General features: G+C 72.3%; 153 protein-coding genes and 7 pseudogenes. 81 read left to right on the forward strand and 79 right to left on the reverse strand.

Features of this window, described 5'->3' with window-relative positions; all coding sequences use genetic code 11:
* The 4 genes from ACFZCP_RS33070 to ACFZCP_RS33085 form a co-directional block, all read right to left on the reverse strand.
* The coding region (locus ACFZCP_RS33070; RefSeq protein WP_391434601.1) for a beta-ketoacyl synthase N-terminal-like domain-containing protein at window positions 1–3,744 on the reverse strand (3,744 nt) is incomplete at its 3' end.
* Between the two features lie 239 nt (window positions 3,745–3,983).
* Window positions 3,984–4,985 (reverse strand): LysR family transcriptional regulator, encoded by a 1,002-nt coding sequence (locus ACFZCP_RS33075; RefSeq protein ID WP_391434604.1) that lies wholly within the window; start codon window positions 4,983–4,985, stop codon window positions 3,984–3,986.
* Window positions 4,986–5,394: 409 nt separating this feature from the next.
* On the reverse strand, window positions 5,395–5,739 hold the full coding sequence (locus ACFZCP_RS33080) for a hypothetical protein (RefSeq protein ID WP_391435034.1): 345 nt from the start codon (window positions 5,737–5,739) through the stop codon (window positions 5,395–5,397).
* A 62-nt stretch (window positions 5,740–5,801) separates the two neighbouring features.
* On the reverse strand, window positions 5,802–6,449 hold the full coding sequence (locus ACFZCP_RS33085) for a sigma-70 family RNA polymerase sigma factor (RefSeq protein WP_391434608.1): 648 nt from the start codon (window positions 6,447–6,449) through the stop codon (window positions 5,802–5,804).
* Between the two features lie 432 nt (window positions 6,450–6,881).
* On the opposite strand from ACFZCP_RS33085, the gene ACFZCP_RS33090 reads away from it, so the two are divergent.
* Window positions 6,882–7,364, forward strand: coding sequence for a MarR family transcriptional regulator (locus tag ACFZCP_RS33090; RefSeq protein WP_391434611.1), 483 nt, complete (start codon window positions 6,882–6,884; stop codon window positions 7,362–7,364).
* 62 nt (window positions 7,365–7,426) lie between these two features.
* Window positions 7,427–7,783, forward strand: coding sequence for a tetratricopeptide repeat protein (locus ACFZCP_RS33095; protein ID WP_362697159.1), 357 nt, complete (start codon window positions 7,427–7,429; stop codon window positions 7,781–7,783).
* An 82-nt stretch (window positions 7,784–7,865) separates the two neighbouring features.
* On the opposite strand, the pseudogene ACFZCP_RS33100 reads toward ACFZCP_RS33095, so the two are convergent.
* Window positions 7,866–7,991, reverse strand: a pseudogene (locus ACFZCP_RS33100) (M56 family peptidase); the annotation flags it as partial.
* Window positions 7,992–7,997: 6 nt separating this feature from the next.
* Entirely contained in the window at window positions 7,998–8,432 is a 435-nt protein-coding gene (locus tag ACFZCP_RS33105) for a BlaI/MecI/CopY family transcriptional regulator (RefSeq protein ID WP_391434614.1), read from the reverse strand.
* A 565-nt stretch (window positions 8,433–8,997) separates the two neighbouring features.
* Between ACFZCP_RS33105 and ACFZCP_RS33110 the strand changes: the two genes are divergently transcribed.
* Window positions 8,998–9,642 (forward strand): peptide deformylase, encoded by a 645-nt coding sequence (locus ACFZCP_RS33110; protein ID WP_391434617.1) that lies wholly within the window; start codon window positions 8,998–9,000, stop codon window positions 9,640–9,642.
* Window positions 9,643–9,651: 9 nt separating this feature from the next.
* Here the strand turns inward: ACFZCP_RS33110 and ACFZCP_RS33115 are convergent, their stop codons facing one another.
* Window positions 9,652–11,082 (reverse strand): FAD-dependent oxidoreductase, encoded by a 1,431-nt coding sequence (locus ACFZCP_RS33115; protein ID WP_391434620.1) that lies wholly within the window; start codon window positions 11,080–11,082, stop codon window positions 9,652–9,654.
* A gap of 152 nt (window positions 11,083–11,234) precedes the next feature.
* On the opposite strand from ACFZCP_RS33115, the gene trxA reads away from it, so the two are divergent.
* Complete coding sequence (gene trxA, locus ACFZCP_RS33120; RefSeq protein WP_362697133.1) at window positions 11,235–11,609, forward strand: thioredoxin; 375 nt, start codon at window positions 11,235–11,237, stop codon at window positions 11,607–11,609.
* A 147-nt stretch (window positions 11,610–11,756) separates the two neighbouring features.
* Here trxA and ACFZCP_RS33125 read toward each other — a convergent pair whose 3' ends face one another.
* The 3 genes and pseudogenes from ACFZCP_RS33125 to ACFZCP_RS33135 all read right to left on the reverse strand — a co-directional run bounded on the left by ACFZCP_RS33125 (window position 11,757) and on the right by ACFZCP_RS33135 (window position 13,350).
* A complete protein-coding gene (locus ACFZCP_RS33125) occupies window positions 11,757–11,885 on the reverse strand; it encodes a hypothetical protein (protein WP_391435050.1) in 129 nt (42 codons plus the stop codon).
* Between the two features lie 10 nt (window positions 11,886–11,895).
* Window positions 11,896–12,180: pseudogene (locus tag ACFZCP_RS33130) on the reverse strand (aldehyde dehydrogenase family protein); the annotation flags it as partial.
* 135 nt (window positions 12,181–12,315) lie between these two features.
* Window positions 12,316–13,350, reverse strand: coding sequence for a substrate-binding domain-containing protein (locus ACFZCP_RS33135; RefSeq protein WP_391434625.1), 1,035 nt, complete (start codon window positions 13,348–13,350; stop codon window positions 12,316–12,318).
* 345 nt (window positions 13,351–13,695) lie between these two features.
* On the opposite strand from ACFZCP_RS33135, the gene ACFZCP_RS33140 reads away from it, so the two are divergent.
* Window positions 13,696–14,358 carry a TetR/AcrR family transcriptional regulator C-terminal domain-containing protein gene (locus tag ACFZCP_RS33140; protein ID WP_362697127.1) on the forward strand — a complete coding sequence of 221 codons (663 nt, stop codon included), beginning with the start codon at window positions 13,696–13,698 and terminating at the stop codon, window positions 14,356–14,358.
* 56 nt (window positions 14,359–14,414) lie between these two features.
* Window positions 14,415–15,575: an FAD-dependent monooxygenase gene (locus ACFZCP_RS33145; RefSeq protein ID WP_391434630.1), complete on the forward strand. Its 1,161-nt coding sequence runs from the start codon at window positions 14,415–14,417 to the stop codon at window positions 15,573–15,575.
* Between the two features lie 25 nt (window positions 15,576–15,600).
* Here ACFZCP_RS33145 and ACFZCP_RS33150 read toward each other — a convergent pair whose 3' ends face one another.
* A complete protein-coding gene (locus ACFZCP_RS33150) occupies window positions 15,601–16,311 on the reverse strand; it encodes a TetR family transcriptional regulator (protein WP_391434633.1) in 711 nt (236 codons plus the stop codon).
* 99 nt (window positions 16,312–16,410) lie between these two features.
* Between ACFZCP_RS33150 and ACFZCP_RS33155 the strand changes: the two genes are divergently transcribed.
* Complete coding sequence (locus tag ACFZCP_RS33155) at window positions 16,411–16,974, forward strand: NAD(P)H-dependent oxidoreductase (RefSeq protein ID WP_391434636.1); 564 nt, start codon at window positions 16,411–16,413, stop codon at window positions 16,972–16,974.
* Window positions 16,975–17,090: 116 nt separating this feature from the next.
* Here ACFZCP_RS33155 and ACFZCP_RS33160 read toward each other — a convergent pair.
* The 3 genes and pseudogenes from ACFZCP_RS33160 to ACFZCP_RS33170 form a co-directional block, all read right to left on the reverse strand.
* A pseudogene (locus tag ACFZCP_RS33160) lies at window positions 17,091–17,754 on the reverse strand (LLM class flavin-dependent oxidoreductase).
* A gap of 45 nt (window positions 17,755–17,799) precedes the next feature.
* Window positions 17,800–17,973, reverse strand: coding sequence for a hypothetical protein (locus ACFZCP_RS33165; protein ID WP_391434639.1), 174 nt, complete (start codon window positions 17,971–17,973; stop codon window positions 17,800–17,802).
* A gap of 112 nt (window positions 17,974–18,085) precedes the next feature.
* A complete protein-coding gene (locus ACFZCP_RS33170; RefSeq protein ID WP_391435039.1) occupies window positions 18,086–19,063 on the reverse strand; it encodes a metalloregulator ArsR/SmtB family transcription factor in 978 nt (325 codons plus the stop codon).
* A 56-nt stretch (window positions 19,064–19,119) separates the two neighbouring features.
* On the opposite strand from ACFZCP_RS33170, the gene ACFZCP_RS33175 reads away from it, so the two are divergent.
* On the forward strand, window positions 19,120–20,427 hold the full coding sequence (locus ACFZCP_RS33175; RefSeq protein WP_391434642.1) for an MFS transporter: 1,308 nt from the start codon (window positions 19,120–19,122) through the stop codon (window positions 20,425–20,427).
* A 246-nt stretch (window positions 20,428–20,673) separates the two neighbouring features.
* Here ACFZCP_RS33175 and ACFZCP_RS33180 read toward each other — a convergent pair whose 3' ends face one another.
* Entirely contained in the window at window positions 20,674–21,132 is a 459-nt protein-coding gene (locus ACFZCP_RS33180; RefSeq protein ID WP_362697113.1) for a (2Fe-2S)-binding protein, read from the reverse strand.
* Window positions 21,133–21,154: 22 nt separating this feature from the next.
* Entirely contained in the window at window positions 21,155–23,230 is a 2,076-nt protein-coding gene (locus ACFZCP_RS33185) for a molybdopterin cofactor-binding domain-containing protein (protein ID WP_391434646.1), read from the reverse strand.
* Window positions 23,231–23,744: 514 nt separating this feature from the next.
* Here ACFZCP_RS33185 and ACFZCP_RS33190 point away from each other — a divergent pair.
* On the forward strand, window positions 23,745–24,368 hold the full coding sequence (locus ACFZCP_RS33190) for a lasso peptide biosynthesis B2 protein (RefSeq protein ID WP_391434649.1): 624 nt from the start codon (window positions 23,745–23,747) through the stop codon (window positions 24,366–24,368).
* Between the two features lies 1 nt (window position 24,369).
* A complete protein-coding gene (locus ACFZCP_RS33195; RefSeq protein WP_391434652.1) occupies window positions 24,370–26,157 on the forward strand; it encodes an asparagine synthase-related protein in 1,788 nt (595 codons plus the stop codon).
* Here the strand turns inward: ACFZCP_RS33195 and ACFZCP_RS33200 are convergent.
* Window positions 26,144–27,451 (reverse strand): hypothetical protein, encoded by a 1,308-nt coding sequence (locus tag ACFZCP_RS33200; protein ID WP_391434655.1) that lies wholly within the window; start codon window positions 27,449–27,451, stop codon window positions 26,144–26,146. The genes ACFZCP_RS33195 and ACFZCP_RS33200 overlap by 14 nt on opposite strands.
* Window positions 27,452–27,629: 178 nt before the next feature.
* Between ACFZCP_RS33200 and ACFZCP_RS33205 the strand changes: the two genes are divergently transcribed.
* The 3 genes from ACFZCP_RS33205 (at window position 27,630) to ACFZCP_RS33215 (ending at window position 30,920) form a co-directional block, all read left to right on the forward strand.
* On the forward strand, window positions 27,630–29,054 hold the full coding sequence (locus tag ACFZCP_RS33205; RefSeq protein ID WP_391434658.1) for an amidase: 1,425 nt from the start codon (window positions 27,630–27,632) through the stop codon (window positions 29,052–29,054).
* Window positions 29,055–29,080: 26 nt separating this feature from the next.
* A complete protein-coding gene (locus tag ACFZCP_RS33210) occupies window positions 29,081–29,299 on the forward strand; it encodes a hypothetical protein (RefSeq protein ID WP_391434660.1) in 219 nt (72 codons plus the stop codon).
* Between the two features lie 133 nt (window positions 29,300–29,432).
* Window positions 29,433–30,920: an SPFH domain-containing protein gene (locus ACFZCP_RS33215; RefSeq protein WP_391434664.1), complete on the forward strand. Its 1,488-nt coding sequence runs from the start codon at window positions 29,433–29,435 to the stop codon at window positions 30,918–30,920.
* A 222-nt stretch (window positions 30,921–31,142) separates the two neighbouring features.
* Here the strand turns inward: ACFZCP_RS33215 and ACFZCP_RS33220 are convergent, their stop codons facing one another.
* Window positions 31,143–32,747 (reverse strand): hypothetical protein, encoded by a 1,605-nt coding sequence (locus ACFZCP_RS33220; protein ID WP_391434667.1) that lies wholly within the window; start codon window positions 32,745–32,747, stop codon window positions 31,143–31,145.
* Window positions 32,748–32,848: 101 nt separating this feature from the next.
* On the opposite strand from ACFZCP_RS33220, the gene ACFZCP_RS33225 reads away from it, so the two are divergent.
* Window positions 32,849–33,295, forward strand: a complete 447-nt coding sequence (locus ACFZCP_RS33225; RefSeq protein ID WP_362697095.1) for a type II toxin-antitoxin system PemK/MazF family toxin — start codon at window positions 32,849–32,851, stop codon at window positions 33,293–33,295.
* 24 nt (window positions 33,296–33,319) lie between these two features.
* Here the strand turns inward: ACFZCP_RS33225 and ACFZCP_RS33230 are convergent, their stop codons facing one another.
* The gene (locus tag ACFZCP_RS33230; RefSeq protein WP_391434672.1) at window positions 33,320–34,150 is read right to left on the reverse strand and encodes a TIGR02452 family protein; all 831 of its coding nucleotides are present in this window, start codon (window positions 34,148–34,150) and stop codon (window positions 33,320–33,322) included.
* A 277-nt stretch (window positions 34,151–34,427) separates the two neighbouring features.
* Between ACFZCP_RS33230 and egtA the strand changes: the two genes are divergently transcribed.
* From egtA to egtD, 4 genes are read left to right on the forward strand one after another with little or no spacing between them, the layout of a single operon-like run.
* Window positions 34,428–35,741, forward strand: coding sequence for an ergothioneine biosynthesis glutamate--cysteine ligase EgtA (gene egtA / locus ACFZCP_RS33235; RefSeq protein WP_391434675.1), 1,314 nt, complete (start codon window positions 34,428–34,430; stop codon window positions 35,739–35,741).
* On the forward strand, window positions 35,738–37,075 hold the full coding sequence (gene egtB / locus ACFZCP_RS33240) for an ergothioneine biosynthesis protein EgtB (RefSeq protein WP_391434680.1): 1,338 nt from the start codon (window positions 35,738–35,740) through the stop codon (window positions 37,073–37,075). The genes egtA and egtB overlap by 4 nt, the downstream gene beginning before the upstream one ends.
* Window positions 37,075–37,893, forward strand: a complete 819-nt coding sequence (gene egtC / locus ACFZCP_RS33245; RefSeq protein WP_391434684.1) for an ergothioneine biosynthesis protein EgtC — start codon at window positions 37,075–37,077, stop codon at window positions 37,891–37,893. The genes egtB and egtC overlap by 1 nt, the downstream gene beginning before the upstream one ends.
* Window positions 37,890–38,852 (forward strand): L-histidine N(alpha)-methyltransferase, encoded by a 963-nt coding sequence (gene egtD, locus ACFZCP_RS33250; RefSeq protein ID WP_391434687.1) that lies wholly within the window; start codon window positions 37,890–37,892, stop codon window positions 38,850–38,852. Before egtC ends, egtD begins: the two co-directional genes overlap by 4 nt.
* 1 nt (window position 38,853) lies before the next feature.
* On the opposite strand, the gene ACFZCP_RS33255 is transcribed toward egtD, so the two are convergent.
* Complete coding sequence (locus tag ACFZCP_RS33255) at window positions 38,854–40,110, reverse strand: extracellular solute-binding protein (protein ID WP_391434690.1); 1,257 nt, start codon at window positions 40,108–40,110, stop codon at window positions 38,854–38,856.
* Window positions 40,111–40,365: 255 nt separating this feature from the next.
* Here ACFZCP_RS33255 and ACFZCP_RS33260 point away from each other — a divergent pair, with 255 nt between their 5' ends.
* Window positions 40,366–40,581, forward strand: a complete 216-nt coding sequence (locus ACFZCP_RS33260) for a dodecin (RefSeq protein ID WP_361124008.1) — start codon at window positions 40,366–40,368, stop codon at window positions 40,579–40,581.
* A gap of 18 nt (window positions 40,582–40,599) precedes the next feature.
* Here ACFZCP_RS33260 and ACFZCP_RS33265 read toward each other — a convergent pair whose 3' ends face one another.
* Window positions 40,600–41,091 (reverse strand): hypothetical protein, encoded by a 492-nt coding sequence (locus ACFZCP_RS33265; protein ID WP_391434694.1) that lies wholly within the window; start codon window positions 41,089–41,091, stop codon window positions 40,600–40,602.
* Window positions 41,092–41,259: 168 nt separating this feature from the next.
* A complete protein-coding gene (locus tag ACFZCP_RS33270; protein WP_362697077.1) occupies window positions 41,260–41,553 on the reverse strand; it encodes a hypothetical protein in 294 nt (97 codons plus the stop codon).
* A 91-nt stretch (window positions 41,554–41,644) separates the two neighbouring features.
* Between ACFZCP_RS33270 and ACFZCP_RS33275 the strand changes: the two genes are divergently transcribed.
* The 6 genes and pseudogenes from ACFZCP_RS33275 to ACFZCP_RS33300 all read left to right on the forward strand — a co-directional run bounded on the left by ACFZCP_RS33275 (window position 41,645) and on the right by ACFZCP_RS33300 (window position 45,734).
* Entirely contained in the window at window positions 41,645–41,815 is a 171-nt protein-coding gene (locus tag ACFZCP_RS33275) for a hypothetical protein (protein ID WP_391434697.1), read from the forward strand.
* 30 nt (window positions 41,816–41,845) lie between these two features.
* Window positions 41,846–43,092, forward strand: a pseudogene (locus ACFZCP_RS33280) (GNAT family N-acetyltransferase); the annotation flags it as partial.
* A 207-nt stretch (window positions 43,093–43,299) separates the two neighbouring features.
* A complete protein-coding gene (locus ACFZCP_RS33285) occupies window positions 43,300–43,812 on the forward strand; it encodes a DUF2231 domain-containing protein (RefSeq protein ID WP_391434700.1) in 513 nt (170 codons plus the stop codon).
* Between the two features lie 275 nt (window positions 43,813–44,087).
* Window positions 44,088–44,546, forward strand: coding sequence for a cyclic nucleotide-binding domain-containing protein (locus ACFZCP_RS33290; protein ID WP_391434703.1), 459 nt, complete (start codon window positions 44,088–44,090; stop codon window positions 44,544–44,546).
* Window positions 44,547–44,572: 26 nt separating this feature from the next.
* On the forward strand, window positions 44,573–45,238 hold the full coding sequence (locus ACFZCP_RS33295; RefSeq protein WP_391434708.1) for a CBS domain-containing protein: 666 nt from the start codon (window positions 44,573–44,575) through the stop codon (window positions 45,236–45,238).
* Window positions 45,239–45,380: 142 nt separating this feature from the next.
* Window positions 45,381–45,734 (forward strand): VOC family protein, encoded by a 354-nt coding sequence (locus tag ACFZCP_RS33300; protein WP_391434711.1) that lies wholly within the window; start codon window positions 45,381–45,383, stop codon window positions 45,732–45,734.
* A gap of 109 nt (window positions 45,735–45,843) precedes the next feature.
* On the opposite strand, the gene ACFZCP_RS33305 is transcribed toward ACFZCP_RS33300, so the two are convergent.
* The 3 genes from ACFZCP_RS33305 to ACFZCP_RS33315 form a co-directional block, all read right to left on the reverse strand.
* The gene (locus ACFZCP_RS33305) at window positions 45,844–46,545 is read right to left on the reverse strand and encodes a CBS domain-containing protein (RefSeq protein ID WP_391434717.1); all 702 of its coding nucleotides are present in this window, start codon (window positions 46,543–46,545) and stop codon (window positions 45,844–45,846) included.
* Between the two features lie 341 nt (window positions 46,546–46,886).
* Entirely contained in the window at window positions 46,887–47,585 is a 699-nt protein-coding gene (locus ACFZCP_RS33310; RefSeq protein WP_391434720.1) for a pyridoxamine 5'-phosphate oxidase family protein, read from the reverse strand.
* 219 nt (window positions 47,586–47,804) lie between these two features.
* Window positions 47,805–48,239 carry a hypothetical protein gene (locus ACFZCP_RS33315; protein ID WP_391434723.1) on the reverse strand — a complete coding sequence of 145 codons (435 nt, stop codon included), beginning with the start codon at window positions 48,237–48,239 and terminating at the stop codon, window positions 47,805–47,807.
* A 448-nt stretch (window positions 48,240–48,687) separates the two neighbouring features.
* Here ACFZCP_RS33315 and ACFZCP_RS33320 point away from each other — a divergent pair, with 448 nt between their 5' ends.
* The 5 genes and pseudogenes from ACFZCP_RS33320 (at window position 48,688) to ACFZCP_RS33340 (ending at window position 52,547) form a co-directional block, all read left to right on the forward strand.
* Window positions 48,688–49,140, forward strand: coding sequence for an SHOCT domain-containing protein (locus tag ACFZCP_RS33320; RefSeq protein ID WP_362697059.1), 453 nt, complete (start codon window positions 48,688–48,690; stop codon window positions 49,138–49,140).
* Between the two features lie 30 nt (window positions 49,141–49,170).
* Window positions 49,171–49,605: a hypothetical protein gene (locus ACFZCP_RS33325; protein ID WP_391434726.1), complete on the forward strand. Its 435-nt coding sequence runs from the start codon at window positions 49,171–49,173 to the stop codon at window positions 49,603–49,605.
* Window positions 49,606–49,710: 105 nt separating this feature from the next.
* Window positions 49,711–50,361: pseudogene (locus tag ACFZCP_RS33330) on the forward strand (STAS domain-containing protein); the annotation flags it as partial.
* A gap of 309 nt (window positions 50,362–50,670) precedes the next feature.
* A complete protein-coding gene (locus ACFZCP_RS33335) occupies window positions 50,671–51,327 on the forward strand; it encodes a CBS domain-containing protein (RefSeq protein ID WP_391434729.1) in 657 nt (218 codons plus the stop codon).
* A gap of 320 nt (window positions 51,328–51,647) precedes the next feature.
* Window positions 51,648–52,547, forward strand: coding sequence for a universal stress protein (locus ACFZCP_RS33340; RefSeq protein ID WP_391434734.1), 900 nt, complete (start codon window positions 51,648–51,650; stop codon window positions 52,545–52,547).
* A 227-nt stretch (window positions 52,548–52,774) separates the two neighbouring features.
* On the opposite strand, the gene ACFZCP_RS33345 is transcribed toward ACFZCP_RS33340, so the two are convergent.
* The gene (locus tag ACFZCP_RS33345) at window positions 52,775–55,252 is read right to left on the reverse strand and encodes an AAA family ATPase (RefSeq protein WP_391434740.1); all 2,478 of its coding nucleotides are present in this window, start codon (window positions 55,250–55,252) and stop codon (window positions 52,775–52,777) included.
* A gap of 223 nt (window positions 55,253–55,475) precedes the next feature.
* Here ACFZCP_RS33345 and ACFZCP_RS33350 point away from each other — a divergent pair, with 223 nt between their 5' ends.
* The gene (locus tag ACFZCP_RS33350; RefSeq protein ID WP_391434743.1) at window positions 55,476–55,673 is read left to right on the forward strand and encodes an Rv0909 family putative TA system antitoxin; all 198 of its coding nucleotides are present in this window, start codon (window positions 55,476–55,478) and stop codon (window positions 55,671–55,673) included.
* Window positions 55,674–55,762: 89 nt separating this feature from the next.
* Window positions 55,763–58,111, forward strand: coding sequence for an ATP-binding cassette domain-containing protein (locus ACFZCP_RS33355; RefSeq protein ID WP_391434748.1), 2,349 nt, complete (start codon window positions 55,763–55,765; stop codon window positions 58,109–58,111).
* Here ACFZCP_RS33355 and ACFZCP_RS33360 read toward each other — a convergent pair.
* The 5 genes from ACFZCP_RS33360 to ACFZCP_RS33380 form a co-directional block, all read right to left on the reverse strand.
* Complete coding sequence (locus ACFZCP_RS33360) at window positions 58,101–58,934, reverse strand: 1-acyl-sn-glycerol-3-phosphate acyltransferase (RefSeq protein ID WP_391434751.1); 834 nt, start codon at window positions 58,932–58,934, stop codon at window positions 58,101–58,103. The genes ACFZCP_RS33355 and ACFZCP_RS33360 overlap by 11 nt on opposite strands.
* Window positions 58,934–59,728: a GNAT family N-acyltransferase gene (locus ACFZCP_RS33365; RefSeq protein WP_391434754.1), complete on the reverse strand. Its 795-nt coding sequence runs from the start codon at window positions 59,726–59,728 to the stop codon at window positions 58,934–58,936. Before ACFZCP_RS33365 ends, ACFZCP_RS33360 begins: the two co-directional genes overlap by 1 nt.
* Window positions 59,729–60,053: 325 nt before the next feature.
* Window positions 60,054–60,803 (reverse strand): succinate dehydrogenase/fumarate reductase iron-sulfur subunit, encoded by a 750-nt coding sequence (locus tag ACFZCP_RS33370; RefSeq protein WP_362697039.1) that lies wholly within the window; start codon window positions 60,801–60,803, stop codon window positions 60,054–60,056.
* Window positions 60,800–62,746, reverse strand: coding sequence for a fumarate reductase/succinate dehydrogenase flavoprotein subunit (locus tag ACFZCP_RS33375; protein WP_391434757.1), 1,947 nt, complete (start codon window positions 62,744–62,746; stop codon window positions 60,800–60,802). The genes ACFZCP_RS33370 and ACFZCP_RS33375 overlap by 4 nt, the downstream gene beginning before the upstream one ends.
* Window positions 62,747–62,748: 2 nt before the next feature.
* Window positions 62,749–63,420, reverse strand: coding sequence for a succinate dehydrogenase (locus ACFZCP_RS33380; protein ID WP_362697156.1), 672 nt, complete (start codon window positions 63,418–63,420; stop codon window positions 62,749–62,751).
* 120 nt (window positions 63,421–63,540) lie between these two features.
* On the opposite strand from ACFZCP_RS33380, the gene ACFZCP_RS33385 reads away from it, so the two are divergent.
* Window positions 63,541–64,425, forward strand: coding sequence for a LysR substrate-binding domain-containing protein (locus tag ACFZCP_RS33385; RefSeq protein WP_362697035.1), 885 nt, complete (start codon window positions 63,541–63,543; stop codon window positions 64,423–64,425).
* Between the two features lie 144 nt (window positions 64,426–64,569).
* Here the strand turns inward: ACFZCP_RS33385 and ACFZCP_RS33390 are convergent, their stop codons facing one another.
* From ACFZCP_RS33390 to ACFZCP_RS33405, 4 genes are all read right to left on the reverse strand, one after another.
* Window positions 64,570–66,714, reverse strand: a complete 2,145-nt coding sequence (locus ACFZCP_RS33390; RefSeq protein WP_391434761.1) for an EAL domain-containing protein — start codon at window positions 66,712–66,714, stop codon at window positions 64,570–64,572.
* Complete coding sequence (locus ACFZCP_RS33395) at window positions 66,711–67,523, reverse strand: SAM-dependent methyltransferase (RefSeq protein WP_362697031.1); 813 nt, start codon at window positions 67,521–67,523, stop codon at window positions 66,711–66,713. Before ACFZCP_RS33395 ends, ACFZCP_RS33390 begins: the two co-directional genes overlap by 4 nt.
* A gap of 275 nt (window positions 67,524–67,798) precedes the next feature.
* Complete coding sequence (locus tag ACFZCP_RS33400; RefSeq protein ID WP_391434766.1) at window positions 67,799–68,770, reverse strand: SCO0930 family lipoprotein; 972 nt, start codon at window positions 68,768–68,770, stop codon at window positions 67,799–67,801.
* Between the two features lie 263 nt (window positions 68,771–69,033).
* A complete protein-coding gene (locus tag ACFZCP_RS33405; protein ID WP_391434769.1) occupies window positions 69,034–69,537 on the reverse strand; it encodes a hypothetical protein in 504 nt (167 codons plus the stop codon).
* Window positions 69,538–69,565: 28 nt separating this feature from the next.
* On the opposite strand from ACFZCP_RS33405, the gene ACFZCP_RS33410 reads away from it, so the two are divergent.
* Together ACFZCP_RS33410 and ACFZCP_RS33415 are read left to right on the forward strand one after the other, a co-directional pair.
* Window positions 69,566–69,694 carry a hypothetical protein gene (locus ACFZCP_RS33410; RefSeq protein ID WP_362697025.1) on the forward strand — a complete coding sequence of 43 codons (129 nt, stop codon included), beginning with the start codon at window positions 69,566–69,568 and terminating at the stop codon, window positions 69,692–69,694.
* 31 nt (window positions 69,695–69,725) lie between these two features.
* Window positions 69,726–70,490: a hypothetical protein gene (locus tag ACFZCP_RS33415; protein WP_391434773.1), complete on the forward strand. Its 765-nt coding sequence runs from the start codon at window positions 69,726–69,728 to the stop codon at window positions 70,488–70,490.
* A gap of 100 nt (window positions 70,491–70,590) precedes the next feature.
* On the opposite strand, the gene ACFZCP_RS33420 is transcribed toward ACFZCP_RS33415, so the two are convergent.
* A complete protein-coding gene (locus ACFZCP_RS33420; RefSeq protein ID WP_391434776.1) occupies window positions 70,591–71,373 on the reverse strand; it encodes a hypothetical protein in 783 nt (260 codons plus the stop codon).
* A 333-nt stretch (window positions 71,374–71,706) separates the two neighbouring features.
* Here ACFZCP_RS33420 and ACFZCP_RS33425 point away from each other — a divergent pair, with 333 nt between their 5' ends.
* The gene (locus ACFZCP_RS33425; RefSeq protein WP_391434781.1) at window positions 71,707–72,405 is read left to right on the forward strand and encodes a class F sortase; all 699 of its coding nucleotides are present in this window, start codon (window positions 71,707–71,709) and stop codon (window positions 72,403–72,405) included.
* A 30-nt stretch (window positions 72,406–72,435) separates the two neighbouring features.
* On the opposite strand, the gene ACFZCP_RS33430 is transcribed toward ACFZCP_RS33425, so the two are convergent.
* Window positions 72,436–73,272: a polysaccharide deacetylase family protein gene (locus ACFZCP_RS33430; protein WP_391434786.1), complete on the reverse strand. Its 837-nt coding sequence runs from the start codon at window positions 73,270–73,272 to the stop codon at window positions 72,436–72,438.
* A gap of 227 nt (window positions 73,273–73,499) precedes the next feature.
* Here ACFZCP_RS33430 and ACFZCP_RS33435 point away from each other — a divergent pair, with 227 nt between their 5' ends.
* Window positions 73,500–74,936 carry an MFS transporter gene (locus ACFZCP_RS33435; RefSeq protein WP_391434789.1) on the forward strand — a complete coding sequence of 479 codons (1,437 nt, stop codon included), beginning with the start codon at window positions 73,500–73,502 and terminating at the stop codon, window positions 74,934–74,936.
* Here the strand turns inward: ACFZCP_RS33435 and lysX are convergent.
* The gene (gene lysX / locus ACFZCP_RS33440) at window positions 74,881–78,111 is read right to left on the reverse strand and encodes a bifunctional lysylphosphatidylglycerol synthetase/lysine--tRNA ligase LysX (RefSeq protein WP_391435043.1); all 3,231 of its coding nucleotides are present in this window, start codon (window positions 78,109–78,111) and stop codon (window positions 74,881–74,883) included. The genes ACFZCP_RS33435 and lysX overlap by 56 nt on opposite strands.
* A 163-nt stretch (window positions 78,112–78,274) precedes the next feature.
* On the opposite strand from lysX, the gene ACFZCP_RS33445 reads away from it, so the two are divergent.
* Window positions 78,275–78,745: a universal stress protein gene (locus tag ACFZCP_RS33445; protein ID WP_391434792.1), complete on the forward strand. Its 471-nt coding sequence runs from the start codon at window positions 78,275–78,277 to the stop codon at window positions 78,743–78,745.
* Here the strand turns inward: ACFZCP_RS33445 and ACFZCP_RS33450 are convergent.
* Window positions 78,681–79,931, reverse strand: a complete 1,251-nt coding sequence (locus tag ACFZCP_RS33450) for an MFS transporter (protein WP_391434796.1) — start codon at window positions 79,929–79,931, stop codon at window positions 78,681–78,683. The two genes, ACFZCP_RS33445 and ACFZCP_RS33450, sit on opposite strands and share 65 nt — an antisense overlap.
* A gap of 620 nt (window positions 79,932–80,551) precedes the next feature.
* Here ACFZCP_RS33450 and ACFZCP_RS33455 point away from each other — a divergent pair.
* On the forward strand, window positions 80,552–81,976 hold the full coding sequence (locus tag ACFZCP_RS33455; protein WP_391434801.1) for an amino acid permease: 1,425 nt from the start codon (window positions 80,552–80,554) through the stop codon (window positions 81,974–81,976).
* Here the strand turns inward: ACFZCP_RS33455 and ACFZCP_RS33460 are convergent, their stop codons facing one another.
* Window positions 81,977–83,143 (reverse strand): CapA family protein, encoded by a 1,167-nt coding sequence (locus tag ACFZCP_RS33460; RefSeq protein ID WP_391434805.1) that lies wholly within the window; start codon window positions 83,141–83,143, stop codon window positions 81,977–81,979.
* A 222-nt stretch (window positions 83,144–83,365) separates the two neighbouring features.
* Here ACFZCP_RS33460 and ACFZCP_RS33465 point away from each other — a divergent pair, with 222 nt between their 5' ends.
* The 3 genes from ACFZCP_RS33465 (at window position 83,366) to ACFZCP_RS33475 (ending at window position 85,386) form a co-directional block, all read left to right on the forward strand.
* A complete protein-coding gene (locus ACFZCP_RS33465; protein WP_391434808.1) occupies window positions 83,366–83,914 on the forward strand; it encodes a sigma-70 family RNA polymerase sigma factor in 549 nt (182 codons plus the stop codon).
* Window positions 83,915–84,065: 151 nt separating this feature from the next.
* A complete protein-coding gene (locus tag ACFZCP_RS33470; RefSeq protein ID WP_362697003.1) occupies window positions 84,066–84,581 on the forward strand; it encodes a hypothetical protein in 516 nt (171 codons plus the stop codon).
* Between the two features lie 151 nt (window positions 84,582–84,732).
* A complete protein-coding gene (locus ACFZCP_RS33475) occupies window positions 84,733–85,386 on the forward strand; it encodes a zf-HC2 domain-containing protein (protein ID WP_362697001.1) in 654 nt (217 codons plus the stop codon).
* Window positions 85,387–85,395: 9 nt separating this feature from the next.
* On the opposite strand, the gene ACFZCP_RS33480 is transcribed toward ACFZCP_RS33475, so the two are convergent.
* Window positions 85,396–86,259, reverse strand: coding sequence for a DNA-formamidopyrimidine glycosylase family protein (locus ACFZCP_RS33480; RefSeq protein ID WP_391434813.1), 864 nt, complete (start codon window positions 86,257–86,259; stop codon window positions 85,396–85,398).
* A gap of 31 nt (window positions 86,260–86,290) precedes the next feature.
* Window positions 86,291–88,378: a SpoIIE family protein phosphatase gene (locus ACFZCP_RS33485; protein WP_391434816.1), complete on the reverse strand. Its 2,088-nt coding sequence runs from the start codon at window positions 88,376–88,378 to the stop codon at window positions 86,291–86,293.
* Between the two features lie 163 nt (window positions 88,379–88,541).
* On the opposite strand from ACFZCP_RS33485, the gene ACFZCP_RS33490 reads away from it, so the two are divergent.
* Window positions 88,542–89,963 (forward strand): lipase maturation factor family protein, encoded by a 1,422-nt coding sequence (locus tag ACFZCP_RS33490; RefSeq protein WP_391434819.1) that lies wholly within the window; start codon window positions 88,542–88,544, stop codon window positions 89,961–89,963.
* Here the strand turns inward: ACFZCP_RS33490 and ACFZCP_RS33495 are convergent.
* The 8 genes from ACFZCP_RS33495 to ACFZCP_RS33530 are packed head-to-tail and all read right to left on the reverse strand — an operon-like array spanning window position 89,951 to window position 97,776.
* On the reverse strand, window positions 89,951–90,790 hold the full coding sequence (locus ACFZCP_RS33495) for an amidohydrolase family protein (protein ID WP_391434822.1): 840 nt from the start codon (window positions 90,788–90,790) through the stop codon (window positions 89,951–89,953). The two genes, ACFZCP_RS33490 and ACFZCP_RS33495, sit on opposite strands and share 13 nt — an antisense overlap.
* Window positions 90,787–91,101 carry an L-rhamnose mutarotase gene (locus tag ACFZCP_RS33500; RefSeq protein ID WP_391434825.1) on the reverse strand — a complete coding sequence of 105 codons (315 nt, stop codon included), beginning with the start codon at window positions 91,099–91,101 and terminating at the stop codon, window positions 90,787–90,789. The genes ACFZCP_RS33495 and ACFZCP_RS33500 overlap by 4 nt, the downstream gene beginning before the upstream one ends.
* Window positions 91,098–92,066 carry an aldo/keto reductase gene (locus tag ACFZCP_RS33505; RefSeq protein WP_391434828.1) on the reverse strand — a complete coding sequence of 323 codons (969 nt, stop codon included), beginning with the start codon at window positions 92,064–92,066 and terminating at the stop codon, window positions 91,098–91,100. The genes ACFZCP_RS33500 and ACFZCP_RS33505 overlap by 4 nt, the downstream gene beginning before the upstream one ends.
* On the reverse strand, window positions 92,063–92,818 hold the full coding sequence (locus tag ACFZCP_RS33510; RefSeq protein WP_391434833.1) for an SDR family oxidoreductase: 756 nt from the start codon (window positions 92,816–92,818) through the stop codon (window positions 92,063–92,065). The genes ACFZCP_RS33505 and ACFZCP_RS33510 overlap by 4 nt, the downstream gene beginning before the upstream one ends.
* Window positions 92,815–94,155 (reverse strand): enolase C-terminal domain-like protein, encoded by a 1,341-nt coding sequence (locus ACFZCP_RS33515; protein ID WP_391434836.1) that lies wholly within the window; start codon window positions 94,153–94,155, stop codon window positions 92,815–92,817. Before ACFZCP_RS33515 ends, ACFZCP_RS33510 begins: the two co-directional genes overlap by 4 nt.
* 39 nt (window positions 94,156–94,194) lie before the next feature.
* On the reverse strand, window positions 94,195–95,220 hold the full coding sequence (locus tag ACFZCP_RS33520; protein WP_391434839.1) for an ABC transporter permease: 1,026 nt from the start codon (window positions 95,218–95,220) through the stop codon (window positions 94,195–94,197).
* Window positions 95,213–96,706 carry an ATP-binding cassette domain-containing protein gene (locus ACFZCP_RS33525; protein ID WP_391434842.1) on the reverse strand — a complete coding sequence of 498 codons (1,494 nt, stop codon included), beginning with the start codon at window positions 96,704–96,706 and terminating at the stop codon, window positions 95,213–95,215. Before ACFZCP_RS33525 ends, ACFZCP_RS33520 begins: the two co-directional genes overlap by 8 nt.
* Entirely contained in the window at window positions 96,703–97,776 is a 1,074-nt protein-coding gene (locus ACFZCP_RS33530; protein ID WP_391434844.1) for a substrate-binding domain-containing protein, read from the reverse strand. The genes ACFZCP_RS33525 and ACFZCP_RS33530 overlap by 4 nt, the downstream gene beginning before the upstream one ends.
* Before the next feature lie 164 nt (window positions 97,777–97,940).
* Between ACFZCP_RS33530 and ACFZCP_RS33535 the strand changes: the two genes are divergently transcribed.
* Complete coding sequence (locus ACFZCP_RS33535; RefSeq protein WP_391434847.1) at window positions 97,941–98,714, forward strand: FCD domain-containing protein; 774 nt, start codon at window positions 97,941–97,943, stop codon at window positions 98,712–98,714.
* 193 nt (window positions 98,715–98,907) lie between these two features.
* On the opposite strand, the gene ACFZCP_RS33540 is transcribed toward ACFZCP_RS33535, so the two are convergent.
* From ACFZCP_RS33540 to ACFZCP_RS33565, 6 genes are read right to left on the reverse strand one after another with little or no spacing between them, the layout of a single operon-like run.
* On the reverse strand, window positions 98,908–101,928 hold the full coding sequence (locus ACFZCP_RS33540) for a glycoside hydrolase family 38 C-terminal domain-containing protein (RefSeq protein WP_391434850.1): 3,021 nt from the start codon (window positions 101,926–101,928) through the stop codon (window positions 98,908–98,910).
* A 30-nt stretch (window positions 101,929–101,958) separates the two neighbouring features.
* Window positions 101,959–103,983, reverse strand: coding sequence for an endo-beta-N-acetylglucosaminidase (locus ACFZCP_RS33545; protein WP_391434854.1), 2,025 nt, complete (start codon window positions 103,981–103,983; stop codon window positions 101,959–101,961).
* Window positions 103,980–105,236: a glycosyl hydrolase gene (locus tag ACFZCP_RS33550; protein ID WP_391434857.1), complete on the reverse strand. Its 1,257-nt coding sequence runs from the start codon at window positions 105,234–105,236 to the stop codon at window positions 103,980–103,982. Before ACFZCP_RS33550 ends, ACFZCP_RS33545 begins: the two co-directional genes overlap by 4 nt.
* A 47-nt stretch (window positions 105,237–105,283) precedes the next feature.
* Window positions 105,284–106,249, reverse strand: coding sequence for an ABC transporter permease subunit (locus ACFZCP_RS33555; protein ID WP_391434860.1), 966 nt, complete (start codon window positions 106,247–106,249; stop codon window positions 105,284–105,286).
* Window positions 106,246–107,193: an ABC transporter permease subunit gene (locus ACFZCP_RS33560; protein WP_391434864.1), complete on the reverse strand. Its 948-nt coding sequence runs from the start codon at window positions 107,191–107,193 to the stop codon at window positions 106,246–106,248. Before ACFZCP_RS33560 ends, ACFZCP_RS33555 begins: the two co-directional genes overlap by 4 nt.
* 8 nt (window positions 107,194–107,201) lie before the next feature.
* Window positions 107,202–108,491, reverse strand: a complete 1,290-nt coding sequence (locus tag ACFZCP_RS33565; RefSeq protein ID WP_391434867.1) for an extracellular solute-binding protein — start codon at window positions 108,489–108,491, stop codon at window positions 107,202–107,204.
* A 236-nt stretch (window positions 108,492–108,727) separates the two neighbouring features.
* Here ACFZCP_RS33565 and ACFZCP_RS33570 point away from each other — a divergent pair, with 236 nt between their 5' ends.
* Complete coding sequence (locus ACFZCP_RS33570; RefSeq protein WP_362696963.1) at window positions 108,728–109,774, forward strand: LacI family DNA-binding transcriptional regulator; 1,047 nt, start codon at window positions 108,728–108,730, stop codon at window positions 109,772–109,774.
* A 265-nt stretch (window positions 109,775–110,039) separates the two neighbouring features.
* Window positions 110,040–111,095 carry a M12 family metallopeptidase gene (locus ACFZCP_RS33575; protein WP_391434872.1) on the forward strand — a complete coding sequence of 352 codons (1,056 nt, stop codon included), beginning with the start codon at window positions 110,040–110,042 and terminating at the stop codon, window positions 111,093–111,095.
* 97 nt (window positions 111,096–111,192) lie between these two features.
* Here the strand turns inward: ACFZCP_RS33575 and ACFZCP_RS33580 are convergent, their stop codons facing one another.
* On the reverse strand, window positions 111,193–113,529 hold the full coding sequence (locus ACFZCP_RS33580; protein ID WP_391434876.1) for an alpha-L-fucosidase: 2,337 nt from the start codon (window positions 113,527–113,529) through the stop codon (window positions 111,193–111,195).
* A 210-nt stretch (window positions 113,530–113,739) separates the two neighbouring features.
* Between ACFZCP_RS33580 and ACFZCP_RS33585 the strand changes: the two genes are divergently transcribed.
* Window positions 113,740–115,119 carry an amidase family protein gene (locus ACFZCP_RS33585; protein WP_391434879.1) on the forward strand — a complete coding sequence of 460 codons (1,380 nt, stop codon included), beginning with the start codon at window positions 113,740–113,742 and terminating at the stop codon, window positions 115,117–115,119.
* A 282-nt stretch (window positions 115,120–115,401) separates the two neighbouring features.
* On the opposite strand, the gene ACFZCP_RS33590 is transcribed toward ACFZCP_RS33585, so the two are convergent.
* Complete coding sequence (locus tag ACFZCP_RS33590) at window positions 115,402–115,575, reverse strand: hypothetical protein (protein ID WP_362696953.1); 174 nt, start codon at window positions 115,573–115,575, stop codon at window positions 115,402–115,404.
* 497 nt (window positions 115,576–116,072) lie between these two features.
* Between ACFZCP_RS33590 and ACFZCP_RS33595 the strand changes: the two genes are divergently transcribed.
* On the forward strand, window positions 116,073–116,474 hold the full coding sequence (locus tag ACFZCP_RS33595) for a hypothetical protein (RefSeq protein ID WP_391434884.1): 402 nt from the start codon (window positions 116,073–116,075) through the stop codon (window positions 116,472–116,474).
* A gap of 52 nt (window positions 116,475–116,526) precedes the next feature.
* Entirely contained in the window at window positions 116,527–117,333 is an 807-nt protein-coding gene (locus ACFZCP_RS33600; RefSeq protein WP_391434886.1) for a glucose 1-dehydrogenase, read from the forward strand.
* A gap of 351 nt (window positions 117,334–117,684) precedes the next feature.
* Here the strand turns inward: ACFZCP_RS33600 and ACFZCP_RS33605 are convergent, their stop codons facing one another.
* The 6 genes from ACFZCP_RS33605 to ACFZCP_RS33630 all read right to left on the reverse strand — a co-directional run bounded on the left by ACFZCP_RS33605 (window position 117,685) and on the right by ACFZCP_RS33630 (window position 126,449).
* Window positions 117,685–119,178, reverse strand: coding sequence for an SDR family NAD(P)-dependent oxidoreductase (locus tag ACFZCP_RS33605; protein ID WP_391434889.1), 1,494 nt, complete (start codon window positions 119,176–119,178; stop codon window positions 117,685–117,687).
* A gap of 103 nt (window positions 119,179–119,281) precedes the next feature.
* On the reverse strand, window positions 119,282–120,613 hold the full coding sequence (locus ACFZCP_RS33610) for a wax ester/triacylglycerol synthase family O-acyltransferase (RefSeq protein WP_391434892.1): 1,332 nt from the start codon (window positions 120,611–120,613) through the stop codon (window positions 119,282–119,284).
* A 151-nt stretch (window positions 120,614–120,764) separates the two neighbouring features.
* On the reverse strand, window positions 120,765–123,086 hold the full coding sequence (locus ACFZCP_RS33615) for a GH92 family glycosyl hydrolase (protein WP_391434895.1): 2,322 nt from the start codon (window positions 123,084–123,086) through the stop codon (window positions 120,765–120,767).
* A 135-nt stretch (window positions 123,087–123,221) separates the two neighbouring features.
* Complete coding sequence (gene glgC, locus ACFZCP_RS33620; RefSeq protein WP_391434899.1) at window positions 123,222–124,442, reverse strand: glucose-1-phosphate adenylyltransferase; 1,221 nt, start codon at window positions 124,440–124,442, stop codon at window positions 123,222–123,224.
* A gap of 50 nt (window positions 124,443–124,492) precedes the next feature.
* Entirely contained in the window at window positions 124,493–125,644 is a 1,152-nt protein-coding gene (gene glgA, locus ACFZCP_RS33625; protein ID WP_391434902.1) for a glycogen synthase, read from the reverse strand.
* Window positions 125,645–125,684: 40 nt separating this feature from the next.
* The gene (locus ACFZCP_RS33630) at window positions 125,685–126,449 is read right to left on the reverse strand and encodes a (2Fe-2S)-binding protein (RefSeq protein ID WP_391435047.1); all 765 of its coding nucleotides are present in this window, start codon (window positions 126,447–126,449) and stop codon (window positions 125,685–125,687) included.
* A 228-nt stretch (window positions 126,450–126,677) separates the two neighbouring features.
* Between ACFZCP_RS33630 and ACFZCP_RS33635 the strand changes: the two genes are divergently transcribed.
* Entirely contained in the window at window positions 126,678–128,045 is a 1,368-nt protein-coding gene (locus ACFZCP_RS33635; protein ID WP_391434905.1) for a DMT family transporter, read from the forward strand.
* Here ACFZCP_RS33635 and ACFZCP_RS33640 read toward each other — a convergent pair.
* Window positions 128,035–129,201 carry a transglycosylase family protein gene (locus tag ACFZCP_RS33640; RefSeq protein ID WP_391434908.1) on the reverse strand — a complete coding sequence of 389 codons (1,167 nt, stop codon included), beginning with the start codon at window positions 129,199–129,201 and terminating at the stop codon, window positions 128,035–128,037. The two genes, ACFZCP_RS33635 and ACFZCP_RS33640, sit on opposite strands and share 11 nt — an antisense overlap.
* A 282-nt stretch (window positions 129,202–129,483) precedes the next feature.
* Here ACFZCP_RS33640 and gndA point away from each other — a divergent pair, with 282 nt between their 5' ends.
* Window positions 129,484–130,923, forward strand: coding sequence for an NADP-dependent phosphogluconate dehydrogenase (gene gndA / locus ACFZCP_RS33645; protein WP_391434911.1), 1,440 nt, complete (start codon window positions 129,484–129,486; stop codon window positions 130,921–130,923).
* Between the two features lie 688 nt (window positions 130,924–131,611).
* On the opposite strand, the gene ACFZCP_RS33650 is transcribed toward gndA, so the two are convergent.
* Together ACFZCP_RS33650 and panD are read right to left on the reverse strand one after the other, a co-directional pair.
* On the reverse strand, window positions 131,612–131,956 hold the full coding sequence (locus ACFZCP_RS33650; RefSeq protein ID WP_391434914.1) for an N-acetyltransferase: 345 nt from the start codon (window positions 131,954–131,956) through the stop codon (window positions 131,612–131,614).
* A 31-nt stretch (window positions 131,957–131,987) separates the two neighbouring features.
* A complete protein-coding gene (gene panD, locus ACFZCP_RS33655) occupies window positions 131,988–132,407 on the reverse strand; it encodes an aspartate 1-decarboxylase (protein ID WP_391434917.1) in 420 nt (139 codons plus the stop codon).
* A 686-nt stretch (window positions 132,408–133,093) separates the two neighbouring features.
* Here panD and ACFZCP_RS33660 point away from each other — a divergent pair.
* Window positions 133,094–133,210 (forward strand): annotated as a pseudogene (locus tag ACFZCP_RS33660) (IS5/IS1182 family transposase); the annotation flags it as partial.
* 146 nt (window positions 133,211–133,356) lie between these two features.
* On the opposite strand, the gene ACFZCP_RS33665 reads toward ACFZCP_RS33660, so the two are convergent.
* The gene (locus ACFZCP_RS33665; protein WP_391434920.1) at window positions 133,357–133,698 is read right to left on the reverse strand and encodes a hypothetical protein; all 342 of its coding nucleotides are present in this window, start codon (window positions 133,696–133,698) and stop codon (window positions 133,357–133,359) included.
* 232 nt (window positions 133,699–133,930) lie between these two features.
* Here ACFZCP_RS33665 and ACFZCP_RS33670 point away from each other — a divergent pair, with 232 nt between their 5' ends.
* The 3 genes from ACFZCP_RS33670 (at window position 133,931) to ACFZCP_RS33680 (ending at window position 136,732) form a co-directional block, all read left to right on the forward strand.
* On the forward strand, window positions 133,931–134,170 hold the full coding sequence (locus tag ACFZCP_RS33670; protein ID WP_391434922.1) for a hypothetical protein: 240 nt from the start codon (window positions 133,931–133,933) through the stop codon (window positions 134,168–134,170).
* A gap of 166 nt (window positions 134,171–134,336) precedes the next feature.
* Window positions 134,337–135,746: a cytochrome ubiquinol oxidase subunit I gene (locus tag ACFZCP_RS33675; protein WP_391434925.1), complete on the forward strand. Its 1,410-nt coding sequence runs from the start codon at window positions 134,337–134,339 to the stop codon at window positions 135,744–135,746.
* Window positions 135,743–136,732: a cytochrome d ubiquinol oxidase subunit II gene (locus ACFZCP_RS33680; protein ID WP_391434928.1), complete on the forward strand. Its 990-nt coding sequence runs from the start codon at window positions 135,743–135,745 to the stop codon at window positions 136,730–136,732. Before ACFZCP_RS33675 ends, ACFZCP_RS33680 begins: the two co-directional genes overlap by 4 nt.
* A 1,136-nt stretch (window positions 136,733–137,868) precedes the next feature.
* On the opposite strand, the gene putP is transcribed toward ACFZCP_RS33680, so the two are convergent.
* The gene (gene putP, locus ACFZCP_RS33685) at window positions 137,869–141,453 is read right to left on the reverse strand and encodes a sodium/proline symporter PutP (RefSeq protein ID WP_391434931.1); all 3,585 of its coding nucleotides are present in this window, start codon (window positions 141,451–141,453) and stop codon (window positions 137,869–137,871) included.
* Window positions 141,454–141,772: 319 nt separating this feature from the next.
* Between putP and ACFZCP_RS33690 the strand changes: the two genes are divergently transcribed.
* Window positions 141,773–142,165, forward strand: coding sequence for a VOC family protein (locus tag ACFZCP_RS33690; RefSeq protein WP_391434934.1), 393 nt, complete (start codon window positions 141,773–141,775; stop codon window positions 142,163–142,165).
* A 334-nt stretch (window positions 142,166–142,499) separates the two neighbouring features.
* On the opposite strand, the gene ACFZCP_RS33695 is transcribed toward ACFZCP_RS33690, so the two are convergent.
* Window positions 142,500–142,742, reverse strand: coding sequence for a DUF5302 family protein (locus ACFZCP_RS33695; protein WP_390982267.1), 243 nt, complete (start codon window positions 142,740–142,742; stop codon window positions 142,500–142,502).
* A 1,390-nt stretch (window positions 142,743–144,132) separates the two neighbouring features.
* On the opposite strand from ACFZCP_RS33695, the gene ACFZCP_RS33700 reads away from it, so the two are divergent.
* The 23 genes from ACFZCP_RS33700 to ACFZCP_RS33810 all read left to right on the forward strand — a co-directional run bounded on the left by ACFZCP_RS33700 (window position 144,133) and on the right by ACFZCP_RS33810 (window position 173,851).
* Window positions 144,133–144,924 carry a GNAT family N-acetyltransferase gene (locus tag ACFZCP_RS33700; protein WP_391434938.1) on the forward strand — a complete coding sequence of 264 codons (792 nt, stop codon included), beginning with the start codon at window positions 144,133–144,135 and terminating at the stop codon, window positions 144,922–144,924.
* Window positions 144,921–145,145, forward strand: coding sequence for a translation initiation factor IF-1 (gene infA / locus ACFZCP_RS33705; RefSeq protein WP_010981942.1), 225 nt, complete (start codon window positions 144,921–144,923; stop codon window positions 145,143–145,145). Before ACFZCP_RS33700 ends, infA begins: the two co-directional genes overlap by 4 nt.
* A gap of 1,153 nt (window positions 145,146–146,298) precedes the next feature.
* Window positions 146,299–147,777 (forward strand): exopolysaccharide biosynthesis polyprenyl glycosylphosphotransferase, encoded by a 1,479-nt coding sequence (locus ACFZCP_RS33710; protein ID WP_391434943.1) that lies wholly within the window; start codon window positions 146,299–146,301, stop codon window positions 147,775–147,777.
* A 73-nt stretch (window positions 147,778–147,850) separates the two neighbouring features.
* Window positions 147,851–149,167, forward strand: a complete 1,317-nt coding sequence (locus ACFZCP_RS33715; RefSeq protein WP_362698739.1) for a nucleotide sugar dehydrogenase — start codon at window positions 147,851–147,853, stop codon at window positions 149,165–149,167.
* Window positions 149,157–150,422, forward strand: coding sequence for a glycosyltransferase (locus ACFZCP_RS33720; protein WP_391434946.1), 1,266 nt, complete (start codon window positions 149,157–149,159; stop codon window positions 150,420–150,422). The genes ACFZCP_RS33715 and ACFZCP_RS33720 overlap by 11 nt, the downstream gene beginning before the upstream one ends.
* The gene (locus tag ACFZCP_RS33725) at window positions 150,419–151,786 is read left to right on the forward strand and encodes a Wzz/FepE/Etk N-terminal domain-containing protein (RefSeq protein ID WP_391434950.1); all 1,368 of its coding nucleotides are present in this window, start codon (window positions 150,419–150,421) and stop codon (window positions 151,784–151,786) included. The genes ACFZCP_RS33720 and ACFZCP_RS33725 overlap by 4 nt, the downstream gene beginning before the upstream one ends.
* Window positions 151,783–153,303 (forward strand): Wzz/FepE/Etk N-terminal domain-containing protein, encoded by a 1,521-nt coding sequence (locus tag ACFZCP_RS33730; RefSeq protein ID WP_391434954.1) that lies wholly within the window; start codon window positions 151,783–151,785, stop codon window positions 153,301–153,303. The genes ACFZCP_RS33725 and ACFZCP_RS33730 overlap by 4 nt, the downstream gene beginning before the upstream one ends.
* Window positions 153,304–153,306: 3 nt before the next feature.
* Window positions 153,307–155,241, forward strand: coding sequence for an asparagine synthase (glutamine-hydrolyzing) (gene asnB, locus ACFZCP_RS33735; protein ID WP_391434958.1), 1,935 nt, complete (start codon window positions 153,307–153,309; stop codon window positions 155,239–155,241).
* Window positions 155,242–155,258: 17 nt separating this feature from the next.
* Entirely contained in the window at window positions 155,259–157,448 is a 2,190-nt protein-coding gene (locus ACFZCP_RS33740; protein WP_391434961.1) for a Gfo/Idh/MocA family oxidoreductase, read from the forward strand.
* A complete protein-coding gene (locus tag ACFZCP_RS33745; RefSeq protein WP_391434964.1) occupies window positions 157,445–159,430 on the forward strand; it encodes a heparinase II/III family protein in 1,986 nt (661 codons plus the stop codon). The genes ACFZCP_RS33740 and ACFZCP_RS33745 overlap by 4 nt, the downstream gene beginning before the upstream one ends.
* 13 nt (window positions 159,431–159,443) lie before the next feature.
* Window positions 159,444–160,964 carry a right-handed parallel beta-helix repeat-containing protein gene (locus ACFZCP_RS33750; protein WP_391434967.1) on the forward strand — a complete coding sequence of 507 codons (1,521 nt, stop codon included), beginning with the start codon at window positions 159,444–159,446 and terminating at the stop codon, window positions 160,962–160,964.
* Window position 160,965: 1 nt separating this feature from the next.
* Window positions 160,966–162,198 carry an O-antigen ligase domain-containing protein gene (locus ACFZCP_RS33755; protein WP_391434970.1) on the forward strand — a complete coding sequence of 411 codons (1,233 nt, stop codon included), beginning with the start codon at window positions 160,966–160,968 and terminating at the stop codon, window positions 162,196–162,198.
* Window positions 162,171–163,484, forward strand: coding sequence for a glycosyltransferase (locus ACFZCP_RS33760; RefSeq protein ID WP_391434974.1), 1,314 nt, complete (start codon window positions 162,171–162,173; stop codon window positions 163,482–163,484). Before ACFZCP_RS33755 ends, ACFZCP_RS33760 begins: the two co-directional genes overlap by 28 nt.
* Window positions 163,481–164,716: a methyltransferase domain-containing protein gene (locus ACFZCP_RS33765; RefSeq protein WP_391434977.1), complete on the forward strand. Its 1,236-nt coding sequence runs from the start codon at window positions 163,481–163,483 to the stop codon at window positions 164,714–164,716. The genes ACFZCP_RS33760 and ACFZCP_RS33765 overlap by 4 nt, the downstream gene beginning before the upstream one ends.
* A complete protein-coding gene (locus ACFZCP_RS33770) occupies window positions 164,713–165,534 on the forward strand; it encodes a glucose-1-phosphate cytidylyltransferase (RefSeq protein ID WP_391434980.1) in 822 nt (273 codons plus the stop codon). The genes ACFZCP_RS33765 and ACFZCP_RS33770 overlap by 4 nt, the downstream gene beginning before the upstream one ends.
* A complete protein-coding gene (locus tag ACFZCP_RS33775) occupies window positions 165,531–166,178 on the forward strand; it encodes a PIG-L family deacetylase (protein WP_391434983.1) in 648 nt (215 codons plus the stop codon). Before ACFZCP_RS33770 ends, ACFZCP_RS33775 begins: the two co-directional genes overlap by 4 nt.
* A gap of 3 nt (window positions 166,179–166,181) precedes the next feature.
* The gene (locus ACFZCP_RS33780; RefSeq protein WP_391434985.1) at window positions 166,182–167,207 is read left to right on the forward strand and encodes an NAD-dependent epimerase/dehydratase family protein; all 1,026 of its coding nucleotides are present in this window, start codon (window positions 166,182–166,184) and stop codon (window positions 167,205–167,207) included.
* Window positions 167,195–168,478 (forward strand): DUF4910 domain-containing protein, encoded by a 1,284-nt coding sequence (locus tag ACFZCP_RS33785; RefSeq protein ID WP_391434988.1) that lies wholly within the window; start codon window positions 167,195–167,197, stop codon window positions 168,476–168,478. The genes ACFZCP_RS33780 and ACFZCP_RS33785 overlap by 13 nt, the downstream gene beginning before the upstream one ends.
* A 5-nt stretch (window positions 168,479–168,483) precedes the next feature.
* Window positions 168,484–169,773 carry a hypothetical protein gene (locus ACFZCP_RS33790; protein WP_391434991.1) on the forward strand — a complete coding sequence of 430 codons (1,290 nt, stop codon included), beginning with the start codon at window positions 168,484–168,486 and terminating at the stop codon, window positions 169,771–169,773.
* Window positions 169,770–170,717, forward strand: a complete 948-nt coding sequence (locus ACFZCP_RS33795; protein WP_391434994.1) for a glycosyltransferase — start codon at window positions 169,770–169,772, stop codon at window positions 170,715–170,717. Before ACFZCP_RS33790 ends, ACFZCP_RS33795 begins: the two co-directional genes overlap by 4 nt.
* Window positions 170,714–171,961 (forward strand): polysaccharide pyruvyl transferase family protein, encoded by a 1,248-nt coding sequence (locus ACFZCP_RS33800; RefSeq protein ID WP_391434997.1) that lies wholly within the window; start codon window positions 170,714–170,716, stop codon window positions 171,959–171,961. Before ACFZCP_RS33795 ends, ACFZCP_RS33800 begins: the two co-directional genes overlap by 4 nt.
* Window positions 171,958–172,509, forward strand: a complete 552-nt coding sequence (locus tag ACFZCP_RS33805) for a dTDP-4-dehydrorhamnose 3,5-epimerase family protein (protein ID WP_391435000.1) — start codon at window positions 171,958–171,960, stop codon at window positions 172,507–172,509. The genes ACFZCP_RS33800 and ACFZCP_RS33805 overlap by 4 nt, the downstream gene beginning before the upstream one ends.
* 7 nt (window positions 172,510–172,516) lie before the next feature.
* The gene (locus tag ACFZCP_RS33810) at window positions 172,517–173,851 is read left to right on the forward strand and encodes a glutamate-1-semialdehyde 2,1-aminomutase (RefSeq protein ID WP_391435003.1); all 1,335 of its coding nucleotides are present in this window, start codon (window positions 172,517–172,519) and stop codon (window positions 173,849–173,851) included.
* Window positions 173,852–173,868: 17 nt separating this feature from the next.
* On the opposite strand, the gene ACFZCP_RS33815 is transcribed toward ACFZCP_RS33810, so the two are convergent.
* Together ACFZCP_RS33815 and ACFZCP_RS33820 are read right to left on the reverse strand one after the other, a co-directional pair.
* On the reverse strand, window positions 173,869–174,546 hold the full coding sequence (locus tag ACFZCP_RS33815; RefSeq protein WP_391435006.1) for a phosphatase PAP2 family protein: 678 nt from the start codon (window positions 174,544–174,546) through the stop codon (window positions 173,869–173,871).
* A gap of 678 nt (window positions 174,547–175,224) precedes the next feature.
* Window positions 175,225–175,686: a pyridoxamine 5'-phosphate oxidase family protein gene (locus ACFZCP_RS33820; RefSeq protein ID WP_391435009.1), complete on the reverse strand. Its 462-nt coding sequence runs from the start codon at window positions 175,684–175,686 to the stop codon at window positions 175,225–175,227.
* 278 nt (window positions 175,687–175,964) lie between these two features.
* Between ACFZCP_RS33820 and ACFZCP_RS33825 the strand changes: the two genes are divergently transcribed.
* On the forward strand, window positions 175,965–176,096 hold the full coding sequence (locus ACFZCP_RS33825; RefSeq protein ID WP_391435012.1) for a hypothetical protein: 132 nt from the start codon (window positions 175,965–175,967) through the stop codon (window positions 176,094–176,096).
* Window positions 176,097–176,646: 550 nt separating this feature from the next.
* Here the strand turns inward: ACFZCP_RS33825 and ACFZCP_RS33830 are convergent.
* From ACFZCP_RS33830 to ACFZCP_RS33850, 5 genes are all read right to left on the reverse strand, one after another.
* Window positions 176,647–176,853 (reverse strand): hypothetical protein, encoded by a 207-nt coding sequence (locus tag ACFZCP_RS33830; RefSeq protein WP_362698695.1) that lies wholly within the window; start codon window positions 176,851–176,853, stop codon window positions 176,647–176,649.
* Window positions 176,854–176,863: 10 nt separating this feature from the next.
* A complete protein-coding gene (locus tag ACFZCP_RS33835; protein ID WP_391435016.1) occupies window positions 176,864–178,219 on the reverse strand; it encodes a diaminopimelate decarboxylase in 1,356 nt (451 codons plus the stop codon).
* Window positions 178,220–178,464: 245 nt separating this feature from the next.
* On the reverse strand, window positions 178,465–180,117 hold the full coding sequence (locus ACFZCP_RS33840) for a helix-turn-helix domain-containing protein (RefSeq protein WP_391435020.1): 1,653 nt from the start codon (window positions 180,115–180,117) through the stop codon (window positions 178,465–178,467).
* A gap of 573 nt (window positions 180,118–180,690) precedes the next feature.
* The gene (locus ACFZCP_RS33845; protein ID WP_391435023.1) at window positions 180,691–181,551 is read right to left on the reverse strand and encodes an ArsR family transcriptional regulator; all 861 of its coding nucleotides are present in this window, start codon (window positions 181,549–181,551) and stop codon (window positions 180,691–180,693) included.
* 130 nt (window positions 181,552–181,681) lie between these two features.
* The gene (locus tag ACFZCP_RS33850; RefSeq protein WP_391435026.1) at window positions 181,682–181,888 is read right to left on the reverse strand and encodes a hypothetical protein; all 207 of its coding nucleotides are present in this window, start codon (window positions 181,886–181,888) and stop codon (window positions 181,682–181,684) included.
* Here ACFZCP_RS33850 and ACFZCP_RS33855 point away from each other — a divergent pair.
* A complete protein-coding gene (locus tag ACFZCP_RS33855; protein ID WP_391435029.1) occupies window positions 181,887–182,363 on the forward strand; it encodes a hypothetical protein in 477 nt (158 codons plus the stop codon). The genes ACFZCP_RS33850 and ACFZCP_RS33855 overlap by 2 nt on opposite strands.
* Before the next feature lie 342 nt (window positions 182,364–182,705).
* Here the strand turns inward: ACFZCP_RS33855 and ACFZCP_RS33860 are convergent, their stop codons facing one another.
* Together ACFZCP_RS33860 and ACFZCP_RS33865 are read right to left on the reverse strand one after the other, a co-directional pair.
* Window positions 182,706–183,464, reverse strand: a complete 759-nt coding sequence (locus ACFZCP_RS33860; RefSeq protein ID WP_391435031.1) for an alpha/beta fold hydrolase — start codon at window positions 183,462–183,464, stop codon at window positions 182,706–182,708.
* 115 nt (window positions 183,465–183,579) lie between these two features.
* Window positions 183,580–206,091, reverse strand: a pseudogene (locus ACFZCP_RS33865) (SDR family NAD(P)-dependent oxidoreductase); the annotation flags it as partial.

Below are 206,091 nucleotides of genomic sequence, written 5' to 3' on the forward strand. Positions count from 1 at the left end.
CTCCCCCGCCCGCAACGCACGCACCGCCAGATGCAAAGCCACCAACGACGACGAACACGCCGTGTCCACCGTCAACGCCGGACCCTGCAGACCCAACGCATACGCCACCCGACCCGACGCCACACTCGACGTCGTCCCCGTCAGACCGAACCCGGCAGCACCCACCCCCGCCTCACCCAACCGCGGACCGTACTCCTGGGCCATGACACCGGCGAACACACCGGTCTGGGTGCCGCGCAGGGAGTCCGGGGCGATTCCGGATCGCTCCAGGGCCTCCCAGCAGACTTCGAGCCAGGCGCGCTGCTGCGGGTCCATCGCGAGCGCCTCGCGCGGCGAGATCCCGAACAGCTCGGCGTCGAACTCGCCCGCACCCTCCACAAACCCACCGCTACGCACGTACGACGTGCCGACGTGGTCCGGATCCGGGTGATACAGACCCTCCAGATCCCAGCCACGATCCACCGGGAAACCCGAGATCACATCACGCCGCTCGGCCACCACCCGCCAGAGCCCCTCGGGCGAGTCCACCCCACCCGGGAACCGGCAGCCCATACCCACGATCACGACCGGATCGTCGTCCTGTTCGGGACGGGCCGCGGGGGCCGCCGGGCCGGGCTGCCCGCCGGCGAGCAGCCCGGCCAGCTCGGCGGGGCTGGGGTGGTCGTACACGACCGTGGTGGGGAGTGTGCGTCCGGTGGCGGTGACAAGGCGGTTGCGCAGTTCGACGACCATCGCCGAGTCGAAGCCCAGTTCCTTGAACCTTCGCCGGGGTTCGACCTCGGCGGCGGACTCGTGCCCGAGGACGGCGGCGGCGTGCGCCCGTACCAGCTCCAGGGCGGCCGGGCCGGTCAGCGATCGCGGCGGCTCGGCACCGTCCACGCCCCCGGTGTCCTCGGAAACCGCCGCGGACTCCGACATCGGTGCGGTGCCGGCCGATGCCGGGGACGCGACGGCCCTGCGTCGCCCGGAGATCCAGTGACGGCGCCGCTGGAAGGCGTACGTCGGCAGTTCGGCGCGGAGGGAGCCGGCGGGCAGGACGGCGGACCAGTCCACCTCCGCGCCGTGGCAGAAGGCCTCCCCGAACGCGAGCAGCAGCCGCTGCCGGCCGCCCTCCTCGCGCCGCAGCGTTCCCAGCGCCGCGACCGGCAGGTCCATGGCCTCCGCGGTCTGCTGGACGGCGAGGGTGAGCACGGGGTGCGGGCTCATCTCCAGGAACAGCTCGTGCCCCGCGTCGAGGAGCGCTCGCAGGGCCGGTTCGAACTGCACGGGTTCACGCAGGTTGCGGTACCAGTAGTCGGCGTCCAGCTCGGGGCCGGCCAGTGCCGACGCCGTCACGGTGGAGTGCAGAGGCACTCGTCCGGTGCGAGGTGTGATTCCGGCCAGGTCGGCCCGCAGTGCGTCGCGTACGGCGTCGACGTGCGGGCTGTGCGAGGCGTAGGCGACCGGGACGCGCCGGGTGCGGACGTCGTCGCCGTAGTGGGCGGCCAGTGCGTCCAGGGCGGCCCCGTCACCGGCGACCACGGTCATGTGGGGCGAGTTGACGGCGGCGACGCTCAGCTGCGGGCGCCCGGCGAGGTCGTCGCGCACCCGGCCCTCGGGCAGCGACACCGTGAGCATGCCGCCGCCGCGCGCGGCCAGCGTTCCGAGGGCGGCGCTGCGCACCGCGATCAGCCGGGCCGCGTCGTCGAGGGTGAGAGCGCCGCTGACGGTGGCGGCGGCGATCTCGCCCTGCGAGTGGCCCACGACGGCGGCCGGTTCGACGCCTGCCGCCTGCCACAGGGCCGCCAGGGCGACCATCACGGCCCACAGGGCGGGCTGGACGACGTCGTCGCGTTCCAGGGCGGGTGCGCCGGGGCGGCCACGCAGCACGTCGGTCAGTGACCAGTCGCGATACGGGCGCAGCGCACGCTCGCAGTCCTCGACGGCCCGGGCGAAGACGGGGGCGCCGTCGAGGAGTTGCGCCGCCATGCCGGCCCACTGCGAGCCCTGGCCGGGGAAGACGAACACCGCCTTGCGGACGGAGTGGCTGCTGCCCTCGACCGCGGCGGGGGTGACCCGGGCGTCGGCGACCGCGTCCAGGGCGGTGAGCAGTTCGTCGCGGTCCGCGCCGACGAGCACGGCCCTGTGGCTGAAGGCGGTGCGGTCGCAGGCGAGGGCCCGGGCGATGTCGGTGGCGTCGGACTCCGGGTGTGCGGCGAGGTGTTCGCGCAGCCGGGCGGCCTGGGCGCGCAGCGCGGCGTCGCCGCGTCCGGACAGTACCCACGTGACGGAACCGTCCCGATTGCCCGAATCCTTTCCCCGCTGTGGCCGGTTCGTGACGGTCTCGGCGTCGTCGCCCGGCCACTCGCTGAGCACCAGGTGGCAGTTGGTGCCGCCCATGCCGACCGAGGTCACACCCGCGACCAGTGTCCGGTCGGGGTGCGGCCACGGTCCGGTGCCGGTGGTGGCGGCGAGCCGCAGCTCGGCGAAGGGGATACGGGGGTTGGGGGTCGCGTAGTTGAGGGTCGGGACGAGTTCCCGCTCTTTGAGGCAGAGAATCGTCTTGACGAGTCCCGCTACCCCCGCAGCCCCTTCGAGGTGGCCGATGTTCGTCTTGACGGAACCGAGCCTGAGCGGATTCTCTTCGGCGCGGGACGGGGCGAAGACGGCGCCCAGAGCGGTTGCCTCAATGGGGTCGCCGACCCGGGTTCCCGATCCGTGGATTTCGATGTACTGCGCCTGCTCCGGCGGTATTCCCGCGTTCTTCCAGGCGTCGCGAACGACGCGTTCCTGGGCTTTTCCGTTCGGGGTGGGGAGGGTTTCGCTCGCGCCGTCGCTGCCGATGGCGCCGCCGCGGATCAGGCAGTGGATGCGGTCGCCGTCGGCGATGGCCCGGCTGAGGAGTTTGAGCGCCACCACGCCGCCGCCCTCGCCGCGCACGTAGCCGTTGGCCCGGGCGTCGAGTGCGTAACATCGGCCGTCGGGCGAGAGGCTGCCGAAGGCTGCCAGAGCCTGGGTGCTCTCGGGTGCGAGGTTGAGGCTGACGCCGCCGGCCAGTGCTGTGACGGACTCTCCGCTGCGCAGGCTCTCGCAGGCCAGATGCACTGCGACCAGCGACGACGACTGTGCCGTATCGACGACGAGGCTGGGGCCCTGCAGGCCGAGGACGTAGGAGACCCGGTTGGCGATGATGCCGCGGTGCAGTCCGGTCACCGTGTGCGCGGATGTCGCAGCGGGCCCTGCCGCATGGGTGAGGGCCGCGTAGTCGTCGGCGATCGCTCCGACGAAGACGCCGGTGGCGGTGCCGGCGAGCGTGGCCGGGACGATGCCGGCGTCCTCCAGCGCCTCCCAGGCGAGTTCGAGCACGAGCCGCTGCTGCGGGTCCATGGCTGCCGCTTCACGCGGAGCAATGCCGAAGAACTCGGCATCGAAGGTGTCGACGTGGGGCAGAAATCCACCGGGGCGCGGCGACCCGTCCGATAATTCGGCGAGGTGCGTACGGTCCGCAGGCGGCTCTGCAATGGCATCGCGGCCGTTCCTGAGAAGATCCCAGAATTCGGCAGGTCCGGCTCCGCCGGGAAAACGGCAGGAAAGTCCGACGACGGCGATGGTCTGATCATCGATCCGAGTGCGGATCCGGTCGGGCGTCTGTTGCGGTTTCTGGCCCCGGATCGACTGCTCCGGCTTTTTCGCAGCACTGTTCGATGTGCTTCGTGCCGCGTTTTCTGATGGCAGTCCCGTCTCAATCCGGGCATGGCGGATCATGATTCGATTGCTCCCCCCGTGAAGCGATCAATGGTGCTGCCGACTTGACGGCATGGCCTGACCGCAAGTCGAGTTCGGACCATAGCACCGAGCCGTGGCTCCGTAAACCAATGGCCATCGCTGGGCCTTCGATATCCGGAAGTCGATATACCGGATATTCGCGGGGGTCGGCGCCAGTCGGGCCGTGCCGTTGCCCTCACATAAAAAGCACAGCTCCACAGGGAGGGTGAACGCCTTCGCTATGCCGTGGAGAATGCGTCGATGTATGCCGCCACGAGCGGCGACCGGTCGTCGCGCCGCCGGGCGAGTACCAGCCGGGTGCGCGGCAGATCTGTTACCAACCTGTAGACAATTCCGTCGACGGCATGCCGCTCCAGGGCCGATTCGGGCACCAGCGCGATCGACTGCTGCCACAGCACGGCGTGCAGGCACTCGTCGAGCGAGTGCACCTCCGGGCCATGGGCGGACGCGGACGGCTGCCAGTGCGCCCGCCAGGTCGCATCGACCCCGCCGGGCAAGCGGATCGAGCTGCTGTGATCGATGTCCTCCCTGGTCAGAGAGGTTTTCTCGGCAAGGGGACTACGCGCAGCGACGGCCGCGAAGCAGCGGTCCGCCTGGATCGCACGGACCGTCAGACCGGATTCGTCGAAAGGCGTCCAGGTGATCGTCACATCGACCAGGCCGGCCGCGAGGCCCATGGTCGGGTCGGTCAGGTCGCCCTGACGCAGGCTCACCACGGCCTGAGGGTGGCTGTGTGCGAAGGCTGCCGCCCTGGCTGCCGACAGGGTGGCCTCACCGGGCCCGAGCACCCCGACCCGTAGCACTCGCACGCCTTCGACCTGCTGGAACACCCGCTCTCTGGCTCGCTCGGCGCTCGCGAGCAGGGCCTTGGCCTCCTCCAGCAGGACGTCACCGGCCGCGGTCAGGCTCATTCCCTTGGGCCCCCGGACGAACAGCTCGCAGCCCAACTCGGCCTCCAGCACACGGATCCGCTGGCTGAGCGGCGGCTGCGACATGTGCAGCCGCCGGGCCGCCCGGCCGACATTCCCTTCTTCCGCCACCGCCACGAAGTAGCGCAACCCCCGTAAGTCCATGGCCGACACGATACCCATTTCTTTGCCGCCGGTATCGAAAAGGTATTGGATCGCGCGGAAAAGCCGTGCTGAGATCGAGCCACCAGGAAACCCTTCGATCGGATGTTCCGACCCTGGGCGCGCCGCGTCGATTTCCGCACGCCGCACCGCTGAAAAGGTGCGCCCGGCGCAAGACAGGCTCGTAACCGCGGATGACCGCTCATGGCCGGCTCACAGCAAGCGGAATGCCCTTGTCGATGGCGCCGGCAGGGGACTCCCGACCTATCCGCATCCCCCGTATCGATCATTCACGTGCGCGGCGGAGCCATGCACAAGAACACGGCGATGCACGGCCGAAAGCACGTAAATGAGTGGCCGTGGCCGAAACATGGCGCTCTGCGGCGCAGGGGCCACGCGTTCCGATGCCGGCCGAAAGCGGTCGAGTACTCCTCGCACTGCACGTCACCGCGAACGGATCACGGCCGGCACCACCACCCCGGCAGGCCCTGGCCACTGCTCCCCTCCCGGGCCGGGGTCAGACTGCACCGGTACACGGTCCACGGGAGGGGCGGGGTGGTCACCGGCGGGTGACCGGGACGGTGTTGTCTGCCGCCTGACTGTGAGTGACGGGGACGGTGATGTCTGCCGCCCGACCGTCCGCGGCCTTGCCGGCCGGGTCCGCCTTGGTGAGGGTGCAGACCCCGTCCACACACTGGCGCTCCAGGCGTCCGCGGGAGATGGTCTGCGCCAGGCCGACCATCCAGCAGGTGGGGCAGCCGCGGAAGGCGATCAGGCCCAGCGGGGCGGCCAGCAGGGTGACCGGGCCGGCAACGGGCACCAGGGCGATGGAGCCGATGATCAGCCCGAAGCCGATGACACCGCGCACCAGATGGCGCGGAACGGACTTGCTGGCGAAGTTCATCTCGGGTGCCGCGGGCTTGGCGGCGACGCGGTCCTGCGTGCTCTTCGTGGACTTCACGGTGTTCACGGTCCTGACTCTCCTCCGGCTGGTTGATCCCCTGCTCGATCCGCTGCCTGCTCGGGCGCCTGCCCGGATGACCGATCGGATGACTGATCGGATGACTGATCGGTCAGTGACAATGACTGACGCAGTGCTGCGCGGGCCCTGTGCAGCCGCGACTTCATCGCGGCGTTGCTCAGGCCCAGCGACCGGGCGACGACGCTTCCGGGCAGGCCCTGGACGTCCCGCATGATCAGGACCTGCCGCTGATCACGGGGCAGGGCACCGACCGCGGCCGCGATCCGTTCCACCTCCAGCCTGCGCAGCACCGCTTCCTCTGCGGACGGCTCCGCGCTCGCCTCCGGTTCGGCCGCCGTCTCGTCGCTCCGCGAGACGAGCAGCCGTACCTGCCGGAGGCATTCGTTGCGCACGATCCGGAACATCCATGAGGCGAGCGCGCCGGTCGCCCGCAGGGTGCCGATCTTCCGGTACAGGATGATCAGCGCCTCCTGCGCCGCGTCCTCCGCGTCCTGCGGTGAGGCACACAGCGATATGGCGAACTTGCGCACATGAGGCTGCGATTCCATGACGACGGTGGTGAGCGAGGTGACGTCGCCGTCCTGGGCGGCCTTGATCAGCCGCTCGTCCGGCCAAGGGAAGCGTCGGTTCATGTGTCCTACTCATACCCGGAAGGTGCACCGCGCGCAGGCGAAGAGGCGACGCGCGCAGGCAGGCACTGGTCAGCTACGGCTCTTCTTGTAGCGCCTCATCAGGTGCCAGCTGCACGCGGACACGAGCAGCAGGCCGACCACTACGATGCCAATGACCATCACGGCGTTTCCTCCAGATATCCACCGGCCCACGCGGCCGGTACAGGGATAGGAGGCGGCCAGGCCCGAAAAGGATTCGCCCCTGGCCGCAGAACTTCCCGAGGGGTTCTCCACGGGGCCACCGGACGGCACCCGGCCAGGCGCCACACCTCCCGAGCCGGACGCCGCCCGAGCCGGAGCGCACCCAGGCCATGGGCCATACAGCCCGAGCCACGGGAGCGGACTCGCCGGGCTGCGCGGACCGGGCGATAGTAGCCATGTACGGTATCCGTCATGAGCAAGGCATCCGAAGGGGCCACCCCGGGTTTCCTGGTGTGGCGGCTGTCGACCAAATGGCGGGTGGCCGTCGACCGTGCGGTGGCGCCGCTCGGCCTGACGCACGCCCAGTACTCGCTGGTGGCGTCGCTGTACGGCATGCAGCACTCCGGGGAGCGCCCGAGCCAGCGACGGCTGGCCGACCACACCGGGATGGAGCCGCTGTACGTCTCCAAGCTCGCCCGCACGCTGGAGTCGGCCGGGCTGCTGGAGCGCGCCAGGGATCCCCGCGATCCGCGCGCCGTCCAGCTCGCGCTCACCGAACAGGGGCGCGAGACGACTAGGCGGGCGATCGACGTCGTCCAGGGCCTGCTGACCCAGCTGCTGGAGCCGCTCGGCGGGCTCGACAGCGCGCGGACCCGGCAGCTGACCCGTGATCTGACGGCATTGCTCGACGCTCCGATGGATCCGGCAGCGGCGGGCGGGCCACCGGAAGAGTAGTGGAATATCGAACTACCAGGTTCGGTTGAGGCCTCCGAAGGAGGTCACCAGTGGAGACGCAGGTGGAGACCACGTACTACGACCACGGCAGCCCCGCCGAGCGCTGGGAGCGCGCCCAGCTGTTCTTCGACGCGAGGGACTACGCGGGCGCGGCGCAGGTGCTGGCCGGGCTGGTCGAGGAGGTGCCGGAGCAGACCGGACCGCGGCTGTTGCTGGCGCGCGCCTACTACCACTCGGCCCAGCTGCACCGCGCCGAGAAGGAGCTGCGGCTCATCGTGGAGCGCGACCCGGTGGAGCACTACGCCCGGCTGATGCTGGGCCGCACGCTCCAGCGGCAGGCCCGGCACGAGGAGGCGGAACCGCATCTGCGGATCGCCTCGGCACTGGCGGGCGACTTCCCGGAGCCTGCCCAGCGGTAGCGGCGCCGCCGGGGACCCGGTTCCACGGCGGTGCCAGGTCGGGGGCCGGGGTGCGCGGCGGTGCCAGGGTGAAGGCCTACACCATGACCACGGCGACCGCGGTGAGCAGCCGGGTGGCGGTGCGCGGGTGCAGATGCCCCTCGGCGAGCCGGGCGACCGGCCAGGCGGACAGCGGCAGCACCAGCGGCAGGAAGACGAAGACCCCCATGGGCCGTCAGTCTTCCGTACCGCCGCCGTCGTCGGTGTGCGCCGTCCTCCCGTTGTTCGCCGGGCCGGGCTCCGCGGCGTCGAGCAGGGCCCGCAGCACCTGTTCGTCGCCGGGCGGCAGGGCGGTGACGGAGCTGGCCAGGACGGCCTCGCGGTCCCGTTCGCCGTCCAGCAGGCGGCGCATGCGCAGGGCGGCGAGCCGGGCCACGTCGGCGGTGGGCGTCCACAGGAAGGAGCGGCCCTGCCGTTCGCGGGCTACGACGTCCTTGGCGAGCAGCCGGGTGAGGATGGTGACGACGGTGGTGTAGGCCAGGTCACCGCCGACACGTTCCTGCACCCAGGTCGCGGTGACAGGGCCGTCCGCCTCGCGCAACGCGCCGAGGACCTGGCCCTCCAGTTCGCCCTGACCGCGCCGCCGCTCCCGGCCGCCGTCCCGCACCATGACACTTCCTCTTTCTGCGGCTCGCTTCGCCTCCGGGGGCGCCGGAGGCGGTGTCGAGCGACCGATCGTGCCCGGCCCTTCGGGCCTGCGCGCGCTCGGGCTCTCGGCACCGACGCGCCCCTTCGGCTCACTCGCCGTCCCGGCACCGGCGTGTCGGACCACGCTACTTCACACGGACGAGGCCGTACTCCGTTACGTGCGGCGCCCGCGCCGGTGGGCGATCGCGCCGAGGACGGAGTCCAGGACGACGAAGGCGGCGTGCGGGATGCCGAGAGGCGGCAGGAACAGCCGAGCACCGAGACCGCGGCCGGGGCCGGTACGAGAAGGAAGGGCGGCACCCGGGCCCGGGCCCCGCGCGGGACCTGGCGGTGGCTGGTCCGTGGCGGGCGAGGGAGCCGTGGGCCTCTGCGGGCTTCTCCGGAGACCGGAGGGACCGGGGAGACCACGGAGACCGGGACCGACGGGGTGGGTGGTTCAGTGGTCGGAGCGCGAAGGGCCTCGGTTCGCCGGAGTGTTGGTGACCCGTGCCACGGGGAGTGGTAGGCGGGCATGGCATGCTGACGCGATGGCACCTCCCAGTGATCGCGCGTCCGTCAGCGAGCGGGTCGAGGAACTCCTCGCCGCCGGCGGCCCCTTGCCCATCGTCGCGGCGGGCCTCCCGGTGCTGCGCGAGGGCGCCGAACCGTACGAGGGTCAGCTCGGTCCGGCGCTGCTGGACCGCTTCGTGGAGGCCCTGCGCACCACCATGCACGCGGCCCCGGGCGTGGGTCTGGCCGCGCCGCAGGTCGGCGTGGGGCTGCGGATCGCGGTCATCGAGGACCCGGCGCCCGTGCCGGAGGAGGTGGCACGGGCCCGGGACCGGGTGCCGCAGCCCTTCCGGGTCCTGGTGAATCCGTCGTACGAGCCCGTGGGCACCGCCCGTGCCGCGTTCTTCGAGGGCTGCCTGAGCGTGCCGGGCTGGCAGGCCGTGGTGGCCCGGCACGCCGAGGTGCGGCTGCGCGGCGAGGACGAACGGGGCCGCGCGCTGGACGAGGTGTTCACCGGATGGCCTGCCCGTATCGTCCAGCACGAGACGGATCACCTCGACGGCCTGCTCTACCTCGACCGCGCCGAACTGCGTTCCCTGTCCACGAACGAGGCGGTGGCCGCCCGCTGGGGGCAGCCGGTCCCGCGGGCGGCGGCCGAGGCGCTGGGTTTTGAACTGCCCTGAGCCGGTGGGTCAGTTGTCCCGGTAGGCCTCCAGCAGTCGCAGCCACACCTCGCTCAGTGTCGGATACGAGGGGACCGCGTGCCACAGACGGCCGATCGGGACGTGGCCCACGACCGCGACGGTCGCGGAGTGGATCAGTTCGCCGACGCCGGGGCCGACGAAGGTGACGCCGCGCAGGATCTCCTCGTCCAGGTCGACGACCATCCGGGCGCGGCCCTTGTAGCCGTCGCCGTACAGGCCGGCCCCGGCCACCGAGGAGAACTCGACGTCGACGGCACGCACCCGGTGGCCGGCCTGTTCCGCCTCGGCGAGGGAGAGACCGACGGCGGCGGCCTCGGGGTCGGTGAAGACGACCTGCGGTACGGCGCCGTGGTCGGCCGTGGCCGCGTGCGCCCCCCAGGGCTCGTCCACGAGGGTGCTGCCCCCGGCGCGGGCGGCGATGGCGGCACCGGCGACGCGGGCCTGGTACTTGCCCTGGTGGGTGAGGAGAGCGCGGTGGTTGACGTCGCCGACCGCGTACAGCCAGTCGGTGCCGGTGACGCGCAGGCTGTCGTCGACCTCCAGCCAGGAGCCCGGCTCCAGGCCGACCGTGTCGAGGCCGATGTCGTCGGTGTGCGGGACGCGGCCGGTGGCGATGAGGATCTCGTCGGCCTCCAGGCGGTCGCCCGCGGCGGTGACCACGAGGACGGTGCCGTTCTCGCGGGTGACGGACTCGACGGAGGTACCGGTCCGCACGTCCACGCCCGCTTCGGCGAGGGACTCGGCGACCAGTTCCCCGGCGAACGGCTCCATGCGGTTGAGCAGCCCCTTGCCCCTGACCAGCAGGGTCACCTGCGAGCCGAGGGCCTGCCAGGCGGTGGCCATCTCGGTGGCCACGACACCGCCGCCCACGACGATCAGCCGGCCGGGGGCCGCCTTGCCGCTGGTGGCCTCACGGCTGGTCCAGGGCCTGACCTCGGCCAGGCCCGGCAGGTCGGGCAGTTGGGCGCGGGTACCGGTGCTGACGGCCACGGCGTGCCGGGCGGTGAGCGTCGTCACGGTGCCGTCGGGCGCGGTCACGGTGACCGTGCGGGGCCCGGCGAGGCGGCCGTGGCCCCGGTACAGGTCGGCGCCGATGCCGTCGAGCCAGCGGACCTGGCCGTCGTCCTGCCAGTTCGAGGTGAAGTAGTCCCGGCGGGCCAGGACGGCGGGGGTGTCGAGAGGGCCTTGCACGTCCTGGCTCAGTCCGGGCAGCAGGCGGGCGTCCGACTGGGCGATGACCGGCCTGAGCAGCGCCTTGCTGGGCATGCAGGCCCAGTACGAGCACTCGCCGCCGACCAGCTCGCTCTCCACGACCGCGGTGGTGAGACCGGCCGCACGGGTGCGGTCGGCGACGTTCTCCCCCACGGGCCCGGCCCCGAGCACCACGACGTCGTACGCGATGGATTCCGTTTCCGTCATGGGGTCAGTCTGGTGGGTGGGTGGCGCGAGGGCCACACGGGTACGCGCGCCGACTCCGACTGTGCACGCTCGGAACGGGCACGGAATAGGCGACCGGGGTGCCGTGTTTCAGCCGTCGGCACAAGCCCACACCAGGAAGAGGGAATCACGCCATGAGCAGCACTGTGGAGCTCACCAAGGAGAACTTCGACCAGACGGTCACCGACAACGGGTTCGTTCTCATCGACTTCTGGGCGTCCTGGTGCGGGCCCTGCCGTCAGTTCGCGCCGGTCTACGAGAAGGCCGCCGCGGACAACCCCGACCTGGTGTTCGGCAAGATCGACACCGAGGCCCAGCCGGAGCTGGCCCAGGCCTTCAACATCCAGTCGATCCCGACACTGATGATCGTCCGCGACCAGGTCGCCGTCTTCGCCCAGCCGGGCGCCCTGCCCGAGGCCGCCCTCGCCGACGTCATCGGCCAGGCCCGGAAGCTGGACATGGACGAGGTGCGCAAGAGCATCGCCGCGCAGCAGGCGAAGGGCGAGTAACCACCGGCCGGGCTCCGGCGCCCGCCGGGGCCGTGGCACCCGGCCGCACCACGGAACCCGCCCGGGCCGTGGCACCCGGCCGGACCGCGTCACGTGGCGGGGCCGGGGCACTTGGCGGGACCGGGCCACATGGCGGGACCGGGGCGTCTAGAAGGGATACGGCGCCACGTCGCCGCGTACGGTCGTCCGGCGCAGCTCGGTGAAGGCGTCCAGGTTGGCCTCGCCGCCGAAGCGGGCTCCGGTGCCGGACGCGCCGATGCCGCCGAAAGGGGCCACGGCCTCGTCGTTGACCGGGGACGGACCCGGACTCGCGGACCAGCCAGGTGCGCAGTTCCCCGGCGTGCTCGGCGAACAAGTCCCCTGCCCTGCGCAGCACTTGGGCGCGGGTGAAGTGCGGCGTACGGGCCCATGACCGCTGGGCGGCGCAGGCGGCGCGGGCCGCCGGGGCGACGTCCTCGGGAGCGGCGAGGGTGAGCGCGCCAAGGGCCTCGCCGGTGGCGGGCTCGGTGACGGTGTACGCGGGCCCCGCCAGGGGGCGGGGCTGCCAGGACTCCGGGTCGAGCAGCGGCATGTCGGCTCGCCGATCGGTCGCCGGGCGGTGCGGCTCGGAGCGCGGGCCCCTCCCGGAGGCACACCCATTTCATTGAGCGGTAAATTACATCGCGGGCGGGTCCTTCAGGAACCCTGACCACCGCCGCGGCCGGGGTCAGCTGGAGTCGCGCCGGACGAGCGACGCGCCCAGCACCTTGCGCACCTCGGGCTCGCCACCGGGTTCGCGCACCGCGCGGTCGACCAGTTCCGCGAGATCGCGGCCCGAGGGCAGTTCGATGTGGACGGTGCTGAGCCGCGGCCGCAGCAGCCGGCCGAGCATCAGGTCGTCGGCGCCGACGAGGGCCACGTCCCGGGGGATGCGCACGCCCTCGTCCTGCAGGGCGCGCATCAGCAGCATCGCGTACTCGTCGTTGTAGGCGAACACCGCGTCGAGGCCCGACTCGGGCCAGCGGGCGGCCAGTTCGGCGGCGGCCCGCTCCGTGTAGGCGAGCGGCAGCTCGGTCACGGTCGCCTCCGTGCCGGCGAGGGCCTGGCGCACGCCGGCGAGCCGGGGCCGGGAGAACATCTCCAGGCCGGGCTCCTCGGGGACGACCACGCCGATGCGGCGCCGGCCGCGGTCCCGGAGGTGGACTCCGGCGCAGTGGCCGACGGCGCCGTGGTCCGTCAGCAGGGCGTGCGCGCCGTCGACGCGCTCGGGGCCGAGGGTCACCACGGCCCGGGCGCCGGCCCGCTTGAGGACGTCGACGCCCTGCGGGCCGAGCCCGGTGCCGGGCACCAGGACGGCCACGGGGCGCAACTCGGCCCAGGCGCGGGCGGCCTCGTCACCCTCCAGGCCGATCGCGCCGTACTGCACGACGGTGTAGTCGAGGCGGCCGAGGGCCGACTGGAGTTCGTCCAGGAAGTGGCTGTAGAGGGGACCCACCGGGATCGCCGGGGCGGGCATCAGGACCATCCGGCTGTGGCCGGCGCGCAGGCTGCGGGCCGCCGCGTGGGGCACGTAGCCCAGTTCCCGCGCGGCTTCGCGGACCCTGCGGCGCGTCGGCTCACTGATCCGTACGGCGCTGGTGTTGTTGAGGACGTAGGAGACGGTCGCACGCGAGACGCCGGCCAGCCGGGCCACATCGGCGCTCGTGGGCACGGAGCGCGCTGCGGGCACAGCGGACAGGGGCGGTTTCGGTATCTGCACCATGACAGACCGCATCTTGGCAGAGAGCCAGGAGCGGGCGGCGGGCGGGGGAACGTCTTTCAGTGCCGGACCTCAGCACCGGCCGTCCCCGGACCACGGCAACGGCCGTCCCCGGTCCATCGCACCGGTTCGCCGGAACCGCAGCATCCGCGACGAACACGAAGGCCAGACGCGCGGAAGGCCCGGCGCGGACGCCTCCCCGACGGCCCCCCGGGCAGCCGCCAGGACGCCGACACCCACGGTCGGCGCGAACACGTCTGCCACAGACACGTCTGCCACAGACACGTCTGCCACAGACACGTTCGTGACGAACTTGTTCGCGACGAACATGTTCGTTACTGTCAGGGCATGACAGCAACTCCCCGCTCCCGCCGCGAACGCCCCGCCAAGCCCGCGCTCACCCGGGAGGGCATCGTCGCCGCGGCCGTCGCGATCCTGCGGGCCGAGGGGCTCCGGAAGGTGACCATGCGGCGGCTCGCCCAGGAGCTCGACACGGGCCCGGCCTCGCTGTACGTCTACGTCCGCAACACCGACGAACTGCACGCGGCCGTCCTGGACGAACTGCTCGGTACGGTCGGGCCCGCCCCCGAAGGCGGCACCTGGCGGGAGCGGCTGGAGCAGGTGCTCACCGCCTACACCCGGATGCTGCTGGAGCATCCGAGCCTCGCCCGCTCGGCGCTGACCGCCCGGCCGAGCGGCCCGCACTACCTGAATCTGATCGAGACCCTGCTCGCCCTGCTCGACGAGGGTGCGGTCCCCCGCGAGCGGGCGGCCTGGGGCGTCGACCTGCTGCTCCAGCACGCCACCGCGACCGCCGCCGAACATGCCGGGGAGGAGTCCCCGGACGACTGGCAGGCGGTGCAGCGCGCCCTGCGCGACGCGTCCGAGGACACCCATCCGCACATCGCCGCGAGCGCCGGCGCCCTGCTCTCCGGCGCCCCCGAGGCCCGGCTGTCCTGGGCCTTCCAGGCGCTGGTCACCGGCATCGAACGGACCGCCGTACCCGACTGACACCCCACTTCAGCGGACCGCCACATCCGACTGACACCCCTCTTCAGGAGGCCACCATGAGCGCCCCTTCCCCTTCCGCCCCGCTCCCCCACCACCCCGTCGCCGTCGTCGGCGCCGGATTGGGCGGGCTGATGCTCGCCCGGGTGCTGCACGTGCACGGCACAGAGGCGGCCGTGTTCGACCTGGACGTCTCCCCGGCCGCGCGTACGCAGGGCGGCATGCTCGACATCCACGACGACTCCGGCCAGGTGGCGCTGCACGCGGCCGGACTGCACGAGAAGTTCATGGCGCGCGTCCTGCGAGGTGGCCAGGCCATGCGGATCCTCGACCGGGACGGCGCCGTCCGTCTGGAGGAGAGCGACGACGGCACCGGTGATCGCCCGGAGATCGACCGCGGCGACCTGCGTGACCTGCTGCTCGGCTCTCTGCCCGAGGGCACCGTGCGCTGGGGCGCCAAGGTGGCCGACGCACGCCCGCTCGGCGACGGCCGGCACGAGGTGACGCTCGCGGACGGCACCGCCTTCACCACCGGCCTGCTGGTCGGCGCGGACGGCGCCTGGTCACGCATCCGGCCCCTGCTGTCCCCGGCTGAACCGGCCTACACCGGCGTGTCGTTCGTCGAGACGGACCTGCTGGAGGCCGACCGGCGCCACCCGGCCGCCGCCCGGGTGGTGGGCGGCGGGATGCTGTTCGCCCTGGGTGCGGGCCGGGGCTTCCTCGGGCACCGCGAGAGCGACGGCAGCCTGCACGTCTACGTCGCCGTCGAGGCACCGCAGGACTGGCTGGACGGCATCGACTTCGCCGACACCGAGGCGGCCAAGGCGGCCGTGCTGAAGGAGTTCGACGGCTGGGACGAGAGCCTGACTGCGCTGGTCACGGACGCGGACGGGGCCCTGGTGCCGCGACGGATCCACGCGCTGCCCGTCGGACACCGCTGGGAGCGGGTCCCGGGGGTCACCCTGCTCGGCGACGCCGCGCACCTGATGTCGCCCTTCGCGGGCGAGGGCGCCAACCTCGCCCTGCTCGACGGCGCCGAACTGGGTCTCGCCCTGGCCGCCCACCCCGGGGACACCGAGGCCGCACTGGCCGCCTACGAGGAGAAGCTGTTCCCGCGCAGCGAGATGTCCGCGGCGGAGTCCGCGCACAACTGCGCGATGCTGTTCCGGGCCGACGCCCCGCAGGGACTGCTCGACATGTTCACCGGCGCCGAAGGCTGAAGGGACCCCTCGGCCGTCTCGCGGATCAGGCCGGCGACGCGCCGCCCGGCGCGCCGCGGCCCGGCCGCTCGGTGCCCGTCACCCGGGCGACCAGGTCGATCCAGCCGGCCTCCAGCCGCTGCATGGGCATCCCGCACTGCCGGGCCAGATGGTTGATCAGGGCGGGGTCGAGATACGCCATCAGCGTCTGGGAGAGGAGTTCGCAGTCGGCCGTGGGCACGATCTGCCGCAGGAGCATCGCGACGTGCGTGCGAAGCGCCTGGACGGAGGGGTGGGAGAAGCGGCGGCTCGGCTCCGGCTGGGCGGCCAGCTGCAGGTCCAGCTGCTCGGCCGAGCGGTAGAGCACCGCCACGCCGAACGCGCGCAGCCGCTCCAGGGGCGGCGCCCCGGGCCCCAGCGGTGACGGCCCGCAGAGGAAGTCGGCCTGCAGCTGCCGCGCCGAGTGGTCGAGCAGAGCCATCAGCAGCCCGGTGCGATCGCCGAACCGGCGGAAAACCGTCCCCTTGCCCACCTGGGCCGCCGCGGCGACCGCCTCCATGGTGACTCCGGCCACTCCGTGCTCGGCGATCAGCCGGGCGGCGGCCTCCAGCAGGCGGGCCCGGTTGCGAGCCGCGTCGGCGCGCAGGCACGGCTCGTCGGGGCCGTGCTCGACCTGCAGCAACGAGGGCGCGTCGACGGATTCCTGAGGCTTCGGGAAGGGCGGCAGGGCGCTGGACATGACGACAGCGTAAAGCATCGGGAACAAAACTGGACCGCGGTCCGCTTAGCCTGATAGAAACATAAGCGGACCCCGGTCCGGATCGTGACGGCAATGTTTCAGCCTCTTGGAGTAGTCATGTCTGTTCGCATCCTCGCGCTCGTCGGCAGCCTTCGCGCGGGTTCGCACAACCGCCAGCTCGCCGAGGCGGCCGTGAAGCTCGCGCCCGAGGGCGCCGAGGTCGTGCTCTTCGAGGGCCTGGCGGAGGTTCCCTTCTACAACGACGACATCGACGTCGAGGGCAGCGTCCCGGCCACGGCCGCCAAGCTGCGCGAGGCCGCCCAGGGCGCCGACGCCTTCCTGCTCTTCTCGCCCGAGTACAACGGCACCATCCCCGCCGTGCTGAAGAACGCCATCGACTGGCTGTCCCGCCCGTACGGCGCCGGCGCCTTCGGCGGCAAGCCCGTCGCCGTGATCGGCACCGCCTTCGGCCAGTACGGCGGCGTGTGGGCGCAGGACGACACCCGCAAGGCCGTGGGCATCGCCGGCGGCAAGGTGATCGAGGACATCAAGCTGTCCATCCCCGGCTCCGTGACCCGCTTCGCCGAGACCCACCCGGTCGACGACGCCGAGGTCGCCGCGCAGCTGACCGAGGTCGTCGCCCGTCTGCACGGCAACGTGGGCGAGCCCGCGGCCGCCTGAGCCGTACGCACCCCGGGCGGCCGCCCGAGCCGTACGCACCCCGAGCGGCCGCCCGAGCCGTACGCTCCACGAAGGGGCCGGAGTCCGCTCCGGCCCCTTTCGCACGGCCGCGCGCTTCAGCCGAGCCCGGCCAGCCGCTCCACCGCAGGAGCCGCGAACCGCTCGATCCACCCGGAGGCCGCGCCGAGTCGCGGGGCGAGGACGACCGTGTCGATGCCCAGCCCCGCGTAGCCCTCCATGTCCCTCAGGAAGGCGTCGAGGTCGCCCGCGGTCGCGTGCTCGCCGGTGTACACGAAGGTCCGGCGGATCGTGTCGTAGTCCCGTTCCTCCGCCTCGCAGTGGCCGCGCAGCACGTCGAGCTCGTGCCGCAGTTCCTCGGGCGAGGCGGGGATGAGATTGCAGGCGTCGGCGTACCGGACCACCAGGCGCAGCGTCTTCTTCTCGCCCCCGCCGCCGATCATGATCTCCGGATGCGGCCGGCTCACCGGCGCCGGCACGCACAGGGTCTCGGCGAGCCGGTAGTGCCGGCCATCGAAGGGACCGTTGTTCTGCGGGTCCCACATCTGCAGGCGGATCCGCAGCGTCTCCTCCAGGCGCTCGAATCGCTCCGCGAGCGGGCGGAAAGGGCACGCCGAGTCCGAGGTGCTCACGGTCGTACCAGGCGGCCCCGATGCCGAGCGTGGCCCGGCCGCCGGACAGCACGTCGAGCGTGGTGGCGATCTTCGCGAGCAGCCCCGGACGGCGGTACGTCACCTCGGTCACCAGAACGCCGAGCCGCACGGTGGAGGTCCGGGCGGCGAGAAAACCGAGGGTCGTGTAGGCCTCCTACATGGGTTCCTGGGCGCCGCCGTTGAACTCCATCTGGAAGTAATGGTCCATCACCGACAGCCGGCCGACCCCGGCGGCCTCGGCCGCCTCGCCCGCCGCGGCGAGTTCGGTGCCGAGCGCGGGCCCGCCCCCCGAGTCGTCGAACCGGTTGATGTGCACGCCCACGCGCATGTCCGTCTCCGTTCCTCCGGACGGTCACCGTCACCTGCACCACCGACGCTAGGCCCTGGAGCACGCTCGAAGGCGGCTCGGGGACGGCACGGCCGACACGGCCGACGCGGCGTCAGGCGGAGGCGAGCTGCTCGCCGAGCGGGCTGCGCCGGTAGAGCACACGCCGTCCGTCCCGGACACGGGTCACCAGGCCCGTGGCGTGGAGCACCCGCAGATGCTGGGAGACGGCGCTCGGTGTGACGCCGAGACGGCGGGCGAGTTCGACGGTCGGCAGGGGTTCGGCGAGCAGGCGCAGGACCGTCGTCCTGGGGGCGCCGAGCAGCGAGCCGAGCGCCGACGCATCGGGTTCGGGCTCCGGCTCCCACAACGTGGCCGCGCCGCGCCCGGGATAGTCCAGCATCGGGGGCTCCTCGGCGCTGATCGGGGGCGCCGGCTTGTGCGCGAACAGGGACGGGAGCAGCCGCAGTCCGCGCCCGGAGCCGTCGACCTCGTGGTGGCCGATCATCCGGTCGATGCTCAGGACGCCGTCTTGCCAGCGAAGGTTCGGATGAAGTTCGGTGAAGAGCAGGCGCGCACCGCCCGTGGCCAGCTGCCGGGCGCGGTGGGTGATGTCGGCCTCCAGCAGGAGCCGTATCCGTGGCCAGTGCGGCAGCAGGGCGGACTCCCAGTAACGCCGCAGCACCGAGCAGAGCCCGTCGGCCAGCTCACGGACGTCCGCGCCGGCAGGGCTCGCGGCCTGCCGCAGGGCGTCCGGGAGGGGCCTCGGCGCGTGGGCGGCCCGCAGGTCGCGGCGTACGACCTCCACAGGCGTGGCCCGTACGACGGCCAGCTCGTCCTCGAACGCGGGCGCGAACGCCGTGGGCCGCGGTGTCAGGAAGTCGGGCATCGCAAGGCTGTCCCCCACCAGGGCGGACAGCAGCAGCCGGTCGGCCGGGTCGAGCGTGCGCAGGACGCCGGCGCGCCACCGCACGTGCAGCGGGTAGAGGGCAGGTGCGCGCAGCGCACGCAGGCTGCCCATGACCACGGTCAGCGGGGAGATCGCGAACCGGGTGTCCGTGAGGTCCTCGACACCGAGCACGAAGCTGATCATGTAGCCCTGGCCTACATCCTTTGGCAACCGCCCGTGCGTGCCGTGGACTTCGGCACATGTCTTTGGTCGACGCCGGGCAGCGTAGCGCGCCCGTCCCCGCACCCTCCCGACTGATCCCCCTGCTGGCCCTGGCCTGCGGGGTGGCGGTCGGCAACGTCTACTTCCCGCAGGCGATCGCCCCGCTCGCGGCGGCAAGCCTCGGGGTCTCCCCCGGCGCGGCGGCCGACGTGGTCACCGCCACCCAGTTCGGCTACTCGGCAGGCATCTTCCTGCTCGTCCCGCTCGGCGACCGTCTGCCGCCCCGCCCGCTGCTGGTCACCCTGCTCACCCTGACCGGCCTCGGTCTGTGTGCCGCGGCCGGGGCGCCCGGCGTACCGGCGCTGCTCGCCGCCAGCGTCCTGGTCGGAGCGACGACGGTGATCGCGCCGCTCGCCGGTCCGCTCGCGGCGGGTCTGGTCGCCGAGGAGCGCAGAGGCGTGGTGGGCGGCACGCTGCTGAGCGGCTCGATCGCGGGCATGCTGCTCTCCCGCACGGCAGGCGGCGCCCTCGGCGACCGGCTGGGCTGGCGGGCGCCGTACCTGCTGGCGGCCCTGCTCACCCTCGCGATCGCCCTGCTCCTGTCCCGCACGCTCCCACGGTCCGCACCGCCCTCCCGGCACAGCTACCCCCGGTTGCTGGCCGCGCCGCTGCACCTGCTGCGCACGGAGCCGGCCCTGCGCCGCTCCTGCCTCTACCAGGCGACGGTCTTCGCGGGCTTCTCCGCCGCGTGGACCGGGGTCGCGCTGCTGCTCACGGGCCCGGTGTACGGCCTGGGCGCGGGCGCGGTCGGTCTCATGGCGCTGGTCAACGCGGGGACCATGCTCGTCACGCGGTGCGCGGGACGCCAGGTGGACCGGCGGGGCCCGGACCCGGTGAACCTGGTCTGCTTCGCCCTGGTCGCCGTCGCGGCGGGGGTGCTGGCGCTGGGTTCGCTCGGCGGCACGTCCGGCCTCGTCGCGCTGGTGGCGGGCACGCTCCTGCTGGACGTGGGCATGCAGTCCGGCATGGTGGCCAACCAGGTCCGGATCTACGCCCTGGGCACGGATGCCCGCAGCCGCCTCACCACCGCTTATATGACGTGTGCCTACCTGGGTGGCAGCCTGGGGTCCTGGCTGGGCACGCGGGCCTACGGGCGGTTCGGCTGGGCCGGGGTGTGTGCGCTGGTCGCCCTGCTCACCGCGGTGGGGCTGCTGCGGCACCTGGCCGCGCGGCGGCAGGCCCGAGCCGGGATCCCGCCGTCCGGCGCGGCGGTTCCGCCTCCGGCCGGTCCCGAAAGCGCACCCGCGCACCGACGTGACCGGCCGCGAGGGCTGCCGACCCGGTGAGGGCCGGGCGGGCCCCGGGCGCTCCCCCGTACCGGGGCCGGCATCCCTGCCCGGCACACCCTGGTCGGCCGCCGTTCCCCGCGCCCCCGGATCAGCCCTCAACACCCCGGCCAGCCCCCGCACCCCGCCACCCCCGACCAGCCCTCAACACCCCGGCCCACCCAGGCAACCCTCCACCCGCCCACACCCCCATCAGCCCCCGCGCCCCGCCACCCCGATCAGCCTTCATGCACCGCCAGACCCCGATCAGCTTTCCTGCCTCGCCGCCTTCTTGATCGCCTCCCGGATCCGGGCGTAGGTGCCGCAGCGGCAGATGTTCTCGATGGTGTCGATGTCGGCGTCCGTCGGGTGGGGAGTGCGTTTCAGGAGGGCCGCCGCTGCCATGATCTGGCCCGGCTGGCAGAAGCCGCACTGGGCCACGTCGCAGTCCAGCCAGGCCTGTTGGACGGGGTGGAGGGTGTCACCGTCGGCGAGGCCCTCGATGGTGGTGACCGTGCGGTTCGCGCAGTCGGCGACCGGGACCGTGCAGGGCTGGATCTCGGCGCCGTCGAGATGGCTGGTGCAGGCGCGGCAGACGCCCACGCCGCAGCCGTACTTGGGTCCGGTGACGCCGAGCAGGTCGCGCAGGACCCACAGCAGGGGCATGTCGGCGGGGGCCTCCACGGTCACCGGTTCGCCGTTGAGGGTGAAGGAGTACGAGCGCATGGCTGCCTTCGGGTCGGGGGTTTTAGAAGGTGAGCGGGAAGGAACGGGGGACCGTGCCGGTGGCGCGGGCATAGGCGTTGGCGACCGCGCCGGATGCCGCGGGCACGCCCAGTTCACCGGCGCCGCCCGGCTCGGCGGCGGAAGGCAGGACGTGGGCCTCGAAGACGAGCGGGGCGTGGCGCTGGCGCGCGTAGCGGAAGTCGGCGTAGCTGCCCTCGCGCACGGCACCGCGGTCGATGTGCAGACCCGCCTGCAGGACCACCGAGATCCCGTCGATCGCCGTACCCATCAACTGGGCCTCCAGTCCACGGGGGTTGACGGCAATGCCCACGTCGGCCGCCATCACCACCTTCGTCACCCGCGGGCTCTTGGGGTCCCGGGTGTCGATCTCGGCGAGGCAGGCCACGCAGGAGCCGTACTCCTCGTGCACGGCGACCCCCTGCGCGGTGCCCTCGGGCATGGCCCGGCCCCAGTGGCCCGCGGCTGCGACCTTGTCGAGGACGGCCCGGACCCGCTTGTTCCGCAGGGTCGTGCGGCGGAAGGCGACCGGGTCCCGGCGAAGGCTGCGGGCGACCTCGTCCACGACGATCTCCTCGGCCGTGCGTACCGTCCCGGAATCCACCGAGCGCCAGGCACCGAGGGGCATGGCCAGCTCGATGCCGCCCGAATCACCGGACACACGGCCGAAGTCGTACAGGCCACTGCCACCGGGCAGCGGCGCGGACCGGGTCGCCACGCCGCCCTGCACCGACGGGCCGGTGCCGTCGGAGGACTCCGCCACCGAGGCCGTCACCTGCTCGAAGGCGACCACCCGGCCCCCGGCCACACTCGCCCGGATCCGGTGGTGGCTCGCGGGCCGCATCCGGCCGTGGCGGATGTCGTCGCTGCGGCTCCACATCAGCTTCACCGGGCGGCGGGCCGCCTTGGAGACCAGCGCCGCCTCGATCGCCGCGTCGTAGTTCAGACGCCGGCCGAACGAGCCCCCGCCGCGCACGACATGGACCCGGACCGCCGACGGGCGCAGTCCGACCGCGGCGGCGACCGCGTCCCGTGCGTCCATGGGTGTCTGGGAGGAGAACCACAGCTCCGCGCGGTCGGCGCGGACGTCGGCCACCGCCGTCAGCACCTCCATCGGGGCGTGGCTGACGAAGGCGAACGCGAACTCGCCCGTCACCGGGACGGAGCCGTGGGGCGGGGTGCCGAGCCGGGGCACGGCAGCCTTGAGCCGGGCGCGTATCCGAGCGTCCGACAGGCCGGCGAGCGGTCCCGGCGCCCAGGTCGGGCGCAGCGCGTCCCGGGCGCGGAACGCCTGGTGGAACGTGTCCGCGACGACGGCCACCCCGCCGGGCAGCCGGACGACCGCATGGACGCCCGGCAGGGCACGCGCGGCCCGGTCGTCGACCGAGACCAGCTTGCCCCGGATCGTCGGCGGCCGGGCCACCACCGTGGGCTTCGCCCCCGCGACCGCCAGGTCCCCGGCGTACGTCGCCCGCCCGGTGACGATGTCCCGGGCGTCGATCCTGGTCGTCGGCCGTCCGATCACCCGGTGCCGGGAGGCCGGCTTGGGCCGGCTCGGCACGGCGGTGCGGCGGATGCGGGCCGCGCGGCCGGTCAGCGAGCCGAACGTGGCGGTGCGCCCGTCGGGGGCGACGACCATGGTGTCCCGGGTGTGCAACGACCAGGCGGGCAGGCGCCATTGGCGGGCGGCGGCGGTCACCAGCCGGGCGCGGGCCGTGGCGGCGAGCTGCCGGGCCGGGCCGTAGAGCGAGCTGACCGAACTCGATCCGCCGGTGTACTGGTTGCCCTTGCTGCGCGCGTCGGCCAGTGGGATGCGCACGTCGGCGAGACGGGCGTCCAGCTCCTCGGCGATCATCATGGCGACGGCGGTGGTGATGCCCTGGCCGACCTCGGCCCGGGGCAGCCGGACGACGACCTGGTTGGCCGCCGTGACCTCCAGGACCAGCATCTCCTCGTCGGCGCCGGCGACCAGGACGCCGGCGCCGGTGCGGGCGGCCGGCTCGGCGCCCTGCGCGGGTGAGGAGGTGCAGGCGAGGGGTGCGGCGACCGTCAGGGTGGTCGCGGCGACCGAATACACCATGAACCGGCGCCTGGACAGCCCGGCGGGAGACGGGGGCTCGGAACGGTCCAACGGGTGCTCAGTGCGGTCCGACGAGGGCTCGGTGCGGTCCAAACGAGGGCTCCTGTCGGCGCGTGGGGCGGGCAGGACACGGCACGCGGTGGGCAGCACATGTCCCGGCACGGATCACTCGACAGGTAGGAGGGGGCAGGCCCCGCGTCGGTTGCCTGCCGGCCGCGGACCGCGGCCTCCTGTGTACGGCCGGCGCCGCCGATCGAGGTCCGGTTGCAGGGGATTCGGGGCAGAGTAGCCTGGATCTGACCGCCCCCGCCTGACCCTGGAGGTTGGCGATGTTTCTCCGACTACTGCGGCGGCGTAGGCCGCGGCGGCTCGTCCTTCTCGGCAACGGCCGTCTGATTCGGGGCGTCAGCGGCGGCATGTACGACGGTCACGGCTACCAGTCCTGACGCCGCCCGCAGATCGTACGTGCCCCGCCCCGAAGTCCCCGCTCCAGGCCGCCCCCGGAGGTTGTGCGGTGACCAAGGACACGGATGCCCTCGTGGCCATCAAGCGGATCCTGTCACCGCACTGCCGTGTCGTCAGGATGTCCGGCGGAGCGCTGATCGCGGACTGGCGGCGGACGCGCTTCCTCGGCATGACGACGGCGGACATCCACAAGCTCGCCGACGGCACCCCCGCGGAGCGCGCCGAACTCGTCACCGCTCTCGTCCACGCCGGGTGTGCGGCTCCCCACCGCAAGCGGTGCACGGACGCCGAGACCGGACGCTGGCTGTGCGCCGTGCACCTGCTGATCCGGACCCTCGGATTCGGGCGCGTCCTTCGGCTTCTCTCCCTGGCAGCCCCGGACTACGCCCGTGCGGATCCCCCGGACGCCGAGGACGTCGCACGGCTGAAACGGGTGGTGCAGTCGCGCGCCCGCAGCAGTTGGTTCGTCAACGACGACTGCAAGACCGAGGCCGTGACGGCCTTCGTCCTGCTGCGGCGGTACGGCTTGCAGGCCACGCTGCACGTCGGCGTGCGCGAGCACCCGTTCGCCCTGCACGCCTGGACGACCGCGGCAGGGCTGAGCATCCCCGACGCCGACCCCCGGGGGCACGCGTTCGCACCCGTCCTCTCCATCGACCGCGGAGGACAGTGAGGTGGAGGCGGTCCGCCTCGACTGGGCCGGCGGTGTGCCGAGACTGTGGGCGGCCGAGGACATGGCGAGCCGGGGACTCGTGACGGCGGTCTCCTCCGCGGCCGGTACGGCGGTGGTCGTCGGCTGGGTCGGCGCGGCCCGTGACCGCGTGGCGGGGGCGCACGGGCTCCTCGACGCCTTCGGCCGACCGGGAAGCGATCCGGCTGTGCCGGCCGGCGACTACGCGGCCGTCCTGGTGTGCCGCGACCGCATCCTGCTCATCCGGGACGAGCACGCCCGCATCCCCCTGTTCTACGAGGAGGCCGGCGGCCGGGTGAGCGCGGTGAGCTCCTCGGCACGCCTCCTCGGCCGCGGCACAGAACTGGAGCGCCGGTACTTCTGCAGGTACCTGACCGGGAACCTGGCACAACCGCACACGGAACTCACCCCGTTCGCCGGCGTGCACCGGGTCCTCGGCGGCGAGGTGGTGGAGCTCTCCCTCACCGGGCGGCTGCACGGCCGCACGGCGCGACACGGCCGCGGAGTCCCCGAACCGTTGCCACCGGAAGCGGTCGGAGCCCAACCCGGCGCGGCGGCGAAGGACCTGCGCCGCGCACTGGAGAACGCCGTCGGGCGCCGTATGGGCACGGTGACGGCATGTCACGTCTCCGGCGGCCTCGACTCCACCAGCGTGGCACTGCTCGCGGCGCGGACGCGGGCCACGGGCCGGGACCGCCCCGACGACGGGGGTCTCGTCCTGCTCTCCGGATGCTTCGGCAGCGGAGAACTGGCCGGGGAACGGCCGTACCTCGACGCGGCGGTGGAGGCGGTCCGCCGTCATGCACCCGCGGCCCGCCCGGTGGCCGTCGATGTCGGCGACACAGCCGACTTCGACGACTTCCGCCGCCACGCGGGAGAGGCGGACGAACCGCATGCGCACGCCTTCCGCGCCCCGTTCTGGAGCAGGCTCCATGCCGCTGCGGCGGAACTGGGCTGCGACACCCTCCTCACCGGTTGCGGAGCCGACCCGGTTGCGGACGCCAACCCGCTCCACCTGCACCGGCTGGCCCGCACGGGACGGCTCCGGCAGATGACGGCCCAGGCACGTGCCTGGGCAAACGGCGGCGAGCGGGGCGTGCGGGACATCGTCCGCGACTACGTGATGAAGCCGGCGCTTCCCCTGGCGGCCGAGCGGGTCACGGCGCTCACCCGGCCCGGAACGGTGCTCGGCGGCCTCGGCACCTTCGGCCGTCCCCGCTGGCTGCGCCCCGGGTTCGCACGGGCGCACGGCTACCGTGGGGCCAGCGTCGCGGAGAGCCGTTTCGTGTTCGGGCGTACGCCGGAACAGTCCCTCTACGACGCGGCCAACTACCTGGCCGCTCCCGACCTGCTGTCCTGGCACCGCGCGCGGGAGGACGGGTTCTTCCTCTCCCACCCCTTCCTCGACCCGGAGGTCGTCGCCACGATGCGGCGCCTGCCTGCCGAAGCGACGTTCTGTCCGGGTCGTCCGAAGGCGGTGCTGCGCGAGGCCATGGCGGATCTGCTCCCGTCCCCGATCCACGGCCGGGCGGTCAAGGTCCCCTTCGACCAGCTGTACGCCCGCGGCCTGCGCACCCACGGCGACGGTCTCATCGACCTGTGCCGCTCAGCGAGTCATCCCCTGGTCGAGGAGATGTTCGACGTCGAGACGCTGTGCCGGGCGGTGAACGAGGCCCGGCTCGGCATGGGGGACTCCCACTCCTGGGACCGCGTGAACAGCTCGCTGGCCCTGGTGATGTGGCTGGAGGGGTTGGCCGTCAGCGGTTCTTGACTTCCCACAGCGTCTGTTCGACCGGACCCGCTCCGGCGTCGACGAGACCGTACCGGCTTCTCATATCGCGACTTTCCGCGTCGGATTGTTGCCGATCCTCCTCGCCGTTTCGCGTGATCGTGTCGATCACTCCCACGCCATGCGCGCTGAACTGCCAGTAGACGGTGACGTACCGGGGATCCCTCGTATGCTCGTCGATGGCATTGCTTTCGTGCACCCTGGCGTGGTAGATGGCGCAGTCGACGTTCACTCCTGTCGCCCAGTGGGGCGCCTTGCCGTCGCGCCAGGAGTACGTGGTCTTGTCGAAATGCTCCACGCCCACCCGGTCCTTGCGTCCGAACTCCGCGGTGGCGTAGAACGCCAGGTTGTCGTACGGCGTGCCGATGGGAAGTTGCACGACAGTCCTGGTGACAAAGCTGTCGTTCGCCTCGATCCAGTCTCCGGGGTCCATCCACGGCTGTGCGAGCACCAGTTGTCCGGGCTGGTGGACCTCCCGACGGGAGAGCGGGCTTCTCTCGCGGAATTCACGTGGCTGCCCGACATCGGTGCGCCACTGCGCGCGGAGCCGGTCCTTCGAGGTCAGCGGCACCCGCTCCCCCATGGCGTGGAACTCGGCACCGAATACGTAGAACCCCACGTCGCTGTGGTTCTCCAGCCTGATGTCGACCGGAAAGGCGAATCTCTTCCGGTCCTTGCTCAGCATGGGCTTGCCCACGTCGATGGTGATGAGAGGCCTGGCTCCGTGCTGGAACGGCTGGTAGAGATGCTGGTAGCCGAAATTGGCCAGTGCGAGCCCCGAGGACACGAGCACCGCCGCGGCCACCCGTTTCGGAGCCGGGATCGTGACGGACCTCCGCCACAGCGCGAAGACGGCCCACAGGGAACCGGCCGTGAGCAGCCCCCAGCGCACCGGGTAGGACACGGAATCGCCGTCCCGCCATGTCTCGGCCAGGAGCATGCCGTTGGTCACCAGTGCTGCGACCGCGCCGATCAACGCAACCAGTCCGGAGTAGGCGAAGCAGTTACGGAACCAGTGGTCCAGGGTCGCGGCGGCACCCAACAACGTGGTGAACGAGGCCAGGATCAGGACCGCGCCGGTGATCCGACCGGTGAAGGTCAGGGCCCCGGTGAAGTCAAAGACGCCCAGCCAGACCGCCTGCGCCGCCGTCAGGAGGAGGGTCAGCACGACCAGTGCCAGGCTCGCCCGTGTCCGTAAGATCTTCTGCGGGCTCTGGACCACCCGCAGGTGCGAGCCGGGGTCGGGCCCGGAGCCGCCCTCGGAAGAACTCGTCACACCACCACCTCCTGATGCCGCGTCGTGATCCGTCACCATCGTCCGAGTCGGTCCGCGCGCCCACCAGCCACATGCCTCCGGACGGACCAAAAGCCTGTGCGAAAGCCGTACACGCGCACCCCATCTGACGTTACCGTTCAGTAGACATCGTGCCCCGAGCCCCCGGAGGTGCCCCGCCATGACGCCCGACCGTGCCGTAGGCCTTGTGGAGTCCGTCCGCGCGCTCGCCGACGGGGAGGTGACCTCGCGCGCGCTGGTGGAGCAGGCGCTGGCCCGCATCGAGGCCACCCAGCCGACCCTGAACGCCTTCCGGCTCCTGCGCGCCGAGGCCGCGCTCGCCGAGGCGGACGCCGCCGACCGGGAGTTGGCCGCCGGATCCCGGCGTCCGCTGCTGGGGGTGCCCCTCGCAGTGAAGGACGACATGGACGTGGCGGGCGAGCCGACCGCGTTCGGCTGTCCCGGCGACTTCCCGCCGGCCGCGGCGGACGGGGAGGCGGTCCGGCGGCTGCGCGCGGCCGGGGCCGTGATCGTGGGCAAGACGAACACCTGCGAGCTGGGGCAGTGGCCGTTCACGGAGGGTCCGGCCTTCGGAGAGACGCGCAATCCGTGGCACACGGGCCACACCCCCGGCGGCTCCTCGGGAGGCTCCGCCGCGGCGGTGGCCGCCGGTCTGGTCCCCGCCGCGCTCGGCTCGGACGGCGCCGGCTCGGTGCGGATCCCGGCCTCCTGGACCCATCTGATCGGCATCAAACCGCAGCGCGGACGCATCTCGACCTGGCCGCAGGGCGAGTCCTTCCACGGCATCACGGTCAACGGCACGCTGGCCCGTACGGTCGCCGACGCCGCGCTGCTGATGGACGCGGCGAGCGGCAACCACGACCGGGACCCGCACCGGCCCCCGGCCCTCACGGTGTCGGACGCGGTCGGACGCGACCCCGGCCGGCTGCGCATCGCGCTCTCGCTGAAGCCGCCGTTCACCGCCGTGGCCGCCCGCCTGCGCCCGGAGGTCCGGGCCAGGGTCCTCGAACTCGCCGAGAAACTGGCCGCGTCGGGCCACAGCGTGGAGGAGGCCGACCCGCCCTACGGGCAGATCGGTCTGACCTTCGTCCCGCGTGCCACCGCCGGTATCGCCGACCGGGTCCGCATGACTCCCGACCCGGCGCTGCTCGACCCTCGCACCCGGGACGCGGCCCGGCTCGGCCGGCTCCTGGGCGGGGCACCACTGCGCGCGGCCCGGCGCGCCGAGGCCGTCCTGCACCGTCGGATCGGCGCGTTCTTCGGTTCCTACGACGTGATCCTCGCCCCGACGACGGCCGCTCCCCCACTGGCGATCGGCGCCCTGAACCGGCTCGGCGGTCTTGCCACCGACCGCGCCATGATCTCCGCCTGTCCGTACGCCTGGCCGTGGAACGTCCTCGGCTGGCCGGGCGTGAACGTGCCCGCGGGCTTCGTCGGCGAAGGCCTCCCGGTGGGCGCCCAGTTGCTGGGCCCGGCGAACAGCGAGCCTCTGCTCGTCTCCCTCGCCGCCCAGTTGGAGGCCGAGCTGCGCTGGCACGAACTGTGGCCGCCCCAGGAGCCGGACGCGGATTCCAGGGCTGCGTGAACGCGTTCCGCCCGTACCCTGTGACCATGGGTGATGCGTCGATGGTCGGGCTCATGGGGCGCGTGACGGGGACGATCGGGCCGGGCCTGGTCGGCGAGGTGATCGTCCGGGTGCGCGGTGGTGCGGAGCACTTTCTCGCCTACGCGGCCGACGGCACGGACCGCATCGAGCCCGGCACGGTCGTGATGGTGGTGGAGTACCTGCCGCCGAGGACCGTCTACGTCACCGCCGCCTACGACAGGTGAGCACCCTCCGCCCCAGGTGAAGGGGGTGTGCGTCAAGACTGCAACAAGGCTTCGCCGGCGTCTTCTCGGGGCGTCGTCCCAGGCGCACACTCCCCTCGTTCGGTGCCGGACGGGCACCATGCAAAGGGGGCGAATGCCGATGATCGTCGGCGTCGTTGCGGGGGTGGCCATCGTTGCCGCCCTTGTTCTGATCGGTCTGTTCAAGTTGATGTGGCGGGTCGCCGAACCGAACGAGGCGCTCATCATCTCCGGGTCCAAGCACCGCACCGAGGGCCTTGAGGAGGGCATGGGATTCCGCATCGTCACCGGTCGCGGCACGCTGGTGCTGCCCGGAGTGCAGGCGGTGCGCAAGCTCTCCCTGGACCTGAACGAGACCGAGTTGCACGTGGACTGCGTGACCCAGCAGGGCATTCCGCTGAAGGTGCGGGGCGTGGTCATCTTCAAGGTGGGCGACGACTTCGTGTCGATCGCCAACGCGGCCCGCCGTTTCCTCGACCAGCAGAAGCTGATGTCCGAGCGGGTGCACAACGTCTTCGCCGGTCATCTCCGGTCCATCGTGGGCGGGCTGACGGTCGAGGACATGATCCGCGACCGGGAGAAGCTGACCGGGCAGACCCGGGCGGCCTGCGGCGCGGAGATGGAGAAGCTGGGCCTGATCGTCGACTCGCTGCAGATCCACGAGATCGAGGACCCGACCGGGTACATCCAGAACCTGGCGATGCCGCACGCGGCGGCCGTGCAGCGGGACGCGCGCATCGCGCAGGCGGAGGCGAACCGTCTCGCCACCGAGGCCGAGCAGCAGTCGTACGCCCGGATGGCGGAGGCCACCCGGGACAGCGAGATCCTGCAGGCCGGCTACCAGGCCGAGCGGGACAAGGCGGGGGCGAAGTCCCGGCAGGCCGGTCCGCTCGCCGACGCGGCCGCCCGGCAGGAGGTCGTCGTCCAAGAGACGCGGGTCGCGGAACTGGAGGCGCACCGCAGGGAGCAGCAGCTCCAGGCGGACGTGCGCAAGCCTGCCGACGCCAAGGCCTACGAGAAGCGGACGCTGGCCGAGGCCGAGCGCGACGCGCGGATCTCGGCGGCCGAGGCCAAGGCCAAGGAGACCGAGCTGGCGGCCGGGGCCGAGGCGACCCGGGTCAAGGCAGCCGCGGGCGCCGAGGCGGAGGCCACCAAGACCCGGGGTGCGGCCATGGCTGCGGCAACCCGGGCCACCGGTGAGGCCGAGGCCGCCGCCGCGCAGGCCAGGGGGCTTGCGGAGGCCGAGGCGACCCGGGCCAGGGGTCTCGCGGAGGCGGAGGCCATCAAGGCCCGCGCCGCCGCCCTCGCCGAGAACCAGGAGGCGGTCGTCGCCCAGCAACTCGCCGAGAACTGGCCGGAGATCGTCCGGGCCGGCGCGTCCGCCTTCGGGAACGTGGACAACATGGTGCTGCTCAACGGCGCCGACGGCATGGCCGAGTTGTTCGCCAAGGCGCTCACCATGGGCGGCACCGGCCTCGGCCTCGCCCGTCGGCTGCTCGCGTCCATGAACCAGAACGGACAGACGGACAGCGGCACTTCGCCGTCCCTCAACGGGGCGCCGCCCACCTCGCAGAAGGTTCCGGTGGAGCCGGAGGACCAGTGAGCCGAGCCGGAGATCTTCCCGTGGTTCCCCGATCGGGCGCGGGACGCTCCCGCGAGGGCCTTCACGGGCCGCAGGCTGCGCCCCTACGGGCCCTGACGTCAGCCGGGACCCGGAAGAACCACCGAAGAACCTCCGACTCGGGACACCAGGGCCTCTCGTTCGGATCCTGCCGGGGGCGCGGGGCGTCGTGACCCGAGGCCGGCCTGATCCGGAAGAGAGACCCTAGGCGGCCGGGCCGGGGTCCGGGTCCGGGTTCCGGCCGTCCGTCGCCAGCAGCCGGTCGATCGTGGCCGGGTCCAGTGCCGGGTTCGCGGCGGCGACGTGGGCCAGTTCCTCGTCGTGCAGGAGTTCCGCGAGCCGGGGCCGCGGCAGGTTCGGATGGCGGGCCAGCGCGGCCCGTACGTCCGGGTCCGGGTCCCGGGTGAGCCGGTCCACGGTGGCCGGCGCGGTGTCCGGGTCACGGGCGACCAGGGCGCGGACCTGCGGGTCCTCGTGGTCGGCGAGGGCGGCAAGTCCGGCGTGCGGGAAGTTCGGCCGGGTGATCAGGTTCTCGCGTTCGGGGCCGGTGTACTCCAGGAAACTGCGCAGCAGGAGTGCCGCCGGGGCGTGGGGATGGTTCTGGGCCAGCAGGACCCGCACGCCCAGATCGTCGTCCTCGGCCAGCCGCGCCACGAGGTCCGCCGGCAACTCGCGGTCCTCGGCGGCCTCCCGGCGCAGCATCGGGTGACCGGAGAGCGCCTTGCGGCGGACGGCTTCGGGGTCCGGGGGCCCGGTCGGCACGGGCACGATGCGGAACCCGAAGCAGCGGTCCATGGGGACCTCGTAGTCGATCCGCGCCCGCTGCTCCTCGGTCAGCGCGGGGTGGACGGACACCGCCAGCCGCACCGTCGGGTGGGGGTCCACCGCGAGCGCGTCGCGCTCGGCGGGCCCGAGGTCGGCGCGGTAGGCGACCGCTCTGCGCACCTCGGGGTGCGGATCGCAGACGAGGACGTGGCGCTCGGCGGGGCCGAGGTCCGGGCGGCGCGCGATCCGCTCGCGTACCTCCGGGTCCGGATCGGCGGCGAGCAGGACCACCACGTCCGCCGGGAGGCCGGGGTTGACGGCGATCATCGCCTTGTCGTCCTCGCCGGCCGGCGCCGCGAGGACGCCGTCGACGACGGCTCTGCTGAGCGCCCGGTGGAGCAGGAAGTCGGTACGGGCGTGGCACGGCCGGGCGGGCAGCACACTCTCCACCCAGGCGGGGTCCTCGAACCGCGCCTGCCGCTCCGCGTGCTCCCGAACGTCCGGGTCGGGATCCGCGAGCAGCGCCGCCCGGCGTTCCTCGGTCAGAGCCTGCCACCGGTTGACGCCCCAGTGACGCACCTTGCCGACCGGGTGGGTGGGCATGGACCGGACGAGCCGGGCCGACACCTGCCGGCAGGAGGCGAGCGACTCCAGGATGTCGTTGTCGTAGGTGCTGATCATGTGGACGACGGTCTCGTCGGGGAGGGGCCTGGGCCATGCCGGGAACCGGGTGCGGGGGCCCTCGGCGAGATGGGCGCGGACGAACCAGTCCGGGTCGTCCACCAGCCGGGCCCGCTGGGCGGGATCGGCGTGCGGATTGCGGGCGAAGAACCCGCGCGTGCGCCGGTCGGGATGTGCGATCACGGCGTCCACGACCGCCTCGGGCAGGTCGCGGTCCCGGCACAGCACCATCCGTGCCGCCAGGGGCGCGTCGGCGAGCAGCCGGAGCAGGGTCACCTCGGACGAGGACGGATTGAGTGCCAGCCCGGCGAGCCGGCGTGCGGGCAGGCCGGCATCGTCCCAGATCTGCTCAGGCGTGGGCATGCCCCGGATTCCCCCCGTATGTGATGTCCGCTCCCCGGCCCCCGAACCGGGAGTCTACGGGCGCCCGTTGCTCCGCGCGGCCCGACCATTAGGGTGCCTGCGTGAGCACGTACACCGACGAGAACGTCCCGGGCCGCCAGGGCCCGCACGCCACCACCGAGGCCGACCCGCGCGAGGTCGGCCGGGTGCGCACCGAGTACTCCCCCGCCCACGACGGCGACCCCGATCCCGGCGAGATCGTCTGGACCTGGGTGCCGTTCGAGGAGAACGACGGCCGGGGCAAGGACCGACCGGTGCTGGTCGTCGCCCGGGAGGCCGCCGGTACCTTCCTCGCGGTGCAACTGTCGAGCAAACGGCACGACGCCGACCGGGAGTGGGTGGCGATCGGCAGCGGCCCCTGGGACCGGTCGGGCCGCGACTCGTGGGTGGACGTGGACCGGGTGCTGCGGCTGCACGAGGAGGGGATGCGCCGGGAGGCGTGTGCGCTCGACCGGATGCGTTTCAACCTCGTCAGGCAGCGGCTCCACGAGCGCTACGGCTGGACCTGACCCGCGCCACGGCGGGCGCGCAGGTCATGCGCCGGCGGGCACGTCCTGCGCGAAGGCGCGCACGAAGGCCTCCCGGACCGTCGCTCCCGGCGTACGGTCCAGGACGCCGAACACCACGTGTGAGAACGTCCGCGCGAATCGCCCGCCGGGTCCCAGCAGCGCCCGGAAGGCGCCCGCGACCTGAGCGGGGTCGTTCTGGAAGACGCCGCAGCCCCAGGCGCCGAGCACCAGCTGCCGGTAGCCGTGGGCGGCGGCGGTCTCCAGGACCCGCTCGGCCCGTACGGCCAGCGCCTGCGGCAGGCCGGCGGTGCGCTCGGGCGCCTGACGCCGTACGACGCCCGCGTTGGGCGCAGCCGCTGTCAGGAACCCCGCCAGGTACGGGTCGGGCAGCAGACGGCCCCGGTCGTCACGGAAGACCGGCACGGCAGGGCTGTGGATCACCCGGTCCGTGTAGAACGGGTCACGGTGGGCCCGGTGGTGGTCGTAGAAGGCGCGGGCCTCCAGCAGACAGGTGTACAGCGCGGAGGCGCGGCACAGGGCCTCTTCCTGGGCCTGGGCGCCGTTCAGGTAGCCGCCGCCGGGATTGCGGGCCGAGGAGAAGTTCAGGACGGCGACCGGGGCGCCTGCCAGCCGGCGGGCGGCCTCCAGGCTGCTCTCGCCCGTGACCTCGAAGAACGGCTCCTCGTCCACGCCCGCGGGCACGGTCACCGGCTCGGGGCCGTACATCCGGGTGCCGGCTCTGGCGGCCTCGATCTCGGCCGCCAGGGACACCTCGCGGCCGTCCGGCGCGCGGTACCCGCCGGCCGCCACGATCTGCTCCGTCTGCGACGCGATGCCGCGCAGGCGCGCGCTCACGGCGCCACCCCCGTGGACGCCCTGATCACGGCCTGCGCGGCCGCCCCCGTCGTGCTCATGCACCGATCCTGGGTGATGCTGGGGATGCGGTGCAACGGAGTTTCCGGGTCCCGGAACGGCCTGGGAACGCGCAAGGAAACGGAGATTACCGATCCGGAACGTCCCGATGGGCACCCTTGTGCGAATCGGTTCGAGGGTCTTGGGTGGAACGAGCGTCGGCGCGAGCTCACCCTGAGCTGCGCCGATGGCATGGTGGAATCTTCAGGAGGATCCCGACATGTCCGACTCCATAAGCGACTGTGGTGACTGTACGGAGCACCGCACCGCTGTCACCGAAGCCGAGGTGGACGCCCTGGTCCAGGGCATCTGCTTCAAGACCGGACCGCCCCGCACGCTCGGCGTCGAAGTGGAATGGCTCGTCCACGAGCTGCGCAGTCCGCAGCTCCCGGTGACACCCGAACGACTCGAAGCGGCCTACGCAGCCTTGCGGACCGTGCCGCTGAAATCCCCCCTCACGGTCGAACCCGGCGGCCAGCTGGAACTCAGCTCGCCGCCCGCCGCCTCCCTGATGGAGTGCGTGGAGACCGTGTCCGCCGACCTGGACACCGTCCGCGCCGTCCTCGCCGAGGACGGTCTGGGACTGGTCGGCTTCGGCCACGACCCCTGGCACCCGCCGCGCCGGTTCCTGCGCGAACCGCGCTACGACGCCATGGAGCTCTGCCTCGACCGCACCGGTGCGGCCGGCCGGCACATGATGTGCACCTCGGCCTCCGTCCAGGTGTGCGTGGACGCCGGGTACGAGGAACCCGGCCCCCTCGGGCACGAGCAGCGCTGGTGGCTGGCGCACCATCTGGGCCCGGTGCTGGTGGCGGCCTTCGCGAACTCCCCGCTGGTCGGCCGGCAGCCCACGGGCTGGCTCTCCACCCGGCAGCTGCTGTGGACGAAGATCGGCGCCGGCCGCGCGGGGGCTCCTGCGGCGGACGGACAGCCGCGGTCCGCCTGGGCGCGGCATGTGCTGGACGCCCCGGTGATGTGCGTGCGCAGGGACGACAGCCCCTGGGAGGTCCCCGAGGGCCTGACCTTCCGTGCGTGGGCCCGCTCCGGCGCGCCCCGGCCGCCCACCCGCGCGGATCTCGACTACCACCTGACCACCCTCTTCCCGCCGGTGCGGCCGCGCGGCCACCTGGAGCTGCGGATGATCGACGCGCAGCCCGGTGACGACGGCTGGATCGTGCCGCTCGCGGTGACCGCGGCGCTGTTCGACGACCCGGAGGCCGCGGAGGCGGCGCATCGGGCGGTCAAACCCCTGGCGGAGCGGGCCGAGAACCTTCCCGCACCGCACAATCCGCTGTGGATCGACGCGGCCCGGCAGGGGCTCGCCGACCCCGAGCTGCGGGAGGCCGCCGTCGCCTGTTTCACGGCGGCGCTGCAGGCCCTGCCCCGGCTCGGAGCCACCCCCGCGGTCGTCGACGCCGTGACGGCGTATCTGAACCGCTACACAGTCCAGGGCCGCTGCCCGGCCGACGATCTGCTGGACCACCCGCGCAGCGCCCCCCGCCGCGCGCGCGGGAGGAAGGACATCCGCACATGAGCGCGCCCGAGACCGAGGCCACGGCACCCGAAGCGGACACCGAGGCGCTGCGTGAGCGAGCGCTCGCCTCGCTCACCGCCGCCCGCACCCGCACCACGCTGCTGACCGGCTGCGTCGAGGACCCGGACCTCACCGCCCAGCACTCCCCGCTGATGTCGCCGCTGGTGTGGGACCTCGCCCACATCGGCAATCAGGAGGAGCTGTGGCTGCTGCGGGCGGTCGGCGGCCGGGACGCCATGCGGCCCGAGATCGACGGCCTGTACGACGCCTTCGAGCACCCGCGCGCCGAGCGGCCCTCGCTGCCGTTGCTGCCGCCCGCCGAGGCCCGGTCGTACGCGGCCGAGGTGCGCGGCCGGGCCCTGGACCTGCTGGCGTCCGCGGACTTCCACGGCACCCGGCTGACCGAGGCCGGGTTCGCCTTCGGGATGATCGCCCAGCACGAACAGCAGCACGACGAGACGATGCTGATCACCCATCAGCTCCGCAAAGGGCCGCAGGCCCTGACCGCGCCCGACCCGGAGCCGGCCGAGCTGTTCGCGGGCCCGGTGGAGGTCCTCGTCCCCGGCGGACCGTTCGTCATGGGCACCTCGACCGAGCCGTGGGCCCTGGACAACGAACGCCCGGCGCACCCGGTGGACGTGGCGCCGTTCTGGATCGACACGACCCCGGTGACCAACGCCGCGTACACGGCGTTCATCGAGGACGGCGGCTACGACACCGAACGCTGGTGGACGCCCGAGGGCTGGGCGCACATCCGGCAGCACTCCCTGACCGCACCGCTGTGCTGGCGCCGGGACGGCGGTCAGTGGCTCAGGCGCCGCTTCGGCATCACCGAGGCCGTCCCGCCCGACGAGCCGGTGCTGCACGTGTGCTGGTACGAGGCGGACGCCTACGCCCGCTGGGCCGGGCGCCGGCTGCCCACCGAGGCGGAGTGGGAGAAGGCCGCCCGCCACGATCCGGCCACCGGCCGCTCCACCCGCTACCCGTGGGGCGACGCCGATCCGGCGCCCGAGCACGCCAACCTGGGCCAGCGGCATCTCAGGCCCGCCCCCGCCGGCAGCTACCCGAAGGGTGAATCGCCGCTCGGTGTACGGCAGTTGATCGGCGACGTGTGGGAGTGGACCGCGAGCGACTTCCTGCCGTACCCGGGGTTCACGGCGTTCCCGTACAAGGAGTACTCGCAGGTGTTCTTCGGCTCCGACCACAAGGTGCTGCGCGGCGGTTCGTTCGCCGTGGACCCGGTGGCCTGCCGGGGCACGTTCCGCAACTGGGACTACCCGATCCGGCGGCAGATCTTCTCCGGGTTCCGCACCGCACGTTCGGAGGCCGTCTGATGTGCCGGCACCTGGCCTACCTGGGGCCCGAGGAGCCGCTCGGGCGGCTCCTCGTCGAGCCCGCCCACAGTCTGTTCCGGCAGTCGTGGGCGCCCGAGAGGCAGCGGTACGGGACGGTCAACGCCGACGGGTTCGGCGTGGGCTGGTACGCCCAGGACGATCCGGTCCCGGCCCGCTACCGGCGGGCCGGGCCGATCTGGGGGGACCTGTCCTTCGCGGACCTGGCCCGGGTGGTGCGCAGCGGTGCCGTGCTGGCCGCCGTGCGCGACGCGACCCTCCCGGGCGCGGACGGCGAGGCCGCGGCGGCGCCCTTCGCCGCCGGACCGTGGCTGTTCAGCCACAACGGCGCGATCGCGGGCTGGCCGGACTCGGCGGCCCCCCTGGCGCCCTCGCTGCCCCCGGTCGACCTGCTCTCCCTGCAGGCGCGCACCGACTCGGCGTTCGTGTGGGCCCTGGTCCAGCAGCGGCTGCGCTGCGGTGACGAACCCGCCGAGGCCCTCGGGGAGACCGTTCTGCGGGTGGCCGGGGCGGCCCCCGCCTCCCGGCTGAACCTGCTGCTCACCGACGGCGCCACCATCGCCGCCACCGCCTGGGGCGACACCCTCTGGTACCGCACCGAGCCCGTCGCCGGCACGGTCGTCGCCTCCGAGCCGTACGACGACGACCCGCTCTGGCAGGAGGTCCCCGACCGCACCGTGCTCACGGCGAGCCGCGCCGGCGTGCTGCTCGCCCCGCTCGAAGAGGACCCGGCGCCCTCCCCCACTCTCGACTCCGCTCGAACGGGGGCACCCCCATCATCAAAGGAGCCCTGTACGTGAGTCCCCTGCGTGTCACCCGCACCCTCCCCGAGGACGCGACGGACGCCGCGCTGCGCGCGGACGTCCTCGCCGGCCTCACCGTCAACCCCAAGACGCTGCCGCCCAAGTGGTTCTACGACGCCCGGGGCAGCGAGCTGTTCGAACAGATCACGGAACTGCCCGAGTACTACCCCACGCGCGCCGAGCGCGAGATCCTCGCGACCCGTTCCGGCGAGATCGCCGCCGCGAGCCGTGCCCGCACCCTGGTCGAACTGGGCTCCGGTTCCTCGGAGAAGACCCGCTACCTGATCGACGCGCTCACCTCGCTGCAGGCGTACGTCCCGGTCGACGTCAGCGAGAGCGCCCTCGTCCAGGCCGGACAGGCGCTCATCGAGGAGCGGCCCGGACTCCAGGTGCACGCGCTGATCGCCGACTTCACCGCCGCCCTGGCCCTGCCCGAGACACCCGGACCCCGGCTGGTGGCCTTCCTCGGCGGCACGATCGGCAACCTGCTGCCCGCCGAACGGGCGAAGTTCCTGGCCTCGGTACGCGATCTGCTCGCGCCGGGCGACGGGCTGCTGCTCGGCACGGACCTGGTCAAGGACGAGCGGGTGCTGGTCCGGGCGTACGACGACGCGGCCGGGGTGACGGCCGCGTTCAACAAGAACGTCCTGGCCGTCGTCGACCGGGAGCTGGGCGCCGACTTCGACCCCGCCGCCTTCGACCACGTGGCGCTGTGGGACGCCGAACAGGAGTGGATCGAGATGCGGCTGCGCTCGCGCGTCGCGCAGACGGTCAAGGTGCCCGCGCTGGACCTCGCCGTGCACTTCGCGGCGGGCGAGGAGCTGCGCACCGAGGTGTCGGCGAAGTTCCGCAGGGCGACGGTGAGCAGTGAACTCGCCGCCGCCGGAATGGAGTTGACCCACTGGTGGACGGACGCCGAGGGCCGCTTCGCGCTGTCGCTCAGCAAGGTCGGGTGAGTCAGCCGAGGTCGGTGGCGAGGGCCTCGGTGATCCTGCGGGAGGCCCGGCGTGCCTCGGTCGCCGGGTCCGCCCCGGCCAGCACCTCGGTCATGTACTCCTTGATCGGGTTGTCGGCCTCGACCGCGGCCCACTGAGGGGTGCTGGGGGTCGCCCGGCCATGTGCGGCACCCGCCGCCATCGCGGCGACCCCCTCCTCCCCGGCCACCGCCTTCGCGAGGGTGGTCTTGTTGGGGACGTAGTTCATGGTGCGGGCGAGTTCGGTGTCCCACTTGGCGCCCGTGAGCGCCCCGATGACCGCTGTCGCGGCGAACTGGTCGCCGGTGTTGCGCGGGACGACGAGGTCGGAGCCGCCGGTGAAGACCGTGCCGGGCCTGGCGGCGGTCCTGCCCGGCACCGGGAAGAAGCCGATGTCGCCCTTGAGGGCGGGGTTCTGCTGCACGATCGACCGGGCGAGCCCCGGTACGGCGACGATCTGCGCCACCTTGCCGCCGGCGAACACCCCGGCCTGGGGCGGGTGTTCCTCGTCGGCGTCCACGGGCCCCTCGCCGAGGGCCTGCAGCCGCCGGTAGAAGTCCATGCCGCGCAGCGCGGCCGGCCTGTCCAGGGTGCCCCGCCACGTGTAGTCCTTCTCCTCGGCCAGTTCGCCGCCCTCGTCCCAGATGAAGCCGGAGAGGGTGTACCAGTCCTGTCCGGCGAGGTAGACGCCCTGGTTCGCGCCGGAGTCGAGCTTCCGGGTGTCGGCGAGCCACTGGTCGCGCGTCTTCGGCGGGGCGGTGATCCCGGCCCGCTCGAAGAGGTCCTTGCGGTAGATGACCACCCGGTTGGCCGCGTACCAGGGCACGCCGTACTGCTTGTTGCCGTCCTTGCCGGGTTCGGCGAGGCCGGGCAGCCAGTCGTCCTTGCCCCAGTCGCGCATCGACTCCAGTGTCAGGTCGGCGAGCCCGCCGCCGTCGACGTACTGCGAGACCTGGGTGTTGCCCACCTCGACGACGTCGGGCCCGTCCCCGGCGCCGGTCTTGAGCGCCCGCTGGACCTTCGCCACGATGCCGGTCCAGTCCTGGATGCGGATGTCCAGGCGCAGGTCCTGGTGGGTGCGTTCGAAGTCCTCGGTGAAGCGCCGCAGGAAGTCCTCGGACGCGCTGTCCTTCATCAGCCACACGGTGACGGTGTGCCGCTGGTGCCCGCCCGGAAGCACCCCGCAGGCGCTGACGAGCGAGCCGGTGACGCAGAGGAGGGCGAGCAGACGACGTCTCACGAGGGGTCCTGTTCTGTCGTGCGGGGCGGTGCGGACAGGGGAAGGGGCCCGACGTGGGGGACGAACACTGGGGCTCGTACGGGTGTACGGGATTTTGGTATGGACCAATGCATTGGTCAAGCGCTACCCGGGGTACGGGGGGCGACGCCTCGCGCGCCGGGCGCGGATACGGCACGGTGGAGTACGGCGTGACACACCGGTCACGACGGCCGTGAGGCACACCGCTGCGGCCCCACGGCGGAGAGGAGCACCCGCATGTCGAATCACACCTACCGGGTCACCGAGATCGTCGGCACCTCGCACGAGGGCATCGACCAGGCCATCCGCAACGGCATCGCACGCGCCGACCAGACCCTGCGCAACCTGGACTGGTTCGAGGTGACCCAAGTCCGCGGCCAGATCGAGAGCGGGCGGATCGAGCACTACCAGGTGGGTCTGAAGGTGGGATTCCGCATCGAGGACGGGGAGTAGGACCCCTGGAGCAGGACCTCAGGTCCGGCCCTCCCGCTCCTGGGCGTCCTCCAGCGCGGCGGACTTCGCGGCCCAGCGGGCCCGTACGACGGTGAACCCGGCCCGCTCGGCGTCGTCGCACACCAACTCGTCGTCGTCGACGAGGAACCGGATCCCGCGGTCCCGGGCGAGCCGGCGCAGGACCTCCAGCTTGGTGAAACGGGCCGGCCTGCGGTCGGCGTTGCCACGCATGTGGACGCGCCCCTCGGGCAGCCCGTGGGCGACGAGCCAGGCGAGCGTGTCGCGCCGGCACCGCTCGGGCCGCCCGGTGAGGTACACGATCTCGCACTCCCGGGCCGTCTCCAGGGCGAGCGCGACCCCCTCGGTCAGCGGCGGGTCCCCGGGTGCGGCAGAGAAGAACGCCGCCCAGTTCCGCGGGCGCTCCTCCAGGAAGTGCTGCCGGTGCGCGGTGTCGGCCAGGGTGTTGTCGAGGTCGAACACGGCAATCCGCCGCTCGCTGCTGTCGGTCACGGGCTCACTCTAAAGGCCTCTCCTCCGGACGTGCCGGGGTCGCGAGCCCTGGCACGCGCTGCCCCACTGCCTCAAGGGCGTGGGGCACCCCGAGCGGCGTTGTCCGTTCCCGGCGCGAGCCCACGCCCTGATCCGCCGAGGGCGGGACGTGGCCGGTCCCGCCCTGGTTCAGATCGTCTGCCGCGCGATCCCCTGCTCGACGGTGGCTCCCCCACCGGCTCTGACGGCCGTCACCACCGCCTGGTGCAGATTCCGGCTCTGCTGCTCCGACTGGCAGGGCACCGGGCTTCCCGCCAGGGTGAACCAGTCGGACGTGCCGGTGTACTGGACGGTCACGTCGGCCTCGTTGCCGTCCCAGGTGGTGTGGACGGTGAGGTCGCCGGTGACGATCCCGGCCTCGTTGGTGCGTGCGCCGCCCCGGCCGGCGAAGATCCCGGGGGTTGTCCACGATGCCCAGACCATGACGTCCGCTCCTTCCTGAGTGCACGGCCCGGACCCCGGCCGTACCGCTGCGTGCCCACGGCCGCGCGGAATCCGCCACGGGAACCCGGCCGTGGCAGGAGAGCGCCCGCCGCAGGGACCGCGCTTCCTCCTGGCGTGCTCCTCCTCCATGGTGCGCCGCTCCTCCATGGTGCGCCGCCGCGGCCGCGCGGGCATCGGCCGCTCGGCCCGCGCCGGGCCCGGTCAGCCCCTGTGCGGCCGGGCCCCGCCGAGCGGACGCTGAACACGCAATCGTCCGGAGGGAGAGTTCGCGATGACCGGCGTCCAGGAAGCCCCTGTGCATGCCCTGCTGGCCGACGGAACCACCGCTCGCATACGGCAGGCAGGCCCGGCGGACCGTGAGGCGGTGCAGCGGCTGTACCAGGAGATGTCGCCGCAGAACCTGCGCCTGCGGTTCTTCACCGCCAACCCGGCCTCCGCCCGGCTGGCCGCCGACCGGGTGACCGCAGGCGACCGGCCCGGCTACCGCGCGCTGGCCGCCGAGTACGACGGGCGGCTTCTGGGGCTGGCCGAGTACGAGATCCTGCCGGACGGCAGCACGGCGGACATCTCGGTGGCCGTCGCCGACGGCTGGCACCGTCGTGGTGTGGCCACACTCCTCCTGGAGCACCTCGCGCACGCCGCGCGTGCGGCGCACGTCATCGCGTTCAGCGCCGACGCCCTGGCCGAGAACCGCGACGTGCTCAGGGTCTTCCACGACCTCGGCCTGCGCGTGACCCGCCACTTCGACGGGCCCGAGGTGCACTGCACGGTCGAACTCACCCAGGACGAGACCCACTTGAGCGCGGTGGAGTCCCGGGGACGGCTGGCCGGCATCGCCAGCCTGCAGCCTCTGCTGCGCCCCGGCACCGTCGCGGTGATCGGTGCGGGCCGCACACCGGGGTCGGTCGGGCGGGCGATCCTGCGGAACATCCGCAACGGCTCCCGCACCGGGCGGTTGTACGCGGTGCACCCCGAGGCCCGCTCGATCGCCGGGGTGCACGCCTGCCGGTCCGTCGCCGACCTGCCGCACGTGCCGGACCTGGCCGTGATCGCCGTACCGGCAGCAGCCGTTCCCGCGGCGGCCGAGGAGTGCGGCAGGGCCGGTGTGCGGGCCCTGGTCGTGGTGTCCGCCGGCCTGGACACCCGGCACAGCGGCGCTCTGATGGACGTGTGCCGGCGTCACGGCATGCGGCTCGTCGGGCCGAACTGCCTGGGACTGGCCGACACCGAGGACGACGTCCGCCTGGACGCCACCTTCGCCGCGCGGCACCCCGGGCCCGGCAGCGCCGGAGTCGCCGTGCAGTCCGCAGGCGTCGGCATCGCGCTGCTCGACGGCCTGGCCCGGCTCGGCATCGGGGTGTCGGCCTTCGTCTCGCTCGGCGACAAGTACGACTCAGCGGCAACGACATGCTTCAGTGGTGGGAGGCGGACGGGCACACCGACCTGGCGCTGCTGCACCTGGAGTCCTTCGGCAACCCCCGTAGCGTTCTCCGGCACCGCCACCGCAGCCGAAGGAAGGCCACGCCCGGGTCCGGGCAACGCCGGCGCCGTCGTGACCGCCACGAGCGCCGCGGGGAACCTGCCGTGCGCGAAGTGGCGGGCGACGGGCCGTGCCGGCCGCGGGGGACCGCCCTGCCCACACGGCCCCGGGCTTCCCCGCCTCAGAGGTGACTGAGAGCTTGCTGTGCCACGCTGACGGCCCCCATTCACCTCAGGAGCGCATCGATGAATCTGGTCAACGGGCTGCCCGCCCATGTCCTGCTGGTCCATGTGGTCGTCGTGCTGATACCCCTGACCGCGCTGGCCCTGGTCGCGGGCGCACTGTGGCCGCGCGCCGCCCGGAGGCTGGGGGTGCTGCTGCCGGTCCTGGCGCTCGTCGCACTGATCAGCGTGCCGCTGACCACCCATGCCGGCGAGTGGCTCGAACGGCACGTGGACGACGACGCCCTGGTGCGCCGGCACACCGAGCTGGGCGACGGACTGCTGCCCTGGGCGTTGGCCCTGTTCGTGCTCGCGGCGCTCGTGTGGTGGGCGGGAGGGCGCGCTCCGGCCGAGCCCGGACAGAGCGGCGGCAGGCGCTGGAACGCGCTCCCGGTGCGCATCGTCGTCGGCGTGCTCTCGCTCGCCGTCGCCGTGGGAGCGGTGGTGGACGTCTACCGGATCGGCGACTCCGGCGCGAAGGCCGCCTGGCACGACGCCTACTCGAAGACGACGCCAGGGGCGAAGAGCGGCTCCTGACCGGGCGCGCCCAGCCGCGGCGGCCGGTCGGCGGGTCCGCGGCCAGTCGGCGGGTCCGCGCCCGGTCGGCGGGTCCGCGCCTCGCGACCGTCCCTCGTCCGGGAGGGGCATCGGGCACCTCCCCTCCGGTCGTGCCGAGGCCGGGCCGACCACTGCGGGTCGGCAGATGGCGGGGCCCATGGGCCGAAGGGCCCCGGCCGGACCCGGGCGGCCCGTGGTGGCGGGGCACGCACCTGCCCATGCTGGAGGCAGACAGCGTGAAGGGAGCCGGTGCGATGACCTCCGCCACCACCATGAAGGCGGCACTCCCCGCCGAGCACCGCGAGCGGCTGATGTGCCTGGCCCGCGAGGTCTCCTTCGCGGCCGGGACCCGTCTGTTCGAGGAGGGCAGGCGCGCCGACCGCTTCTGGATCGTCCGGACCGGGACCGTCGCCCTCGACCTGCATGTGCCCGGCCGCCGACCCGCCGTCATCGAGACGCTCGGGCGCGGCGAACTGATCGGCTGGTCCTGGCACTTCCCGCCCTGCATCTGGCACCTGGGCGCCGAGACGACGAGCCCGGTACGCGCCTGGGAGTTCGACGCCGAGGCCGTCCGGACGATGTGCGCCGACGACCCCGCCTTCGGCCGGGACATCGCCGTGTGGGTCGGCCGCACGGTCGCCCAGCGGCTGCACGCCTCCCGCGTCCGGCTGCTCGACCTCTACGCCCCCTACGGCAGCGGCGGCCTCGCCTGACCACCCGGCTCTGCGAGGAGGACAGCATGCGCAGCAGCCCGCATCGAGTCAGTGACGTGATGACCCGTGCCGTCGTCGCGGTCGGCCGCAAGGCCCTGTTCAAGGACATCGTCGAGCGCATGGAGCAGTGGAACGTCAGCGCCCTGCCCGTGCTGGAGGGTGACGGCCGGGTGGTCGGTGTCGTCTCCGAGGCCGATCTGCTGCCCAAGGAGGAGTTCCGGGACAGCGATCCGGACCGCTTCACCCAGCTGCGCCGACTGTCCGACCTGGCCAAGGCCGGGGCGGTGAGCGCGCAGGAGCTGATGAGCGCCCCGGCCGTGACCGTCCACGCCGACGCCGCACTCGCCGAAGCAGCCCGCATCATGGCCCGGCGCAAGGTCAAGCGGCTCCCCGTGGTCAACGCCGAGGGCCTGCTCGAAGGCGTGGTCAGCCGCGGCGACCTGCTCAAGGTGTTCCTGCGCCCGGACAACGACCTCGCCGACGAGATCCGGCGCGACGTGGTCGACCCCCTCTTCCCCGCTCCGGTGGAGCCTGTGCACATCACGGTGACCGAGGGCATCGCCACCCTGACCGGACGGGTGCCGGACGCCACCCGGATTCCTCTCGCCGTCCAACTCGTCCGGGGCGTCGAGGGAGTGGTGGCCGTGGACTGCCGACTCACCGCGGCCGACGGGCAGCGTCCCGCACGATGAGAACGACCCGGCCCGGCCTCCCTGCTCCGCTCCTGGCCCCTGGCCCCTGGCCCCTACGGGTTTCCCCGGGACGGGGACGGGAGTGCAGCGGGCGTTGGTGTGGTGCCGCCCCGCCCGATCGCCGTCCTGGCAGGATGGCGGCATGGAACGTGTGATTGGAATCGGTGGTTACTTCATGCGGGCCACCGACCCGGCGGCCCTGAACGCGTGGTACCGCGACTGCCTGGGCCTGGACGCCGACGAGCACGGCCTGTGGCGTCAGGAACCGGGCGGGACGGTGTTCGCGACCTTCGAGTCCGGGACGGACTACTTCGGGTCCCGCGCCCAGCAGACCATGCTCAACTTCCGGGTCCGCGACCTGGACGCGATGCTCGCGCAGTTGCGCGCCAAGGGAGCGGACGTGGCCGAGGAGACCCAGGACATGGACGGTATCGGCCGATTCGGCTGGGTCACCGACCCCGAGGGCAATCGGGTCGAGCTGTGGCAGCCCGCCTGACCGTGTCCTGCCGCGTGCACAGGCCCTCGGGAGGCCGCCGCGGGCACAGGCCCCCCGGAGGCCACCAGGTCGGGTCCTGAACGACCCTCTCGCGGGCCTCCGGCCGTCGTCAGGCGGGAGTCGCCCGCTGCGGGTCCGGCAGATCAGGATCGAGGTCCGGTCGGCGCGGCAGACCGCTCAGCTCGCAGTGCACGTCCACCACGCCCTCCACGGCCCGCGCCAGCAGCATGGCGAGCGGGATCAGCGAGGTGTCGCGCACCCGGCCCCGGAGCGTCACCACACCGTCGCGCACCTCGGTCCGCACCGCCTGGGCACAGGTGCCGAAGAGCCGCAGGACGACGTCCCGCCGTACGTCCCCGGCGATGTCCTCGTCGGCTCGCAGGAACACCTTGAGCAGGTCGGAGCGGCTGACGATGCCCTTGAGGGCGCCGTCGTGATCGACGACCGGGAGCCGCTTGACGTTGTTGCGGGCCATGAGTCGTGCCGCGTTGGCGAGCGTGGCGTTCGGCGTCACGGTGACGGCCGGGGCGGTCATCAGACCGCCCGCGGTCACCGCGCCCGCCTTCCGCAGACCCGCGGCCGGCTCCGCCTGCCCGTGCCCGCCGAGATCGCCCCGGCGGTACTCCTCCTTGGCCAGCATGTCGGCCTCGGACACGACACCGACCACATATCCGGCGTCGTCCAGCACAGGGAGAGCGATGACCTGCCACTGCCGCATGGTCCTCACGATGTCCTTGAAAGCCGCACCCGTGCGCAGGGCGACGACCCTGTGCGTCATCACGTCGTTCACGATGGTCGCCGTGCCGTCCATGGCGTCCTCCAGATGCCTGGATGCCGTCCTACGACACCTTCAGCCTGCAACACGCACGCCTTCGGTGCATGGGCCGAGTGGCCCGTACCCCGGTCCGGTGCGAGACCTGACGGGCAGGTGCGTGACCTGCCGGCACCTTCTTCGCAGGAACGGACGCAGACGGCCCGACCGGCACTGGAGAGGGAGCGGGACATGGGTGACAGTGGGAACAGGAGCGGCACCGGTCCCCCGCGGTGTCGCTCCGCCGCTGTGTCACTTCGACGCGGTGTCACTCCGCCGCTGTGTCCACGGGGCGGACGTCACCCCCGGCACGCGTCCGGGCCGCAGCGTGGGGCCCCGCCTCACACGGTGATCCGGCGTCCGGTGACGGTGAAGGGATCGATGCGCATCCACAGGCTGCGGGAGCCTCCGGCCCACGGGGTGCTGTAGGCGCGTTCCGTGTAGCGCCGCTGCTCCTGCGGGTCCGTGACCGCGCGTGCGGGTCCACGGACCAGGACGCTCCAGCCCTCGCTGAACGCGTCGTCGATGCGGTCGACCTCGAAGGCCACCTGGCAGCCGTCCGCCAGGGAAGGCGTCGCGCCGCGCGCGGTCCGGAAGACGATCGCCCCGTCCACGACACTGTAGTTGACGGGCACGATCACCGGCCCGGTGGCCGTGGGCACCGCGAGCCTGCCCACCCCGTGCATCGCCAGCAGGGTGCGGCACTCGCCGGGACGCATCCAGGTGAACTGCGGTGCGCGCCCGGCCCGTCCGGTGCCCGGTGGCAGGTCCACCGCGCCGCCGGTGAGTTCGGAGACGGTCGTCTCCAGCGCCTCGGCCAGCTTCATCAGCGCGCTGCTGCCCGGCGCGGAGCCAGGATGTTCCTCCAGGTACCTGAGGTAGGTCACTGCCATTCCGGCCCGTGCCGCCAGCTGTCCCCGGGTCAGGCCGAGTTCCACCCGCCGCGCGGCGAGCCGTCGCCCCAGATCGCCCAGTGGTGCCTCGGTGGCAACCTTCGCGGTGGCCTCCGCCGCCACGCGCCCCTTGGTCTGTTCGGCCATGATCACTCACCTTCTTCACGTCGGGCCGCGGGGACGGCGACGTCTGCGCACGGCTCCTCGCCGAGGACCGCCTTGCGGCACGTACGACGAAGGACGCGTGCCGGGCCCCGGCGCCATCCCGGGCTGCCGCACACCGTCAAGCCTGGACAACGCCCGGGGAGGCGCGCTTGGGCCGAACGACCCTCGCCGTCGGCCGAACGGCGCCCGCACCGGCCCCGCTCACCCCGTCGCGTCTGCCGGGAGGTCTGCCGCAAGCGCCGGCACCGTCGGCCGAAGCTGTGCGTCGAACCGGACGGCCGGGCCGAACGCTGGTGCTGCGCCGACGGCAGTCACGCGCGCCACGTCCTCCTCGACCGCCGGGAGGAGGAGAGTCACCGTGACGTCCGGGGCGTCCGGGGTTCCGTCGGCGTGCCAGGTGAGCAGACCCGCTTCGGCCAGACACTGCAGGGCCGAGCTGAGACGCGTCGGCCCCACACCGAGCGCGCGAGCCGCGGCTTCGAGGGGGAAGCAGACGGTGCTGGCCTGCCGTACCCGCATGGTGTCGGCCACGAGGTCCACGAGGAATCCGGCGAGCAGGCGCCCCTCGGGCGCACGCCGGGCGCTCGTCGCCCAGCGCACTGCCCAGTTCTCGAAAGGAAGCGTCGTCCTCTGCATACCGGTCTCGCTTTCTCGCGGGCTTGCGGCTTGCGGACTTGCGGGCTTGCGGGCTTGCGGGCTTGCGGGCTTGCGGGCTTGCGGAGATGCAGAAATTCAGAAATGCAGGCATGCGCGTGGCGGGCGTCCGCGCTTACGGGTCAGCAAGGCGTGCCTCGGCCTCCACAGGGATCCGAAGGGCACCGACCTGGGCCATTGCCATTTTCCGTCCCCGCGTGAACTCCCGCGACCCGTCGCCGCCCCACCTGCGCCACGGCAGGACTACGGCCGCCGCGATGCCGGAGGCGGTCGGTCGCCCGGCCCGCCCTCGGGCCGCCGGACCGGCCGCCGGGGCCCCACCGCAATCTCACCCGCACCGTGTGAGGCCGCCGCCCCCTCGCCTCGCGCACTGTGAAGTCGAAGCGCCATCCGGGTGACGGCTCGGGAGGGCGACGAAGGGACGACGCAGATGTACCTCGCGTACGACTATCCCCTGCTGGCCGCCTTCTGGACCATGCTGTGGTTCTTCCTGTGGATCCTGTGGTTCTTCCTGCTCTTCAAGATCGTCTTCGATGTCTTCCGCGACGACTCGCTCGGCGGCTGGGGCAAGACCGGCTGGCTGGCCTTCGTGATCCTGGTGCCGTTCCTCGGCGTCCTGGTCTACCTGATCGCCCGCGGCAAGGACATGGGCCGCCGTGATGCGGAGCAGGCCCGGGCGCAGAAGCAGATGTTCGACTCCTACGTCCGTGAGACATCGGCCGGAGACCGCACCAGCAGCGCCGACGAACTCGTCAGGCTCTCCGAACTGCGGTCCCGCGGCGACATCACGCAGGAGGAGTTCCGCAGGGCGAAAGAACTGGTCCTGACGGACAGCGGCCCCACGGGCCGCGCCTCCCCCTCGGCCACCACCGACCCTCGCTGATCACCGGACGCATCCGATCGGGGCACAGAGATGAGCACGACACGCACCACGCAGGTCCGCAAGCAGCACTGGGCGAGCGGGCTGATGCTCTTCGGCGCCGTCATGCTGATGGTCGCCGGAGTGATCGACATCTTCCGCGGCATCATGGGAATCGCCAAGGACGACGTGTTCCTCGTGACGCAGGGCTACGTTTTCCGGTTCGACCTGACCGGCTGGGGCTGGGTCACCCTCATCCTGGGCGCCGTCGCCGTGGTGGTGAGCCTGGGACTGTTCCAGACGGCCAAGTGGGCACGGGTCTCCGGCATCGTCATCGCCGGGCTGATCATCATCGCCAACTTCCTGTCCCTGCCGTACTCCCCCGTGTGGTCCACCCTGATGATCGCGTTCTCGGGACTCGTCATCTGGGCCCTGTGCGTGGTGCAGCCCAGGGACACCGGCGCGCAGGGCCCACAGCACACCGTCTGAGCGGTCTCGCGGTCGGCTAGCTCGCGGGCGTGGCGCTGATCATGACTGTGGACCAGTTGCCCAAGCTCACCGGTGTGCCGACGGCCGGCAAGGAGTTCTTCCCGCCCGCTGCTGACCCCCACGCCCGCGGCTGTGCTCGGCGCGCTCGTGGTCTACGCCGCCGTCCGGATGGTCGACATTCCGGGCTTCCGCCGCCTCGCGTCGTTCCGGCGCCGTGAGCTTTTCCTGGCGCTGGGCTGTCTCGCGGGCGTGCTCGCCCTGGACATCCTGCACGGGGTGCTCGTGGCCGTCGGACTGTCGGTGGCCGAGCTGCTGACCCGGGTGGCACGTCCGCACGACGCGATCGAGGGTCTGGTGCCCGGGGTGGCGGGCATGCACGACGTCGACGACTACCCCGAGGCCCGCACGGTCCCGGGTCTGCTCGTGTACCGCTACGACTCGCCCCTGTTCTTCGCCAACGCGGAGGACTTCCGCCGCCGGGCACTGGCCGCGGTCGACGAGCAGGCCGAGCCGGTTCACTGGTTCGGCCTGAACACCGAGGCCAACGTGGAGGTCGACATCACGGGCCTGGACGCCGTGGACGACCTGCGCCAGGAGCTCACGGGGCGCGGCATCGTGTTCGCCCTCGCGCGGGTCAAGCAGGACCTGCTGGACGACCTGCAGGCCTACGGCCTCGCCGACTCCGTGGGCGCCGATCACATCTTCCCGACACTGCCCACCGCGGGGGACGCGTACCGGTCCTGCCGTGGCCGGTGACCTCTCGTGCCGCACCTGCGGGAAAGCGGACCGACGGCAGAGGGGAAACCGGACCTACGGCAGGGCCGACGGGAAACGGAGGCCGGACCGAGGGTGACGCAGTCCGACGGTCCGACGGGGAGCCGGAAACGGCAGTCAGCCGGGGCGGCGGACAACCGGAACAGTAGGAAGGCAGAGCAGCACTGCGGAGCCGGGGCGGCGGGAGGCCGAACGGCCCCTCCGGGGGCCGAGGGACCCCTTTCGCGGCCCTGCGAACCGGCTCACGCTGGAGGCAGCAGAACCGCCCACCGAAGACCACAGGGGGTCCCCATGTACGGCACCCCGTGCATCGTCAGTGATGTCATGACCCACACCGTCGCCTCGGTCGGCCGGCGGGCCTCGTTCAAGGCGGTCGTGGAGTTGATGCAGGACTGGCAGGTCAGCGCCCTGCCGGTACTCGAGGGCGAGGGCCGGGTCGTCGGCGTGGTCTCGGAGGCCGACCTGCTGCCGGCGGAGGAACTCCGGGACAGCCCCGAGGACGGCTACGCACCCCTCGGCCGCCCCGCCGACGTCGCGAAGGCCGGTGCGGTCACCGCGGGGGACCTGATGTCCTCGCCCGCCTTCACCGTCCGGGCGAACGCCACCCTTGCCGAGGCCGCACGGATCATGGCCCGCGAGAAGGTCAAGCGGCTGCCCGTGGTCGGCGAGACCGGCCTGCTGGAGGGCGTCGTCAGCCGCGCCGACCTGCTCAAGGTCTTCCTGCGCGACGACCGGGACATCGCCGAGGAGATCCGGCGTGAGGTCGTGTCGTACCTGTTCCCGATCACGTCCTCGGTCATCCAGGTGGACGTGGAGGACGGAGTCGTCACGCTGACGGGCCAGGTCCACGACACCTCACTGGTCCCCGTCGCCGCGCGGCTGGTGCGTGCCGTCGAGGGAGTGGTGGACGTGGAGTTCGACCTCACCCGGAGCGTGGGTGTGCGGTAGGCGCGGCCCGCCTGCCCTGACGGCCCCGGCGGCGGGCCGACGCCGGCCGGGACGACCGCGAGTCCACCGCCGAGGAAACCAAGGGCCCCGGGGTTCCCGACCGCGTCGGGAACCCCGGGGGATCGGTGGCGCCGCCCCGCGCCACCGCTGGGAGGAGGCTGGAGAGATGTCCGCTCCCGCGGCAACGAGGAAGAACGACCGGACCGTGCCGTGCAAGGGGCCCGGCGTCCGCACGAGGCGTCCGGCACCTGCGCCGCACCCGGCAGCCGCATCCGGGCACGCGCCGTCCGATCCCGGCGGGCCAGTGGCTGGAGGCCGTCGTGTCGCGGCCCGGTGAGCGTCGGCCGGTCGTGGTGGGTCTGGATCCGGATCCCGGCCGGCAGATGGCACTGGCCTGGGCTGCCGACGAGGCCGCACGCCGCCGGGTGCCGTTGCGTCCGGTCCACGCCGAGGGCGTACCGACCAGGGGCTACCGGGGACGAGAGGTCCCGCCGTCCTGGGAGGGCTGGAACGAGGCACTGCACACGGCGGGAAAGCAGGTGCTCGAAGAGGCCGCGGCCTTCGTCACGGCGCGGTACCCGCAGGTCGAGGTGGACGCCGTGCTCGCGGAGGGCGAACCCGAGTGGGTGCTGCGTGAGCAGAGCCGGGACGCCACGGCCCTCGTGCTCGGCTCGCGGCATCTGAGCCGGGCCCAGGAGGTGTTCGGTTCCGCGTCGATCGCCGTTCCGGTCATGGCCCACGCGCACTGCCCCGTGGTCGTCGTGCCCGAGCCGCAGCACATCACCCGGGAGCCCGCGTACTACGTCGTCGGCGTCGACGGCAGTGATCACTCGGCCGCCGCGGTCGACGTGGCGTTCGAGGAGGCCGCCCTGCACGGCGCCGAGCTGCGGGCCCTGTACGCCTGGGAGGCAGGTCCGTTCAGGATCTTCGACGAGTACGCCCCGCAGCAGGAGGGCCGCCGGCTGCTCTCCGAGAGCGTGGCCGGCCGCCAGGCCCGCTACCCGGAGGTGACCCTGCACCAGGAACTGGTCGTCGGGCATCCCGTGCAGGTGCTCACCGAGGCCTCCGCCGAAGCGCTGGGCCTGGTGGTGGGGACCCGGGGCCGCGGAGGCTTCGCCGGCATGCTGCTGGGCTCCGTCAGCCAGGGAGTGCTGCACCACGCCCGCTGCCCGGTGATCGCCGTTCCGTCGAAGCCGGCCCCAGCCCAGGACGGGCCCTGAGGGGACGGCCCCGAACCCGAAGGAGACGGCTCCGAAGGTGTCGGCGGTGACGAGGCCTTCGCAGGAGGGCGCCGAGGCCTTCGCAGGAGTCAGCCCTTGACGACACGGTCGCGGAGGAGACGGGCGGCGACGAAGGCCTCGTCACCGCCGGCCCGTACCACCGCGCCGACGCTGCCGCAGTTCCTTCGGCGCCTCGCCTCGCCGTCCGTGCCCCGCGGCCGAGCCGCTCAGCCCTCCACTGCGGCCGGCTTGTCCGCGCGGATCACCACGGAGCCGTCCGCCGCGTCCACCACCGCCCGGTCGCCCGGGCCCAGTTCGCCCGAGAGCAGCAGGTCGGCGAGGCGGTCGTCCACCTCGCGCTGAATGGTGCGGCGCAGCGGCCGGGCGCCGAAGTCGGGCTGGTAGCCGAGGTTCGAGAGCAGTTCGGCGGCCGCGTCGGTCACCTTCATGGTGACGTCCTGCGCGTGCAGGCGGCGCCGCGTGTGCTCCAGCAGCAGATCGACGATCTGGCGCAGCTGGGTGCGGTCCAGGCCGCGGAAGACGATGATCTCGTCGATACGGTTGAGGAACTCCGGCCGGAAGTGCTGCTGGAGCGCGGGCATGACGGCGTCGCGGACCTTGGTGTAGTCCTCGGTGCCGGCGGCCAGGATGCGGTCGGCGCCGATGTTCGACGTCATGATGACGACGGTGTTCTTGAAGTCGACCGTGCGGCCCTGGGAGTCGGTGAGCCGGCCGTCGTCCAGGAGCTGGAGCAGGGTGTTGAAGACGTCGGGGTGCGCCTTCTCCACCTCGTCCAGCAGCAGCACGGTGAACGGCTGCCTGCGCACCGCCTCGGTGAGCTGGCCGGCTTCCTCGTGACCGACGTATCCGGGCGGGGCTCCGACCAGACGGGAGACGGTGTGCCGCTCCTGGAACTCGCTCATGTCCAGCCGGATCATGCGGCCCTCGTCGCCGAAGAGGGCGGCTGCCAGGGACCGGGCCAGCTCTGTCTTGCCGACGCCGGTCGGGCCGAGGAACAGGAAGCTGCCGATGGGCCGGTGGGGGTCGCTCATGCCGGCGCGGGCGCGGCGCACCGCGCGGGCGACGGCGGTGATCGCCTCGTCCTGGCCGACGACCCGCTCGTGCAGGTGCTCCTCCAGCTTCATCAGCCGCTCGCGCTCCTCCTCGGTGAGCTGCGACACCGGGATGCCGGTGGTGCGGGAGACGACCTGGGCGATGTCCTCGGCGGTGACCTTCGCCGCGTGTTCGTCCGCCTTGCCCGCCGCGGCCAGCTCGGCCTCGGCGTCCTTGATCCGGTCGCGCAGGTCCTTGGCGCGCTCGTACTCCTCGTCGGCGACCGCCTGGTCCTTCTCCCGGCTCAGGGCGGCGATGCGGTCCTCGATCTCGCGGGTGTCGGGCTCGGGGGTCTTGGCGCGCAGCCGGACCCGGGCGGCGGCCTGGTCCATCAGGTCGATGGCCTTGTCGGGCAGGAAGCGGGAGGTGATGTAGCGGTCGGACAGCTCGGCCGCGGCGACGACCGCCTCGTCGGTGATGCGGACCTGGTGGTGGGCCTCGTACCGGTCGCGCAGGCCGCGCAGGATCTCGATGGTGTCGTCCACCGTGGGCTCGCCGACCAGGATGGGGGCGAAGCGGCGCTCCAGGGCGGCGTCCTTCTCGATGTGCCTGCGGTACTCGTCCACGGTCGTCGCGCCGATCAGGTGCAGCTCGCCACGGGCCAGCGCGGGCTTGAGCATGTTGCCCGCGTCCAGGGCGCCCTCGCCGCCGCCTCCGGCGCCGACGACGGTGTGCAGCTCGTCCAGGAACAGCACCAGCTCGTCGCTGTGCTCGCTCACCTCGTCCAGCAGCTTCTTCAGCCGCTCCTCGAACTCGCCCCGGTACTTGGTGCCCGCCACCATGCCGGCCAGGTCCAGCGAGACCAGCCGCTTGCCCTCCAGGGTCCTGGGCACGTCACCGGCGACGATGCGCTGGGCGATGCCCTCGACCACAGCCGTCTTGCCGACACCGGGGTCGCCGATCAGCACGGGGTTGTTCTTGCTGCGCCGGGAGAGGACCTCGATGGTCTGCTCGACCTCCTCGTCGCGGCCGATCACCGGGTCCAGGCGGCCGGCCCGGGCGTCCTCGGTGAGGTCGCGGCCGTACTCGTCCACGGTCGGAGTGGTGCTGGGCTTCTTCCGCTCGCCCGCTCCCTCGGCGGGCAGCCTGGCCGGCTCCCAGCCGCCCTCGCCGAGCGCCTGCCCGGCCGCCGACTCCGGGTTGGCGGCGAGTGCCCGCAGCAGATGGCCGGGCCCGATGTAGGAGTCGCCCTCGGCGCGGGAGAGCTGGTAGGCGTCGAGGAGGGCGCGCTTGGCGGACGGGGTGAGCGTGGTGGGCTCGGTCTTCTCCCCGCCGTCCGCGCCGGTGCCGAGCTGTGCGCGGATGCGGTCGGGGTCGGCGCCCGCCTCGGTGAGCAGCCGCCGGGTGGAGTCGTTGTAGGTGGCGGCGGCCAGCAGGTGCCGGGCGTCGAGTTCCTCGCTGCCCTCGGCGGCCGCGATGTCCCGGGCCTCGGCCACCAGGTCACGGGCGCGTTCGGAGAGCAGGCTGCCGATGTCGACGCGCTGGGGTCGGCGGGCGGACGCGGCCGGTCCGCTGCCGCCGAAGAACCGGGACATCAGCTCGTCGAACTCCTCGAACGGACTGCGTCCGAAGCCGAAACCTGGAGTGCTCATGGGGGCAGGCCTTTCTGGAGGCGGGCAGGCGTCCGTGTCGGGCAGGGCCGGCGCCCGTGTACCCAAACTGACACAAACGGCACTTCCCCGCATCGGCGTGGATGCCGGGGGCGCCAGGCGCGATCCCGGCTCCTGCCGGCACGGATCCCGGGGCACGAGATGCGGACCGCGCCCGTAGCGCAGACGCTGGAAGTGCAAGCCTCAAGTGACGAGGAGGGCTGTCATGTCCTTCATGGACAAGATCAAGGGCATGCTCAAGGGCCACGAAGACGTGGCCGACAAGGGCATCGACAAGGGCGGCGACTACGTCGACCAGCGCACCGGCAACAAGTACCGGTCACAGGTCGACACCGCGCAGGACAAGCTGAGGGACGAGCTGGGCACCAGGCCGCAGGACCCGAACAGGCCTCCGCAGCAGTAGCAGCGGGGGCGGCCACTGCCGCCGTGCGGCCCCTGGCTAGAATCGCGGGGTTTGTCCCCGCCCGGCAGGCCCCGTACGGAGTTCCCCCGATGCACAGCGCCCATGATCCGTACGTCCGCGTCCGCGGCGCCCGCGAGCACAACCTCAAGGGTGTGGACGTGGACATCCCGCGGGACGTCCTGGCCGTGTTCACCGGTGTGTCCGGCTCGGGGAAGTCGTCCCTGGCGTTCGGCACCGTGTACGCCGAGGCGCAGCGGCGCTACTTCGAGTCGGTCGCGCCGTACGCGCGCAGGCTGATCCACCAGGTCGGGGCGCCGAAGGTCGGTGAGATCACCGGGCTGCCGCCCGCGGTCTCCCTGCAGCAGCGCCGATCGTCCCCGACCTCGCGCTCCTCGGTGGGCACGGTCACCAATCTCTCCAACTCCCTGCGCATGCTGTTCTCGCGCGCCGGTGACTACCCGCCCGGCGCCGAGCGGCTCGACTCGGACGCGTTCTCCCCCAACACGGCGGCCGGTGCCTGCCCGGAGTGCCACGGCCTCGGCGAGGTGCACCGCACCACCGAGGAACTCCTGGTCCCGGACCCCTCGCTGTCGGTCCGCGAGGGCGCGATCGCCGCCTGGCCGGGCGCCTGGCAGGGCAAGAACCTCCGCGACATCCTCGACACGCTCGGGTACGACGTGGACCGGCCCTGGCGCGAACTGCCCGCCGAGCAGCGGCAATGGATCCTGTTCACGGACGAGCAGCCGGTGGTCACCGTGCATCCGGTCCGGGACGCCGACCGGATCCAACGGCCCTACCAGGGCACGTACATGAGCGCGCACCGGTATGTGATGAAGACGTTCTCCGAGACCAGGTCCGCCACGCTGCGGGCGAAGGCGGAGCGCTTCCTGACCGGCGCGCCCTGCCCGGTGTGCGACGGCAGCAGGCTGCGGCCCGAGGCGCTGGCGGTGACCTTCGGCGGCCGGACCATCGCCGAGCTGGCCGCCCTGCCACTGACCGACCTGGCCTCGGTGCTGCACGGTGGCTCGGAGGCCGCCCGCGTCCTCACCGAGGACCTCAAGTCCCGGATCGCGCCGGTGGTGGAGCTGGGCCTCGGCTATCTCAGCCTGGAGCGGGCCGCTCCCACCCTGTCGGCGGGTGAGCTGCAACGGCTGCGGCTGGCCACGCAGTTGCGCTCGGGACTGTTCGGGGTGGTGTACGTGCTGGACGAGCCGTCGGCCGGACTGCACCCCGCGGACACCGAGGCCCTGCTCACGGTGCTGGACCGGCTGAAGGCGGCCGGCAACTCGGTGTTCGTGGTGGAGCACCATCTGGAGGTGGTGCGCGGCGCCGACTGGCTGGTGGACGTGGGTCCGGGCGCGGGCGAGCACGGCGGGCGGGTGCTGTACAGCGGCCCGGTCGCCGAACTCGCCTCGGTCGCGGAGTCGGCCACGGCCCGCCATCTCTTCGACGAGGCGCCCGGCCCCGCGCGCGAGGTGCGTGAGCCGCGGGGCTGGCTGACGGTCGGCCCGGTGACGCGGCACAACCTGCGCGGGGTGACGACCCGGGTCCCGCTCGGCGCGTTCACCGCCGTCACCGGGGTCTCCGGTTCCGGGAAGTCCACGCTCATCGGCGAGCTGACCGAGGACCTGGACGGGGTGGGTCGTCTGGTCCGGGTGGACCAGAGGCCGATCGGGCGCACTCCGCGCTCCAACCTGGCCACGTACACGGGCCTGTTCGACGTCGTACGGAAGGTGTTCGCGGCCACCGGCACGGCACGGGAGCGCGGGTACGGGGTCGGGCGGTTCTCCTTCAACGTGGCTGGGGGTGCCTCCTCCGGGGGAGGGCGCTGCGAGACCTGCCAGGGCGAGGGGTTCGTCAGCGTCGAGCTGCTGTTCCTGCCGAGCACCTACGCGCCGTGCCCGGAGTGCGGCGGCGCCCGCTACAACCCCGACACGCTCCGGGTGGTGTACCGGGGACGGAACATCGCCGAGGTCCTGGACCTCACCGTCGAGGAGGCGGCCGCCTTCTTCGCGGACACTCCGGCGGCGGCCCGCAGCCTGGGCTCGCTCCTCGACGTGGGGCTCGGCTATCTGCGCCTGGGCCAGCCCGCCACCGAGCTGTCCGGCGGTGAGGCCCAGCGCATCAAGCTGGCGAGCGAGCTGCAGCGCGGCCGCCGTGCCCACACCCTCTACCTGCTGGACGAGCCGACGACCGGCCTGCACCCGGCCGACGTCGAGGTGCTGATGGACCGGCTGCACGGGCTCGTCGACGCCGGGCACACGGTCGTGGTGGTCGAGCACGACATGACCGTGGTCGCCGAGGCCGACTGGGTGATCGACCTGGGGCCGGGCGGCGGCGACCGAGGTGGTCGGGTCGTGGCGGCCGGGCCGCCGCGGCAGGTGGCGCGGGCGCAGGACAGCGCGACGGCGCCCTACCTGGCGCGGGTCATGCCGTGATCCGGTCCGGCTGCGGCTCCAGCAGGGCCGCATGCGTCCAGCCGGGCTCGGAGGAAACCGGCTGGGCGGCAGCGGCGAGGGCCCGGCGGTCGGGGTGGGCCCCGGGCGGTATCACCGGTCGCAGGTCCACCTCGGCCACCAGATGGCGGGCACGGGCGACCCGCCACAGGGAGGCGAGCAGGGTGTCCTCGCCGACGAAGGCGGCGGCGGTGCTCGCGGCCTCTCCCCCGTCCTGCCGGTAGCGCAGCCGGACCGGCTGCACCGGTACGCCCGCGTCCAGCGCGGCCTGGAAGACGGCCCGGTGGAAGCGGCCGTGCGCCCGCCCGCACCAGGTGCTGCCCTCGGGGAAGGCGACCACGGCCGCGCCCTCGGCCATGGCGCCGGCGATCCGGGCGACCGTGTCGGGCAGGGCGCGCAGCCGGTCGCGCTCGATGAACAGTGCCCCGCCGCGGGCCACCAGCGCCCCCGCCACGGGCCACTGCCGGATCTCGGTCTTGGCGAGCATGCGGGCGGGGCGTACGGCCGCCAGCAGCGGGATGTCCAGCCACGAGACGTGGTTGGCGACCAGCAGCAGCCCGCCGGCCGGTGCGGCGGTACCGGTGAAGCGGATCCGGACGCCCATGGCCCGCACGATCGTCCGGCTCCACCGCCTGACCCACTCGGCGGGGATCCTCCCGCCGAGCGGTGCCAGTGCGATCCCGGCCAGCATCAGGCCCACGACCGCGCTGATCCGCAGCACGGCACGGGGTACGGCCGCGGCGGGCGCGGCCGGCTCCACACAGGCGCCCGGGGTGCAGGGCGCGCTGGGCAGCCAGACGCTCATCAGACCGGCACGAGGGAGAGGAAGTGCTTCAGATAGCGCGGGTTGACCCGGCGCATCGAGAGCAGCACGTACAGGTCGGCGACCCCGAAGTCCGGGTCGTGCGCGGGCTCGCCGCACACCCAGGCGCCGAGCCGCAGGTAGCCGCGGAGCAGGGCGGGAAGCTCGGTGCGGGTGGGCTGGACAGGAGGGGTGTGCCCGGCCGGCACCTCGGCGTTCGGGACCCACGGCAGCAGGGGCCGTACCCGGTACTCCTCGGGCGCCAGGTGCTTGGCGCGCACCCGCTCCCAGGTGCCGGTGGCCAGCGTGCCGCCGTCGGCCAGCGGCACGGAGCAGCAGCCCGCCAGCCACTCGTGGCCCCGGTCGACCATGTAGCGGGCTATCCCGGCCCAGATCAGGCCGATGACCGCACCGTCGCGGTGGTCGGGGTGCACGCAGGAGCGGCCGACCTCGACCAGCCCGGGCCGGATCCCGTCGAGCCGGGCCAGGTCGAACTCGCTCTCCGAGTAGAGCCGGCCGGCCACGGCGGCCCGCTCCGGCGGCAGCAGCCGGTAGGTGCCGACGACCTGTCCGGTCACGGTGTCGTTGACCAGGAGGTGGTCGCAGTACGCGTCGAAGGGGTCGACGTCGAGGCCCGGCTGCGGGGTGGCGAGCAGGGCGCCCATCTCCCCCGCGAAGACATCGTGCCGCAGCCGCTGCGCGGCACGGACGTCGGCCTCGTCGCGGGCGAGGGTGACGGTGTAGCGGGTGGGTGCCTCGGGCTGCGGAGGACGGTCGAGCGTGGTGACGCCGGTCATGGCTCTCTCCATGGTCACGGGCCGGGGTCGGCGGGGACGGCAGGCCGTCGGTCCGGGCTGCCTGTCCTGTTCTTCCGACGCCGGTTGGCCTGCGCGTGACCGAGGACCGGAGAGTGGGTGTGGGCTTGTTGAACGGCACGGGTGGGGGCGCCGCGGGAAAAGCCAGACGGGGCCGGGACGAGCACCTGTCCCGGCCCCGCCCGTCCGCCTGCTGGTCGGCGAACGTTCACTGAGGCGCCTTCGAAGGGGCGCGGGGCGTATCGGTCCTGCGGCTCCGTCGCGGGGGCGCGGCCGGCCACCGGGCAGCCCCGCCCCCGCGACGGAGCTACCTCTTGCCCGCCTTCCGGCCGGCCCGCAGCCACTCCCTGTTCATACTCGTGATGGACACCAGCGGAATGCCCTTCGGGCAGGCGGTGGCGCACTCACCGGTCAGCGTGCACCCGCCGAACCCCTCCGCGTCCATCTGCGCCACCATGTCCAGCACCCGTGTCTCCCGCTCGGGCGCGCCCTGGGGCAGCACGTTGAGGTGGTTGACCTTGGCGGAGGTGAACAGCATCGCCGCGCCGTTCGGGCAGGCGGCGACGCAGGCCCCGCAGCCGATGCACTCGGCGTGCTCGAAGGCGAAGTCGGCGTCCGGCTTCGGCACGGGCGTGGCGTGGGCCTCCGGCGCGGATCCGGTCGGCGCGGTGATGTATCCGCCGGCCTGGATGATCCGGTCGAAGGCGGTCCGGTCGACCACCAGGTCCTTGATCACCGGGAACGCGGCCGCCCGCCACGGCTCGATGTCGATCGTGTCGCCGTCCTCGAAGGACCGCATGTGCAGCTGGCAGGTGGTGGTCCGTTCGGGCCCGTGCGCGTCGCCGTTGATGACGAGCGAACACGCCCCGCAGATCCCCTCGCGGCAGTCGTGGTCGAACGCGACGGGCTCCTGGCCGGAGAGGATGAGCTGCTCGTTGAGAAGGTCCAGCATCTCCAGGAAGGACATGTCGGACGAGATGCCGTCCACCTCGTACGTGGACATCGCGCCGTCGGCGTCGGCGTTCTTCTGTCGCCAGACGCGCAGGGTGAGCTTCATGCGTAGCTCCGCTGGGTGGGGTGGACGTACTCGAAGACCAGGTCTTCCTTGTGCAGGGTGGGCGCCTCGCCGGTGCCCGTGAACTCCCAGGCCGCGGCGTAGGAGAACGCGTCGTCGTTGCGGGCCGCCTCGCCGTCCGGCGTCTGGGACTCCTCGCGGAAGTGGCCGCCGCAGGACTCGGTGCGGTGCAGCGCGTCGAGGCACATCAGCTCGGCGAGCTCCAGGTAGTCGACGATGCGGTTGGCCTTCTCCAGCGACTGGTTGAACTCCTCGCCGGTGCCGGGCACCTTGATGCGCCGCCAGAACTCCTCGCGGATCTGCGGGATGCGCTCCAGGGCCTTGCGCAGGCCGGAGTCGGTGCGCGCCATGCCGCAGAACTCCCACATGAGTTCGCCGAGTTCACGGTGGAAGGAGTCGGGGGTGCGGTCGCCGTCGACCGCGAGGAGCAGGTTGAGGCGGTCCTCGGTCTCGGCCAGCACCTCCTGGACGACGGGGTGTTCGTCGGTCACCGGGTCCTGGTGCGGGTGGCGTGCCAGGTAGTCGTTGATGGTGGCCGGCAGCACGAAGTAGCCGTCGGCCAGCCCCTGCATCAGCGCGGACGCGCCGAGCCGGTTGGCGCCGTGGTCGGAGAAGTTGGCCTCGCCGATCGCGAACAGGCCGGGGACGGTGGTCTGCAGGTCGTAGTCGACCCACAGGCCGCCCATCGTGTAGTGCACGGCCGGATAGATCCGCATGGGTACCTCGTAGGGATCCTCGTCGGTGATCCGCTGGTACATGTCGAAGAGGTTGCCGTACTTCGCCTCGACGGCCGCCCGGCCCATGCGCCGGATCGCGTCGGCGAAGTCCAGGTAGACGCCCTGGCCGCCGGGGCCGACCCCCCGTCCCTCGTCGCAGACGTTCTTCGCGGCGCGGGAGGCGATGTCGCGCGGGACCAGGTTGCCGAAGGAGGGGTAGATGCGTTCCAGGTAGTAGTCGCGCTCGTCCTCGGGGATCCGGTGCGGCGGCCGGGTGTCTCCCTTGGCCTTCGGCACCCAGATCCGGCCGTCGTTGCGCAGCGACTCGCTCATCAGCGTCAGCTTGGACTGGTGCTCGCCGGTGCGCGGGATGCAGGTCGGATGGATCTGCGTGAAGCAGGGGTTGGCGAAATGGGCGCCGCGCCGGTGCGCCCGCCAGACGGCGGTCGCGTTGGAGTTCATGGCGTTCGTGGACAGGTAGAAGACGTTGCCGTAGCCGCCGGAGGCCAGCACCACCGCGTCCGCGAAGTACGTGGAGATCTTTCCGGTGATGAGATCGCGCGCGACGATGCCGCGGGCCCGCCCGTCGACGACGATCAGGTCGACCATCTCGGTGCGCGGATGCATCTCCACGTTCCCCGCGGCGATCTGCCGGGACAGCGCCTGGTAGGCGCCGAGGAGGAGCTGCTGGCCCGTCTGGCCGCGGGCGTAGAAGGTGCGGGAGACCTGGACGCCGCCGAAGGAGCGGGTGTCGAGCAGGCCGCCGTACTCACGGGCGAAGGGCACGCCCTGGGCCACGCACTGGTCGATGATCTCGACCGAGATCTGGGCGAGGCGGTGCACGTTGGACTCGCGGGCGCGGAAGTCGCCGCCCTTGACCGTGTCGTAGAAGAGGCGGTGGACGGAGTCGCCGTCGTTGCGGTAGTTCTTCGCGGCGTTGATACCGCCCTGCGCGGCGATGGAGTGCGCCCGGCGCGGGGAGTCCTGGTAGCAGAACTGGACGACGTGGTAGCCCTGTTCGGCGAGGGTGGCGCCCGCCGCGCCGCCGGCCAGACCGGTGCCCACCACGATGACGGTGTGCTTGCGCCGGTTGGCGGGGTTGACCAGCTTGGCCTCGAAGCGGCGCGTGTCCCAGCGCTCGTGGACGGGGCCGGAGGGGGCCTTGGTGTCGGTGACCGGCTCACCGGTCGTGTAGTCGGTGTAGGTCATGGTCAGCTCACCACTCCGGTCATGACGCCCACGGGTACGGCGATGAAGCCGGCCGTGAGCAGCAGTGCGAGGACGTTCGCGACGGTCTTGAGGGCGCGGTCGCGGGTGCGGCTGCCGACGCCGAGGGTCTGGGCGGCGCTCCAGAAGCCGTGCCGGATGTGCAGCCCGAGCGCGAGCATCGCGACGATGTAGATGACGTCGCCGTACCAGGTGGAGAAGGTGTCGACGACGTTCTGGTACGGGTGGCCCTCCTGGAAGCCGCCGGAGTGCACGGTGCCGGTGGTCAGGTCCAGGACGTGCCAGACGATGAACAGGCCGAGGATGATCCCGCCCCAGCGCATGGTCCGCGTGGCGTAGCTCGCCCGCGGCTTCCTGTGCACGTACGCGGTGGGGCGCGCCCTGATGTCGCGGCGGCTGAGCTGGTAGGCCGAGGTGGCGTGGGCGATCACGGCGAAGACCAGGACGACCCGGATCAGCCAGAGGGTCCACTCGTAGTGCATGAAGGGTTCGCCGACGGTGCGCAGCCAGTGGGCGTAGTGGTTGAACTCGCCCGCCCCGAAGTAGATCTTCAGATTCCCGATCATGTGCGCGACCAGGTAGAGCAGCATGATCAGACCGCTCACGGCCATGACCGTCTTCTTGCCGACGGTGCTGTCCCACATCGTGCGCGCCATGGACGGCCGTCGGTCCGTCCGCGTTGCCAGAGCCATGGAACAGCACGCTAGGGCCGAACGGCCCGATCGGTCCAAGAGATGGTCCAGCTCGTTTCCATAGGCTGAGGCTATGCTGACCTGATGCAGTTCCAGCAGCTCCAGTACTTCGTGGCCGTCGCCGAGACCAGGCACTTCACCCGGGCCGCAGAGCTGGTCCATGTCGCCCAGCCCTCTCTGTCCCAGCAGATCAAGGCGCTGGAGCGGGAGCTGGGCGCCGATCTGTTCCTGCGCGCCCGGGGCAACATCACGCTCACCGACGCGGGCGAGGCCCTGCTGCCGCTGGCCCGGCGGATCATGGCCGACGCGGACACGGCCCGCCACGAGGTGCAGGAACTGGTCCAGCTGCGGCGGGGGCGGGTGCGGCTGGGGGCGACACCGAGCCTGTGCACGGGCCTGCTGCCCGACGTCCTGCGCGCCTTCCACGACCGCTACCCGGGCATCCGGCTGATGATCGAGGAGGGCGGCTCGCACGACCTCGTGCGGGGGCTCGCGCGCGGCGCCCTGGACCTCGCGCTGGTCGTGCTGCCGCTGCCGAGCCCCGCGCCCGCGCTGACGACGGTGGAGCTGCTGCGGGAGGATCTCGTGGTGGTGTCCTCACCGGAGGTGCCGGCGCCCGGCCGGGGCAGCCGGACCGTGGGCGTCGCGGACCTGGAGGGCGAGCGTCTGGTGATGTTCCGGCACGGCTACGACCTCAGGGAGCTGACCGTCGCGGCATGCCGCTCCGCGGGGTTCGAGCCGGAGTTCGCCGTGGAGGGGGGCGAGATGGACGCGGTGCTGGGTTTTGCGCGGGCGGGACTCGGTGTCGCCGTGGTGCCGCGCATGGTGGCCACCCGGGCCGGCCGGGGGCTGCGGGTCACTCCGCTGGCACGGCCGGGGTTGCACCGGACCATTGCGCTCGCCCACCGCAGCGATGTGGCTCCGCCCCGGGCCGCCCGGGAGCTGCAGCGGATGCTGCTGGAGCGCTGAGGGGGGTTTGTTCCCGGTTGCGTCTGCCGGGAGCGCGCCATGGGGGGTGCGGGTCGCTCGTGGTTGCTCGCGCCCGCGCGGCGGAGCCGCATATCGGCACAGCCCCGCCCCCCTTGGGGGGCTGCGCCCCCACACCCCCGCCGGTCACCCCGCCGCGTCCACCAGGGCCAGGTCGTGCAGCCTCTCCGGTGGGCCCGGCCTCGCGTAGTACCAGCCCTGGGCCGTGTCGCAGCCCAGTATCCGCAGCTGCTCGGCCTGGACGCCCGTCTCCACGCCCTCGACGGTCACCGCGAGGTCGAGGCTGTGGGCCAGGGAGACGATGCCCTCGACGATCTTCAGGTCGACGGGATCGGCCGGGAACTGCTGCATGCCCTGGGTGAAGGAGCGGTCCAGTTTCAGGATGCTCACCGGGAGGCGGCGCAGGTTGGCGAGGTTGGAGTAGCCGGTGCCGAAGTCGTCCAGGGCGATGTCGACGCCCATCTCGGCGAGTCGGCGCAGCGGCTTGAGGAGATCGTCGTCGGCGCCGATCAGGGCCGACTCGGTGACCTCCAGGCAGAGGGCGTCCGGAGTGACGCCCGAGCGTTCGAGGATGTCCACCGTGTCCTGGACGAGGCCGGGATGGCTGAGCTGGCAGGGCGACAGGTTGACGTTGATGCGCAGCGGACCGGCGGTCGTCTGCGCTCCGTAGCGTTCTCGCCATTCGCGGGCCTGGCGGATGGACTCCTCCAGGACCCAGCGGCCCAGCGGGACGATCAGGCCCGTGTGCTCGGCGAGCGGGATGAACCGGTCGGGGCCGAGGACGCCGTGCTGCGGGTGCAGCCAGCGCACGAGCGCCTCGGCGCCGCGGACGCTGCCGTCGCCGAGATGGACCAGGGGCTGGTACTCGATGAAGAACTCGCCGCGCTCCAGAGCCGTCGGCAGGGCGGTGGTGAGGCCGTGCCGGGTGATCGCGCGGGCGTCGGCCTCGGGGTCGGCGAGTTCCGAGCGGTTGCCGCCCGCCGACTTCGCCCGGTACATGGTGATGTCGGCGCTGCGGAGGATCTCCGCGGCGGTGCGTTCACCCGCCGGGCCCTCCACGATGCCGAGGCTGCCGCGCACCAGCAGATCCCGGCCGTCGATGCTGACCGGGGTGATCAGCGCGTTCATGATGCGTTCGGCGAGTTCGTCGACCTTGCGCTCGGTGCCGGGCCCCGTGGTCAGGGCCACGAACTCGTCGCCGCCGAGCCGGGCGACCATCTCGCCGGGCGCGGTCGCGCAGGACTGGAGCCGGTCGGCGACCTCCACCAGCAGCCGGTCACCGGCCGCGTGGCCGAGGCTGTCGTTGACGGTCTTGAAGCCGTCCAGGTCGAGGTAGCACAGGCCGAAGCGCTGCCCGTCGCCCGCGTTGAGCACCTTCTCCAGGCGCTCGAAGAACAGCGTGCGGTTGGGCAGTCCGGTGAGCGCGTCGTGCGTGGCCTCGTAGCGCAGCCGGAGGTGGAGCAGACGCCGTTCGGTGGTGTCCTCCATCAGCGCGAGCTGGTACTGCGGGTTGCCGTCGGGGTCACGGAGCAGGGAGACCGTCAGGTTGGTCCACAGGACCGTGCCGTCGGGCCGGTTGAAGGCCTTCTCCAGGTGGTAGTGCTCGCGCTCGCCGCGCACCAGTTCGTCGTAGAGCTTCCAGGTCTGGGGGGCGTCCTCGGGGTGGGTCCAGTCGAACACGCGCCGGCCGAGCACGGACTGCTCGGAGAGCCCGAACATGCGCAGCAGCGCGCCGTTGACCTGGAGGACGTTGCCGTCCAGGTCGGCGATGCCGACACCTATGGCCGCGCCCTCGAAGACGGCGCGGAACCGGGCCTCGCTGGCGTGCAGGGCCTGCGCCACGACGCCCTGGGCCCGCAACGCGGCCTGGGCGATGGCCTCCTGCTCGGCGAGCGTGCGCTCGCGCAGCGCCTGCGCGTACCCGGCAGCCATCGCGTGCTGCAACCGCGAGGAACGCATGCGCAGTTCGTCCTGGGGGCCATCCTCGCCGCAGTAGAGCACCAGATAGGCGTCGACGCAGTCCAGGGTGCGGGCGAGCGCCTCCGGGTCGGTGCAGTGCGCCCAGACCAGGGCGGCGCCGACCGCCTTCGCCTCCTCGGCGTCGAAGCTGCGGGCCCGCAACAGGCCGCTCAACCGGCGTGCGAGCGGCAGGAGTTCCACCTCGAACTCGGCGCGGGTGAGCGATGTGGAGGTGATCGGGAACAACGACCGGCTCCAGATCGTCGTCAGGCGGCGCAGTCTGCCCTCCGGCCCGTCCGGCTCCCCGCTCACGCCGTACGCCCCACGCCGGCGATTCCGGAGAAGGCATAAGGGTCCTCGTCCTCCGGCGCCGATTCCGGGCGCCAGTGGGGCATCTGCACCAGTCCGGGTTCCACCATGTCGTACCCCTCGAAGAACCGCGCGATCTCGTCACGCGAGCGCATGATCAGCGGGTTGCGAATGTCCCTGTATACGTCCACCGCGCCCTCGGCCCGCTCCGGTGTCAACGGGATTCCCTCGTACGAGGCATGGGTGAGGATCAGCAGGCTGCCGGGCGCGAGCGCCTCGCGCAGTTCCGCCACCGCACCGAAGGGGTCGTCCGCGTCTTCCACGAAGTGCAGTATGGCAACGAGCAGGAGGGCAACTGGCCGATTCAGGTCGATCAGGCGCTCCCGCACGGGGCTGGAGAGTATCTCCTGGGGCTTGCGCAGGTCGGCGGCGATCACGTCGGCGGCCTCGTTGCCCTGGAGGACCGCCTGGCTGTGCGCCACCGCCACCGGGTCGTGGTCGACGTAGAGGACCCGGGCGCCGGGTGCGGCGGCCTGTGCCACCTCGTGGACGTTTCCGAACGTCGGGATGCCTGAGCCGACGTCCAGGAACTGGGTGATGCCCTCCTGGGCTGCGAAGCGCACGGCCCGGCGCATGAACGCCCGGTTGGCCTGCATGATCTTCGGCAGGCCCGGCATGAACTCCATCGCCTTGCGGGCCGCCTCCCGGTCGACCTCGAAGTTGTGCGATCCGCCCAGGTAGTAGTCGTAGATCCGCGAGACGCTCGGCACCGAGATGTCGATGCTCCGTGGGGCCCAGGCGGGACGCTCCATGTATCTCTCCAAGGCGTAGGCGACAGGGACAGGCGATCCGGTGTTCGAGCTGAGGCTACTGATCGCCTGCCAAAGGAGCGACCCGAACCGGAAATTGACCATCCGTTCCCGGTCACTGCCTGCGGCAAGTGCCCGTTCGACCCCGCTGCGTGACGGCCCGCCCGCGGGAGCCGCATGCCCCGACACAGCGGTCCGCCCCCTCCGTGCGGTGCGGAGGGGGCGGACCTTCGGCCGCGCGCCGGTGGGCGGGGCGATCGACCCTGGGGAGGTGATCTCTACTTGCCCGGCGCGCCGACCGGCTTGCCGTCGGGCGAGACGGCGTACCACGTGCCGCCGACGCCCTGACCGTTGGTGTCCCCGGGAGCCTTGTCGCCGGAGAAGGTGTAGATGGGCCAGCAGTTGACCGTCATCTGCTTCTCGCCGTCGGGCCTGGTGAAGCCCATGAGCCCCTTCTTCTTGACGCCCTCGGTGTTGTCGGCCTTGACCGGTGCGACGGCGGGCCACTTCTCCAGGCAGGCCCCGGCGCAGTTCGAGATGACCTTCGGCCAGGCCTTGTCCTTGAGGAAGCGGTAGACGGTCATACCGTTCTTGTCGACGATGATGTCGCCGAGCTTGGGGTCCTTCTTGACGGACAGACCGGGCAGGGAGGACAGCGAGGCCTTCTTGCCGTTGGGGGCGAGGGCGAACCACTTGCCGCCCACGCCCTGGCCGTTGACGTCACCGGCGTTGACGTCCTTGGCGTAGCGGTAGGCCGGCCAGCCGCCCACGGTCAGCTGCTTGCTGCCGTCGGCCCGGGTGACCTCGCCGAGCAGCGCCTTGTCGATACCGGCACCGGCCGAGGCGTCGTCGGCGGGAACCGGCGGCCAGGTGGTGGCGCAGTCGCCGTCGCAGTTCGACTTGGGCGGATTGGCGGTGTCCTTGTCGAACCGGTAGAGAGTGAGGCCGGAGCCGTCCGTCAGCACATTGCCCAGGTCGGGGTTGCTGGCCACGGTCAGCTTGCCCGCGGGCGCGGCCTCGGTCGGGGAGCTGGAACTCTGGTTGCCATCGGCGCCGTAGCCGTTGCCCGCAGCGGTCCCCGTGCCGGTCGTGGCACCCGGGTTGCCGTAGCCGCCCGCCGGGGCCGTGGCCCCGACGTTCTGGGCCGCCGAGGCCGGAGGGGTGCTGTTGTCCTGACCGCACGCCGTCGTCAGCGCCAGGACCGATGCGGCTGTGGCCACCAGTGAGGCGGTCCGCCAGGAGGTCTTCATCCTCAACTCCCAAAATTCGCCTGGATATTGCAGCGCCTGCTGCGTCGCCGCACGGTCATGGGTACGCAGGGGACCGGCCGGAGTGTTCAAAGCCCGGGGGAATTTCTTTCCGGATCCTGTGACGGGCCCTGCCTTCCGGGGGTGGCTGGGGGTCGCACGGGCGTACATATCGACCAGGCATGTCGGTTCCTCTCGTCAAACCATTGATCGCCTTATATCCCTCCTTCGGATCAATTCCGGCCCACTACCGGGTGCGACCGCGCTCAGCGCCTCATGATCTCCGTCGTGCATGGACCCGAAGTGACCCGATGTGCGCCCGCCACACGGGTGTTGGCCCTTCTGACCCTGACCTGGACCCTGGTGGGCTGCCCGGCCGGCACCGCGTCGGCCGACGCCTGCGCATCCGCCTCGACGGGCCCGGGCGGCACGGTGGCGGTCGCCGTGGCGGGAAGCGGCGACCGCTGGCCCACGCTCCCGCCGTGCCCGAGGCCGACACCGCCGCCGTGCCCGCCGACACCGACTCCCACCCCCACTCCCCCGCCGTCGCCGAAACCGACGCCCACCCCGTCGCCGAAGCCGACACCCAGGCCACGGCCCACACCCACGCCCACGCCGAAACCTCCACCGAGACCGAAGCCGAAACCGAGGCCGAAGCCGCCCGCCCCGCCGGCGCCCGCGCCGGCACCCGCGCCCCGGCCGATCCCGAGGCCCGTCCCGGCTCCCCCACCACCTGCGGCGCCGAAACCGAAGCCGACCCCCTCGCCCAAGCCCCGTCCGCGGCCCCTCGCGAGCCGGGTGAGCTACCCGGCGTACCACCCCCGGGCGACCACGCACACCGCGCCCGCCCACACCACGCCGGTCGTCTACGTCCTGCTCATCACCATTCCCGCGATCGTCGCCGTCGTGGCCCTGCGCCCGCGCTGACGGGCCGCCGCTCACTTTCTGGAGGTACCTGTTGTCGGATTGGCTTGTTCTCGTCCTCGCGATGCTGGCGGCCTGTGCCGTGGTGGTCGTGATCACCCTCGTCCGGCACAAGCGGGCACCCGACGACGAGGACCCCAACGAGACCCCGGACGTCATCGAGTACATGACCATGTGGATCGGTGTCGTGTACGCCATCGTCCTGGGCCTGGCCATCGCGGGTGTGTGGGAGGCGCGCAGCGCCGCCCAGGACCATGTGCAGGCCGAGGCCCAGGCGCTGCACGAGATCTCCGAGCGGGTGCGGGTCTACCCGCCGGACGTCCGTGACCGGATTCGGGACGACGTCAACGCCTATGTCGGACACGTCGTGCACACCGAGTGGAAGTCGATGACCCAGCACGAGCGGGTCACCGACCGCGGCACCGAACTGCTGGCGCAGGTCCGCCACGACGTCACGGACTACCGGCCGAGGAACGACTTCGAGGCGCAGGCCTACCAGCCGTTGCTGGACCAGATGGCCGCCGCCGACCAGGCGCGCAACGCGCGGGCCGACTCGACCGGGGCGACGATGCCGCACGTGGTGTGGTTCGGGCTGCTCACCGGGGCGGTCATCACCATCTGCATGGTCTTCGCACTGCAGATCCGGCGCACCCCGCGCGAGTTGATCCTGGCGGGGCTGTTCTCGGCGACCATCGCCTTCATGCTCTTCCTCATCTGGGACTTCGACGCGCCCTACAGCCGGGGCATCGCGGCGACCGCCCAGCCGTTCCTGAGCCTGTTCCCCGGCATCAAGGGGTAGCGCCGCCACGCACGGGCCTTCGCCCCGTCCCCTTGCGGGAGCCGGGGCGAAGGCCCGTCCGCGTGCGCCGCACTGCGGCGAAGGGGTTGCGGGGCTCCGGTCAGATCCGCTTCTCGTTGCGGCGCCGCACCCAGAACGCACCGCCCCCGACGACGGCCGAGGCCACCAGTCCGCCGCCGATGGCCATGTCGGTCCGCGTGGCACCGCTCGTGATGCTGCCGCCGACACCGCCCTGGACGCCGCCGAGCACCGAAAAGGCCGCCGGGCGGGTGAGGGTCCGGCCGTTGCAGTCGACCGTGATCTCGTAGTGGCCGGGAGCGGCGTCCCGGTCGATCATGGCCTCGCCCCGCGAGACGTCGTCGCGGATCGGGACCAGGTAGATGGAGCGAAAGGCACGCGAGGACGCCGTGCCGCCGTGGCAGCCGTCCACGGTGACGGTGAGCCGGCCGCCGGCGGCGACCACTCCGGGCGTGGCGATGATGTTGCGCGGATTGCCGTCCCGGTCGCCGAAGATGTCGCCCCGGCCCTCGCCCCGGTCGTGGTCGTCGCACCGGCCGAAGTTGTCGCCCCTTCCGTTGTCGCCCCTTCCGTTGTCGCCCCTTCCGTTGTCCCCCCGGCCGTTGTCCCCCCGGCCGTTGTCGCACCGGCCGAAGTTGTTGCCGTTCCCGAAGCCCGGTCCGAAGCCCGGTCCGATGCCGGGCCCGACTCCGGGCGCGACTCCGATACCGACTCCGGGCCCGACTCCGTTGCCCGGGACGGTGATGGCGCCGTTTCCGCCCGTAACACCCCCGTTGCCCATCCCGTCCGCGACGGCCACGGGGGTGGCGAGCCCGAGCGAGGCGACCACGGTGCACGCGGCCGCCAGGGCACGTTGGTTTCGCATCTGAACCTCCGCGGGAGGCACACCGGGTCCGGTTCCCGGTCGATCGGCGAGAAAGCACCTCCCGACATGACCCTCAGACGCGCGGAACACGCCCGCATGTCGAGAATGGTCCGTCCTGGTGAGCGGACACGCCGTATGAAAACCACATAATCGTATATTGCCGCAGGTCACGGACCGTCAGAAAATTCCTCTCCGCGGCAACTCGGATGGCGCACCGGGACGGTGGCCGGCCACCCGTTCGCCCGTTGCCCCGTCGCCCGCCGCTCGCGCGGGACTTAGCGTTTTCCCATGTTCGAAGTACCTGGCGACGGCCGTTTGGAGAGGGGTTGGCGAATGTATCCGTCCGAGCTGTCCGAACTGGCCGAGGAGGAGGAGCGGCGCAGAAAGCGCGCTCCGTGGGGCGTGATAGCGCTTCTTCTGCTGACCGGCCTGGCACTCATCCGGAACGGTTCGGGGGAATTCGATGTCGGACCGCCGCAGCCCGCGGCGGCGGCGGCCGCGGACGCGGACGCGAGTGCCCCCACGCCCGCTTCCGGGACGTTCACGGCCGCCCCCTCCCCCGCCCCTGCCGGCCTGCCGTTCTCCGCGGCCGACCGGATCCGGATCCCGGCCATCCAGGTCGACGCGCCCATCGTGCCCGTCGGCCTGGACGATCAGGGCTGGATCGGCGCTCCGCCGCCGGACGACCCCAATCTGGCCGGCTGGTTCACCGGTGCGGTCTCACCCGGCGAGAAGGGCACCTCGGTCATCGTCGGGCATGTCGACAACCAACAGGGACCCGCCGTCTTCTACGGACTGGGGGGGCTGCAGAAAGGCGGCCGGGTCGAGGTCCTGCGCAAGGACGGCAGGACCGCGGTGTTCGACATCTACGGAGTGGAGCTTTTCGCGAAGAGCAGTTTCCCCGGCGACCGGGTGTACGGCTCGAAAGGCACGCCGGAACTCCGGGTCATCACCTGCGGCGGCGGCTTCACCAAACAGCACGGCTACGAGGGAAATGTCGTCGTATTCGCCCGCTTGGCCGCGGTCCGCTGAGATGCCGTCACCGAGCGGGCGAATTCCGGGTCAGGACGTGCGACGGCCGGGCACGGTGAGGTGATAACCGGATTCCAGCAGATAGGGCAGATAGCGGCGGATGGCCTGCACGCTCTGCGAACGGTCGCCCCCGGCATCGTGGGACAGCACCACGACTCCGGGGGCGGCGCCGTTCTCCACGCGGTCCACGATGGTGTCGGTGCCGGGGGTCATCCAGTCGGTCGTGTCGACCGTCCAGGCCATCGGCTCCATGCCCATCTCCGCACCGAGTTGGAAGGCCGCGCGGTTCCAGGCGCCGTAGGGGGCACGGAACCACTGGGGGCGCTCCCCGTAGGCGTTCTCGATGGCACCGCTGGTGCGCTCCATCTCCTGGCGGATCTCCTTGCGACCGAGAGTGGTCAGCAGCGGATGCGTCCAGGTGTGGTTCCCGACGACGTGCCCCTCGTCGGCCATCCGGGCCAGCAGTTTCTTGTTCTCGACCACCATCTCGCCGCACACGAAGAACATCGCCCGTACGCCGTACTCGGCGAGGGTGTCGAGGATGTGCGGGGTGTACTCCGGGTTGGGCCCGTCGTCGAAGGTCAGCATCATGTGCCGGCCGCGTGCGGAGATCCGCAGGATGGGTTCGTGACGCACCTTCAGCTTGTGCGGCGCGGCGCGCGGGGGGCCGTATCCCGTGAGCGGCTGGAGCCGGAAGGCGGAGGACTTCAGCACCTGGCGGGCCTGCGGGCCGGCGACGGGGGCGGCGGTGCGGGCCGCGTCCTCGCCGCCGGCCGCCACGATGACTCCGGCGGTGCCCGCGGACCCGAGGGCGGCGGCGCCCGCGAGCAGCATCCGGCGCCGCGTGAACAACTGATCTTTCTGCATGACTCATCAGTCGCCCGCCAGGCCTCCGGCTCACCGCAGCGGCACCGGTGCGGCGGCGGGAAAGCACCCGGTCGGACCAACGGGGGGCCGTTGTGGTCCGCCGCTCGGGCGTCTGGTAATCAGTCGGTCCACAGGAAACAGCCATCAGGGATTCGGGGGCGGACGAGTTGGTCACGCACGGGGGAACGAACGGGGCGCCGAGTGGGGTGGCGCGCAAGGGGCTTGCGGTGGTGCTGCTCGCGGTCGCCCAGTTCCTGGTCGTCTTCGACACGATGGTCTTCGCGCTGGGCCTGCCGATGATCGCGGCCCACCGGCAGCTCTCGTTCTCCGGGCTGACGTGGCTGCTGTCCGTGTACGGCGTCTGTTTCGCCGCGCTGCCCGTGCTCGCGGCGGCGATCGGCAGGGCGTTCGGGCAGCGGCGGGTGCTGATGGGCGGGCTGGCGCTGTCGAGCATCGCCGCGGCGGCGCCCGCGCTGTCGTCCGATGCCGGGGTGCTGCTGGGCTCACGGGCGGTGCAGGGCGTCGCGGCCGCGGCGATCACGGCCTGTGCCCTGGCGCTGATCGATTCCACGCACCCGCGGGGTCCGGGCCGGGACCGGGCGCTGAACGTGCACTTCGCGGTCGTCGCCTCGGCCTCGCCGGCCGTGGTGCTGCCGTGTTCCCTGCTGCTGAGCACCGTGCAGTCGGAGGACACGGTCTTCTGGGTGCAGACGGTGGCCGGGCTGGTGCTCCTGCTGCTGGCCCCCGTGGCGCTGACCGAGTCCACGCCCGTTCCCGGCGCCGGGGCCGGGGCGGCCCGGGCCGCGCTGGCCGTCGTTCCGCTGGGCTTCCTGGCGTGGTTCACCGACTGGCTCGGCGGCCGGAGCCTGTCCGTGACCACGGTCATCACCGTGGCCGTGGCCGGAGCGCTGGTGCCGTCCGTGCTGGGCTGGTTCGGCCGGCGCGAGGGGGTGCCGGAGCTGTTCGCCCGGCTGGACCGGGACCGGGGGGCGTTCGGCGCGTACACGGTGGTGGCGCTGCTGGCGGCGGGCCTGGCCGGTGTCGTGTTCGCCCTCACCATGGCCACGCAGGTGCTCGGCGACCTGTCCGCGATGCAGGTCGGCTGGGCCCTGCTGCCCGCCGTCGCCGGCGTGGTGCTGGGGTGTCTGGCCCTGCCCGCCCTCGCCGCCCGCGTCGGACTCGCCGCCACGGTGGCCGGCGCCTGCGGTGTGTCGGCCGCCGGCTTCGTCCTGCTGAGCCTTCCGGGGGCGGGCTACGGCTTCGGCGACGTGCAGCTGCCGCTGCTGCTGATCGCCTTCGGCTGCGGTGTGCTCGCCCTGCCCGCGGGCTTCGCCCGTTCGGGAAGCGGTGCGCTCCCCCAGGGGCTGAACTCCTCCCGGCAGCTCGGCGCGGGCCTCGGCGTGACCCTGGTGACCGGAATCATCCAGGTCGCCGAGGAGCGGACGACGGCCTCGACGCTCAGCGGCCCCAACCCGTTCAAGGCCGGCCTGGAGGGCGCGGTCCGGGACTGCTTCGAACTCGGGACGGCGCTGTGCCTGACCGCCGCGGTCGTCGCGCTGCTGACCCTGCCCCGGCAGGTCGTGCCGGCGGCCGGACCGGAGCCGGACGTCAGCGGCGGCGCACCAGCGGGAACGGCAGGGTCTCCCGGATCGTCAGCCCGGTGAGGAACATGACCAGCCGGTCGACGCCGATGCCGAGCCCGCCGGTCGGGGGCATGGCGAATTCGAGGGCCTCCAGGAAGTCCTCGTCCAGCTCCATGGCCTCGGGGTCGCCGCCGGCTGCAAGCAGGGACTGCTCGGTGAGCCGTCGGCGCTGTTCGACGGGGTCGGTCAGTTCGGAGTAGGCGGTGCCGAGTTCGGTGCCGAAGGCGACGAGGTCCCAGCGTTCGGCGAGCCGCGCATCGGTGCGGTGCTGGCGGGTCAGCGGGGAGACGTCGGTCGGGAAGTCCTTGTAGAAGGTGGGCAGCTCGGTGCGCTCCTCGACCAGCCGCTCGTACATCTCCAGGACCACGTCGCCCGGGCCGTCGTCGGCGGTGTACGGCACCCCCGTGCGATCGCACAGCCGGTGCAGCCTGAGCAGCTCGGTGCCGGGGCCGATCTCCTCGTCCAGCACCTCGGACAGCGCCCCGTACACGGTCTTGACCGGCCACGGTCCCGAGATGTCGTACTCCCGGCCGTCCCTGCGGGCGACGGGGGAGCCGAGGGCGGCGGTGGCGGCGCCCTGGATCAGCTCGCGGGTGAGGTCGAGCATCACGTCGTAGTCGGCGTGCGCCTGGTAGGCCTCCAGCATCGTGAACTCGGGATTGTGCTTGTGGGAGATGCCCTCGTTGCGGAAGGTGCGCCCCAGCTCGAACACCTTCTCCAGGCCGCCCACGCACAGCCGTTTCAGGTACAGCTCGGGCGCGATGCGCAGGTAGAGGTCGAGGTCGTAGGCGTTGATGTGGGTGGTGAAGGGGCGGGCGTGGGCGCCGCCGTGGATCTGCTGGAGCATCGGCGTCTCGACCTCCAGGAAGCCGCGGTCCAGCAGTCCCTGGCGCAGGGCCTGCACGGCGGCCGAGCGGGCCCGGACGACGCCCCGGGCGTCCGGGCTGGTCACCAGGTCGAGGTAGCGGCGGCGGACCTTGGCCTCGGGGTCGGCGAGTCCGCGGCGCTTGTCGGGCAGGGGATGCAGGCACTTGCCGGTCAGCTGCCAGGAGGTGACGAAGACGGTGGGCTCGCCCTTGTCGCTCAGCCCCGCGCGTCCGGTGGCGGTGATGTGGTCGCCGATGTCGGTGTCGGCCCGGAAGCGGTCGAGGGCGGGTCCGCAGTCGCCGCGGGTGAGGGCCAGTTGGCGGTCACCCGACCAGTCGCGCAGGACGGCGAAGACGATGCCGCCGAAGTCGCGGACCAGCATGATGCGGCCGGCCACGGTGACCTCCTGGCCCTGGGGCACGTCGGCGAGGGCGTGGGTGGGGGCGGACACGCCGACCGGGTACGGGTCGGTGCCGGTGGCGCGCAGCCGGTCGAGTTTGCCGAGCCGGACGCGGACCTGGTCGGGCAGGGCCGCCTCGTGACCGGCGGGCCCGGTCTCGCCCCCTCCGTCGAGACCGAGCGCCGTCAGGGACGGCAGGCCCTCGGTGGTGGCGGGCCGCTGCCCGGCCTTCGGGTGCCCCTTTCCCCAGAGTTTGCGCAGGGACGGTACGGAGACGAACCCCTCGGCGATGCCGGAGGCCAGCCCGATGCGCGCGAGGGAGGCGGTCTCGCCGTAGCAGATGAAGCGGGGGTACCACTCGGGGTGGTACTTGGCGTTGGAGCGGTAGAGGGCCTCCAGCTGCCACCACCGGGAGAAGAACAGCAGCAGCCGTCGCCACAGGCGCAGGACGGGTCCGGCACCGATGCGGGCGCCCTCCTCGAACACGGAGCGGAAGACGGCGAAGTTCAGGGAGATCCTGTGCACCCCCAGTTTCGGGGCGGCCGCGCACAGTTCGGCGGCCATGAACTCCATGACCCCGTTCGGGGCACTGCGGTCACGGCGCATCAGGTCCAGGGAGACGCCGTCCCGTCCCCAGGGCACGAAGGAGAGCAGCGCCAGGAGGCTGCCGTCCTCGCCGAGAGCCTCCACGAGCAGGCAGTCGCCGTCGGCGGGGTCGCCGAGCCGGTCCAGGGCCATGGAGAAGCCGCGTTCGGTCTCGGTGTCCCGCCAGGCGTCGGCCTTGTCGACGATCTCCTCCATCTCCCGGTCGGTGAGCGTGGCGTGGCGGCGGATGCGGCAGGTGGCGCCGGTGCGGCGGACCCGGTGGACGGCCTGGCGGGTGACGCGCATGTCGCGGCCGTCGAGGTCGAAGCCGGGCACGTGCAGGATGGCCTCGTCGCCGAGCTGGAGGGCGCCGAGACCGGCGCGGGCGTAGGCGCGGGCGCCGTCCTCGGAGGCGCCCATGACCGCGGGTGCCCAGGCGTAGCGGCGGGCCAGGTCCAGCCACTCGGCAATGGCGTGCGGCCAGGCCTCCAGGTCGCCGACGGGATCGCCGCTGGCGAGGCAGACCCCGGCCTCGACGCGGTAGGTGACGGCGGCCTTGCCGCTGTCGGAGAAGACGACGGCCTTGTCCCGGCGGGTGGCGAAGTAGCCGAGCGAGTCCCGGTCGCCGTAGGCCCGCAGCAGGGCGCGGATGCGGGCCTCCTCGTCGCCGTGCAGGGCCGCCTCCAGGCGCTGCGAACGGAACAGCGCGGCGGCGGCGTTCAGCAGGGCGAGTGCGCCGAACAGGCCGAGCAGGAAGCTGACCTTGCGCGGGGGGCGCCCGCCGAAGGAGCCCTCGGAGACCAGACCGCCGCACACCCGTGCGGCCGCCCAGGCCAGGTGCTGGCCCTCCGGAAGGGATCCGGGGAACAGCGAGACCAGGCCCCAGCCGACCACGATCGCCACGGCGAGTCCGGCCAGCAGCACGCCCAGTGCCCGCCACACGGCGCCGCGGCGGGAGGCGGCGTAGAACTCCTTGCGGGCCACCAGCAGCAGGACCAGCAGCAGGGTGCACAGCACGAGGGAGGGCAGCGACGCGGCGAACTGGCCGAGGGCCACGCCGAGGATGTCGCCGAGGACCAGCAGCCCCAGGTAGACGACGACCAGCCACCAGGCCGCCTTCTTGCGGGCGGCGGTGGCGGCGGCCAGCAGGAACAGGAAGACCGCGTAGGCGAGGTTGGCGCTGATCGGGATCAGGAGCAGGTCGAGGGCGTGCGCGACCGGGCGCAGGAGGTGGCGCAGCGGGGCGAAGAACGCGAGCAGCGCGCAGAGCAGGCCGAGGGCGGCGAAGAGGGTGCCGAAGGCCTCGGGCACCCAGCCGAGGCGGCCGCCGGCGCGCGGACGCATCGGGCCCGGGGCATCCCTTCGTGCGGCCGGCCCCGCGGTGGCAGTCATGGTTCCGACTCTAGGAAGGGCCCGGGCGGCTCGCCCGTCGAGCAGCCCCGCGCGGACCGTCCGTCGAGCAGGCCATGGCCTCGGCGGGAAGCACCGATTCCGATAACCTCGGGATGTGACGGAGCAGCACGGACAGCACGCGTACCGGTTCGAGCGGGGCACGGACGGGCCCAAGGTCATCGTGGTCGGGATGGACGGCTCCGACTCCTCGATGCGGGCCGCCGCCTACGCGGCCGGTCTGGCCCGGCGGCAGAACGCCCTGCTGGCCGCCGTGTACGTGCAGCCGGTGCTCGCGGCCGGGGCGGCCCTCGGGGCGCCGGTGGCCGAGACGACCGACGAGATCGCCGAGGACCTGATCGCACAGATCCGTGAGGCCACCGAGCGGGTCAAGGGGATATTCGACGTGCGCTGGGAGTTCCACACCTTCCGCGGCGACCCCTACACCGGTCTGGTGAAGGCGGCCGACGAGCTGACGGCGGACGCGGTGGTGGTGGGCGCCTCCGAGCAGGCCGGCCACCGGATCATCGGCTCGGTCGCGGTGCGTCTGGTGAAGGCGGGACGCTGGCCGGTGACGGTCGTGCCGTAGTCCGGGGTGCGCGCGGGAGCAGCACCGGGGTCGCCAGCAGCAGGACACCGGCAAGGGCGATCGCGGCGCGCGGTCCGGTGAGGCTTGCGAGCAGGCCCCACAGAGCGGTCAGGGCGGCCGTGGTGGCCTTGCCGGTGACCGACCAGGCGGACAGGGTGCGGGCGACCCGGTCGTCCGGGATGCACTCCATGCGGCGGGTGACGGAGACCGGGTTGAAGACGGCCGAGCAGGTGATCACCCCCAGCTCCAGGGCCATCACCAGGAGCAGCCCGGGCGGGCCGGGCCGCACGAAGGCCAGCCCGACGGGCCATACCGCGCGCAGGGTGCCCGCGGTGCGCAGTACCCGCAGCTGCCCGTACCGGGCGACGAGCGGGCGGGCCAGCCGGGAACCGAGGAGGCCGCCCAGGGAGGGCAGGGCGAAGGCGAGGCCGTACTGCCAGGGGGCGAAGCCGAGCGGGCCGAGCATGAGGACGGCCAGCGGCGGTGCGGCGACCATGATCATGGCGTTGGACGCCAGTGTGTTGAGGAACAGGGGCCGCAGCTGCGCGCTGGTGAGGATGGTCCGCCAGCCTTCGAACAGGTCGCCGGGCCGCAGTCGGCCGGCGCCGGTGCGCTCCGGGCGCGGCTCGCCGCTGCCGACGGCCCGGATGCCCAGGGCCGACAGCAGAAAGCTGACCGCGTTCGCCACCACCGTCGTGACCGGACCGAACAGGCCGACGGCGGCACCGCCGAGGGGCGGTCCGAGGACCAGGGCGGTCCAGTTCGCCGACTCGAACCGGGCGTTCGCGGTGAGCAGCCGGTCGGCCGGCACGAGGCCCTTCAGAAAGGCTCCGGAGGCCGCGTTGAAGGTGATGTCGGCGGCCGCGACGACGACCGAGACCACCAGCAGCTGGCCGAGGCCGAGCCCGCCGAGCGCGTAGGCGGCGGGGATGCTGAGCAGCGCGGCGCACCGGACGAGGTCCGTCCCGGCCATCACGGGGCGTTTGCGCCGGAACTCCATCCAGGGGCCGAGCGGCATCGCCAGCAGGGCGCCCACGGCGGGCCCGGTCGCGGCGAGCAGCGCCACCTGCGCCGGTCCCGCGTGCAGGACGAGGACCGCCATCATCGCGAAGGCGTCGAAGGCGAGCCAGGTCCCGAACGCGCTGACCGAGTAGGCGGCCCACAGCCACCCGAACCGCCGCCCCATGCACAACCTCCCGTTGACCCGGCCATGAAAACGAGCAGGTGGCCGCGGAGGCAAACAACCGGAAGCGCCCCGGCCACAACCGACGGTTGTACGCTGAGGGGCTGCCGGGTGGACCTCGACGCCGTGCGCCCCATCGTCGTGGTGGTCGACGCGTGCCGGTCCCGGGAGAAGCGGGCCGGTTCCAGGAGGCCGCCGCCGTGCCGGGCGTCGCCCGGCGGGCCGTCCCCCGGCGGATCGCCGGGCCGGAGAAGGAGCCTGGCGCATTCCGCTCGCCGGCCCGACGCCGGGCCGTCCGCACGCCTCCGTCCGGGACGCGGCCGACCCCCGACCCGGCCCCGCCCCGCCGTGCCGTGCGCCGGTCCGACCGACCGTCCGACCGCTTGACCGACCGACCGTCCGATCGCTTGACCGACCGACCGTCCGATCGCTTGACCGACCGTTCGACCGACCGCCTGACCAGCCGTCCGACCGGCCGACTGCCGGCCCGGTCCGCGGCGCGGATCCGGGCAGCCGCCAGGACCGAGCCCCTCGCGCCCGTGCGTGGCGTCTTCCGTCCGTGACTCCCCTGGGCCATCATGATCGGCCGTCAGCCGTTTGCCGTCGGCGAAGAGGTGAGGCGTATGGCCAAGCTCCGGGCAGGCGAAGGGATTCTCCGCCGCAAACCCATCGAGCACATCGAGGACACCGAGGTGGCCGAGGGCCCCCGGCTGGACAGGTCGCTCGGGCTGTGGCAGCTCACCGCGATCGGCGTGGGCGGCATCATCGGCGCGGGCATCTTCACGCTCGCCGGCACGGTGGCCAACGGCACGGCCGGACCCGCGGTCCTGGTGTCGTTCCTGATCGCCGGCCTGGCGAGCGCCTGCGCGGCGCTGTCGTACGCCGAGTTCGCCGGGCTGATCCCGAAGGCGGGGTCGGCGTACACGTACGGCTATGCGGTGCTCGGCGAGTTCGCCGGCTGGTTCATCGGCTGGGACCTGCTGCTGGAGTACACGGCGATCGTCGCCGTGGTCGCCATCGGCATCTCCGGGTACTTCGGGTTCCTGGTCGAGGAGATGGGGGCGAACCTGCCCGCCTGGATGCTGGGCGCGCCGGGCACCGGGCACGGGCACCGGGTCGATCTGTTCGCGGCCGTCCTGTGCCTGCTGATCGCCTGGCTGCTCACCCAGGGCATCCGCAGCGCGGCCCGCTTCGAGACGTTCGTGGTGGCACTGAAGGTGCTGGTGGTGCTGGTGGTGATCGCGGTGGGCGTGTTCCACATCAACACCGCGAACTACCACCCGTTCTTCCCGTTCGGCATCAGCGGCGCGTTCACGGGCGCGGCGACGGTGTTCTTCGCGGTGTTCGGCTACGACGCCATGTCGACCGCGGCCGAGGAGTCCAAGGACGCGCAGCGGCACATGCCGAAAGCCATCATCTACTCGCTGGCGATCTCGATGGTGCTGTACGTGGCGGCGTGTCTGGTGCTGACCGGCATGCAGAACTACAAGGACATCGACCCGGAGAGCGGCTTCTCCTCGGCGTTCAAGGCCGTGGGACTGAGCGGGCTCGCCGATGTGATCGCGGTGGGCGCGATCATCGGCATCCTCACGGTCATGTTCACCTTCATGCTGGGGGTGACCCGGGTCTGGTTCAGCATGAGCCGGGACGGGCTGCTGCCGCACTGGTTCGCCAAGACGCACCCCACCCGGCACGTGCCGACCCGGGTGACGTGGATCGTCGGGGCGGCATCGGCCGCGATCGCCGGGTTCCTGCCGATCGGTGAGGCGGCCGAGCTGACCAACATCGGCATTCTGCTGGCGTTCGTGGTGGTGTGCACGGCGGTGATCGTGCTGCGCTACCGGCAGCCCGACCTGCCGCGCACCTTCCGCACCCCGTGGATGCCGTTCGTGCCCGCGCTGGGGGTGGTCTTCTCGATCTGGCTGATCACGTTCCTGCAGTGGCAGACCTGGGTGCGGTTCGCCGTCTGGTTCGTGATCGGCTGCATCGTCTACTTCGGCTACTCCTACCGCCGCTCGGCGCTGGCCGGGCGACCGCCCGCCCGCTGATCAGTCGCCCATGGCAAGTCCGTCCGCGGCCGCCCCTCGACTGAGGACGACGTCCCTGATGCGGTCGCGCACGCCCTGCAGTTCGGCGCCCTGGGCGATCGCCGCGTTGAGGTCGACCACCCGGCCGGCGTCGACGTCGAACGCCTGCGGGATGAACTCGGCCTTGGCGACCGTCCAGCGGCCGCCGGGGCTCTTGGGCGGGGAGAAGGTGAAGCGGCCGATCGTGGACTCATTGCCGCGCGAGTCCCGCACGCCCTTGTCGTTGTACATCTCGCCGGCGATCTGGTCGCCCATGCCGTAGACCACCCAGGTGCCGTTGACCTTCTCGTACGCCTGCGGGACGTGCGCGTCGGTGCCGAGGATCAGGTCGACGTCCGGACGGCCGTTGGTCTTCGAGGCGGTGAGGCGCTGCGCGAGGTCGAGCTGGAGCCGGTCGGGGGCGTCCTGCCAGTCGGTGCCCCAGTGCACGGAGACCACGACGACATCGGCGCCCGACAGCCGCGCGGCGCGGGCGTCGTCGATGATCCGGTCCGCGTCGAGCAGGTTGACGGCCCAGGGCGCTTCGGCCGGGAGCGAGTGGCCCGCGGTGTTGTAGGTGTACGAGAGGTGCGCGACCCTGGCCGGGCCGGCCTGGAGCATCGTGACCGCGTGGGCCTCCTGCTCGGTGCGGGCGGTTCCGGGGTGTCCGAGGCCGGCCCGGTCCATGGCGTCCAGGGTGCGCATGATGCCCGGGCCGCCGTCGTCCAGGGCGTGGTCGGAGGCCGTGGAGCAGCCGTCGTACCCGGTCGCGGCGAGGCTCTGGGCGACCTGCGGCGGGGAGGTGACGTCCGTGGCGCCGGCGGGGGAGCCGTCGTCGCCGTAGACGGTCTCCAGGTGACACAGCGCCAGATCGGCCTGGCGCACGATGGGTTCGACGCCGGAGAGCATCGGGCGGTAGTCGTATCCGTTGCCGCCCGCGTCGTAGTGCGCCCGTTCGTTGACGGAGCCGTGCGGCAGGACGTCACCGGAGGCGACCAGGGTGAAGCCGCGGGCGGCGGTCGGCGCCGGAAGTCCCGGAACGACCACCTTGTGCCGGGCGACCTCCTGTCGTTGGTGGTTCTGGCAGGCGGCGGCTGCGGCGAGAATCGCGGTCATGGCCATCGCCACCTGGTGCCGTCGTCCGATCATCAGCTCACCCCGGGATCGTCGTATTTACCGACCACGTCTCGATAAACACATGGGTATGAATACCGCCTTCCACGCAAACAGCCCGGACGCCTTCTTTAACCCATCCGGTGCACACGCGGTCGCGGAAGGCCCGCCCTACCGTTCACCGACGCGATCGACCGTCCGCCGCAGATCCGTGCGCGTCCCCTGCCCCCCGGCGGTGCCGCGCGCTGCCATAAGGCCATGACGGCCGGAACCTCACTTCAGCACGGGACCACGACCGCCGAGCACGAGCTCGCCGCGCTCCAGCGCGAGCACGGCGGTTCCCTCTTCGCACTGCTGCTCAGGCTGAGCGACGGGGACCGCCAGCGCGCCGAGGACCTCGTCCAGGAGACCCTGGTGCGCGCCTGGCAGCACCCCGAGGCGGTGCACGCGGACGGCTTCGACTCGGTACGGCCCTGGCTGCTGACCGTCGCCCGCAGGCTCGCGATCGACGCCCGGCGGGCCCGCCAGGCGCGTCCGCCCGAGGTCGGCGACGAGGTGCCCGAGAACGCGCGGGTGACCGCCGACCACGCCGAGCGGGCCGCGGCGATGCTCGATGTGCGGGAGGCTGTGAAGACACTCACTCCGGAACACCGTGACGTATTGATACTCGTGTATTTCCGCGGGGCCAGTGTGGCGGAGGCCGCGCAGACCCTCGGAATTCCACCGGGTACCGTGAAGTCCCGCGCGTACTACGCGCTGCGCGCCCTGCGCCGGGTCCTTCCGGGTTATGCGGCCGACCTGCGGTGAAACCGAGGTCCTGGTCAAACCTCGGTAAAGCGCCTTGCTACGACCCCCGTTCGGGCAATCAGCTGTCCTCATCCGCGTTCCGGACGGGGGCTGCCCCTATTGAGTCCAGGGGTTCGGGCGACACGCACGTACCGGAGGAAGGCAGGAAGGGATGCTGCACAGAGGGCACGAGAGCACGGACGGCACCGGCGGCGGGGAACTGGCCGTCCCCATGGCCTGGTTGTACGCCGAGTACATCGCCGACGAGCTGCTGCGCACCGGCGATCTGATGCCGCCGACGTCCTTCGAGTTCCGGGCCGGCCGGGACGCGCTGGCGCTGACCGTCTTCCTGTCCGACACCGACGGCGAGCTCTCCGGTATCCGGGTGATCTCGCAGCTGGAGAACTGGCTGTCGCTGACGGCGTACGACCAGCCGTGGCAGGACTGGGTGTGCGCGCGGATGGCCGAGCTGACCGCCGAGCAGGCCGCGTCCGGCACGCCGTCGCCGGACCTGGCCCTGGCGGCCGGGGCCTGGCGCTGGCTGGAGGAGACCGAGCTGCTCGCACCCGACCTGGACGCGGTGCCGCAGGGCGGCGCGGTGCTCGGCGAGGACGACGGGCCGAAGGTGTGGACGCCCGCCTGGCGGCTCGGGCTGCCGCTCGGACATCTGGCGATCCATCTTTTTTGAGTCGTCCGGAATTCAGACCAATCCGCGAGCCGGGCGGCTCCGAATCTCTTGGTCACGATTCGGTGTGTGTCTTGAGTGATTCGTTGGTGCGCTGCGTACGGATGGGAGCAAGGAGTAACCCCACCCACACCCATAGGCACGAGGATTCGGCATGAGGTCCCTGGAAAGGCATCGCGACGTCGGCGCGTACGCGCTCGGCGTGCTGGACGAGGCGGAGGCCTTCCGCTTCGAGGACCACCTCCTGGAGTGCCCTCAGTGCGCGGCACAGGTGACCGAGTTCGGACCTGCGGCACGGCAGTTGATGCTGTACCGCCGGGCCACGCCGCGCTTCGTGCACCCCATGGCCCAGCCCGGCCCCCGGCTGCTGGACCGGCTCCTCGGGGAGCTCACCCACCGGCACCGGGCCCGGCGCCGCCGCGTCCTGTACGGCCTGGCCGCCTCGGTGGTGCTGGCCGTTGCGGGGCCGGGGATCGTGGCCTACGCCGGGCACGACGAACCGGGCCCCCGGGTCACCGCGGCGACCGACCCGGCGACGGGGGTGTGGGCGCAGGTCACGACCGAGGACGGGGACTTCGGCAGCCGCATGCGGCTGGAGGTGAAGGACGCCACCGGGCCGCACTCCTGCCGGCTCGTGGTCATCGGCCACGACGGCTCCGAGCAGGTCGTCTCCGGCTGGAAGGCGGGCGACCACGACCCCCGCACGGTCACCACCATGGCGGGCTCCACGATGAGCCCGGAGCAGATCGACCGCTACGAGGTGCGCACCACGGACGGACAGCACCTGGTCACCCTGGACGCAGGCTAGCCGCGGGGCTCACTTCAGCAGCCGGGAGAGTCTGCGGTCGGCCAGGGGCTTGCCGCCCGTCTGGCAGGTGGGGCAGTACTGGAGCGAGGAGTCGCTGAACGAGACCTCGCGGATGGTGTCGCCGCAGACCGGGCAGGGCTCGCCGGTGCGGCCGTGGACCCGCAGACCGCTCTTCTTCTCGGCCTTCAGCCGGCCCGCGGCCAGTCCGCGCGAGCGTTCCACCGCCTCGGTGAGGGTGGTGCGCAGGGCTTCGTAGAGCCGGTGCGTCTCCTCGGGGGTCAGGGACGCGGCCAGTTTGAACGGGGACATCCTGGCCGCGTGCAGGATCTCGTCGCTGTAGGCGTTGCCCACCCCGGCGATCAGGCTCTGGTCGCGCAGGGCGCCCTTGACCTGGCGCCGCTCGTCCTTCAGCAGGGCGGCGAAGCGGTCCTCGTCGAAGCCCGCGGCGAGCGGGTCCGGGCCGAGGCGGGCCACCCCGGGCACGTCCTGCGGGTCGTGGACGATGTACACGGCGAGCTTCTTCTGGGTGCCGGCCTCGGTGAGGTCGAAGCCCGCGCCGGTCTCCAGCGCCACGCGCAGGGCGAGGGGGCCCTTTCCGGGGCGCGGCAGGCCGTCCGGCAGGCGGTCCTTCCACTGCAGCCAGCCCGCGCGGGCCAGATGGGTGACGAAGTGCAGGCCGCTGCCCGCCTCCAGGTCGAGGAACTTCCCGTGCCGGTGCACGGCGGTGACCTCGTTCCCCTCGAACGCGCCGGGGGGCGGGTCGTAGGTCTTCAGGACGCTGACGGCGACGGGCAGCACCCGTACGACCTCGTGGCCGACCAGGTTCTCGGCCAGGAAGTCCCGGAGGGCTTCCACCTCGGGCAGTTCCGGCATACGTCAAGAGTGCCATCCGGGGCACGTGCGGTCAGGCGCGCGCGGGCACCAGGAACTCGCACCACACCGCCTTGCCGCTGCCGCGGGCCTCCACGCCCCACACGTCGGCGAGCAGGTCGACCAGGAGCAGTCCGCGTCCGGAGACCCCGTCCTCCCCCGCGTCGCGCCGGCGCGGCAGGGCGCTGGAACAGTCCTCGACCTCGACGCGCAGCCGCCGGTCGCTGCCTTCCAGGCCCCGCAGGGTGACGATCGCCGAGCCCTCGGTGTGCATCAGGGCGTTGGTGATCAGTTCGTCGGCGACCAGTTCGATCTCGTCGGCCCGCTCCCGGGCGCCCCAGGTGCGGACCGCGGCGCGGATCATGTGGCGCGCGTGGGTGAGCGCGTCCGGGTCGCCAGGGGCCACATGCTGCTGGAGCCGGCCGCCGGCCTGCGGGGCCCGGGGGGCCCGGCGGCGCAGCAGGAGCAGCGCCACGTCGTCGTCCCCGCCGCGCTCCGCGGCCACCTCGATCAGCCGGGCGGCGAGGTCGCGCACCTCGTCCGGGCCCTTGGCGATCAGGGTCGTCAGGTCCCGCATCCCGTCGTCGAGGTCGGCACCGGGCTGCTCGACGAGCCCGTCGGTGCACAGCAGCAGGGTGTCGCCGGGGTCGAGCTCCAGCGTCGCCACGGGGTACTCCAGGCGGCCGAACTCGGCGGAGAGGCCGAGCGGGAGCCCGCCCTCGACCGGGACCCGGCGGCAGCTGCCGTCGGCGTCCTTGAGCAGCGGGTCGATGTGCCCGGCCCGGACGACCTGGACGACCCCCGTGGCCAGGTCGGCCTCCGCGTACAGGCAGGTGGCGAAGCGGTCGGTGTCGAGCTCGTGCAGGAACACGGAGGCGCGGGCCATCACGGTGGCCGGGGTGTGGCCCTCGGCGGCGTAGGCGCGCAGCACGATCCGCAGCTGGCCCATCACGGCCGCCGCGTGTGTGTCATGGCCCTGTACGTCGCCGATGACCGCGCCGACCCGGCCGCCGGGCAGCGGGATCAGGTCGTACCAGTCGCCGCCGATGTCCCGGCCGAGGGCACCCCCGACGGTGGCGGCCCGGTAGCGGACGGCGACGTCGGCGCCGCGGACGCTCGGGATGGTGCGGGGCAGCATCGCCTGCTGGAGGCCCTGGGCGAGGTCCTTCTCCTGCTCGTAGAGCATGGCTCGCTGCAGGCTCTGCGCGATGGTGCTGCCGAGCGCCACCAGGACGGCGCGCTCCTCGCCGGAGAAGCCCTGCCGGTCGTTGTAGAGCAGGCCCATCGCGCCGAACGGCTGGGCCTGGGCGATCAGGGGCAGATAGACGGCCGAGGTGATGCGCAGCCCGGTGATGTGCGGCCACAGGATCGGGTAGCCCTCGGCGAACTCCTCCGGGGACTCGATGAAGCGCGGGGCGAGCGTGCGGACGACCTCGCCCATCGGGTACGGCTCGTCTATCCGGGTGATCCGGGTGCCGGGGACGAAGCTGCCCGCGGGGCCCTCCGCGATGAGCCGGATCCGGCCGGCCTCCACCAGGCCCATGACGAGGCTCGCCGCGCCGAGGTGGCGGACGCCGTGGGTGTCCTTGAGGACGTCGATCACGTCCTGGACGGTGCGGGCGTGGGAGAGGGCGGCGGAGATGACCTGGACGACGTTGGTCTGCTGGCGGAAGGCCTGGTCCTGGGCGGCGCGCACACTGCGCGCCTCGCTGTCGGCGAGTTCCTCGGTGGCGTCGCGGACGATGCCCACCACCCGGCGCGGCCGGCCGGTCTCGTCGCGCCGTATGTAGCCCTGGGTGTGGGTCCAGCGCGGGGTGCCGTCGCGGCAGCGGATGCGGAAGTAGGCGCCGTAGTTCTCGCTGCCGTCCTTGATGGCCTGGGCCACCACGGCGTCCAGCCGTGCGGCCTCCGCGGGCGGCACGCGGACGGTCAGGGACTCCGGGCGGCCGTCGTACTCCTCGGGAAGGACGTCGAACACCTCGTGGGCCTGGGCGTCCATGTGGAAGAGGCCAGCGTCCAGGTCCCAGTCGAAGCTGCCCATGCGGTTGAGCGCCAGAATCGGGCCCGGGTGAGCGGGCCAGTCCTCGGTGAGTGACGGGGCGCTCGCTCCCCGATCAGCCATGGGGCCACCTTGCCAGGGTTTTGCCGATTCTTCGACCGGGACGGCGGCCGTCCGTTTCCCCCGCCGGGGTTACGCAGGTGCACCGGCGCGGTACCGGGGAGTGACGAGGCCCTCCGGCGCAGCACCGGCCCGGCGGACACAATGGAGGCAGGAGCGCACAGGCGTGGACTGGTTCACCGCACCCGACTACTGGCTGAGCCGGCTGGTCTTCCAGCGGGCTCTGGCCGGTCTGTATCTCGTCGCCTTCCTGGCGGCCGCCCTCCAGTTCCGGGCCCTGCTCGGCGAGCGCGGCATGCTGCCGATCCCCCGCTTCACGGCGCGGGCCCCCTTCCGGCGGGCCCCGAGCCTGTTCCACCTGCACTACTCGGACCGGTTCTTCGCGGCCTGTGCCTGGTCCGGGTGTGCGGTGTCGGCGGCGCTGCTGGCCGGGGCGGACTCCCTGCTGCCGCTGTGGGCGGGCATCGTGCTGTGGCTGGTGCCCTGGGGGCTGTATCTCTCGATCGTCAACGTGGGTCAGACGTGGTACGCGTTCGGCTGGGAGTCGCTGCTGCTGGAGGCCGGTTTCCTGGCCGCGTTCCTCGGCAACGACGAGGTCGCGCCGCCGGTCGTCGTGCTGTTCCTGCTGCGCTGGATCCTGTTCCGGGTCGAGTTCGGGGCCGGGCTGATCAAGCTCCGGGGGGACGCGTGCTGGCGGAAGCTGACCTGCCTGGACTACCACCACGAGACACAGCCGATGCCGGGCCCGCTGAGCTGGTTCTTCCACCATCTGCCCAGGCCCCTGCACCGGGTGGAGGTGGCCGCCAACCACCTGACCCAGCTGGTCGTGCCGGTGCTGCTGTTCACCCCGCAGCCCGTCGCCTCGGCCGCCGCCGCGCTGATGATCGTCACCCAGCTGTGGCTGGTGCTGTCCGGCAACTTCTCCTGGCTGAACTGGATCACCATCGTGCTGGCCCTGTCCGCGCTGCGGCTGCCCGCCACGGCACCGGCCGTGCCCTCGGCGCCGCTGTGGTACGAGGTGCTGGTGCTCTCCGTCGCCGCGCTGCTGGTCGCTCTGAGCTACCACCCGGTGCGCAACATGATCTCCCGCCGCCAGGTCATGAACCGCTCCTTCGACCCGCTGCACCTGGTGAACACCTACGGCGCCTTCGGCAGCGTCAGCCGGGTCCGCTACGAGGTGGTGGTCGAGGGCACGCGGGACGACGTACCGCGGGAGGACTCGGACTGGCGGGAGTACGTGTTCAAGGGCAAGCCGGGCGATCCCCGGCGCTGGCCCCGCCAGTTCGCGCCCTACCACCTGCGCCTGGACTGGCTGATGTGGTTCGCCGCGCTGTCCCCGGCCTATGCCGGTGACTGGTTCGGCGGGATGGTGGAACGGCTGCTGGAGGAGGACCGCGACACCCTGAAGCTGCTGCGCCGCTCGCCGTTCCCGCCGGGCGCCCCGCCGCGCTACATCCGTGCCCGTCTCTTCCGCTACCGCTACACCACCTGGCGGGAGCTGCGGGAGACCGGGGCGTGCTGGCAGCGGACGTACGTGCGGGAGTACCTGCCGCCCACGCGGCTGGCCCGGGTGGCTCAGAGGTCGTAGACGCGCCTCGCGGTGCCGTCGAACAGGGCGGTGCGCTCCGCCGCGCCGAGGCCCGACGTCAGCTCCCTCGCCGTGGCGTGCACCTGCGCGTAGCCGGCCGCCAGGGTGCACACCGGCCAGTCGGAGCCGAACATCAGGCGGTGCGGGCCGAAGGCGTCGAGGGCGGTGTCGGTGTACGGGCGCAGGTCGGCGCGGGTCCAGGAGGCGGGGTCGGCCTCGGTGACCAGGCCGGAGAGTTTGGCTACGGTGTTGGGGAGTGCGGCCAGGGCCCGCAGCCGGGCCGTCCAGGGTTCGCGTTCCCCGGAGGCGATGGGCGGCTTGCCCAGGTGGTCGAGCACGAAGGTGAGCTGCGGCAGAGCCGCGGCCGCCCTGGCGCAGGCCGGGAGCTGGTGGGGCAGGACCACGAGGTCGTGGACCAGGCCCGCCTCGGCGACGGCGGTGAGACCCCGGCGTACGTCGGCCCGCAGCAGCCAGTCGGGGTCGGGCTCGCTCTGGACCTGGTGGCGCACGCCCTTGAGGAAGCGGCCGCCGGGCAGTTCGCGCAGGCGGGCCAGCTCGTCGGCGATGCCGGGGGAGGTGAGGTCCGTCCAGCCGACGACGCCTGCGACCAGGTCGTGTGAGGCTGCCAGGGCCAGGAGTTCCGGGGTCTCCTCGGGCACGGTGACCGTCTGGACGAGGACGGTCCGGTCGACGCCGGCCGCCCGGGCCTCGGGTTCCAGGTCGGCGAGGCCGAAGCTGCGTCTGAGCGGCCGGAGTGCGGGGCCGGTGATCCAGTCCTGGTCGCGGACGGACAGGTCCCAGACGTGGTGGTGGGCGTCGACGGTCACGGCAGCTCCCAGATGACGGGCAGCCCGGCGTCCGCGCCGCCCTCGGAGTAGTCGTGCACGACGTCGAGCAGCTCGGCCATGCGGGCCTGCCAGGCGACGTTGACCGGCAGCCGTTCGAGGGCGGCGAGCAGACGGGCGTAGTCCTCGCACTCCAGCAGGTGGAAGAGGTCATGGCCGCTGCGCCAGATGGTCCAGGAGGTGGCTCCGCAGGCGCGGATGGCGTCGGTGAGTTCTCCGGGGACCTCGCGGTGCGCCGCCTCGTAGTCGGCGACGCGGTCGGCGCGGACCTTGGTGTGCAGGGCGACTTTCATGACGGCTCCTCGGGGGGCAGCAGACCGGTGTCCCGCAGTTCCTGCCAGAAGGCGTCCGGGACGGGGGTGGCGAACTGCTCGGCGCTGTCGTGGACTTCGGCGGCGGAGCGGGCGCCGGCCAGCACGCAGGCGACGGCGCGATGGGCGGAGCAGAAGGCCAGGGCGGCGGCGCGCAGGCCGATGCCGTGCCGGCCGGCGACGGTCCTCAGCCGCAGGGCGCGGTCCAGCAGCTGCCCGGGGGCACGGGTGTAGTCGTAGGTCGCGTCCGGCGCCGGGTCGGCCAGCAGGCCCGAGTTGAAGGCTCCGCCGATGACGACCGACACGCCCCGCGCGAGGGCCTCGGGCAGCAGCTCGGCTGCGGCGCTCTGGTCGAGCAGGGTGTAGCGGCCCGCGCACAGGACGACGTCGACGTCGGTTTCCCGGACGAACCGGGTGAGCATCCCGGCCTGGTTCATGCCCGCGCCGATCGCGCCGACGACGCCCTCGGAGCGGAGTTTCTCCAGTGCCGGGTAGCCCTCGCGGAAGGCCTGCTCGGCGTGGTCGTCGGGGTCGTGGAGGTAGACGACGTCGACGCGGTCGAGGCCGAGGCGGTCGAGGCTCGCCTCCAGGGACCGGCGGACGCCGTCGGCGCTGAAGTCCCAGACGCGGCGCAGGGCGGCGGGGACGGCGAAGCCGTTCGCGAGGTCGTCCGAGGTGCCGTCGGCGGGTTCCAGGCGGCGGCCGACCTTCGTGGAGAGCGTGTACGCGGCGCGGTCGTGGTCCCGCAGGGCCGCTCCCAGGCGGCGCTCGGACAGGCCGAGGCCGTAGTGGGGCGCGGTGTCGAAGTAGCGGATGCCCCGCTGCCAGGCGGCGGCCACCGCCTGGTGCGCCTGCTCGTCGCTCACCGGGGTGAAGAGGTTGCCGATCCCGGCGGCGCCGAAGCCCAGCGGGCCGACCTCCACGCCGCTGCGGCCCAGGCGGTTCACCGGGCCCCCGGGCGCAGCCTGAGGCCCTGCATGCCGCCGTCGACGGCGAGGGCGGTGCCGGTGGTGGCGCCGGACAGCGGACCGGCCAGGTAGGCGATGGCGCCCGCGACCTCGGCCGCGGAGACGAGGCGGCCGGTGGGCTGGCGGGCCTGAAGGGCGGCGCGCTCGGCGGCCGGGTCGGGGGCCGCGTCCAGCAGCCGGCCGACCCATGGCGTGTCGACCGTACCGGGGTTGACGCAGTTGACGCGGATGCCCTCGCGCACGTGGTCGGCGGCCATGGCCAGGGTCAGGGAGTACACTGCGCCCTTGGTGGCGCTGTACAGGGCGCGTTGCGGAAGGCCTGCGGTGGCGGCGATGGAGCAGGTGTTGACGACGGCCGCGTGCCGGGAGCGGCGCAGGTGCGGGAGGGCGGCGCGGGCGGTGCGGACCATGCCGAGGACGTTGATGTCGAAGACGTGCCGCCACTCCTCGTCGTCGTTGTCCTCGACGGTGCCCTGGGCGCCGATGCCGGCGTTGTTGACCAGGACGTCGAGGCCGCCGAGGTCCTCGGCGGCCCGTGCCACGGCCGTCCGCACGCAGGTGTCGTCGCCCACGTCGGCCCGGTAGGCGAGCAGCGGCTCGGCCACCCGGGACGGGTCCAGGTCGAGCACGGCCACCCGGGCGCCGCGTTCGGCGAGGAGGTCGGCGGTGGCCCGGCCGATGCCGGAGGCGCCGCCGGTGACCAGGGCCCTGAGGCCCTCGAAGTCGCTCATGCCGCCTGTCCCTTCCGGGTGTCGGGGTCGGCGGCCCAGAAGGTGCCGCCGGGGAAGGTGTACCGCGCGAGGGACTCCGGGCGCATGGCGGCCGAGAAGCCGGGCGCGGTGGGGGCCGTGTAGTGGCCGTCGCAGATGTCCACGGGGGTGAGGAAGTGCTCGTGGAGGTGGTCGACGTACTCGATGACCCGGTCCTCGGTGGTGCCGGAGACGGCCAGGTAGTCGAACATCGACAGGTGCTGGACGAGCTCGCACAGGCCGACGCCCCCGGCGTGCGGGCAGACGGGGACGCCGAACTTGGCGGCGAGCAGCAGGATGGCGAGGTTCTCGTTGACACCGGCGACGCGGGCCGCGTCGATCTGCACGATGTCGAGGGCCCCGGCCTGGAGCATCTGCTTGAACACGATCCGGTTGTGCACGTGTTCACCGCTGGCGACCTTGACCGGGCTCACCGCGCGGCGGATCGCGGCGTGCCCGAGGACGTCGTCGGGGCTGGTGGGCTCCTCGATCCAGTAGGGGTCGAACTCGGCCAGGGCTCTGGTCCAGGTGATCGCCTCGTCCACGTTCCAGCGCTGGTTGGCGTCGACGGCGAGGCGGACGTCCGGGCCGACGACCGCGCGGGCGACCCGGCAGCGCCGTACGTCGTCCGCCAGGTCGGCGCCCACCTTGAGCTTGATCTGCCGGAAGCCGTCGGCCACCGCCTGGGCGGCGAGCCGGCTGAGCTTGTCGTCGTCGTAGCCGAGCCAGCCCGGCGAGGTCGTGTAGGCGGGGAAGCCGCGCTCCAGCAGCCGGGCCCTGCGCTCCGCGGCCCCCTGCCTGCCGCGTCGTAGCAGGTCGAGGGCCTCCTCGGGGGAGAGCGCGTCGGTGATGTAGCGGAAGTCGATCTGGCCGACCAGCCACTCCGGTTCGGCGTCGGCGAGCAGGTGCCACAGCGGCTTTCCGGCCCGCCGGGCGGCGAGGTCCCACACGGCGTTGACGACGGCCCCGATCGCCATGTGCATCACGCCCTTCTCGGGGCCGAGCCAGCGCAGCTGGCTGTCGGCGATCAGGTCCCGGAAGAGCGAGCCGGGGTCGGCGCACAGCTCCTCGACGGGGCGGCCGAGGACATGGCCCCGCAGCGCGTCGATCGCGGCCACCTGGACGTCGTTGCCCCTCCCGATGGTGAAGGTGAACCCGTGCCCCTCGGTCCCGTCGGCGGCGTCCGTGCGCAGGACGACGTAGGCCGCCGAGTAGTCGGGGTCCGGGTTCATCGCGTCGGAGCCGTCCAGCTCCCGCGAGGTGGGGAAGCGGATGTCGTGGGTGTCGACCGCGGTGATGCGGGCGGGGGCCTGGGACACTGAAGTCCTTTCGGTCGGTGGGCGGTCGGGCACCGGGGTTCAGTCCTGGGCCCGGCCCGTCGTCACGCGGGCGATCATGAGGGCGACGAGGATGATTCCGCCGTAGATGGCCTGGATCCAGAACGACGGCACCTGCGCGAGGGTCAGCAGGTTCTGTACGACGCCCAGCAGGAGGACGCCGGTGAGGGCGCCGGCCATGGTGCCCCTGCCGCCGTCCAGGCTGATGCCGCCGATCACCGCCGCCGCGAACACGGTGAAGATCATGTTGTTGCCCTGGTTGGCGCTGATCGCGCCGACGTACCCGGTCTGCAGGAGTCCTCCGACGGAGGCGAGGACTCCTGCCACCACGAACACGCCGAGCATCACGCGCTCGACCCGGACACCGGCCGCGCGGGCCGCCTCCGCGTTGCCCCCGATGGCGTACAGGGCGCGGCCCACCCGGTGGTAGCGCAGGACCACACCGCTCACCGCGAAGGCGAGCGCCGCCAGCCACACGGACATCGGAACGCGCAGGAAGGTCGTGGTGGCCAGGGTGAAGAACGCGTCGGGCATCCCGAACAGCGTCTTGCCCTTGGTGGCGCCGACCAGCAGCCCGCGCAGGATGATCAGCATCGCCAGGGTCACGATGAAGGCGTTGAGCTTGAACTTCACCACGAGGACGCCGTTGAGGGCGCCGATGGCCGCGCCGACGGCGAGGATCGCGATCAGGGCGAGCGCGGTGGGCCACCGGGTGCCCCAGCCGGACTGGGCGGCGGGCAGGACGAGCAGGGCGCCGACGGCGGGGGCTATGCCGACCACCGATTCCAGCGACAGGTCGAACTTGCCGGTGATGAGCACGAGCGACTCCGCGAGCACCACCATGGCCAGGGCCGCGGAGGCACCCAGGATGGAGATGATGTTGCGCTCGGTGAGGAAGGAGTCGTTGACGAACGCGCCCAGCACCATCAGCAGCAACAAGGCGGGGACCAGGGCGAGTTCACGGGCGCGGCGGAGCAGGGCGGCCTTGGCCGAGCGGGCGCCCTGGACCTTGACGGGCGTGAGCGGCGGGGCCTTGGTGTCAGCCATGGTCCACTCCTTCGATGGAGGCGATCAGCTCGTGGTCGTGCCAGCCCGCCGGGTGCTCGGCGACGATCCGGCCGTGGAAGAGGACGAGGACGCGGTCGCAGCGCCGCAGGTCGTCGAGTTCGTCGGAGACGACGAGTACGGCGGTGCCGTCCTCGCGGGCGTTGTCCACGCGGGCCAGCAGGGACTCCTTGGACTTCACGTCGACGCCCGCGGTGGGGTTGATCAGGACGAGCAGCCGGGGGTCGCAGGCGAGGGCGCGGGCCATGACGACCTTCTGGGCGTTGCCGCCGGAGAGGTCGCCGACGGGCTGGTCGGGGCCCTCGGCATGGATGTCGAGGCGTTCGATCAGGTCGGCGGCAACGGCACGCTTGCGCCGGGTGCCGACGAAGCCGTACCGGCCCAGGCGGCCGAGGACGCCGAGGGTGGCGTTGTCGCCGATGCTCATCCCGGTGACCAGGCCCTGTTCGTGCCGGTCGCGGGGTACGCAGCCGACACCGGCCCCGAGGGCCGCCTGGACGTCCCCGAACGGGAGCGGCCTGCCGTCGACCCGGGCCGTGCCGCTCGTCGGGGTGTGCAGTCCGGCGAGGGACTCGGCCAGCTCGATCTTCCCGCTGCCGCTGGAGCCGGCGAGTCCGACGACCTCGCCGTGCCGGACGGTGAGGTCGATGTCCCGGTACGAGGGTGCCGCGAGCCCCTGCACCGCGAGGGCGACCGGTGCGTCGTCGGCCACCGTCTCCCGCGCGCCCCGGGCCCGCTCGGCGACACTCTCCCCGGCCATCGCCTCCACCAGAGCGGCCCGGGGCAGTTCGGCGACCGGGGCGGTGGTGATCCAGCGGGCGTCGCGCAGCACGGTGACCGTCTGGCAGACCTCGTACACCTCCTGAAGGTGGTGAGAGATGAACAGGAAGGTGACCCCGGAGTCCTGCAGGGCACGCATCCGGCCGAACAGCCGCTCGATCTCCCGGTTGTCGAGCTGGGCGGTCGGCTCGTCCAGGACGATGAACCGGGCTCCGAAGCTCAGCGCGCGGGCGATCTCGACCATCTGGCGGTCCTCGACCCTGAGGTCGGCGGTGCGGGCCTCGGGGTCGACGCGCACGTCCCAGGTGGCGAGCAGTTCGGCGGCCTCGGTGCGCAGCCGGCGCCAGCTGATGAACCCGCGACGCAGTGGCTGCCGGTTGATGAACAGGTTCTCGGCGACCGTCAGTTCCGGGACGACCGTGGGCTTCTGGTAGACGCAGGCGACCTTGCGGCGCCAGGCGTCCCGGTCGGCGAGTGCGGGCGCGGGTTCGCCGTCGAAGCGTACGGTGCCCTCGTCCGGGGCCTGGAGTCCGGTGAGGACGCCGACGAGGGTGGACTTGCCGGCGCCGTTGCGGCCGACCAGTGCGTGGGACTCGCCGGGCTGCACGGTGAGGCGGCCGTCGGCGAGGGCGATGGTGGGGCCGTACCGCTTGACGATGCCCTCGGCTTCAACAAGAGGTGCGCTCATTTGACCGTGTTGCCCCAGAGCTTGGGGTCGTCGACGTTCTCCTTGGTGACCAGCGGCGCGGGCAGCTGGTCCTCCAGGATGCCGCTGGGCAGCTTCACGATGGTCGAGCCGTGGTCGGTGGGTCCGGGCCGGAACGTCTTCCCGGCCATCGCCGCCTTGATGTAGTAGATGCCGTACTTCGCGTAGGCGTCGGCGGGCTGGGAGACGGTGGCGTCGATCTCGCCCTTGCGGATGGCGTCGAACTCCTGCGGGATGCCGTCGTTGGAGACGATCACGATGTGGCCCCTGCTCCCCGCCGTCTTCAGCATGTTCTTGGACTTCAGGGTCTGCAGGGTCGGCGCCAGGTACACGCCGCCGGCCTGCAGGTAGATGCCCTTGATGTCGGGGTCGGCGCCCAGCAGCGTGTCGAGTCGGGCGGCCGCGGTGTCGGACTCCCACTTGGCGGGGATCTCCAGCACCTTGAGCTTCGGGTACTTCTTCTTCACACAGGCCCGGAAGGCCTCGGAGCGGTCCCGGCCGTTGACCGAGGCGAGGTCGCCCATGATCTGCACGACCTTGCCGCTGGTGACGTGCTGCCCGAGGTAGTCGCAGGCCTTCTCGCCGTAGGCGACGTTGTCGGCGCGCACCACCATGGCGACCTTGCCCTTGTCGGGCGCGACGTCCACGGCGACGACGGGGACGCCCTTGCGTTCGGCCTGGTCGAGCCCGGCCTGGATGGCGGCGCTGTCCAGGGGCGCGACGACCAGCCCCTTCACGCCCTGGTTGAGTTCGTTGTTGATGTCGGTGATCTGCTGCGAGGGGTCGCTGTTGGAGTTGACCGTCTTCAGCGCGTCGACGCCCTCGGACTTCGCCATCCCGGGCACGTAGTCGTTGTACGACTGCCAGAACGGCGAGGTGAGCAGGGGCAGGACCACCCCGACCTTGCCGGTGCCGCCCGCGCCTGCCGCGCCGTCGGCACCGGTGTCCTTCGTGCTGCCGCACGCGGGGAGCAGCAGCGAGGCGCAGGCGGCCAGAGCCGCCGCGCACGTGATCCGTGACCTGCTGTGCTTCCTCGCTGTTCTGGCGGGCATCTCGCGGCTCCTCGTCGAGGGTGTTCGAGCAGATGCCTGGATACTTATCAGACCACTCGGGCGCCGGAACACCCTTCTGCGCCAGGTTTTCCACTCTCCGATGCATAGTGGTCGGACCACTCCGCTGGTTAGACTGCGACGCACCCAGCGACGGGAGGAATGGCGTGGACGAGGAAGCACCACAGAAGGGCACGGTGACCCAGCGCGCCATCGAGCGGATCAAGGCGATGATCGCCGAGGGGGCTCTGGAGCCGGGACAGCGCCTGCCGACCGAACGGGATCTCGCCGTCCAGCTGGGCATCTCGCGCAGCTCGATGCGCGAGGCGATCCGGGCGCTGACGGTCCTGGGCGTCCTGGAGGCCCGGCACGGCTCGGGGATCTACGTCACCGCGCTGGAGGCCGGCGACCTGCTGGAGACCTTCGGCGTGGTCGCCGACCTGTCCCGGGGGCCACGGCTGGTGGAGTTGCTGGAGGTGCGCCGGATCCTGGAGTCGACCGCGACCGCGCTCGCCGCGGCCCGGATCACCGACGACCGACTCGCCGAGGTCGAGAAGCACTTGACGGCGATGAACGCCACCGACGATCCCGAGGAGATCCTCGCCCACGACCTGGCCTTCCACCGCGAGATCGCGGCGGCCGCGGGCAACGACACGATGGCCGCCATCCTGGAGGGCCTGTCCTCGCGCACCTTCCGGGCCCGGGTCTGGCGTGGCTACCAGGAGGAGGGCGCCTTCGCCCGCACCCGCCGCGAACACGCCGCCATCCACCGCGCCCTGGCCGCCCGCGACCCGGAAGCCGCCCGGGCGGCAGCGGCCGCGCACGTGGGCGAGGTGGAGGAGTGGCTGCGGGCCCAGCTCGGGAGTCAGGGCGGACACGTCGTGGACGACAGCTCGGCGAGCGGTCGTCCACAACGGCGGAACGGCACGGTCGGAACATGACGGCGAAGCGGCACGGCCGGAACGTGACGGCGGAACAGGACAGTCAGAACGTGACGATCACGAGGTTAAGGGCGGGCTTCCCTTTGCGGCAGGCAGGGGTCGGCTTTACCGCTGGAGGAGGCCCGCCGTAGCCGCCCGGGCGGCCTCAGGCCCGCCGCAGCCGGGCCGGACCGGGCAGGGCGCGCGCCGAGCCTCAGGCCCTCCGCAGCCGCAGCGTCATCAGCTGGAAGGGCCGCAGGCGTACGGTGATCCGCTCGCCGTCCACGGCCGGCGGCTCCGCGTCGCCGGCCGGACGCTCCAGCAGGTCCGTCACGGTGACGTCCGCGACCGCGAAGTGGGCCGTGAGCGTCGCCCGGGCCCGGCCCCCGTGCGCCTCGTGGAAGCGCACCACCACGTCACCGCTGCCGTCGTCGGCCAGCTTCACGGCGGTGACGACGACCGCCTCGTGGTCGGCCGTCACCAGCGGGGCGACCTCGGCGGCACCGGTCGTACGCCGCTCGGGCAGGTTGATCCGCCACCCCTCGCGGACCGCGTCGGCGATCTGGGCGCCGGGGACCAGCGCGTGCCGGAAGCGGTGCACGCCCTGGTCGGTCTCCGGGTCGGGGAAGCGCGGGGCGCGCAGCAGGGAGACCCGCACCGTGGTGGTCGTACCGCGGTCGCCGCCGGTGCGCACCGTGCGGGTCACGTCGTGGCCGTACGTCGAGTCGTTGACGACGGCGACGCCCCAGCCGGGTTCGGCCAGGTGCACGAAGCGGTGGTTGCAGGCCTCGAACTTGGCGGCCTCCCAGGAGGTGTTGGTGTGGGTGGGCCGGTGGAAGTGCCCGAACTGGGTCTCCGACGCGTACCGCTCGGCGTGCAGGTCGAGCGGGAAGGCCAGCTTCAGGAACTTCTCCGTCTCGTGCCAGTCGACCTCGGTGTCCAGCTCCAGGCGCCGCTCCCCCGGCGGCAGCGTCAGCACCTGGATGACCCGGGAGGAGCCGAAGGACCGCACGATCCGCACCGAGGCACCGTCCTGGCCCGCCGTCACCGCGTCGGCGTCCGTGAGGTCCTGGACGGTGTTGCGGTAGAACTCGTCCACGTCCCAGGCGTCCCACATGTTGGGGAAGTCGGGGTGGAGCTGGAGGAGGTTCGCGGCGGTGCCGGGGGCGATCGTCTCGCGGTCGGCCCCGATGTCACGGGCGGAGACCACCAGGCCCCGGGCGTCGATCTCGATCCGCAGCAGGCCGTTGTCCAGGACGTGTCCGCCGTCCGGGCGGGGTACGAGCGTCGTCGCGCCCTGCGCCTGGGGGGTCGCCGCCCCGGCGGCCGGGACACCGGCACGCGGGTGCGGGGCCGCGTTGAACACGAGGGGCATCTCGCCCCGGCCCGCGAGCGCCCGCTGTGCCGCCCCGACGATGCCGTCCAGCTCGGCGGCGATCCGCTCGTACGTCGCCCGCGCCTCCCGGTGCACCCAGGCGATGGAGGAGCCGGGCAGGATGTCATGGAACTGGTGCAGCAGGACCGTCTTCCAGATCCGGTCCAGCTCCTCGTACGGGTAGGGGAATCCGGCGCGAACGGCCGCGGTGGCCGCCCACAGCTCGGCCTCGCGCAGCAGGTGTTCGCTGCGGCGGTTGCCCTGCTTCGTCCGCGCCTGGCTGGTGAGCGTCGCGCGATGGAGTTCCAGGTACAACTCGCCCACCCAGACCGGCGGTTCGGGGTATTCGGCCTCGGCCTTCTCGAAGAACGCCCGGGGTGTCTGCCAGACCACGGCCGCCGAGCCCTCAAGGTTGCGAAGCCGGGCCGCCTTGGCGACCATCTCCCGGGTCGTGCCGCCGCCTCCGTCGCCCCATCCGGTCGGTGCGAGGGAGTGCCGGGCCCGGCCCTTGTCCTTGAAGTTGCGCGCCGCGTGGGCGATCTCGCTGCCCTTCATCGAGCAGTTGTAGGTGTCGACAGGCGGGAAGTGCGTGAAGATCCGGGTGCCGTCGATGCCCTCCCACTGGAAGGTGTGGTGCGGGAACGTGTTCGTCCGCGACCACGAGATCTTCTGTGTCAGCAGCCACTTGGACCCGGCCGCCTTGATGATCTGCGGCAGCCCGGCGGCGAAGCCGAAGGTGTCGGGCAGCCAGGCCTCCTCGTTCTCGATGCCGAACTCGTCGAGGAAGAACCGCTTGCCGTGCACGAACTGACGGGCCATCGCCTCCGAGCCGGGCATGTTGGTGTCCGACTCGACCCACATCCCGCCCGCCGGCACGAACCGCCCCTCGGCGACCGCCTTCTTCACCCGCGCCCAGACCTCGGGCCGGTGCTCCTTGACCCACGCCCACTGCTGGGCCTGCGACATGGCGAAGACGAACTCCGGTTCGTCCTCGATCAGGGCGGTCATGTTGGACGTCGTACGGGCCACCTTGCGCACGGTCTCGCGCAGCGGCCACAGCCAGGCGGAGTCGATGTGTGCGTGCCCCACGGCGCTGATCCGGTGCGCGGACGGCACGGCCGGGGCGGACAGGACCCCGGTGAGCCGTTCCCGGGCCGCGGCCGCCGTGCCGCCCACGTCCTGCAGGTCGACGGCGTCCAGGGCCCGGTCGACGGCGCGCAGGACGTCCCAGCGGCGCGCGGAGTCCGCCGGCAGCTCGGCCATCAGCTCGCCGAGCACCTCCAGATCCAGCACCAGCTGCCACACGGTCTCGTCGAGGACGGCGAGATCCATCCGGGTGAGCGTGTACTGCGGCTCGTGCCCGGCGGTGTCCTTGTCCCCGAGATGCGTGGGCCTGAAGGGGTGGTAGTCGAGGATGACCGGGTTGGAGGCGGCCTCGATGTGCAGGCGCACCTCCTCGCCGCCCGCGACGGGCGCGCCGATGCGCACCCACTGGTTGCGCGGGTTGAGGCCCTTCACCGGGGTGCCGTCGGGCCGGTAGACCAGGCCCTCGCACTGGAAGCCGGGCATGTTCTCGTCGAAGCCCAGGTCGAGCAGGGCCTCCACGGTCCGGCCGGCCCAGGCCTCGGGCACGGTCCCGGTCACCCGGAACCAGCTGGTCCCCCAGGGAGCACCCCACCGGGAGCCCACCTCGATCGGCGCGGGCTCGGCCGCCAGTCCCTCGGCGACCGGCACCGGCTCGCCCGGCGCGTGCCACACCGCTACCTGCAGCGGCACGGACTCGGGATACACGGCGGGGCGGATGCGTTCGTCGAGGACGCGCCGGAGGCGGGCTTCGACCAGATTGCGGTCGTCATGCATGTGGGGTGCTCCCTGCTGGGTTCCGGATGATTACCAGGGGTGGGTGACGGTCACGGGAGTCGAGGCGTTGTACAGCTCCCCCACCGAGCGCAGTTCGAATCGTGCGGCCGTCTCCCCCGGCGCGGGCTGCAGGCCGGAGACGAAGTAGGCGCACTGGCAGGTGCCGCCGAGGAAGCGGCGGGTGCCGTCGGGCAGGAGGCGGTGCAGCTCGTAGTGGCGCACGGGGCCGTGAGCCGTACCCCAGGCGAAGCGGAGGTCGCCGCCCGAGGCGGCGGTGATCCGCAGATCCGCGGGGGCCGCCGGGGCCGCGACGGTGTCGCGGACGGCGAGGCCGCCCAGCCGCCAGCGCACGAGGCCGCCGTCCGGTGCGGTGAGGCGGACGCCGAGGGCGTGGACCGTGCCCGACAGCCCGGTGAGCCGTACGGTCGAGGTCCGCCAGGTGGAGTCCGGCTCCACCGGCAGATAGGTGTACGGCGGTGTCGCGCCGGCGCTGCCCGGCTCGGCGGTGGCCACGGCAAGCTCGACGTTCACGCGCCCGGCGTCGGTGCGGTGGGTCAGCTCGACCACCGTCCCGGCGCCGATCGGCAGCCGGGTCGCGTACAGGTCCAGCACCGTGGGCCGATCCGGTTCACCGGCGACCAGCACGCTGCTGCCGCCCCGCCACGCGTCCGCGAAGTCGAAGGAGACGGCCGGCCGCTGCCCCGTGGTCCGCACGATCCACTGCCGCGAGGGCAGCCGGTCCTGGAGTCCGAGATGGTTCCAGGCCGTGTCCGAGGTGACGGCCCCGTCCTCGTACCAGCGCAGTCCGTGACCGGTGTTGAACACGCTCGCGAAGGGCATCGAGGACACCGTCGACCGGTCCGCCACCGACACCGCCGGGGCCCGCCACGGATCGCTCGGGTCGGGCCGTGCGGGATCGAGCGAGCGGCCGGTCCAGAACCGGTCGTCGGCCGCGTGGAAGTCCCCCGGCACACGCTGTCCGTCCGGCAGGTGGTTGCGGGTCCACTCGGGCCGGTAGAAGCCGATCGAGGTGATGTGGGCTTTGTTCGCCGGCACGATCGCGTCCCAGTTCACCGACGTGCCGGAGCCGCCCGACTCGACGTCGACGCCCGCCCACAACTCGTAGCGGGTGCGGCCCAGTTGCCCGGCCCTGGTGCCGGAGGAGGCCAGGGTCGACGCGCTCCAGCGGAAATCGACGAACATGTCGTCGGAGGCCTGGAAGAAGGCCTGGTTCTGGCTGTTCAGCGCGCCCTGCCAGCTGACGGTCCCGTTCACGGTCATCGCGTCGTACCAGGTCACCCGCTGTCCCTCGGACGCCGCGAGCGCCTTCAGCTCCGTCACGAAGGCGAGCATGGCGGCGCCGAGCGCGGTGTTCCCGCCGCCCGTCTCGGCGTTGACGAACCAGCCGTCGAAGCCGTAGGCCGCCGCGACCGCGACGAGTTGCGCGGCGAGGGGGTAGCGCCCGGAGGAGTCCTTCTGGACGAGGTCGCGGGTCCACCGGAGCTGCCCGCCGTAGGCGGTGGGCGGCAGGAAGATGTTGCCGAGGACGGGCACCCCGTGCCGGTGCGCCGCGTCCACGACGGGGGCGTTCGGCGCCAGGATCAGTCCCTCGCCGGACGAGCCGCCCCAGAACACCAGCTCGTCCAGGTAGGACCAGTGGGTGGGGGCGTAGTAGTCGGCGGTGGCCGACCCCTGGGAGGGGTTGCCGGAGGTCGGCCCGAAGGAGACCAGGGACTGGATGCGGGCCTGGCCCGTGCGGGCGGTGGTGTTGGCCGGGCTCGGGGTGAAGCGGGCGGCGAGCGGCACGGACGCGGCGTTGAAGGCCAGGTCGGGGTCGCCGTCCGCACTCCAGCTCTTCAGACTGCGCCAGGTGATGCCGGCGCCGGGGCTGCCGGACGGGAGGGAGTCCGGGTACCAGTACGAGGCGTACGGCGCGGTGGCGGCCGCCTTCGGACGGGCGGCGGATTTCGGACGGGCGGCGGCCAGGGCCGGGGCGGCCGGGAGCAGGGCCGCGGCGGCGCCGGCGATGAGGACGGTGCGTCGGGTGGGCTTCACGAGCAAGTGCCTCCTTGGGGGGTGGGGAGTACCTGGTCGGGAGTGACGGCTTCGGTGATGCCGCGCGCGGCGAGGTGGTCCTTGTCGTCCGCGCGGGAGTCCAGGACGGTCGTGGGGCGGGCGCCGTCGGCGACGAGCCGGAAGAAGGCGTCGAAGACGGGCCCGCCGGGGGCGCAGCGGGAGCGCTGGGCCGGGTCGGCGGGCACGACGAGGGCCGTGGCGCGCACGGCGGGCGGATCGTGGTCCCGACGGGCCGCGTCGGCCAGTACCTGCGCGAGGTCCTTGGGCCGCCGGTCGCTGGTCAGCAGGCCGAGCCCGTATTCGAGTGGGGGGAAGTCGGCGAGGTCGCGGGAGACGTCGTAGGAGCACCACCAGGTGACGCCCCACAGGTCGGGGCAGTCCAGGACGTTCGCCACGGTCGCCTCGGCGAAGGCGGCCGCGTGCTCGGCCTCTACGAGGGGGGCGGGTGCGCCGACCTCCTGGAGCCACACGGGCCGGTGCGCGTCCTCGGCCCAGGCCTTGCTCAGCTCGACGAGGTAGGAGGCGTGGTGCTCGGTGGGCACGGAGGTGCGGCCGTGGCGCTGGGCGGTGCCGTTGAACACCCAGGAGTGCACGGCGGTCATGGCGCCGAGGCGGGCCGAGTGGCCGGGGGTGAAGGGCTGGTCGTCCTGGTACCAGGCGGCGTCGTACGAGGCGTGCAGGTGCAGCCGGTCCGGGGCGCCCTCGGCGCAGGCCGCGAGCAGCCGGGTGAGCCAGCGTTCGGCGTCGTCGGCCGTGATCCGGTCGGGGTCGGGATGGGGACCGGCGGCGAACTGGTTGACCTCGTTACCGATGGTCATGCCGATGAAGTTGGGCCGGTCGGCGAGGGCGGCGGCGAGCGCGCGCAGGTAGGCGGCCTGGCCGTCGACCACGTCCGGGTCGGTGAAGAGGTTGCGCCGGTGCCAGGTGCGCGTCCAGGCGGGCAGGAAGTCGAAGCTGCTCAGGTGGCCCTGCAGGCCGTCGACGTTGACGTCCAGGCCGCGTTCGGCGGCCGCGTCGGCGAGGGCCACGAGCTGCTCGACGGCGCGCGGGCGGATCAGGGTGCGGTTGGGCTGGAAGTAGGGCCACAGCGGGAAGACCCGGATGTGGTCCAGGCCGAGGGCGGCGATCGCGTCGAGGTCGGCGCGTACGGAGTCGAGGTCGAAGTCGAGCCAGTGATGGAACCACCCTTCGCTGGGTGTGTAGTTGACGCCGAAGCGCACGGCAGGAGGCATGCGGTTGTGTCCTTGCGGGGGTCGGGGACTCGGCCGGGGTACGGGGCTCAGCCCTTGACGGCGCCCTCGCCGACCCCGCGGAAGAAGTACCGCTGCAGGCAGGCGAAGAGGGCGATGAGCGGTGCCACGGCGATGACGGTGCCGGCGGCCACCAGGCGTTCGTCGTTGGCGAAGGTGCCGTGCAGATAGTTGAGGCCGATGGTGAGCGTGAACCGGGACGGGTCGCTGAGCACGATGAGCGGCCACAGGAAGTCGTCCCAGGCGCCCATGAAGGCGAAGATCGCGACGACGGCGAGGGTGCCCTTGACCGCCGGCAGCGAGATGAGCCGGAACCGCTGCCAGACGTTGGCGCCGTCGATGTAGGCGGCCTCCTCGATCTCGTAGGGCAGGTTGCGGAAGGCGTTGCGCATCAGCAGCACGTTCATCGCGCCCACCGAGCCGGGCAGCAGGACCCCGATGAGCGTGTTGTTCAGGCCCAGTTCCCGCATGGTCGTGAACTGGGCGATGACGATGCCCTCCACGGGCACGAGCATCGCCAGCACGAAGAGCAGCGTGGTCACGCCCCGGCCGCGGTAGCGCAGCCGGGCCAGGGCGTACCCGGCCAGCGCCGACCCGACGCAGTTGGTCACCACACTGGCGCCGGCGACCTTCAGCGAGTTCAGTGCGTAGTCCCACACGGGGATGGTGTCCGTGACCCGCTCGTAGTTGTGCAGGGTGGGATGGCTCGGCAGGAACGTCGGCGGCGAGCTGAAGATGTCCTCGGTGGGCCCCTTGAGGGAGGTGGACAGCTGCCAGAGGAAGGGGCCGACGGTGAGGGCGAGGACCACGAGCAGCAGCAGGTAGCGCAGGACCAGCTCCCACGCCCGGATCCGGCGGCCGTACTCGTCGGTGACGCGCGGCTCACGGACGGTGGATTCCTGCCGCGGCCGCACCTCGGTCTCGTTCTTCTTCTCGTGCTCGTTCTTCTTCTCGTTCTCCCTCTCCTTCTGCCTCTGCTTCTCCTGGACGCTCATGACTCCTCCCTGCGGTCGGCGCGCAGGACGAGCAGCATCAGGGCGACGGTGACGGCGAAGACGACGACGGAGAGGGCGGAGGCGTAGCCGACGCGGCCGGTCAGGCCGGTGCCGGTGCGCTGGACGAGCATGACGAGGGTGGTGTCCTCGCCGGCCGGGCCGCCGCTCGGGCCCGCCATCAGGTACACCTCGGAGAACACCTTGAACGCGGCGACCGAGGAGAGCGCGGCGACCAGCACCATGGTGGAGCGCACGGCGGGCACGGTGACCGTGAGGAAGCGGCGCACCGGGCCCGCACCGTCCACGGCGGCGGCCTCGTGCAGCTCGCGCGGTACGTTCGCCAGCGCGGCCAGGTAAATGATCATGTAGTAGCCGAGGCCCTTCCACACCGTCACGGCCATGGCGCTCAGCAGGAGCAGCCACTGGTCGCTGAGGAATCCGACGCGCCCGATCCCCACGGTCTCCAGCAGCGAGTTGACCAGGCCGCGTTCGTCCAGCAGCCACACCCAGATCAGCCCGACGACCACTACGGAGGCGACGACGGGGGTGTAGAAGGCGGACCGGAAGAAGGCGATGCCGGGGATGTTCTTCTGCACCAGCAGGGCGAGCAGCAGCGGCAGGACCACAAGGGCCGGCACGACCCCGACGATGTACAGGGTGCTGTTGCGCAGGCCGGTCCAGAACATGTCGTCGTGGAGCAGCTCGCGGAAGTTGGCGAGTCCGACGAAGCGGCCCGGGATCAGGGTGCGGCGGTCGGTGAAGGAGTTCACCACCGTCGTGACGAACGGGTAGAGCACGAAGACGCCGGTGATCAGCAGCCCGGGGGCGGCGAACAGCCAGGGGCTGAGGGGAAGTTGCCGCCGTATTATCCGGGGCGGGCCGGGCCGCCGTGTCCGGTGCGGGGCGTGCCGCCGTGTCGGGGGCGGGGCGGTGGGGGTGGCCATGGCGCCGGTCAGCCCTGCTGCTTCAGGAGCTGGTCACAGGCCTTGACAGCGTTGTCGAGCGCCGCTTTGGGGCTCTCCTTGCCCTGCAGGGCCTTGGCGACCTCGTTGCGCAGCGCTGTCTTCATCTGCTCGCTGAACAGTACCGGGGTGTAATTGACGGCGTTTTTGAGGGACTTGGCGGCGGCGATGCGCACGCGCGTCTCGTCGGTGCCGTCCTCCTTGGTGAAGTACGGGTCGTCGAGGGAACCCGCGGTGCTCGGGAAGATGGCGACCTTCTTGGCGAAGGACATCTGGTTCTGCGCGTCGGTGACGAAGTGGGCGAAGGCGACGGCGGCCGGGGTGTGCTTGGTGCGGGAGTTGACCATCACGCCCATCACGTACATGTTGACGTGCCCGGTGCTGGTGATCTGGTCGGTGATCCCGATGTTCCTGTACAGGCCCGGCGCCTGCTTCTTGAAGTTGCCGAGGTCGAGGGCGCTGCCCGGGTTCATGGCGACGGCCCCGGTGAGGAACTTCTTCCCGGTGGACTCGGGGGTGGCGGTGAGCGCCTGCGGGTCGAGCGCCTTGGCGTCGTACAGCTCCTTGTAATGGGTGAGGAGAGAGATCCCCTTGGTGTCGTCGAAGGCGAATCCGGTCCCTTCCTTGTTCATCAACCGGGCGCCGTACCGGCCGAAGTCCTCGATGGTGGGCACGTTGGCGAGGGTGGCGACCTTGCCGTCGCTCTTGTCCGCCATCTGCAGGGCGTCGGCGAAGAGTTCGTCGTACGTCTTCGGGGGTGCGCTCGGGTCGAGTCCGGCCTTTTCGAACAGGGACTTGTTGTAGAAGAGCGGCCCGGTGTTCAGGTACCAGGGGAAGGCGTAGGTGCCGCTCATTCCCGGCACCTGGTGGCTGGCCCAGGCGCCGTCGAGGTACTCGGACCTGTACTTGTCCGCCGCCTTGTCGAGGTCGAGGGCGAGGCCCGCATCGGCGAGCGGGGCGACCAGGTCCGGGGAGACGTTGACGACGTCGGGCAGCGTGCCGCCGGCGGCGTCGGCGCTGATCTTGTCGGCGTAGCCCTCGGCGGGCTGGTCGATCCACTTCACCCGGGTACCGGGGTACTTCTTCTCGAAGTCCGTGATCAGGCCCTCGAAGTACGGCTTGAAGTTGGCGCGCAGGTTCCAGGTCTGGAAGGTGATGTCGCCCTCGACCTTGCCCGAGGCGTCGGTCGAGCCGCCGTCGCCACCGCCCGAGCCACAGGCGCTCAGTGGCAGGACCAGGGCGAGTGCAGCGGCGGCGAAGTTTCTGCGGGAGATACGCACGGCGGCTGGGCTCCTTTGCAGTGGGATGTGGCCGAAGGTGCCGGGCCAGACTGTGCACACCCTTTCCGGGACGCGTCAATGGATTCGACCCAGCTAAAGTCATTAGTGGCTCAAAATCCCAGTTCACAGCGGTGGGTCGGGTCTATTGCCGCCGATCGCTAATGCGCTTTAGGGTAAGTCCGCTCAAGCGCATTAGCAGTTGGCCGGTACCGGGCCGTACGGAGGGGAGCGTCACGTTGCCGGAGAAGCGATCACCCGCCCGGCGGCCGACGATGAAGGACATCGCGCGCCGCGCGGGGGTCTCCGAGAGCGCGGTCTCCTTTGCGCTCAACGGACGACCCGGCGTCTCGGAGACCACCCGTGCCCGGGTCCGCGGGGTCGCCGAGCAGCTCGGCTGGCATCCCAGCACGGCGGCTCGCGCGCTGTCCGGTGAGGGCGTGGCCACGGTCGGCTTCGTCCTCGCCCGTCCCGCCGACACGCTGGGGGTCGACTCCTTCTTCCTGCAACTCGTCTCCGGCATCCAGGAGGTGCTCGCCGAGCGCCATCTGGGGCTGCTCTTCCAGGTGGCCCAGGACGTGGCCGACGAGTGCGCTGTCTACCGGCGCTGGTGGGCGGAGCACCGGGTGGACGGCGTCCTGGTGGTGGATCCGCGCGCCGAGGACCCGCGCCCCGACCTGCTGGACGGACTCGGCCTGCCCGCCGTCGTCATCGGCGGCGCACCCGACGTACGGCACCCCGGCCTGTCCACGGTCTGGGCGGACGACGCCGGCGCGATGGCCTCCGTGGTCGACGAGTTGACGGCGCTCGGCCACCGGCGGATCGTGCACATCGCCGGCCTTCCCGGCCTCGCGCACACCCAGCGCCGTGTCGCCACCCTGCGTGCGGAGGCCGAGCGCCGCGGCCTGGCCGAGGTCCGGTCGGTGACGACCGACTACTCCGACACGGAGGGCGCCGCCGTGACCCGCCGGATGCTCGGCGGCTCGCCTCCCCCGACCGCGCTGATCTACGACAACGACGTGATGGCCGTCGCCGGTCTCGCCGCCGCGGCCGAACTCGGTTTCCGTGTCCCGCAGGACGTCTCGCTGGTCTCCTGGGAGGACTCGGCGCTGTGCCGCATGGTCACCCCACGGCTGTCGGCGCTCTCCCGCGACAGTGCCGAGTTCGGCCGGACGGCGGCACGGGAGCTGCTGGCGCTGCTGGACGGCCACGCGGCACGGGCGGTGGGGGTACCGGTGCCCCGGCTGACGGGGCGGGGCAGTACGGGGACGGCGCGGCGGGCATGAGAAAGGCGGTCCCTCACCACGGGAAGGACGGTGCTTCACCGTTCAACCGCGCTGTTTCGCACCGTATTTCACGATTCAGCACTTGCGAAATGCCCCGCCCGGAAAGATGCTGGATTCATCGGGTCGGGCATCTCACCGAGAGCCGTAACACCGTGGTGGCGATCAGCTGCGTGCCGCCGACCTCCTTCTCCGCCCGACCGCCGGCCGACGTCTGGGTACGTGCGCGCCCTCGCGGTGGGAGACACACACCCGAAGGAGGGCTGCCATGAACGCGTTGGCCGAGAACGGGGCCATGCCCCGCTACTGCACCCAACCACCGCAGACCCAGCCCGTGTTGCGCCCGGACCTCAACCCGAGCCGGTCGAGGGCCATACTGCTGGTCCGCGCCAAGTGGATCAACGGCACGGTCCTTCACTTCGCCTTCCTGGACCAGGGCGGTGACATCGGCGGCTCCGAGCAGCTGGACGAGGTCCGGCACGCCTTCCAGGCCTGGAAGGCCCTCGGGATCGGGCTGCAGTTCCAGGAGGTGGCCGACCCCGGCGACTCGGAGATCCGCATCGTCTTCGAGGCGAACGAGGGCTCCGCTTCGTACGTCGGCCGGGACAACCTGGGCATCAGCACCACCCAGCCGACCATGACGTTCGGCTGGGACCTGACCACCCCGTACGGCAAAGCCACCGCGCTGCACGAGACCGGGCACGCGATCGGCTTCGCCCACGAGCACCAGAACCCGTTCGCCGGCATCGTCTGGAACGAGGAGAGGGTCTACGCGGACCTCGGCGCACCGCCCAACAACTGGCCCCACGAGGTCACGTTCAACAACATCCTGCGCAAGCTGTCGCAGAACGAGGTGACGGGGTCCACCTGGGACCCCGACTCGATCATGGAGTACAGCTTCGGGCCCGGGCTCATCGTGCGTCCGGAGCAGTACCGCAGCGGCATCCCCGCGTCGCTGAGCCTGTCCGCCACGGACAAGGAGCGCGTCCTGCAGTGGTACCCGCCGCTGCACGCCCAGCCGCCCAGACTCCAGGCGTTCCAGTCGACACCGCTGCAGCTCGCGACCGGGCAACAGGCCGACTTCGAGATCGTTCCGACGGAGACGCGCAGCTACCAGATCGGCACGTTCGGCAACAGCGATGTCGTGCTGGCCCTGTTCGAGGACACCGACGGCGGCCTGCAGTACGTCGCCGCCGACGACGACAGCGGACAGGACCGCAACGGACGCCTGGAGGCCAAACTCGTCAAGGACCACCGTTACGTGGCCCGGGCCCGCCTGTACTCCGCCTGGGGCAGCGGCTCGATCGCGGTCATGTACTGGTGAAGCATCGCGATCATGCAGGCATCGCGGTCATGTACGGGTGAAGGGGTGGCCGCCCCGGCATCCGGGGCCGCCACCGGGTGAGTGGCAGGACCGCCGCTCAGCGGTGCCACTCCACCTTGAAGACCCACACGTACCGGCCGGCCTTCCGGGCCGCCTCGGGTACGTCGATCACGAGCGCGCCCTTGCTCACCGTCCAGGTCAGGGGCCGGTCGTGGCCGAGCAGGGTGACCCGGTCGCCGGCACGCACGGGGACCGGGGCCTCGACGGTGAGCCTCGGGCCGGGTTCGGCCAGGGAGTGGATGTAGAACGCCTCGCCGGGGCGCACCGTGAAGCGCAGGTCGGCCCCGAGCTGGGCCATGCGCGACCAGTACGCGGTGTCGTACACCGCCTCCCCGTTGACCTTCAGCCAGGCGCCCGTCTCACGCAGCCGGGTCTGCATGATGTCGGGGATCGTGCCGTCGGCGCGCGGTCCGATGTCCAGGAGGAGGTTGCCGTTCTTCGAGACGATGTCGACCAGGCTGTGGACCACCTCCTCGGCGGTCATGTACGCGGCATCCGGGGTCGCCCGGTTGTAGCCGTAGCTGAACGGGTCCAGGCCCCGGCTCGATTCCCACTTGGCGACGACCGTGTTCTCGTACGTCGTGTACTCGGGGGTCGTGAAGTCGTGGACGTCGATGCCCGAGCGGTTGTTGACGGTGACGTCGATCGGGCGGGCGCGGTTCTTGGCGTGGTTGAAGTACTCGGCGAGCACGTGGAGGCTGTCGTTCGCGCCGCCGATGTCGCACCAGATGATCTCGGGGTCGTAGCCGTGGATCAGTTCGAGCATCTGCGGTGCCTGGTAGTCGCGGACGTAGTCCTTGCCGGAGGTGTAACCGGTGTACGGGACCGGCTGTCGGGTGTAGGGGTTGCGCGGTGCGTGGCCCATCCACGGGTTGTCCGGGTTGAACCACTCCGGCATGGAGAAGTAGAGGCCGCGACGGAGTTCGGGGGTGTAGCGGCGGGACGCCTCGAAGAGCTCCTTGACGAGGTCCCGCCCGGGCCCCGCCTTCACGGCGTTGCGGTCCGAGACCTTGGTGTCCCACAGGGCGAAGCCCTCGTGGTGCTTGGAGGTCAGGACGTGGTACTGGGCGCCCGCGTCGCGGAACAGCTCCACCCAGGCCCGCGGGTCGAACTTGTCCGCGGTGAAACGGGGGATGAAGTCGTCGTAGGCGAAGTCCGCGCCGTAGGTGTCCCGGTGGTAGGCGTACACGGCGTTGGCCGGGTCCTGCATGTGGTTCCAGTACCACTCCGCGTACTGCTTGCCGACCGGTGACCAGGCGGGCACCGAGTAGACGCCCCAGTGGATGAAGATGCCGAACTTGGCCCCCTGGAACCAGTACGGCGCCTGGTGTGCCGCGAGAGAGGCCCCGGTGGGTGCGTAGTCGGCGGTGCCGAGGGTCAGCGGGGCCCTGCCCGCCGCCGCCCGGGCGCCGCGCCCGGTGACGATGACCGTGCCGTCGCGGCGGGTGCCCGGCGGCGTCCCCGGGCGGTTGCGGATGCCGATGCGGACGCGGGCCTGTTCGCCGGGGTCGAGACGGCGGATGGGGGCGGGCTGGACCGTACGGGCGCCCGGGACGTCGACCGTCACCGACACACCGTCCGCGGCCAGGACGGCGACCGTGCCCGCGTTGACGACGGTAACCTCCACGCTCTGCGCGCCGGAGGGGTCGAGCAGGGAGGGGGTGGAGTGCGGGCCGCGCAGGGTCAACGCCCTTCCGTCGGCGGCCGGTTGCAGGGTGAGGGCGAACAGGTGCAGGGACGCCTTGTCCGGCTGGGCGGGGCTGGTCACGGGCAGGGTGAGGGCGACGGCCTCGCGGGCGGGGTCGAGCCAGACCTCCGAGACTCCGATGCCCACGGCGTGGTCGTCCCTGCCGCCGTCCGGCCGGTAGCGGTACGGGGCCGACAGGGGGCCGCCGGTCGCGTACCAGTCGGCGCCGCCGAGGCTCGCGGTGCTGGTCGTGCCGTCGGCGTAGTGGACGGTGGCCGTGCCGGAGGCGTTGCCGTAGCTGGCGGCGGTGAGGAAGAAGGCCGACAGATAGCGGCCCTTCGGCAGGCCGAGGCGCTGGCCGAGGGCGACGGCGTTGTTGTGGGCCCCGGCGGCAGCGGCGGGGAAGAGGAAGGGCACGCCGTCGACCTCGATGCGGCCGGCGGGCAGCTCCTCGCCGGGGAAGGTGTAGCCGGAGCCGTCGAAGTCGCCGCCGCGTGCGGAGGCGGTGTCGATGCCGTCGTTGTCGAAGAGGTCGTCCAGCGCGATGGGCACGGGGTCGGGGACGGCGGCCCACGGTCCCCGGCGTTCGCCGGCCCGTGCGGGTGCGGCCGTGGTGAGGGGGAGGGCGGCCGCGGCGGTCACGCCGACTGCCGTGCCCAGGATTCGACGTCTGGGATACGTGCTCATGAGCGGCTCCCATGCATCTGATTCATCGGAGGTCTGATGATGGTGTCGGGATCACGGGACTGTCAACGGGGCTACCTGAGCGGGGAGTTGAGCCATAGATCGGATGACAGATCCCATGTCTGTCATCGGCCTCTCGACGTGCCGCGACCGGCCGTGCACAGTTCTCCCTACGCGCCTCGATTCATACCGACGAGTAGCCAAGGAGAGCCCGTGAGCAGCTGGGCCGGCCGGACCGCAGCCGAGATCGCCGCCGCCGTACGCGAGAAGGAGGTCACGCCACGGGAGGTGGTGGCGGAGCACCTCGACCGGATCGAGCGGCTCGACGGCCGGGTCGGGGCGTTCCGTACGGTCCGGGCCAAGGCGGCGCTCACGGAGGCGGACGAGGTGGGCGCCCGTGCCGATCTGGGCGGGCTCCCGCTGGCCGGGGTGCCGGTGGCGGTGAAGGACAATCTGGCGGTGCGCGGTGAGTCGGCCCGCAACGGCTCCGCCGCGACCCCCGACACTCCGGCCGCCGAGGACCATGTGACGGTGGCCCGGCTGCGGGCCGCCGGTGCCGTCGTCGTGGGTCTGACCAACGTGCCCGAGCTGTGCGTCTTCGGTACCACGGAGGGTGTGCACGGCACCGCCCGCAATCCGTGGGACATCACCCGGACGGCGGGCGGCTCCTCCGGTGGCAGCGCGGCCGCGGTGGCCGCCGGCCTGGTCCCGCTCGCGCTCGGCAACGACGGCATGGGCTCGCTGCGCATCCCCGCGGCCAACTGCGGACTGGTCACCCTCAAGCCGGGGCACGGCGTGGTACCGGCCGGGATCGGCAACGGCGACTGGTTCGGCATGGCGGAGAACGGTCCGCTGGCCACCACGGTCGAGGACCTGCGCCTGATGCTCGACGTCCTGGCGGACACCGGTGTCAGCCGGCCGGAGGAGGAGCCCGCACCCCGCAGGATCGCCGTCGCGCTGCGCAGCCCGCTGGCCGGGGTGAGCGTGAGCGAGCCGTATACGACCGCGGTCCGGCAGGCGGCCGGGATCCTGGCCCAGGCCGGTCACCGGGTCCGGCGGGCCGAGCCGCCCTACCCTCTCTCCCTGGGCGTGACCTCGCTCCAGCACTGGACGGCGGGCACGGCGGTGGACGCGGCGGGTCTCGATCCTGCGCGGCTGACCCGGCGCACCCGGGTGCACGCGGCCGTGGGCCGCCGCTTCCTGCACGCCGTGCGCACCGGGGACGGGCGCGAGCGGCTGCGCGAGCGGCTGATGCCGTTCTTCACCGAGTACGACGTCCTGCTCACCCCGGCCCTGGCCCGCCGCTCCCCCGCGGCCGCGCCGTGGCACGAGCGGGGCTGGCTGCGCAACCTCCTGGCCAACACCGCCTATTCGCCCTTCACCCCGCCGTGGAACCTGACGGGCTGGCCCGCGATGTCGGTTCCCTTCGGCACACTCCCCTCCGGTGCGCCCTGCGCCGTACAGCTGGTGGGCCGCCCGGGCACCGAGCCCGGCCTGCTGGCCCTGGCGGAGGAACTGGAGCGACGGCACCCGTGGCACCGGACGGCCCCGCAGGCGGACCGGGACCGTGGGCCCGGCCGTTCGGACCGGTGACTTGTCCATGAGGTGCGGGCCGTCCCGGCCGCGGCGGGGACGGTGACCGCGGCCTCGGCGGGGTCCCCGGCCGCACAGACGCGCTCCGGGGGGGACTCGTCCACAGGGCACGGGCCGCCCGCTCCGAGATGTCGGGGTCCCAGGCGCAGGTCTCGGCGGCGACGATCCGGTGCCGGAAAGGCCGGATCCGCGGCCGGTCGTCGGCCACGGCTTTTCTGATCAGCATGGGCGTGAGTCCGCCACGCCCATGCGTGCGGCGATCGCGACAGTCCGGCCGGCGCTTCAGTCCACGCTCGGCAGGATGTGGGGCTCGGCGAGATCCTCCTCGTAACCCGCGAGGCGGATCGGGGCGGACCGGGCCCACACGTCGAGGCTGCCGAGCTCTCCGGGGCGGCGGCCCCTGCGCTCCGTGTGTTCCTTGGGGCGCTCGTCGCGATTCGTCTTCTCCGGTGTCACCGCGCACTCCTTATGTGTCGGGTCACCCTCGGGGCGTACCGGACGGTCTGCGCTCCGGCTCTCGTTGCCCGCTCGGGTCTGCATGGAAGGCCTGTTCGGACGCGGTGGCGCCGGTTTCTCGTGTCAGAGCAGGCCGTTGTCGGCCGACTCACCCCGGGACGGACGGTGGGTGAGGGTAGGACCCCGTACTGCTGTCCGTCCGTTCCAGATTAACCAAATGAGCGCACGTCCGCTCGATAGGGAGTGCAAACAAGATGTAACTAATCTGCTTCATTTAGCGCCCCAATGCCCTTCAATATGCCGCTATTTGCCACAAACCGCATCACCTGCTTCTTCCGATGATTCACCCACTCGGCCTACCTCTACGAACAGGTCTTCGAGTTCGAGCGACGGGCCTCCGAGCCGACGCGGCGCAGTTCAGGTGCCGTTGGCCGGACCGCAAGGTCGCCATGGTCTGGTGACTGGCGGCAACGGCTGTCTCGCGGAAGGACTGACGCATGGAGCTGCGCAGCGTCGAGGAGCTGATGGATCTGCTGTACGCCGGACGGCATCAGCACGCGCTGCGGACCGCCGCGCTGCTGCGCCGCAGCCGCCCCGCCGACAAGGAGCTGCAGGTGGCGGGGCTGATCCACGGGATCGGGCCGGTGTTGTGCCCGGCCGACGAGGCGGGGCGGGCCCGCAGCGCGGCCGAGGCGGTGCGCCCGCTGCTCGGGGAGCGGGTGTTCCGGCTGGTCCGCGGGGACTCGCGCGCCGGCTCCGCCCACGACGATCTCCTGCAACTGCGCCAGGCCGCCGAGGAGAGCCGGTCGGCGCGCTTCGACGCCGGCGTGCTGGAGGACTGGCGCACCGTACTGGAGCTGCTGGCGGACCGGCACGCGCGACTCGGCGCCGTCGACTGAGGGCGGCGCCGGACCCCTGTTGCCTGACGGTCCGTCATGAGACGGTACGGCGATGACCTCGTCGCACGGGCTCGAAGGCAGGGCGGCCGTCGTCACCGGCGGGACGCGCGGGATCGGACGTGCCGTCGCCGGGACGCTCGCGGCGGCCGGTGCGCTGGTGTGCGTGACCGCGCGGGACCCGGACGAGGTGCGGCGCACGGCCGCCGAGCTGGACGGGATCGGACTGGCCGGGGACGTGGCCGGCCCCGGGCACCCCGAGGAGCTGACCGATCTGGTGCTGCGCGAGTTCGGACGGCTGGACGTCCTGGTCAACAACGCCGCGACCAACCAACCGTACGGACCGCTGATGGAGGCGGGCGCGGATGCGTGGCGGGAGGCGTTCGCGGTCAACGTCGAGGCACCGCTGCGGCTGGTGCAGTGCGCCTGGCGGGGGTGGATGCGGGAGCACGGCGGGTCCGTCGTCAACGTGTGCACGGAGGGCGCCGGGCATGTCGGGCCCCATGTCGGCGCCTACGGCACCACCAAGGCGGCCCTGCTGCATCTCACCCGGCAGCTCGCGGGCGAACTCGCGCCCCGGGTGCGGGTCAACTCCGTCTCCCCCGGACTCGTGCGCACCGAGATGGCCCGATTCGTCTGGGAGCCGGGCGAGGCGGAGGTGGCGGCGGGGCTGCCGCTCGGGCGGATCGGGGAGCCGCAGGACGTGGCACGGGCCGTGGTGTGGCTCGCCTCGGACGCGGCCGGCTGGATCACCGGTGCCGATCTGCTGGTGGACGGCGGGACGCGGGTGCGGGCCGCACGCGCCACAGCCGGGAACCCCGTGCACGACCGCCTGCGGGAGCACGGGCCCGCGCCCCGATAGGCGCGCGGGCCGCACGGTCGTGCCGTCGTGCGGTCGTGCGGTCGTGCGGTCGTGCGCTTCCGCGGCGGGGCGGGACCGGCCGCGCCCCACGGCCCGGCCCGGCCGACCGGCACCGCCGCCCCCACCGCAGACGCTCCGCGTCCAGGTGCTCGCTCCCGTGGCCCCGCGGGCGCTCCATGTCCCGGCGTTCGCCCCGCGGCGTCCGCAGACGCTCCGTGTCCCGGCAGTTACTCCGTGTTCGCCGGTCACCCTGTGCCCCGTCGGTCGCCCCGCGCCCCGGCGTTCGCCCCTATCCCCGCGGTCGCTCCGGGGCCGGGCGCGGTCAGGAGGGCCGACGCCCGGCGCGGGCCGCTACCACTTGCCGGGCTCGTAGTCCTTCAGGAAGACGCCGTACACGTCCTCGCCCGCCTCGCCGCGCACCACCGGGTCGTAGACGCGGGCCGCGCCGTCCACCAGGTCGAGCGGCGCGTGGAAGCCGGCCTCGGCCAGCCGCAGCTTGTCGTAGTGGGGACGCTCGTCGGTGATCCAGCCGGTGTCGACCGAGGTCATGAGGATGCCGTCGGTCTGGAACATCTCCTGCGCGCTGGTCCGCGTCACCATGTTCATGGCCGCCTTCGCGGCGTTGGTGTTCGGGTGCCCGGCCCCCTTGTAACCGCGGCCGAAGACGCCTTCCATCGCCGAGACGTTGACGACGTACGCACGGCCGCTGGAGGCCTTCTTCGCGGCGTCCGCCATGGCCGGGCGCAGGGCACTGATCAGGATGAACGGCGAGGTGTAGTTGCACAGCTGGGTCTCCAGCAGTTCGACCGGCGAGATCTGGTCGATGGTCTGCACCCAGGTGTTGGTGTCCACGACGTCGGGGACGAGGCCGCCGGCGTCGATGGCGGTGCCGTCGAGGTGCCGGGCGACGCTCGCGTTGCCCGCGACGAGCGCGAGGTCGGCGACCTTCTGCGCATCCAGGCCGCTGGTGCCGAGGGGCAGCGCGGCGATGCCGTCGACGGCACCGGAGCCGAAGGCGCCGATGACGTGGTGGGCGGGCAGCTCGCCGGCGGGCAGCGGGGCGCTCTCGCCGTCGACCAGGGCCGCGTAGGCGGAGGGCAGGCGGCGCACGGTCTGTGTCGCGTTGTTGATCAGGATGTCGAGCGGTCCCACCTCGGCGACCCGCTCGGCCAGGGCGACGGACTGCGCCGGGTCGCGCAGGTCGATGCCGACGACCTCCAGCCGGTGCATCCAGTCCGCGGAGTCGTCCATCGCCTTGAAGCGGCGGATGGCGTCCTTGGGGAAGCGCGTGGTGATCGTCGTGTGCGCGCCGTCGCGCAGCAGCCGCAGGGCGATGTACATGCCGATCTTGGCGCGGCCGCCGGTGAGCAGCGCGCGCTTGCCGGTCAGGTCGGCGCGGGCGTCGCGCTTGGCGCGGTTCAGCCGGGCGCAGTCCGGACAGAGCTGGTGGTAGAAGTAGTCGACCTCGACGTAGCGGCTCTTGCAGGTGTAGCAGGAGCGGGGGCGCTGGAGTATGCCCGCGACCTGGCCCGCCTCGGTGACCGACGACGGCAGGATGCCCTCGGTCTCGTCGTCGATGCGCTGGGCGGAACCGGTCGCGGTGGCCTCCGTGACCGCCTTGTCGTGGGCGGTCTTGGCGGCCCGGCGCTCCTGGCGGCGGCGCTGCTTGACCGTGCGGTAGATGCCCGCCGTGGCCCGGCGCACCGCGATGGCGTCGGGGTGGTCGACCTCCAGTCTGTCGAGTTCCTCGAGCACGCCGAGGCAGACGGCCAGGCGCTCGGGGTCGATGCCGGGGCCGTACTCGACCTCGTCCATGGCCCTCGGGCCGTCCTTAGTCACCGTCATCGCGCTGCCGCTTCCCTGATCACCCGCGCAGCGCTCCGACTCGCGCCCGCTTTCGAAGGGGGAATTTTACGGAGCGCCGTGCCCAGGGCCAAACCCGATCAGCTCACACCCGGCAGGCCGTGATCAGCGTCTGCACCTCGGCCGTCACCGCACGCGCGAACACATCGAGATCGGGAACGGCCTGAGCGTCGGCGACGAGCCCGTAGTGGACCCGGCCGCGGTACGTCGAGATCGCGACCGCGAGGGCCTGGCCGGGCGCCAGCGGGGCGAGCGGGTAGACCTCGGCCAGCTGGTGGCCGCCGAGCTTCAGCCCGAATCCGGGCAGCGGCACGCTGGTGACCAGGATGTCGAACCAGAGCCGGGCGGCCTGGCCGACCAGCGGGCCGCCGAGCCGGTGGCCGAGTGCGGGCACGTGGTCGGCGAGCAGCGCGACCGCACCGGCTCCCCGGTCGGGTCCCGCGTCCTTGTTGCGGATCATCGCGGTGCGGACCGTGTCCAGGCGGCGCAGCGGGTCGGGGTCGTCCACCGGGAGCCGTATCAGGTACCCGGAGAGCCGGTTGCCCTGTGGCTGGGCGGAGCGCGGGCGGCGCCGCGAGACGGGGACGAGAGCGCGGGGCGCGACGCCCTCGCTGCCGTCGCCGCGCTCGTCGAGCCAGCGGCGCAGCGCACCGGCGACGACGGCGATGAGGACGTCGTTGACGGTGCCGCCGGCGCTCTTGCGGACGCGGTGCACGTCGTCGATGTCCACGACGACCCCCGCCGTGCGGCGGGTGCCGCTGGGCGCGGAGGTCAGCGCGGACGAGGGGCGCATGCCGAAGGTCGACCGGGCCAGCGAGGCGCCGATGTCCAGGGCCCGGCCGACGTCGGACAGCGCGCCCTTGACCAGCTGGGGGATCAGGCCGGGCAGTCTGCGCACGTCGGAGAGCAGACCGCGCGGCGGCTCGATGGCGCGCGGGCCGCGCTCGGGCAGGTCGAGGGGGTCGAGGACGCCGGCGGCGAGCTTGAGCGCGCGCAACCCGTCGGCGAGGGCGTGGTGGAACTTGAACAGCACGGCGAAGGAGACGCCGTCCTCGCCGGGCAGGACGTGCGCCTCCCACGGCGGCCGGTCGCGCTCCAGCGGACGCTCCATCAGCTTTCCCGCGAGCGCGTGGAAGTCGGTGGTCGGGGCGTGCAGCCGGACGTGGTGGAGCGGGTCGAAGTCCGGGTCGTTCTCGCGGGCGGCGCTGCCGAAGGCGAGCGGCTGCCAGACGTCCCGGATGCGCATGCGCAGCCCGGGTACGGCGGCGGCCCGGGCGGCGAGCAGATCGGCGGCGTGGGCGCCCGCGGTGGGCGAGTGCGCGGTGAAGACGCCGAGCGCGCCGAGGTGCATCGGGTGCCGGTCGGACTCCATGTTCCAGAAGGCCAGGTCGAGGGGGGCGAGCAGGTCGGAAGTCAAGGGCTTGCCTCGCGTGACGACGGGGGGGGGTGCAGTGCAACAGTCAAAGCGTGTCACCCGATTACGGTCAAGTACGATCACGCTACGCACAGTTAACAGCAGATTAAGTCCCGCCCCTCCGAAAGGGGCGGGACTCATGAGACTCCTGAGGTCACTTCAGCACCGGGGGTGCCGCCTGGGGTGACGTACCCCACTCGGACGGGCGCGGGCCGACCGTGAAGGCGAGGGTGCCCAGGGAGCGCAGGGCACCCGTCGTCAGATAGGTCCGCGTGTGCGCCGTCCCGTCGGTGTGCACGGCCTGGACGTAGCGGTTGCCCGCCGAGGTGCCGGGGGCGGTGACCGTCAGCCGGCCGCCCGGCCAGAAGCGGCGGTCCAGGGTGAGGTCGACGCGGTCGAAGACCGGCGTGGACAGGCCCCAGGTGTCGTAGCCGGGCTGGATCGGGAAGAGCCCGATCGACGACAGCACGTTCCAGGCGGACATGGTGCCGAGGTCGTCGTTCCCGGTCATGCCGGTGGGCCCGTCGGTGAACAGGGTCAGCGCCGCGTGCACGACGTCGGTGGTCTTCCAGGGCTGGCCGGTGGCCAGATAGGTGTACGGCGCGATGAGGTCCGGCTCGTTCATCGGGTTGTACTTGTCGGCGTTGTAGTAGTTGTACGCGTCACCGTGCACCCACACCTCGCGGGCGGTCTTCGCCGGGTCCGCCAGCAGCCGGTCGTAGGCGAAGAAGGTGTCCAGGCGGTCGTTGGCCGCGCGCTCGCCGCCGATCAGGCCGACCATGCCCGGCAGGTCCTGCGGGACGAGCCACTGGTACTGCCAGGCGGTGCCCTCGTGGAAGCCGATGCCACGGGCCGGGTCGGCCGAGCCGGTGAAGGCGCCGGCGGCGTCCCGGGCACGGAAGAAGCCGGTGGAGGGGTCGAAGATGTTCCGGTAGTTCTGCGCCCGGGCGGCGTACCGGGCGGCGTCGGCGTCATGGCCGAGGCCGCGGGCCATCTGGGCGAGCATCGCGTCGGCGAGGGCGTACTCCAGGGTGACGGAGGCGCCGTGCCGGTAGTCGGAGTCGCCCATCTTGGCGTAGGGGCGGTCCTTGTCGTAGGGCGCGAAGCCGTGCGCGATGTACTCGGCGTTGGCCTCCCGGCCGATGCCCGGGTAGGCGGCGGGCGGCACCCCGTCGGCGTTCTCGCGCAGCACCCGGTAGGCCCGTTCCTCGAAGCCCTTGAGCAGACCCATCTGGTAGGCGGTGGTCAGGAACGGGGTGACCGGGTCGCCGCTCATGATGTTCGTCTCGACGGGCCCGTAGCCCCACTTGGGCAGCCAGCCGCCGTCCTCGGCGACCTTCACCACCGACTGGGCCATGTCCCGCGACTCGCGGGGTGCGAGCAGGGCGAGGAGCTGGGCCTGGGTGCGGTAGGTGTCCCACAGCGACCAGTTCTGGTAGTACGTGAACCGCTCCGCGCGGTGGATCCGGCGGTCCCAGCCGGCGTAGCGGCCGTCGGCGTCACTGCCGATGTTGGGCGCGAGGAACGAGCGGTACAGCGAGGAGTAGAAGGTGCGGCGCAGGGCCGGGTCGCCGCCCTCGACGCGGGCGGTCGCCAGCCGCCGCTCCCACTGCGCGCGTGCCTGCTCCCGAGCGGTGTCGAAGGAGCGCCCGCCCTCGGCGCGCAGGTTGACGGCCGCGCCGCGGGCGTCCGTGTACGACAGGGCGGTGGTGGCCTCGACGGTACGGTCCTTCGTCGTGTCGAAGCGGACGTAGGCGCCGCCGGTCCCGGTGCGGGCCCCGGCGGTGACCTTGGAGCCGGCCCAGGTGCCGTAGGCGGTGAAGGGCCGGCTGAAACGGGTGACGGTGTGGACGGTGTAGGGGCCGGTGTCGCGGCAGAAGCCGTGGCCGGTGATCTCGGTGCGCACGGTGTGGTCGTCGAGGATCTCCACCGTGCTGCCGGTCGCCTGGTGCAGCGACTGGGACGCGTTCAGCAGGACGTTGGCCTTGTCCGTGGCCGGGAAGGTGAAGCGCTGCACACCGGTGCGCTCGGTCGCGGTCAGCTCGGCCCGGATGCCGGAGTCGAGGCCGACACGGTAGTAGCCGGGGCTCGCCTCCTCGTTCTGGTGCGAGAACCCGGCGGCGTACTTGGCGTAGTCCGTCTGAGTGACGTCGCCGGTGGTGGGCAGCACGGGCAGGTCGCCGCCGATCCGGCAGCCGACGCCCGAGAGATGGACCAGCGAGAAGCCACGGATGCGGTTCTGGGTGTAGTCGTAGCCGGTGCTGTGTCCGGTGTCCGGGGACAGCTGCACCATCCCGAAGGGCACGGCCGCACCGGGAAAGGTGTTGCCCTCGTTCTGGCTCCCGATGAACGGGTTGACCAGGTCGGTGAGGTGGCCGTCGGTCCGCTCGGCGGCCCGTGCGGTGGGGGTGGCGATCAGCGCGGACGCTGCCATCACCCCGGCCAGGCACAGGCGCGTGCGCCGGGTCCCTCTCATGGCGGATGACCTCCGAAGGTTCGACATCGTTGCCTGCATCGTGCGGGGCGAACGAGGCGAACTCGGGTATCCCGGGCGGAATGTGTCGGCGCGTCGCGTCGGGCACCGCCCGGGCGAGGACGCCGGCACGGCTGGCTACGACACCCGGCGGCCCTTCCCCAGGGCGATGATTCCGCCGCGGGAGACGGTGTACAGCGCGGCGTCCCGCTCCGGGTTGACGCCGATGGTCGCGCCGGGCGGGACCTCGACGTTCTTGTCAAGGACGGCACCGCGGACGACCGCACCCCGGCCGATGCGCACGTTGTCGTGCAGCACCGAGCCCTGTACCACCGCTCCCGGGTCGACCCGGACGCCCGGGGACAGCACGGACCGGCTGACCTGGCCCCGGATCAGGCAGCCCGCGCTGATGATGGACTCGCTCGCGATGCCGCCGGCGTTGAAGCGGGCCGGCGAGAGCTGGTTGGAGTGGGTGTAGACGGGCCACTGACGGTTGTAGAGGTTGAACGCGGGGCGCTCGGCGATGAGGTCCATATGGGCCTCGTGGTAGGCGTCCAGGGTTCCGACGTCCCGCCAGTAGCCCTGGTCGCGGGTGGTCTCGCCGGGCACGTGGTTCTCGCTGAAGTCGTACAGCTGTGCCTCGCCGCGGCCGGTCAGCTGGGGCAGGATCGAGCCGCCCATGTCGTGGACCGACCGGGTGTCCTCGGCGTCCCGGTGCAGCGCCTCGATGAGCACCTTGGTGGTGAAGACGTAGTTGCCCATCGAGGCGAACACGCACTCGGGGTCGTCCGCGAGACCGGGAGGGTCGGCCGGCTTCTCCAGGAACCGTTCGACGCTGCGGCCGTCCGAGCCGGGTGTGATCACCCCGAAGGAGGACGACTCGGCGCGCGGGACACGGATGCCGGCCACCGTCACGCCCGCGCCGCCCTCGATGTGCTGCTGGAGCATCTGCCGCGGGTCCATGCGGTAGACGTGGTCGGCACCGAACACGGCCACGTACTCGGGCTGTTCGTCGTGGACCAGGTTCAGGGACTGCAGGATCGCGTCGGCGCTGCCCAGGTACCAGCGCGGGCCGAGGCGCTGCTGGGCCGGGACCGGGGTGACGTAGTTGCCGAGCAGGCTGGACATCCGCCAGGTGGTGGTGATGTGCCGGTCCAGCGAGTGGGACTTGTACTGGGTCAGCACGCAGATGCGCAGGACGTCGGCGTTGACGAGGTTGGACAGGACGAAGTCGACGAGCCGGTAGGTGCCGCCGAACGTGACGGCCGGTTTGGCGCGGTCCGCGGTGAGCGGCATCAGGCGCTTGCCCTCCCCGCCCGCCAGGACGATCCCGAGCACCGAAGGTCCCCCACGACGCATGGCCGCTCCCCTCACCCTCGTCGAATCATGGCTGCCCCGAGCGGACCGGCCTAAGCCCGCTTGAGGATGTCCTCGTACAGTCCGGCGGTGCGCCGGGCCACCGCGTCCCAGCCGAACTCGGCGACGGCACGCTCCCGTCCGGCCTCCCCCATCCGCCGGGCCGTCTCCCGGTCGCCGAGGACGGTGTCCAGCGCCCGTGCGAGGCTCTCCTCGAAACCGTCGTCCACGTCGACGAGCAGGCCCGTCGTGCCGTCCTCCACCACCTCGGGGATGCCGCCGACCCGGGAGGCGACCACGGGCGTGCCGCACGCCATGGCCTCCAGGTTGACGATGCCGAGGGGCTCGTACACCGACGGGCAGACGAACACGGCCGCATGCGTGAGCAGTTGGACCACGTCCGCACGCGGCAGCATCTGCGGGATCCAGAACACGCCCGCGCGGACGCGGCTCAGCTCCTCGTACAGCTCGCGGAACTCGCGGCCGATCTCCGGGGTGTCGGGGGCTCCCGCGCACAGCACCACCTGCGCGCCGGGGTCGATGCCCCGCACCGCGCGCAGCAGTTGGGGCACACCCTTCTGACGGGTGATCCGGCCGACGAACAGGACGTACGGGCGGGCCGCATCGAGTCCGGTCCGGGTGAGGGCGTCGGTGCCGTGGTGCGGCCGGTACAGCGTCGTGTCGATGCCGTTGTGCACGACATGCACCCTGGCCGGGTCCAGCGCCGGGTAGCAGGCGAGGACGTCCTCGCGCATGGCCCCCGACACGGCGATCACGGCGTCCGCGGCCTCGACCGCGGTGCGCTCGGTCCAGCTCGACAAGGCGTAGCCGCCGCCCAGCTGTTCGGCCTTCCAGGGGCGCAGCGGCTCCAGCGAGTGGGCGGTGACCACGTGCGGGATCCCGTACAGGAGCTTGGCGAGGTGGCCGGCAAGATTGGCGTACCAGGTGTGGGAGTGGACGAGGTCACGGCTCTGGAGGGCGGCGGCGATGGAGAGGTCCACGGAGAAGGTCCGCAGCGCGTCGTTGGAGCCGTCGAGGGCGGTCCAGGGGCGGTGGCGTCTGACACCGACGCCGCGGCCCTCGCCCCAGCAGTGGACCTCCAGGTCCACCAGGGAGGTCAGCTCGCGGGCGAGGAACTCCACATGGACGCCGGCGCCGCCGTACACGTCCGGGGGGTACTCCCGGGTCAGCAGTCCCACTCGCACCCGACAACCCCCTTGCACCGGCAACAGGTTCCCTTCATGGTCACCCAGATGCGGCGCCCGGGGAAGGGCGCGGCGGCCGGGTGAAGCAGCAGTCGCCGCAGACTCCGCCACCGGGGACGCGGTAGTACAGGCAGCAGCTGCGGCGGCGGAAGGCCGTGCCGGTGCGGGTGCCCGTGGTGCGCAGGAGCGGATGGGCGAAGAGCGCGTCCGTGAGGGCGCGGGCCCGGTCCGCGACCTCGGTACGGCCGTTCGCACGTGCCCAGCGGTCCAGTTCGCGGGCCGCGCCGGCCAGCGCCGAGCCGGCGTTGCCCCACAGCAGACCGGAGGCGACACCGTAACGGGCCCTCAGGGCTTCCCCTAGGGGTTCGAGATGACCGTGCAGCACGGTGCCCGCGAGGGTCGCGGCGTCCCCGGCGAGCGGACGCACCTCGGTCAGCCACAGGTCCTCGGGGGCCGAGGCGGTAACGTCCCAGCGCAGCAGCCGGGCATCCAGGTCGGGCAGCCGGCCGTACACGGCGGCACACGCCAGGGCCACGGACCACAGGCGGGCGGCCAGGCCCTGTTGGCCGATGGAGGCGCAGACCCGCGGCTCGGGGGCGCGAAGACGCTCCCCGACCGTCGCCACCCGGACGGTGAGCGCGGTGCGGTGGAGGCCCGACGGCGCCGCCGCGTACGTCCCGGCATACGTCTCCGCGAGCGTCGGCAGGGCCGCGCGGGCGGGCGCCGCGGTGGCTCCGGTCGTCGTCCGCAGGACGAAGAAGCCGCCGAGCGGGCGGAGTGCGGCGAGATCGGGGTCGAGGTCCACGACAAGCACTACTACCAGGCTCCCTCATGTCCGTGGAGTCGGGGTCTCCACCCGTTGACGCCCCCCTTGGGGATGATCGTGCGCAGGGTGTACTCCATCGGTAGTAGGACCCATTGCGTGCTCAGGTACGACGACGGGAAGAAGCCGAGCGGGCAGAGTGTTCGCTGTGAAAGCCGACCGTACGCCGCACCGGGTCCACCGGGCCCGCCGCACGCAGAGGAATGGCCGATGAGCGCCCTCGCGTTGTCCGTGCTGCTCTCGTTCGTCTCCGCCGTCGCGTACGCGGGCGGTGCGATCGTGCAGGAGCAGGTCGCGGTGTCCTGCCCCGACGAGTCGTACCTGCCGCTGCGCCGGGCCGGCTGGTGGGCGGGGCTGGCCCTGAACGGCCTCGGCGGCGTGCTGCACGTCGTCGCGCTGGCCTACGGCCCGCTCAGCCTGGTGCAGCCGCTGGGCGCACTGACCATCGTCTTCGCCCTGCCCATGGCGGCGCTGTTCGTCGGCCGCAGGGCCGGAGCCACCGCCTGGCGGGGCGCGATCATGGCCACGGTGGGACTCGCCGGGCTGCTGTCCCTGGTCGGCTCGTCCGACACGCACTCCCTCGACGGGGCTCAGCGGGTGGCCGTCGCGCTGGTCACCGGCGGGGCTGTGGTGACCCTGATGGTCGCGGGCCGGGCCGCGCACCGGCACCCCGCCGTGCGCAGCGTGCTGCTGGCGACCGGCTCGGGCATAGCGTTCGGCATGTCGTCGGTGTTCACCAAGACCGTCACGGTCGACTGGGACAACGGCATCAGCCTCGCGGAGCTGCCTTCCCTCGCCGTCATCGGCGTGTTCGCGGCCGCGGGCGTCCTGCTCTCCCAGGCCTCCTACCGCGGCGGCGGCCTCGCCGCACCACTGGCCACGCTGACAGTGGTCAACCCGGTGCTGGCCGCCGCGGTCGGCATCCTGATGTTCGGCGAGACGTTCAGCTACGGCACCACGGGCACCGTGCTCGCGCTGGGCTGCGGCGTGGTCGCCGGGGGCGGTCTGATCCTGCTGACGACGGAGCGGCTGGAGCACGCTCCGGCCGTGGAGCAGGCGCCGCAGACCGCGCCCGCCGCCGTCGGCGAGGCGGCCGTGGCCGTACCTCGGCAGCGCGCGGCGGCGGAGCCGGAGGAGGGGGCCGGGGAGACTGCCGGGGCCCCGGCCGCAAGGGTCCCGGAGGACGGGGTCGTGCCGGACGCAGTTGTGCGGGACGTGATCGAGCGGGACACGGTCGTGGCGGGCGGGCTCGGCCCGGACGACACGCTCGTACGGGACGTGCAGGGTCCGGACGTTGCGCTCGTACGGGACGGGCACGGTCCGGACGGACCTCTCGCACAGGACGGGCACGGTCTGGAGGGCACGCGCGCCGCGGACGGCACCGTACTGGAGGAGGCTCTGGAGGACGCCCTGGAAGAGGTGTTCGCTCCGGCCCCCGGCGACAGCCGCGCGGCGGAGGACGAGAGTGCCTCACCGGCCGCCCTCTGCGCCCTCCCGATGCCCTACCTGCCGCTGTCCGCGAGCTTCCACGTGGTGCTGCCGGTCCCGGACCGGCAGCGCGCGCACGTCAGATCCTGACGCCACCGGCCCGCAGATAGGCGAGCGGGTCGATGTCCGTACCGAAGCCGGGCCCCGTCCGCACCTCGAAGTGCAGATGCGGGCCCGTGACGTTTCCGGTGGACCCGGACCGGCCGATGCGCTGCCCGCCGGCCACGCTCTGCCCGGCCCGCACGGAGATGGCCGACAGGTGCCCGTACTGGGTGTAGCGCCCGTCGGCGTGCCGGATCACCACCTGATAGCCGTAGGCGCCGCCCCAGCCCGCGGCGACCACGTGCCCGGCCGCCGCCGCCTTGACGGAGGTGCCCGTCGGCACGAGGAAGTCGATCCCGGTGTGGTAGCCCTTCGACCAGTGCGACCCCGCCACGTGGTAGCCGGTGCCGATGGACGCGGTCACCGGGGCGACGAGCCCGTGGCTGCCGGTGGACGTGTGGTGCGTGGAGGTCCTCTTCTCCGAAGGGGCCTTCCGCTTCGGTGTCTTGGCGCTGGTGTCGGAGTGCCCGGGGTGCGTGCCGGACTGCGGGGAGGCGGTCCCGTGCAGGCTGAGGCGCTGGCCCGGCAGTATCAGGTCGGGGTCGGACCCGATCTCCTTGCGGTTGCCCGCGTACAGCCGCCGCCAGCCGCCCTGGACGTGCTGTTCACCGGCGATGCCGGAGAGGGTGTCGCCGTGCACGACCGTGTACATCTCGGCCCGGCCGGCCCGGGACTGCGGGGTGGTCTGCGGCTGCACGTCCCGCACGGAGGAGGTCCTGGCCGGGTGGGTCGTGGCGCTGTCGGTGTGGATCTCGGGCGCGCCGCCGCCCCGGGTCAGCCCGGCGCGTACGGAGCACACCGGCCAGGCGCCCGGCCCCTGCCCGCCGAGGACCTTCTCGGCGACGGTCATCTGCTGGCTCTTGGAGGCGAGGTCGGCGCGCGGCGCGTACCGGGTGCCGCCGTAGGCCTCCCAGGTGGACCGGGTGAACTGCAGGCCGCCGTAGAAGCCGTTGCCGGTGTTGATGCTCCAGTTGCCGCTGGACTCGCAGGCGGCGACCTTGTTCCAGGTGGAGGCGTCGGCCGCGTCGGCGCTGCCTGCGACGACCAGCGGGATCGCGAGGCCGGCACCGCCCGCCGTGACGGTGAGTGAGGCGCGGTTGATCCTGCTCGGCTGGTACCGGCGATGCCGGCCGCGTACGGCCATGTCCGAAATCCCCTCGACATGCGTCAGGAGCCGCAAAAGTATGCGCCGCGAACAGGCCATGACAAGACAGCAAATCGGCCTCGTGTGCCACCCAAGTGGCTGAGAACGGGCCTTCCTTGGCGGGATCGGCGGTGTGCGCCGGGGCGCACTGAGGCACCGGCGCTTTCCGTGCGTAATCAAACGTGGCGGGTCGGATGTGCGCTCGCCGTAGCGGCACGTCAGGATGGGCGAGGACCCGTACTGACGGAGCCGTAGTCACGAGGCAGCTAGGGAGCAGGCGGTATGAGCACTTCAGCGCAGATCGGCGTCACGGGACTCGCGGTCATGGGCCGCAACCTCGCCCGGAACTTCGCGCGCAACGGCTACACGGTCGCCGTGCACAACCGCACGGTGTCCCGTACGAAGGCTCTGGTGGAGGAGTTCGGCAGTGAGGGGGACTTCATCGCGGCCGAGACCGCGGAGGAGTTCGTGGCGGCGCTGGAGCGGCCGCGCCGCCTGGTCATCATGGTCAAGGCCGGCACTCCGACGGACGCGGTGATCGAGGAGTTCGCCCCGCTCCTGGAGCCCGGCGACATGATCATCGACGGGGGCAACGCGCACTTCGCGGACACCCGTCGCCGGGAGAAGGCGCTGCGCGAGCAGGGCATCCACTTCGTCGGTATGGGCGTCTCCGGCGGTGAGGAGGGCGCGCTGCACGGGCCGAGCATCATGCCGGGCGGCCCGAAGGAGTCCTACACCTCCCTCGGCCCGATGCTGGAGAAGATCTCGGCGAAGGCGGCCGACGGCGCGCCGTGTGTGACGCACGTGGGCCCCGACGGCGCCGGTCACTTCGTGAAGATGGTGCACAACGGCATCGAGTACGCCGACATGCAGCTGATCGGCGAGGCGTACCAGCTGCTGCGGGACGTCGCCGGGTACTCCCCCGCGCAGATCGCGGAGATCTTCCGCACCTGGAACACCGGGCGCCTGGACTCCTACCTGATCGAGATCACCGCCGAGGTGCTGTCCCACGTGGACGCGGCGACCGGCAAGCCGTTCGTGGACGTGGTGGTCGACCAGGCGGAGCAGAAGGGCACCGGCCGCTGGACGGTGCAGATCGCGCTTGATCTGGGTGTGCCGGTGTCGGGCATCGCCGAGGCCGTCTTCGCCCGGTCGCTGTCCGGGCACGCCGCTCTGCGGGCCGCTTCGCGGGACCTCGCCGGGCCGAAGCCGACCGCGCTGAGCGAGTCGGAGGCGGGTGCCTTCGCCGACCGGGTGGAGCAGGCGCTGTACGCGTCGAAGATCGTCTCGTACACGCAGGGCTTCCACGAGATCGCCGCGGGCAGCGAGGAGTACGACTGGGACATCGACCTCGGTGCCGTCTCCTCGATCTGGCGCGGCGGCTGCATCATCCGGGCCGCCTTCCTGGACCGGATCCGCGCCGCGTACGACGCCCGCGCCGACCTGCCGAGCCTGCTGTCGGACGAGACGTTCGCGCAGGAGATCGCCGCGGCCCAGGACGACTGGCGCGAGGTGTTGGTGGCGGCGACCCGCCAGGGGGTGCCGACGCCGGGCTTCGCGGCGGCGCTCGCGTACTACGACGCGCTGCGGGCGGAGCGGCTGCCCGCGGCGCTCACGCAGGGGCAGCGGGACTTCTTCGGGGCGCACACGTACCGGAGGGTGGACCGGGAGGGCGCGTTCCACACCCTGTGGGGTGGGGACCGGACGGAGGTTTCGGCCTGAGGGACGGCCCTGTGCGCCTGAGCGGGCAGGGGGGAACGGTCGTGTCGCACGTTCCGGTCCGTTTGGTCCGTTGTGGCTGGTCACGCGGTTTCCCGCGCCCCTCGGGGGCGCTGGTCCGGCCCGGTGCCCTCAGGTGAGGGGCGGGCCCGGTTCCGGGTTCGGGACGGGTTCGGGGCCCGGAGGAACGGGGGACGGTGAGGGCTCCGGCGGGACCGGCTGCGGTTCGGGCGGCGGAGGGGGTGGCAGGGGCTCAGGGGCCGGACCCGGCCCCGGACCCGGGCTCGGTTCCGGAGGCGGGACCGGGCTGGGGTAGGGGTCCGGCGGGGTGGGGCCCGGGGCCGGTGGTGGGCCCGGGGAGGCGGGGTCGGGGTACGGGGTCGTCATGGCTGGCCTCCGGGCGCTCGCTGGAAACGTCGCCTCTGGACTACTCCCCCGCGTACCCGGGCCTCGCCCGGCCACTCACCGGTTCACGCCTCCAGGAGCCGCATCTCCTGCCCGGGTCCAGGGCCTGCTCCTTCTCGGGCCCAGGGCCTGCTCCTTCTCGGGCCCAGGGCCTGCCCTCATCTGCTCGGGCGACCAGGACCCGCACACCGATTCGGGCAGGGCAGGCAAGGCCCGCATCACGGCTTCACGCCGGCCCGGGACCGCGGCCGGTCCCGGGAGGGGACAGCCGGTCCCGGGAGGTGGATCAGAACCGTCCCGGGTGGGCGCGCAGCCAGTCCTTCGCGGCCGCGAGCAGCTCCGGGTCGGCCGCCGGGGCCTCGTCGGGGTGGCGCTCGGCCCACTTGATGACGTACGGGCACAGCGGTGCGACCGGGATGCCCTCACGCTCGGAGACGGAGTACAGCTCGCGGGCCAGGGATCCGGCGATGCCCTTGCCCTCGTGGGCGGGCTCCACGATCGTGTGGACCGGGACCAGGGCGCGCGCGGGCGACTCGAGGACGAAGTACTCGATGTGGCCGACGACTTCACCCTCGCCGACGGCCTCCAGGCGGCCCGCCGCCCGGTCGTCACGGATCTCGATCTCGCTCATGGCACGCACGCTCCTGGTCGTCGTCCGCCGGTCAGGCCGATGCGGCCTGCGGGCTGCGTTCCTGGTCCGAGCCGGGGACCGGCTCGGACGGATCGGCACCGAGGGCGACGATCCGGTTGGCGGTGTCGACGTGCACGACCCGCGGCCTGAGCGTCCGCGCCTCGGCGTCCGTGACCTGAGCGTAGCTGATGATGATCACCAGGTCGCCGGGATGCACGAGGTGGGCTGCCGCCCCGTTGATCCCGATCACGCCGGAGCCGCGTTCGCCCTCGATGACGTACGTCTCCAGGCGGGCGCCGTTGGTGATGTCGACGATGTGGACCAACTCACCGGGGAGCAGATCGGCGGCGTCGAGAAGATCGGCGTCGATCGTCACCGATCCCACGTAGTGCAGGTCGGCCTGGGTGACGGTGGCACGGTGGATCTTGGACTTCATCAAAGTTCGCAGCACTTTGGACTCCTAGAAGACGGCTCCCCGCCAGCTTTCTGCAGGTCAGGGGCGTCCTTTACTGTACATCGGCCTGCCTTCGACTCGAAGACCTTCCGGAACATCGTGCGCCGCGGCAAATAGGCTTCTCACCTGCGCGATCTGCGCGATCTGCGCGATCTGCGCGAATCAAGCTGCCGCCAACCCGCCGACCAGGAACATGTACGGAAGACTGTCCCGGTCCCATGCTGATTGGATGCCGACTTACCTGATGAGTCATCAGGTAAGTCGGGGGGTCCAGAGCAAGTTGCCAACTGGGTCAGCGGCGGTCAGGTAGAGGACCAGGGCCGACCAGCACGCTCCTCCACCACACGACCGAGCGCTCCCACGTCATTTCCCCTCTTGGCCATACCCAAGGCGCGTTGAGAAAGTCTCGGATGACAACGGTTGCGGACGCCCGTTCAGCCAGGGCTTCCAGCAGATCGGGGCGGATCACGACAGCACAACCAGACACCCGCGGCCAGGCGAGGTGGTAGGAGATCCTCTCGCACTCGGTGCGCCAACAGATAAGCGGGAGTCCCTCCGCGAGCTGGCGCAGGAGAAGGGGCCGTCACGGCTCGCTGCCGAGCCTGCGGCGCGCTGCGCTGGCCGGCCGACGTCAAGTGAACCGAGCGCCGGTCGAGGGAGACCATCGTCTGTTCCAGAATCGGCGGGCCGCCGGCTTCGACAAGGCGATCTACGGCCGCAGAAACGAGGTCATACGGACGATCAACGCCCTCAAGAACTACCGGGCTGTGGACTCGATCCGGCTCTGGCTCGGCCCATGACATGCCGCAACCGCATAGAGGTCGGCTACCTCGACGACGTCCTGATCGGCTGCACCACTGTGCGCCCACCCACCAAAGACAACGGCGCCACCGCGACGGTCATGAGGGCGGGACGTCCGGGCCCGCGGCGCCGACCGGCATGCCCGCTACCGCTGGCGCCGGCGTTTGACCACGCGGATGACGGCGATGACGGCTGCGACGAAGCCGCTTTGGGCCACCCAGGCACTGGCGCTGGTTTCGGGCGTGACGAGCGGGTTTCGGGATACGGCCACGGAGGTCGGCCCGAGGTAGGGCCGGAGTTGACTGATGGCGAATTCCAGAAGGCCGGTGATGACGAACGTGCCGAGCATGGCGGTCACGGTGCGGCGCAGGAGCAGGCCGAGCGCGGCCCCCACTGTCAGCGCCAGGAGGGAGAGCCCGACGGGTGCCGCGCTGGTGAGCATGTACCTGCTGGTGGCGGATCCGGGCCGGTCGAGCGCTTCCGTCACATGCTCAGGGTCGCCTGGCCGAACTCGCCGATGTCCGTGGGCACGTGGATCCTCGTCGCCCAGGGTCCAGGCGGCGCGCTGGCCGCATCGGCGGAGATGCTGGCCGGCCGCCTTGCGGGCCTCCCCGCCCGGGCGGTCGCTGCACCTGGCCGCACGCCCGGCCGGGCAATCCGCGGCCCTGCTCGCACCCGGGGTTGCCTCCTGCACGGCGGCTCTGGCCTCGCAGACTGCGGTGCCCGCGTGGAACGACGCCCACCGCGAGCTGCCGTTCGTCTTCACCGGATCCGCCGCGGCGAGCGGCGCCGGTCTCGGCATGCTGCTGGCCCCCGTGGCGGAAGCGGGACCGGCCCGGCGACTCGCCGCGGTCGGCGCGGCAGCCGAGACGGTGCTCCGGGGTCGTGACCGCTTCGGCTGGATGGCGCTCGAACCGTTGGCCCTATCGGTGCAAAAGCGCGAGGGCGTCAGTCGTTGAAGCGGACCGGGTCCGGCCCGCTGATTAGCGTTCCGACGTGAACGCATGGCGAGTCGGATCGTCATGGCCGCAGAGAGGCCACACCTCGCCGTGCGCGTCACGCTCGACACCCCGACCACGACGACTCGCGAGCCGGCCTTTTCCGTCCGGGCTGAAAAGAGAACCCATGCTGATGTCCTCTCTGCTCGGGGTCGTCGACCCGCCGCAGCTCCTCCCGGCGCGTGAGCAGATGGCCTTCACCCTGGGCTTCCACATCATCATCGTGCCCTTCGGAGTCGCGTTCACCTTCATGATGCTGATCTGCCACTTCCGCGCATTGCGGTACGGCGATCAGCAGGCATTGCTCCTGGCGCAACGCTGGTCGCGGGTGGCTGCCGTACTGTTCGCGGTCGGGGCCGTCTCGGGCACTGTTCTGACGTTCGAGCTGGGTCTGCTCTGGCCCGGGCTGATGGGTGCGTACGGCGCGGCGTTCGGGTTTCCCTTCGCCATCGAGGGACTGTTCTTCTTCCTCGAGGCCATCTTCATGGCCATCTACATCTACGGCTGGAGAAGGCTGCCGCCGTGGCCGCATTTCTTCACCGGCGTGGTGGTCACGCTGTCCGGCGTCGGCGGGACGGCGGCCGTCATCGCGGCGAACAGCTGGATGAACCAGCCGGGGGGCTTCGCTGTCAGCAATGGACGCGTGAGCGAGGTGGTGCCGTCCAAGGTCTTCTTCAACGGCGCCTTCTGGTGGGAGATGGTGCACATGCTGCTCGCGGCGTACATCGTCGCGGGCTTCATGGTCGCCGGGGTATACGCCTGGGGTCTGCTCAAGGGGCGTCAGGACCGTTACCACCGACTGGGCTTTCTGGTGCCCTTCACCGTGGCGTCGATCGCCATGCCGCTCCAGTTCCTGGTGGGTGACACGATCGCCCGCCAGGTGTTCGACCGGGAACCGGCCAAGTTCGCCGCCGTCGAACTCGTTCCGTCCACCGCCGACCACGTCCCGGAGACACTCGGCGGTGTCATCGTCAACGGAGCGGTACGCTTCGGCCTTCCCCTTCCCGATGCGGCATCACTGCTGGCCGGTTTCAGGCCGTCCACCACGATCCGTGGCCTCGACGCCATCCCCGCGGCGGTGCGTCCCGACGACGCGGTGGTCAATGTCGTGCATCTGGCCTTCGACGTCATGGTGGGAACCGCCTCGCTGCTGCTCCTGCTGTCCCTGTGGTTCGCGTGGTTCTGGTGGCGGCGGCGCGAGGTGCCCGCGAACCGCTGGTTCCTGCGCGGTGCCGGCGTGGCCGGGCTGGTCGCCCTGGCCTCCTTGGAGAGCGGATGGGTGGTGACCGAGGTCGGCCGCCAGCCCTGGACCGTCGTGGGCGTTCTGCTGACCCGGGACGCGGTGGCCACCCAGGGCAACCTGTGGCCGTTGTTCGCAAGCGTCCTGGCCATCTACCTGTGCGTCGGCATCGGCGCACTCCTCGTCCTGCGCACCATGCGCAGAAAGTGGTCCGAACACGACCCCGAGACCGTCGCGGTGCCGTACGGACCTTATCCGGCGTCGACGGAACACGCGGACGGAGCCGACCGCCGGTGAGCACCCTGATCGCCGCCATCCTGTTCATCGGCGTCATCGCCTACGCCCTCTTCGGCGGGGCGGACTACGGTGCCGGCTTCTGGGACCTGACGGCCGGCGGCCCCGAACGGGGGCGCCACACACGCGAGCTGATCAATCTCTCCCTGAGCCCGGTGTGGGAGGCCAACCACACGTGGCTCATCTTCTGTCTCGTCACGCTCTGGACGGGCTTCCCGCAAGCCTTCGCCGCGATCACCACGACGCTCTACATTCCGTTGGGCCTGGCGGCATTGGGCATCGTCACCAGAGGAGCGGGGTTCGCCTTCCGCCACGCACTGCCCGAGGGCCGGGCGGAACAACTGACCGGTACTGTTTTTGCCTGTTCCTCGGTGCTCACGCCGTTCTTCTTCGGCACCGTGGCCGGCGGCATCGCCTCCGGCCGCGTGCCCACGGACGGCCACGGTGACCCCCTGTCGAGCTGGGTCAACCCGACATCCGTCCTCGGCGGTGTCCTCGCCGTCGTGGTCTGCGCGTATCTCGCGGCCGTCTTCCTCACGGGACAGGCACAGCGCCGTGGGGACGAGCCGTTGGAGAAGGCGTTCCGCGAGCGGGCCTTCGCAGCGGCCGTCGCAGCCGGACTGGTGGCCGTGGCGGGAGTCTTCGTGCTGCACTCGGACTCGCCGCGCCTGTTCCACCAGCTGGCCACGGTGGGCGCACCGCTCCTGGCCGTCTCCGCCGTCTGCGGTCTCACCGCACTCCTGCTGCTGCGCAGGGCCCGCACCGTCCTCGTACGCGGCATGGCCGTGATCGCGATCGCCACTGTCGTCGCAGGGTGGGGCGTGGCGCAGTACCCCTACCTCCTGGGCACCCATCTGGTCATCCAACAGGCGGGGGCTCCGTCGGCCACCTTGTGGGTGCTGGTGGTGATCTCCTGCGTCGCGGCCGCACTGATCGCCCCCTCGCTGCTGGTGCTATACGTCCTGCAACTGCGCCGGAAGCTCGGCTGAGCGGGCCCCTGCTTCGGACCAGTAAGTTCTCGCCGGGGCTGATGTCATGATCGACGTCGCGTACTTCCCGCACAGAGCGCGGCAGAGGCACCTCGCGGAACTCCCCCGCCTTGCGGTGCTTCAGCTTCGCCGGCTTGTGCGTGTTGGAGTGGATCTGCTCGTGCACCCGGCGCACCGCGACCGCCCGGTGCGCATCCGGCCGTCTGGCGTCGCCCGTCGGACCGTCGCGCTGACGGTGCTCACCGTCCGCGTGCGTGGGCGCCGATTCCCTGGCGCGCTCCAGGAGGACCGCCACGACCTGTCTGCGGCTGGAGTGGTCCTCTTCGAAGCCCTGGTCGGCGGCCACTGCGGCCACCGTGGCCGCGGTCGCGCCACCCAGCACGCCCGCGACCCACGCGACGAGCAGCAGCCACGCCTCGATCAGATCACTGGTCCGCCGCAGCGGGCTGCGCCGCCACCGTCACAGGCTCCTGCGGAGCGTCCCGCGCCGTCCCCACCTCATCGCCATGGACGGACCCCCCTACGAGCACCAGCACTCTTCCGTGGTGTTGGCCCGAACCGTAAGGAAGCCGGCCGCTGCTCGAAAGACCTGGGCAGCGGTTATCGCTGCGGCCTGCCCATCTCCGCGGTGAAGAGCACCGCGGCTCTTTGACGCCTCCTTGGCGGTCTCCGTCCGACGTGAACCCAGGTCCGACCTGCCTGCCGTGGATGCCGTGAACCGTACGCAAGGCCCTCGCCTTCGACCGGCGGCTCGTATGCGCCGGTTACCGGCAGTCCACCCTCATCGGCGCCAAGACCCTCGCCATCACAGGGGTCGCCACCGCGATCGCCCTCCACACCGCACTCGCCATCCTGTTCTTCTGGCGGCCTACGGGGCCCGGTTGGTTCGCCGTACTCGCAGGATTCGCGATCATCGCCTTCACCTACGGCGCCTTCGCCTCCTCCTCGGCGTCCTGGCCGAACGAGACCTGGGAGGCTTCTTCCTCATTCGCCACCTACCACATCGATATGGTCGTGGACGAGCATGACAGGATCGCCCCCGTCTACCACCTTGACGGCAGGCAGTCGCCCCGCTGCCCCGCCTGCCGGAGCCATCAGATCCACGTTGCGCGGCGAGGTTGAGTGCGCCCGCCGGGCTAGCCGATCGCGTCAGCCGCAATGACCTGCTCCGTCCAAATGATCTTGCCGGTCTTCGTATGACGAGTGCCCCACCGGTGGGCCATCTGGGCAACGATCAGCAGGCCCCGTCCCCCCTCGTCGGTGGTCCGCGCGTGACGCAGGCGGGGCGAGGTGCTGCTGGCGTCGGAGACCTCACAAATCAGGCCGCGATCCCGGATGAGCCGCAGGCAGACCGGTCCGGTCGCATGGCGGATCGCGTTGGTCACCAGTTCACTGACGATGAGCTCCGTGGTGAACGTCAGCTCGGGAATGCCCCACTCCGTCAGCTTTTGAGACGCGAGGTCGCGCGCGTGCGCGACGGCAGCCGGATCGCTGGGCAGGTTCCAGGAGGCGACGCGGTCTGGGGCCAGGACACGGGTCCGGGCGAGGAGCAGGGCCGCGTCGTCGGCAGGCGGACCCGTCAACAGGCTGTCGATGACTCGCTGGCCGGTCTCCGCCAGGGTCGGCAGGGGCGCCGCGAGGGCATCGCCCAGCCGGGAGAGCCCGACGTCGATGTCCCGGTCGACGGACTCGATGAGGCCGTCGGTGTAGAGGGCGATGAGGCTGCCGTCTTCCAGCTCGGTCTCGATGGACTCGAACGGGAGGTAGCCGAGGCCGAGTGGCGGTCCGGCGGGCAGGTCCAGAATGTCGGCGGAGCCGTCGGGAGCGACGATCATCGGGGGGAGGTGACCGGCCCGAGCCATGGTGCACCGCCTGCTGACCGGGTCGTAGACGGCGTACAGGCAGGTGGCACCCAGGAATGCGGTGCCCGTCGCCTCGCCCTCGGCCGCCGATTGAGTATCAAGGTCGTGCGCCCCCATGAGGCCGATGACCAGGTCGTCAAGATGGGCCAGCAGTTCGTCCGGAGACAGGTCGAGGTCGGCGAGCGTGCGCACCGCGACGCGCAGGCGCCCCATGGTCGCCGCCGCGTTGATGCCGTGCCCGGCCACGTCCCCGACGACCAGGGCGACACGTGCTCCGGAGAGCGGGATCACGTCGAACCAGTCGCCGCCCACACCGCCGGGGGCATCCGCCGGGAGGTACCACGAGGCCACCGCGAGAGCGGACCCTCCCGTCAGGTCCTGCGGCAACAGGTAGCGCTGCATGGAACGGGCCGCCGTGCGCTCACGGGTGAAACGGCGTGCGTTGTCGATGCACACCGCCGCGCGGGAGACGAGTTCCTCGGCCAGGCGGACGTCGTCGTCCTCGAAGGGGCCCAGCCGCCGGGACCGGGCGAACGTCGCCACCCCCAGGGTGACGCCGCGCGCCCGCACGGGGACCACCATGACCGAGCGGAAGTCGTACTCCAGGAACGAGGCGCCCAGCGCCTCGTCCACGGTCACCCACGGACTGCTGGTGCGGTCCAGGACCCGTTCGACCAGGGTCCTGCTCTCGAGCAGACAGCGGGTCACCGGCGTCGCGGGCGCACGTCGGACTGTCTCCCCCACGGCCAGTGACGCCTCGGGGCAGCCCTCGCGGACCGACTGCTGGGCCGCACGGCGGATGACGGGCGCCATGCCGACCGGCCCGGGCGTCGGCTCCTCGCCTCTCATGACCGAGTCCAGCAGGTCGACGGCGACGAAGTCGGCGACGGCCGGCACCGCGTCGTCGGCCAGTTCCTGCGCGGTCCGCGGCACGTCCAGGGTGCTGCCGATACGGGTGGCGGCGTCGTTGAGCAGGGCCAGCCGCTCCTGAGCCCGCCATCGCTCGGTGACGTCGATGATCATGTACCAGATGCCGACGTTCCGGTCGTGGCGGTCCTTCATCGCGAAGAAGGAGGCGGAGATCGCGCGGCTGCGGTCGTACACCGTGTAGCCGGCGCCGCGGTACTCGAAGTCCATCACCGGCGCGCCGGTCCGGAGAACCTCGCGCATCTTCTCCTCGAAGGCGTCGGCCTCGGCTTGCGGCAGGATCTCCGCCATCCGCCGCCCCAGCCGTCGTTTGAGGGGGATCTGGCGGTCCAGTGGCTCATTCACCCAGACGTACCGCAGATCCGTGTCGAGGACGGCGATGCCGACCGGTGCGTGGCTGAGGAAGGGGGTGAGCATCAGCTGGCTCACCCCGCCGCCGGGCATCCGCCAGAAGGCCCGTTTCGGAGGCCGCCCGACGAACCTGCCGAAGATCAGTGCCGCGACCGTGGCGACCAGGACGCCCGGAATCATCTCGTAGATGCCCGACCAGAAGGGGCCGTGCAGCGGCTTGACCACACGCCACAGGAGCACCGTGACTGCGCCGGACACGATCCCGGCCATGGCCCCCGCCCAGGTCATGCGCGGCCAGTACAGCGAGAGCAGGACCACCGGGCCGAAAGCGGCCCCGAAGCCCGCCCAGGCGTAGCCCACGATCCCTAGCAGCCCGCCGCCCCTCAGCGCAATCACGGAGGCCACTAGGGTCACGGCGACGACGGCGGCACGACCTACCCATACCAGTGCCTCGTCCGAGGCGCGCCGCTTGAGGAACGCGTGGTAGAAGTCCTCCGTGAGTGCGACGGACGACACGAGGAGCTGGCTGTCCGCGGTCGAGATGATCGCGGCGAGCACCGCGATCAGCATCACACCGGCGCCCCACGGACTGAACAGGGTCCGGCTCAGAGCGATGTATACCGTCTGCGGGTCATGGAGTGGTGTGCCGAACTGCGCGATGCCCAGCAGGCCGACCACTGTGGCACCGGCCAGCACCACGACCACCCACCCGGTCTCGATACGACGGGCCGCGGGTACGGCACTGGTGTTGCGGATGCCCATGAAGCGGGCCAGGATGTGCGGCTGCCCGAAATAGCCGAGGCCCCACGAGAGCAACGAGATGATCGAGACGGCGCCGAGCGACCCGCCGCCTCCCAACCACCGTCCGTTCACGAAGTCGACCTTGGCACCCATGTCCAGCAGGCTGGGCGTCGTGCTGTTGAGGGAGTCACGAAGCGCACCGAAGCCGCCGCGCGTCGCAATACCTACGACGGGGAGGACGAGCAGGGCGAGGAACATCAGCGTGGCCTGCATGACGTGGGTCAGGCTCACGGCCAGGAAGCCGCCCAGACATGAGTAGACGACGATCACCAGGGCGGTCAGGGCCACCCCGAGCCGGAAACCGGCGCCGAAGATGTGCCCGAAAAGCAGCCCGCCGGCCACCAGTCCACTGGCGACGTACACGGTGAAGAACACAAGGGTCACCGCCGCCGAGACCATCCGGAGCATCCGTGTGCGGTCCTCGAACCGCTCCTCCAGGTAGGCCGACAGGCTCACCGCGTTCCCGGCGCGCTCCGTGTAGGTGCGCAGCCTCGGCGCCACGAACAACCAGTTGAGGTACGTACCGAGCACAAGGCCGACCGCGATCCAGCTGGCGCCGACCCCGGCCGCGTACACCGCTCCGGGGAAGGCGAGGAACAGCCAGCCGGACATGTCGCTGGCCCCTGCGGACAGGGCGGCGACGAACCCGGGGAGCCTGCGGCCGCCCAGGGCGAAGTCGGCGAAAGTGTGCGTACGGCGGTAGGCCCAGACACCTGTTCCGATCATGACGGCCACGTACACAAGGAACGTGGCCACGATCGGCGCACTCAAGTCGGACATACTGCCTCGCCTGCGAGGTTCATGAGCACGGGCCTACAACCGCACGACTGACAGTCGTGATCCCTATTGCACAAATGTACAGATTCCGGTCGCCGTCGGCGGCCGGTGCCGCCCGCGCCGGTGCCGGCACGAGCACGCACGGGATCGTCGCCGGCGACCGCTACACCCGACCAGATGCAGTTTCTCAACGGGTGAGTACTGGGCCTGCCGGCAGGCGGCCCCCCCATCTCGGCCTCCCGGGAGGCCGAGATGCAGCATCCAGCCCGTCTTGGACGCTTGCGTAGGTGGCGTCCTCGGTCTCCAGAAGGAGACGAGCACAATGATCGATCATGTTTTCCTGACGGTGAGCGACAGAGAACGCTCAGTGAAGTTCTACAGCCAGGCGCTGAAGCCGCTGGGCATGCGCCACGTGTTCGACTTCGACGGCTCAACCGCCCCGGAGTGGGTCGGCGACCTCGCAGGGTTCGGCACCGACACGGCCTTCACGTTCTGGCTGCGCGAAGGCGACAGCCAGGGACGCGCCGCGCACGTCGGCTTCACCGCGCCCTTGAGAGAGGTCGTCGACGCGGAATACACGGCGGCCATGGCAGCGGGGGCGACCGACAACGGTGCACCCGGGGAGCGCCCCTACTTCGCTTCCGGGTACTACGCGGCCAACGTCCTCGACCCCGATGGGTACAGCCTCCAGTTCACCTACCACGGGCAGCCCTGACCTGGAGGTTTTCCGCGGGCCCGCGTGGACGGCGATGGTCCGGCCCGCCCCCGCTTCACGGCGACGGCACCAGCACTGGCGGGAGAAGGCCGATGACTCGCCCTTGGCGGCGTTCGGGCGCCCATAGGCAGTGCCCTCATCCCGGAATTCCAGTGGGGGGCGGCGCCACCGACCCGAGCCAACCGCAGCTGGGCCGTTCCCCCCGGCGAGTCCGCCGGCTACGCCCCGCCCGCGACGCGCGCACGGGCATGCACACGTCGCGGGCCACTGCATGGGGCGCGCGAGTGGATAGCGCGGGTGCCGGTGCAGCGGTCAGATCGCGGGACTCATCGACTCAGCCGCCGCTCTTACGCCTGAACGACCGCTGGCTCGCGGCCGGGCCATGCGACGCACGCACCTTCGACGCATCCGGGTTGGCGGCAACATCGGCGGCGTCCGTCTGCGCACCACGCTTGCGCGCCAGGGCTTCGCGGAACTTGCGCTTGAGGTCGTAGTTGCCGTCGCTGTCCGGCGCCAGAGGGGACGTCTCGGGGGCAGGCGGCTCCGAACCTTCCGTAGATACGGGCTCTGCGGTCATGGTGACCTCCTGGGTTCGGGGGTGGGCAAGCACAGCTTGTCATGCCGGGCGCAGTGCTAGGCGCCGGCAACGTCATCCTGCTCCGTTACGGCGGGTGTACCTCTCGTGGCCAAGGCGTTCACTTCGTAGGTGAGGCGCACAGGACGGCTTCGGGCCGAGCCGAGGGTTGTCGAAACCGTGGCCAGGCTGCCAGGGCAATGGCTCTCAGCCGTTGCGACGCACGGGGGCGGCCTTGCGGGGCCTCGCCGCACCTGGCATAACCGCGCGCCGCTGGTGCCGATCGCCCCTGTGTACGGGTGCTGGCAGCGGGTCGGCCTGGAACAACCGTTCTCCTTGAAGAACGGCCCCACCCCACGGGCGGGCTGTCGAGCCACGCATCAAGCCGTACGAGCGGGGAGCCGGGCGAGTTGGCCCTTGCCACGGGTGCAGGTGAGCAAGCCGGACGTCATCTGGCCCAATGCTGGCCATTTGCTGACCCGGACGCGACGATCAGGGCTCTGACCTGCGGAAACACCCAAACGCTAGATCTTGGAAGGGCTGCTCGGGGTCGGCGTCACTCCCCGGGCCACCCCTTCGTACGACCGAGCACAGCGCACGCAACGGCTCCCAAGGGTCCCCGTGATGATCACCACAGTGATGCCTCGCTTCCCGACCCTCGGTTCGACCAAGATCCCTCTCGGACCGTCGGCGGCGAAACTTGGACGCCGATCGCCGGTCAGCGGAGCCGGCGATTGTTCTGACGACCTGCCGAACATGGTTGATGAGGCGGGTGGCGATGTCGATGTCGATGTCGATGATTCGCCGCCGCAGGCGCTCGTCGCTATCACCCGCAGCTGCCAAGCCCCGGGATACACTGCTCCGCTCCACTCTGGCTGGAGGTCATCCGAGTGTCGACTGGCGCCTTGAGCCCCACCCGCAGGTGCCCTCCGACGGTGGCGGGCCGCATCCTCCGGAACCAGCCGGCGAGGGGGACCAACTGTAAGCCGTCATTCAGTTGGTGAGCCGGCGGAGGCATATGCGGGTCGCGGCGACGGCGGTGAAGGCGAGGAAGTGTTCTTCACCCTGTTCCACCAGTTCAAACGCCTCGCGGTCCGCCGGGGACGACGTATCGAACTCCGCGACTCCTGCCCCTCGTTGGCTTGCAGCGGCATCCGCTGGAGACGCTTCAACAAGACCGGATCATGATTGCGTTACGCGCTCGTAGAAAAGCATTTGAGCGAGGCGGTGCCCCGCTGCTACTTTCGCGGTGGACCGTGAAGTCGTCGTATGGAGGTGAGCCCCGTGAACACAGTTACCCGTGGGTGCTCCCTCAACCCGTCACGGTCCGGCGGCTGACGTTCGGTGTCGCCAGGAGCGCCTGAGATCGAGGCACTCCTGGAGGGAGACTCCGATGAACACGAAGCCTTTCCCATCTGGCCTGAGCGAGAACGCTGTGATGATCACGCGCGTCGCGGACAGGCAATGGCATGCACTGGATGACGACCTGGTGGTCGGCCGCGGGCATGCGGAGCACCGGCCCGACGGACGCTTGTTCGTCAGCATCGACGCCTGGCACGACGCCACCTTCGACCGGCTCGCCGAGGCGATGCTGGCGGAACTGCCGGCGCCGCTGTACACGGTGGTCGACGAAGCCGACGTCGAGCTGACGGCGGGCTGGCGGCGGGCCGGTTTTACGATCCGGCGCCGCGAGTGGGAGTACACCGTGCCGACCGACCCGCAGATCACAGGGCTCGAAGCAGTCCTGCCGCCTTCGGGCGTGACGATCGTGCCCGCCGGTCAGGCGGACGAGAGTCTGCTGCGGGCGGTGGACCGCGCGATCCGTGACGAAGTCGAGGCGACCGTCGGGTGGCAGTCGATGCCTGCGGAGGTGATTCCCCGCCCCGGAGGCGACACCATCGTCGACCCGTCGAAGTACACGGTGGCCGCGGGGCCGGACCACTACCTGGGTCTGATCCGGGTGGTGACGGTGAACCGGCCGCGCATCGGACTGCTCGCGGTCCGGGCCGGCGAGCAGCGCCGCGGCATCGCGCGGGCGCTGCTGGCTCACGCGCTCGGGACGCTGCACCGCTCGGGGTTCGACGCGGCCTGGACCGAAGTCCACGAGTCCAACCAAGCAGCCTCGGCGCTGTTCAAGGACATCGGCGCCCGGCCGATGAGCAGCAACCTGGAGTTGGTGCGATGACGAAGAACAAGAACGTCATCGAAGTCGAGGGCAAGGTCGTCGAGTGCCTGCGCAGCGCCATGTTCACCGTGGAGCTCGAGAACGGCCACCAGGTGCTCGCGCACATCAGCGGGAAGATCCGCAAGAACTACATCAAGATCATGCTGGAGGACCGGGTGCTGGTGGAGCTCCCGCCGTACGACCTGACGCGCGGCCGGATCGTGTTCCGGTACCGGAACTAGCGGCGTCCGGCACCTTCCGCATCAGCTGATCCCGGGGCCCCGGTCACGGCGTTTCCGTGACGGGGGCCCCGATGGCGGCTCGCACGGCCCCGGCGGCCGCCACTTCAGCCGCCGCCGGCAGGTCTGGTCCACCGTCACCACCGCAGGCACGCCCCCAGGTCCCCGCCACGGCGGTCACCAGGTCGGCAAGCTGGGGCACCTCCGCGCCCCATGCCGACCATGCGCCGACCCGAGCGGCCCAATCATGCCTCCGATCTGCACAAATACCCAGATTCCAGGTCTTGGACCTGAACATGGTACGAAGCACGAAGAAGCTCGCGATTCGTCCGCCCTCTGCCCGCTTTTTCAGGTCAAGGGCGGCCTTCGAAGCACCCAACGAGTCGCATGTCCGGTCAGCCGTCGCCAGGTGTTCCAGCACTCACACGGGTGCATCGCCGGCTTCGGTGACGCATCATCAGGCGGCTGCGTGGCAGTGCCCGCTCGCAGTGGCCGTGTTGGTAGCGCCACCCTCATGACCAGCAGAGCTGTCGCCGAACCGGGCGCCGCACAAGGCCCGCTGCAGCTTGCCGATCGCTACCGCGCGGAAGCCGCGGCCGGAGTCCGGGCGAGCTCTGCCGGCGCGCGCGACAACCTCAAGGCACCTGAAGACAGTGGCCGATTGATGGATCCAGCCTCACAGCTTGAGCACAAATTACATACATCCCCCTCTTCATACTGGCCCCCATGGTCTAGATTGACCGTGCTTCAGCTGTTCGGGCATGAGGCGACCATTAATGATCTATAAGTCCGGCGCCATGTAGAGCCAGCAGTCGCGTCCCCGGCGCCAGACGTGGGGTGATCGATTCCGGGAGCCCGGGAGGGGGCCTTGGGTGTGGGAAGCACCCGAGGTTTCGACGGGTTGCCGCGCACCTCGGGAGTCTGGCAGGACATGCGCGTCCGCTGCCGCCACGGCGGGTTGTTCAGGCAGCTTTGGCATGGCCGGGATGTCATGCACGGGACAGCACTGCGCGGGAGGCGGGGGCCTCCCGAGGGGAGGAACGGAGCCGGGGGCGGGGGCCTCCCGAGGGGAGGAACAGAGCGGGGGGCGGGGGCCTCCCGGGGGGAGAAACAGTGTGGGGCGAACACGCGAGCCACTGGGGACCTGGGGGGTTCTGTGCGGCAAGGGGGACTAGTCAGCCCGTTTTCGTCGGAGCGCGGGAGTCTGGCGAACGGGGCGATCTGCCAGCCCGCGATCGAATGGGAGCAGCGGTACCGCCGTACCGTGATCATCAGCGATACCGTGGCCACCGCCTTCGTGGTGGCGGCGATCGGCAACTTCTTCGGGGCCCGGGACGCGGCCAACTGGCACGAGAAATGGGGAATTCTCGCATTCGGCACCGAGCTGCTGGTGCTGGGGGCGCTTGCGGTGAGCCGGTCATGGGCTCCTGCCGTGCTCGGTCAGGGCGCCGAGGAATTCCGCCGGCTCGGACGCTCACTGTTCACGGCGACCGTCGTACTGGCACTCGGCGGGATCGCCCTCACCTCGCGCAACATCAAACTCTGGATCTTCGTCGCGATCCCCGCGATCGCGCTCGTCACGATGACCGCGCGGTATCTGCTGCGCCTGTGGCTGCACAAACAGCGCAAGGAAGGCCGGTGCCTGAGACCGGTGCTCGCCGCCGGGAGCCTGGTCACCATGCGCGACCTGATCACCCGGACCCGCAAGTTCCCGCACCTCGGCTGGCGGGTGGACGCGGTGTGCACGACGGACGGTCTCGGGCCCGACGGTGACCAACTGGACGGCGTGCCGGTCGTCGGCCGCCTGATGGACGTCGCGGGCCACGTCCACCGTGACGGCTACCGGGTCGTCGCGGTCACACCGGACCCGCACTGGTCACCGGACCGGCTGCAGCGGCTGGCCTGGAACCTCGAGGGCAGCGACGCCGAGATGGTCGTGGCCCCCGTCCTGATGGAGGTGGCCGGCCCCCGGCTGCACGTCGACGCGGTGCTCGGGATCCCGCTGCTGCGGGTCAGCATGCCGACCTTCACCGGAGGCCGTCGGGCGGTCAAAGGGGTCGTCGACCGGATGGGCGCAGCGATCCTGCTGATGCTGTTCGCGCCGCTGATGGTGTGCGTCGGGCTGCTCGTGCTGGTGGACAGCCGGGGAGGGGCGTTCTACCGGCAGCGCAGGGTCGGCAAGGACGGCCGCGAGTTCACCATTCTCAAGTTCCGCACCATGGTCGCCGGGGCCGACAGGGTGCGTGCCGAGCTGGCCGGCCTCAACGAGGGCGCGGGCCCGCTGTTCAAGCTCCGCAGGGATCCGCGGGTGACCCGGGTGGGAGCAGTGCTGCGCCGGTACTCGATCGACGAGCTACCGCAGCTTTTCAACGTGCTCACCGGATCGATGTCGCTCGTCGGTCCGCGGCCTCCGTTACCGGAGGAGTCCGCCGCGTACGGCCCGGACATCCGGCGGCGGCTGCTGGTCAAGCCCGGACTCACCGGTCTGTGGCAGATCAGCGGACGCAGCGACCTGTCGTGGGAGGAGGCGGTCCGGCTGGACCTGCGGTACGTGGAGGACTGGTCGCTCGCCCTGGACACAGTGATCTTGTGGAAGACGCTGCGTGCGGTGGTCTACGGGCAGGGGGCCTATTGATGCGCGGCGGTGGTCGTCCGGCCGACGCGCGGACCGCAGGCCGCAAGGGCCTGCCCGGGGGGAGGAACGGGTCATGAGAGTCAGCGTTTTCGGGCTCGGCTACGTGGGCTGTGTGTCGGCCGCGTGCCTGGCCAGCATGGGTCACGAGGTCATCGGGGTGGACGTGAACCAGGTGAAGGTCGACCTGGTCAACGACGGCAGGACCCCGGTGGTCGAGGAACGGATCGGCGAGCTCATCGCCGAGGTCGTGCGGACCGGAGCGTTGCGCGCCACCGGCGACGTCCGGGAGGCGATCACGGGCAGCGAGGTGTCCCTGGTCTGCGTGGGCACGCCGTCGGAGCCCAACGGCAGTCTGTGCACCACGTACTTGGAACGGGTCACCGAGGAGATCGGCGCCGCACTCGCCGAGCGGGGCGGGCGGCACACCGTCGTGTTCCGCAGCACCATGCTCCCGGGTACCTGCCTGAACCTGCTGGTGCCGATCCTGGAGAAGTACGTCGGCGGCACAGCCGGGGTGGACGTCGGGGTCGCGGTCAACCCGGAGTTCCTGCGCGAGGGCACGAGCGTGCGGGACTTCTTCGACCCGCCCAAGACCGTCATCGGCGAGCTCGACCCGGCCAGCGGCGATGCGGTGATGGCGCTGTACGACGGCTTGCCCGGCGACGTGTTCCGGGTACCGGTCCCGACGGCCGAGGCGATCAAGTACGCGGACAACGCGTTCCACGGCCTCAAGATCGGCTTCGCGAACGAGCTGGGCGCGGTGTGCCACGCGCTCGGGGTCGACTCGCACCAGGTGATGGACGTGTTCCTGGCCGACCGCAAGCTGAACATCAGCCCCGCCTACCTGCGGCCCGGCTTCGCCTTCGGTGGCTCCTGCCTGCCCAAGGACCTGCGCAGCCTGGTCCACGCGGCGCAGCGGGCCGACGTCTCGGTGCCCATCCTCTCCCACGTGCTGCCTTCCAACTCCGACCATCTGCAGCGCGCGGTGGAGCTGGTCGAGCGCACCGGCAAGCGCCGGGTGGGCCTGTTCGGGCTGTCCTTCAAACCCGGCACCGACGACCTCCGCGAAAGCCCCCTCGTCGAGCTGGCGGAGAGGCTCTTCGGCAAGGGCTACGACCTGCGGATCCACGATGCCAACGTCAGTCTGTCCCGGCTGCTCGGCGCGAACCGCGAGTACATCGAGACCCGGCTGCCGCACCTCGCCCAGCTGCTCGCTGATTCCGTCGACGAGGTGCTCGAACACGCCGAGGTGTGCCTGGTCGGGACCAGGGATCCGGCCGTTCTGTCGGCGCTGCCCCATGGCGACGGCCCGGTCATCGTCGACCTCATCCGCCTTCCCGACGCCGAGGCGCGCCGGGCCGAACCGGGGTACATGGGCCTTGCTTGGTGACACGACCAGCGGCGACCGGCAGGGCCGGCGCGCGCTGATCCTGGTGGAGAACCTGTCGGTGCCGTTCGACCGGCGGGTGTGGCAGGAGTGCACGACGCTGCGCGACGCGGGCTGGACGGTGCACGTCATCTGTCCCCGAGGCAGCAAGCGGGACACAGAACCGGAGGCGGTGATCGACGGGGTGCGGATCCACCGCTACCCGTTGCGCGCGGCCACCGGAGGGCCGGCCGGCTACCTGCGGGAGTACGGGTCGGCGTTGTGGCACACCGTCCGGCTGGCCCGGAAGGTCGGCCCGGTCGACGTGGTCCACGCCTGCAACCCGCCCGACCTGCTGTTCCTGCCGGCACTGTGGCTGAAGCGGCGCGGAGCGCGGTTCGTCTTCGACCAGCACGACCTGGTACCCGAGCTGTACCTCTCCCGGTTCGGCCGCGGCGAGGATCTGCTGTACCGCGGCGTGTGCGCACTGGAACGGCTGACCTACCGGGCCGCGGACGTCGTGCTCGCCACGAACGAGAGCTACCGGGACGTCGCGGTGCGCCGTGGCGGCCGGCGACCGGAGGACGTCTTCGTGGTGCGCAGCGCGCCGGACATCGACCGGTTCCATCCCGTACCGCCCGAGCCGGAGCTGAAGCGCGGCAAGCCTCATCTGCTGTGCTACCTCGGCGTCATGGGCCCGCAGGACGGTGTCGACTACGCGCTGCGGGCCCTGGCGAAGCTGCGCGACGAGCTCGGGCGGACCGACTGGCACGCGGTGTTCGTCGGCGCCGGGGACACCTTCGACGCGATGGTGGAGCTGTCCCGGCGGCTCGGGCTCTCGGAGCAGGTGCAGTTCACCGGGCGCATTCCGGACGCCGATCTGGTGCGCTACCTGTCCACCGCGGACGTGTGCCTCTCCCCCGACCCGCACAATCCGCTCAACGACGTGTCGACCATGAACAAGGTCCTGGAGTACATGGTCATGGGCCGGCCGGTCGTCTCGTTCGACCTCCGGGAGGCGCGAGTCTCCGCCGGCGACGCCGCCGTCTACGCGCCCGCCAACGACGAGGCCGAGTTCGCGGGGCTCATCGCGCTGCTGCTGGACGATCCGGAGAAGCGGGCCCTGATGGGCAAGATCGGCCAGGAGCGGATCAGCGGGCCGCTCTCCTGGCGGAACTCCCAGCGCTCGCTGCTCGCCGCCTACACCGCTGCCTGCCACGGCTTTGCTCCGGTGCCGACGGGCGACCCGGACCGGGCAGGGCGGAGGCCGCGCCCTTGAGCGATGACACGATACGCCTGGTCACGATCGGGCGGATTATCCGTCGGCGCCGGCGGCTTCTCATCGTCCTCGCCCTGATGGGTGCGCTCGTCGGCTACGGCATCTCCTTGCTGTTCCCCCCGCAGTACACGACGTCGGCATCGGTACTGCTGTCAGGAGCGTGGGAGGAGCGCGAGCTGCTGACCCAGGCGCAGATCGCGACCAGTTCGGTGGTGGTCGACCGCGCGGCCGCCACACTCGACTGGACCGGGGTCAGCGGCGCCGAGCTGCGGGATCGGGTGAGCGCCACGGCCGCCGACGGGAACATCATCAAGATCTCGGGCACGGCCGACACCCCGCAGCGCGCACAACAACTCTCCGACCAGGTCGCCCAGCAGTTCGTCACCTTCGCCGCGCGGATCGTGGACGGCAACTCCGACCCCGAAGCGGCGGCGCAGCGCGAGGCACTGCAGCAGACGGTGATGCAGACCAGCCGCCGCATCACCAAGCTGGCCGATGCGGCCGATCCGGGGCAGACGGTGGAGAGCGTGCAGGCCCGGACCGAGCTCGAAAAGCTGCGCACCTCGCTGCAGGAGGCCATCAACAAGCTGGACCAGGCCGACCCGACTGCCAACAAGGCCAACATGGTCGTCATGGGGCCGGCGGCCCGGCCGGCCGGCGAGGCACCGCCGACGAAGACGCAGCTCATCGTCGCCGGAGCGCTGGTGTTCTTCCTGCTCGGGGTCATCGGCCATCTCACCGCGGCACGGATGAGTCGTCGGCTGCGCACGCAACCGGAGATCGCCGCGGCGCTGGGCTCGGCCCTGCTGGGTACCGTCGACGTACCTGGTGAACGGCCCGTGCACCGGCCACAGGGCCGTGGCCCGCGGGCCCGGATCCGCCGGCTGCTGGGCGTCGACATCCGGTGGGACGTGCCGGCCCCGCAGGCGTCCGGCGACGAGGCCGACCGGCGGATCCGCTACCGGCGGGTGTGCGCCCGCCTCCGGGACCAGCTGCCGGCCCCCCGGCGGCTGCTGGTCGTCGTCCCGGACGGCGACGAGATCGCCCGCCGGGCCGCCGGGCAGCTCGCCGCCGAGGCCGAGGGCGATCCGCTGTTGCGGGTGGTGGAGGTCTCGGTGTCCCGGCCGATGGTGCCGGACCGCGACCACGAGTCCGGTGCCCTGGTGGTGCTGAGCGCGGGCAGCTGGACCGCAGGGGAGCTCGCCGGCATCGCCGAGGCGTGTACGGACGCCGGGCAGGAGGTCGTCGGCATCGTCCTCGCCAGCCCGGTCCGGGCCAGTCCGGCGCGGTCTGCCGGTCGTCCTCGCGATGCCGCCACGCCGGTGCTCGCGGTGAGCGACGACGCGAAGGGAAGTTCAGGGTGACGACCAGTACGACTTCGGAGTCGTCGGCCTCCGCTCCGCTGCTGGACCTGCAGTCGCTGGTGGTGGCGGTGCGCAGGCGGCGCCGTCTCTGGTTCTCCATGGCGCTGCTGGGGCTGCTCGCCGGCGCGGCGATGGCGGTCCTGCTGCCGCCACCACCGACCGCGGTGACCAAGGTGCTGGTCGCGCACCAGGAGGACCAGCCGAACGACCCCGGAACTTTGATCCGTACCGACGCCGCACTGCTGCAGACCACGCAGATCGCCGACCAGGCCCTGCGGTCCCTCAAGTCCCCGGAAAAACCGGAGGACTTCATGGGGGAATACGCGGGTGTCGGCCTGACCAACAACCTGTTGCAGATCACGGTGACAGGTGACAGCGACACGCATGCGGTGGCCCGCGCCAAGGCGCTGGCCGATGCCTTCGTCGCGGACCATGTGAGGCGGATACGGGAAGCCGCGAACGCCGAGGCCAAGGCCCTGCTCGACCAGCGTGACCGGCTGCAGGGCGAACTCGCCCAGGTCAACAAGGCGATCGGAGACGGAGCGCCGCAGAGCGGGCCGAAGGCGTCGGCGGACCTGGAGTCGCTCTTCGCCCGCCGGGCCGAACTCACCTCGCGGATCTCCGACTTCGGCCAGCGCGCCGCGGAGGCGCGCATCGGCACACCCCAGCTCATCGCCGGCACACAGATCGTGGACGCCCCGCGCGCGGTGCCGCACTCCCTGCCCAGGACCGCCGCCACCGACGCCGCGATCGGGCTCGTCCTCGGGCTCGTCCTCGGGCTCGCGGTGGCCGCGGTCGGCGCGGTGGTGGCGGACCGCCCCGTGCTGCGCCGGGAGATCGCGGCGAACCTCGGCGCCTCGGTCGTCGCGGAGCTGCCCCGCCGGTCGGGCAGGCTGGGGCGGCGCCGACGGATCCGGGCGGCCCGCGAACGGCTCACCACGTCCCTGGCCCGCACCGTGCGCAGCTCCGCGGAACCGGTGTCGCTGCTGGAACTGGGCTGTGCGCGCAGCACGAGCGTGATCGCCCTGGACCTCGCCAGAGCACTGGCTGCGGAGGGGCCGGTGGTCGTCGTCGACGGTCTGCCCGGCCCGCAGCTCGCCCGGCACCGCCCGAAGCCAGGAGACCCGTCCGTGGTCGGTGGCGACCGTGCCGCGGCCGTGCCGCACGAAGAACGCCGGCTCGGCGTCGGCTCGGTGGCGCCCGGCACCGCGTGGACCGACCTGCAGTATCTCGGCACCCGGACCGTGCTCGTCGTGCGTGCCGGGCACGGCAGCGTCGCATGGCTGCACACCGTGGCGCGTCAACTCGCCGACCAGCGCATTGCGGTGATCGGTGTGGTGCTCATCGACCCCGATCCGCGGGACCGGACCGACGGCACGCTGTGGGATGGGCTGCACACCGCACTGCGCGGCCACAGCGAGCGGCCGGCCCGGCAGAACGGGACGGGCCGGCACCGGACGGAGCGGCTGCCGATGCGGGCGGCACGGGTCCCGGACAGCGACCAGGAGGCGCGGTAGGACATGTGTGGCATCGCAGGCACGTACCGATGGCCGGACGGGAAGGCCGTGACCGACCGGCTCACCGACACCCTCGCCCACCGCGGTCCGGACGGGGCGGGCCGGTACAGCCACCGCGCCGGTGACGGCGAAGTGCACCTCGGGCACCGCAGGCTGGCCATCATCGACCTGTCCGAGACCGGCGCCCAGCCGATGGTCTCGGACGGCCTCGTCCTGACGTACAACGGCGAGCTGTACAACGCGCCGCAACTGCGTGCCGAGTTGGCGGCCGCCGGGGTGCGCTTCCGGGGTACTTCCGACACCGAGGTGCTGCTGGAGGCCTGGCGGCGCTGGGGAACGGACTGCCTGCCCCGGCTGCGCGGCATGTTCGCGTTCGGGATCTTCGACGAGCGAACCGGTGAACTGGTGCTCGCCCGCGACCAGTTGGGCATCAAGCCGCTGTTCCTGCTCCGGCGCGGTACGGGTCTGGTGTTCGCCTCCGAGCTCAAGGCGCTCGCCGCCGCCACCGGCGGGTCGCTGGAGGTGGACCGTGCGGCGCTGGTGGCCTCGCTGCTGTACTACTGGGTGCCGGACTCACGGTGCGCGTTCCGCGAAGCGGAGAAGCTGCCTCCGGGGAGCTGGCTGCGGTGCCGGCCCGACGGCCGGATGGAGCGCGGCCGGTACTGGCACCTGAAGGACGTCGCCGCCGAGGGCCGGGAGCGGGCCCGGGCCGGAGAGCGCCCGGACATCGCTGAAGTAGTCGAGGAGTCGACCCGGCGGCACCTGCTCTCCGACGTACCCGTGGCGACCTTCCTCTCCGGCGGTCTCGACTCCAGCTATCTGACCGCGCTGGCGGCCCGCGACCGACCCGGGATCTCCGCGTACACGATCGGATTCCGCGCCGAGGACGCCAGGTTCGAGGCGATGCCGGACGACCTGCGCTACGCCCGGCAGGTCGCCGAGCGGTTCGGCGTCGACCTGCACGAGATCGAGATCGCTCCGAACGTGCTCGACCTGCTGCCGCAGATGACGTACCACCTGGACGAGCCGATCGGCGATCCCGCCGCGATCAACACGTTCCTGATCTGTTCGGCCGCGCGGGAGGCCGGCGTCAAGGTGATGCTCTCGGGGATGGGAGCCGACGAGTTGTTCGCCGGTTACCGCAAGCACCTGGCCAACCTGATCGCGCTGCGCTACCAGCGCGTCCCGCGGCTCCTGCGGCGCGGGGTGTCCCGGGCCGTGGACCGGCTGCCGGTCGCCACGGCCCGCCGGGGGTACCGGTCGGTGCGCTTCGCGAAGCGGTTCCTCTCCTTCGCCGATCTGCCCGAGGAGACCGCGTTCCGGCGCAGCTACACGATGTACGACCAGGACGAACTGCTCGCCCTGATCGATCCGGACCTGGCCCCTGCGGTCGAGGACGTGCTGACCGAGCATGCGGACATCTACCAGGACAACGACCTTGACGACTTCGTCAACCGCATGTGCCTGGGCGACGCCCGGATGTTCCTGCCGGGCCTGAACCTCGCGTACACGGACCGGTCGAGCATGGCCGCGTCGACCGAGGTGCGCGTGCCGTACGTGGATGTCGAGGTGGTCAGGGCGGCGTTCGCCGTGCCCGGCGACCGCAAGATCGTCGGACGGCAGGGCAAGGCCGTCCTCAAGGAGGCGGCGACCTCGATCCTGCCCCGGGAGATCGTCTACCGGCCCAAGGGCCTGTTCAGCGCCCCGCTGCGCGCCTGGATGAGCCGGGACCTGGCGCCGCTGGTGCGCGAGGTGGTGCACGACGGCGTGCTCGTCGGCTCCGGGCTCCTGCGCCGCGACGCGCTGGCGCGCATGGTCGCCGAGGACGCCGCCGGGCAGCGGGACTTCTCCAAGCATCTGTGGCATGTGCTGACCCTTGAGTACTGGTATCGCGGCGCGACCTCCGGAGCCGGCCAGAACTCTCCCGTGACGGCGTAGAGACAAGAGGACTTCGGGTGAAACAGGTTGTACAGAACTACAAGAGTGGCGAGCTGGCACTGCTCGACGTGCCGGTGCCGGGGTGCAAGCCGGGCGGTGTGCTGGTCCGCAGCGCCTACTCGCTGATCTCCACCGGGACCGAGCTCATGAAGGTGTCCGAGGCCGGCATGTCGATGCTGGGCAAGGCCCGCTCCCGGCCGGACCAGGTGGCCAAGGTCATGCAGAGCGTGGCCACCAACGGGGTGCCCGCCACTTACCGCAAGGTGATGGGCAAGCTGGACTCCTACACGCCGCTGGGCTACTCGTTGTGCGGGGTGGTCGAGCAGGTCGGCAGCGGGATCGACGACGTGAAGGTCGGCGACCTCGTGGCCTGCGCCGGCAACGAGCACGCGTTGCACGCCGAGCTGAACTGGGTGCCGAAGAACCTCTACGCTCCGGTGCCCGACGGCCTCGCGTCACGGCACGCGGCCTTCGGCACCGTCGGGTCGATCGCGATGCAGGGCGTCCGGCGCGGCGAGCCGCAGCTCGGCGACGTGGCACTGGTCATCGGCCTCGGCCTGATCGGGCAGTTGGTGGTGCAACTCCTGGCCGCCTCGGGAGTCCGCGTCGTCGGGGTCGACCCCGACCCGGCGCGCTGCGCGCTCGCCGAGCGCGTGGGCGCCGCGGCCTGCGGCGATCCCGAGTCGGCGGCCGTGGAGGCCGCTGTGGCCGAACTCACCGACGGCCACGGCGTGGACCAGGTGTACCTGGCCGCCGGCGGCGGCAGCAACCAGCCCGTCGAGCTGGCCGCGCGGCTGAGCCGGGACCGCGGCCGGGTCGTCGACATCGGCAAGTGCCGCCTGGACCTGCCGTGGAACGCGTACTACGAGAAGGAGCTGGACGTCCGGTTCTCCCGCAGTTACGGCCCCGGGCGCTACGACCCGGAGTACGAGCTGGAGGGGCGGGACTACCCGATCGGCCACGTGCGCTGGACCGAGCGCCGCAACCTGGCGTGCTTCCTCGACCTCGTCGCCCGCGGCAGCGTCGACGTGGAGCCCCTGGTCTCCCACATCGCCGACTTCGACGACGCCGTCGAGACGTACCGGAGTCTGAAGGACGGCGGCCTGAAGGCCGTGGCCGTGCTGTTCCGGTACCCCGACCACCCCGACCGAGCTGCCGAGGCCCAGGCCCCGGAGGTGGCCGTGCCCGCGGTGCGACGCAGCGGCGAAGTGTCCGCCCCGGGCCGGGCCGCCAAGACGCCGGTCCGCCTCGCGTTCGTCGGCGCGGGAAACTACGCGACGTCGATGCTGCTGCCGCACCTGGCACAGCGCGACGGCGTCGAGCTCTCGACCGTCGTCACCACGACGGCGCTGTCCGCGGCCAACGCGCAGCGGAAGTTCGGCTTCGCCCAGGCGACCACCGATCTCGACGCCGTGCTCGGCGACAAGTCCATCGACGCGGTGTTCGTGGTCACCCGGCACAGCTCGCACGCCGAACTGACCCGCAGGGCGCTGCTGGCCGGCAAGACGGTGTTCGTGGAGAAGCCGTTGGCGCTCACCGAGGACGAACTCGCCGGCGTGGTGGCGGCGGTGGAGGAGTCCGGCAACGACCGGCTGCAGGTGGGCTTCAACCGCCGGTTCGCGCCGCTGCTGCAGGAGGCCAGGAAGCGGTTCGGCGCCCGGACCGGTCCGGCGAGCCTGCGCTACCTGGTCAACGCGGGCCGGCTGGCGCACGGCAGCTGGTACCTCCGACAGGGCACCGAGGGCTCGCGGTTCGCCGGCGAGGGCGGACACTTCATCGACACGGCGAGCTGGCTGCTCGACGCCGATCCGGTCTCGGTGTACGCGGTCGCCACGTCCGGCGACGAGGATCTGCAGGTCGTGCTGCGCTACCCGGACGGGTCCACCGCGACCATCAGCTACGTCACCACCGGCGCGCCCGGCTTCCCCAAGGAGACGCTGGACGTGGTCGCGGACGGCAAGGTGCTGCGGTTCGACGACTTCGTCCGTGCCTCGGTGTACGCCCGCAAGCGGTGGGTCAGTTCTCGGCTGCCCAAGGCCCGGGACAAGGGCCAGTCCGCCGAACTGGCCGCGTTCGTCAAGGCCGTGCGGACCGGCGGTCCGATGCCGGTGCCGCTTCAGTCGCTGGTCGCCACCACGGCGGCCACCCTCGCCGTACAGGCCGGCCTGGCCGGCGGCGCGCCGGTGACACTGGCGGGGGCGCGATGACGGTGACCGCGGGGAGTGCGGCCTGGTACCTGCGACGCCTTTCCCGGATGGGACCGCGGGAGGTCGGCGGCCGGGTGGGCGACGCGGTGCGCAGGCGGCGGTGGCGGTCGGCGAGGCCGGACTGCCCGCGCGTGACCGGCGCCCGGTTCACCGCGGTACTTCCCGCAGGGACAATCGCCGCGGTGCCACCGGACGCCGCGAAACGTCTCATCGCCGAGGCGGACCGTCTGATGGCCGGGCACGCCGAGTACTTCGGGGTGGACCGCGACGACCTGGCCGACCCGGACTGGTGGTACGACCCGAAGACCGGGCGCCGGGCTCCGTGGGGCTACGCCTTCGACGTGCCGTACCGGAACGAGGACGCGGTCGGGGACATCAAGCAGATCTGGGAGCTGTCCCGGCATCAGTACCTCACCCAGCTCGCCGCCGCCTACGCGATCACCGGGGACGAGCGGTACGCCGAACGGGTGGCCGAGCACCTGCGGTCGTGGTGGGCGGGCAACGCGCCGCTGCGCGGAGTGCACTGGACCAGCGGCATCGAGCTGGGGATCCGGCTGCTGTCCTGGGTGTGGATCCGCCGACTGCTCGACGCCTGGCCGGGCGTGGCCGCCCTGTTCGAGGGCAACCCGGTGGCGCTCCACCAGATCTGGCACCACCAGCGCTGGCTGGCCGCCTTCCCCAGCCGGGGATCTTCGGCGAACAACCACGTCATCGCCGAGGCCGCCGGGCAGCTCGCCGCGGCCTGCGCGTTCGGGTGGTTCCCCTCCTCGGCGCGCTGGCGGGACGACGCGCTGCGGTCGCTGGAGCGGCATCTGCGGGGCAACACCTTCGACTCCGGCCTCAACCGCGAGCTGGCCACCGAGTACCACGGGCTGGTGCTGGAGCTCGGCCTGGCCGCGGTGGCCGAGGCGGATACCGCGGGCGTGCCGGTCCCCGCGTCGATCCGGCTGGTGCTGCTGCGGATGACCGACGCGCTCGCGGCCGTCGTGGACGGCCGGTTACGGCCGCCGCGCCAGGGGGACGCGGACGACGGGCACGGTCTGGTCGTGGACGGCGCGGGCACCGACCGCTGGGGCTCGCTGCTGGCCACCGGGGACGCCGTGTTCGGTCGGCTCGCCTGGTGGCCGACGGTGACCGGCACCGATGTGCGCACCTCGCTGCTGGCCGCGCTCATCCGGCCGTACCCGGAAAGCGGCGACGCCCCGGCCGCGTCCCGCCCGGCAGGCCGGCCGGCCCATTTCGCCGACGCGGGCATGACCATCCTGCGCGGTCCGGCGGAGATCTGGTGCCGCTGCGACGGTGGTCCGCACGGATTCCTGTCCATCGCCGCGCATGCTCACGCGGACGCGCTGTCTGTGGAGGTCCGGCACGACGGGGTCGACGTGCTCGCCGACCCGGGGACGTTCTGCTACCACGGGCAGCCGGAGTGGCGGCAGTACTTCCGCTCGACCCTCGGCCACAACACCCTGCGCCTGGACGACGGTGACCAGTCCGTCTCCGGCGGCCCGTTCCTGTGGACCCGGCATGCCCGCAGCCGCGTCCTGGTCGCGGACACCTCCGGCGCCTCCGACGGGGTCACGGCCCGCTGGTGCGCCGAGCACGACGGTTACCCGCGCTCCGTGCACCGCCGCCGGGTGGAACTGATGGCCGCGAGCCGGGAGCTGACGGTGGTCGACGAGGTGCGCGGTCCGCGCCGGGCCGTGCAGCTGGCGTTCCACCTCGGCCCGGCGATCGCCGCAGACCTGGTGGGGAACCGGGCACAGCTCACCTGGACCCGGGACGGCGAGGACCGCTCCGCGGAGCTCGAGCTGCCCGGGCAACTGAGCTGGCGGGCGCATCGCGGCGAGAGCACCCCGCCGCTGGGCTGGTACTCCGCCGGCTTCGGGCGCAAGGAGCCCGCCACCACGCTGGTCGGCACCGGCTTCACCGACGGCCCTTCGCTGTTCGGAAAGTTCACCACCGTACTCAGGTTCCACGGCTAGGGAGGAAGGACGCGTGGGGATCAAGTGGCGGCACTGGGCGTGGCCGGCGGCACCGATGGCGCTGACCCTGCTGGCGGCGACCGGCTGTGAGAGCACGCCGGGCGCGCGGCCGAAGCCGGCCGCTGCGCACGCCACGACCGTGGCCCGGGTGTGCGCCGAACCCGCGGCCGGGCCGGCGAAGGCGCCGGCGGGCGCCGTGACGGTCGATCCCGAGGTGGCCGGTGACCTGGCTGCCAAGACGAAGAGCAGCCCCCCGCACACCACGTTCTGGCTTCGGCCGGGCAGGCACAGGCTCGAACCGGACCGCTACGCCCAGGTCATCCCCAAGGAGGGGGACAGCTACCTCGGCGCGCCGGGCGCGGTGCTCGACGGCCGGAAGACCAACCAGTACGCGTTCGGCGGCACCGCCCGCGACGTCACCATCCGCTCTCTGACCGTGCAGGGTTTCGCCGCCCCGCAGAACGAGGGCGTGGTCAACCATGACTCGGCCGACGGGTGGGTGATCGAGCACGCGACGATCCAGAACAACTCCGGCGCCGGGCTGATGGCCGGTGCCCGCCAGCAGGTCCGCGCCAGCTGCCTGCGCGACAACGGTCAGTACGGCATGAACGCGTACAAGGCCACCGGCCGTATCAGCGGCCTGGTGGTCGAGGGAAACGAGATCGTGGGCAACAACAGGGACGACTGGGAGCGGCGGCGGCCGGGCTGCGGCTGCACCGGAGGCGTCAAGTTCTGGGCCGTCAACGGCGCCGACGTGCGCGGCAACTGGGTGCACGACAACCGCGGAGCCGGGTTGTGGGCGGACACCAACAACAACGACTTCCTCATCGAGGACAACGTGCTCGACGCCAACGACGGTGCCGCGCTGATCTACGAGACCAGCTACAACGCGGTCATCCGGAAGAACACGATCCGGCGGAACAACTGGGTCGAGGGCCGCAGGTACGCCGACCGCGGAGACAACTTCCCCTTCGCGACCGTCTACCTGTCCGAGTCCGGCGGTGAACCACGGATCCGAGCCCGCACGGACAAGATCGAGATCTACCGGAACGTGCTGGAGAACAACTGGTCCGGGATCACCCTGTGGGAGAACGCCGACCGGTTCTGCCACAGCCCGGCCAACACCTCGTCCGGTGACTGCACGTTGCTGGTGAAGAAGACCGGCCGCTGCGCACAGCCGGCGATCGCCACCGCACCGCTCTACGCCGACTGCCGGTGGAGGACCCAGCGGGTGGACATCCACCACAACCGCTTCGTACTGGACAAGTCCGTCGTCGACTGCACGGTCCGGTGCGACCGCATGGCGGTACTGGCCAACTACGGCACCTATCCGGACTGGTCGCCGTACCAGGGTGAGCGGGTGGCCGAGGCGATCACCCTCCAGCAGCACAACCGCTGGCACGACAACATCTACGTCGGACCATGGGAGTTCGTCGCCCACGACCCGAGCCGGATCCTCGACTCCGGGCAGTGGCAGGGCATGCCGTACCAGCAGGACGCGGGCAGCACCTTCCGCGCCCAGGACAGTGGTTGAGATGGGCGCGGACCACACACCGAAGATCGTCGGGACGGTCTGGGGGCTGCTGGTCCTCAACACGCTCGGCTCCGCCGGGGCGAAGACCATCGTCCCGCTGCCCCGCTCCCTCATCCAGATGGTCACCATGGGCGCGCTGGTCGCCGCGTTCGCGCTGGCGCTCACCGTCAATCTCCGGCTGCGCATCCGGGCCAGCGCCTTCGTGTTCCTGCTGACCCTGCTGCTGGTGGAGAGCGTGATCTCCAGCGCGAACCTGGAGTCCGGCTTCGGTGCGCTGTTCCGCTGTTTCCGGCTGGCTCTCTTCGTCGGCACGCTGTGGCTGCTCAGCCGCTGGTGGGACGGCAGCGTGACGTTCGTCCGGCACCACATCCGGATGTACCTGGCGGTGCTCGGGTCGGTGGCCGCCGGCCTGGTCGCCTCACCGGGCGCGGCCATGCCCGACCTCTACGGCGGGCGGCTGGTCGGCGCGTTGTGGCCGCTCACCCCGCCGCAGATCGGACAGTACGCCGCGGTGATCACCGGGCTGACCGTGCTGCTCGTCCTGGGCCGACGGACCGACAGGACCAGCGCGGCGGTGGTCATCGTGCCGTCACTCGTCCTGCTCGCCCTGACCCATACCCGCACGGCCACGCTCGGCCTGCTCATCGGGCTGGCGTTGGCGATCGGCTCGCTCATCCTGACCAGCGCCGCCGCCCGCCGGTTCTTCACCTGGGCGGTGCTGTGCGCCGCGGTGGCCGCGGTGGGGTTCGCCTCCGCGCTGCAGGCATGGTTCCTGCGCGGACAGAGCCAGGAGAACTTCTCCAGCCTCACCGGCCGGGCCAAGGTCTGGCACGCTCTGCTGACGGCACCCCGGACGACCTCGGAGTACCTGTTCGGCGTGGGCCTGGGCGACAAGTCGTTCGGCGGGCTGCCGATCGACAACAGCTGGCTGGCCGTCTACAACGAGCAGGGCATGATCGGCATCGCCCTGGTGGCGGCGATCATCGTCGTGCTGGGCGGCGTCGCGTTGCTGCGTCCACCGTCGCTGTCGAGGGCCTGCGCGATCTTCCTGATCAGCTACTGCGCGATCGCGTCGTACACCGAGGCCGGTCTTGGCGACGCGTCACCGTATCTGCTCCATCTGGCCGTGGCCGCCTCGCTGCTGGCGCCCCCTGCCGCTGCCCCTCCCCTCCCGGCGCCCGAAGTCCCTCGACGACGCGTTCCGCGATGGGCCCAGAGATCGGAGGTGACCTGAGCATGCACGGCGTTCACGTCCTGGTGGTGCACAACCGCTACGCGTCGGCGCAGCCGAGCGGGGAGAACAAGGTCGTCGACCAGGAGGTGGCACTGCTGCGCGGGGCCGGCCACCGGGTCGAGGTGTTCGAGCGGCGCAGCGACGACATCGCCGCCCGGTCCCTGCCGGGCAAGGTCGCGGTGCCGCTGCTGGTGCCGTGGAACCCGGCGGTCCGCGCGGAGCTCGCCGCCCGGCTCCGCACCGAGCGGCCGGACGTGGTGCACGTCCACAACGTCTTCCCGCTCCTGTCGCCGGCGGTGCTGGCCGCCTGCGCCGACGCCGGCGTGCCCGCCGTCGCCACGCTGCACAACTACACCCAGGTCTGCCCGCCCGGCACGCTGCAGCGGGACGGCCGGCCGTGCACCGAGTGCGTCGGATCCACGCCGCTGCCCGCCGTCCGGCACGGCTGCTACCGCAACTCCCGGCTGGCGACGGTGCCGCTCGCGGTCAGCATGTCGGTCAACCGGCGGCGGTGGTGGTCCGGCGTGGAGCGGTTCCTGTGCATCTCCGCGGCACAGCGCGACGTCCTGGTGCGGGCCGGCATGCCGGCCGAACGGCTGGCGGTGAAGCACAACTTCGTGCCCGACCCGGACGCCCGGCGATCGGGCGCCGGCGAGCATCTGCTCTACCTCGGCCGGCTCGCGGAGGCCAAGGGCGTGCGGCTGCTCATGGCCGCGTGGGACGAGATCGCCGCGAGCGGCGGCGTGGGCGTACCGCTGGTGATCGCCGGCGCGGGGCCACTGGAGCCGGAGGTGACCGCCTGGGCGGCGGGCCGCGACGACGTGCGCTACGTCGGCCTGTACGACCAGGCGCAGTGCCGGCAGGCCATCGCGCGGTCGGTCGCCGTGGTGGCTCCCTCGACGTGGCTGGAGGCGTTCGGCCTGGTGGTCGTGGAGGCGATGGCGGCGGGGGTCCCGGCCGTCGCCGCCGGTCACGGCGCCTTCGTCGAACTCGTCGAGGACGGGGTGACCGGGCTGCTGCACCGGCCGGGCGAGCCCGTCTCGCTCGCGTCCTGCATGCGCCGGATCGCGGGCGAGCCGGCCCGCAACCGGGAGATGGGGCAGGCGGCCCGGCGCCGTTACGAGCAGGGTTTCAGCCCGGCCGTCGGGCTGGAGCGCCTGGTGGATGAATACCGCTCCGCGATCGCGGGTCGGTCCGGCGGCGGGGACAGCCCGCCGCCGGCAGGGGACAGAACCGGCTCGCGGCGGGGCGCCCGCGCGAGCAGGGGGGATGGGGACAGCAGATGACACGATGCCGACTCTGCGGCTCGGAAGCGATGGCGAGCGTCGTCGACCTTGGGGCGACACCGCCGTGTGAGAGCTTTCTCGCCGCGGACCAACTGGACCGGCCGGAGCCGGCGTACCCGCTGCACCTGCGGGTCTGCACCGAGTGCTGGCTCGCGCAGATCCCGCCGCTGATCACGCCGGAGGAGACGTTCAAGGAGTACGCGTACTTCTCCTCCTACTCGACCTCCTGGGTGGAACACGCGCGCACCTTCGTCGCCGACGCCGTGGAGCGGCTCGCGCTCGGCCCCGACGCCTTCGTGGTCGAGGTGGCGAGCAACGACGGGTACCTGCTCAGGCACGTGGTGGACCGCGGGATCCGGTGCCTCGGCATCGAGCCCTCGGTGAACGTCGGCGCCGCCGCGCAGGAGGCGGGAGTGCCCACGCTCACGGAGTTCCTCTCCCCGGACACCGGCGCCGCCGTCCGCGAAGAGCACGGCCCGGCGGACCTGGTCGTGGCCAACAACGTGTACGCGCACATCCCCGACGTGGTCGGGTTCACCCGGGGGCTGCGCGCCCTGGTCGCCGACGACGGCTGGGTCTCCATCGAGGTGCAGCACCTGCTGACCCTGATCGAGGAGAACCAGTACGACACGATCTACCACGAGCACTTCCAGTACTACACGGTCGCGTCCGCGATCCGGGCGCTGGCCAGCGGCGGACTCGCGCTCGTGGACGTCGAGCTGCTGCCCACGCACGGCGGCTCGATCCGGCTGTGGGCCCGGCCGGTCGAGGCGGCCGGCGAGCCGGCGCAGCGGGTGGCCGACGTGCTGGACCGGGAGAAGGCCGCCGGGCTGCAGGAGCTGTCCGGGTACACCGAGTTCTCCGCCCGGGTGGCCAAGGTGCGCCGGGACCTGCTGCGGTTCCTCGTCGAGGCGGCCGAGCGCGGCGAGACGGTCGTCGGCTACGGCGCCCCGGGCAAGGGCAACACCCTGCTCAACCACTGCGGCATCCGGCCCGACCTGCTCCCGTACACCGTCGACCGCAACCCCTACAAGCACGGCCGGTTCACCCCGGGCACCCGCATCCCGATCCTGCCGCCCGAGCAGATAGCCGCCGACAGACCGGACTACGTCCTCGTGCTCCCGTGGAACCTGCGGGCCGAGCTGGTCGAGCAGTTGTCCTTCGTGCACGACTGGGGCGGCCGACTGGTCTTTCCCGTCCCGGAACTGAGCATCGTCGAGGTGGGGTCATGAAGGTCGTTCTGTTCTGCGGCGGTTACGGGATGCGGATGCGCAGCGGTGCCGCGGACGACGTCCCCAAGCCCATGGCGATGGTCGGCCCGCGTCCGCTGATCTGGCACGTCATGCGCTACTACGCGCACTTCGGGCACACGGAGTTCATCCTGTGTCTCGGATACGGCGCACACCACATCAAGGACTTCTTCCTCAGCTACGAGGAGACGACGTCCAACGACTTCGTGCTGCGCGGCGGGCGGACCGAGCTGCTTTCCACCGACATCTCGGACTGGACGATCACGTTCGCGCAGACCGGCATCGAGTCGCCGATCGGCGAGCGGCTGCGCCGGGTGCGACACCATCTGGACGGCGACGAGATGTTCCTCGCCAACTACGCCGACGTGCTCACCGATGCCCCACTGCCGGAGATGATCGACCGGTTCGCCGGGCGCGACGCCGGTGCCTCGATGATGGTGGTGCCGCCGCAGTCCTCGTTCCACTGCGTGGACCTGGGCGAGGACGGCCTGGTGGGGGGCATCACCCCGGTGAGCGAACTGCCATTGTGGGAGAACGGCGGCTACTTCGTTCTCCGCCAGGAGGTCTTCGACCACATCCCGGAGAACGGGGACCTGGTCGCCGACGGTTGCGCCCAACTGGCCAAGCGCGGACGGCTGGTGGCGCACCAGCACCGTGGCTTCTGGAAGCCGACCGACACCGTGAAGGAGCGGGCCGCGCTCGACGCCGCCTACGCCCGGGGCGACCACCCGTGGGCCGTGTGGGAACGGGACGGCGCGGGGGCGGGCGCGACCGGCAGCGGCTTCGGAGCGAGGGCGTGATCCGGCTCGGCGCCGAGCGCCTGGACCGGATCGTCGCGGTGGGCGCGCACTGCGACGACATCGCCATCGGCGCCGGCGGCACGCTGCTGACGCTGTGCCTCGCGCGGCCGGGTGTCCGCATCGACGCCCTGGTGCTCTCCGGTGGTGGCAGCGAGCGGGAGCAGGAGGAGTGGGCCGCGCTCACGGCCTTCTGCCCGGGCGCCGACCTGCGGCTGACCGTGCACAAGCTGCCGGACGGCCGGCTGCCCGCGCACTGGGACGAGGCCAAGGCCGCGGTCGAGGAGCTTCGCGCGGGGACCGAGCCCGATCTCGTGCTGGCCCCGCGTACCGATGACGCGCACCAGGACCACCGCGGACTGGCGAAGCTGATGACCACCGCGTTCCGCGACCACCTCGTGCTCGGCTACGAGATCGTCAAGTGGGACGGGGACCTCGGCCGTCCGGCGGCGTACCAGCCGCTGTCGCCGGAGATCGCCGAACAAAAGGTGCGGCTGCTCCAGGAGCACTACCCCTCGCAGCAGCACCGGCCCTGGTACGACCGGGAAGCCTTCCTCGGGCTGGCCCGGATCCGCGGCATAGAAAGCAACGCGCGCTACGCCGAGGCGTTCGCCGTCACCAAACTCACTCTCGACCTGGGGGAATGAACCTTGCGCGTACTGCTCACCGGACACCAGGGCTACCTGGGCACCGTGATGGCCCCCGTCCTCGCGGCCGCCGGGCACGACGTCGTCGGCCTGGACGCCGGACTGTTCGCCGACTGTGTGCTGGGCCCGACGCCCGCGGACCCGCCGGGGCACCGGGTGGACCTGCGCGACGTCACGGCCGAGCACGTGGCCGGAGTCGACGCCGTGATCCACCTGGCCGCGCTGTCCAACGACCCGCTGGGATCGCTCGCGCCGGAACTCACCTACGACATCAACCACCACGCGTCCGTGCGGCTGGCCCGGCTGGCCCGCGACGCCGGAGTGCGGCGCTTCCTGTACGCGTCGACCTGCTCGGTCTACGGCGCCGCCGGCGGCGACGACCTGGTGGCCGAGGACGCCCCGCTGCGACCGGTGACACCGTACGCGGAGTCCAAGGTGCGGGTGGAGGACGACCTGCACGCCCTGTCCGACGGCGACTTCAGCCCGGTGTTCATGCGCAACGCCACCGCCTTCGGCCACTCGCCCCGGCTGCGCGCGGACATCGTGCTGAACAACCTGGTGGGGCACGCCCTTCTGTCCGGCGAGGTCCTTGTCCTCTCCGACGGCACCCCCTGGCGTCCGCTGGTGCACGCCGCCGACATCGCGCGGGCCTTCGCGGCCGCACTGGTGGCGCCGCGGGAAGCGGTGCACGACCGGGCGTTCAACATCGGCACCGAGACCAACAACGTCACGGTCGCCGAGATCGCCGAGCAGGTCGCCGAGGCGGTGTCCGGCGCGCAGGTGAAGATCACCGGGGAGAACGGTGCCGATCCGCGGTCCTACCGGGTGGACTTCTCCCGGTTCCGCGCGGCGATCCCCGGCTTCGACTGCGAGTGGACGGTGAAGCGGGGCGCGCTCGAACTCGCCGACGCCTACCGGAAGCACGGGCTGACCCGGGAGGACTTCGAGCGACGCTTCACCAGGCTGGCCGTGCTGCGCGCGGCGTCCGACGCCGGCGCCGTCGACGACACCCTGCGGTGGCGCCGGTGACCGCGGCCGGCGAGGAGATGTACGCGCTGGTGGAGCGGTTGTACCCGCTGTGCCGGAGCATCACCGGCGACGGTGTGCGCGCCACCCTGGACATCGTCGGCGAGTACGTCCCCTTGCAGGTGCACGAGGTGCCGACCGGGACTCAGGTGCTCGACTGGACGGTGCCGCAGGAGTGGAACATCCGGGACGCGTACATCGCCGACTCCGCGGGCAGGCGGGTCGTCGACTTCGCCGAGTCCAGTCTGCACGTGCTCGGCTACAGCGTGCCGGTGTCGGCGACCATGCCGCTGGCCGAGCTGCGCGGACACCTGCACACCCTGCCGGACCACCCGTCCTGGGTGCCGTACCGCACCAGCTACTACAAGCCGGAGTGGGGGTTCTGCCTGGCCCAGGAGACCCTGGACGCGATGCCGGACGGCGCGTACGAGGTACGCATCGACTCCACGCTCGCCGACGGCCACCTCACCTACGCCGAGCACGTGGTCCCCGGACAGGTCGCCGACGAGGTGATCGTCTCCTGCCACGTCTGCCACCCGTCGCTGGCCAACGACAACCTGGCCGGCATCGCGGTGGCGACGTTCCTGGCGCGGGCGCTGGCGGAGCGGACGCCCTACTACACCTACCGGTTCCTGTTCGCGCCCGGCACCATCGGGGCGATCACCTGGCTGGCCCGCAACGCGGAGCGGGTGGAACGGGTCAAGCACGGCCTGGTGCTGGCCTGCGCAGGCGACCCTGGCCGGCTGACGTACAAGCGGAGCAGGCGCGGCGACGCGGAGATCGACCGGGTGATGCGGCACGTGCTGGCCGCCTCCGAACGCCCGTACCAGGTCGACGAGTTCACCCCGTACGGCTACGACGAGCGGCAGTTCTGCTCGCCCGGGTTCGATCTCGGCGTGGGCTCGCTCAGCCGGACCCCGTACGCCGGCTACCCCGAGTACCACACCTCGGCGGACAACCTGGACTTCGTCTCTGCGGAGGCGATGGCGGACACGCTCGCCCTGTGCCGCGAGGCGTTCGCCGTCCTGGACCGCAACCGGCGGTACGTCAACCTCAGCCCCTACGGCGAGCCGCAGTTGGGCCGGCGCGGGCTGTACGACTCGCTCGGTGGCCGCAGCGACGCGAAGCAGGCGCAGATGGCCATGCTCTGGGTACTCAGCCTCTCCGACGGCGAGCACACCCTGCTGGACGTCGCCGAGCGGTCCGGGCTGCCGTTCGACACCGTCGCCGCCGCGGCCGGCGCCCTGCACGGCGCCGAGCTGATCAAGGCGTGACGCCGATGACCGCCCAGGAGGAGAAGACGACGGCACCGGCCGGATCCGCCAGGCGGGCACTCGTCGGCCGGCTGTCCTGGGGACTGGCCGACCAGGCGGCATCCAGCATCAGCAACTTCGTGGTGGGCATCTACGTGGCCCGCTCGCTGGGGGTGACCGCGTTCGGCGTGTTCAGCCTCGCCTGGGTGACGTACGGCGTGGTGCTCAACGTCTCCCGCGGCCTGGCCACCGATCCGCTCGTGGTGCGCTTCAGCGGTGTGCCGGACACGTCCTGGCGCGGGGCGGTGGCCCGGTCGACAGGGACGGCCCTCGGCGTCGGCACCATCATCGGCGTGGTCTGTCTGCTGGCCGGACTCGGCCTCGGCGGCCGGGTGGGGCCCGCGTTCGCCGCCCTCGGCGTCATGCTGCCGGGGCTGCTGCTCCAGGACGCCTGGCGGTTCTCGTTCTTCGCCGCCGGCACCGGGCGGAAGGCGTTCGTCAACGACGTCGTGTGGGGGGTCGCGCTCGCCCCGGCCATGGTGGTGGCGGCCCGTGCGGGCAGCGTGGCTGCTTTCGTGCTCGCCTGGGGCGCGTCCGCCACGCTGGCGGCGGGCTTCGGCTACGTCCAGTCCGGCATCCGGCCCCGGATGACCGAGGCGCGCGGGTGGCTTCGCGAGCAGCGCGATCTCGGCTACCGGTACCTGGTCGAGAACGTCAGCCTCAGTGGCGCGAGCCAGCTACGGGCGTACGGGCTCGGCGCGATCGTCGGGGTGAGCGCGGTGGGCGCGGTGCGGGGCGCCGAGCTCCTGATGGGTCCGTTCCTCGCCGTGCTGATGGGGCTTTCGCTGGTCACCGTCCCGGAGGCGGCACGGGTGCTGCGTCGGGCCCCGCACCAACTGGGCAGGTTCTGCCTCCTCCTCGGCGCAGGACAGGCCGCCGGAGCGCTGCTCTGGGGCTCGGCGCTGCTGCTGATCCCGGGCCGGCTCGGCGCACTGGTGCTCGGCGGCGTCTGGCACTCCTCCTCACAGCTCATCGTGCAGATCACCCTCAGTGTCGCGGGAGCCGGCCTCGGCACCGGCGCGGCGGCCGGACTGCGCGCGCTCGGCGCGGCCCGGCGCAGCCTGCGCTGCCAGCTGTTCGCCTCCGCCTGCTATGTCGGCGGCGGGCTCGGCGGGGCGGCTGCCGTCGGCACGGCCGGCTCGGCCTGGGGCGTCGCCGCCGCGACCATCAGCGGCTCGGCCGTGTGGTGGCTGCAGCTGCGGTCCGCCCTGCGCGAGCACCACCACAACCGCATCCCCGAAGTGAGGACCTCATGACCGCCCGCCCCAGGCTGAGCATCGGCCTGCCCGTGTACAACGGCGAGGAGTACCTGGCCGAGTCGCTCGACGCCCTGCTCGGCCAGACCTACGAGGACTTCGAGCTGGTCGTCTCCGACAACGCCTCGACCGACGGGACCGAGGACATCTGCCGCCGGTACGCCGCGAAGGACTCGCGCATCCGGTACCTCCGGCTGCCCCGGAACATCGGCGCCACGCCGAACCACAACCATGTGTTCGCCGAGTCCCGCGGCGAGCTGTTCAAGTGGGCCTCGCACGACGACCTGTACGCCCGGGACCTGCTGCGGCGCTGCGTCCAGGCGCTGGACGAGCGTCCGGACGTGATCCTCGCGCACACCGGCCAGGCGGTCATCGACGGCGACGCCAGGCTGAAGGTCCCCTACGAGTACGGGCTCGCCACCGACTCGCCGCACGCGCCGGAGCGCTTTCGCAGTCTGCTGTTCGAACCGGGTGGCGACGACTTCTACGGGGTGATGCGGGCCGACATGCTGCGCCGGGTGAAGCCGCTCGACAGCTACCACCACGCGGACCGCACGTTCGTCGCCGAGATCACCCTGCACGGGCCCTTCCACCAGGTTCCGGAGCTGCTGTACTTCCGCCGCGACCACCCCACCCGCGCCGAGCGGGCGAACCCTTCCAAGCGCTCCCGGTGCGTCAACCTGGACCCACGCCGGGCGGGCCCGCTGCACCCGACGCCCCGGCTGCTCGCCGAGTACGTCTGGGGCTTCGCCTCGGCGATCCGGCGGGCGCCGCTGTCCGCGGCCGACCGGCGCGCGTGCTACCGCCACCTGGCCGCGTGGATGACCAGCCGGGTCCGGCCGGGCGCCGGCGAGCGGGTCGAGGACCGCGCCCCGGTCGACCCGGGCCGGCTCACCGTCAGCGTCGACGCCCTCGTCGCCGGCCGAGAGGGGAGGCAGGCATGACGGCCGCGGACGAAACTCCGGTGCGCGTCGGGGTGTTCGGCCTGCTCGGCTCCGGCAACCTCGGCAACGACGGGTCGCTCGAAGCCCTGCTCGGGTACCTCCGCGCCGAACACCCGGAGGCGGTCGTGGACGCGCTGTGCGGCGGACCCGAGGCCGTGACGACCCGGTTCGGGATTCCCGCGACGCGGCTGCACTGGTACCGCGGGGAGTACCGGACCGCATCGCGTGCGGGCGCGATCGCGGCGAAGGGGCTGGGCAAAGTCGTCGACGTCTTCCGCACCGCCGCCTGGGTGCGCCGGCACGACGTGGTGATCGTCCCGGGCATGGGCGTCCTGGAGGCCACGCTGCCGCTGCGGCCGTGGGGCTTCCCTTACGCGCTGTTCCTGCTCTGCGCGAGCGGGCGGCTGCTGCGCACCCGGGTCGCGCTGGTCAGCGTCGGCGCGGCGGCGATCGGCAACCGGCCGACCCGGGCCCTGGTGCGCTGGTCGGCGCGGCTGGCCGCGTACCGGTCGTACCGGGACGCGCAGTCCCGCGACGCGATGCGGGCGATGGGCGTGGACACGGCGCGCGACGAGGTCTACCCGGACCTCGCGTTCGTCCTGCCGACGCCGCGGACGAGCGCGCCCTGGGACCCGTCGGCCCCGCCGGGCCCGGTCTGCGTCGGTGTCATGGACTTCCACGGCGGCAACGACGACCGAGCCCGGGCCGATGAGATATACCGGCGCTACCTCGACGGGACGGTCCGGTTCGTCCGCGCGCTGGTCGAAGAGGGCAGGGCGGTCCGGCTGCTCACCGGTGACGAGTGCGACGCGTCGGTGGTCGCCGCGATCCTCGACGCGGTGGACTCGCCGCTGGTCACCGCTGCCGAGCCGTCCTCACTGGCCGACCTGATGAAGGAGATGGCGGCTGCCGAGACCGTGGTGGCGATCCGCTACCACAACCTGATCTGCGCGCTGAAGACCGGTACGCCGGTGCTCGCTCTCTGCTACGCGGCGAAGAGCGACGCGCTCATGGCGGAGATGGGCCTCGGCGCGTACTGCCACCCGGCGCGCGAGGTCGACGCCGACCGGCTGCTCGAACAGTTCCGGGCGCTGGAGAAGCGATCGGCCGAGCTGCGGCAGATCCTCACCGAGCGGAACCTGGCCGCCGCCCGGCGCCTGGAGCACCAGTTCAACGCGTTGACCGCGGCCCTGTTCCCGGCGACCGGCCATGCCCACACCCACACCTCGCGGAAGGCTCCATGAAGGCGACCGAAGTTCCCGAGATCACCGGCGCGTACCTCTTCGAGCCGACGCCGTACGCCGACGAGCGCGGCTTCTTCTGCCGCACCTTCGACGCCGACGTGGTCCGCTCGGTGGGCCTCGACCCGGACGCCTTCGTCCAGGACAGCCTGTCCCGCTCGGTCCGGGGCGTGCTCCGCGGCCTGCACCTGCGCTCCGGCGCCGGCGAGGCCAAGCTGGTGCGGTGCTCGTACGGGAGGATCTTCGACGTCGTCGTGGACCTGCGGCCGGACTCGCCGACCTACCTGGGCCAAGCCTTCTTCGAGCTGTCCGGCGAGACGCAGGTGACCGTGTACGTCCCGGCGGGATGTGCGCACGGCTTCCAGGCCCTGACCGAAACCGCCGACACCTCGTACCGGATCGACCGCCCGCACGATCCGGCCGAGGACGTGACGATCGCCTTCGACGACCCGGAGCTCGCCATTCCCTGGCCGCTGCCGGTCACATCGATGTCCCAGCGGGACCGGGAGGCCCCGAGCCTCGCCGAGGTCCTGAAGCAACACGAGAGTTGAGGTCGGCGTGGACACCGAAGACACCGGAGAGCTCCTCCTGCCCCGGTCGCGGCAGGCGAACGAACGGCTGCACGCCATGATCCCCGGGGGCGCGCACACCTACGCCAAGGGCGACGACCAGTACCCCGGCGACCTGGCGCCCGTCATCAGCCACGGCCGCGGTGCCCACGTCTGGGACATCGACGGCAACCGCTACGTCGAGTACGGCTCCGGCCTGCGGTCGGTCAGCCTCGGCCACGCCCACCCACGCGTGATCGAGGCGGTGCGCCGCGAACTCGACCGCGGCAGCAACTTCGTCCGGCCGTCCATGGTGGAGGTCGAAGCGGCCGAACGCTTCCTCGCCACGGTGCCGACCGCCGAGATGGTGAAGTTCGCGAAGAACGGCTCCGACGCCACCACCGCCGCGGTGCGCCTCGCCCGCGCCGCCACCGGGCGCCCGCGGGTGGCCGTCTGCGCCGACCATCCGTTCTTCTCCGTCGACGACTGGTTCATCGGCACCACACCGATGTCCGCCGGTGTTCCGGCGGCGACCAACGAGCTCACCGTGGCGTTCCCCTACGGCGACCTGGCCGCCACGGAGGAGCTGCTCAGCCGGTACCAGGACGAGGTCGCCTGCCTGATCCTGGAACCCGCCACCCACACCGAGCCCCCGCCCGGGTACCTCGCCGGCCTGCGCGAGCTGGCCGACCGGCACGGCTGCGTACTGATCTTCGACGAGATGATCACCGGCTTCCGCTGGTCCGAGGCGGGCGCCCAGGGCCTGTACGGCGTCGTCCCCGACCTCTCCACGTTCGGCAAGGCGCTGGGCAACGGATGCGCCGTGTCCGCGCTGGCCGGGCGCCGCGATCTGATGGAGCTGGGCGGGCTGCGTCACTCCGGCGACCGGGTGTTCCTGCTGTCCACCACGCACGGTGCCGAAACGCACTCCCTGGCGGCCGCGATGGCCGTGCAGACCACCTACGTCGAGGAGGGCGTCACCGCGCGGCTGCACACCCTCGGCGAGCGCCTGGCCGCCGGTGTCCGCGAGGCCGCGGCCAGCATGGGCGTCGGCGACCACGTCGTCGTCCGGGGCCGGGCCAGCAACCTGGTCTTCGCCACCCTCGACGAGAACCGGCAGCCGTCGCAGCAGTACCGCACCCTGTTCCTGCGCCGGCTCCTGGCGGGCGGCGTGCTGGCCCCCTCGTTCGTGGTGAGCAGCGCGCTCGACGACGCGGACATCGATCACACCGTCGACGTGGTGGCCCAGGCATGTGCGGTGTACCGGAAGGCACTGGACGCCGCCGACCCCGCCCCCTGGCTGGGCGGACGGCCGGTGAAACCCGTATTCCGCCGCTTGGCGTGAACTGACATGACGTGACGTCAGCGACATTCCCGCCGACCGGCGCCGGCCTTCCGCTCCACCAGCCGGTCAGCCGTCCGGTCGACCAGCCACGCGGTCGCCGGTACCACCGCCAGCGCGGTGCAGCAGCCGCCGAGGACGTCGGTGGGGTAGTGCGCACCGAGGGCGACCTGTGCCCAGCCCATGGCGGCGCCGGCGAACAGCGCCACGGCAAGCACGAGTGACATGCCGGCCGTGCTGCCGAGGCCGAGCCGGCCGGTCGCAGGCAGCGCCACCACGAGGGCGAGCGCGGTGAGGAAGGCGGTGTGCCCGCTCGGGTAGGACAGGTTCCCGTCGTGGATGGTGCGTCCCACCAGGGACTTGAGCAGCGTCGCCGTCCCTACGCTCATGCCGACGCCGGCAACGACGAGCGCCGCGGCACGAGGACGCCGTAGCAGCAGACAGCCCACGACGGCCACGACCAGCGGCACCGATCCCCCGGGCTCCCCCAAGAAGTCCAAGGCCAGAGCGACGTGCCGCCACGGCGGCCCCACACCGTCCACCACCGCCCCGATTCGCGCGTCCACCCTGCCGGGCCTGCTGTCGTCGGCGTACAGGACCCCGAGCAGGACGACCACCAGCGCGGCGAGGGCCGCGAGCAGCCCGAGCCGCCTGCGCAGCGACGCGGGCAGCACCGCGGGCGCCGAGCGGCCGGTCACAGGCCCACCGCGTCCGGTCGACCTGCGGTGCTCTGCCGTGATCGGTGGTTGGTGTTCCGGATCCTGACTTCTTGAGACACGGTGAGAGTGCGGCCCTTCATCCGACCGGTGGGCAGCCCTGCATCAGCGGCTGCCTGTTTCCCCTGCTCCAGGACCTCTTCAATGAGCGCGTGCACCACCCGCCGCGCACCGGGCCCCACCAGTCGGCTCCTCCCCTGTCCCAAGGGCCCGCCGATCCGGTGTTTGGCACCAAGGGCCGACGGGCCACCCACCTGGTGGTCCGGGCCCGCGCCGCACGCATCGCGTTCCGGGCTCCGGTCGCCGGCTGCCACTACAGCCCAAGATGAACGGGCTGCGCATGGCTGGACCGACAGGCCTGCACACACGTCAAGCGCGAACGGGGCCGGGCCGACTTCCAGACCCGCTCCCGCCGAGCGGACCAACGCCACTGGCGCCGGTCGACATGTCCTTCGGCTTCTGCTGGTGCCGACTCCCCGCCAACGAGACCCCCATCGTGTCCGACTTGGCCCACACGGGAGCCTGCAGCCTGTGCGGCCCCGAACTCGCCGGCCTGTCCGTCACCCTGGCCAAGGGCATCGGAATCAGTCTCCCCTTGCCACCCTAGTACTTCGGCTGCAGATCGTGATCCGAGAGAGGCGCATCGGCGAGATACGGCCGTCATTCCAGCCACATGCCGTCGCGCATGATGACTCTCCCGCGCAGTTCCGGCTCGCCGCGCCAAGCGCGCACCGTCCTCGGAACCACGCGTACATACAGAAAGGAACCCTCTTCCCCGCGCGGATCCCACCCGAACTTGTCGGCGAACGCCTTCGCTGCGTCTGCGGGCACCTCCTGATCCGGGAAGCACTCCGCCTCCCCCTGGAGGAGCACCACGTCGAAGGTGTCCGGCAGCGCCAGGCGTACGCGCGGCTCTTTGCGGACGTTGCGCGCAGTCACGGAAGTGGCGCCGGTGCACATCCACACTGCTCGCCCATCCCACAAGAACCACAGCGGCACCTGGTGCGGCCCGTGATCGGGGTGAGCCGTCGACACCCATACATCCCGCTCGGCAACGAGCCGCTCCAGAGCGTCGCGCCTACGCTCCGCCGTCCGGCGACGAACGAATCCCGTGGTCTCCATGAGGACCGACCCTAGCCAGGCAGGAGCGAAGCGCGCCTGAGGCGCAGGACCTACTCCCAACGCCCGATGAGCCCCTCAGCTTTTGGCCCGGGGAGACCGACTTCGACGCTCGGAGTGGCCAGTGGAAGTGCTCCTTACTCTGTCAGCGGGTCGGTGCCGGTCCTTCGTACGAGCGGCAGACTCGGGGGCCTGGGTATGGCTGAAAACACTCAGGCCGTGCCTACTCATCGCCGATCAGGCGCGGATGCGTCGAGACCTGCACCCTCTACGAGACTGCAGTGGACCTCAGGATCCTCACAGCCCGCCCCTACGACCTCGCCGCAGATCGCACCCGCGCCGTCAAGCGCCTGCGAGCACAGCTGCTGGAGAACTTCCCCGCGCTGGAACGGGCCTTCGACTACGCCGCCTGACGATCTGCGCTCGTGCTGCTGACCAGCCTGTCAAACGCCGTCAGCTCTGCGCCGCGTGGGTTCCACCGGCTGACGGCCTGGCTGAAGAACCGCAGGGCGCGGGGTGCTCAGTCGCTGGCCGACACAGCGTTCGCCGCAGCACGAGCACAGCACACGGCTGTTGCCGGGGAAGCCGTTGCCGCGTCCGTGGTCCTCAACAAACTTTCGAACTCCTGCCACCTGGGCGCCACCTGGCTGCGGGGTGATCCTCAAGCCTGGACGGCTCCCGCCGTCTGGCAACATGACGCGTCTCAGCCCTCGAAGAGAGGAGCGTAGGGCTCTTCTTCCGGGGTGAGGACGAGGACGCATTCTTTTCCGACACCGAGCGCGACTTCCCGCAGGCGGGCCAAGACTTGCCCTTCGTCAGGAAGGGCAGGTCTCAGGGTCGCGGCGGCATGTTCTCACTGGGCGACGAGGTCTGGCATGTCCTCCAGGTGCTCGGCTGCGAGCTTGCGGCTTTCCTCCGTGGTGAACGTCTGGCAGTCACGCCCCCTGCTCAGCGCCCGGCTCCTCAACCGATGATCTCCCTGAAGAACAGCACGGCCGTGGCCGCAGTGCCGCAGCCGACGCTCACTGCGACCGGCCACGCGTCGCCGCCCAGGGCCGCCAGCACGGTGGCGCCGACACCGGCCAGCGCGGACAACAGGAACACGATCGCGGCACGCTGGGTCAGGAGCGGCCCGTCCCTCTCGGGCCGCTCACGTTCGTTCCGGCTCACCGCGTGCCCCTCACCGGGACTCGCCGGCCGGCACGGCCGCCCATTCGAGGTCCGCCACGGCCACGCCGTCGTACCCGGACACGTGCCACGGGTCCTGCGCGGGACGCAGGAGCGTGAACCGGATCCGGCCGTCCGCGTCCACCCGGAAGCCGTGCACCGCAGGTTCGGGAAGGCTGTTGTAGTGGAACGGCGTCGAGAAGTAGTAGGCGCCAGTGTCCGGTACGACGACGAGGTCGCCGGGCTGGAGCAGCGGCAGCGCACGGTCGCCGGCCAGCAGGTCCCCGGCGAAGCAGGCGGGACCCGCGACATCCTGGCGCACGAGCGGCCCCGGCTTGGCTGTGCCGGACGCGTCGTGCGCCTCGATCCGCAGCGGCCAGGTGTCCGGCGCGAACACGGTCCGGGTTGCGACCTGGACACCGGCGTGGGTAAGGGCGATCGGCCGGTCCCCGCAGATCTTGGTGTACTCGACGTACGCGGCCATGAACCCGTTCTTCGCCAGCACGGACCGGCCGAACTCGGTGACGATCCGGTAGCGGCGGTCCGCGAACAGCTGCGGCGCGGACTTCTTCAGATGCCCGACATACGCGGTGAAGGACGGCGTGACCTCGTCACCGGCGAAGTTCACCGGGAGCCCGCCGCCGATGTCGATGCCGACGACCCGGCCCGGGCCGTACGCCGCGTCCACCTGCTCGGCGAACCCGACCGCCTGCGCCACCCCCTCCGCGATCAAAGGGAGCGGGCAGCCCTGCGATCCGGTGTGCGCGTGCACCCAGGTCAGCCAGGGGAACTCGCCGAACGCCCGCATCAGCCGCTCGCGGCTGCCCGGGTCCCCCAGTGGCACACCGAACTTGGAGGTGCTCGTGGCCGTGCTCATCGCGGCGATGCTGCCGCCACCCACCTGCGGGTTCACCCGCACCCCGATCCGCGAGCGGGAAGGGCGGCTTTGGAGGATCTGGGCGATCCGCTCCAGCTCCTGGAAGCTGTCGACGTTGACGGCCACTCCCAGCGCCAGCGCCCGCCGAATCTCCTCACGCGTCTTGGCAGGCGAGTCGAACACGATTCGGTCGGGCGGGAACCCGGCCGCCAGCGCCCGGGCCAGCTCGCCGGCCGTGGCGACCTCGCAGCCCATACCGAGACCGTTCAGCTCGCTCAGCACCGGCACCAGGGAGTTGGCCTTCGCGGCGAAGGCGTGCAGGGCGCCGGGCGAGTCGGAGAAGGCGTCGTACAGGTCCGAAACGGTCGCGGCGATGCCGTCGAGATCGACGAACGCGGCGAGCAGGGACGCCTCGGGGTCCAGCAGCCCCTGCCTCACGGCCTGCTGGAGGATGCGTTCGCGCCGTGCAGCGGCGGTGGACACAGCGGTCATGATGAGCCTTCCGGAGTCGGTTGCGCAGTCCGGGCCAAGCCCGGCCGATGTCCAGGCTGCCCGTCGCGCACCGGCCGTGTCTTCGTCGCATCGGCAGGAACAGGGCCGCCGGCGCTGCGACCGGACCGGGCGCTCGCACATCCCGGGCCGCGCCGTTGTGCGCGCTCACGAAAGCGGTGCCCGATGATGGTGCGCGCACACGAAAGCGGTGCCCGCCGTGGTGCACGTGCACCGGGGCGCCGACCTCACTTCGTGCCGGTACCGTGCTCCCGCAGCCGTAACTCCAGTTGAGCCAGCAGACGCGCGTCCGCGCTGCCCAGGTCCAGCCCGCAGACCTCGGTAATCCGGCGCAGCCGGTAGCGCAGGCTGTTGGGGTGCACCGCGAGCGCACGCGAGGCGGAGGGCACGTCACCGAAGTGGTCCAGGTACGCGCGCAGCGTCTCGACCAGCCGCCCGCCGTTCTCGGCGTCGTGCGCGACCAGTCGCGCCACCGACGTCCCCCGCGCCAGGGTCACGTCCCGCAGTGCCTCCACGACCTGCAGGACACCGACCGTGTCCGCGACGTCCGCAGTCCGGCCCACGGCGCGCGGCCCACCGGCGTACGTCAAGCCCTTCAGTGCCAGCTCGGCCGACCGGCGGGACTCGGCCGCCCCCATCAGCCCCGGCACCACCTCGCCGAGCCCCACGCGCAACTGCGTACCGGTGGCCGCCGAGGCCCGCGCGACCAGCGACTCGCCCAACCGCTTCACCTCGCCGTCGGCCCGCTCAGGGTCGGGGTCGAGCGAGCCGACCAGCACCAGCAGCCTGCCGCCCGCCGGAACCACCACGGCACGATGACCCAACGCGGCGCAGTGCAGCCCGAGCAGCGCGTGCCACCGGGACGGGTCACCGTCCGCTGCCACGGACGCGGCGGCCACTGCCAGCACGGCACAGGGGGCCTGGACCGTCAGCGCCGCCCGCTCCGCCAGTGCGTCGGGTGATCCGCGTCCCTCCAGCAGAGCGCGCGCCGCGTCCTCCACCAGGCGGCTGTCCGCACCGCGGGTGCGATGGTGGAGCAGGTGCGCAGCGGCGGTCCGGGCGGCCGCGCGCAGCACCTCGGCCGCGTCCGGGGCCAGCGGCCTGCCCGTGACCGCGCACACCCACAGCGAGCCCAGGATCTCTCCACCCGCCCGCACGGCGCACACCAGGCGCTCGGGGTCGTCGCCATGGGCCCGCCGGTGCAGGACATCGTCCGTTGCCCACAGGGCAGCGAAGAATCCCGCGTCCCGCATCGACGCGACGCGCCAGGCCGGCACGCGACGACCCAGGATGGTCAGCCGGCGGATGTCGTCCACGTCCTCCTCGGTCGAGGAGTACGCCAACACGCGGGAGTCCGTGTCCTCGACGGTCACCGCGCCGCCGACCAGGGCACCCACCGCGTCGGCCAGGCCGTTGAGGTCGCCGGGGGCGAGGTGTGGGGCAGCGGGCAGCGGGGGCGCCCCGGCCGAGGCGAGCCCAGCCCGCAGCACGCCGACCAGCTGGGCCCAGGAACACCAGGGGGTGCGGAACAACACCGCCGTACCGGTCTCCCCGGCGGCCGAACGCAGCGCCCCGGCGGCCCCGCCGAGCTGCTCCGGCCCGAACACCACGCCCACGGCGCCCGCCTCACCGGCCCGGCGCAGCACGTCCACCGCCTGGGCCGCATGCGCGTCCACACCGACGGCGAGCAGCAGTTCACGCGGCCGGACACCGGGATCCCGCACGTCCAGTACGGCTACGCCGGTGACGGCCGCCGCGAGGCCGCCGGGTGCCGTGTCCAGTTCCAGGGCGCCCGAGCCGACGACCGACAGCAACTGCTCCAGGCTCACCCGGGACTCGGCGGCAGCGCTCCACCCCGAGGGCGCCCGCAGTTCCGGCATGGTCCCCCCTCCCCCGCGCGCGTCCGCGCACAGCATCCGGCGCTCGAACTGTCGAGAGATACGACACCACAGACCAAGCATGCCCTCAACAGCACCCGCCAGTACCGGAATTGAGGCGTGCCGGTGTCGGCTACCGGTGTCTCTTCAGGCCCCGTCGCGCCGACGACCTGGTGCACCTCGCCCGATCATCAGAGCGCGCGCCCAGACGTACAACCCGGCGAGTGGAAATCCCGGCTCACCCCGCACGCGATGTGGCCGTCCTGGTGGCCGGGATCTCGCGTGCACGCCCCCTGTCGCCGACGGTGTCCATCAGCCGGGCCGTCTTGCACCAGCAGCCGCAGGCTTGACCACTTCGACAAGGCGGGCGACCTGCTGCACATTCATCCGTGCCGGTAATGCTTGCCGGAGTAGTAGGACCGGTCGGCGACGAGGCGATCGATGGGCAGCAGCATCGGGTCGAAACCCCCGCTGCCGGGAGCTTCGCCCCTTCCCGCACCCGGCCTCCACCAACTCCTGCCGTCGACGGGGGCGTCGATGACACCCTCCGCCCGCCGCACGGCATCGCCCCGGTCGCTACGGGCACCAGCTCGTCGCCTCCGGCTGTGCCAGGTGATAGCCCAGGGGCGTTGCGACGTGCTTGACGGCCTGCCCCGTGCGCAGGCTCCGAATCAGACCAGCGCGCCGTAGCGCTGCGGCGTACCGACTTGCCGCGGTGTTCGACACGCCGACGAGTGCGGCCAATTGCCGTCCGGTGACTCCTCCGGACATGACGATCGCCTCCAGTGTTTCCGCTCTGCCGGCACCCAACAGGGACCGAAGCGCCTGCAGTTGGTCCGGCTCGGCTCGTGGAGCGGCTCCGGCGGGGATCCGCACGGTCAGGTGATCGCCGGCGGGCTCGGCCAGGGCCACCCGTCGGCTGAGGGCTACTGCCTGGATCCGAAGCGAGCGTTCACCGAGTTCGAGGTCTGCGTCGAAGACCGTCGGCACCTCCAGGACGCCGCGGCGGAGCCTGATGTCGTGTCCGAGGCGACGGAGCATCGCCGAGGCTCCGCTGCCGACGTAGACGTGGGACAGACCGGCCGCACGGGCCGCGACCGCCGAGCGAATGCCCGAGCGGTGCGGCTCGACGGCGGTGCTGCGCAGGTGGTCGACGGCCTTGGTCAGGACGCTGTGGGCCCGGTCGTCTCCCTCGGCGAGGGCTTTGGTGAAGGGCGTGGGACCGCGGCGCGCGAACAAGTGGGAGAGGTACAGGGGGCCGACGCCCTCCGAGAGATCCGGCGAGGTGCTGCGCGAGTAGAGCTGCACCAGCGGTTCGCAGGGCCGTCCGCGGTGGGCACGGGCCACCCCGGCCGCCGTCAGTTCAGCGTCGAAGTCGGGGAGGGCACAGATCCTGACGTTGCCTAAGCCCTCGGACCCGAGATGAATGCGTATCAAGGTCGCCCCCCACATGGTCTTGACGCCCTCATCAGGGCTTTTGCGCGTGCATGACGAAAGCTACCCGTGTCCGGACGCGACCGGAACGATGGGAGCCGGAAAGCAGGACAGGCAAGGAGAAAGGGGAGGATCACGAGGCGGCGTGAGCGGAGACGCGGCGCCACAGGTCTTGAATCCGATCCTGCCCCTTGGCGACATCGGCTGGCGCTGCATCTGTCTCGGCCTGGACCCGGCACACCTGGCTTCGGATGCAATACACATCGACTTCAGGAGGAAAATTGAAAGTCTGGAAAACAGTCAAAGCGGCACTGGTGACTGCCGCACTGTCCAGCAGCATGCTCTTCAGCATGGGGGCACAACCGGCTCATGCGGCATCGCTGGTGTGTACCGGCGGCGACGGCTGCAGCCACCAGACGCTGATCCGCTTCGACAACACCGACTACGATGCCACCCACGAGTGGTGGGGGCCGTTCACCGTACTGAAGATGCAGACCGACGGGAACCTGGTGTTGTACTGCCAGGGCCAGGGTTCGACAAAGCCGGTGTGGTCCAGCGGCACAAACACCATATATCCCGGCTTGTCCGACGCTCTGTTCCAGAGCAGCGGAAACCTCTCCCTCTGGCGCACCTACGGAACTGTGGACAGGCACGCCACATGGGTGTCCAGAACCGACGGCCACGCCGGCAACGTGGCCATTGTCCAGGCGGACGGGAATTTCGTGATCTGGAGCTCCACAGGCCAGGCACTCTGGGCATCGAACACCTACCATCAATGCCCTGGAACCCAGGGATACTGGACCGGCTACCGGTGAGACACGTCGCCTCGGGGCAGGGCCGTTCCAAGTTCCGTTCGGTGGTGTGACGCCTGACAGCGTGGTGGAGCCCCTGATAGACGGGTTTTCGACCAGGACAACCGTGTCGACCAGAGGCTTCGCGCCCTCGTCTGCCCGTCCGGCGTCGACGTGTCCGGCTCCGTTCTTCGCTTCCTGTGCCGCATGTCTGCGGCAGCATCGACGTGCTCTCGGCGGGAGCCGGACGACTTCCTCGTCCGGCCCCCGCTCTCCCGGGCTGAGCCCTTTCCCGTGCTCAGCCCGGGAAAGGGCTCAGTTCATTCCCGTGTTCAGTGCGTTCCGGTGTTCAGCACATTCCGGTGTTCAGCCGACGGCGACGGCGCCGCGCAGTCCCTCGCGCAGGACCTGGGTCACCTCCGCCGCGCGGGAGCTGATGAAGAAGTGCCCGCCGCCGAACACCTGGAGGCGGAACGCGGCCGTCGTGTGGGCGCGCCACGCGTCCGCTTCCTCGACCGTCGACTTCGGGTCGTCGTCGCCTATCAGCGCGGTGACCGGGGAGTCGACGGTGCCGTCCTCGGGGCCGTAGGTCTCGATGGCCCGGTAGTCGCTGCGGATGGCGGGCAGCACCATCCGCAGGATCTCCTCGTCGCCGAGCACCTGGGTGTCGGTGCCGCTCAGGGCCTTCACGTCGGCCATGAGCCCGTCGTCGTCGCGCTGGTGGACGTTCTCCACGCGGTGCGTCGACGGTGCGCGCCTGCCGGAGACGAAGAGCATCGCGGGCGTGTGGCCACGGCCCTGGAGCCGCCGCGCGACCTCGAACGCGACGATCGCCCCCATGCTGTGCCCGAAGAACACGACGGGCCGGTCGAAGAGCGGCTCCGTCAGCGGCGCGATCCGGTCGGCGAGCTCGCCGATGTCGTCCACGTGCGGCTCGTTCCGCCGGTCCTGGCGGCCGGGGTACTGGAGGATCGCCACCTCGCTGTCGTTCTGGAGCGCGGCCGAGACGGGAAAGTAGAAGCTCGCGGATCCGCCGGCGTGCGGGAAGCACACCAGCCGGGCGGGGGCGTCCGGCGCGGGGTGGAACCGGCGGAGCCAGAGGTCACTGCCGTCGGCAACTGTCATGTCACATCGTCCGTTCTGCTGTCGTTTTCGTATGCGGATGAGGTCGGCCTCAGAGGGGTCGGCCTCGGGGAGGCCAGGCTCAGAGAGCCCGGAGAGTCCAGAGGTGACGGAGCTGTCAGAGATGGTCGCCCCTGCTGTCGCCCAGCCAGTCCCGCACGGCGAGCGCCGTCGACTCGGAGTGGTCCTCCATGATGGTGAAGTGGTCTCCGGGGACGTCGGCGTCCTCGTGCGGGTACGGCCACTCCGGCTGCCAGCGGTCCTCGGTCTCCAGCGCCGTCGGCTCCCCCGGCGGGAAGGTGGCGTGCACATAGAGGGTCGGCGCCTCGATCGGGTCGGGCTTCCAGTCGTCGAACACGCGGACGTAGCCGCCCTGGCCGGTCAGCTGCGCGCCGGTCAGCAGCTCGAACGCCTCGCTGGTGGACCCGCGCTCCCTCAGTGCCGCCTCCAGGCGGGCCTCGAACGAGTTCGTCGCGGTGTAGGTGTCGACGAGCACCACCGCCGCCGGTGCGGTGCCCTGCCGTTCGAGCAGGGCGGCGACCGCGTTGACCATCCATCCGCCCGAAGAGTAGCCGAGGAGCACGAACGGCCTCTCGCCCGCCTGCCGTTGGACGGCCTCGGCCTGGAAGCGGACGATCGCCTCACGGTTCGCGGGCAGCAACTCCCCCGGCGCGAAGCCGGGATGGGGCAGCACGGTCACGTCCCGCTCGCCCGCGAACACGGGGGCGAACCGGCCGAAGTAGTGCGGGCCGGAGGGCGCCATCATCGGCGGGAAGCACAGCAGCGGGGTTCCCGGCCCGGTCGCCAGCGTGACCGCCGGCAGGGCGGGCGCCTCGTCCGCCGCCTCGAACACCGGCCGCACCCGTGCGGCCGTCATCACCAGCTGCCATCCCTCCTCGTACAGCCCGAGGTCGATCGCCTGCCGGTACAGGCCGGTGAGCGTGTCCTCGACCGCCAGGGCCGCGGGCGCTGCGGGAGCGGCGCCCGCGACTTCCGCGGCGAGCCCGCGCCGCAGGTACGCGGCGAGCGCCGGTCCGGTCGGCTTGTCGAACACGACGGTGGTGGGCAGGCGCAGCCCGGTCGCGCCCGCGAGCTGGTTGCGCAGTTGCAGCGCGGTCAGGGAGTCGAGGCCCAGCTGGGTCAGGGCACCGGAGACGTCGATGTCGTCCGGGGCGTACCCGAGCACGGCCGCCGTCCGGTCCCGGACGAGCCGGAGCAGTTCGCGCTCCTGGTCCTCCTCCGTCAGCCCGGCCAGGCGCCGCGTCAGCGGCTCCGCGCCCGCCTCGGCCGCCGCCCGCGTGGCGCGGGTGCGTACGAGGCCGCGCAGCAGCGGGGGCACCGCGTCGGGACGACCGCGCAATGCGCCGACGTCGAGGCGCATCGGCACCACGACCGCGTCGCCCGTCGCGCATCCGAGGTCGAACAGCGCGAGCCCCTCCTCCTGGGTCAGGCCCGCGACGCCGGAGCGGGACAGGCGTGCCACGTCGGACTCCGCCATGTCGCCGGTCATCGCGCTGGCCGTCTCCCACAGGCCCCACGCCAGTGACGTCGCGGGGAGACCGGCCGCCCTGCGGTGGTGGGCGAGCGCGTCGAGGAACGCGTTGGCCGCCGCGTAGTTGCCCTGGCCGGGGCCGCCGAGGATGCCCGCGGCGGAGGAGAACAGGACGAACGCGGACAGCCCGAGGTCGCGGGTCAGCTCGTGCAGGTGCCATGCCGCGTCGGCCTTCGGCCGGAACACGGTGTCCATCCGCTCCGGCGTCAGCGAGCCGATCACGCCGTCGTCCAGCGCGCCCGCCGAGTGCACCACGCCGGTCAGCGGGTGGTCCACGGGCACCGCGGCCAGCAGCTCCGTGAGCGCCGCGGGGTCGGTGACGTCGCAGGCGGCGAGCGTCACGTGGGCGCCGAGGCCGGCGAGTTCGGCGCGGAGTTCGTCCGCTCCGGGCGCGGCGGCGCCGCTGCGGCTGGCCAGCACGAGGTGCCGCACGCCGTACTCGGTCACCAGGTGCCGGGTGACGAGGCTGCCGATCATGCCGGTGGCGCCGGTCACGAGGACGGTGCCGCCGGGCGTGAACGCGATCGGGGACCCGGTCGCGGACGGTGCGGGCCGTGCCAGGCGCGGCACCAGCACGTCACCGGCGCGCACGGCCATCTGCGGCTCGGCACGACCGGCACCGGCCTCGGCGCTGGTGAGGACGGCGGGCAGCACCGCCCAGGACGCGTCCTGCGCGTCCACGTCCACCAGCGCGAACCGGTCGGGGTTCTCGGACTGCGCGGACCGGATCAGGCCCCACACCGCCGCGGCGGCGATGTCGGGCACGTCCTCGTCCGGTCCGGTCGCGACGGCCCCGCGGGTCACGAAGACGAGGCGGGAGTCGAGGAACCGGTCGTCGGCCAGCCACTCCTGGGCCAGCCGCAGCGCGCGCAGCGCAACGGCGCGAGCGGCGGAGACCGGCTCCGGGCCGTCCGCGGCGCACGGGACGACCACCAGCTCGGGCACTCCGGCCTCGGCGAGGGCCGCGAGGTCCCGGTGCTCGGCGACGGTCACGCCGGACGCACCGAGGCCCGCGCCTGCCTTCAGGTCGTCGGGGCCGACGACCGCGCAACCGCGGGCGGGAGCGGGGGTGGCCGCACGGGTCGGTGCGGCCACCCACTCCAGCCGGAACAGCGCATCGCAGTGGCGCGCACCCCACTGGTCCGCGGCGATCGGCCGCAGGACCAGGGATGCGACCGTCGCCAGGGGGTGACCCTGTGCGTCGGCCAGTTCCAGGGAAACGGCGTCGGGTCCGGCCGGCGTGAGCCGGACCCGCGCCGTGGTGGCACCGGTCGCATGCCACCGGATGCCGCTCCAGGAGAACGGCAGCCGGGGCCGACCGGCGTCCTCGACGAGGCCGCCGAGCATGCAGGCGTGCAGCGCGGCGTCCAGGAGCGCCGGATGGAGCCCGAACGACGCGGCGTCCCGGTGCTGGTCCTCGTCGAGTCCGATCTCGGCGTACACGGCGCCGTCGCCGCGCCACGCCGCACGAAGGCCCTGGAAGGCGGGCCCGTAGACGAACCCGGCCTCCTCCAGTCCGTCGTAGAGGCCGTCGATGTCGACGGGTTCGGCTCCGGCGGGCGGCCACTGGGTGAGCGCGGCCGGCTCGGCGGGGGCCTTGGTGGTGAGGAAGCCGGTGGCGTGCCGGGTCCAGTCGGCGTCGGCGGCCGGGTCGTCCGGGCGGGAGTCGATGCTCAGCGTGCGGCGGCCCACGCCGTCGTCGCCGCCGACCGTCACCCGCAGGCGTACGCCGCCGCGTTCGGGCAGCACCAGCGGCGCGGCCAGTGTCAGCTCTTCCGCCTCGTCCAGGCCGAGCCGGTCGCCCGCGGCGAGCGCGATCTCCGCGAAGGCCGTGCCGGGCAGCAGGACCGTCTGCCCGACGGCGTGGTCGGCGAGCCACGGGTGGGTGTCCGTACCGAGCCTGCCGGTGCACACGAGGCCCTGCCCGTCGGCGAGGTCCACGGCGGCGCCGAGCAGCGGGTGGTCCGCGCCGGCCAGGCCGAGACCGCCGGCAGCCTCGGCGAAGCTCAGGTCACGGGGAGCGTCCAGCCAGTAGCGCTTGCGCTGGAAGGGATAGGTCGGCAGGTCGACGGGGCGTCCGGCGGGCACGACGGCACGCCAGTCGAAGGGCAGGCCCTCGACGTACGCCTCGGCGGCCGAGAGCAGGAACCGGTCGAGACCGCCTTCGTCCCGGCGCAGCGTGCCCACCACGATCGCGTCGTCGTCGGTCGCCTCCAGCGTCTCGCGCACCCCGAAGACCAGCACCGGATGCGGGCTGCATTCGACGAACGTGCCGACGCCGTGCTCCAGGAGACCGCGCGTGGCGTCCTCGAACCGCACGGTCTCCCGCAGGTTCCGGTACCAGTAGTCGGCACCCGCCTCGGTCCCGGTCAGCCACTCCCCGGTGACCGTGGACAGCATCGGCACCTGAACGGCCTGGGGCTCCACCCCGGCCAGCGCATCCGCCAGCTCCGATTCGATACGCTCGACGTGCGACGAGTGGGAGGCGTAGTCGACGGGAACCCGACGAGCCCGAACGTCATCGGCGGCGCAGGACTCCATGAGCTCGTCGAGGGCGTCCGCGTCACCCGCCACGACCACCGAACCCGGGCCGTTGACCGCCGCGACCGAGATCCGCCCGTCCCAGTGGGCGATCCGCTCACGCGTCGCCCCGACCGTCGCCGCGAGCGAGACCATGCCGCCCCGCCCCGACAACGCCAGGATCGCCCGGCTGCGCAACGCCACGACCTTCGCGGCATCCTCCAGCGACAGAGCGCCCGCGACATGCGCGGCGGCGATCTCACCCTGACTGTGTCCCACCACCGCGTCCGGCTCGACACCGTACGAACGCCACAGCGCGGCCAGCGACACCATCACCGCGAACAGCACGGGCTGGACCACATCCACCCGCTCCAGCGCGTCGGCGTCGCCCAGGACGTCCCCCAACGACCAGTCCACATGTGGGGCCAGCGCCTGCGCACACGCATCGAGCGAGGCTCGGAACACCGGTGACGACTGCGCCAGCTCCGTCCCCATCCCCAGCCACTGCGATCCCTGGCCGGGGAAGACGAACGCCACCTTGCCCGCGGGGCGCGCGACACCGACCGCCGCACGGGCGGACTCGGCCCCCTGCGCCACCGCCGCCAGCGCATCCGCACCACCGGCCACCACCACGGCCCGGTGATCGAACACCGACCGCGACAACAGCGCGTCCGCCACACCCGCCACCCCGAACCCCTCCACAACGGGCGCGAGTTGGGCCGCATGCGCGCGCAGTGCGCCTTCCGTGCGGGCGGACAGCACCAACGGGGCCGGCCCGGACACCGACGGCACCTCGGCCGCGGCCTCCTCGGGCGCCGCCTCCTCGGGCGCCTGCTCCAGGACCACGTGCGCGTTGGTGCCGCTCACGCCGAACGAGGACACGCCCGCGCGCGACGGCCGTCCCGTCTGCGGCCACGACCGGGCCTCCGCCAGGACGTCCACGGCGCCCGCGGACCAGTCGACGTGCGGGGAGCGCTCGGAGACGTGCAGGGTCCGCGGCAGCGTGCCGTGCCGCATCGCCATCACCATCTTGATCACGCCGCCGACACCGGCCGCGGCCTGGGTGTGGCCGATGTTGGACTTCAGCGACCCGAGCCACAGCGGCTCGCCGCCGCGGTCCTGGCCGTACGTGGCGAGGAGCGCCTGGGCCTCGATGGGGTCGCCGAGGGTGGTGCCGGTGCCGTGCGCCTCGACGGCGTCCACGTCGGCCGGCGTCAGCCCCGCGTTGGCGAGGGCCTGCCGGATGACGCGCTGCTGCGAGGGGCCGTTCGGCGCGGTCAGGCCGTTGGACGCGCCGTCCTGGTTCACGGCCGAGCCGCGTACGACGGCGAGGACCGGGTGGCCGTGGCGGCGGGCGTCGGAGAGGCGTTCCAGGACGAGCATGCCGACGCCCTCGCCCCAGCCGGTGCCGTCCGCGTCGGCGGAGAAGGCCTTGCAGCGGCCGTCCGGGGCCAGGCCCCGCTGCCTGCTGAACTCCACGAAGGTGGCTGGGCTGGACATCACCGTCACGCCGCCCGCGAGCGCCAGCGTGCACTCGCCCGAGCGCAGCGCCTGCGCGGCGAGGTGCAGCGCCACCAGGGATGAGGAGCACGCGGTGTCCACGGTCATCGCGGGGCCTTCGAGACCGAACACGTACGACACCCGGCCGGAGGCGACGCTGCCCGAGCTGCCGACACCGAGCTGGCCCTCGAAGCCCTCGGGGGCGCGGCTGAGCCGGGAGGCGTAGTCGTTGTACATCACGCCCGCGAACACGCCGGTGGCGCTGCCGCGCAGCGACTTCGGGTCGAGACCGGCCCGCTCCATGGCCTCCCACGACGTTTCGAGGAGGAGGCGCTGCTGCGGGTCGACCGCCAGCGCCTCGCGCGGCGACATGCCGAAGAACACCGGGTCGAACTCGGCGGCGTCGTACAGGAAGCCGCCGTGCCGGACGCTGCTGGTGCCGGTCCGTTCGGGGTCGGGGTCGTAGAGCGCCTCCACGTCCCAGCCCCGGTTGTCCGGGAAGGCGGAGACCGCGTCGCGGCCCTCGGAAACCAGGCGCCACAGGTCTTCCGGCGAGCTCACCCCGCCGGGGTAGCGGCAGCTCATGCCGACGATGGCGATCGGCTCGTCGTCGGCGGCGGCCGTGCGGAGGGTCGCCGTCGCTGCCTCTTCGCCGCCGAGCAGCTCGGAGTGCAGGTGGTCCGCGAGAACCAGGGGCGTCGGGTAGTCGAAGACCAGCGTGGCGGGCAGGCGCAGGCCCGTGGCGGTGTCGAGCCGGTTGCGCAGCTCGACCGCCGTGAGCGAGTCGAAGCCGAGTTCGCCGAAGGCCCGCTCCGGTTCCACCTCGGCGGCCGAGGCGTGGCCGAGCACGGCGGCGACGGCCGTGCGGACGACGTCGAGCAGCGCGGGCAGGCGCTCGTCCTTCGGCAGCGCCGCGATCCGTGCCGCGAGTCCGCCCTCGGTCCTGGCGGCTTCGGGGCGTGCCGTGCGCACGAGCGCGCGCAGCAGCGCGGGGACGGTCTCGGGGCGTGCCCGCAGCGGCGCCAGGTCGAGCCTCATGGGCACGGCCACGGCGGCGGGGAGCGCGAGGGCGGCGTCGAACAGCCGCAGGCCCTCCTCGGCGGACAGCCCGGCGACACCGGCCCGGGCGAGGCGCCCGCGGTCGGTCTCGGCCAGCTCGCCGGTCATACCGCCGGCGTCCGCCCACAGGCCCCAGGCCAGTGAGGCCGCGGGCAGGCCCTGGGCGCGGCGGTGCTGGGCGAGCGCGTCCAAGTAGGCGTTGGCCGCGGCGTAGTTGCCCTGCCCGGGATTGCCGAAGGTGCCCGCGGCCGAGGAGAACACCACGAACGCGGACAGGTCCAGGTCGCGGGTCAGCTCGTGGAGGTTCCAGGCGGCGTCGACCTTCGGGCGGAACACGGTGTCGATCCGCTCGGGGGTCAGCGACTCGATGACACCGTCGTCCAGCACGCCCGCCACATGCACGACGGCCGTCACCGGGTGCTCGGCCAGCAGCGCCGCCACCGCGTCACGGTCCGCCACGTCACAGGCGACCACGGCGACCCCGGCGCCCAGGCCCGTCAACTCCTCGTACAGCGCGCCCACTTCGCCGCGCCTGCTCGCCAGGACCAGGTCCCGTACCCCGTGCCGCTCCACGAGATGCCGCGCCACCAGACCGCCGAGCATGCCGCTCGCACCGGTCACCAGCACCGCACCGGTACCGAAGCCCGGACCCTCGGCCTCGGCCGGACGGGCCCGCACCAGCCTGGGCACGCGCAGCTCCCCTGCACGCAGGGCCAGTTGGGGCTCACCGGTCTCGACGGCACCGGGAAGTGCGGACAGCGCGGTCGCCGGCCGGTCGGCGTCGACGAGGACGAACCGGCCGGGGTGCTCGGCCTGCGCCGCGCGGACGAGGCCCCACACCGGCGCGGCGGTCAGGTCGGGGACGTCCTCGTCGGTGCCCGCGGCGACCGCGCCGGTGGTGACGATCACCAGCCGTGCGGAGCCGAACCGCTCGTCGGCGAGCCAGCTCTGCAGCAGCGCCAGCGCCCGGTGCGTCGCCTCCGCGGGGCCCTCGGCCGCGGGGACCGGGGCGAACACGAGGTCCGGGACCCGGTCCTCGGCCAGCGCGGCCAGGTCCGCGTACGTGCGCACCGGTTCGGTGGTCTGCGCCGGGTCGAGGCCGTCTCCGAGGACCGCCCAGCGGGCCGTGGTGGAGGGGGCGGGCCTGACGGTCGCCCAGTCGACGCGGAACAGCGAGTCCAGCCGGTCGCCGCTCAGCGCGTCCGGTGTCAGGGGCCGCAGGGACAGGGCCTCGACCGTGGCGACGGGGGCGCCCGTACCGTCGCTCAGGGCGAGCGCGACGCCGGCGGCGCCCGCCGGGGAGAGCCGCCCGCGCAGCACGGTCGCGCCGCTGCGGTGCAGGCGTACCCCGCGCCAGGAGTAGGGCAGGTGCAGGCGCTCCGCGTCGGCGACGAAGCCGCCGAGTCCGATGGCGTGCAGCACGGAGTCGAGGAGCGCGGGGTGCAGCGCGAAGGGGGCCGCGGCGTCCTGGTCGGGCAGTTCCACCGCGACGAACACCTCGTCGCCCCGCCGCCAGGCCTCGCGCAGGCCGCGGAACGCGGGCCCGTAGCCGAGCCCCGTCGCCGCGAGGTCGTCGTAGCGGCCCTCGACGTCGATCCGCTCCGCGCCCGCGGGCGGCCAGGCCTCACCGGCGGTGGCCGGGGCGACCGGGGTGACCGGGGTGTCGTCGCCCGTCGCGAGGGTGCCGAAGGCGTGCCGCGTCCACGGCTCGTCGTCGCCCGCGTCGTCGGCGCGCGCGTGGCAGGTCAGTGTCCGGCGCCCCGACTCGTCCGGCGCTCCGACGGACACCTGGAGGCGCACCGCGCCGTCCTCCGGCAGGACCAGGGGTGCCGCCAGTGTCAGCTCCTCGACGTGGTCGAGTCCCACCTGGTCGCCGGCCCTGATCGCGAGTTCCAGGAACGCGGCACCGGGCACCAGGACCACTCCGCCGACGGTGTGGTCGGCCAGCCACGGGTGGGTGGCCAGGGAGAGCCTGCCGGTGAGCAGGGCGCCCTCCTCGTCGGCGAGGGTGACCGCGGCTCCCAGCAGCGGGTGGTCGGCGGGCCGCAGGCCGACCGAGGCGACGTCGCCGGCGTGGGTGCCCGCGTCCAGCCAGTACCTGGTGCGCTGGAACGGGTACGTGGGCAGGTCGACGCGCCGGGCGCCGCGTCCCGCGAACACGGATCGCCAGTCGAGGGTGACACCCCGCGTGTGCAGGGCCGCGACCGCGGCGGTGAGCGCGGTGCCCTCGGGCCGGTTCGCGCGTGCCGCGGCCACCAGGAACGCGCCCTCGTCGACGCAGTCGCGTCCCGCCGCGGTCAGCACCGCGTCGGGGCCCAGCTCCAGGAAGTTCGTGACGCCCTGGTCGCGCAGGCACCGTACGCCGTCGAGGAACCGCACGGCCTCGCGGACGTGGCGCACCCAGTGCTCCGGGTCGCGCGCCTGCTGCGCAGACAGCACGGCACCGGTCAGGGTGGACACGACGGGGATCGTGGGCGTCCCGTAGGTGACGGTGCGGGCGACGGCGCGGAAGTCCGCCAGGACGGCGTCCACGTGCGGGGAGTGGAACGCGTGGCTGACCCGCAGGTAGCGGGTCTTCCCGCCCTGTTCCCGCCATGCGGCGTCGAGGGCGGCGACCGCGTCGGCGTCGCCCGCGACCACCGTGGACCCGGGGCCGTTGACGGCCGCGACGTCCACCGTGCCGCCGTGCTCGGCGATCAGGCGGCGCACGGTGTCCTCGTCCGCGCGCAGCGACAGCATCGCCCCGCCCTCGGGCAGGGCCCCCATGAGCCTGCCGCGGGCGGCGACCAGCGCGCAGGCGTCGGCGAGGGAGAACACGCCGGACACATGCGCGGCCGCCAGTTCGCCGATGGAGTGGCCCGCGAGGAACTGCGGGGTGAGGCCCCACGCCGTGACGAGGCGGAACAGGGCCACCTCGACGGCGAACAGCGCGGGCTGCGTGTAGGTGGTCAGGTCGAGCAGGGCGGCGGCCCCGGTGCCGGGCTCGGCGAAGAGCACGTCCGCGAGCGGCCGGTCCAGGTGCGGGTCCAGGTGGGCGCAGACCTCGTCCAGGGCCTCGGCGAACACGGGGAACTCCCCGTACAGTTCACGCCCCATGCCGACGCGCTGGCTGCCCTGTCCGCTGAACAGGAAGGCGAGCTTGCCGCGGGTGCCCACCGTGCCGCGCACCAGGTTCGGTGCCTCGCCTCCCTCGGCCAGGGCCCGAAGGCCACGCAGCAGTTCCGTGCGGTCCGCGCCGACGACGGCGGCCCGGTGCTCCAGCGCGGTCCTGGTCACGGCGAGTGAGAAGCCGACGTCCACGGCCGACGCGTTCCGGCCCCGCGCCGGTGCGCCCTCGCCGTCCACCTGGGAGAGGAGGGCGGCGGCACGCTCGCGCAGCGCGGCGGGGTCGTTGCCGGACAGCACCCACGGGACCGCGTCGGCCAGGACGGGGGCGACGGGCTCACCGTGGATGTCCTCGGCCTCATCGGCCTCGGCCGGGGCCTGTTCGAGGACGACGTGGGCATTGGTGCCGCTGATGCCGAACGACGACACCGCCGTCCTGCGCGGCCGGCCCGTCTCGGGCCACGGCCGCGCCTCGGTGAGCAGTTCCACGGCCCCCGCCGCCCAGTCGACGTGCCGGGAGCGCTCGTCCACGTGCAGTGTCGGCGGCAGCACGCCGTGCCGCATCGCCATGACCATCTTGATGACGCCCGCGGCGCCGGCGGCGGCCTGTGTGTGGCCGATGTTGGACTTCACGGACCCCAGCCACAGCGGCTCGCCGGTACGGTCCCGGCCGTACGTGGCGAGCAGGGCCTGGGCCTCGATCGGGTCACCGAGGGTCGTGCCGGTGCCGTGCGCCTCGACCATGTCGACCTGGGCCGCGGTCAGTCCGGCGCTGTCCAGGGCCTGCCGGATCACACGCTGCTGCGAGGGGCCGTTGGGCGCGGTCAGGCCGTTGGACGCGCCGTCCTGGTTCACGGCCGAGCCGCGCAGGACCGCGAGGACCGGGTGGCCGCCTCGGCGGGCGTCGGACAGCCGCTCCAGGAGCAGCATGCCGGCGCCCTCGCCCCAGCCGGTGCCGTCGGCGCTGTCGGCGAAGGACTTGCACCGGCCGTCCGCGGCGAGGCCGCGCTGTTTGCTGAAGCCGATGAACGTGTCCGGGGTCGCCATCACGGTGACGCCGCCCGCGAGGGCGAGCGTGCACTCGCCCGAGCGCAGCGCCTGGGCCGCGAGGTGCAGCGTGACCAGGGAGGACGAGCAGGCCGTGTCGACCGTGACGGCGGGGCCCTCCAGCGCGAACGTGTACGACACGCGGCCGGAGGCGACGCTGCCGAAGCCGCCGGTGCCGAGGAAGCCCTCGACGCCCTCCGGCACCGACCGCAGCCGCGACGTGTAGTCGTGGTACATGACGCCCGCGAACACGCCCGTCCTGCTGCCGCGCAGCTGCGACGCGTCGATCCCGGCCCGCTCGAACGCCTCCCAGGAGGTTTCGAGCAGCAGCCGCTGCTGCGGGTCCATCGCGAGCGCCTCGCGCGGCGATATCCCGAACAGTCCGGGGTCGAACTCGGCCGCGTCGTGCAGGAATCCGCCCTCGGTGCGAAAGACGCGGTCGGGGTCCTCGGGGTCGGACAGGTGGACGTCGCCCCAGCCCCGGTCGGTGGGGAACGCCGTCACGCCGTCGCGGCCGCCGGCGACCAGCTCCCACAGGTCCTCGGGGGAGCGCACGCCGCCGGGGTAGCGGCAGCTCATGCCGATGATCGCGACCGGCTCCTGCTCGCCCTCCTCGACCTCGCGCAACCGCTGACGCGTCTCGCGCAGGTCAGCGGTGACCCGCTTGAGGAAATAACGGAGCTTGTCCTCGTTTTCCATGCCTTCTCTACTCCAGGGAACGTCGAGCAAGTGGTGTGGCCGGACGGGTCAGGAAATGCCGAACTCTTTGCCGAGCAGGTCGAACATCTCGTCGTCCGTCGCGGCGTCGAGGTCGTCGGACGCCTGCGGGGCGGCGTCGGCGCGGCTGTCGCGCCACGCGGTGAGCAGCGCCGACAGGCGGGCGCCGACCAGGTCGTCCGCGTCGTCGCCGGGCCTGACCGCGGCGAGGCTCGCCTCGATGCGGCCGAGTTCGGCGAGCAGGGGTGCCACGCCGCCGGGCTCGTCCACGACGAGCGTGTCCACGAGGTGGCCGACCAGGTCGAGCGGGGTCGGGTGGTCGAAGACCAGCGTCGCGGGCAGCCGCAGGCCGGTGGCGGCGCCCAGCCGGTTGCGCAGCTCGACCGCCGTGAGCGAGTCGAAGCCGAGCTCGGTGAACGCGCGCCGCTCGTCGACCGCTTCGGAGCCGGGCAGGGCGAGGACGGCCGCGACGTGCGCGCACACCAGGTCCACCAGGGCAGCGGGCCGTTCGGTCGCCGGCATCGCCGCCAGCCGGTCCCGCAGCGCGGCGGCGGGGTCGCTCCCGGTCTCCGCCGCCCTGCGGGTCGTCGTCCGCACCAGGCCGCTGAGCAGCGCCGGCACGGCGGCCGCGCCGCGCACTGCCCGCAGGTCGAGCCGCATGGGCACGACGACCGGGTCCGCCCCGAGAGCCACCGCGTCGAACAGCTGAAGGCCTTCCTCGGCGGTCAGGCCCGCGGCGCCGGTCTCGGCCAGCCGGGCGCCCATGCCGTCCTCTCCGGCCCACAGGCCCCAGGCCAGCGAGGTGGCCGGCAGGCCCTGGGCACGGCGGTGCTGGGCGAGCGCGTCCAAGTAGGCGTTGGCCGCGGCGTAGTTGCCCTGCCCGGGATTGCCGAAGGTGCCTGCGGCCGAGGAGAACACCACGAACGCGGACAGGTCCAGGTCGCGGGTCAGCTCGTGGAGGTTCCAGGCGGCGTCGACCTTCGGGCGGAACACGGTGTCGATCCGCTCGGGGGTCAGCGACTCGATGACGCCGTCGTCCAGCACGCCCGCCACATGCACGACAGCCGTCACCGGGTGCTCGGCCAGCAGCGCCGCCACCGCGTCACGGTCCGCCACGTCACAGGCGACCACGGCGACCCCGGCGCCCAGGCCCGTCAACTCCTCGTACAGCGGGCCCACTTGGCCGCGCCTGCTCGCCAGGACCAGGTCCCGTACCCCGTGCCGCTCCACGAGATGCCGCGCCACCAGACCGCCGAGCATGCCGCTCGCACCGGTCACCAGCACCGCACCGGTACCGAAGCCCGGACCCTCGGCCTCGGCCGGACGGGCCCGCACCAGCCTGGGCACGAAGGGTTCACCGCCGCGCACGGCCAGCTCGGGTTCGGGGCTCCCGATGGCCGACTTCCAGCCGTGCTCGTCGTCGACGTCCACCAGGACGAAGCGGTCCGGGTTCTCGGACTGTGCCGTCCGCACCAGGCCCCACACGGCGGCGGACGCCAGGTCGGGCACGTCGTCCCCGGCCCCGACCGCCACCGCACCACGGGTCACCAGCACCAGCCGCGACGCCGCGCAGCGCTCGTCGGCCAGCCAGCCCTGCACGAGCTCCAGGGCGGTGTGCGCCTGCCGGTGCACCGCGTCCGCATCCATGCCGGCGGGACGCGCGCACCGCACGACGGTGTTCTCCGGCAGCGTCTCCCCCGCGTCCAGGGCCGACCGCAGCGCGGCCCGGTCCGTGAACTCCGCCACCGAACCGGCACTGCGGGCCGGCATCGAAGCGGGCACCCAGTCGAGGCGGAACAGCGCATCGTGGCCGCGCGCCGCGCCGAGCGAACCCGGCGCCACCGCGCGCACCACCAGCGAGTCGATGGTGGCCACCGGAGCGCCGGAGCCGTCCGCGACCGTCAGCGACACCCCGTCCGCCCCGGCGGGCGACAACCGCACCCGCAGCCCCGTCGCACCGGAAGCGTGCAGCCGTACCCCCGTCCAGGAGAACGGCAGCCTGCCGGGGCCGTCGGTCCCGCCCATGAGGCCGATGGCGTGGAGCGCGGCGTCGAGCAGCGCCGGGTGCAGGCCGAACCGTCCCGCCTCCACGTCGTCGGGCAGCGCGACCTCGGCGAACACCTCGTTCCCGTGCCGCCACGCGCCCCGCAGGTTCCGGAACACCGGCCCGTAGGCGAAGCCGCCGTCGGCCATGTGGTCGTAGAACCCGTCCAGGTCCACGGCCTCGGCTCCCGCGGGCGGCCACGCGTCGAGGGCGGCGGGAGCACTGTCGTCGTCCGCAAGGACGCCGCTCGCGTGCCGGACCCAGGGCAGGTCGCCGTTCTCGTCGCGCGCGTGGACCGTCACCGGGCGCCGGCCCGACGCGTCGGGCGCGCCGACCCGCACCTGGACCTGTACGCCGCCCTGTGCGGGCAGCATCAGGGGCGTCTGAAGCGTCAGCTCCTCCACGCAGGCGCAGCCGACCTGGTCGCCGGCCTGCACCGCCAGCTCGACGAACGCCGTGCCGGGCAGCAGCACCGAGCCCATGATCTCGTGCCCGGCCAGCCACGGGTGCGTGCGCAGCGAGAGCCTGCCCGTGAACAGGGCGGTGTCCTCGTCCGCGAGCGTGACCGCGGCGCCGAGCAGCGGGTGGTCGGCGGAGCCGAGCCCGAGGCCGGAGGCGTCGGTGGCGGGCCGCATGCTCGTGTCGGGCCAGAACCGCTGGTACTGGAAGGCGTACGTGGGCAGCTCGACGGTGTGGGCGGTACCCGCGTAGTAGGCGGCCCAGTCGACGGGCACGCCGCGCACGTGCAGGGCGGCGAGTGCGGTCATGACGGCCTCGTCCTCCGGACGGTCGCCGCGCAGCGCCGGGACGAAGGCCCCGTCGGGCAGGGACTCCTGGCCGAGCGCGGACAGCACACCGCCGGGTCCGATCTCGACGAGGACGTCCGCGCCCGTGGCGACAACGGCGTCGGCGAACCGCACCGACTCGCGCACGTGCCGCACCCAGTACTCGGGCGACGCCAGCTCCTCGGCGGCCGCCCGCGCGCCGGTGAGCGTCGACACGATCGCGATCTCCGGCGTCCTGGCGGTCACGCTCTCCAGGACCTGGCGGAACTCGTCGAGCATCGGGTCCATCAGCGGCGAATGGAACGCGTGGCTCACCCGGAGCCGGGTCGCCTTGCGTCCCGCCTCACGCCACCGCTCGGCGACGGCGTCGACATCGGCGGCGACACCGGAGACGACCACCGAGTCCGGGCCGTTGACCGCGGCGACGCCGACGGTGTCCGGCAGGCCGGGGGCGACCTCGGCCTCACCGGCCTGGATCGCCGCCATCGCGCCGCCCTCGGGCAGCGCCTGCATCAGCCCGGCACGGGCCGACACCACCTTCACCGCATCCGCGAGAGACCACACACCGGAGACGTGCGCGGCGGCCAGCTCGCCGATCGAGTGCCCGGCCAGTACGTCCGGCCGCACACCCCACGACTCCAGGAGACGGAACAGCGCGACCTCGACCGCGAACAACGCGGGCTGCGTCACTCCGGTCTCGTTCAGCGCATCGGCGTCGTCGCCGAACAGGACCTCACGCACCTGCGGGTCGAACTCCGCCAGGACGCGCTCCAGGGCCTCGGCGAACACCGGGTACCGGTCGCCCAGTTCACGGCCCATGCCGAGCCGCTGCGAGCCCTGGCCGGAGAACAGGAAGCCGACCCGGTGCTCGTCGGTGACACCGCTCACGGCCCCGGCGACCGGACGTCCCTCGACGGCGTCGGTCAGCCCGGCCACCAGGTCGGTCAGGTCGTGGCCGACGACGGCGAGCCGGTGCTCGAACCCGGCCCGCGAGGTCGCGAGCGCACGGGCCACGTCCACCGGGTCGAGGCCGGGCCGTGCGGCCAGGTGGTCGCGCAGCCGCGCCGCCTGGTCGCGCAGGGCGCTCTCGGTGCGGCCGGACAGCAGCCACGGCCCGAGCGGCACCTCGGGGGCCCGCGGCGCCTCGGCGTCCGGCGTGGCCTCGACGATGACGTGCGCGTTGGTGCCACTGAAGCCGAACGACGACACGCCCGCGCGCCGGGGCCGGTCCGCCTCGGGCCACGGCCGCGCCTCGGTCAGCAGCTCCACGGCACCCGCGGACCAGTCGACGTTCGCAGAGGGCTCGTCGGCGTGCAGCGTCTTCGGCAGGACGCCGTTGCGCAGCGCCATCACCATCTTGATGACGCCGCCCACGCCCGCGGCGGCCTGGGTGTGGCCGATGTTGGACTTCAGCGAACCGAGCCACAGGGGGTCGCCGGCGCGGCCCCGCCCGTACGTGGCGAGCAGGGCCTGGGCCTCGATGGGGTCGCCGAGGGTGGTGCCGGTGCCGTGCGCCTCGACGGCGTCCACGTCGGCCGGCGTCAGCCCCGCGTTGGCGAGGGCCTGCCGGATGACACGCTGCTGCGAGGGGCCGTTCGGCGCGGTCAGGCCGTTGGACGCGCCGTCCTGGTTGACCGCCGTGCCGCGGATCACCGCGAGGACCGGGTGGCCGCTGCGGCGGGCGTCGGAGAGGCGTTCCAGGAGGAGCATGCCGACGCCCTCGCCCCAGCCGGTGCCGTTGGCGTCGGCGGAGAACGAGCGGCACCGGCCGTCCGGCGAAAGGCCCTGCTGGCGGCTGAAGTCGACGAACGCGCCGGGCGTCGCCATGACGGTCGCGCCGCCCGCGAGCGCGAGCGAGCACTCGCCCGACCGCAGCGCCCGCACCGCCAGGTGCATGGCGACGAGGGACGACGAGCACGCCGTGTCCACGGTCATCGCGGGGCCTTCGAGGCCGAACGTGTACGAGAGCCGGCCGGACGCGACACTGCCCGCGTTGCCCGTGCCGAGGTAGCCCTCGACGCTCTTCGGCGCACCGTGCAGCTGGGTGGCGTAGTCGTGGTACATGACGCCCGCGAACACGCCGGTCGCGCTGCCCCGCACCGACCTGGGGTCGATGCCCGCGCGCTCGAACGCCTCCCAGGAGGTTTCGAGCAGCAGCCGCTGCTGCGGGTCCATCGCGAGGGCCTCACGCGGTGAGATCCCGAAGAACGCCGGGTCGAACAGGTCGGCGTCGTGCAGGAAGCCGCCCTCACGGGTGTAGGAGCTGCCTGCTCGTTCGCCGGAGGGGTCGTAGAGCGCCTCCACGTCCCAGCCGCGCTCGGTCGGGAACGGGGTGATGCCTTCGGCACCGTCGGCGATCAGCCGCCACAGGTCCTCCGGCGAGCGGACGCCACCGGGGTAGCGGCAGCTCATGCCGACGATCGCGATCGGCTCGTCGGCCACGGCCACGGCCACGGCCGTGTGCGTGGGCGCCACGGCGGCGGGCGCGCCCGCCAGTTCGGCGCCGACGAACGCGGCCAGCGCCGCCGGGGTCGGGTAGTCGAAGACCAGCGTGGCGGGCAGACGCAGGCCCGTGGCCGTGTTGAGCCGGTTGCGCAGGTCGACGGCGGTCAGCGAGTCGAAGCCGAGCTCCGTGAACGCATGACCGGACGCGACCGCCTCCGGTCCGGCGTGGCCGAGGACCATGGCGACCTGGGTGCGGACGAGGTCCAGCAGCACCCGGTCGCGCTCGTCCTCGGTGAGCGGCGCGAGGCGGTCGCGGAGCGCCCCCGCCGGATCGGCCCCGCTCCCTGCCGCCCTGCGGCTCGTGGTGCGCACCAGAGCGCTGAACACCGGCGGGATCACCGGGAGTTCGCGTACGGCCCGCAGGTCGAGCCGCATCGGTACGACGACCGGGTCGGCTCCGCAGACCGCGGCGTCGAACAGCGTGACGCCCTCGTCCGCGGACAGGCCGTGGGCGGCGGAGTCCGCCACCCGGGCGCCCATGCCGTCGGCCCACAGGCCCCACGCCAGCGACGTGGCGGGCAGGCCCTGGGCGCGCCTGCGCCGGGCCAGCCCGTCGAGGAACGCGTTGGCGGCCGCGTAGTTGCCCTGGCCGGGCGCGCCGAGCGTGCCCGCCACCGAGGAGAACAGGACGAACGCCGACAGGTCCAGGTCGCGGGTCAGCTCGTGCAGGTGCCGCGCCGCATCGACCTTGGCCCGGAACACGGTGTCGACCTGGTCCGGGGTCAGCGAGCCGATCGTGCCGTCGTCCAGCACACCGGCGGTGTGCACGACGGCGGTCACGGGGTGCTCGGCGAGCAGCGCGGCCAGCGCGTCGCGGTCGGCGACGTCGCAGGCGGCGACGGCGACCTCGGCGCCCCGCGCGAGGAGTTCGTCGCGCAGGTCCTCGGCACCCGCCGCGGCCATGCCGCGCCTGCTGGCCAGGACCAGCCGTCCGACGCCGTGCCGTTCGACGAGGTGCCGGGCGACCAGGCTGCCCAGCGCGCCCGACGCGCCCGTCACCAGCACCGTGCTGTCCGGTCCGAACACCGGGTCGTCGTCGCCGGCCTCGGGCCGCACTCGTGCGAGGCGGGCCACGGACATCCGCCCGTCCCGCACGGCGACCTGGGGTTCCCCGGTCGCCACGGCCGGCCTCCAGCCGTCCTCGTCGTCGACGTCGACCAGGACGAAGCGGTCGGGGTTCTCCACCTGCGCCGTCCGCACCAGGCCCCACACTGCGGCGGACGCCAGGTCGGGCACGTCGTCCCCGGCCTCGACCGCGACCGCGCCACGGGTCACCAGCACCAGCCTGGACTCGGCGCAGCGCTCGTCGGCCAGCCAGCCCTGCAGCAGTTCCAGAGCGCTCAGCACGGCCTGGCGCACATCGTCCACGTCGTGGGCTCCAGGGCCCGTCGGCGTGCACCGCACCACGGTGTTGTCCGGCAGCGTCTCCCCCGCGTCCAGGGCCGACCGCAGCGCGGCCCAGTCGGCGAATTCCGACACCGGACCCGCGCTTGTGGCGGAGGCCGGGGCGGGCACCCAGTCCAGGTGGAAGAGCGACTCCCAGCCCCGGCGCGACAGCGTCGCCGTCACGGGGCGCAGCACCAGCGAGTCGATCGTGGCCACCGGGGCACCGGAGCCGTCCGCGACCGTCAGCGACACCCCGTCCGAGCCGGCGGGCGACAACCGCACCCGCAGCACCGTCGCACCGGAAGCGTGCAGCCGTACCCCCGTCCAGGAGAACGGCAGCTTCCCGGGGCCGTCGGCCCCGCCCATCAATCCGATGCCGTGCAGCGCGGCGTCGAGCAGCGCCGGGTGCAGGCCAAAACCGCCTGCCTCCACGCCGTCGGGCAGCGCGACCTCGGCGAACACCTCGTCGCCCTTGCGCCACGCGGCCCGCAGGCCCTGGAACACCGGCCCGTAGCCGAAGCCGCCGTCGGCCATGCGGTCGTAGAGGCCGTCCAGAGCCAGGGCCTCGGCTCCCGCGGGCGGCCACGCGCCGAGGCCGGCCGACGGCACGTCGGCGCCGCCCACGAGCACACCGCTCGCGTGCCGCACCCACACGTCACCGTCGTCGTCGCGGGCGTGCACCGTCACCGGGCGCCGGCCGGACTCGTCGGCCACGCCCACCTGCACCTGCACGCGTACGCCACCGCGCTCGGGCACCACCAGCGGTGCCTCCAGCGTCAGTTCCTCGACCAGGTCGCACCCGGTCTGGTCGCCCGCGCGGATCGCCAGCTCCAGGAACGCCGTACCGGGCAGCAGGATCGAGCCCTGGATCGCGTGATCGGCGAGCCACGGGTGGGTTTCCACGGACAGGCGGCCGGTGAAGAGCTGCCCGTCCGAGTCGGCCGTGTCGACGATCGCGCCGAGCAGCGGGTGCCCGGCCGAGCCGAGCCCGGCGGCGTTCAGGTCGCCCGCCCCCACTCCGGCGGCCAGCCAGTAGCGCTGGTGCTGGAACGCGTACGTCGGCAGGTCGACGCGCCGCGCGCCACGCCCGGCGAAGAACGCCTCCCAGTCCAGGCGCACGCCCCGCGTGCACAGCCGCGCCACCGCCGACACCAGCGCGGACTCCTCCGGCTGATCGGCGCGCAGCACCGGTACGAAGGCCGCGTCCGGCGCGGACTCCTGGCCCAACGCGGAGAGCGTCCCGCCCGGGCCGACCTCGACGAACGTGACAAGGCCCTCGGCGACCAGGGTGCTCACGGCGTCGGCGAACCGCACCGACTCGCGCAGGTGCCGCACCCAGTACTCCGGCGAGGCCAGCTCGTCGGCAGTCGCCCGCGCACCCGTCAGCGTCGACACGATCGGAATCGTGGGCGCCTCGAACGTCACGCCCTCCAGCACGGCGCGAAAGTCGTCCAGCATCGGATCCATCAGCGGCGAGTGGAACGCATGGCTCACCCGCAGCCGGGACACCTTCCGCCCCGCCTCACGCCACCGCTCGCCCACAGCCTCCACATCAGCGGCGACACCCGACACGACGACCGACGACGGCCCATTGACCGCCGCGATGCCGACGGTCTCCGGCAGGTCCGCCGCGACCTCGGCCTCCGTCGCCTGGACCGCCACCATCGCACCGCCCCCGGGCAGCGCCTGCATCAGCGCGCCCCGGGCCGACACCACCTTCACCGCATCCGCCAGCGACCACACACCCGAGACGTGCGCGGCAGCCAGCTCGCCGATCGAGTGACCCGCCAGCACATCGGGGCGGACACCCCAGGACTCCAGCAGCCGGAACAGGGCCACCTCGACGGCGAACAGCGCGGGCTGCGTCACCCCCGTCTCGTTCAGAGCATCGGCGTCCTCGCCGAACAGCACCTCACGGACCTCAGGAGCCAGGAGATCCAGCACCTCGTCCAAGGAGGCGGCGAACACCGGGAAACGGGCCGCCAGTTCACGACCCATGCCCAGCCGCTGCGAACCCTGACCCGAGAACAGGAAACCCACGCCGCCCGGGGCGACGGAGCCTGTGACCAGGCCGGGGAACGGCCGCCCCTCGGCCAGAGCGGTGAGCCCGTCCAGGAGGGCCGCACGGTCGTCGCCCACGACGACCGCCCTGTGCTCGAAGGCCGACCGGGTCGTCGCCAACGCGTAGCCGATGTCCTGCATGCCGACGTCCTGCATGCCGACGGCCGGGGCGCCGCGCTCCGGCCGGCCCGCGACGTGCTCCCGCAGCCGGACCGCCTGTTCCCGCAGCGCCTCCGCGCTCCGCGCGGACAGCACCCACGGCACAAGACCACCGTCGACCGGGGCCGGCACGTGGTCCTCGCTCGGTACGTATTCGACGATGGTGTGCGCGTTCGTGCCGCTCACGCCGAACGACGAGACACCGGCCCGCCGCAGCCGACCGGTTTCCGGCCACGGCCGGGACTCCGTCAGCAGTTCGACGGCGCCGGCCGACCAGTCCACGTTCGACGAGGGCTCGCCGACGTGCAGGGTCTGCGGCAGCACTCCGTGCCGCAGCGCCATCACCATCTTGATCACACCCGCGACGCCCGCGGCGGCCTGGGTGTGGCCGAAGTTCGACTTGATGGAGCCGAGCCACAGCGGCCGGTCGTCGGGCCGGTCCTGGCCGTAGGTGGCCAGCAGCGCCTGCGCCTCGATCGGGTCGCCGAGGGTCGTGCCGGTGCCGTGCGCCTCCACCGCGTCCACGTCGGACGGTTCCAGACCGGCGCTCGCCAGGGCCTGCCGGATGACCCGCTGCTGCGAGGGGCCGTTCGGCGCGGTCAGGCCGTTCGACGCGCCGTCCTGGTTCACCGCGGAGCCGCGGATCACCGCGAGGACCGGGTGCCCGTTGCGGCGGGCGTCCGAGAGCCGCTCGACGAGCAGCATGCCCACGCCCTCGCCCCAGCCGGTGCCGTCGGCACTGTCGGAGAACGACTTGCACCGGCCGTCCCCCGCGAGGCCGCGCTGGCGGCTGAAGTCGACGAACGTGCTGGGGGTCGCCATCACGGCGACGCCACCGGCCAGCGCCATCGTGCACTCACCCTGCCGCAGCGCCTGACTCGCCCAGTGCAGGGCGACCAGCGACGAGGAGCAGGCGGTGTCGACGGTGACGGCGGGGCCCTCCAGGCCGAGCGCGTAGGCGACCCGACCGGACGCGACGCTGCCGGACCCGCCGGTGCCGAGGTAGCCCTCGACGTCCTCCGAGACGGAACGCAGCCGCGACACGTAGTCGTGGTACATCACCCCCGCGAACACGCCGACGGCCTTGCCCCGGACCGAGGTCGGGTCGATGCCGGCGCGCTCGAACGCCTCCCACGACGTTTCGAGCAGCAGCCGCTGCTGCGGGTCCATGGCCAGCGCCTCGCGCGGCGAGATCCCGAAGAACGCCGGGTCGAACAGGTCGGCGTCGTGCAGGAAACCGCCCTCACGGGTGTAGGAGGTACCCGTGCGCTCGGGGTCCGGGTCGTACAGGGCGTCCACGTCCCAGCCCCGGTTGACGGGGAACTCGCTGATGGCGTCGACACCGCCCAGGACGAGCTGCCACAGCTCCTCTGGCGAGTTCACGCCACCCGGGTAGCGGCAGCTCATGCCGACGATCGCGATCGGCTCGTCGGACACCGCCACGGCCGCGCGCGTGGGCGCGGCCACGACGGGCGCGCCCGCGAGCTCGGCGTTGATGAACGCGGCGAGCGCGGCGGGGTTCGGGTGGTCGAAGACGAGGGTCGCGGGCAGCCGCAGCTCGGTGGCCGCGTTGAGGTGGTTGCGCAGCTCGACGGAGCTGAGCGAGTCGAAGCCCAGCTCCCTGAACGCGCGGTCGGGTTCGACGGCGTGGGCCGAGCTGTGGCCGAGCACCGCCGCGGCATGCGTGCGGACGAGGTCCAGCAGCGCCTTCTCCCGTTCGCCCTCGGTCAGAGCCGCCAGCGACTGTGCCAGCGCGGACCGGTTGGCGGGATCGGCGGTCCTGCGGACGGTGTTCCGCACCAGAGAGCGCAGCAGGTGGAGGACGGGCTGGGTACGCGCATGCCGGCGCAACACGGAGAAGTCCATCGGAACGGGCGCCAGCAGCGCACGCCCGGTGGAGCCCGCAGCGTCGAACAGCGCCAGGCCCTCGGCCGGCCCCAGCGGAATGGCGCCGCCGCTGGTGATGCGGCGTACGTCAGTGTCGTCGAGGCTGCCCGCCATGCCACCGCCGGTGGCCCACAGGCCCCAGGCCAGCGACGTCGCGGCCAGACCAGCCGCCCGCCGATGCTGCGCGAGCGCGTCCAGGAACGCATTGGCCGCCGCGTAGTTGCCCTGACCCGGACCACCGAAGACACCAGCGGCGGACGAGAACAGCACGAAGGCCGACAGGTCCATGCCCTGGGTCAACTC

The organism is Streptomyces sp. NPDC007971 (assembly GCF_042958635.1).
Classification (GTDB): Bacteria; Actinomycetota; Actinomycetes; order Streptomycetales; family Streptomycetaceae; genus Streptomyces.

Bases quoted from the DNA above. Each gene is read 5' to 3' on its own strand.
- ACFZCP_RS33365 (WP_391434754.1), bottom strand. From the start codon at position 59,728: ATGACCGGCGTCACCACGCTCGACCGTCCTCCGCAGCCCGAGGCACCC.
- ACFZCP_RS33450 (WP_391434796.1), bottom strand. From the start codon at position 79,931: ATGGGGCGGCGGTTCGGGTGGCTGTGGGCCGCCTACTCGGTCAGCGCG.
- ACFZCP_RS33350 (WP_391434743.1), top strand. From the start codon at position 55,476: ATGTCCTTCATGGACAAGATCAAGGGCATGCTCAAGGGCCACGAAGAC.
- ACFZCP_RS33375 (WP_391434757.1), bottom strand. From the start codon at position 62,746: ATGACCTACACCGACTACACGACCGGTGAGCCGGTCACCGACACCAAG.
- ACFZCP_RS33430 (WP_391434786.1), bottom strand. From the start codon at position 73,272: ATGCAGAAAGATCAGTTGTTCACGCGGCGCCGGATGCTGCTCGCGGGC.
- ACFZCP_RS33110 (WP_391434617.1), top strand. From the start codon at position 8,998: ATGGCACCTCCCAGTGATCGCGCGTCCGTCAGCGAGCGGGTCGAGGAA.
- infA (WP_010981942.1), top strand. From the start codon at position 144,921: ATGACGAAGAACAAGAACGTCATCGAAGTCGAGGGCAAGGTCGTCGAG.
- ACFZCP_RS33635 (WP_391434905.1), top strand. From the start codon at position 126,678: ATGAGCGCCCTCGCGTTGTCCGTGCTGCTCTCGTTCGTCTCCGCCGTC.
- ACFZCP_RS33840 (WP_391435020.1), bottom strand. From the start codon at position 180,117: ATGCCGGAACTGCGGGCGCCCTCGGGGTGGAGCGCTGCCGCCGAGTCC.
- ACFZCP_RS33085 (WP_391434608.1), bottom strand. From the start codon at position 6,449: ATGAACCGACGCTTCCCTTGGCCGGACGAGCGGCTGATCAAGGCCGCC.
- ACFZCP_RS33205 (WP_391434658.1), top strand. From the start codon at position 27,630: ATGACGCCCGACCGTGCCGTAGGCCTTGTGGAGTCCGTCCGCGCGCTC.
- ACFZCP_RS33400 (WP_391434766.1), bottom strand. From the start codon at position 68,770: ATGAAGACCTCCTGGCGGACCGCCTCACTGGTGGCCACAGCCGCATCG.
- ACFZCP_RS33150 (WP_391434633.1), bottom strand. From the start codon at position 16,311: ATGCTTTACGCTGTCGTCATGTCCAGCGCCCTGCCGCCCTTCCCGAAG.
- ACFZCP_RS33800 (WP_391434997.1), top strand. From the start codon at position 170,714: ATGACGGCCGCGGACGAAACTCCGGTGCGCGTCGGGGTGTTCGGCCTG.
- ACFZCP_RS33855 (WP_391435029.1), top strand. From the start codon at position 181,887: ATGCTCTTCAGCATGGGGGCACAACCGGCTCATGCGGCATCGCTGGTG.
- ACFZCP_RS33090 (WP_391434611.1), top strand. From the start codon at position 6,882: ATGAGCAAGGCATCCGAAGGGGCCACCCCGGGTTTCCTGGTGTGGCGG.
- ACFZCP_RS33615 (WP_391434895.1), bottom strand. From the start codon at position 123,086: ATGAGAGGGACCCGGCGCACGCGCCTGTGCCTGGCCGGGGTGATGGCA.
- ACFZCP_RS33180 (WP_362697113.1), bottom strand. From the start codon at position 21,132: ATGCGCTCGTACTCCTTCACCCTCAACGGCGAACCGGTGACCGTGGAG.
- ACFZCP_RS33345 (WP_391434740.1), bottom strand. From the start codon at position 55,252: ATGAGCACTCCAGGTTTCGGCTTCGGACGCAGTCCGTTCGAGGAGTTC.
- ACFZCP_RS33465 (WP_391434808.1), top strand. From the start codon at position 83,366: ATGACGGCCGGAACCTCACTTCAGCACGGGACCACGACCGCCGAGCAC.
- ACFZCP_RS33395 (WP_362697031.1), bottom strand. From the start codon at position 67,523: ATGGAGCGTCCCGCCTGGGCCCCACGGAGCATCGACATCTCGGTGCCG.
- ACFZCP_RS33650 (WP_391434914.1), bottom strand. From the start codon at position 131,956: ATGAGCGAGATCGAGATCCGTGACGACCGGGCGGCGGGCCGCCTGGAG.
- ACFZCP_RS33425 (WP_391434781.1), top strand. From the start codon at position 71,707: ATGTATCCGTCCGAGCTGTCCGAACTGGCCGAGGAGGAGGAGCGGCGC.
- ACFZCP_RS33170 (WP_391435039.1), bottom strand. From the start codon at position 19,063: ATGATCAGCTTCGTGCTCGGTGTCGAGGACCTCACGGACACCCGGTTC.
- ACFZCP_RS33210 (WP_391434660.1), top strand. From the start codon at position 29,081: ATGGGTGATGCGTCGATGGTCGGGCTCATGGGGCGCGTGACGGGGACG.
- ACFZCP_RS33850 (WP_391435026.1), bottom strand. From the start codon at position 181,888: ATGCTGCTGGACAGTGCGGCAGTCACCAGTGCCGCTTTGACTGTTTTC.
- ACFZCP_RS33360 (WP_391434751.1), bottom strand. From the start codon at position 58,934: ATGAGCGTCTGGCTGCCCAGCGCGCCCTGCACCCCGGGCGCCTGTGTG.
- ACFZCP_RS33485 (WP_391434816.1), bottom strand. From the start codon at position 88,378: ATGGCTGATCGGGGAGCGAGCGCCCCGTCACTCACCGAGGACTGGCCC.
- ACFZCP_RS33370 (WP_362697039.1), bottom strand. From the start codon at position 60,803: ATGAAGCTCACCCTGCGCGTCTGGCGACAGAAGAACGCCGACGCCGAC.
- ACFZCP_RS33555 (WP_391434860.1), bottom strand. From the start codon at position 106,249: ATGAGCGTCCAGGAGAAGCAGAGGCAGAAGGAGAGGGAGAACGAGAAG.
- ACFZCP_RS33795 (WP_391434994.1), top strand. From the start codon at position 169,770: ATGACCGCCCGCCCCAGGCTGAGCATCGGCCTGCCCGTGTACAACGGC.
- ACFZCP_RS33320 (WP_362697059.1), top strand. From the start codon at position 48,688: ATGTACCTCGCGTACGACTATCCCCTGCTGGCCGCCTTCTGGACCATG.
- ACFZCP_RS33480 (WP_391434813.1), bottom strand. From the start codon at position 86,259: ATGCCGGAACTGCCCGAGGTGGAAGCCCTCCGGGACTTCCTGGCCGAG.
- ACFZCP_RS33270 (WP_362697077.1), bottom strand. From the start codon at position 41,553: ATGGTCTGGGCATCGTGGACAACCCCCGGGATCTTCGCCGGCCGGGGC.
- ACFZCP_RS33745 (WP_391434964.1), top strand. From the start codon at position 157,445: ATGACGGTGACCGCGGGGAGTGCGGCCTGGTACCTGCGACGCCTTTCC.
- ACFZCP_RS33290 (WP_391434703.1), top strand. From the start codon at position 44,088: ATGACCTCCGCCACCACCATGAAGGCGGCACTCCCCGCCGAGCACCGC.
- ACFZCP_RS33215 (WP_391434664.1), top strand. From the start codon at position 29,433: ATGCCGATGATCGTCGGCGTCGTTGCGGGGGTGGCCATCGTTGCCGCC.
- glgC (WP_391434899.1), bottom strand. From the start codon at position 124,442: ATGCGTCGTGGGGGACCTTCGGTGCTCGGGATCGTCCTGGCGGGCGGG.
- ACFZCP_RS33385 (WP_362697035.1), top strand. From the start codon at position 63,541: ATGCAGTTCCAGCAGCTCCAGTACTTCGTGGCCGTCGCCGAGACCAGG.
- ACFZCP_RS33595 (WP_391434884.1), top strand. From the start codon at position 116,073: ATGGAGCTGCGCAGCGTCGAGGAGCTGATGGATCTGCTGTACGCCGGA.
- ACFZCP_RS33140 (WP_362697127.1), top strand. From the start codon at position 13,696: ATGACAGCAACTCCCCGCTCCCGCCGCGAACGCCCCGCCAAGCCCGCG.
- trxA (WP_362697133.1), top strand. From the start codon at position 11,235: ATGAGCAGCACTGTGGAGCTCACCAAGGAGAACTTCGACCAGACGGTC.
- ACFZCP_RS33755 (WP_391434970.1), top strand. From the start codon at position 160,966: ATGGGCGCGGACCACACACCGAAGATCGTCGGGACGGTCTGGGGGCTG.
- asnB (WP_391434958.1), top strand. From the start codon at position 153,307: ATGTGTGGCATCGCAGGCACGTACCGATGGCCGGACGGGAAGGCCGTG.
- ACFZCP_RS33305 (WP_391434717.1), bottom strand. From the start codon at position 46,545: ATGGACGGCACGGCGACCATCGTGAACGACGTGATGACGCACAGGGTC.
- ACFZCP_RS33300 (WP_391434711.1), top strand. From the start codon at position 45,381: ATGGAACGTGTGATTGGAATCGGTGGTTACTTCATGCGGGCCACCGAC.
- ACFZCP_RS33695 (WP_390982267.1), bottom strand. From the start codon at position 142,742: ATGACCGCAGAGCCCGTATCTACGGAAGGTTCGGAGCCGCCTGCCCCC.
- ACFZCP_RS33860 (WP_391435031.1), bottom strand. From the start codon at position 183,464: ATGACAGTTGCCGACGGCAGTGACCTCTGGCTCCGCCGGTTCCACCCC.
- ACFZCP_RS33580 (WP_391434876.1), bottom strand. From the start codon at position 113,529: ATGAGCACGTATCCCAGACGTCGAATCCTGGGCACGGCAGTCGGCGTG.
- egtA (WP_391434675.1), top strand. From the start codon at position 34,428: ATGTCCGACTCCATAAGCGACTGTGGTGACTGTACGGAGCACCGCACC.
- ACFZCP_RS33820 (WP_391435009.1), bottom strand. From the start codon at position 175,686: ATGGAGACCACGGGATTCGTTCGTCGCCGGACGGCGGAGCGTAGGCGC.
- ACFZCP_RS33475 (WP_362697001.1), top strand. From the start codon at position 84,733: ATGAGGTCCCTGGAAAGGCATCGCGACGTCGGCGCGTACGCGCTCGGC.
- ACFZCP_RS33145 (WP_391434630.1), top strand. From the start codon at position 14,415: ATGAGCGCCCCTTCCCCTTCCGCCCCGCTCCCCCACCACCCCGTCGCC.
- ACFZCP_RS33460 (WP_391434805.1), bottom strand. From the start codon at position 83,143: ATGATCGGACGACGGCACCAGGTGGCGATGGCCATGACCGCGATTCTC.
- ACFZCP_RS33575 (WP_391434872.1), top strand. From the start codon at position 110,040: ATGAACGCGTTGGCCGAGAACGGGGCCATGCCCCGCTACTGCACCCAA.
- ACFZCP_RS33770 (WP_391434980.1), top strand. From the start codon at position 164,713: ATGAAGGTCGTTCTGTTCTGCGGCGGTTACGGGATGCGGATGCGCAGC.
- putP (WP_391434931.1), bottom strand. From the start codon at position 141,453: ATGTCCGACTTGAGTGCGCCGATCGTGGCCACGTTCCTTGTGTACGTG.
- ACFZCP_RS33185 (WP_391434646.1), bottom strand. From the start codon at position 23,230: ATGGTGTATTCGGTCGCCGCGACCACCCTGACGGTCGCCGCACCCCTC.
- ACFZCP_RS33155 (WP_391434636.1), top strand. From the start codon at position 16,411: ATGTCTGTTCGCATCCTCGCGCTCGTCGGCAGCCTTCGCGCGGGTTCG.
- ACFZCP_RS33510 (WP_391434833.1), bottom strand. From the start codon at position 92,818: ATGAGCGACTTCGAGGGCCTCAGGGCCCTGGTCACCGGCGGCGCCTCC.
- ACFZCP_RS33560 (WP_391434864.1), bottom strand. From the start codon at position 107,193: ATGGCCACCCCCACCGCCCCGCCCCCGACACGGCGGCACGCCCCGCAC.
- ACFZCP_RS33135 (WP_391434625.1), bottom strand. From the start codon at position 13,350: ATGGTGCAGATACCGAAACCGCCCCTGTCCGCTGTGCCCGCAGCGCGC.
- ACFZCP_RS33790 (WP_391434991.1), top strand. From the start codon at position 168,484: ATGACCGCCCAGGAGGAGAAGACGACGGCACCGGCCGGATCCGCCAGG.
- ACFZCP_RS33605 (WP_391434889.1), bottom strand. From the start codon at position 119,178: ATGACGGTGACTAAGGACGGCCCGAGGGCCATGGACGAGGTCGAGTAC.
- ACFZCP_RS33285 (WP_391434700.1), top strand. From the start codon at position 43,300: ATGAATCTGGTCAACGGGCTGCCCGCCCATGTCCTGCTGGTCCATGTG.
- ACFZCP_RS33115 (WP_391434620.1), bottom strand. From the start codon at position 11,082: ATGACGGAAACGGAATCCATCGCGTACGACGTCGTGGTGCTCGGGGCC.
- ACFZCP_RS33700 (WP_391434938.1), top strand. From the start codon at position 144,133: ATGAACACGAAGCCTTTCCCATCTGGCCTGAGCGAGAACGCTGTGATG.
- ACFZCP_RS33355 (WP_391434748.1), top strand. From the start codon at position 55,763: ATGCACAGCGCCCATGATCCGTACGTCCGCGTCCGCGGCGCCCGCGAG.
- ACFZCP_RS33765 (WP_391434977.1), top strand. From the start codon at position 163,481: ATGACACGATGCCGACTCTGCGGCTCGGAAGCGATGGCGAGCGTCGTC.
- ACFZCP_RS33640 (WP_391434908.1), bottom strand. From the start codon at position 129,201: ATGGCCGTACGCGGCCGGCATCGCCGGTACCAGCCGAGCAGGATCAAC.
- ACFZCP_RS33675 (WP_391434925.1), top strand. From the start codon at position 134,337: ATGCTGATGTCCTCTCTGCTCGGGGTCGTCGACCCGCCGCAGCTCCTC.
- ACFZCP_RS33325 (WP_391434726.1), top strand. From the start codon at position 49,171: ATGAGCACGACACGCACCACGCAGGTCCGCAAGCAGCACTGGGCGAGC.
- ACFZCP_RS33175 (WP_391434642.1), top strand. From the start codon at position 19,120: ATGTCTTTGGTCGACGCCGGGCAGCGTAGCGCGCCCGTCCCCGCACCC.
- ACFZCP_RS33315 (WP_391434723.1), bottom strand. From the start codon at position 48,239: ATGCAGAGGACGACGCTTCCTTTCGAGAACTGGGCAGTGCGCTGGGCG.
- ACFZCP_RS33380 (WP_362697156.1), bottom strand. From the start codon at position 63,420: ATGGCGCGCACGATGTGGGACAGCACCGTCGGCAAGAAGACGGTCATG.
- ACFZCP_RS33455 (WP_391434801.1), top strand. From the start codon at position 80,552: ATGGCCAAGCTCCGGGCAGGCGAAGGGATTCTCCGCCGCAAACCCATC.
- ACFZCP_RS33760 (WP_391434974.1), top strand. From the start codon at position 162,171: ATGGGCCCAGAGATCGGAGGTGACCTGAGCATGCACGGCGTTCACGTC.
- ACFZCP_RS33690 (WP_391434934.1), top strand. From the start codon at position 141,773: ATGATCGATCATGTTTTCCTGACGGTGAGCGACAGAGAACGCTCAGTG.
- ACFZCP_RS33420 (WP_391434776.1), bottom strand. From the start codon at position 71,373: ATGCGAAACCAACGTGCCCTGGCGGCCGCGTGCACCGTGGTCGCCTCG.
- lysX (WP_391435043.1), bottom strand. From the start codon at position 78,111: ATGCGTCCGCGCGCCGGCGGCCGCCTCGGCTGGGTGCCCGAGGCCTTC.
- egtC (WP_391434684.1), top strand. From the start codon at position 37,075: ATGTGCCGGCACCTGGCCTACCTGGGGCCCGAGGAGCCGCTCGGGCGG.
- ACFZCP_RS33105 (WP_391434614.1), bottom strand. From the start codon at position 8,432: ATGGTGCGGGACGGCGGCCGGGAGCGGCGGCGCGGTCAGGGCGAACTG.
- egtB (WP_391434680.1), top strand. From the start codon at position 35,738: ATGAGCGCGCCCGAGACCGAGGCCACGGCACCCGAAGCGGACACCGAG.
- ACFZCP_RS33805 (WP_391435000.1), top strand. From the start codon at position 171,958: ATGAAGGCGACCGAAGTTCCCGAGATCACCGGCGCGTACCTCTTCGAG.
- ACFZCP_RS33295 (WP_391434708.1), top strand. From the start codon at position 44,573: ATGCGCAGCAGCCCGCATCGAGTCAGTGACGTGATGACCCGTGCCGTC.
- ACFZCP_RS33310 (WP_391434720.1), bottom strand. From the start codon at position 47,585: ATGGCCGAACAGACCAAGGGGCGCGTGGCGGCGGAGGCCACCGCGAAG.
- ACFZCP_RS33220 (WP_391434667.1), bottom strand. From the start codon at position 32,747: ATGCCCACGCCTGAGCAGATCTGGGACGATGCCGGCCTGCCCGCACGC.
- ACFZCP_RS33260 (WP_361124008.1), top strand. From the start codon at position 40,366: ATGTCGAATCACACCTACCGGGTCACCGAGATCGTCGGCACCTCGCAC.
- ACFZCP_RS33530 (WP_391434844.1), bottom strand. From the start codon at position 97,776: ATGCCCGCCAGAACAGCGAGGAAGCACAGCAGGTCACGGATCACGTGC.
- gndA (WP_391434911.1), top strand. From the start codon at position 129,484: ATGAGCACTTCAGCGCAGATCGGCGTCACGGGACTCGCGGTCATGGGC.
- ACFZCP_RS33080 (WP_391435034.1), bottom strand. From the start codon at position 5,739: ATGAACTTCGCCAGCAAGTCCGTTCCGCGCCATCTGGTGCGCGGTGTC.
- ACFZCP_RS33500 (WP_391434825.1), bottom strand. From the start codon at position 91,101: ATGAAAGTCGCCCTGCACACCAAGGTCCGCGCCGACCGCGTCGCCGAC.
- ACFZCP_RS33540 (WP_391434850.1), bottom strand. From the start codon at position 101,928: ATGCATGACGACCGCAATCTGGTCGAAGCCCGCCTCCGGCGCGTCCTC.
- ACFZCP_RS33835 (WP_391435016.1), bottom strand. From the start codon at position 178,219: ATGACCGCTGTGTCCACCGCCGCTGCACGGCGCGAACGCATCCTCCAG.
- ACFZCP_RS33335 (WP_391434729.1), top strand. From the start codon at position 50,671: ATGTACGGCACCCCGTGCATCGTCAGTGATGTCATGACCCACACCGTC.
- ACFZCP_RS33470 (WP_362697003.1), top strand. From the start codon at position 84,066: ATGCTGCACAGAGGGCACGAGAGCACGGACGGCACCGGCGGCGGGGAA.
- ACFZCP_RS33520 (WP_391434839.1), bottom strand. From the start codon at position 95,220: ATGGCTGACACCAAGGCCCCGCCGCTCACGCCCGTCAAGGTCCAGGGC.
- ACFZCP_RS33600 (WP_391434886.1), top strand. From the start codon at position 116,527: ATGACCTCGTCGCACGGGCTCGAAGGCAGGGCGGCCGTCGTCACCGGC.
- ACFZCP_RS33715 (WP_362698739.1), top strand. From the start codon at position 147,851: ATGAGAGTCAGCGTTTTCGGGCTCGGCTACGTGGGCTGTGTGTCGGCC.
- ACFZCP_RS33525 (WP_391434842.1), bottom strand. From the start codon at position 96,706: ATGAGCGCACCTCTTGTTGAAGCCGAGGGCATCGTCAAGCGGTACGGC.
- ACFZCP_RS33550 (WP_391434857.1), bottom strand. From the start codon at position 105,236: ATGCCTCCTGCCGTGCGCTTCGGCGTCAACTACACACCCAGCGAAGGG.
- ACFZCP_RS33165 (WP_391434639.1), bottom strand. From the start codon at position 17,973: ATGCGCGTGGGCGTGCACATCAACCGGTTCGACGACTCGGGGGGCGGG.